The sequence below is a fragment of the Mesorhizobium sp. NZP2234 genome, from assembly GCF_013170765.1.
Classification (GTDB): Bacteria; Pseudomonadota; Alphaproteobacteria; order Rhizobiales; family Rhizobiaceae; genus Mesorhizobium; species Mesorhizobium loti_D.
On record NZ_CP033364.1, the window covers coordinates 2,951,142 to 3,174,599 of the forward strand.

221 protein-coding genes, 1 tRNA gene, 1 pseudogene and 2 riboswitches (2 of these 225 running past the window's edge) are annotated in these 223,458 nt (G+C 64.8%); of the genes and pseudogenes, 120 read left to right on the plus strand and 103 right to left on the minus strand.

Translation table 11 applies throughout. From position 1 onward, the window contains the following. On the minus strand, positions 1–1,257 hold the 5' portion of the coding sequence (locus tag EB230_RS14570; protein WP_246738961.1) for an FAD-dependent monooxygenase. 330 nt of this gene lie to the left of the window's left edge; only the first 1,257 of its 1,587 coding nucleotides appear in the window; its start codon is at positions 1,255–1,257; the stop codon falls past the left edge of the window. A gap of 232 nt (positions 1,258–1,489) precedes the next feature. On the opposite strand from EB230_RS14570, the gene plsY reads away from it, so the two are divergent. Beyond that, positions 1,490–2,158, plus strand: a complete 669-nt coding sequence (gene plsY, locus EB230_RS14575) for a glycerol-3-phosphate 1-O-acyltransferase PlsY (protein ID WP_172375082.1) — start codon at positions 1,490–1,492, stop codon at positions 2,156–2,158. Between the two features lie 303 nt (positions 2,159–2,461). Here plsY and EB230_RS14580 read toward each other — a convergent pair whose 3' ends face one another. Continuing rightward, positions 2,462–6,409, minus strand: a complete 3,948-nt coding sequence (locus tag EB230_RS14580) for an autotransporter domain-containing protein (protein WP_172372885.1) — start codon at positions 6,407–6,409, stop codon at positions 2,462–2,464. 375 nt (positions 6,410–6,784) lie between these two features. On the opposite strand from EB230_RS14580, the gene EB230_RS14585 reads away from it, so the two are divergent. Beyond that, positions 6,785–7,801, plus strand: coding sequence for a helix-turn-helix domain-containing protein (locus EB230_RS14585; RefSeq protein ID WP_172375084.1), 1,017 nt, complete (start codon positions 6,785–6,787; stop codon positions 7,799–7,801). A 45-nt stretch (positions 7,802–7,846) separates the two neighbouring features. Here EB230_RS14585 and EB230_RS14590 read toward each other — a convergent pair whose 3' ends face one another. The 5 genes from EB230_RS14590 to EB230_RS14610 all read right to left on the minus strand — a co-directional run bounded on the left by EB230_RS14590 (position 7,847) and on the right by EB230_RS14610 (position 13,651). Next, positions 7,847–9,025: an ABC transporter ATP-binding protein gene (locus tag EB230_RS14590; protein ID WP_081294863.1), complete on the minus strand. Its 1,179-nt coding sequence runs from the start codon at positions 9,023–9,025 to the stop codon at positions 7,847–7,849. Beyond that, positions 9,018–10,160 (minus strand): ABC transporter substrate-binding protein, encoded by a 1,143-nt coding sequence (locus tag EB230_RS14595; protein WP_081294864.1) that lies wholly within the window; start codon positions 10,158–10,160, stop codon positions 9,018–9,020. The genes EB230_RS14590 and EB230_RS14595 overlap by 8 nt, the downstream gene beginning before the upstream one ends. Then, positions 10,157–10,996: an ABC transporter permease gene (locus EB230_RS14600; protein WP_056571177.1), complete on the minus strand. Its 840-nt coding sequence runs from the start codon at positions 10,994–10,996 to the stop codon at positions 10,157–10,159. Before EB230_RS14600 ends, EB230_RS14595 begins: the two co-directional genes overlap by 4 nt. 13 nt (positions 10,997–11,009) lie before the next feature. Further along, positions 11,010–11,888 carry an ABC transporter permease gene (locus EB230_RS14605; RefSeq protein ID WP_172372887.1) on the minus strand — a complete coding sequence of 293 codons (879 nt, stop codon included), beginning with the start codon at positions 11,886–11,888 and terminating at the stop codon, positions 11,010–11,012. Positions 11,889–12,100: 212 nt separating this feature from the next. After that, on the minus strand, positions 12,101–13,651 hold the full coding sequence (locus EB230_RS14610; RefSeq protein ID WP_172372889.1) for a winged helix-turn-helix domain-containing tetratricopeptide repeat protein: 1,551 nt from the start codon (positions 13,649–13,651) through the stop codon (positions 12,101–12,103). A 185-nt stretch (positions 13,652–13,836) separates the two neighbouring features. Between EB230_RS14610 and EB230_RS14615 the strand changes: the two genes are divergently transcribed. Next, positions 13,837–14,538, plus strand: a complete 702-nt coding sequence (locus EB230_RS14615; RefSeq protein WP_065005293.1) for an alpha/beta hydrolase — start codon at positions 13,837–13,839, stop codon at positions 14,536–14,538. Between the two features lie 233 nt (positions 14,539–14,771). After that, positions 14,772–15,752, plus strand: coding sequence for a GlxA family transcriptional regulator (locus EB230_RS14620; protein ID WP_172372891.1), 981 nt, complete (start codon positions 14,772–14,774; stop codon positions 15,750–15,752). A gap of 104 nt (positions 15,753–15,856) precedes the next feature. Here the strand turns inward: EB230_RS14620 and htpG are convergent, their stop codons facing one another. Together htpG and EB230_RS14630 are read right to left on the minus strand one after the other, a co-directional pair. Further along, positions 15,857–17,743, minus strand: a complete 1,887-nt coding sequence (htpG, locus tag EB230_RS14625) for a molecular chaperone HtpG (protein WP_065005295.1) — start codon at positions 17,741–17,743, stop codon at positions 15,857–15,859. A 299-nt stretch (positions 17,744–18,042) separates the two neighbouring features. Next, positions 18,043–18,906, minus strand: a complete 864-nt coding sequence (locus EB230_RS14630) for a hypothetical protein (protein ID WP_246738962.1) — start codon at positions 18,904–18,906, stop codon at positions 18,043–18,045. A gap of 358 nt (positions 18,907–19,264) precedes the next feature. Between EB230_RS14630 and EB230_RS14635 the strand changes: the two genes are divergently transcribed. Beyond that, positions 19,265–19,546 (plus strand): hypothetical protein, encoded by a 282-nt coding sequence (locus EB230_RS14635; protein ID WP_245303351.1) that lies wholly within the window; start codon positions 19,265–19,267, stop codon positions 19,544–19,546. 406 nt (positions 19,547–19,952) lie between these two features. Here the strand turns inward: EB230_RS14635 and EB230_RS14640 are convergent, their stop codons facing one another. Further along, positions 19,953–20,567, minus strand: a complete 615-nt coding sequence (locus EB230_RS14640) for a hypothetical protein (RefSeq protein ID WP_172370954.1) — start codon at positions 20,565–20,567, stop codon at positions 19,953–19,955. A gap of 229 nt (positions 20,568–20,796) precedes the next feature. Between EB230_RS14640 and EB230_RS14645 the strand changes: the two genes are divergently transcribed. From EB230_RS14645 to EB230_RS14655, 3 genes are all read left to right on the plus strand, one after another. Next, positions 20,797–21,948: a hypothetical protein gene (locus EB230_RS14645; RefSeq protein WP_172372893.1), complete on the plus strand. Its 1,152-nt coding sequence runs from the start codon at positions 20,797–20,799 to the stop codon at positions 21,946–21,948. 40 nt (positions 21,949–21,988) lie between these two features. Next, a complete protein-coding gene (locus EB230_RS14650; RefSeq protein ID WP_172372895.1) occupies positions 21,989–22,732 on the plus strand; it encodes a hypothetical protein in 744 nt (247 codons plus the stop codon). A gap of 141 nt (positions 22,733–22,873) precedes the next feature. Next, positions 22,874–23,857: a methyltransferase gene (locus tag EB230_RS14655; RefSeq protein WP_172372897.1), complete on the plus strand. Its 984-nt coding sequence runs from the start codon at positions 22,874–22,876 to the stop codon at positions 23,855–23,857. A gap of 41 nt (positions 23,858–23,898) precedes the next feature. Here EB230_RS14655 and EB230_RS14660 read toward each other — a convergent pair whose 3' ends face one another. Together EB230_RS14660 and EB230_RS14665 are read right to left on the minus strand one after the other, a co-directional pair. Next, on the minus strand, positions 23,899–25,557 hold the full coding sequence (locus EB230_RS14660; RefSeq protein ID WP_172372899.1) for an acyl-CoA synthetase: 1,659 nt from the start codon (positions 25,555–25,557) through the stop codon (positions 23,899–23,901). Between the two features lie 179 nt (positions 25,558–25,736). After that, positions 25,737–26,630 carry a LysR family transcriptional regulator gene (locus EB230_RS14665; protein WP_065005302.1) on the minus strand — a complete coding sequence of 298 codons (894 nt, stop codon included), beginning with the start codon at positions 26,628–26,630 and terminating at the stop codon, positions 25,737–25,739. 102 nt (positions 26,631–26,732) lie between these two features. Between EB230_RS14665 and EB230_RS14670 the strand changes: the two genes are divergently transcribed. Genes EB230_RS14670 through EB230_RS14680 form a run of 3 tightly spaced genes read left to right on the plus strand, consistent with a single transcriptional unit; the run spans position 26,733 to position 28,614 of the window. After that, positions 26,733–27,470 carry an SDR family oxidoreductase gene (locus EB230_RS14670; protein ID WP_172372900.1) on the plus strand — a complete coding sequence of 246 codons (738 nt, stop codon included), beginning with the start codon at positions 26,733–26,735 and terminating at the stop codon, positions 27,468–27,470. A gap of 7 nt (positions 27,471–27,477) precedes the next feature. Then, the gene (locus tag EB230_RS14675; RefSeq protein ID WP_172372902.1) at positions 27,478–28,371 is read left to right on the plus strand and encodes an SDR family oxidoreductase; all 894 of its coding nucleotides are present in this window, start codon (positions 27,478–27,480) and stop codon (positions 28,369–28,371) included. A 30-nt stretch (positions 28,372–28,401) separates the two neighbouring features. Further along, entirely contained in the window at positions 28,402–28,614 is a 213-nt protein-coding gene (locus EB230_RS14680) for a 4-oxalocrotonate tautomerase family protein (protein ID WP_065005305.1), read from the plus strand. Between the two features lie 472 nt (positions 28,615–29,086). Here the strand turns inward: EB230_RS14680 and gcvA (EB230_RS14685) are convergent, their stop codons facing one another. Further along, on the minus strand, positions 29,087–29,998 hold the full coding sequence (gene gcvA, locus EB230_RS14685; RefSeq protein WP_172372904.1) for a transcriptional regulator GcvA: 912 nt from the start codon (positions 29,996–29,998) through the stop codon (positions 29,087–29,089). A gap of 216 nt (positions 29,999–30,214) precedes the next feature. Between gcvA (EB230_RS14685) and EB230_RS14690 the strand changes: the two genes are divergently transcribed. The 3 genes from EB230_RS14690 (at position 30,215) to EB230_RS14700 (ending at position 32,521) form a co-directional block, all read left to right on the plus strand. Then, positions 30,215–30,412 carry a DUF1127 domain-containing protein gene (locus EB230_RS14690; protein ID WP_081294865.1) on the plus strand — a complete coding sequence of 66 codons (198 nt, stop codon included), beginning with the start codon at positions 30,215–30,217 and terminating at the stop codon, positions 30,410–30,412. After that, complete coding sequence (locus tag EB230_RS14695) at positions 30,409–31,305, plus strand: NmrA family NAD(P)-binding protein (RefSeq protein ID WP_172372906.1); 897 nt, start codon at positions 30,409–30,411, stop codon at positions 31,303–31,305. The genes EB230_RS14690 and EB230_RS14695 overlap by 4 nt, the downstream gene beginning before the upstream one ends. Before the next feature lie 115 nt (positions 31,306–31,420). Further along, positions 31,421–32,521 carry a KamA family radical SAM protein gene (locus tag EB230_RS14700; RefSeq protein ID WP_172372908.1) on the plus strand — a complete coding sequence of 367 codons (1,101 nt, stop codon included), beginning with the start codon at positions 31,421–31,423 and terminating at the stop codon, positions 32,519–32,521. 8 nt (positions 32,522–32,529) lie between these two features. Here the strand turns inward: EB230_RS14700 and EB230_RS14705 are convergent, their stop codons facing one another. From EB230_RS14705 to EB230_RS14715, 3 genes are read right to left on the minus strand one after another with little or no spacing between them, the layout of a single operon-like run. Beyond that, positions 32,530–33,189 (minus strand): 4'-phosphopantetheinyl transferase superfamily protein, encoded by a 660-nt coding sequence (locus EB230_RS14705; RefSeq protein WP_172372910.1) that lies wholly within the window; start codon positions 33,187–33,189, stop codon positions 32,530–32,532. Next, on the minus strand, positions 33,186–33,668 hold the full coding sequence (locus EB230_RS14710; RefSeq protein WP_056571216.1) for a GNAT family N-acetyltransferase: 483 nt from the start codon (positions 33,666–33,668) through the stop codon (positions 33,186–33,188). The genes EB230_RS14705 and EB230_RS14710 overlap by 4 nt, the downstream gene beginning before the upstream one ends. Before the next feature lie 25 nt (positions 33,669–33,693). Beyond that, a complete protein-coding gene (locus EB230_RS14715; RefSeq protein WP_172372912.1) occupies positions 33,694–37,821 on the minus strand; it encodes a Pls/PosA family non-ribosomal peptide synthetase in 4,128 nt (1,375 codons plus the stop codon). Between the two features lie 334 nt (positions 37,822–38,155). On the opposite strand from EB230_RS14715, the gene EB230_RS14720 reads away from it, so the two are divergent. The 11 genes from EB230_RS14720 (at position 38,156) to EB230_RS14770 (ending at position 45,182) form a co-directional block, all read left to right on the plus strand. Next, positions 38,156–39,223, plus strand: a complete 1,068-nt coding sequence (locus EB230_RS14720; RefSeq protein ID WP_172372914.1) for a helix-turn-helix domain-containing protein — start codon at positions 38,156–38,158, stop codon at positions 39,221–39,223. Between the two features lie 153 nt (positions 39,224–39,376). Beyond that, complete coding sequence (locus EB230_RS14725; RefSeq protein ID WP_172372916.1) at positions 39,377–40,339, plus strand: AraC family transcriptional regulator; 963 nt, start codon at positions 39,377–39,379, stop codon at positions 40,337–40,339. 167 nt (positions 40,340–40,506) lie between these two features. Next, a complete protein-coding gene (locus tag EB230_RS14730; RefSeq protein ID WP_172372918.1) occupies positions 40,507–40,806 on the plus strand; it encodes a hypothetical protein in 300 nt (99 codons plus the stop codon). Between the two features lie 232 nt (positions 40,807–41,038). Then, positions 41,039–41,275: a DUF680 domain-containing protein gene (locus EB230_RS14735; RefSeq protein ID WP_172372920.1), complete on the plus strand. Its 237-nt coding sequence runs from the start codon at positions 41,039–41,041 to the stop codon at positions 41,273–41,275. A 44-nt stretch (positions 41,276–41,319) separates the two neighbouring features. Beyond that, positions 41,320–41,568 (plus strand): DUF680 domain-containing protein, encoded by a 249-nt coding sequence (locus tag EB230_RS14740; protein ID WP_172372922.1) that lies wholly within the window; start codon positions 41,320–41,322, stop codon positions 41,566–41,568. A 140-nt stretch (positions 41,569–41,708) separates the two neighbouring features. After that, complete coding sequence (locus EB230_RS14745; RefSeq protein WP_056571230.1) at positions 41,709–42,680, plus strand: MBL fold metallo-hydrolase; 972 nt, start codon at positions 41,709–41,711, stop codon at positions 42,678–42,680. Between the two features lie 30 nt (positions 42,681–42,710). Further along, entirely contained in the window at positions 42,711–43,190 is a 480-nt protein-coding gene (locus EB230_RS14750) for a tetratricopeptide repeat protein (protein ID WP_172372924.1), read from the plus strand. A 254-nt stretch (positions 43,191–43,444) separates the two neighbouring features. Continuing rightward, a complete protein-coding gene (locus EB230_RS14755) occupies positions 43,445–43,966 on the plus strand; it encodes a DoxX family protein (protein ID WP_172372926.1) in 522 nt (173 codons plus the stop codon). 276 nt (positions 43,967–44,242) lie between these two features. Next, positions 44,243–44,488 (plus strand): hypothetical protein, encoded by a 246-nt coding sequence (locus EB230_RS14760; protein ID WP_172372928.1) that lies wholly within the window; start codon positions 44,243–44,245, stop codon positions 44,486–44,488. Positions 44,489–44,677: 189 nt separating this feature from the next. Beyond that, entirely contained in the window at positions 44,678–45,001 is a 324-nt protein-coding gene (locus EB230_RS14765; RefSeq protein ID WP_172372930.1) for a DUF2934 domain-containing protein, read from the plus strand. 31 nt (positions 45,002–45,032) lie between these two features. Beyond that, entirely contained in the window at positions 45,033–45,182 is a 150-nt protein-coding gene (locus tag EB230_RS14770) for a hypothetical protein (protein ID WP_172372932.1), read from the plus strand. Positions 45,183–45,217: 35 nt separating this feature from the next. On the opposite strand, the gene dsr1 is transcribed toward EB230_RS14770, so the two are convergent. Then, positions 45,218–48,967 (minus strand): anti-phage defense-associated sirtuin Dsr1, encoded by a 3,750-nt coding sequence (dsr1, locus tag EB230_RS14775; RefSeq protein ID WP_172372934.1) that lies wholly within the window; start codon positions 48,965–48,967, stop codon positions 45,218–45,220. A 734-nt stretch (positions 48,968–49,701) separates the two neighbouring features. On the opposite strand from dsr1, the gene minC reads away from it, so the two are divergent. The 3 genes from minC to minE all read left to right on the plus strand — a co-directional run bounded on the left by minC (position 49,702) and on the right by minE (position 51,706). Next, positions 49,702–50,544: a septum site-determining protein MinC gene (minC, locus tag EB230_RS14780; RefSeq protein ID WP_172372936.1), complete on the plus strand. Its 843-nt coding sequence runs from the start codon at positions 49,702–49,704 to the stop codon at positions 50,542–50,544. 77 nt (positions 50,545–50,621) lie between these two features. After that, entirely contained in the window at positions 50,622–51,437 is an 816-nt protein-coding gene (minD, locus tag EB230_RS14785; RefSeq protein ID WP_056571258.1) for a septum site-determining protein MinD, read from the plus strand. Next, positions 51,434–51,706 carry a cell division topological specificity factor MinE gene (gene minE / locus EB230_RS14790; RefSeq protein ID WP_056571260.1) on the plus strand — a complete coding sequence of 91 codons (273 nt, stop codon included), beginning with the start codon at positions 51,434–51,436 and terminating at the stop codon, positions 51,704–51,706. Before minD ends, minE begins: the two co-directional genes overlap by 4 nt. Before the next feature lie 70 nt (positions 51,707–51,776). Here minE and EB230_RS14795 read toward each other — a convergent pair whose 3' ends face one another. Beyond that, positions 51,777–53,018: an ATP-binding protein gene (locus EB230_RS14795; protein WP_172372938.1), complete on the minus strand. Its 1,242-nt coding sequence runs from the start codon at positions 53,016–53,018 to the stop codon at positions 51,777–51,779. After that, positions 53,015–53,740, minus strand: a complete 726-nt coding sequence (locus tag EB230_RS14800) for a response regulator transcription factor (RefSeq protein WP_056571264.1) — start codon at positions 53,738–53,740, stop codon at positions 53,015–53,017. The genes EB230_RS14795 and EB230_RS14800 overlap by 4 nt, the downstream gene beginning before the upstream one ends. Before the next feature lie 227 nt (positions 53,741–53,967). Here EB230_RS14800 and EB230_RS14805 point away from each other — a divergent pair, with 227 nt between their 5' ends. From EB230_RS14805 to EB230_RS14825, 5 genes are all read left to right on the plus strand, one after another. After that, positions 53,968–54,675, plus strand: a complete 708-nt coding sequence (locus tag EB230_RS14805) for a hypothetical protein (RefSeq protein WP_172372940.1) — start codon at positions 53,968–53,970, stop codon at positions 54,673–54,675. Positions 54,676–54,799: 124 nt separating this feature from the next. Beyond that, the gene (locus EB230_RS14810; RefSeq protein WP_172372942.1) at positions 54,800–55,006 is read left to right on the plus strand and encodes a hypothetical protein; all 207 of its coding nucleotides are present in this window, start codon (positions 54,800–54,802) and stop codon (positions 55,004–55,006) included. A 263-nt stretch (positions 55,007–55,269) separates the two neighbouring features. Beyond that, entirely contained in the window at positions 55,270–56,544 is a 1,275-nt protein-coding gene (locus EB230_RS14815) for an efflux RND transporter periplasmic adaptor subunit (RefSeq protein ID WP_172375086.1), read from the plus strand. Positions 56,545–56,548: 4 nt separating this feature from the next. Next, complete coding sequence (locus EB230_RS14820) at positions 56,549–59,716, plus strand: efflux RND transporter permease subunit (protein ID WP_172372944.1); 3,168 nt, start codon at positions 56,549–56,551, stop codon at positions 59,714–59,716. Between the two features lie 10 nt (positions 59,717–59,726). Next, positions 59,727–61,220 (plus strand): efflux transporter outer membrane subunit, encoded by a 1,494-nt coding sequence (locus EB230_RS14825; protein WP_172372946.1) that lies wholly within the window; start codon positions 59,727–59,729, stop codon positions 61,218–61,220. Between the two features lie 48 nt (positions 61,221–61,268). On the opposite strand, the gene EB230_RS14830 is transcribed toward EB230_RS14825, so the two are convergent. Next, complete coding sequence (locus EB230_RS14830) at positions 61,269–61,928, minus strand: response regulator transcription factor (protein ID WP_056571274.1); 660 nt, start codon at positions 61,926–61,928, stop codon at positions 61,269–61,271. Between the two features lie 672 nt (positions 61,929–62,600). On the opposite strand from EB230_RS14830, the gene EB230_RS14835 reads away from it, so the two are divergent. The 8 genes from EB230_RS14835 (at position 62,601) to EB230_RS14870 (ending at position 74,227) form a co-directional block, all read left to right on the plus strand. Beyond that, entirely contained in the window at positions 62,601–65,750 is a 3,150-nt protein-coding gene (locus EB230_RS14835) for a hypothetical protein (protein WP_172372948.1), read from the plus strand. 331 nt (positions 65,751–66,081) lie between these two features. Continuing rightward, entirely contained in the window at positions 66,082–67,848 is a 1,767-nt protein-coding gene (locus EB230_RS14840) for a type I secretion system permease/ATPase (protein WP_065005374.1), read from the plus strand. Between the two features lie 11 nt (positions 67,849–67,859). Continuing rightward, entirely contained in the window at positions 67,860–69,155 is a 1,296-nt protein-coding gene (locus EB230_RS14845; RefSeq protein WP_172372950.1) for an HlyD family type I secretion periplasmic adaptor subunit, read from the plus strand. A gap of 122 nt (positions 69,156–69,277) precedes the next feature. Next, the gene (locus EB230_RS14850) at positions 69,278–69,964 is read left to right on the plus strand and encodes an aspartyl/asparaginyl beta-hydroxylase domain-containing protein (RefSeq protein WP_172372952.1); all 687 of its coding nucleotides are present in this window, start codon (positions 69,278–69,280) and stop codon (positions 69,962–69,964) included. 138 nt (positions 69,965–70,102) lie between these two features. Then, on the plus strand, positions 70,103–70,984 hold the full coding sequence (locus EB230_RS14855) for a DMT family transporter (protein ID WP_056571282.1): 882 nt from the start codon (positions 70,103–70,105) through the stop codon (positions 70,982–70,984). Between the two features lie 252 nt (positions 70,985–71,236). Further along, on the plus strand, positions 71,237–71,941 hold the full coding sequence (locus EB230_RS14860; protein WP_056571284.1) for an outer membrane protein: 705 nt from the start codon (positions 71,237–71,239) through the stop codon (positions 71,939–71,941). Positions 71,942–72,086: 145 nt separating this feature from the next. After that, positions 72,087–73,472, plus strand: coding sequence for a nodulation protein NfeD (locus tag EB230_RS14865; protein WP_065005375.1), 1,386 nt, complete (start codon positions 72,087–72,089; stop codon positions 73,470–73,472). Then, complete coding sequence (locus EB230_RS14870; RefSeq protein WP_056571286.1) at positions 73,469–74,227, plus strand: slipin family protein; 759 nt, start codon at positions 73,469–73,471, stop codon at positions 74,225–74,227. Before EB230_RS14865 ends, EB230_RS14870 begins: the two co-directional genes overlap by 4 nt. 172 nt (positions 74,228–74,399) lie before the next feature. Here the strand turns inward: EB230_RS14870 and EB230_RS14875 are convergent, their stop codons facing one another. Further along, positions 74,400–75,329: a LysR family transcriptional regulator gene (locus tag EB230_RS14875; protein ID WP_056571288.1), complete on the minus strand. Its 930-nt coding sequence runs from the start codon at positions 75,327–75,329 to the stop codon at positions 74,400–74,402. Between the two features lie 98 nt (positions 75,330–75,427). Between EB230_RS14875 and EB230_RS14880 the strand changes: the two genes are divergently transcribed. Continuing rightward, positions 75,428–76,438, plus strand: coding sequence for an NAD(P)-dependent alcohol dehydrogenase (locus EB230_RS14880; protein ID WP_056571290.1), 1,011 nt, complete (start codon positions 75,428–75,430; stop codon positions 76,436–76,438). A 160-nt stretch (positions 76,439–76,598) separates the two neighbouring features. On the opposite strand, the gene EB230_RS14885 is transcribed toward EB230_RS14880, so the two are convergent. The 6 genes from EB230_RS14885 to EB230_RS14910 form a co-directional block, all read right to left on the minus strand. Then, on the minus strand, positions 76,599–78,893 hold the full coding sequence (locus EB230_RS14885) for a xanthine dehydrogenase family protein molybdopterin-binding subunit (RefSeq protein ID WP_056571292.1): 2,295 nt from the start codon (positions 78,891–78,893) through the stop codon (positions 76,599–76,601). Further along, positions 78,890–79,873, minus strand: a complete 984-nt coding sequence (locus tag EB230_RS14890; RefSeq protein WP_056571294.1) for a xanthine dehydrogenase family protein subunit M — start codon at positions 79,871–79,873, stop codon at positions 78,890–78,892. The genes EB230_RS14885 and EB230_RS14890 overlap by 4 nt, the downstream gene beginning before the upstream one ends. Continuing rightward, a complete protein-coding gene (locus tag EB230_RS14895; RefSeq protein ID WP_056571296.1) occupies positions 79,870–80,343 on the minus strand; it encodes a (2Fe-2S)-binding protein in 474 nt (157 codons plus the stop codon). The genes EB230_RS14890 and EB230_RS14895 overlap by 4 nt, the downstream gene beginning before the upstream one ends. 105 nt (positions 80,344–80,448) lie before the next feature. Further along, entirely contained in the window at positions 80,449–82,707 is a 2,259-nt protein-coding gene (locus tag EB230_RS14900) for a xanthine dehydrogenase family protein molybdopterin-binding subunit (protein WP_056571299.1), read from the minus strand. Beyond that, on the minus strand, positions 82,697–83,755 hold the full coding sequence (locus EB230_RS14905) for a xanthine dehydrogenase family protein subunit M (RefSeq protein ID WP_056571301.1): 1,059 nt from the start codon (positions 83,753–83,755) through the stop codon (positions 82,697–82,699). Before EB230_RS14905 ends, EB230_RS14900 begins: the two co-directional genes overlap by 11 nt. Continuing rightward, complete coding sequence (locus EB230_RS14910) at positions 83,752–84,249, minus strand: (2Fe-2S)-binding protein (RefSeq protein WP_056571303.1); 498 nt, start codon at positions 84,247–84,249, stop codon at positions 83,752–83,754. The genes EB230_RS14905 and EB230_RS14910 overlap by 4 nt, the downstream gene beginning before the upstream one ends. A 285-nt stretch (positions 84,250–84,534) precedes the next feature. Here EB230_RS14910 and EB230_RS14915 point away from each other — a divergent pair, with 285 nt between their 5' ends. Then, entirely contained in the window at positions 84,535–85,152 is a 618-nt protein-coding gene (locus EB230_RS14915; RefSeq protein WP_056572109.1) for a TetR/AcrR family transcriptional regulator, read from the plus strand. Between the two features lie 104 nt (positions 85,153–85,256). Beyond that, entirely contained in the window at positions 85,257–85,724 is a 468-nt protein-coding gene (locus EB230_RS14920) for a hypothetical protein (protein ID WP_056571305.1), read from the plus strand. Between the two features lie 19 nt (positions 85,725–85,743). Here the strand turns inward: EB230_RS14920 and EB230_RS14925 are convergent, their stop codons facing one another. The 4 genes from EB230_RS14925 to EB230_RS14940 all read right to left on the minus strand — a co-directional run bounded on the left by EB230_RS14925 (position 85,744) and on the right by EB230_RS14940 (position 88,341). After that, entirely contained in the window at positions 85,744–86,016 is a 273-nt protein-coding gene (locus tag EB230_RS14925) for a hypothetical protein (RefSeq protein WP_056571307.1), read from the minus strand. Between the two features lie 122 nt (positions 86,017–86,138). Further along, on the minus strand, positions 86,139–87,143 hold the full coding sequence (locus tag EB230_RS14930) for an NAD(P)-dependent alcohol dehydrogenase (RefSeq protein ID WP_056571308.1): 1,005 nt from the start codon (positions 87,141–87,143) through the stop codon (positions 86,139–86,141). A 78-nt stretch (positions 87,144–87,221) separates the two neighbouring features. Beyond that, positions 87,222–87,479 carry a hypothetical protein gene (locus EB230_RS14935; RefSeq protein ID WP_056571310.1) on the minus strand — a complete coding sequence of 86 codons (258 nt, stop codon included), beginning with the start codon at positions 87,477–87,479 and terminating at the stop codon, positions 87,222–87,224. A 109-nt stretch (positions 87,480–87,588) separates the two neighbouring features. Then, positions 87,589–88,341: a thioredoxin family protein gene (locus tag EB230_RS14940; RefSeq protein ID WP_056571312.1), complete on the minus strand. Its 753-nt coding sequence runs from the start codon at positions 88,339–88,341 to the stop codon at positions 87,589–87,591. Positions 88,342–88,654: 313 nt separating this feature from the next. Here EB230_RS14940 and EB230_RS14945 point away from each other — a divergent pair, with 313 nt between their 5' ends. From EB230_RS14945 to EB230_RS14955, 3 genes are all read left to right on the plus strand, one after another. Beyond that, complete coding sequence (locus EB230_RS14945) at positions 88,655–89,875, plus strand: hypothetical protein (RefSeq protein ID WP_056571314.1); 1,221 nt, start codon at positions 88,655–88,657, stop codon at positions 89,873–89,875. Positions 89,876–89,911: 36 nt separating this feature from the next. Continuing rightward, positions 89,912–90,544: a PQQ-binding-like beta-propeller repeat protein gene (locus EB230_RS14950; RefSeq protein WP_056571316.1), complete on the plus strand. Its 633-nt coding sequence runs from the start codon at positions 89,912–89,914 to the stop codon at positions 90,542–90,544. Between the two features lie 143 nt (positions 90,545–90,687). Next, positions 90,688–91,518 (plus strand): aldo/keto reductase, encoded by an 831-nt coding sequence (locus tag EB230_RS14955; protein ID WP_056571318.1) that lies wholly within the window; start codon positions 90,688–90,690, stop codon positions 91,516–91,518. Here the strand turns inward: EB230_RS14955 and EB230_RS14960 are convergent. Beyond that, positions 91,496–93,610: an alpha/beta fold hydrolase gene (locus EB230_RS14960; RefSeq protein ID WP_245303353.1), complete on the minus strand. Its 2,115-nt coding sequence runs from the start codon at positions 93,608–93,610 to the stop codon at positions 91,496–91,498. The genes EB230_RS14955 and EB230_RS14960 overlap by 23 nt on opposite strands. A 586-nt stretch (positions 93,611–94,196) precedes the next feature. Further along, positions 94,197–94,505 carry a hypothetical protein gene (locus tag EB230_RS14965; protein ID WP_056571320.1) on the minus strand — a complete coding sequence of 103 codons (309 nt, stop codon included), beginning with the start codon at positions 94,503–94,505 and terminating at the stop codon, positions 94,197–94,199. A gap of 175 nt (positions 94,506–94,680) precedes the next feature. On the opposite strand from EB230_RS14965, the gene EB230_RS14970 reads away from it, so the two are divergent. The 3 genes from EB230_RS14970 (at position 94,681) to EB230_RS14980 (ending at position 97,986) form a co-directional block, all read left to right on the plus strand. After that, positions 94,681–95,340 (plus strand): glutathione S-transferase family protein, encoded by a 660-nt coding sequence (locus EB230_RS14970; protein WP_056572111.1) that lies wholly within the window; start codon positions 94,681–94,683, stop codon positions 95,338–95,340. A 317-nt stretch (positions 95,341–95,657) separates the two neighbouring features. Further along, entirely contained in the window at positions 95,658–97,160 is a 1,503-nt protein-coding gene (locus EB230_RS14975; protein ID WP_056571322.1) for an ATP-binding protein, read from the plus strand. A 7-nt stretch (positions 97,161–97,167) separates the two neighbouring features. Continuing rightward, the gene (locus EB230_RS14980; RefSeq protein WP_155772442.1) at positions 97,168–97,986 is read left to right on the plus strand and encodes a hypothetical protein; all 819 of its coding nucleotides are present in this window, start codon (positions 97,168–97,170) and stop codon (positions 97,984–97,986) included. 40 nt (positions 97,987–98,026) lie between these two features. Here EB230_RS14980 and EB230_RS14985 read toward each other — a convergent pair whose 3' ends face one another. After that, the gene (locus EB230_RS14985; RefSeq protein WP_056571326.1) at positions 98,027–98,671 is read right to left on the minus strand and encodes a class I SAM-dependent methyltransferase; all 645 of its coding nucleotides are present in this window, start codon (positions 98,669–98,671) and stop codon (positions 98,027–98,029) included. Positions 98,672–98,889: 218 nt separating this feature from the next. On the opposite strand from EB230_RS14985, the gene EB230_RS14990 reads away from it, so the two are divergent. After that, a complete protein-coding gene (locus EB230_RS14990) occupies positions 98,890–100,434 on the plus strand; it encodes an alpha/beta hydrolase (protein ID WP_056571328.1) in 1,545 nt (514 codons plus the stop codon). A gap of 82 nt (positions 100,435–100,516) precedes the next feature. Here the strand turns inward: EB230_RS14990 and EB230_RS14995 are convergent, their stop codons facing one another. Then, positions 100,517–101,539, minus strand: a complete 1,023-nt coding sequence (locus EB230_RS14995) for an aminopeptidase (RefSeq protein ID WP_056571330.1) — start codon at positions 101,537–101,539, stop codon at positions 100,517–100,519. Positions 101,540–102,447: 908 nt separating this feature from the next. Here EB230_RS14995 and EB230_RS32970 point away from each other — a divergent pair. After that, positions 102,448–102,579, plus strand: a complete 132-nt coding sequence (locus EB230_RS32970; protein WP_274534574.1) for a hypothetical protein — start codon at positions 102,448–102,450, stop codon at positions 102,577–102,579. Beyond that, a complete protein-coding gene (locus tag EB230_RS15000) occupies positions 102,552–103,985 on the plus strand; it encodes a deoxyribodipyrimidine photo-lyase (RefSeq protein WP_056571334.1) in 1,434 nt (477 codons plus the stop codon). Before EB230_RS32970 ends, EB230_RS15000 begins: the two co-directional genes overlap by 28 nt. Positions 103,986–104,043: 58 nt before the next feature. On the opposite strand, the gene EB230_RS15005 is transcribed toward EB230_RS15000, so the two are convergent. The 9 genes from EB230_RS15005 to EB230_RS15045 all read right to left on the minus strand — a co-directional run bounded on the left by EB230_RS15005 (position 104,044) and on the right by EB230_RS15045 (position 113,501). Then, entirely contained in the window at positions 104,044–104,370 is a 327-nt protein-coding gene (locus EB230_RS15005; protein ID WP_056571336.1) for a DUF1294 domain-containing protein, read from the minus strand. A 28-nt stretch (positions 104,371–104,398) separates the two neighbouring features. Beyond that, complete coding sequence (locus tag EB230_RS15010) at positions 104,399–105,385, minus strand: ABC transporter permease (protein WP_056571339.1); 987 nt, start codon at positions 105,383–105,385, stop codon at positions 104,399–104,401. Continuing rightward, positions 105,382–106,356 (minus strand): ABC transporter permease, encoded by a 975-nt coding sequence (locus EB230_RS15015; RefSeq protein ID WP_056571341.1) that lies wholly within the window; start codon positions 106,354–106,356, stop codon positions 105,382–105,384. Before EB230_RS15015 ends, EB230_RS15010 begins: the two co-directional genes overlap by 4 nt. After that, positions 106,353–107,903, minus strand: coding sequence for a sugar ABC transporter ATP-binding protein (locus EB230_RS15020; protein WP_056571343.1), 1,551 nt, complete (start codon positions 107,901–107,903; stop codon positions 106,353–106,355). Before EB230_RS15020 ends, EB230_RS15015 begins: the two co-directional genes overlap by 4 nt. 241 nt (positions 107,904–108,144) lie before the next feature. Further along, positions 108,145–109,179: an ABC transporter substrate-binding protein gene (locus tag EB230_RS15025; RefSeq protein ID WP_056571345.1), complete on the minus strand. Its 1,035-nt coding sequence runs from the start codon at positions 109,177–109,179 to the stop codon at positions 108,145–108,147. 88 nt (positions 109,180–109,267) lie between these two features. Next, a complete protein-coding gene (locus EB230_RS15030) occupies positions 109,268–110,185 on the minus strand; it encodes a sugar phosphate isomerase/epimerase (RefSeq protein WP_246738963.1) in 918 nt (305 codons plus the stop codon). Positions 110,186–110,205: 20 nt separating this feature from the next. After that, a complete protein-coding gene (locus tag EB230_RS15035) occupies positions 110,206–111,750 on the minus strand; it encodes a mannitol dehydrogenase family protein (RefSeq protein WP_056571347.1) in 1,545 nt (514 codons plus the stop codon). Then, positions 111,747–112,529, minus strand: coding sequence for an SDR family oxidoreductase (locus EB230_RS15040; protein ID WP_056571349.1), 783 nt, complete (start codon positions 112,527–112,529; stop codon positions 111,747–111,749). Before EB230_RS15040 ends, EB230_RS15035 begins: the two co-directional genes overlap by 4 nt. 78 nt (positions 112,530–112,607) lie before the next feature. Next, on the minus strand, positions 112,608–113,501 hold the full coding sequence (locus tag EB230_RS15045) for a MurR/RpiR family transcriptional regulator (RefSeq protein ID WP_056571352.1): 894 nt from the start codon (positions 113,499–113,501) through the stop codon (positions 112,608–112,610). A 119-nt stretch (positions 113,502–113,620) separates the two neighbouring features. Here EB230_RS15045 and EB230_RS15050 point away from each other — a divergent pair, with 119 nt between their 5' ends. After that, positions 113,621–114,808, plus strand: a complete 1,188-nt coding sequence (locus tag EB230_RS15050) for a Gfo/Idh/MocA family oxidoreductase (protein ID WP_056572115.1) — start codon at positions 113,621–113,623, stop codon at positions 114,806–114,808. Between the two features lie 31 nt (positions 114,809–114,839). Here EB230_RS15050 and EB230_RS15055 read toward each other — a convergent pair whose 3' ends face one another. Beyond that, positions 114,840–115,304 (minus strand): NUDIX domain-containing protein, encoded by a 465-nt coding sequence (locus EB230_RS15055; RefSeq protein WP_056571354.1) that lies wholly within the window; start codon positions 115,302–115,304, stop codon positions 114,840–114,842. Between the two features lie 189 nt (positions 115,305–115,493). Here EB230_RS15055 and EB230_RS15060 point away from each other — a divergent pair, with 189 nt between their 5' ends. Beyond that, entirely contained in the window at positions 115,494–116,024 is a 531-nt protein-coding gene (locus EB230_RS15060; RefSeq protein WP_056571356.1) for a sterol desaturase family protein, read from the plus strand. Between the two features lie 42 nt (positions 116,025–116,066). Here EB230_RS15060 and rsgA read toward each other — a convergent pair whose 3' ends face one another. Further along, positions 116,067–117,101: a ribosome small subunit-dependent GTPase A gene (gene rsgA / locus EB230_RS15065; RefSeq protein ID WP_244494078.1), complete on the minus strand. Its 1,035-nt coding sequence runs from the start codon at positions 117,099–117,101 to the stop codon at positions 116,067–116,069. A gap of 315 nt (positions 117,102–117,416) precedes the next feature. On the opposite strand from rsgA, the gene EB230_RS15070 reads away from it, so the two are divergent. Together EB230_RS15070 and EB230_RS15075 are read left to right on the plus strand one after the other, a co-directional pair. Continuing rightward, positions 117,417–118,259: a nucleotide-binding protein gene (locus EB230_RS15070; protein ID WP_056571360.1), complete on the plus strand. Its 843-nt coding sequence runs from the start codon at positions 117,417–117,419 to the stop codon at positions 118,257–118,259. A 198-nt stretch (positions 118,260–118,457) separates the two neighbouring features. Continuing rightward, positions 118,458–119,144 (plus strand): DUF6602 domain-containing protein, encoded by a 687-nt coding sequence (locus EB230_RS15075; RefSeq protein ID WP_156394417.1) that lies wholly within the window; start codon positions 118,458–118,460, stop codon positions 119,142–119,144. Positions 119,145–119,208: 64 nt separating this feature from the next. On the opposite strand, the gene dinB is transcribed toward EB230_RS15075, so the two are convergent. Both dinB and EB230_RS15085 read right to left on the minus strand, forming a co-directional pair. Then, positions 119,209–120,456, minus strand: a complete 1,248-nt coding sequence (gene dinB, locus EB230_RS15080; protein ID WP_172372961.1) for a DNA polymerase IV — start codon at positions 120,454–120,456, stop codon at positions 119,209–119,211. 117 nt (positions 120,457–120,573) lie between these two features. Beyond that, positions 120,574–120,990, minus strand: coding sequence for a helix-turn-helix domain-containing protein (locus EB230_RS15085; protein ID WP_172372963.1), 417 nt, complete (start codon positions 120,988–120,990; stop codon positions 120,574–120,576). 106 nt (positions 120,991–121,096) lie between these two features. Between EB230_RS15085 and EB230_RS15090 the strand changes: the two genes are divergently transcribed. The 4 genes from EB230_RS15090 to EB230_RS15105 all read left to right on the plus strand — a co-directional run bounded on the left by EB230_RS15090 (position 121,097) and on the right by EB230_RS15105 (position 124,865). Beyond that, a complete protein-coding gene (locus EB230_RS15090) occupies positions 121,097–121,684 on the plus strand; it encodes a dihydrofolate reductase family protein (protein ID WP_172372965.1) in 588 nt (195 codons plus the stop codon). A gap of 118 nt (positions 121,685–121,802) precedes the next feature. Continuing rightward, a complete protein-coding gene (locus EB230_RS15095; protein ID WP_172372967.1) occupies positions 121,803–122,684 on the plus strand; it encodes an SDR family oxidoreductase in 882 nt (293 codons plus the stop codon). Between the two features lie 104 nt (positions 122,685–122,788). Further along, positions 122,789–123,730 carry an alpha/beta hydrolase gene (locus tag EB230_RS15100; RefSeq protein WP_056571376.1) on the plus strand — a complete coding sequence of 314 codons (942 nt, stop codon included), beginning with the start codon at positions 122,789–122,791 and terminating at the stop codon, positions 123,728–123,730. Between the two features lie 205 nt (positions 123,731–123,935). Then, positions 123,936–124,865 (plus strand): sigma-70 family RNA polymerase sigma factor, encoded by a 930-nt coding sequence (locus EB230_RS15105; RefSeq protein WP_172372969.1) that lies wholly within the window; start codon positions 123,936–123,938, stop codon positions 124,863–124,865. Between the two features lie 21 nt (positions 124,866–124,886). On the opposite strand, the gene EB230_RS15110 is transcribed toward EB230_RS15105, so the two are convergent. Together EB230_RS15110 and EB230_RS15115 are read right to left on the minus strand one after the other, a co-directional pair. Further along, positions 124,887–125,648 carry an alpha/beta hydrolase gene (locus EB230_RS15110; protein WP_172372971.1) on the minus strand — a complete coding sequence of 254 codons (762 nt, stop codon included), beginning with the start codon at positions 125,646–125,648 and terminating at the stop codon, positions 124,887–124,889. A gap of 111 nt (positions 125,649–125,759) precedes the next feature. Next, complete coding sequence (locus EB230_RS15115; RefSeq protein WP_172372973.1) at positions 125,760–126,674, minus strand: alpha/beta hydrolase; 915 nt, start codon at positions 126,672–126,674, stop codon at positions 125,760–125,762. A gap of 116 nt (positions 126,675–126,790) precedes the next feature. Between EB230_RS15115 and EB230_RS15120 the strand changes: the two genes are divergently transcribed. Further along, positions 126,791–127,693: a LysR family transcriptional regulator gene (locus EB230_RS15120; protein ID WP_056571388.1), complete on the plus strand. Its 903-nt coding sequence runs from the start codon at positions 126,791–126,793 to the stop codon at positions 127,691–127,693. A gap of 7 nt (positions 127,694–127,700) precedes the next feature. Here EB230_RS15120 and EB230_RS15125 read toward each other — a convergent pair whose 3' ends face one another. The 5 genes from EB230_RS15125 to EB230_RS15145 all read right to left on the minus strand — a co-directional run bounded on the left by EB230_RS15125 (position 127,701) and on the right by EB230_RS15145 (position 131,401). Further along, complete coding sequence (locus EB230_RS15125; protein ID WP_172372975.1) at positions 127,701–128,444, minus strand: 2OG-Fe(II) oxygenase; 744 nt, start codon at positions 128,442–128,444, stop codon at positions 127,701–127,703. Further along, positions 128,441–128,986 carry a methylated-DNA--[protein]-cysteine S-methyltransferase gene (locus EB230_RS15130; protein WP_056571394.1) on the minus strand — a complete coding sequence of 182 codons (546 nt, stop codon included), beginning with the start codon at positions 128,984–128,986 and terminating at the stop codon, positions 128,441–128,443. The genes EB230_RS15125 and EB230_RS15130 overlap by 4 nt, the downstream gene beginning before the upstream one ends. A 297-nt stretch (positions 128,987–129,283) precedes the next feature. Further along, positions 129,284–129,493 carry a hypothetical protein gene (locus EB230_RS15135; protein ID WP_246738964.1) on the minus strand — a complete coding sequence of 70 codons (210 nt, stop codon included), beginning with the start codon at positions 129,491–129,493 and terminating at the stop codon, positions 129,284–129,286. 21 nt (positions 129,494–129,514) lie between these two features. Next, positions 129,515–130,642: a bifunctional DNA-binding transcriptional regulator/O6-methylguanine-DNA methyltransferase Ada gene (ada, locus tag EB230_RS15140; protein WP_172372979.1), complete on the minus strand. Its 1,128-nt coding sequence runs from the start codon at positions 130,640–130,642 to the stop codon at positions 129,515–129,517. Positions 130,643–130,708: 66 nt separating this feature from the next. Continuing rightward, complete coding sequence (locus EB230_RS15145) at positions 130,709–131,401, minus strand: helix-turn-helix domain-containing protein (RefSeq protein ID WP_172372981.1); 693 nt, start codon at positions 131,399–131,401, stop codon at positions 130,709–130,711. Positions 131,402–131,578: 177 nt separating this feature from the next. On the opposite strand from EB230_RS15145, the gene EB230_RS15150 reads away from it, so the two are divergent. Further along, the gene (locus EB230_RS15150) at positions 131,579–131,905 is read left to right on the plus strand and encodes a DUF1330 domain-containing protein (RefSeq protein ID WP_172372983.1); all 327 of its coding nucleotides are present in this window, start codon (positions 131,579–131,581) and stop codon (positions 131,903–131,905) included. 115 nt (positions 131,906–132,020) lie between these two features. Further along, positions 132,021–132,557, plus strand: coding sequence for a hypothetical protein (locus EB230_RS15155; protein WP_172372985.1), 537 nt, complete (start codon positions 132,021–132,023; stop codon positions 132,555–132,557). A 78-nt stretch (positions 132,558–132,635) separates the two neighbouring features. Here the strand turns inward: EB230_RS15155 and EB230_RS15160 are convergent, their stop codons facing one another. Together EB230_RS15160 and EB230_RS15165 are read right to left on the minus strand one after the other, a co-directional pair. Continuing rightward, the gene (locus EB230_RS15160; protein WP_172372987.1) at positions 132,636–133,706 is read right to left on the minus strand and encodes a phosphatase PAP2 family protein; all 1,071 of its coding nucleotides are present in this window, start codon (positions 133,704–133,706) and stop codon (positions 132,636–132,638) included. A gap of 259 nt (positions 133,707–133,965) precedes the next feature. After that, positions 133,966–134,415, minus strand: coding sequence for an ester cyclase (locus EB230_RS15165; protein WP_172372989.1), 450 nt, complete (start codon positions 134,413–134,415; stop codon positions 133,966–133,968). Between the two features lie 300 nt (positions 134,416–134,715). Here EB230_RS15165 and EB230_RS15170 point away from each other — a divergent pair, with 300 nt between their 5' ends. Both EB230_RS15170 and EB230_RS15175 read left to right on the plus strand, forming a co-directional pair. Beyond that, a complete protein-coding gene (locus EB230_RS15170; protein WP_155772459.1) occupies positions 134,716–134,811 on the plus strand; it encodes a putative RiPP precursor in 96 nt (31 codons plus the stop codon). Between the two features lie 140 nt (positions 134,812–134,951). Continuing rightward, positions 134,952–137,045: an EAL domain-containing protein gene (locus tag EB230_RS15175; protein ID WP_056571415.1), complete on the plus strand. Its 2,094-nt coding sequence runs from the start codon at positions 134,952–134,954 to the stop codon at positions 137,043–137,045. A gap of 16 nt (positions 137,046–137,061) precedes the next feature. On the opposite strand, the gene EB230_RS15180 is transcribed toward EB230_RS15175, so the two are convergent. After that, positions 137,062–137,256 carry a hypothetical protein gene (locus EB230_RS15180; protein WP_056572122.1) on the minus strand — a complete coding sequence of 65 codons (195 nt, stop codon included), beginning with the start codon at positions 137,254–137,256 and terminating at the stop codon, positions 137,062–137,064. 187 nt (positions 137,257–137,443) lie between these two features. Here EB230_RS15180 and EB230_RS15185 point away from each other — a divergent pair, with 187 nt between their 5' ends. Next, positions 137,444–138,163 (plus strand): 3-keto-5-aminohexanoate cleavage protein, encoded by a 720-nt coding sequence (locus EB230_RS15185; protein WP_056571418.1) that lies wholly within the window; start codon positions 137,444–137,446, stop codon positions 138,161–138,163. 2 nt (positions 138,164–138,165) lie between these two features. Here the strand turns inward: EB230_RS15185 and EB230_RS15190 are convergent, their stop codons facing one another. Then, positions 138,166–138,849 (minus strand): YoaK family protein, encoded by a 684-nt coding sequence (locus EB230_RS15190; RefSeq protein WP_056571421.1) that lies wholly within the window; start codon positions 138,847–138,849, stop codon positions 138,166–138,168. Positions 138,850–139,085: 236 nt separating this feature from the next. Here EB230_RS15190 and EB230_RS15195 point away from each other — a divergent pair, with 236 nt between their 5' ends. Then, the gene (locus EB230_RS15195) at positions 139,086–139,661 is read left to right on the plus strand and encodes a cytochrome b (RefSeq protein ID WP_056571424.1); all 576 of its coding nucleotides are present in this window, start codon (positions 139,086–139,088) and stop codon (positions 139,659–139,661) included. A gap of 3 nt (positions 139,662–139,664) precedes the next feature. Here the strand turns inward: EB230_RS15195 and EB230_RS15200 are convergent, their stop codons facing one another. The 3 genes from EB230_RS15200 to EB230_RS15210 form a co-directional block, all read right to left on the minus strand. After that, positions 139,665–140,765 carry a serine hydrolase domain-containing protein gene (locus EB230_RS15200; RefSeq protein WP_172372991.1) on the minus strand — a complete coding sequence of 367 codons (1,101 nt, stop codon included), beginning with the start codon at positions 140,763–140,765 and terminating at the stop codon, positions 139,665–139,667. Positions 140,766–140,848: 83 nt separating this feature from the next. After that, complete coding sequence (locus tag EB230_RS15205; RefSeq protein ID WP_172372993.1) at positions 140,849–142,453, minus strand: ABC transporter substrate-binding protein; 1,605 nt, start codon at positions 142,451–142,453, stop codon at positions 140,849–140,851. A 50-nt stretch (positions 142,454–142,503) separates the two neighbouring features. Next, entirely contained in the window at positions 142,504–143,637 is a 1,134-nt protein-coding gene (locus tag EB230_RS15210; RefSeq protein WP_172372995.1) for an FAD-binding oxidoreductase, read from the minus strand. A gap of 135 nt (positions 143,638–143,772) precedes the next feature. On the opposite strand from EB230_RS15210, the gene EB230_RS15215 reads away from it, so the two are divergent. Beyond that, entirely contained in the window at positions 143,773–144,390 is a 618-nt protein-coding gene (locus tag EB230_RS15215; RefSeq protein ID WP_172372997.1) for an XRE family transcriptional regulator, read from the plus strand. 259 nt (positions 144,391–144,649) lie between these two features. Here the strand turns inward: EB230_RS15215 and gcvA (EB230_RS15220) are convergent, their stop codons facing one another. Beyond that, positions 144,650–145,549 (minus strand): transcriptional regulator GcvA, encoded by a 900-nt coding sequence (gene gcvA, locus EB230_RS15220; RefSeq protein WP_172372999.1) that lies wholly within the window; start codon positions 145,547–145,549, stop codon positions 144,650–144,652. Positions 145,550–145,676: 127 nt separating this feature from the next. On the opposite strand from gcvA (EB230_RS15220), the gene EB230_RS15225 reads away from it, so the two are divergent. Both EB230_RS15225 and add read left to right on the plus strand, forming a co-directional pair. After that, the gene (locus EB230_RS15225; RefSeq protein ID WP_056572128.1) at positions 145,677–146,381 is read left to right on the plus strand and encodes an SDR family oxidoreductase; all 705 of its coding nucleotides are present in this window, start codon (positions 145,677–145,679) and stop codon (positions 146,379–146,381) included. Positions 146,382–146,691: 310 nt separating this feature from the next. Continuing rightward, complete coding sequence (gene add, locus EB230_RS15230) at positions 146,692–147,684, plus strand: adenosine deaminase (RefSeq protein ID WP_172373001.1); 993 nt, start codon at positions 146,692–146,694, stop codon at positions 147,682–147,684. Between the two features lie 7 nt (positions 147,685–147,691). On the opposite strand, the gene EB230_RS15235 is transcribed toward add, so the two are convergent. After that, a complete protein-coding gene (locus EB230_RS15235; RefSeq protein WP_172373003.1) occupies positions 147,692–148,978 on the minus strand; it encodes a cytochrome-c peroxidase in 1,287 nt (428 codons plus the stop codon). Positions 148,979–149,177: 199 nt separating this feature from the next. Between EB230_RS15235 and EB230_RS15240 the strand changes: the two genes are divergently transcribed. Continuing rightward, positions 149,178–150,707: an acid phosphatase gene (locus tag EB230_RS15240; RefSeq protein ID WP_172373005.1), complete on the plus strand. Its 1,530-nt coding sequence runs from the start codon at positions 149,178–149,180 to the stop codon at positions 150,705–150,707. Positions 150,708–150,830: 123 nt separating this feature from the next. On the opposite strand, the gene EB230_RS15245 is transcribed toward EB230_RS15240, so the two are convergent. Further along, complete coding sequence (locus tag EB230_RS15245) at positions 150,831–151,427, minus strand: DUF922 domain-containing protein (protein ID WP_171883299.1); 597 nt, start codon at positions 151,425–151,427, stop codon at positions 150,831–150,833. Between the two features lie 105 nt (positions 151,428–151,532). Here EB230_RS15245 and EB230_RS15250 point away from each other — a divergent pair, with 105 nt between their 5' ends. Next, complete coding sequence (locus EB230_RS15250) at positions 151,533–152,030, plus strand: hypothetical protein (protein ID WP_246738965.1); 498 nt, start codon at positions 151,533–151,535, stop codon at positions 152,028–152,030. A gap of 65 nt (positions 152,031–152,095) precedes the next feature. Here the strand turns inward: EB230_RS15250 and EB230_RS15255 are convergent, their stop codons facing one another. Next, positions 152,096–153,559 (minus strand): PLP-dependent aminotransferase family protein, encoded by a 1,464-nt coding sequence (locus tag EB230_RS15255; protein WP_172373007.1) that lies wholly within the window; start codon positions 153,557–153,559, stop codon positions 152,096–152,098. 38 nt (positions 153,560–153,597) lie between these two features. On the opposite strand from EB230_RS15255, the gene EB230_RS15260 reads away from it, so the two are divergent. The 3 genes from EB230_RS15260 (at position 153,598) to EB230_RS15270 (ending at position 156,211) form a co-directional block, all read left to right on the plus strand. Then, entirely contained in the window at positions 153,598–154,317 is a 720-nt protein-coding gene (locus EB230_RS15260) for a pyridoxamine 5'-phosphate oxidase family protein (protein WP_246738966.1), read from the plus strand. Positions 154,318–154,429: 112 nt separating this feature from the next. Further along, positions 154,430–154,882, plus strand: a complete 453-nt coding sequence (locus EB230_RS15265) for a GNAT family N-acetyltransferase (RefSeq protein ID WP_172373011.1) — start codon at positions 154,430–154,432, stop codon at positions 154,880–154,882. A 159-nt stretch (positions 154,883–155,041) separates the two neighbouring features. Further along, positions 155,042–156,211: a PLP-dependent aminotransferase family protein gene (locus EB230_RS15270; protein ID WP_172375090.1), complete on the plus strand. Its 1,170-nt coding sequence runs from the start codon at positions 155,042–155,044 to the stop codon at positions 156,209–156,211. A gap of 116 nt (positions 156,212–156,327) precedes the next feature. On the opposite strand, the gene EB230_RS15275 is transcribed toward EB230_RS15270, so the two are convergent. From EB230_RS15275 to EB230_RS15285, 3 genes are all read right to left on the minus strand, one after another. Then, positions 156,328–156,930, minus strand: a complete 603-nt coding sequence (locus EB230_RS15275) for a general stress protein (protein ID WP_056571493.1) — start codon at positions 156,928–156,930, stop codon at positions 156,328–156,330. 26 nt (positions 156,931–156,956) lie between these two features. Further along, positions 156,957–157,706, minus strand: coding sequence for a DUF4142 domain-containing protein (locus tag EB230_RS15280; RefSeq protein ID WP_056571496.1), 750 nt, complete (start codon positions 157,704–157,706; stop codon positions 156,957–156,959). 193 nt (positions 157,707–157,899) lie between these two features. After that, positions 157,900–158,154, minus strand: a complete 255-nt coding sequence (locus tag EB230_RS15285; RefSeq protein ID WP_244494082.1) for a hypothetical protein — start codon at positions 158,152–158,154, stop codon at positions 157,900–157,902. 393 nt (positions 158,155–158,547) lie between these two features. Here EB230_RS15285 and EB230_RS15290 point away from each other — a divergent pair, with 393 nt between their 5' ends. The 7 genes from EB230_RS15290 (at position 158,548) to EB230_RS15320 (ending at position 164,579) form a co-directional block, all read left to right on the plus strand. Next, the gene (locus EB230_RS15290) at positions 158,548–159,507 is read left to right on the plus strand and encodes an AraC family transcriptional regulator (RefSeq protein ID WP_172373015.1); all 960 of its coding nucleotides are present in this window, start codon (positions 158,548–158,550) and stop codon (positions 159,505–159,507) included. A 253-nt stretch (positions 159,508–159,760) separates the two neighbouring features. Then, a complete protein-coding gene (locus EB230_RS15295; protein WP_172373017.1) occupies positions 159,761–160,477 on the plus strand; it encodes an outer membrane protein in 717 nt (238 codons plus the stop codon). A gap of 205 nt (positions 160,478–160,682) precedes the next feature. Further along, complete coding sequence (locus EB230_RS15300; protein WP_172373019.1) at positions 160,683–161,507, plus strand: outer membrane beta-barrel protein; 825 nt, start codon at positions 160,683–160,685, stop codon at positions 161,505–161,507. Between the two features lie 170 nt (positions 161,508–161,677). Next, positions 161,678–162,106, plus strand: coding sequence for a VOC family protein (locus EB230_RS15305; RefSeq protein WP_056571508.1), 429 nt, complete (start codon positions 161,678–161,680; stop codon positions 162,104–162,106). Positions 162,107–162,226: 120 nt separating this feature from the next. Continuing rightward, positions 162,227–162,844, plus strand: a complete 618-nt coding sequence (locus EB230_RS15310; RefSeq protein WP_172373021.1) for a C39 family peptidase — start codon at positions 162,227–162,229, stop codon at positions 162,842–162,844. 18 nt (positions 162,845–162,862) lie between these two features. Beyond that, on the plus strand, positions 162,863–163,942 hold the full coding sequence (locus EB230_RS15315) for a D-alanine--D-alanine ligase family protein (RefSeq protein WP_172373023.1): 1,080 nt from the start codon (positions 162,863–162,865) through the stop codon (positions 163,940–163,942). 169 nt (positions 163,943–164,111) lie between these two features. Further along, positions 164,112–164,579, plus strand: a complete 468-nt coding sequence (locus EB230_RS15320; RefSeq protein WP_210261345.1) for a helix-turn-helix transcriptional regulator — start codon at positions 164,112–164,114, stop codon at positions 164,577–164,579. A gap of 8 nt (positions 164,580–164,587) precedes the next feature. Here the strand turns inward: EB230_RS15320 and EB230_RS15325 are convergent, their stop codons facing one another. The 3 genes from EB230_RS15325 to EB230_RS15335 all read right to left on the minus strand — a co-directional run bounded on the left by EB230_RS15325 (position 164,588) and on the right by EB230_RS15335 (position 167,092). Further along, on the minus strand, positions 164,588–165,535 hold the full coding sequence (locus EB230_RS15325; RefSeq protein ID WP_172373027.1) for an SDR family oxidoreductase: 948 nt from the start codon (positions 165,533–165,535) through the stop codon (positions 164,588–164,590). Further along, positions 165,532–166,401, minus strand: coding sequence for an SDR family NAD(P)-dependent oxidoreductase (locus EB230_RS15330; RefSeq protein WP_172373029.1), 870 nt, complete (start codon positions 166,399–166,401; stop codon positions 165,532–165,534). Before EB230_RS15330 ends, EB230_RS15325 begins: the two co-directional genes overlap by 4 nt. Positions 166,402–166,522: 121 nt before the next feature. Further along, positions 166,523–167,092 carry a TetR/AcrR family transcriptional regulator gene (locus tag EB230_RS15335; RefSeq protein ID WP_056571520.1) on the minus strand — a complete coding sequence of 190 codons (570 nt, stop codon included), beginning with the start codon at positions 167,090–167,092 and terminating at the stop codon, positions 166,523–166,525. Positions 167,093–167,289: 197 nt separating this feature from the next. Between EB230_RS15335 and EB230_RS15340 the strand changes: the two genes are divergently transcribed. Then, positions 167,290–169,239 carry an AI-2E family transporter gene (locus EB230_RS15340; protein ID WP_246738967.1) on the plus strand — a complete coding sequence of 650 codons (1,950 nt, stop codon included), beginning with the start codon at positions 167,290–167,292 and terminating at the stop codon, positions 169,237–169,239. Between the two features lie 145 nt (positions 169,240–169,384). On the opposite strand, the gene atzF is transcribed toward EB230_RS15340, so the two are convergent. Genes atzF through EB230_RS15380 form a run of 8 tightly spaced genes read right to left on the minus strand, consistent with a single transcriptional unit; the run spans position 169,385 to position 177,666 of the window. Then, positions 169,385–171,205 (minus strand): allophanate hydrolase, encoded by a 1,821-nt coding sequence (gene atzF / locus EB230_RS15345; protein WP_172373033.1) that lies wholly within the window; start codon positions 171,203–171,205, stop codon positions 169,385–169,387. Further along, positions 171,202–171,552, minus strand: a complete 351-nt coding sequence (locus EB230_RS15350; RefSeq protein WP_056571529.1) for a cupin domain-containing protein — start codon at positions 171,550–171,552, stop codon at positions 171,202–171,204. The genes atzF and EB230_RS15350 overlap by 4 nt, the downstream gene beginning before the upstream one ends. Beyond that, on the minus strand, positions 171,545–172,213 hold the full coding sequence (locus tag EB230_RS15355; protein ID WP_172373035.1) for an isochorismatase family cysteine hydrolase: 669 nt from the start codon (positions 172,211–172,213) through the stop codon (positions 171,545–171,547). The genes EB230_RS15350 and EB230_RS15355 overlap by 8 nt, the downstream gene beginning before the upstream one ends. Then, positions 172,213–173,742, minus strand: a complete 1,530-nt coding sequence (locus EB230_RS15360) for an ABC transporter ATP-binding protein (protein ID WP_172373044.1) — start codon at positions 173,740–173,742, stop codon at positions 172,213–172,215. Before EB230_RS15360 ends, EB230_RS15355 begins: the two co-directional genes overlap by 1 nt. A 10-nt stretch (positions 173,743–173,752) precedes the next feature. Further along, positions 173,753–174,454 (minus strand): isochorismatase family cysteine hydrolase, encoded by a 702-nt coding sequence (locus EB230_RS15365; RefSeq protein ID WP_172373046.1) that lies wholly within the window; start codon positions 174,452–174,454, stop codon positions 173,753–173,755. Positions 174,455–174,468: 14 nt separating this feature from the next. Continuing rightward, positions 174,469–175,395, minus strand: a complete 927-nt coding sequence (locus EB230_RS15370) for an ABC transporter permease (RefSeq protein WP_056571541.1) — start codon at positions 175,393–175,395, stop codon at positions 174,469–174,471. Then, the gene (locus EB230_RS15375) at positions 175,395–176,519 is read right to left on the minus strand and encodes an ABC transporter permease (protein ID WP_172373048.1); all 1,125 of its coding nucleotides are present in this window, start codon (positions 176,517–176,519) and stop codon (positions 175,395–175,397) included. Before EB230_RS15375 ends, EB230_RS15370 begins: the two co-directional genes overlap by 1 nt. Before the next feature lie 19 nt (positions 176,520–176,538). Beyond that, entirely contained in the window at positions 176,539–177,666 is a 1,128-nt protein-coding gene (locus EB230_RS15380; RefSeq protein ID WP_172373050.1) for a BMP family ABC transporter substrate-binding protein, read from the minus strand. Between the two features lie 286 nt (positions 177,667–177,952). On the opposite strand from EB230_RS15380, the gene EB230_RS15385 reads away from it, so the two are divergent. Continuing rightward, complete coding sequence (locus EB230_RS15385) at positions 177,953–178,660, plus strand: GntR family transcriptional regulator (RefSeq protein ID WP_056571552.1); 708 nt, start codon at positions 177,953–177,955, stop codon at positions 178,658–178,660. 204 nt (positions 178,661–178,864) lie between these two features. Here EB230_RS15385 and EB230_RS15390 read toward each other — a convergent pair whose 3' ends face one another. After that, positions 178,865–179,866, minus strand: a complete 1,002-nt coding sequence (locus tag EB230_RS15390) for an aldo/keto reductase (RefSeq protein ID WP_056571554.1) — start codon at positions 179,864–179,866, stop codon at positions 178,865–178,867. Positions 179,867–179,931: 65 nt separating this feature from the next. After that, positions 179,932–180,240, minus strand: a complete 309-nt coding sequence (locus EB230_RS15395; RefSeq protein ID WP_056571557.1) for a hypothetical protein — start codon at positions 180,238–180,240, stop codon at positions 179,932–179,934. A gap of 270 nt (positions 180,241–180,510) precedes the next feature. Here EB230_RS15395 and EB230_RS15400 point away from each other — a divergent pair, with 270 nt between their 5' ends. Continuing rightward, entirely contained in the window at positions 180,511–180,750 is a 240-nt protein-coding gene (locus EB230_RS15400; RefSeq protein ID WP_056571560.1) for a hypothetical protein, read from the plus strand. Between the two features lie 97 nt (positions 180,751–180,847). Then, positions 180,848–181,936, plus strand: a complete 1,089-nt coding sequence (locus EB230_RS15405) for a PAS domain S-box protein (protein ID WP_244494084.1) — start codon at positions 180,848–180,850, stop codon at positions 181,934–181,936. Between the two features lie 156 nt (positions 181,937–182,092). On the opposite strand, the gene EB230_RS15410 is transcribed toward EB230_RS15405, so the two are convergent. The 5 genes from EB230_RS15410 to EB230_RS15430 form a co-directional block, all read right to left on the minus strand. Further along, positions 182,093–182,326 carry a DUF378 domain-containing protein gene (locus EB230_RS15410; RefSeq protein WP_056571567.1) on the minus strand — a complete coding sequence of 78 codons (234 nt, stop codon included), beginning with the start codon at positions 182,324–182,326 and terminating at the stop codon, positions 182,093–182,095. A gap of 146 nt (positions 182,327–182,472) precedes the next feature. Further along, positions 182,473–182,718, minus strand: a complete 246-nt coding sequence (locus EB230_RS15415; protein WP_056571570.1) for a DUF982 domain-containing protein — start codon at positions 182,716–182,718, stop codon at positions 182,473–182,475. Positions 182,719–182,855: 137 nt separating this feature from the next. Continuing rightward, the gene (locus EB230_RS15420; protein ID WP_056571572.1) at positions 182,856–183,062 is read right to left on the minus strand and encodes a hypothetical protein; all 207 of its coding nucleotides are present in this window, start codon (positions 183,060–183,062) and stop codon (positions 182,856–182,858) included. A gap of 154 nt (positions 183,063–183,216) precedes the next feature. Next, positions 183,217–183,290: transfer RNA gene (locus EB230_RS15425), tRNA-Gln, on the minus strand. A 37-nt stretch (positions 183,291–183,327) separates the two neighbouring features. After that, a complete protein-coding gene (locus EB230_RS15430) occupies positions 183,328–183,597 on the minus strand; it encodes a hypothetical protein (RefSeq protein WP_081294881.1) in 270 nt (89 codons plus the stop codon). A 515-nt stretch (positions 183,598–184,112) separates the two neighbouring features. On the opposite strand from EB230_RS15430, the gene EB230_RS15435 reads away from it, so the two are divergent. Next, on the plus strand, positions 184,113–184,406 hold the full coding sequence (locus EB230_RS15435) for a hypothetical protein (RefSeq protein WP_056572137.1): 294 nt from the start codon (positions 184,113–184,115) through the stop codon (positions 184,404–184,406). Positions 184,407–184,716: 310 nt separating this feature from the next. Here EB230_RS15435 and EB230_RS15440 read toward each other — a convergent pair whose 3' ends face one another. The 4 genes from EB230_RS15440 to EB230_RS15455 all read right to left on the minus strand — a co-directional run bounded on the left by EB230_RS15440 (position 184,717) and on the right by EB230_RS15455 (position 186,007). Continuing rightward, the gene (locus EB230_RS15440; protein WP_056571578.1) at positions 184,717–184,962 is read right to left on the minus strand and encodes a DUF982 domain-containing protein; all 246 of its coding nucleotides are present in this window, start codon (positions 184,960–184,962) and stop codon (positions 184,717–184,719) included. 27 nt (positions 184,963–184,989) lie between these two features. Further along, a complete protein-coding gene (locus EB230_RS15445; protein WP_056571581.1) occupies positions 184,990–185,226 on the minus strand; it encodes a DUF982 domain-containing protein in 237 nt (78 codons plus the stop codon). A 116-nt stretch (positions 185,227–185,342) separates the two neighbouring features. Next, positions 185,343–185,786 (minus strand): GFA family protein, encoded by a 444-nt coding sequence (locus tag EB230_RS15450; protein WP_056571585.1) that lies wholly within the window; start codon positions 185,784–185,786, stop codon positions 185,343–185,345. 41 nt (positions 185,787–185,827) lie between these two features. Then, the gene (locus EB230_RS15455) at positions 185,828–186,007 is read right to left on the minus strand and encodes a DUF3606 domain-containing protein (RefSeq protein WP_027052489.1); all 180 of its coding nucleotides are present in this window, start codon (positions 186,005–186,007) and stop codon (positions 185,828–185,830) included. A 647-nt stretch (positions 186,008–186,654) separates the two neighbouring features. On the opposite strand from EB230_RS15455, the gene EB230_RS15460 reads away from it, so the two are divergent. Then, positions 186,655–187,083 carry a DoxX family protein gene (locus EB230_RS15460; protein ID WP_172373052.1) on the plus strand — a complete coding sequence of 143 codons (429 nt, stop codon included), beginning with the start codon at positions 186,655–186,657 and terminating at the stop codon, positions 187,081–187,083. A gap of 43 nt (positions 187,084–187,126) precedes the next feature. Here EB230_RS15460 and EB230_RS15465 read toward each other — a convergent pair whose 3' ends face one another. Both EB230_RS15465 and EB230_RS15470 read right to left on the minus strand, forming a co-directional pair. Continuing rightward, positions 187,127–187,432, minus strand: a complete 306-nt coding sequence (locus tag EB230_RS15465; RefSeq protein WP_056571591.1) for a hypothetical protein — start codon at positions 187,430–187,432, stop codon at positions 187,127–187,129. A gap of 211 nt (positions 187,433–187,643) precedes the next feature. Beyond that, positions 187,644–187,913, minus strand: coding sequence for a hypothetical protein (locus EB230_RS15470; RefSeq protein ID WP_056571594.1), 270 nt, complete (start codon positions 187,911–187,913; stop codon positions 187,644–187,646). A gap of 286 nt (positions 187,914–188,199) precedes the next feature. Beyond that, positions 188,200–188,262: riboswitch (Fluoride riboswitch) on the plus strand. Between the two features lie 70 nt (positions 188,263–188,332). Between EB230_RS15470 and crcB the strand changes: the two genes are divergently transcribed. Continuing rightward, the gene (gene crcB, locus EB230_RS15475) at positions 188,333–188,764 is read left to right on the plus strand and encodes a fluoride efflux transporter CrcB (protein WP_172373054.1); all 432 of its coding nucleotides are present in this window, start codon (positions 188,333–188,335) and stop codon (positions 188,762–188,764) included. A 109-nt stretch (positions 188,765–188,873) separates the two neighbouring features. Here the strand turns inward: crcB and EB230_RS15480 are convergent, their stop codons facing one another. After that, positions 188,874–189,437 carry a hypothetical protein gene (locus EB230_RS15480; protein ID WP_172373056.1) on the minus strand — a complete coding sequence of 188 codons (564 nt, stop codon included), beginning with the start codon at positions 189,435–189,437 and terminating at the stop codon, positions 188,874–188,876. 465 nt (positions 189,438–189,902) lie between these two features. After that, positions 189,903–190,217 (minus strand): annotated as a pseudogene (locus EB230_RS15485) (transposase); the annotation flags it as partial. 221 nt (positions 190,218–190,438) lie between these two features. Between EB230_RS15485 and EB230_RS15490 the strand changes: the two are divergent. The 4 genes from EB230_RS15490 (at position 190,439) to EB230_RS15505 (ending at position 192,324) form a co-directional block, all read left to right on the plus strand. After that, positions 190,439–190,846: a hypothetical protein gene (locus tag EB230_RS15490; RefSeq protein WP_172373058.1), complete on the plus strand. Its 408-nt coding sequence runs from the start codon at positions 190,439–190,441 to the stop codon at positions 190,844–190,846. Beyond that, a complete protein-coding gene (locus EB230_RS15495) occupies positions 190,839–191,234 on the plus strand; it encodes a hypothetical protein (protein ID WP_056571604.1) in 396 nt (131 codons plus the stop codon). The genes EB230_RS15490 and EB230_RS15495 overlap by 8 nt, the downstream gene beginning before the upstream one ends. After that, positions 191,212–191,904, plus strand: a complete 693-nt coding sequence (locus tag EB230_RS15500) for a terminase family protein (protein WP_246738968.1) — start codon at positions 191,212–191,214, stop codon at positions 191,902–191,904. The genes EB230_RS15495 and EB230_RS15500 overlap by 23 nt, the downstream gene beginning before the upstream one ends. A gap of 66 nt (positions 191,905–191,970) precedes the next feature. Then, on the plus strand, positions 191,971–192,324 hold the full coding sequence (locus EB230_RS15505; RefSeq protein ID WP_172373062.1) for a hypothetical protein: 354 nt from the start codon (positions 191,971–191,973) through the stop codon (positions 192,322–192,324). A 32-nt stretch (positions 192,325–192,356) separates the two neighbouring features. Here the strand turns inward: EB230_RS15505 and EB230_RS15510 are convergent, their stop codons facing one another. Next, positions 192,357–192,809 (minus strand): MarR family transcriptional regulator, encoded by a 453-nt coding sequence (locus EB230_RS15510; RefSeq protein WP_172373064.1) that lies wholly within the window; start codon positions 192,807–192,809, stop codon positions 192,357–192,359. Positions 192,810–192,874: 65 nt separating this feature from the next. Between EB230_RS15510 and EB230_RS15515 the strand changes: the two genes are divergently transcribed. Continuing rightward, complete coding sequence (locus EB230_RS15515; RefSeq protein ID WP_172373066.1) at positions 192,875–194,029, plus strand: NAD(P)/FAD-dependent oxidoreductase; 1,155 nt, start codon at positions 192,875–192,877, stop codon at positions 194,027–194,029. A gap of 480 nt (positions 194,030–194,509) precedes the next feature. Next, a complete protein-coding gene (locus tag EB230_RS15520; protein WP_246738969.1) occupies positions 194,510–194,908 on the plus strand; it encodes a GNAT family N-acetyltransferase in 399 nt (132 codons plus the stop codon). Positions 194,909–195,112: 204 nt separating this feature from the next. On the opposite strand, the gene EB230_RS15525 is transcribed toward EB230_RS15520, so the two are convergent. Beyond that, a complete protein-coding gene (locus EB230_RS15525; RefSeq protein WP_056571620.1) occupies positions 195,113–195,820 on the minus strand; it encodes a hypothetical protein in 708 nt (235 codons plus the stop codon). Between the two features lie 176 nt (positions 195,821–195,996). Between EB230_RS15525 and EB230_RS15530 the strand changes: the two genes are divergently transcribed. From EB230_RS15530 to EB230_RS15540, 3 genes are all read left to right on the plus strand, one after another. Then, positions 195,997–197,565: a glycosyltransferase family 39 protein gene (locus EB230_RS15530; RefSeq protein ID WP_056571623.1), complete on the plus strand. Its 1,569-nt coding sequence runs from the start codon at positions 195,997–195,999 to the stop codon at positions 197,563–197,565. Between the two features lie 206 nt (positions 197,566–197,771). Then, a complete protein-coding gene (gene msrA / locus EB230_RS15535) occupies positions 197,772–198,290 on the plus strand; it encodes a peptide-methionine (S)-S-oxide reductase MsrA (RefSeq protein WP_172373070.1) in 519 nt (172 codons plus the stop codon). Between the two features lie 329 nt (positions 198,291–198,619). Further along, positions 198,620–199,597 carry a formyltransferase family protein gene (locus EB230_RS15540; protein WP_172373072.1) on the plus strand — a complete coding sequence of 326 codons (978 nt, stop codon included), beginning with the start codon at positions 198,620–198,622 and terminating at the stop codon, positions 199,595–199,597. Positions 199,598–199,701: 104 nt separating this feature from the next. Here the strand turns inward: EB230_RS15540 and EB230_RS15545 are convergent, their stop codons facing one another. Further along, entirely contained in the window at positions 199,702–200,010 is a 309-nt protein-coding gene (locus tag EB230_RS15545; RefSeq protein WP_056571631.1) for a hypothetical protein, read from the minus strand. A gap of 193 nt (positions 200,011–200,203) precedes the next feature. Beyond that, a riboswitch (TPP riboswitch) is annotated at positions 200,204–200,317 on the plus strand. Between EB230_RS15545 and EB230_RS15550 the strand changes: the two genes are divergently transcribed. The 9 genes from EB230_RS15550 (at position 200,308) to EB230_RS15590 (ending at position 206,792) form a co-directional block, all read left to right on the plus strand. Further along, positions 200,308–200,916: a YkoF family thiamine/hydroxymethylpyrimidine-binding protein gene (locus EB230_RS15550; protein WP_172373074.1), complete on the plus strand. Its 609-nt coding sequence runs from the start codon at positions 200,308–200,310 to the stop codon at positions 200,914–200,916. Its footprint overlaps the riboswitch before it by 10 nt. 34 nt (positions 200,917–200,950) lie before the next feature. Further along, positions 200,951–201,769 (plus strand): ABC transporter permease, encoded by an 819-nt coding sequence (locus tag EB230_RS15555; RefSeq protein WP_172373076.1) that lies wholly within the window; start codon positions 200,951–200,953, stop codon positions 201,767–201,769. Further along, complete coding sequence (locus tag EB230_RS15560) at positions 201,766–202,533, plus strand: ABC transporter ATP-binding protein (protein ID WP_056571640.1); 768 nt, start codon at positions 201,766–201,768, stop codon at positions 202,531–202,533. Before EB230_RS15555 ends, EB230_RS15560 begins: the two co-directional genes overlap by 4 nt. Next, positions 202,526–203,542: an ABC transporter substrate-binding protein gene (locus EB230_RS15565; protein ID WP_172373078.1), complete on the plus strand. Its 1,017-nt coding sequence runs from the start codon at positions 202,526–202,528 to the stop codon at positions 203,540–203,542. The genes EB230_RS15560 and EB230_RS15565 overlap by 8 nt, the downstream gene beginning before the upstream one ends. 230 nt (positions 203,543–203,772) lie before the next feature. Further along, a complete protein-coding gene (locus tag EB230_RS15570) occupies positions 203,773–204,399 on the plus strand; it encodes an isoprenylcysteine carboxylmethyltransferase family protein (protein ID WP_244494092.1) in 627 nt (208 codons plus the stop codon). A 381-nt stretch (positions 204,400–204,780) separates the two neighbouring features. Then, a complete protein-coding gene (locus EB230_RS15575; protein WP_056571646.1) occupies positions 204,781–205,383 on the plus strand; it encodes a hypothetical protein in 603 nt (200 codons plus the stop codon). A gap of 298 nt (positions 205,384–205,681) precedes the next feature. Continuing rightward, the gene (locus EB230_RS15580) at positions 205,682–205,846 is read left to right on the plus strand and encodes a DUF3309 family protein (protein ID WP_064983672.1); all 165 of its coding nucleotides are present in this window, start codon (positions 205,682–205,684) and stop codon (positions 205,844–205,846) included. Positions 205,847–206,118: 272 nt separating this feature from the next. Continuing rightward, entirely contained in the window at positions 206,119–206,310 is a 192-nt protein-coding gene (locus EB230_RS15585) for a hypothetical protein (protein ID WP_155772452.1), read from the plus strand. Next, positions 206,307–206,792, plus strand: a complete 486-nt coding sequence (locus EB230_RS15590; protein WP_172373082.1) for a pyridoxamine 5'-phosphate oxidase family protein — start codon at positions 206,307–206,309, stop codon at positions 206,790–206,792. The genes EB230_RS15585 and EB230_RS15590 overlap by 4 nt, the downstream gene beginning before the upstream one ends. 6 nt (positions 206,793–206,798) lie before the next feature. On the opposite strand, the gene EB230_RS15595 is transcribed toward EB230_RS15590, so the two are convergent. The 3 genes from EB230_RS15595 to EB230_RS15605 form a co-directional block, all read right to left on the minus strand. Then, the gene (locus EB230_RS15595) at positions 206,799–207,869 is read right to left on the minus strand and encodes a histidine kinase dimerization/phosphoacceptor domain -containing protein (protein WP_172373084.1); all 1,071 of its coding nucleotides are present in this window, start codon (positions 207,867–207,869) and stop codon (positions 206,799–206,801) included. Positions 207,870–208,054: 185 nt separating this feature from the next. Continuing rightward, entirely contained in the window at positions 208,055–208,348 is a 294-nt protein-coding gene (locus EB230_RS15600) for a hypothetical protein (protein ID WP_056571660.1), read from the minus strand. 136 nt (positions 208,349–208,484) lie between these two features. After that, positions 208,485–208,742 carry a hypothetical protein gene (locus EB230_RS15605; protein ID WP_172373086.1) on the minus strand — a complete coding sequence of 86 codons (258 nt, stop codon included), beginning with the start codon at positions 208,740–208,742 and terminating at the stop codon, positions 208,485–208,487. A 185-nt stretch (positions 208,743–208,927) separates the two neighbouring features. Between EB230_RS15605 and EB230_RS15610 the strand changes: the two genes are divergently transcribed. From EB230_RS15610 to EB230_RS15650, 9 genes are all read left to right on the plus strand, one after another. Continuing rightward, the gene (locus EB230_RS15610) at positions 208,928–209,653 is read left to right on the plus strand and encodes a GntR family transcriptional regulator (protein WP_056572142.1); all 726 of its coding nucleotides are present in this window, start codon (positions 208,928–208,930) and stop codon (positions 209,651–209,653) included. 3 nt (positions 209,654–209,656) lie between these two features. Continuing rightward, on the plus strand, positions 209,657–210,706 hold the full coding sequence (locus EB230_RS15615) for an ADP-ribosylglycohydrolase family protein (RefSeq protein WP_172373088.1): 1,050 nt from the start codon (positions 209,657–209,659) through the stop codon (positions 210,704–210,706). Further along, complete coding sequence (locus tag EB230_RS15620) at positions 210,703–211,680, plus strand: PfkB family carbohydrate kinase (protein WP_172373090.1); 978 nt, start codon at positions 210,703–210,705, stop codon at positions 211,678–211,680. Before EB230_RS15615 ends, EB230_RS15620 begins: the two co-directional genes overlap by 4 nt. 39 nt (positions 211,681–211,719) lie before the next feature. After that, positions 211,720–212,781 carry an ABC transporter substrate-binding protein gene (locus EB230_RS15625; protein WP_056571672.1) on the plus strand — a complete coding sequence of 354 codons (1,062 nt, stop codon included), beginning with the start codon at positions 211,720–211,722 and terminating at the stop codon, positions 212,779–212,781. A gap of 66 nt (positions 212,782–212,847) precedes the next feature. Further along, a complete protein-coding gene (locus EB230_RS15630; RefSeq protein ID WP_172373092.1) occupies positions 212,848–213,711 on the plus strand; it encodes an ABC transporter permease in 864 nt (287 codons plus the stop codon). After that, positions 213,711–214,499 carry an ABC transporter permease gene (locus EB230_RS15635; RefSeq protein WP_056571677.1) on the plus strand — a complete coding sequence of 263 codons (789 nt, stop codon included), beginning with the start codon at positions 213,711–213,713 and terminating at the stop codon, positions 214,497–214,499. The genes EB230_RS15630 and EB230_RS15635 overlap by 1 nt, the downstream gene beginning before the upstream one ends. Continuing rightward, positions 214,499–215,566, plus strand: coding sequence for an ABC transporter ATP-binding protein (locus tag EB230_RS15640; RefSeq protein WP_172373094.1), 1,068 nt, complete (start codon positions 214,499–214,501; stop codon positions 215,564–215,566). Before EB230_RS15635 ends, EB230_RS15640 begins: the two co-directional genes overlap by 1 nt. Before the next feature lie 73 nt (positions 215,567–215,639). Continuing rightward, positions 215,640–216,890 (plus strand): aconitase X, encoded by a 1,251-nt coding sequence (locus EB230_RS15645; protein WP_172373096.1) that lies wholly within the window; start codon positions 215,640–215,642, stop codon positions 216,888–216,890. Continuing rightward, the gene (locus EB230_RS15650) at positions 216,887–217,339 is read left to right on the plus strand and encodes a DUF126 domain-containing protein (RefSeq protein WP_172373098.1); all 453 of its coding nucleotides are present in this window, start codon (positions 216,887–216,889) and stop codon (positions 217,337–217,339) included. The genes EB230_RS15645 and EB230_RS15650 overlap by 4 nt, the downstream gene beginning before the upstream one ends. A gap of 51 nt (positions 217,340–217,390) precedes the next feature. Here the strand turns inward: EB230_RS15650 and EB230_RS15655 are convergent, their stop codons facing one another. Together EB230_RS15655 and EB230_RS15660 are read right to left on the minus strand one after the other, a co-directional pair. Further along, the gene (locus EB230_RS15655) at positions 217,391–218,476 is read right to left on the minus strand and encodes a siderophore-interacting protein (protein ID WP_172373100.1); all 1,086 of its coding nucleotides are present in this window, start codon (positions 218,474–218,476) and stop codon (positions 217,391–217,393) included. 2 nt (positions 218,477–218,478) lie between these two features. Beyond that, positions 218,479–220,605, minus strand: coding sequence for a TonB-dependent hemoglobin/transferrin/lactoferrin family receptor (locus tag EB230_RS15660; protein ID WP_172373102.1), 2,127 nt, complete (start codon positions 220,603–220,605; stop codon positions 218,479–218,481). Between the two features lie 179 nt (positions 220,606–220,784). On the opposite strand from EB230_RS15660, the gene EB230_RS15665 reads away from it, so the two are divergent. The 3 genes from EB230_RS15665 to EB230_RS15675 form a co-directional block, all read left to right on the plus strand. After that, positions 220,785–221,726, plus strand: coding sequence for an ABC transporter substrate-binding protein (locus EB230_RS15665; RefSeq protein ID WP_172373104.1), 942 nt, complete (start codon positions 220,785–220,787; stop codon positions 221,724–221,726). Between the two features lie 238 nt (positions 221,727–221,964). Continuing rightward, positions 221,965–222,561, plus strand: a complete 597-nt coding sequence (locus EB230_RS15670; protein ID WP_172373106.1) for a thioredoxin family protein — start codon at positions 221,965–221,967, stop codon at positions 222,559–222,561. Between the two features lie 39 nt (positions 222,562–222,600). Then, a protein-coding gene (locus EB230_RS15675) for an FAD-binding protein (protein ID WP_172373108.1) crosses the window boundary here: on the plus strand, positions 222,601–223,458 show its 5' portion. 768 nt of this gene lie beyond the right edge of the window; 858 of the gene's 1,626 nt are visible here — the first part of the coding sequence; it begins with the start codon at positions 222,601–222,603; its stop codon lies off the right edge, out of view.

Below are 223,458 nucleotides of genomic sequence, written 5' to 3' on the forward strand. Positions count from 1 at the left end.
CCTGTGGCTGCCGCCGAGATCGTAGCGCAGGGAAACGCCCCAGACGCGCTCGGCGAAGTAGGTCGCGCCATCTCGTGTTTCGATGAGATCGCGGATGATGGCTTCGAGCGCGCGCGAACTGCGGCTTGGCCGCATCAGCGCGACCTGGGCGCGCGACCAGTCGAGAACCTGCGCCCCCACCGGATGCCGCTCATCGAAATAGCTGTCGAGCAGGCCGGCAGGCGCGTCGCCGCGGATGGTGGCGGCGAGCTTCCAGCCGAGGTTCATCGCATCGCCGAGCCCGAGATTGAGGCCCTGGCCGCCCAGCGGCGAATGGATATGCGCGGCATCGCCGGCAAGCAGCACCTGGCCGTTGCGGTAGGCGGTCGCCTGGTAGGCGCGATCGGTCCAGGTTGTGGCGAGGTGCAGCGCCGTCAAGGTCACGTCCGTGCCGGACACGCGGCGCAGCACCGCCTGCACATGCTCCAGCGTGATCGGCTCCGTGCGGTGGAACGCGGCGCCGTCGAACTCGACCATGGCCATCGTGCCTGGCCGTGCGTGGGTATACATGCCTGTCGGCGTGTAGTGGCGGCCGAGGCTGAGCGTGTCCGGATCGGCCAGCTCGACTTCGACGGAATAGCCGGTGAACTCGGCATCGGTGCCGGTGAACGCAAAGCCACCAAGCTTGCGAACCGTGCTGCGGCCGCCATCGCAACCGACGAGCCAGCGGGCGTGAAAAGTCTTGCCACCGGCGCGGACGGTCACGCCTTCGTCCGACTGGTCGAAGTTTTCGACGCCGAGGCCGCGCCTGATCTCGACGCCCATGGCGCCCGCGCGGACGGCAAGCACGGTTTCGAGATGCTCCATCTCGACCGCCATGCTGGTGCCGGCCGGGCCGGGCAGACGATAGGGCCATTTCGAGGTGTCGACGGCATCTAGGTAGAACTGGATGCCGGCGAAATGGCCGCCCGGGCGGCGCGGCTGCTGCATCCAATGCGCGGCGGCCGCTTTGCCGCCGGCGGGGCCATCCTTGGCGGGCGGCGCCCCAATGTCGTCCAGCAGGCCGCGCCGGTGGAAGGCCTCGATGGTGGGTGCCGAGAGGCCACGCATGCCGAAGGGCAGCCGCTTCAGCGGCGAGCGCGGATCCTCGGCCTTTTCCAGCACCAGCACGGAAAGGCCCGCCAGGCGCAGCTCACAGGCGAGAAACAGGCCGACCGGACCGGCACCGGCAATCAAGACATCATATGGCACGACATCATGGGGAATCGGGTTGGGCATGAACTACTCCTTGGTCGATGTGTTCGACCGGAGCGTTCCTCGGGTTGAGAGCCACACGGACGAACGATTGGACGCTCAACAGCGTCCGATGTTCGTCGTGGGGATCTCGTGCACGAAGCCAAAGACCAGAGCTCTCGTTACCGAGACGAGTTGGGCTTACCAAACCAACCCTGCCTTTTCCGACACGGGCTATATAAGGGTGGAGCGATTGATCCGCAACGGGGTGACCATCATGGTGTTCTGGATAGCGAGCGTGGCTGGACTGGCGATTGCCTATCTCTTCGGCTCGATCCCCACGGGCTATCTGGCGGGGAAACTGCTGGGCGGCATCGACATCCGGGAGCATGGCTCCAGATCCACCGGCGCCACCAACGTGTTGAGAACGCTGGGCAAAGGGCCTGCCCTGGCTGTGCTGCTGGTCGATGTGCTGAAGGGCGTGGCGGCGATTGTGTTTGCCCGCTGGCTCCATGCGTTCCTCACGCCACCGGCGGGATCTGACCCGCAAGGCTTTGTGTCCTGGGCCGTCTGCCTCGCCGGACTTGCCGTGCTGCTGGGGCATGGCCGTTCGATCTGGCTGAATTTCACCGGCGGCAAATCCGCGGCGACAGGGCTTGGCGTGCTTCTGGCGCTGTCCTGGCCGATCGGCCTGGGGGCCGCGGCGGTTTTCTGTGTCGTGCTGGCTATTTCCCGAATTGTTTCCCTGAGCTCAATGCTGGCGGCGTTGACCGCGATCGCTCTGGCCTGCGCCCTGGAGCAGCCCTTGCCCTACCGGCTGCTGGTGATTGCCGGCGGGCTCTATGTGATCGCGCGCCATCGCGCCAACATCCGGCGGCTCATGGCCGGGACGGAGCCGCGCCTGGGGCAAGGTCGCCCAGGATCGAAGACGGAACCGCAGGTCTAGAGCATTTCACCGTTTCACGGAAACGGCGAACTGCTCTGATCTCCGGCGCCAGTCCCACCGCCGCCGACTGGCCGCCCATCATGAAATGCGGTCGAGCGCCAGCCGCCGCGCGGCCGCCGTCTTTGCTTCCTCGATCCGTCCAAGCCCGGCAAGGGGAGGGGGCAGCCATCCATGCAGCATGCTGAAGCCAGGGTTCATCTCCACCGCTCGCCGGCCGGCTTCCATAGCTGTTCGAGCCGGCCAGCGGGATGCGGGAGCCAGGTGGACATCGGGCCGCCTGGAAGCGGCCCGATGTCCTGCTCCTTACCACGCGTACCGCACGGCACCCCGCCCTGCATAGCTGCGCGTGGCCTTGGAGAACTCACCGTCAACCGTCCCCGATAGCGTCCAGCCATTGTTGAATTTGAGCTCCGCGGATGCCGAGGTCAGCAAGGCGTCGGCCGCTCGTGCCGCCCCGCTGGCGACAAAGGTAGCACCCGGCAAAGCCTCGAAGGTCGCCGTGATATTGCGATCCGCGTTGAAGTCATGCGCCCAGGCGACACGGCTGCGCAGCGTAAAAATCTTGTCCTCGACTGCGAAAGACATGTTGGTCCGCATCCCAAGCTCCGCCCGAGTCGCGGTGATGTTCTTCGAGTCGTAGTTCAACGCGAACGTGTCAGCGCCGGATTTCGCGGTTTCGCTGTAGGCTGGCAACGACAAGGTCGCGAATTGCGCGGCGGTGTAAGGTGTCAGCTCGACCCATGGCGTGTCGAAACGGTAGCCGCCTTCCAGGCGCCCGGCGAATGCTTGCGGGTGTAGGCGCGCCTCGAGCCGGTCGGCACCGACCGAACGCTGCGTCGTTGCGTCCTGCCAGCCATAGGCAAGCGATGCATCGACATAGGCAGCGCCGATGTCGTGGCGGATGAAGGCGCCGGCCTGGAACAGGTCGGTTCTTCCCGAGCCGTAATCGCCGACGCTGAAGTTTGTCGCGCCGGCGGCCAAGGCGAAGCCGGCGAGCGTATCGGGCGAAAGGCGGTAGTCGGCACCGCCCGCCAAGCCGTAGAGCCGGGTGGTCAAGTTGCTGCTGCCCTGGCCAGCATCACCGTCGGATGTCTGCGAGGAGCCGAAGGGGGCTGCCCAGACAGTCCAGCGTGATGAAGGTGCATCGCCGATCGACGCGGTGATGTCGCCGCCATGAGCGCGGCCATGAACGGAGCTGTCGCCCAGAACGCCCAGGAACTGGTCCATGGCGCTGAAGGTCGTCTGCTGCAATCCGATCGCGGTCTCGCCGGCGGCCTGGGACAGGCCGGCCGCGCCAAGCGCCGCGAAGGCCACCGGAATGCCGCCGGTGCTGTCGAAATAGCCGGTCAGCGCATTGGCGACCGACTGCTGATTGCCGTTCAGGCCACCCGGCACGACGAAATTCAGCTTGGTATTGAGATAAACAGCGGTGCCTTCGGGATCATAGTTCACGGTCTGCGAGAGCGACAAAGGTATGTTGCTGCTGACCGGCCCGCTGAACGTGCCGTCGACGCCGCCGGCGGCGGTCATGATCGTATATTGTCGCGCGACGTAGCTGCCCGGAGCGTAGGATGTCCGCAATGTCGCGTCGTTGAGGCTGGCCGTGCCGGTGATATCGACGCGCGCCGCGCTGGCCGGCGACACGTCCACGAGATAGGTCGACGCGGATGTCATCGACAGGTCGCCCTGCACCGTCAGCGTGCCGGTTGCACTGCCCGGCGCCAGCGTGCCGCCATCGATGGTGACGTTTCCAACCGTGCCGATGCCGCCAAGCGTGCCGCCGGCGTTGACCGTTGTCATCGAGGATGAAGCGATCGAGCCGTTGACCGTGAGCGTGCCGCCGTCTTCGACCGTGGTGGTGCCGGTGTAGGTGTTGATGCCGTCGAGCGTCTGATGGCCTCCTTCGATGATGAGGCCGGCGGGATCGTAGGAGTCGGCAAGCACGCCGGCATAGGAGGTCGAGCCGTTCGTGATCTTGAGTTTGTCTAGTATGTACACCGTGCTGGCGGCAACGCCGCGCAAGGTCTGTATCGTGCCGGTCGCCGAGCCAAACTCGACTTGACCCTCGCCAGTGAGGTTGAGCTCGCTCGAAGCGGCGATGGCATCGTCCGAGTAAATCCCCAGATAGCCGTACCCTACCGTTGTCGAGCCGGTATAGGTGTTCGTGTTGCCAAGATTCAGATATCCGTCGGCGACCGTGACGCCGCCGGTTCCTTCGATGACGCCCATAAAGCTGCTGGGCAGACCGCCGCCGTTGATCGTCAGTGTCTTGCTGCCGAGCTTGATGGTTCCGGAAGCCGTGTCAGGCAGACCGAGGCGAGAAAGACCGCCGATCGTTGCGCCGGAATTTGTCTGCGAAATGTCCAGCACGGAAGACAGGCCGCCGCCCGTGAAATACACGTCGCCGGCGATGCTTCCATTGCCCGTCAACACGACCGAGCCGCCGTCGATGCGCAGACGCGTCGCATTCTCGGCGGTCAATGTCAGCGTCCCCGCGCCAAATTTTCCCAGCGTGCTGCTGCCGGTAGCCGCTATCGTCGTGGCGAAGGTGACGTTCTGTCCATTGGTGTCGATGCCGATGAACTGGTTCGCGGCGGTTGAAATCCGGCTCGAAATGTCGGCTTGATTGTCGGCGCTGTATTGCAGCTTGCCTCCTCCGAACGTGCCGAAGGTGAGGGTGCCGGTGCTTCCCAGCGCGCCGGCACTGCCAAGATTGATCGTCCCGGCAGCGAACGTTACGCCGCCGCTGAGATCGTTGTTGCCGGTCAGCGTCAGCGTGCCGGTGCCCGACTTGGCGAGGCTGCCGCCGGACGACACCAGATCCGACGCCCAGGTGACGTTCTGGCCGTTGGTGTCGACGCTGACTTTCTGGCCGGCGGCGGTCGAGAGCCGGCTCGAATAGTCGACCTGGTTCAAGGCGCTGTATTGCAGCGTACCGCCGGTGAAGCTGAGTGCGCCTGATGTGCCGAGCGCGCCCGCGCTTCCGGCGTTCAGAATCCCGGCCGCGAAGGTGGTGCCGCCCGTGTAGGTGTTCGCACCTGTCAGCACCAGCGTGCCGGCTCCGGACTTGATGATGCCGCCCGCAGCCGTGGCATCGTGTATGACGTTGCCGAGCGTGACGCTGGCGCCGGCTGCCGTGCCTGGATCGATGGCAAGTGTCCCGGTGATGCCGATGCCGCCGTTGATCGTTCCGGTCGAGCTGGTATTGCCAAGCGTCAGGCTGTTGCTGCCGCCGGTGAACGTAATCGCGTCGGCTCGAACAGCGCCGGATGCGCCGAGATTCGACAGACCGCCGGAGATCGTGCCGAGATTGGTGACCGCAATGCCGCTGCCGACGATGCCGGCGCCACCGGCCGCGCCCGCCCCGCCAATGCCGCCCTGGATGATGGTGCCCTGCGCGATGTCGGCGACATTGCCGTCCGACCCCATGAAGTCGGCGCCATTTCCGCCTCGGCCCGATGCGCCGTTGCTATATCCACCAGTGCCTCCGGCGCCGCCATTGCCGCCGGTAATCGAGCCGGCGATCAGATTGAGTCTCGATCCGGCCGATCCGAAATAGATGCCGCCGCCGCCATCGCCGCCGCTCCCGCTGGAGCCGCCGCCGCCGCCGTAGCTGACGCCATTGCCGCCGGCACCGCCGTCGCCACCCTTCACCGTGCCCAATATGTTCAGGAACGACGTGCCGACGGTCGAGCCGATGCCGTAGCCGCCCGAACCGCCGCCGCCCGCGGCGCCGACCTCCGCGGTGCCGCCCGCGCCGCCATTGCCGCCGGTGGCCGATAGCAACTGGGCGCCGGGCGACGCGAGAAGAACGCCGTGGCCGCCGCCGCCACCACCGCCACCGCCGCCATAATTGGTGTTGCCGCCATTCCCGCCATTCCCGCCAACGGGACTGGCAATATCGCCGTTCGTGCCGCCCGCCCCGCCGCCGCCGCCCGCAAAGCTGGTGCCGTCGCCGCCCGCACCGCCGGCTGCCGCCGCGCCGCCGCCGCCGCCGCCGCCCGGGTAGAATAGCGTGTTGCCTTGGCCTGGCGTGCCAGCAACTCCGAAGGTCTGGCCCGCTCCGCCCTGGTTGCCGGCATTTCCATTGCCGCCGCGGCCGCCAACCGATTGCGCAACCGCGTCGTTCGCGATCAGCACAACACCGGCAAGCGCGGTGCAGACAAGAAGGCCTTGACGCCAGCCGTGATTTGCAACGACCTTGGCGCGGTTCGCGGCGAGAATGGATCGCCCTTGAGGGCTGCCCGCCATTGACCAATGAGAGGACATCTTCGCGGCACGAGAGCCGAAAGCCACCACGTCAGAAAAAATATGCAATTTACCCACCCAAGCACACGCCGCCATCGCGGCGAGATTCCCAATCTCAAGGCGGTTGAAACATGAGTTCGGCGTCGATGTCAGCAGCCGGAAAAGCGCGCTTTCGGCAAAAGCGTCGCCTTGAGACGCTCGATCAATCAATTCGCGGAATATCGAACAGTGGCTCCGCTTCGCATGTCGGAACGGACAGCTACCAGAGGCGTTAATTCGATCGGTGCCCTCGCGATTCCCAGCGGATTGGTGTTTCGAACTTGATCTAGCCACTTTCTTTTGTGGGCCGAACATAAGCGAAGAAGAATATATCTAAGCATGGCTGTACCTCGGCTCTATTACGTAACGACTGGGTTGGATGCGGATATAGCCTTCGCCACGTGGAGCGCGGTGTTGTCCCCCCTGTTCGAGCCACGCCCTTGGGCCCGAAGCAAAATCCTGCCCACCGGATCGGCGAACGGAGCGATCCTGGGCGACATGATCATCGCTAAGGTGGCGTTCGAGCCGCAGATGTTTGTCCGCGACGCCGAACGTATCGCCGCCACTCCAGACCACATCTTGTTGCACCTCTATCTTAGCGGCGGCTTCAACGGTCTGATCTCAGGAGAGCAGGCTTCGATCGGTCCGGGAAAGGTCGCGGTCATCGATCTGGCGCACGAGGTCAGGACGCGGGCGTTCGCCTCCAACACATTGTCGCTCGTCGTTCCCCGAACGATGCTGCCCGACATGGCACCCGGCACCCTGAAGGCTCGCCTCGATCCGCCTCGCAACGAACTGCTCGCCGCCCACATCCGGTCGCTTCAGGAGCGGAGTTCGCAGATCTCGGAAGACGAGATCGCGAGCACTGTTTCCGATACGGCGGATTTTCTCAGGCGCTTGTTCGGCCACGCGGATTTCACATCGCGAAATGCTCAAGATGCCGATGATGATTTTCTGTCACTGGCGCAAACGGCAATTCGCGACAATCTCGCCATTGGCAAACTGTCGCCGGATTTCCTGGCCGAAAAGCTTGGCATATCGCGGGCCACGCTTTACCGCGTTTTCGCCCCTCACGGAGGCATCATGCGTTACGTCCAGGAGCGTCGGCTGATTGCCGTGCGGGCAGCGCTGAGCGATCCTCTCGAAACGCGCAAACTGTCGCGAATTGCAGCCGATCTCGGCTTCAACAGCGAAGCGCATTTCAGTCGCGCGTTTCGCCAGCGGTTCGATATGACCGCTACCGAGTATCGCCAAGAACAGATCGAGGCTTCGAAGCAGACGCAGCTGACAAGCCCGGAAGTCGTCAATCGATGGTGGGTGGACGTGGCTACGACAGCGCGCTCGGCCAGCGCATAGGTGCTACCGCAGCAGCAGGCCGTGCCAACTCCTGGGCGACATGCATCACGAGATGCGCTGACCGTCCTCGTCGAGCAGAACGCAGCCCTCGGGATCGAATCCGAGGTCGATCGTCTCGCCTTCGCGAAGGACCCGGCCAGTGATCGTTGCGTTGGCGCGGATGCTGGTCTTGCCGCCGATGTCGATCTCGTAGATGGCGCTGCCGCCCAGATATGACGCCGAGACGACGCGGCCGGACAGATGGTTGGCGCCCGCCGCAGCGCCGACCGTCAGTTTCTGCGGCCGCACCACAACGGTGACCTTGCTGCCGTCGGCAAGCTGCCTAGGACAGGCCACGTTGACCGTCTGGCCGCTGGCAAGCACCACAGCCGTTGCCTTGCCGGATCCGCTCACGGTGCCGGCCAGCATGTTGGCCTTGCCGAGGAAATCGGCGACGAAGGCGGTGGCGGGCCGCTCGTAGACTTCCTCGGGCGTGCCGATCTGCTCGGCCGATCCCGCGTTCATCACCACGATGCGGTCCGACATGGAGAGCGCTTCTTCCTGGTCGTGGGTGACGAAGATGGCGGTGATGCCGGTTTCCTTCTGGATCTTCTTGATCTCGACGCGCATTTCCTCGCGCATGTTGGCATCCAAGGCCGATAGCGGCTCGTCGAGCAAAAGCACCTGCGGCTCGAAGACGATGGCGCGGGCAAGCGCGATGCGCTGCTGCTGGCCGCCCGACAATTGCGAGGGCAGTTTCTTCTCGCTGCCCGGCAGCCGCACCATTTCGAGCGCCTTGCCGACCCTGCGCACGATTTCCGGCTTCGGCACGTTGCGGTATTTCAGGCCGAAGGCGACGTTGTCGAACACGGTCTTGTGCGGGAACAGCGCGTAGCTCTGGAAGACAAGGCCGATGTTGCGCTTGTAGATCGGCACGTCGTCGACCCGGCGCCCGTCGATCATGATCTGGCCGCCTGAAATATCGACCAGGCCGGCGATGGAGCGCAGGATCGTGGTCTTGCCGCAGCCCGAAGGGCCGAGCAGCGTGACGAAGGAGCCCTTGCGGATCGACAGCGAGAAATCGCGCACGGCGACGAACTTGCCATAGGCGATGTCGATGTTGCGAAACTCGACCGCCGGCTGGCTCGCTTCGGCGCTGTCCGATGCGGCCTTGCCCGCGCCGGACAGCGTCGCCCCGGCCGCTTCCGGCCGGGGCAATTCTGAAAGGTCGTTTCTGTCAGGCACCTTTCGAGATCCTGTTCCACTGCTTGGTCCAGGCGTCCTCGTTGGTCGCCCAGTAGACCGGGTCGGCGAAGGTCAGCGACTTCATCGTGCCGGTCTTGTCGAAGGCCGGCAGCTTCTCGATCTTCTCGGTGAGCTTGACCTTGGTCGGGTCGAGCGATGGCGGATAGCTCTGGCCCTCGGCCACCGCGATGGAGGTCGCCGGGTCGAGCATGAAGTTGATCAGCTCCTCGCACTCGGCCATCGGCGAGCCCTTCAGGATCAGCATGTCCTCCATCCAGGCATAGGAGCCGGCCGGATCGAGATAGCCGATCGGATGGCCCTGGTCCTGCAAGGCCGCGACGCGGCCCGACCAGGCGTCGGTCACCACGATCTCGCCCTTGGAAAGCAGGTCCATCAGCTCGGCGCCGGAACTCCAGAACTTCTTGGCAAGGTCGCGCGTCTCGCGCACCTTGGCCCAGATCGTGTCCATGTCCTTGATGTTGTTGGGGTCCTGCCCGGTGGCGAGCGCGGCGTACCAGACGCGCGTGGTCATGTCGTCATAGCCGCCGACCTTGCCGGCATATTTCTTGTCGAGCAAAAGGGCGGCGCCCTTTTCCTTGGCTTCCTCGGGCGAGATCACCTTGGTGTTGTAGGCGATGCCTGTCGTGCCGTAGTCGTAAGGCACGGCCGAAAGTTTCGGCGTCAGCTTGCGGAACGGCTCGATCATCGGCTGCAGCACATTCGCCATGTTGGGAATATTGGCCTCGTTGATCTCCGAGGTCAGGCCGCCATTGACGTATTTGATGTAGTAGTTGACGCCGGAGGAATGGATGACCTGGTAGTCGCCGGGCTTCGAGGTCTTGATCTTGGTGATGATCTCGTCCTCGTCGCCGAACGTGCCCTGGACGACCTTGATCTTGGTCTTGGTCGTGTAGGGCTGGAAGGCGTATTTGTCGATCGCGTCCTGCACAGTGCCGCCCCAGCCGTCGAAGCGAACCTCCTGGACCGCGGCGAGCGCCTGCCGCATCCAGGGCATGTCGAGACCCGCCGCGGCAGCCGCGGCGGCTGTCAGCGTCAGGAAAGTGCGGCGGCTGAGATCACCGTTTCGATATCGATCATGCAGCCGTTCAAGCCGCTTGCCGTTGGACAGTTTCATCGTGCTTCCTCCTTTGGTTCGCCACGTCTTTTCAATCTGGTCAGGCTTTGCAGGATCAGGCCGCCGAGCAGCGGGATGCCTACGGTCACCAGGATCATCACGGTGCCGAGCGCGTTGATCTCGGGACTGATCGAGATCTTGAGCATCGAAAGGATCTGGGTGGGCATGGTCTCGACGCCGGCCGGGCGCCAGAACAGGCTGGCCGACGTGTTGTCGAACGAGATGGTGAAGGCGAGCAGCGCGCCGCCGACGACGGCGGGGATGAGCAGCGGCAGCGTGATCTCGCGGAACGACGAGAAACGCGAGGCGCCCAGCGAGAGCGCCGCCTCCTCGTAGACGCGCCGGATGCCGACCATGCGCGCCTGCGCGATCAGCACCACATAGGGCACGGCGAGCAGGATATGGCCGAGCACCAGCAGCAGCATGGTCCTTGGCTGGTCGACCGCCTTGATCAGCACCAGAAGGCCGACGCCCAGGATGGTCTCCGGCACCAGCGCCGGCAGGATCACCAGCGTGCTCAGCGCCTGCTTGCCGGGGAATTCGAAGCGCACCAGCGCAAAGGCGGTGACCACGCCTATCGCCGTGGTGACGGCGGCGGTGAGCAGCGCGATCCACAGCGAGGTGCGGAAGGCGGCCAGCACCTGCTCGTTGGTCATCAGCTTGGCGTACCATTGCAGGGAGAAGCCGGTCATCGGGAAGCCGCCGAACATCGAGGCGTTGAACGACAGGATGACGGTCGCCACGATCGGCGCGAACATGAAGATGTAGACGCAGATCGTGACGAAGCCGGTCAGCCGCCAGGCCCATCTGCCTTCTTCCTTGCGCCGCGCCTTCATCCGCCCAACCCCGTCATCCACCAAGTCCTTTGACGATCTGCGACATGCCCATGTAGCGGGTGTAGATGGCGGCGAAGAAGCCGAGCACCAGGAACAGCACGATCGAAAGCGTGGCGCCCATCGGCCAGTTCAGCTCGCCCATGATGGTGTCGTAGATCAAATTGCCGAACAGCGCGTCGCGCCCCGAACCCAGAAGCTGCGGCGTCACGTAGCTGCCGGCGGCCAGCACGAAGCAGAGCAGCAGGCCTGCCGCCAGGCCCGGCAGGGACAGCGGCAGCGTGACCTCGCGGAACGCCTGCGCGCTGGTGCAGCCCATGGAACGGGCGGCCGAGATCAGCGTGCGGTCGATGCCCTCGAGGCTGACATAGACGTTGAGGATCATGTAGGGCAGGAGGAAGTGCAGGAGTCCCAGGATCACCGCGCCCTCATTGTAGAGCATCGGCAGCGGATCGCTGATGATCCCCATCCTCAGCAGCGCGACGTTGATGACGCCTTGTTCGCCCAGGATGTTGATCCAGGAGAAGGTGCGGATGGTGAAGGAAATCCAGAACGGCACGATGAGCAAGAGCAGGAGCAGCCATTTGTGCTTGAAGGTCGTCGCCCAGATGAAATAGGCCGGGAAATAGCCGAGCACGCCGCAGAGCAGCGCCGTCATCGCGCCGACGCGCAGCGTCTTCAGGAGGAAGCCGTGATAGTAGCTGTCGGTGAGGAATTCGTGCCAGTTGGCGGTCGTCAGCGCGCTCGTTTCCACACCGGCGGTGACGAAGGTGAAAAAGGTGTAGGCGCCCATCACGGCGATCGGCAGCACCAGGAAGAAGATCAGCAGCAGGAGCACCGGCGCGACCAGCATCCAGGCCAGCCGCGGATCATACAATGTCCATCGTCGTTTCATGACCACCCGGTGCGCTTTCTTTGAAGCGCCTGTTTTGTTCCCGGTGCCAAGATTGGGTGATTAACGGCCCGATGTCTACACCAGGCGATTGAGCCAGTGGACATCCGTGCGCCGCGGGCCGCGATAGACGACGAAACTCGATAGGCGGACGGCGTGGCAACAGGGGCCGTGGCCGTCCGACCTGGTTGATTTTTACCCGACGGCAATCGCTTCTATGCCGGCAACCCTGCCGTTCGCATGGCGTCGCTGACGTCGTCGATGATGCCAGGCGCAAGTCCGACGGCGGCGGACCAGCGGCCGATGGTGAAGCGGGGATCAAGCGACAACAGCCGTGCGGCCGATGCCTTGGCCTCCTCGATCCGGCCGAGTCGGGCAAGGGGAGCGGCCAGCCATCCGTGCAGGATGCTGAAGCCGGGGTTCATCTCCACCGCCCGCCGGCCGGCCGCGATTGCCTGCTCATGCCGGCCGTTGAGAAAATTGCCGAAGCCGATCATGCCTTGCGGGACGCAGTTCATGGCGTCCAACGGATTCAGCCGCAACGCCTGCTCGCCCCAGTCGATGGCCCGTGTCGCATCGCCGCCATAGGCGACCGGCACGCAGCCAAAGGCATAGACGAAGGCACATGAGGCGCTGAGCGCGAGCGCCTGCGAAAACGCCTGGTCGGCGAGCCTGCGGTCATGCTCGACCAGCCCGATGGTGAAACCGGCCAAAGCCAGCGCCATGGCGTCGCCCGAGCCGTGCTCGATCGCCGCATGGGCATGGCGGGACGCCTTCCGGCTATGCTCCGCCCCCATGCCGCCACGGATAAAAAGGGTCTGGTGCGCCCAGGCGGCAAAGCCGTGGACGAGCGCATAGGTCGGCTCGATGGCCAGCGCCTGGTCGAGCAGGGGCAGGCCCCTGGCGGCGCCCTGCGGCATGAAGGTGTAGACGTCGGGCAGCGCGCGCAGAAAAAGATCGTAGGCGTCGAGACTGTCGGGGCGCCGGCGCTTGACGCGTTCGATCTCGGCCCGGCGCAAATTGGGCTCCATGGCCGCGACGACGCTGATGGTGATCTCGTCCTGCAGCGCGAACACGTCGGTCAGCTCGCGGTCGTAGCGCTCGGCCCACAGGTGGCCGCCATCCTCGGCATCGATCAACTGGCCGGTGATGCGCACGCGGCTGCCGACCTTGCGCACGCTGCCTTCCAGCACATAGCGCACGCCGAGCTCGCGCCCGACCTGCTTCACATCGACCGCGCGGCCCTTGTAGGTGAACGAAGAATTCCGCGCGATAACGAACAGCCAGCGGATGCGCGACAGACCGGTGATGATGTCCTCGACCATGCCGTCGGCAAAATAGTCCTGATCGGCATCGCCGCTCAGGTTGACGAAGGGCAGCACGGCGATGGAGGGGCGGGCCGGAATGCCAAGGCCGGGCTTCGCCTGCTCGACCGGGGCGATCGTCTCGGCGCCGACCTCCTCGCGCACGGTGCCGACGAACCGAAAGCCCCGGCGCAGGATAGTGCGGACCAGGCGCTGCTGCTCGCCATTGTCCTGAAGGGCGCTGCGGGCGGCGTTGACGCGGCTGGCCAGCGTGGCGTCGGAAACTATGCGCCCCTGCCAGACAGCGTCGACCAGGTCGTCCTTGCTCACCACCCGCTCGCGATTGCGGATCAGATATTGCAAGAGGTCGAACACTTGCGGCTCGACGGGGACCAGATCATCGCCACGGCGCAGTTCGCGCCGCTCGCCGTCCAGAGCGAAATCCTCGAAGAGATACGGCAATTGCTGGCTCCGGATGGGCGGAAATCGCGACTCTGGACACTGTAGCCGTGTCGTGACCGCAAAATCAAAGCCATCTCAAGGGAAAATCAAGAGGTCCTGAAGGCCGCCTCAAAGCGAGCGCGGCGGCCGCGTCGCATAGTCCTCCTGCAACCAACGCAAACAACACTTTGAAAAGGAGAACTCAAATGTCGAACAATGCCGCAAATTCCGTCGTCCTCGTTCATGGCGGCTTCGTCGATGGCTCCGGCTGGGAAGGCGTCTACCACCAGCTCAAGAAGGACGGCTACGACGTCACCATCGTCCAGAACCCGACCACCTCGCTCGCCGACGATGTCGCGGTGACGAAGCGCGCCATCGCCGCCGCTCCGGGCAATGTCATCCTGGTCGGCCACTCCTATGGCGGCGTGGTGGTGTCGGAAGCCGGCACCGATCCCAAGGTGGCTGGTGTCGTCTACATCGCGGCCTTCGCGGCGGATGCCGGCGAGTCGGTCTCGACCCTGATCGCCAACCCGCCTCCCGGTGCATCGGTGCCGCCGATCCTGCCGCCCGTCGACGGCTTCCTGATGCTCGACAAGGCCAAGTTCGCCGCTGCCTTCGCCGCCGATGTGCGCCCCTCGCTCGCTGCCTTCATGGCGGACTCGCAGGTGCCGTGGGGTATCCCGGCACTGGAAGGCAAGGTCACCAAGCCGGCCTGGAGGGTGAAGCCGAGCTGGTATCTCGTCGCCACCGACGACCACATGATCCCGCCGCCGGCGCAGCGCCAGATGGCGACCCGGGCCGGAGCCACGACGGTGGAAGTGCCCGGCAGCCACGCGGTCTATGTCTCCGATCCGGCGGCGGTCGCCAAGCTGATCGAACAGGCTGCCGCCGGCGTCGGCAAGAACTGAGCCCGCGACATCCCTGAAGAAAGGCCCGGGCGCCTGGCGCCCGGGCCCTTTTTGTTCCATCCCGTATCCGGCCGACGGTGCGCCTGATATCGACTTTCTCCGGGGGATCGTCGGTCGCATCTCCGACATCCGACGGCCGCTCCTGGGGATCGCGAGGCTGGCGCCTGTGCCAAACAATACGGATCGGTGATAACAGGCTCCAGCACGGGCGAGGGGACGGTTCCGGAAACACAATGGCAAGGCGGTTTGCGTTTCTGCTGGTTCGCGACTTCACGCTGTCGCCGCTGTCGCTGTTCATCGACACGCTGCGTCTCGCGGGCGACGAGGGCGACCGCAGCCGCAGGATCGAGTTCGACTGGGAGATCGTCGGCGAACGCGGCCTGCCGATCCGGGCGAGTTGCGGCGTCGAATTGCTGCCGACCAAGGGGATCGGCAATCCGGAGGATTTCGACAATGTCGTCGTGGTCGGCGGCCTGCTCGACACCAACCGCAGCCTGAGCTCGGACAAGGAAACGTTCCTGCTGCGCGCCGCCGAGAAGGGGGTGCCGCTGACGGCGCTCTGCACGGGAAGCTTCGTGCTGGCGCGCTACGGCCTGCTCGACGGCTACGCCGCGGCCGTCAGCTGGTTCCACATCAAGGACTTTCGCAGCCAATTCCCTGACGTAAACGCCCATGCCGACAGTCTGTTTTCCGTCGACCGTGGGCGTTCGACATGCGCCGGCGGCACGGGTGCGGCCGACCTCGCCGGCCACTTCGTGTCCCAGTTCATCGGCCAGAAGGCGGCGGAAAAGGCCGCCAAGATCCTGGTGCTCGACCGGATCAGAAGCAGCCGCGACGTGCAGCCCGTCGGCGACCTGTTTCCGGAGGCGTCGAGCCGCGCGGTGAAGCGCGCACTTCTGTTGATGGAGAGCAACCTTCAGGAGACGCTCTCGGTGACCGAGATCGCTGACCGCCTGAATTGCTCGCGGCGCCAGCTCGAGCGGCTGTTCGGGACCGAGCTCGGTATCGGTCCAATGGCGGCCTACCTGGCGCTCAGGGTGCATCATGCCAAGTCGCTGCTCGAAGGCAGCGACCTGCAGATCGGCGATATCGCCTATCGCTGCGGCTTCACCAATGCCGGCCATTTCAGCCGGGTGTTCCGCCAGCAGACCGGCATCACGCCGACCCATCTCAGGCACCCCAACCGGATGCCCGCCATTGCAGCGGGGCAATGAGGCCCGGCCGCCAAGCGGCGCTGACACTTTGTTTGGCGCAATTCCCAAGGGCAAGCGCTACGCGCTTGTCCCGGGAAAACCGTTCACACTTTTCCTGGAATTGCTCAGCCCTTCGAGATGCCGCGCGCGATCAGCCTTGCGAGCCGTTCCGAGAACGCCCTGGCGTCGGCCGGCTTGTCGCCGTCGAGCACGCGCGCCTCGTCGTAGAGAAGATGGGCGGCATCGTCCTTGAAGGCCTGCTCGTCCTCGCCGAGGCCAGCGAGCGCCAGCACGCGCTCATGCCTCGGGTTGATTTCGAGGATGGGCTTGGCCGCCTTGTCGAGGCGGCCGGCGGCGTTCATCAGCCGTTCGAACTGACGGTCGGGGCCGTGTTCGGGGGCGACAAGGCAGACCGCGCTTTCGGTCAGGCGATCCGATGCCTTCACGTCCGAGACGGCATCGCCAAGGGCGGACTTGACGAAGGCCAGGAAGCCGTCGACCTCCGGCGTCGCCACTGTCTCCTGCTTCTTGGCTTCGTCGAGCAGCGGGATGTCGGACAGCTCGGCCACGCCCTGCGTGACCGACTTGAACGGCTTGCCGTCGAATTCGGGCGCCATCGTCACCCAGAAACTGTCGACCGGATCGGTGAGCAACAGCACCTCGATGCCGCGCGCCTTGAACCCTTCGAGCTGCGGCGAGGCTTCGAGCCGGGCGCGGTCGTCGCCGGCCATGAAGAAGATCGCCTTCTGGCCTTCCTTCATCGCGGCAACATAGTCGGCAAGGCCGCGCCAGGCTTCGCCAGAGGCGGTCGAGCGGAAGCGGGCGAGCTTCAGCAATTGCTCGCGGCGCTCATAGTCCTCGTAGAGTCCTTCCTTGAGGACGACGCCGAAATTGTCCCAGATTTTCGCATAGGCGTCGGCCTCGTTTTCGGCGAGCTTGGCGAGATCGCCGAGCACGCGGTTGGTCAGGCCCTTGCGGATGGAGGCGAGCAGCGGGCTTTCCTGGATCATCTCGCGCGAGACGTTGAGCGGCAGGTCGGCGGAATCGACAAGCCCGCGCACGAAGCGCAGGTAGCGCGGCAGAAGGTCGGCATCGTCGGTGATGAAGACGCGGCGCACATAGAGCTTCATGCGGCCCTTGCGGTCCTGGTCGAACAGATCGAACGGACGCGAGCCCGGCACGAAGGCGAGCACCGAATATTCCTGCCGGCCCTCGGCGCGGAAATGGATGGTGGCGGCCGGCTCGTCATACTGGCCGGCGACGCCGCGATAGAAGTCCGTATATTCCTCGGGCTTGATCTCGCTTTTCGGCCTGACCCAGAGTGCCGTGCCGTCGGCGATGTCGCGCGCCTCGGCGCCGGGCTTCTCGATGAGCGTGATCGGCACCGGCACATGGCCCGACTGCGACTTGGCCAGCTGCTCGAGCCGGTAGGATCCGGTGTAGGAGACGGCATCGTCCATGAGATGCAGCACGACGCGGGTGCCGCGTTTCGGCGCGGCTTCGAGCGGGGCGGGCGCGATCTCATAGGACCCCTTGCCGTCCGACGACCAGCGCCAGGCTTCCTCGCTTCCCGCCAGGCGGCTGATGACATCGACCCGGTCGGCCACCATGAAGGCGGAGTAGAAGCCGACACCGAACTGGCCGATGAGCTGCGTGTCCTCGGTGCCGGAGCCGACGCGCTCGATGAAGGCGCGGGTGCCGGAGCGGGCGATCGTGCCCAGCGCCTCGGCCATGTCGTCGCGGCTCATGCCGATGCCGTTGTCCTCGACGGTGATCTGCTTGTTGTCCGCGTCAGCCGAGATCGAGATGCGCGGCTTGGGATCGTCGGCCAGAAGCTCCGGGCGGCTGACAGCCTCGAAGCGCAGTTTCTCGCAGGCATCAGCCGCGTTGGAAATCAGCTCGCGCAGGAAGACGTCCTTATCGGAATAGACCGAATGCACCATCATGTGCAGCAGCCGCGAAACATCCGCCTCGAACGCCCTGGTTTCCGTCGTTTTCGTATCCGTCGTCATTCCGGTTTTCCCACGCTTTTCATCCGCCCGCCGCGCCGGGGCGCGTTCAGGACTTCCTTTCAACCATTTTTTGCGGTGCTGGCAACTGCGTCAGCGTGCCAGCGCGCCGACGATATGGTGGTGGGATGCGAGGGCAACAAGGACGAGTCGCCAATTTATGGATCGCCGCGCCAACCAAACCGCTTGGCGCCGCGGCTGACACATAGAGGGAGAAGTGTTACCCATGTATCCGGTTTAAAGTGTTACCCATCTATCGGCTGGACAGGCAGGCAGGTGAGGGGCAGCGCCGACGTTGCCCCTTATTTCCCCGCCATGTGATCCGCCAGCGTCTGCGCCTGGGCGAGCAGCGCGGGGAAGGCCGGGGTGCCAGGCAGGTTCTTGCCCATGCAGGCGCGGAAGTCGTCGTCGCCTTTCGTCCAGGCGGCGTTGGCGGCATCGGATGTGTTTTCGTCGCTGTCGTCGGTGGCCTGCTTGGCCAGTTTCTGGGCGGCGGCGTCGGCGGCGGTCCAGACGGCGTCGCAGGCCGCGATCTTCGGGACCGGCGGCGCCGCGGGCGCCTCGGCGATCAGGACGCTGTTGCCCTTAACGATCGTGACGATGACCTCCTGGTCGTAGTTCGGCCCGATATCCTGTGCCCAGCCGCCGAGCCGCGCGATCGCCATATCGGCGCCATCAGGCGTCTTCAGCGCGAAGTCGAGCGTGCCGGTGAAGGCGGCGTCGCTGCCGATGGCCTGGGTATAGAAGGCGTCGAGTTTCAGCGCCGCGTCGAAGCTGGTGGGCAGTTTGAGGTCGGCGTCCGTCTCGGCCGCACGCGACTTGAGCCAGCGCTCGACCAGCCCGCGTGTCGATGCCACGATGCTGGGGCCGTCCTCGGTGCCATGGCGCAGCCCGTCGAGCATGCCGAAGCCGACATCGGAGGAACTGAGGCTTTCGATATTGATCGTGCCGGCGGCCGGGAAATCCTTGACCGTGAAGGGGCCGAGGAGGGCGGTGAGACGTTTTTCGAGATCGGCGCGGGCCTTTTCATTGGCCGCGTCGAGCGTTTCCACGGCGGTGTTCGTGCTCTCCATCGCCGCGATCTCGGCAATCGCCTTGTCGCGCGCGGCGATATAATCGTCCTCGGGCGAGGCGGCGAAGGCAACACCGCTGGCGAGTGCAAACATGACCGTCCAGACCAACCGCATGACAGAACCTTTCTTTGTGGCGATCAACAGGCCAGGCAGCCATCGGGCAGCTTTGCGGCTATTGCGCGGCAGGAAACGTGGAGGCGAAACATCCTTACCGGGGAGGGACCGCAAGTGCCGTCATTAACCATCAGTTAACTATCAGTTCGCCTTTGAATCAAATTTGGCGGATATTGTTTTGGCCAACGAGGCTGCTCGAGGGACCTAAGAAGACAGCAATTATTGGCCTGGCGCGCAGCCTTCGGTCGCGCGGCAGTCTGAAATCAAAAGAAGAAGCGACGGACCACCGTCGCCTTGCGGGGAGGCGTCAGCATCATTCTTGATGAGGATCGCCACAATGAAGATCGAAGACGCGGTGACCACTGTAACAGCCGAGGCCAACGCGCTTGTGTCGTGCCTCGGCCAACCCGTCATCGCCTACCACGTGACGGAAATCATGCGAGAGGCCGACCTCGAGCACGCCAGGCGGATGCAGCTCGCCCTGATGCGGCGAAGCATCGAGGCGCTCGTCGATGACGGCCTGGAGGATGTGGCGGCGGAGCGTTTTGCGGCGCAATTCGACGGGCGAGTTGGTTCGGCGTGGCGGCTCTTGCACGCTTCGGATGGCGTGGCGCACTGAGTTCGGGCCAGACCGGCCTCGAGCTTGGATCCTCCGTGTTGCCATTGGCGGATCGATCAAGCCGGCTTCCGCCGGCCGTGTAAAGGAAGCCGTATCAGAAAACATGAAAAGCCCGACGCGAGTTGCGGACGCCTGGCACTCCTCGATCAGTGTCGCGACAACTGGACGAACCGACCGAGCCCCCTGGTTCTTAGCACATTCGCTATCTGGTTGATCTTCCCGACCGTCTTGCGGCCGTCGGCTGCTGCCCGCTCCGGCGGACGGGGCAGCCCAAGGCGCTTGCGCTGCGTGCCCGCGAAGGCGATCGCATCGCGCTCACGCCTGAATTGATGGAAAATTTCCTGGTCGTTCTCGCATACGCGGACAAACCAACCACCAAAACCCTCCGACAGCTCCACGGAGGTTTTTAGGCAACCGCTATCATACCGAGGGTGAACAGGCATGGCGCTTCCTGCATCGCAGCTGAAAACGACGTGTCGACAAAATATCCGTCAACAATGAATGTGCTGTGACAGGTGCGACGCCCGGGCGGCACCGAGCCATGAAGCGGGCGGCCACGCGGGAGATCTTCACCCCGGGCGAGATTCAACCTGAGCTGGCTTGTATGTGTCAAAAAGTTGCACGATTGTCGGCTGCTCGATGATGTGGGTATCCGATGAAGCGTAAGGACAAGGCACGGCCTTTCGTGCCAACTGAAATCCACGTCAGCACCGTCGAGGATGACAGGGGTACGCTCGGTATCCTCTCGATCCAGACGACCGAAGGCATGGTAGAGATCGCGCTTGATCGCCAAGCCGCCGACGCGATCGTGAATGCCATCGGCGCAATCGGACGAAGCTGGACCAGAGCTGAGAAGGCCGGGCCGGCGGCCGAGGAGATCGATGTTCGGATTGCCGGCGGCCAGCAGGATGGCGATGGCGTCATCATATCCGGGGTCGCGGTCCAGGATGATCTTTTCCAGGTGGGCATCTCCCTTGCCTTCCGCGCTGGGACAAGAGACCGCACGCCCCCGTGCAGTCAAGGTTCGGATGCTCGATCGATCCGGCCTGCGTAAGTCTGGTCGCGCGCGGCCGGGCATGCTCGGCGCGGCTGATCCGAACAGGGTCGTCTCAGGGAAAGTTTCGTTCGTTCGAATGACAACAAGCAGAGAAATAGAAGATAGCGTCGCGGTGACGCGGCATCCAGCGCCGTGGCTCGAACTAAGTGGAGAATACGATCGCGGTGAGGGTCGCGCCAGGTGAGGTCAAGTGATGAATCATTTGCAAGGTACCAGGGCCAAATGCCGGCTCTTTGACTTCACCCTTATTAAGCGACGCGCTTTTGTTCTAATTCACAGGATAGGTGGCAGCGGGTGTAAGGCCACGCTGTCCTTTGTTTCGTCCATCCTCGTTCTGCTGTCTGCGTCTCCCGCGAACAGCCAGCTGGCGCCCGATGCGTCCGCGACGGCCGCGGTCAATGGCCGTTCGTCGGTCGCGGTTTCGGACCATACGGATATCGCGAAAGAACCGGGCAATGTGCGATCCGGCGCGGTCGGAACCAACATATTCAATCCCGCGCCCGGCGGAGCGAATGCCCTCAACGGCCCACAAACGCCGCCCGGCGCGGTGGAGGAGGCCTTGCGCCGCGAATTGGCCGCTGCACGGGCTGAACTGGCCAAGCAAGCGCAGGCCCTGAAAGAGCAGCAGCAAACGGACGAAGCGCTCACGGCCAACCTGGACACCGCGCTGCGCGCCATCCAAGATTTCAGGGCGGAAGCCAGTCTCTGGGACGGCAAGAAAGGCGCGATGCCTGAAACGCATCCCTCCACCGATGCCTCCCACGCCGCCGCGAACCAGGCGCTGGAAGAGGAGCGCCACAAGGCCGAGCTCCTGGAACAGGAACTCGCCACGGCTCGGCAGACCATCGATGCTCTCAAGACGAGCGCAAACCTGGCCGCGGCGGAGCAGGCCAAGGCCCTGAAGGACCGGCAAGTGGCTGACGCCGCTTCAAACCAAGCCGGAGAAGCGCTCGAACTGGAACGTCGACGGGCGGATTCAGCCATGCGTGACCTCGACAGTGCCCGCGAGGAACGGGACGCCTTGAAGCAGAGCTCGATAGGCTTGAGTGCGGCGCTGGACCAGGAGCGGGAGAGGGCCAACGGCTTGGCCCGCAGCCTCAGTGCCGCGCGTGCGGAAATCGACGCCATCAAGGACAAGCGTCGGACCGCGGCCGAGATGCGCGCGCCCAAGGCAGGTACCTCCGAGAGCGCGCTCGCAAGTCCGCCATCGCGTCCGGTCGCAGCCCGTAACCCGGACCTGCCGAAAAAACGGAAAGTGAAAGGCTCAAAGTCGCCGCAACCTGTCCTGCTGGCAACCATCGCTCTTCCAACCGCATTGCTCCCGGTGCGACCACCCGCGCAGTGAAGGACAGGTGAGCGAGATGCATGGCGCTGGGAGGATGACAATGAAGAAATACTTCGCGGCCGCGTTGACGATGGGTATCGCAATCGGGCCTGCCTCGGGTCTCGAAGCAGGTATAGGCGGCAGGGCCGGCGGTCTCGGCGTCGGCGCCGGCGTGAGCGCCGGTTCGCAAGGCGCATCCGTAGGGGTGGGCGCGAGCATCGATGGCGTTGGCGGAGCCAACGTCGGAGCTTCGGTCGGCGCAGGCAGCGGGTCGGTCAGCGCCAGCGGCGATGTTGGCACCTCGGGTGCAGGCGTGTCGACCAGCGTCGGCGTGGGCGCCGATTCGTCCGCCCAAAACGGATCGGCGGCCGCTCCCGGTGGCCAGGCCGCCGCCACCACCGGCTCTGCCGCGACAGCCACGGCCACCGCCATGACAGCGACAACCCTGGCCAAGGCCACCAGGCAACCGATCGTCCTGCCATCCGTCCTCAGGCCTTCCAAAGCCGGTCAGGGCGACCTCACCATGGGATATCCCTTCGCACCCCTGGAAGCCCTGACGGCGAAACCAGGCACGCCGGCCACGGTCGTACAAGCCTGCCGCGCGGCGATCATGTCCGCCGCCAAGCCGCTTGGCGCTGTCCGTGTCCGTGCGGTAAGCGCGGGTGCTTTGCGTCAATCCGGGAGCGCGCTGACGGCGCCGATCATGGTGCGAATAGACTATGCGAGACGAGGCGGCATCGAAGTCCGGCAAGCGCAAGTCCGCTGTCGCCTCGACAAGGCAGGCAGGGTCCGCGCGGTGATCTAGAACCAACCTGCAAGAGGGTAGGCGGCGCTCCGCCGACGCCGCGCGAGTTGGTCGAGGCGGCAACATTTTCCGCGGAACGGAGGTTCCAATCTCAAGTGAGCTGCTTCAAGCTCGGTCCTGGATCGCGGCAGGGGGCGTGAGATGGCGGATCATGATCGGATCGACGGACTGATCGCGGCGGTGCCCGCCGCCCTGGCGCTTCGCGCCGGGCTGGACCTTGGCATCTTCACCCGGCTCGGTGGCGATGTGGCGACCGCCGACAGCCTGGGGGTCGCGCTCAAGGTCGAGCCCGATCGTCTGTCGCGGCTCCTCTATGCGCTCGCCAGCATCGGTCTGCTCGAAGTCGAGGATGGTCGCTTTCGCAACGGAGCCGAAGCGTCGGCCTTCCTCGACGCGTCCAAGACGACCTATCGCGGCGGCGATCATGCGCTGCTGCGCGAGCTCTGGGGAGCCGACCTTTTGACCGCCGAGTCGCTGCGGCAGAACCGGCCGGCCGCGCTGCACGATTTTTCCGAGGCCGGCCCCGAGGCGGCGGCCGCCTTCAGCCGCATGCTCGCGCCGGGCGGGGTGGTTTTCGGCAGAAACCTGGCCCGGGAAATGGATCTCTCCGCGATCCGTTCGGTGATCGACATCGGCGGGGGCGCCGGGACCATTCTGGTCGGACTTCGCGAGCGGTGGCCACGGATCGCGGCGACGCTGATGGAACTCCCGACGGTCGCGGCGGTCGCGCCATCCATCCTGGCCGAATATGGTGCCGACGACGTGACTGTCGAAGAAGGGGACATAACCGTGGCGCCATCGATCGGCCGGCACGATCTGGCGATCCTGAAGGCCGTCGTCCAGGTCCTTCCGCCGGACCAGGCGCGCAGTGCGATCCTGAACGCGGCGCGTTGCCTCACGCAAGGCGGCGAGATCGCAATCGCGGGATGGGGCGTCGTCGATGACGACCGCCTCGGCCCGCCCGAGGGTGTCTTTCTCAATCTCACCTTCCTGAACCTCTATCGCCATGGCGAATCCTACACGGAAGGTCAGTACCGCGCCTGGATGACCGAGGCTGGATTGCGCGACATCTCCAGGTCGCGCCTGGCGGATGGCTCGACCTTGTTTCGTGCGCGCCTCGGCTGAAGATCGGATCAGATTGGAGTTCGTGGCCTGATCGCGGGTTCTCACAACTTCCGCTTCTCCACCTCTGCCTTCCGCAGCAGGAACCGCTGGATCTTGCCGCTTGGCGTCTTCGGCAGTTCGGCGACAAAGTCGATCTCGCGCGGATAGGCGTGCGCGGAAAGCCGTTTGCGGACATGCTGGGCCAGCTCCTCGGCAAGCTCGGGGCTGCCCTGGTAGGCGGGCGCCAGGATGACGAAGGCCTTGACGATCTCGGTGCGCCGCGGATCGGGCACGCCGACCACGGCCGCCTCGTTGACGGCGGGATGTTCGATGAGCGCGCTTTCGACATCGAAGGGGCCGATGCGGTAGCCCGACGAGGTGATGACATCGTCGGCGCGGCCGATGAAGGAGACCGAGCCGTCCGGTTCGTATTCCACCGTGTCGCCGGTGCGGTAATAGCCGCCCGCCATCGCGGGCGTCTCGACCTGGTGATAGCCGTCGAACCAGCGCAGCGGCGAGTTGGCGATGTCGACGGCGAGGATGCCGGGCTGGTTGGGGCCAAGTTCGTTGCCGGCCTCGTCCAGCACCACCATGCGGTAGCCCGGCATGGCGAAGCCGGACGATCCCGCGCGCACCCTATGCGCAAGGCCGTGGTGGTTGTTGACCATCATGCCGTTCTCGGTCTGGCCGTAATGGTCATGGATGGGGGCGGCGAGATGGGTGTCGAACCAGCGGATCACTTCCGGGTTGAGCGGCTCGCCGGCGCTGCTCACGACACGCAGGCGGCCCTTGACGCCAGCGGCGGCCTCCGGGCCTTCGGCCAGCAGCAGGCGGAAGGCGGTGGGCGAGCCGGCAAGGCTGGTCACACCGAGCCGCTCGATGATTTCGTAGGTACTCCCAGCCGTGAAGGCGCCCTCGTTGAAGGTGGTGGCGATGCCGAGCAGCAGCGGGCCCGTGATGGCGTAATAGAGGCCGTAGGCCCAGCCCGGATCGGCGATGTTCCAGAAGACGTCGTCGGGGCGCAGCCCGATCGCGTCGCGCATATAGGCGCCGAAGGCGAGCAGGGCGCTGAGCGGCACCGGCACGCCCTTGGGCAGGCCCGTCGTGCCTGATGTCGACATCATCATGAACAGGTCGTCGCCCTTGCGCATGACGGGTTCGCAATCGGGGGAGGCGGCGGCAAGCGCGGCGCGGAAATCGATGTCGCCTTGGGCCAAGGCATCATCGGGGCCAAGAATGGTGGCGATCGGCGGGCTGTTCTCGATCTCGTCGAGCTTGCCGCGATTGGCCGGCTTGGTCACCACCAGCCTGGCGCCGCTGTAGCCCAGGCGATGCTCGATCGCCTTCGGCCCGAAAGCGGTGAACAGCGGCTGGTAGACGGCGCCGATGCGCCATGTGCCGAGGATGAGCGCCACCAGTTCGGGAATGCGCGGCAGCATGCCGGCCACGACATCGCCGGGGCCGACGCCCAGCCCCTTGAGCATATTGGCGACACGGCCCGACATATCGGCGAGGTCATCGAAGCTGAACAGCCGGAGTTCGCCACCGGCGGAGATCGCGCGCAGCGCCAGCCGGTCCTGCCCGGTATGGCGGCCGCAGCATTCGACATAGGCATTGATGCCGGTCGCCGGGTCGCCGTCGAGCCTGGCGATCTCATCCTCGATGCGAAAGCGCGAAACGGCATCCTCGTAGCGCGGCAAGCCGGCCTGTGTGCTGGTCATGTCGGTCCTCCCTGGCGGCGCTCCATCTCCCCATGGCGCGCTGTCGCGGCAACAATGGCATCAGATGGCGCCGATGGGCAACGACGGAAGCCTATCTCTGTGTTTTGATGCGATCCCCAAGGGAAAACGCCAGGCGTTTTTCCCGGGAAAACCACCACACACTTTTCCTGGCATTGCTCCTACAAGTTCGCCTCGGCGAAGATGCGGGCCGCCCAGTCGAGGAAGACGCGCAGGCGCGGCGAGAGCTGCCGGTTTTGCGGGTAGAGTGCCGAGAGCGGCGTCGGCGATGGCGGGTAGTCGGCCAGCACCTCGATGAGCGTGCCGTCGGCAAGCTCCTTCTCGAAGCGATAGCGCGGCGCCTGGATGAGGCCGAGGCCAAGCCGCGCCAGGTCGGCGGCGGTGTCGGAATTGTTGGCGGCGACGCGGCCCGGCAATCGAACCTCGCGCGTCTTGCCGCCGACGGTGAACTCGAAGGGCAGCACCTCGCCGGTGCGCGACGAGACGAAGCCCACTGCCTGGTGGCCGTCGAGCGCATCGGGGGAAGCGGGTGTGCCGTGGCGTTCGAGATAGGCGGGACTGGCGCAGGTGATCTCGCGGATCATCCCCAGCCGGCGCATGATCATGCCGCTGTCGGGCGGCTCGCCGACGCGGATGACGCAGTCGACGCCCTCGCGCACGAGATCGACCAGCCGGTCGCTCTGGCCGATCTGCAGGTCGATCCTGGCATAGCGGGCCAAAAACTCCGGCAGGCGCGGCAACAGGAAGGTGCGGGTGAGCAGCGTACTGGCGTCGATGCGCAGCAGGCCGAAGGGCTCGGCGTTGCGGAAGGCGGCTTCGGCATCCTCGATCTCGGCCAGGATGGAGAGGCAACGTTGATAGTAGGCCTCGCCATCCTGCGTGGCGTTCACCTGGCGTGTCGTGCGCTCCAGCAGGCGCGCGCCGAGATGTTCCTCGAGCCGCCGGATCGCTTCCGTCGCGGTCGAGCGCGGCAGGCCGAGATCGGCGGCGGCGGCGGTGAAGCTGCGCCGCTCCAGAACGCGGACGAAGAGCCGCATCGTGTCCAGACGATCCATGGGCTTTGTTCGCAGTTTCCGAATAGTGATGTCAAGAGGCGGCTGATTATCGGAAGTTGGCTTGGCCTATATCCGTGTCACCAGCAACACGGAGAGACTTCCATGACAAATCCCACCAGAACCGCGATCGTGACCGGCGCCTCCAAAGGCATCGGTGCGGCGATCGCGCGGCGGCTCGCCCGCGACGGCGTCGCCGTCGTCGTCAACTATGCACGGGGCCGCGCCGAGGCCGAAGCGCTTGTCGGCGCGATCGAGGCCGATGGCGGCAAGGCGATCGCCGTGCAGGCCGACATCGCCGACCCGATCGGCATCGCAACACTTTTCGACGCCGGCGAGAAGGCCTTCGGCGGCGTCGATGTCCTCGTCAACAATGCCGGCATCATGAGACTGTCGCCGATCGCGGCGACCGATGATGCGTCGTTCGACACGCAGGTCGCGATCAATCTCGGCGGCGTGTTCCGTGGCATGCGCGAAGGCGCGAAGCGGCTTCGCGACGGCGGCCGCATCGTCAATTTCTCCAGCAGCGTCGTTGGCCTCTACCAGCCGGGCTACGGCGTCTACGCCGCCACCAAGGCGGCCGTCGAAGCGATGACGCATATCCTCGCCAAGGAGCTTGGCGCGCGCCGCGTCACCGTCAACGCCGTGGCGCCCGGACCGGTCGAGACCGCGCTGTTCACGGATGGCAAGAGCGCGGCGCAGATCGAGGCCATTGGCAAGATGATCCCGCTCGGCCGGCTCGGCCAACCCGAAGACATTGCCGGCGTGGTCTCGTTCCTCGCCGGGCCGGATAGCGGCTGGGTCAACGGACAAATCATCCGCGCCAATGGCGGCGTGATCTGAGGAGGCCATGATGCAAAAGACAATCCTGATCACCGGCGCCTCCAGCGGCTTCGGCGCGATGACCGCGCGGGCGCTCGCAAGGGCCGGCCACACTGTCTATGCCTCGATGCGCGACCCCTCGGCGCGTGGCGCCGCGGTAGCCGAGATGGAAAACTTCGCCCGGGACGCGGGCGTGGCGCTGAAGACCGTCGCGCTCGACGTCACCTCGGATGCCTCGGCGCAAGCAGCGATCCGGCATATACTGGGCGAGGCCGGCCGGCTCGACGTGCTGATCCACAATGCCGGGCATATGGGGTTCGGGCCGGCCGAGGCGTTCTCGCCCGAACAGCTGACGCAGCTCTATGACGTCAATGTCGTCGGCACGCAGCGCGTCAACCGTGCGACCCTGCCGCATATGCGCTCTCTCGGCCGGGGCCAGATGATCTGGGTCGGCTCGAGCAGCACGCGCGGCGGCACTCCGCCGTTCCTGGCACCCTACTTCGCCGCCAAGGCCGGCATGGACGCGCTGGCGCAGAGCTATGCGCTGGAACTCGCCCGCTTCGGCATCGAAACGACGATCGTGGTGCCGGGCGCCTTCACCAAGGGCACGGAGCATTTTCATCACGCGGCGGCACCCGCCGACACCGAGCGCGCCGACGCTTACTGGGCCGGTCCCTATGCCGATGTCGACCAGAAGGTGCTGAAGGGGCTGGCGTCCCTGGAGCCGGTGGATGCCGACCCGGCCGAGATCGCCCGGGCAATCGTCGACCTCGTGGCGATGCCGCACGGCAGCCGCCCGTTGCGCGTGCATATCGACCCTTCCGATGATGGCGCCGCCATCGTCAACGGCGTTGCCGACCGCGTGCGCGCGCAACTCATGGAACGGATCGGCCTTGCCGACCTGCTCCATCCCAAAGCCTGAAATCCAACCTCGAGAAGCAAGGAAACGATCATGCCATTCGCCAACATCAAGGTACCGCAGGCCGCACTCTCCAGGGCGCAGAAGGAAGACCTCATCCACCGAACCACGGCCATGTTCGTCGACTTCTTCGGCGAAGTCGCCAGACCCACCACGATGGTGCTGGTGGAAGAGGTTGCCGACGGCGGCTATGGCCGGGCCGACGAAGTGTTCGTCGTGCCCGACGCCTATCGCGCCAAGGAGTAGGCGGGAGCGCCATTGCCGCATGCGCCAGTCGTCATATGACGACTGGTCGCCGCGGACGCCAGCGTCCACTCTGTCCGCGGGGCCTGCATGTCGGTTCCCTGAAAACCGATGCCCCCTTTGGGGCGGCATGCACCAGGCGGGGGCCAGGTGGGCAGTCCCGAGCTGTCCACCTGTCTCGCTTGCTCTTTGCGGCGACGCGCCAACCCCACTGCTTCGCAGCGACCCTCCCCACAAGGGGAAGGGTGAGGAGGCGCCCTGCCGGCCTCCAAGATAGCGCTCTTCCGGAAATGCGGAAAAGCTGAGCTCCATACCTCCCCTTGTGGGGAGGTATGGCCGAGGGTCCGGGTTGGGGTCAGCGCGGCGCCGCAAGCCTTGCTTGCACGCCCGGCCGAAGAGGCGATTGTCGCAACGGCCGAGAGCTTGTCGCGGCTGGGGTTGGTGGGGTCGAGAGCGGCATAGGCACAAGCCTTCCTCAGCCGCCCTTGGGCATCCCAACCCAGTCAGCCGCCACCTCGGCAAACAGCCAGTCGCGGAATGCCCTGACCTTTTTCTGCCGCAGCGCGCCGTCGGGATAGACGAGGTAGTAGCTGGCCGCCGATTTCAGCGCGAGGCCGAAGGGTCGCACCAGCCGCCCTGACGCAAGGTCGGCCGAGACCAGCGCGCTGCGGCCGAGCAGCACGCCTTCGCCATGCACGGCGGCCTCGACGGCGAAGGTGGCGGAATCGAAGCGCACACCGCGTTTGGGGTCGATGCCTTCGACGCCGGCCTGTTGCAGCCATGTCGCCCAGTCGATGCGAAAGGCGTCATGGATCAGCTTGTGATGCCGGAGATCTCCGGGCTGGCGCAGCGGATATTCGCCTTGCAGAAGTTCCGGGCTGCAGACGGGGAAGACTTCTTCGTCGGCGAGAAATTCCGCCGTCACGCCGGTATAGCCGCCCTTGCCATAGCGGATGGCGATGTCGATGCCGTCGCTGACGAAATCGGCCAGCACGCCCGAGGTCGCCAGCCGCACGTCGATCTCGGCATTGGCGCGATGGAAGCGGTGCAGCCTCGGCACCAGCCAGCGGCCAGCAAAGCCATCCGATGTGGACACATTCAGGATGCGCGTCGAGCGGTCGGGCGTGGCGGCGATGGTGGCGGCGGCGATCTGGTCGAGCGCCTTGCCGACTTCCAAGGCGTAGGCAGCACCCACGGCGGTCAGGCGCACCGATCGCGTCCCCCGGTCGAAAAGCTGGATGCCCAGCCTATCCTCGATGTTGCGGATGGCACGGCTGATTGCGCCATGGGTGAGGTTGAGTTCCTCCGCCGCCCTGGAGAAACTCAAATGCCGCGCGGCCGCGTCGAAGGCGGGCAAGGTGGTCAGGGGTGGCAGTCGGCGCGGCATGATCTCAACCTGTGAGCGTTGCTCACAAATCCTGCACAAAGAGTCGTTTGTCGTCCAGCCTGAAAATAGCGGATATTCAGCGTGTACCGCGCATCCATATCGGACTTTTCCGGTTCATCGATGCGCTGAAGACCAGACATTGATGTGAGCGATCATCATGCTCGCCCGTTGGGCGGCACGGGCACGCTTGCGTCTAGCGAACACAGGAGACGAAAAATGAGTCCGACCCTTGGATATATCGGCGCCGCGATGAGCGGCCTCGCCATGCGAAGCACGGCAGCGTTCGAGCGCCGGCGCACGCTGCGCCGGCTTTCCCGACTTTCCGACCGCCGCTTGCGGGACATCGGCTTCGAGCGCGACTGGGACGGCTCTGTCCTTGGTAATGGAATTCCGGGCAATGGGAGGGGGATATGACCAGCACTCTGATCATCGGCGCGACGGGACTTCTCGGCAGCGAGATGGCGAAGGCCAGCGCGCGCAATGGCGACAGCCTGCATGTCCTGGTCCGGGCAGCCACTTCAGCCAACGAAGCGCGGATGCGCCCGCTCAAGGAATTGGGCGCCACGGTGCATGTCGGCGATCTCGACGACTATGACAGCCTCGTGCGCGCCGTCGGCAAGGCGGATCGCGTCATCAGCTCGGTGCATGTCGGTTCGGCCAGCGAGATGACGCTGGTGCGCGCCGTGAAAGATGTCGGCGTCTCCCGTTTCGTGCCATCCGCCGGCTTCGGCCTCGACTTTGCCGCCGCCGCACCCGGCACGATCGCACCGCTTGACATCAAGAGGGCCGTGTTCGACGCGGTCAGGGAGGCCGACCTGCCCTATACGGTGATCTACACCAACGGTTTCTTCTCGACCTGGGTGGCGACGCTGGGCGACCTGACGCGCTTCGGATCGACACCGCTGCCGCCGGACGAGGTGACGCTTTATGGCGACGGCCATGTGCCGGCGACCTTCGTCAGCGAGAAGGATATCGCCGCCGTCACCATGCGCGCGCTGGAGGATCCCAATGCTGTCCGCCGCGAAATCCGCATCGCGCGGAACAGGATCACGCAGGGCGCGATGATTGACCTGTGGCGCCGGGTGAGCGGCCGCGCGCCGCGCATCGTGAACATGAGCGCTGACGAACTGGAGGCGATGATCGCGGTGGCGCCAGGGCTTGGATTGCTGCGGGCGTTCTGGATCCGCGGCGAGACCGCGCTTGAGACGGGCACTCCGGAGGCGGGGGCGCTTTATCCGGAACTGAGGTTCGAGACGATTGAGAGTGCTTTTGTGGGGATGGCTGGCAGGGGTGGGGGCACTGGGTGAGCCGGCTGCGCGGCAAGGGTCGGCGGATCTCGGTGCATGACAATGGATGCTGCCACGGTGGTTGACCGCGCGGGCCATCCGGCCGATAGGTCCGCGCGAAAAGCCGAGACCTGCAATGACCGACCTGAAAGAAGCAACCCGCGCCCCCGACGCCGCCTGGCAGGACGATGTCCGCCAGGGCGTGCGCCATGTTCGCGATCTCGACCGCCTGCCGCTGTCGCCCGCCGAGCGTCAAGCCGCGCAGGAGGCCGCCAGCCGGCACAAGGTGCGTGCGCCGAAAGCCTATCTCGACCTGATCGACTGGAACGACCCGGCCGACCCGATCCGCGCGCAGGTCATCCCGTCGCCCGGCGAACTGGTGGAAACGGAGGGCGAGCTTGGCGATCCGATCGCCGACCATGATTTCAGCCCGGTGCCCAGGCTGACGCATCGCCATGCCGACCGGGTGCTGTTGTTCCCAACCTATCAGTGCGCGGTCTATTGCCGCTTCTGCTTCCGCAAGGAATCGCTGACCTCGATCGGCCGCGGCTACACGCGCGAGGCGCTGGAGCCGGCGCTGGCCTATATCGCCGAGCATCCCGAAATCCGCGAGGTGATCCTGACCGGCGGCGATCCGCTGTCGCTGCCGGACAAGGCGATGGCCGAAATCTTCGCGCGCATCGAGGCCATTCCGCATGTTCGGCTCTTGCGCATCCACACACGCGTGCCGGTGGTGCTGCCGACACGCGTCACATCAGGCCTGGTCGAAGCGCTGCAGGGCCGGCTGATGGTCACCGTCGTCACCCATTTCAACCATGCCCGCGAGATAACCGACGCCACCGAGGCGGCCTGCCGGACGATGCGGCAAGCCGGCTTCGTGCTGCTCAACCAGAGTGTTCTCCTGAAAGGCGTCAATGACAGCGTCGAGGTGCTGGAAGAGCTCTGCCGCGAGCTGATGTATCGGCTGGGGGTAAAACCCTATTATCTCCATCATGGCGACCTCGCGCGCGGCATGGCGCACCGGCGTACCACGATCGCGCAGGGCCAGGCGCTGGTGGAAGCGCTCAGGGCGCGGCTGTCGGGTATCTGCAATCCCGTCTACGTGCTCGACCTGCCGGAAGGCGGCGGCAAGGTGCCGCTCGGGCCGTGCTCCATCGAGGCGCGGGACGGGGAGAGCTGGCGGATACGCGGGCTGGATGGGCAGGTGAGGGATTATCGCGAGATTCTGGCCGAATAGACGATGCGTTATTCCCCGATAAACGCCAGTACGACCACGCGCGGGGCGATGCAGTAGACGAGGTTGGCGCTGCGGCCGGTCGTTGTCGTCGCGCGGCCTGTGTTCAGGTCGACGGTGATATCCTCGTAGCCCAGCACCTGGTGGTCCAGCGGATAGACGGCCTTGTAGACCGCTTCCTTGGCGGCAAAGAGGATGCGGCCGGCAAGAAGCCGATTGACTGCGCCGGTCCGGTCCGCGCCGGATGCGACGAGCGCGAAAATGTCATCGGGCAGGGGCAGCGCGGGCTCGACGTCGATACCGAGCGAGACGATATCGCCTACAGACGCGACCGCCGCCAGGGCCATGTCGTCGTCATGAGCGAGCGAACCAATTGTCCCGTGGGGCCAGACCGGAGCACCTGATGGCGCGCGCGGGATGGCGATGTTCTTGATGCCGATGTCGGCCAGCAGGCGGTGCGCGATCCAGCGGGCCGCACCGCTGGCTCGTCGCATGGCCGGCTGGCGGGCGGGGATGGAACGCGCCTCCTCGGGCAAAAGATGGGTCTCGTCGCCTTCGCGTATGAGCCGGCATCCGGTGCGGACCCCATGCGGGGCGATGGCGGCCAGCGCCTGCGCCAGGGAGGTTTCCTCGGGCAGATCCGGAGGCGAAGGATTCGCGGCGGGCGTCATCGATCGCCCGTCGATGCCGGCAGGGCGAGGTCGGCGATCATTTCGCCATCCTCGTCGAGCCCTTCTTCGACGAAACCGGCGGCACGGTAGAGCTGGCGTGCCGCTTCATTCTCCGGCTCGTAGCAGATGGAGACGTGCCTGATGTGACCGAGCCCGCCGATTTCGCGCAGCACCTCGCGCAGCGCGGCCTTGCCGTAGCCCTTGCCCTGGCTGGCGCGGTCGATCATGAACCGATAGATGCGCGCCTCGTCGTCATCGCTTGGCGCCTCGTACATCAGGAACCCGACAACACGATCCCCGGCCATGATCGCGCGCGGCCGCGCGTCATGATCGGATCTGGCTTCGCGCAGCGAGGCCGCGTTGCCCGCGACGAAATCCATCTGCTCGGGGGCCAGCCGCAGTGCTGCCACCAGGGCGCGATTGGCCGGGGTAAGCGGCGCGATCCGGATGTCGGGCGTGCTTCCGGATCGCTCTGTCACGTGACCTCCGATGCTCTCGGGATCGTCAGGATGACGCCGTGGAGCCGTCATCCATGATCGGCTCGACGAAACGATGCAGCTTGGCCGGGTTGCCGCGCCAGATCGAGTTGGGCTCCAGCACTTCGCCTTTCATCACGAAGGAGTCGGCATCGACCATCGATCCCTTGCCCATGACGACGCCGTAGTGGACAAAGGCGGAGGGTCCGAGCGTGCAACCGTCACCGATGCGGATGAAGTCCGACTTGAACGCGCCTTCTTCCAGCGAATGGGCCTGGATGACGCAGCCCTCGTTGAGCGTGACGTCATCGCCGATCTCGACCAGCGAACGCTCGGTCAGGTTGCTGCCGCCGTCATAGACCCGCTTGCCGACCTTGACGCCCAGCATGCGCAGGATCACCGGCCGGAACGGCGTGCCGGCGAACAGGCGCACGATCGGTGTATCGGCAAGCTTCCAATGGCGTTCGTGGCGCCAGAAGTCGACATCGTAGATCGTCGTCATCCGCGGCTTCAGCCGGCCAAAGCCAAGGCTTGCCCGCTCGACAAGAATGTAGAACGGAATGGTGATCGCCGAGGTCAGCATCACGGCGACGAAGAGGGCGACCTCGTTCCATTCGGTGTAGTAGTTCAATGCCCGATCCCAGATCGCCAGCGTGGCGAACAGCATGACCCATTGGGCGGCAATGAACAGAAGGATCGTCACCAGGTTGTGGCGGTTCTTGAACGGGATGCGCTGGCGCCGGTCGGCCTCGTCGACGCCGGCGATGAGCTCCTTGTCGCGGTTCACCATGCGCGGGATCTCAAAGGCGGGCGAACCCAGGAGCCCGACATTCTCGCGCACCGGGCCATCGATGGGGATCATCACCTTGGTGCCGAGCAGGACGTTGTCGCCCGTGCGGCCATCCGGCGGATAGTAGATGTTGTTGCCGAGATAGTTGCGCTCGCCAATGCGTGTCGGCTCCAGCCGGAACGCCGAGGCGGATTTGTGCACATTGATCATGAACAGCCCGTCGGACACCATGGTCTCGGTGCCGATCTCGCACAGAAGCGGGTTTTCGTGCTGCTGGTTGGAGCCGAAATTGGAGCCGGTCTGCACCACCTTGTTGAGGTTCCAGCCGATGGCGCTCATATAGTGGACGATGGCCGAGCTGTCGCCGAACAGCAGCCCCAGCACCCGCGAGTTGCTCGAGAATTCCGAGACGGTCTGCAGCCAGTAGCGGAAGCCATAGAGCGTATAGGTGCGGCCCGGCTTCAGGATCAGGCTGAAAACGCGCGGCACCACGGTGGCGGCGAGAAAGGCCACGGCGATATAGCCGAACAGCGTGACCGTGGTGCCGATCGCGACAAGGCCGATCGTCTCCTGATAGTCGTCGCCGACATATTCCCAATAGCTGTGGAACAGGAGCGGCAGCGGGGTGATGACCGCGAACAGCAGCACCAGCTGGACGGCTTCATAGAGGAAACGCCGGACCTCGTAAGGGTTCGCGTTGCGCACCTTGCAATAGTCCGCCGTGGTCGGCACGGCCGGCGATCCGTGCCAGTGCTCGCCGTCGGGAATGCTTTGCCCGCTCTGCAGCGAGGACGAATGGCCGAGCTGGCCGCCGTCGCCGATCGAGGTGTCGATGTCGAGCGTGGAGCCGACGCCGACGAAGGCGTCGCGACCGATGGTCAGCGGCCCGGTATGGATATAGCCGGACTGGGCGCGGTAACCGAGGATCATCGATTCCTTGCGCAGGATGGTGTTGGCGCCGATCGAAATCAGGTCCGTGCAGACGGGCACGGATTTGGATTCGATGACGGCGTTGTGGCCGAGCTTGGTGCCGAGAAGCCTGAGATAGATGCTGTAGAGCGGGCTACCGCGGAACAGCACGACGGGCGCCGTGCGGATCAGCGTCTTGACGACCCAGAAGCGATAGTAGCGCAGGCCCCAGATGGGAAACGCCTCGGCCTTCCAGCGGCCGACAAGCAGCCATTTCGCGGCAACCGCAAAGCCCGACATGCCGAAGAACACGCCGGCCGAGAGCGCCACGCACCTGATGTAAAGCTGCAGCGGCTCGTCGAGCGCGTCATAGACCCAGTCGAGGCCGTGGTCGAGGACCCACAGCGCGACATAGCTGTAGACAAGGTAGAACGAAAGCTGGCCCGCTCCGCAGGTCCAGTAGACGAGGTTCGAGGCCCGGCGGGTGAGGACAGGCTCGAAGGTGGCCGTCGTCATCTCCTCCGCCATGGCCAGGTGCTTGGCCAGGCGCGCAACCGTCGGATAGAGATAGATGTCGCGCATGGACGTCGTCGCCCATTCCTTGCGGGTGCGAACGCGGGCGCAGAAATGCGCCATCAGCAGCGAGTTCGCGCCGAGATCGTCGAAGAAATTGTCCTCGACCGAGACCGCGTCGAATTTCAACACGGCGGCCAGCGCGTCGGCCAGGAAGCGCTCGTCGTCATTGCCGGGCGCGACCATCTCGCGGTCGGCGGAAAGCCGGACGCTGGTCGGCTTCGGCAACTGGCGAAGATCCACCTTGTTGGAGACGGTCATCGGGATCGCCGGCAGTTCCTCCAGATAGGAGGGCACCATGTAGTCCGGCAGGCGCCGCTTCATCGTCTGGGCGAGATCGGCGCGCGAGATCGCCGACGCCCCGGCCTTGGGCGCGTAGTAGGCGACGAGCTCGACACGGCCGGGCTCGATCTCCCAGGTGGTGACGGCGGCCTGCGCGATGGCGGGCTGGTCCAGCAGCACCGCCTCGATCTCGCCGAGCTCGATGCGATAGCCGCGGATCTTCACCTGGGTGTCGATGCGCCCGTTATACTCGATCTCGCCATCGGCGTTGATCCGGCCAAGGTCGCCCGTGCGGTAGATGCGCTTCGACGGGTTGTTCGGCAGGCCGATGAAGTCGGGGATGAATTTCTGTTCGGTGAGGTCTTGCCGGTTGAGATAGCCGACCGCGAGCCCGATGCCGGCGATGCCGATCTCGCCCAGTTCGCCAGGCTCGGCCAGTTCCGGCAGCGAAGGATCGAGAATGACGATGGAATAGGTGGGCAGCGGCGCGCCGATGGTGACGGGCTTGTCCGGCGTCAGCGCGCCCATGGTCGCGGTGACGGTCGCCTCTGTCGGGCCGTAGGTGTTGAGGATCTGCCGCCCGGGCTTCGACCAGCGCACCACCAGATTGTGCGGGCAGGCCTCGCCGCCGACCAGGAGCGTGCGCAGGCTGGGCACGTCGCTGGCCATGGACGACAGCAGGGTCGGGCTGCAGGCCATGCAGGTGATGTCGTGATGCCGCAGGAAATCGGCGAGTTCCTCGCCGACGAGAGGCATCTGGCCGGGCGCGGGCACCACCGTCGCACCGGCGACGAACGGCACCCAGATCTCCTCGGAGGAAAAGTCGAAGGCGATGGTCATGCCCTGGTAGACGCGGTCGCCCGGCCGGTAGCCATAGGATGCGGCGGCGACCCGGATGAAGTTGACGAAGCTCTGGTGCCGGACGGCCACGCCCTTCGGCCTGCCTGTCGTGCCCGAGGTGTAGAGGATGTAGCAGATGTCTTCGACCGCGACGGAGGCCGGCGCCCTGTGCAGCTTCAGCGGCGCGTCGGACTGTCTGGAGATCTCGGCGGCGGCGCTGTCGATCAGCACGTGGGGAACCGGCAACTGGTCGGCGCGCGACGCATAGGTGGCGATGGTGACGATCAGGCTGACACTGGCGTCGTCGATGATCAGCGCCATGCGCTCTTGCGGAAAGGCGGTGGCCAGCGGCACGAAGGCGGCACCCGCCTTCACCACCGCGAGCACCGCGACATAGGTCTCCGCCGACCGGTCGAGGATAAGCCCGATCCGGTCGCCCGGCCGAACGCCGCGCTTGACGAGCAGGCGGGCGAACTGGTTGGCGCGCTTGTCGAGCTCCTGATACGTCCAGACACGTCCCTCGGAGATCACCGCCGGCAAGGCTGCGAATGTCTCGGCGAGCTCCTCGAAGACCGCGTCCAGCCGCTCATCGGGCCGGCCTGCCCGGGCGAAGTCCGCGCCGGTCAGAACCTGGCCGTGCGTGGCCGCGGACCGCTGGGCACTTCTTATGAGCGCATCGAAGCTCGCGACGCCGGCTTCGGGCGCTCCGTCCGGTCTTGCCGTGTCCCTGTCGAGTGCGGCGATATCGACACCGTGATCCATTTCCAAACTCTCTCGTCCTGGCCGCGCATCGCCCGGCTGTTCATACCGCCGTTCGATCCGGCATTTTCGGCTGTGCCGCCGCTGCGATTTGGCCCTTGTTGGTGGCGGACCCGAAGCTTCCGAAAAGGAATCCCGGCAGTCCCCCGCGGGATGGTTATGGCATCCGATCTTTTCGCCAGTTTTTCCGAAGTGTTGAAACTTGTTTCTGAATTGTGTCTGAGCGAGATATTGCGGGCTGGAGGAGCCGGCCTCGGCTGCCATGCAAGGCCGGTGTTGTCGCGGCCCGCCATCCATGCCTATGCTGGGTGGTTCGCGGCTTTCAGGATCGTGGCGGATGGCAGCGGGAGGCAACGGTCAGGACGTGGTGCCGGGGAGGGCTCCCGTGGGACGCGGGGTGCCGCGTTCGGTGCTGGACACGGCGGGCCTGGCGCCCAGGGACGCGGTCGCGCTGTGGCGGGAGAACATGGGTTTCTTCTATGACGTTCGCCTGCGCAATGGCGGCGACGACCGGTTCCATGTCCATGCCGAAGCGTTTCATTTCGGCGAAATCGCACTCAGTTCGTACCGATGCGTCGCGCAGACCTTCGACCGTTCGCGCGCCCGCATCGGCCGCGACGGTCTCGACCAGATCACCGTGCAGGTCTGCCTGCGGGGCAGCCACGGCCGGCGCGACGGCGGGCCGGATGAAAAGGCCTGCCCGGGCGACCTGATCGTCTCCGACCTGGCGCAGGCCCAGTCGACGGGGACATCCGGCATCGACAGCCTCAACCTGACCATGCCGCGCCGCCTGCTGGCGCCGCTCCTGAAGGCGCCGGACGAGCACAATCTGCGCGTCATCCCGGGCAATGCCCCTTTGACGGCACTGTTGCGGGGCCATCTCCTCGGCCTCTACGCGGCAGCGCCGGCCATGAGCGGCGAGGATGCCGAGGCGGTGACCAGGCCGACGCTGGATCTTGCCGCGGCGGCCATCAATTCGGCCGTGGCGGAGGAAAACGCCGCTTCGGTGCAACTGGCGCTGGCCGGCGAAATCCGCCGCCACATCGACAGGCATGTCGGCAGCCGCGACCTCACGGCCGCGACGATAGCCGCGCTGTTCGGCATTTCGACGCGCAAGCTCTATTACCTGTTCGAGCCGTATGGCGGCCTTTCCCGATACATCCAGGAGGAAAGGCTGCGCCGCTGCCGCGCCGAGCTCGTCGATCCCGCCCGCCAGCACGAAGCCATCGGCGAGATCGCCGACCGCCACGGCTTCGGCCACCGCAAGAGTTTTGTCCGTGCCTTCCGGCGTTGCTTCGACATGACGCCACGCGAGATGCGGGCGCTCGCCGCGCAGGGGCGCGGCCTGCCAGCCGGGCATGGCGCGGACCGCACCCTATGGCGCTGGATCCGCGACCTCCGCTAGGAGCCTCGCCGGCCGGCAATCCGATGCCGGTTTTTGCACCCACGGCCACATTCCTTGCGCCTGCCGCCACATTTGCGCGGCGCGTTCACTCAGGCCTTGAATTCCCGCCGCCGCCCGCACGAAAACCAACCGGAAGAACGGGGGCGGAAGCAGGTGGCCAGCCAGGACAATGTCATCGTCCTGTCCACGGACGAGATCGCGGATCGCGAGCGCGAAGCGGCGGTGCGCGAATTCTACGGCCGCATCTGCATGCGGCTGGACCTTGCTCCGCTCGATCGCGGCGCGCTGCATCTGAACGCCTCCACCCTTTTGCTGCCAGGGGTGAGCGTGGCCGAGGGCAAGGTCTCGCCGATGGCCTGGGAACGCACGGCGGCCTTGCGGCAGGACGCCAATGACGATCTCGTCGTGTCCTGGATCGCGGGTGGCTGGGGCTTCGACACGCCAGGCCAGGGAACCGTGGAGACGCCGGCCGGCGCACCCTGCATCATGCCGATGGACGGACGCTGGCGCGCCAGGGCGCCAGGCGGGGGCTGGACCATCTGCGCCCGCTTCGACAGGTCGACGCTCGAGCCGCTGGTGCGCCATGTCGGCGATCTCAGGCCCGACGCGATCAACCCCGGCACGCCGGAGGCGCGGCTCCTCCTGGCCTATGTCACGGCGGTGGCGCGCGGCGGTATGAGCGCCGGGCTTGCGCCGCTGGCCGCCCAGCACATTGCCGATCTGTTCGCCGCGGCGGTCGGAACCAGCCGCGAGGTGGGTGAGTTGATCGCCGGGCGCGGCGTCCGCGCCGCGCGCATCGAGGCCATCAAGCGCTATATCGAGGAGAATATGCACAAGGCGCGGCTGTCGGCGGAGATGGCGGGAAGGGGCCTTGGGCTCAGCCCGCGCTACATCAGGCGTCTCTTCGCGGAGGAAGGGCACAGCTTTTCCGACTATGTCATGCAAAGGCGGCTGGAGCGGATCCACCGGCAACTCGCCAGCCCGCTTTTCGCCGCAAGGCCGATCGCCGATCTCGCCTTCGAGGCGGGGCTGGTCGAGCCATCGACCTTCTACCGGCAGTTCCGGTCGCGCTATCGCATGACGCCTTCCGAGGTGCGCGCCGGCCTGGCGCAGTGAGGCGCCTGTTCCGACAGTGCCATCCACCTGTGCCGTCCCTGCGATACGCCGAGGCTCCCGCATCCGCATAGTCGCACCGTGGACGCGGTGCCGGAGGCACGCGCGGGAACGGAGGCTGGGCGGCCGGGCCTCCGCGACATCGGGAAAACTGGCCACAGGAGGCAACAATGCGTGCGGCGAAAAGGTGGATTCTCGGCATCTCGGTTTTCTGCGCCCTTCTTCCAACCGAGGTCTTCGCGGCCTACAAATGCATGAACCCGGCGATCTGCAGGGCTGTCTGCGGCAGCGAGACATGCGGCAAGATCAGCGCGAGCAATCGCGACATGAAGGCGCTGGACCTCGGCGCGTCCGGACAACTCGCCGCCTCCAGCGGCGGCTCTTCATCCGGCACCAGTTCCAGGAAGACCTACACCTGCTCCAACGAGGCGATCTGCATCGCGGTCTGCGGCAAGAAGACCTGTCCGTAAGCGGCGCTGATCCGGCGCATTATCGGAGGCGTCGGCGCGCTGCGCCGGCGCCTTTTGTGTGTTTATGCGCTGGTCCTGCCGGACAGCGCCTGGCGTGGCCGCGCGCCCTGAAATCCTCCCTTTCAAAAAAATCTCGCCGTCGCCGGGAATAAAGCACCGCCCCGCCGGGTCTTCACTGCAGCGGGGCCAATACGGCCCGCGACCCGAAGAAACGAAACAAGGATTTCTGGAAATGACCAAGCTCGCTCTCAGCGTGGCCGCGATGTTGCTTGCCTCGAATGCCGCCTTTGCCGGCAGCGATCATTTCGAAGGCGGCAACCAGCCTTCCGTCGACACCGCTGTCACGGCCTCGATCTCCGACACGGCACCCCGGAACGGCGCCGATGCACAGCTCAGGACCGAACAGGACCAGACCTCGGTTCAGGACATCGTCGCCCGGCACGATCGCGACAGCCTCTGGGGCCGATAGGCGCTGGCCTTCAACCCGTGCCTCAACAAACAGGTATCATCGACATGAAAAACCTCGCTCTTACCGCCGCGGCCATTCTGGTGGCCACCACCAGCGCCTTTGCCGGCAGCGACCATTTCAATGCCGACACGGCAAACCAGCCGCTTGCCGCCGTCGACAGCAACGCCACCGCCTCGATCCCCTACAAGGCGCGCCAGAACAAGGTCGACACCACGGTGACGACCGCTCCCAGCCAGGCCGCTTCCCAGACTGATGCGGGCGAATTCGTCGGCCCGCCTGTGCCGGGCAACTGAGTTCAGGGGTCGGGCCCCCCTCCTCGAGGTCCCGACCCGGTCCGCACTCAGGACGGAGGGCCATGTGGCGTGGCCCTCCGTCACCCCGGAGTTTCTCGCCTTCCGACTTTTGCAGCCACCGCAACCCACAGGAGACCACCATGTTCAGCATGACACGCCGCACAGTGCTTCAATCCGCCGCCGCCGCCGCCGCTTTCGGCCTTGCAGGCAAGCTCGAGTTCACACGTCCCGCTTTCGCGGAACTGCTGGTCGAGCCGACCATCGGCTTCTACAAATACACGGTCGGCGATATCGAGGTGACCGCCATCTATGACGGCATCTGGAAGAAGCCGCACGACCCGGCCTTCATCAAGGATGTCTCGGTCGACGAGACCAAGGCGGCGCTTGCCAAGGCGGGGCTGACCACCGACTTCATGCCCATCCCGCTCACCGTCGTCGTGCTCAAGATGGGCGGCAAGCTGATCATGATGGATGCCGGCTCGGGCGTTGGCCAGTGGCAGGCCAATGCCACGCATCTGCCGGCCAACATGGCCGCCGCCGGCATCGACTACAAGGCGATCGACACCATCATGATCTCGCATTTCCACCCCGACCATGTCTGGGGCCTGATGGAGAAGGGCACCAACACGCCGGTGTTCCCCAATGCCGAGCTGATCGTCAACGCCACCGAATACAATTGGTGGACCGATCCGAGCCGGCTGGCCAAGCTGCCCGAGGGCCGCAAGCCGGCGGGCAAGCGCATCGCCGAAAACTTCCCGAAATGGAAGAACTGGAAGCTGGTCCAGGACGGCGCGGAAGTGGCGCCCGGCATCCAGATCATCGCAGCACCCGGCCACACGCCGGGACATTCCGTCTACCTCGCCAATTCCGGCAAGGAGCAGCTGATGATCTCGGCCGACACCATGTATGTGCCGGCCCTTCTGGCGCCGCATCCGGAATGGCAGGGCAGCTACGACCAGGACGGGCCCACCGCCATTACCACGCGCCACAAGATCATCGACCGGGTGATCGCGGACAACATCCGCATTTCCGGTTCGCACTTCCCGTTCCCCGGCACCGGCGTCTTCGTCAAGGACGGCAGCGCCTACGGCTTCACACCCGTTCAAATTTGAACGGGCAACCCAAACCAAGCGAGAAAGACAATGAAACAATCCTATCTGGGCAAGCACGCCCTCTACGGCCTGCTCGGCGCCATTGCCGTGCTGACCGTGGTTCCCGTCGCGACGATCATGCCGGCCTATGCGGTCGACGACATCGAGGGCGCCGACGCGCCCGACCTGACCGCCGTCCAGGCCAAGATCGCCGCCAAGGACTACAAGGGCGCGCTGGCCGAGCTGCGCGACCTCGCGCAGGACAACCAGCAGGCCGACGTCTACAATCTGCTCGGCTTCACGCTGCGCAAGACTGGCGACACCGCCACCGCGCTCACCTATTACAACAAGGCGCTGGAGCTGAAGCCCGACCACAAGGCCGCCCGCGAATATCTGGGCGAGCTCTATGTCGAGACCGGCGACATGGCCAAGGCCAAGGAGCAGCTGGCCTCGCTGCAGAAACTCTGCCCCGCCGGCTGCGACGAGCTTTCCGACCTGCAAAAGGCCATCGACACCAAGGTGACGCAGTAAGACCGCGACCCATTTCCTTTCCCTCCGCGGGGGCGGGGGAAAGGTGGCCGCGATGCGGCCGGAGTGGGGGACCGGGACTGACCGCTCCAGTCCCCCACCACCAGTTCGGGCGCTCGTGGCTGGCGCCCCTTGCCGGAGCCGGCGCCTCTCCCTCGAGCCGGCTCCGGCCTTTTCGAACATCACATCCGGCAGGCGCCGTTCTCGCGCGTCCCGCGGCGGGCTGCTTGCCTTTGCCCAAAATCTGGAGGCTGATCATGACACCCAATGACATCGCCGCGAAGCTCACCGGCCTCGCCACGAAATACCACATCAGGGACGTGACCCTGCTTGCCGGCCGCCTGCTCATGTCCTTCATCTTCCTGCATGAGGGCGTGACGCTGGCCACCCATTTCGACGGCGCCGCCAAGGCGATGGCCGCGCAAGGCGTCGGGCTGCCGCTGTTCGTCGCCACCATCGCGCTGCAACTGGGGGCGGGGCTCTCGGTGGCGACAGGCCTGCTGACGCGGCTGGGCGGCATCGGGCTCGGCCTGTTCTGCCTGTCCACGGCCTTGCTGTTCCACGTCAACTTCGCCAACCAGAACGAGCTGCTGCATTTCGAAAAGGACCTGGCCATATCGGGCGGCATGTTCGTGCTGGCCGCCGTCGGCGCCGGCACGCTCTCGCTGGACTGGCTGCTGGCCCGCTATCTGCAAAAGCGCCGGCGCGACAAGGAAATGGTCAGGGCATTGCTGGCCGTGGAGAACCAGTTCTCCCTGGAGGTGCGGTTGCCGGTTTGAGGCACGCGGGGCCGCATTCCACGCAAAATTCCACTCAGGCGGCGGGTTTTACCACGCCGCCTACCACGCCCGCACAAACACCAGGCCCTTATTGAAGCGGCCAACAGCGCAACAACGAACCGACACGGTCGTGCGCTGACAGCCGGACATCGCAAGAACGCCGTGAGGGTGGCGGTTGCCCGGTTTCGCCTGAGGAGCAGCAAACACGGTCCCATGAAACGCGGGCGGGCGGCGCGTCGGGGCCAGATGTCAACTTCAAGAAGATGGAAAACTGAAATGAAGAAGATTGTATTGACCACTGCCTCACTGTTGTTCGTCTCCGGCATGGCCTTTGCCGGCAGCGACCATTTCGGCTCGGACTTCGTCCCCGCCGCCGGCGGCTACCCGGCCACCCATGCGATGATGTCCGGCGCCAAGGCGGTCGACCCGCGCGTCACCCACAGCATCACCGACAGCGCGGCGTCGGGGCAGCCGCGCCTCGACATGCCGGCCGATTCCGGCCAGGGCATCTGGGGCCACTGACACCAAGGCCGTCCACGACGGCCGGCATCCAGGCGGCGGGCTTGCCCCGCCGCCTGGATCATTTTTGCGCCCGGCGCCTGGCTTCATCCCGGCCGTCCAGCAATTTCCATCCCGGCCAGCGATCACGCAAAATTTTTGGATCGTTCGCGCAGGCGCGGCGTTCCTCCCGAACACCAAGGGAGAACGACGATGACCGACGACCGCACCGACAAGATCCGAGACCGCGCCTACGCCATCTGGCAACGCGAAGGCGGCGCCCATGGCGACCACGAGCGGCACTGGCACCAGGCCGAAATGGAGATCGACAGGGAAGCCGCCCTGCCGCTGACAGCCGACGACGCGCTGCCGCAAACCCGCGAAATCGCCAGCACCGACGTGCTGGAGGTCGAGCAACTCGCCATGCGCACCGGCCTGTCGGGCGACGAGGCGCAGGACCTGATCGACCGCCTGGGCACCGACCGCGCCGCGATCGAACAGGCCGCGCGCGGCCTGAAGGCGAGACGGAAATCCTGAGCGAGGCCAAATCCTAACCGGGGAGAGCGAGATGATCCGCAAACTCAAGGACGGCAAATACCGGCTTTATTCCCGCAAGAAGGACGAGAAGACCGGGAAACGGCGAAACCTGGGCACGTTCGAGACGCGGGAAGCGGCGGAGAAGCATGAGAAGGAGGTGCAGTATTTCAAGCGGCGGTGAGGGGTGCATTTCTGCCGTTAAGCCATAGATTAGTTTCAGGGCCATGACTGGTTTCTCTGCCGCAACAACGTCACTAGGCGCTGAAAACGAACATCCCACTCAAGTTCCGGATTCGCGGTTCGAATTTCCATGAGGCAGTCCTTAAAATCCTCTGACAGCCATTGAACGTTTGCAGGGGTAATCAGATCAATAAGAGTTAGGGCATCGTTGGGGTGTTGGGTGCACAAACCCTCCTGCCGCAGTAGATGAATAGTATAACTAATATCGTCTATGGGCTGGAGCCAATCTCGAAACTGAATCAAAGCTTCAGGAAAGGCATCACCGGAAACCGAACAGAGTTTGGCAAAATTCGCCGAGACTGCAGGAGTTTTCGCGTGCAATGTGTTTGGCCATATGCGTTTCATATAGGGTTTGACGCGATTCCGGAAGAATTCTATCCGTTTTTCCCCCGCACCTTCCAAAGCTCGAAACAATGTCTCTGCTACTTCGGGCAGCGCCGATAGCGGCAGAGCCTCCGTCGCTCCTTTGAAATCGTGGATTGTGAACGTCCCGCCTGACTCAAGAGCTGCATAAGTTAGAAAGGCTGCATACTGCCGTGCGTATGTTTTCCCCAGATCGTCGTAGTGCTGTGCGGTCAAAAGAAAATCGCTCTTTAGTGTATCTAAAAGTGGCCAATGTAATCGTGGCGAACGTAGAAAATTCTGCCAAATACCTAATGCGTAAGCTTTGGGATCTTGCCATCGGAAATAAGGAGCGAGATGTTCCTTAGTCCAATCAGGATCCACACGGTAAAGAGCTATCGCGCTGCCGGCGAGTATGATCCTGCCATAATGCAAACTTGGAGCATTGGGATCGCAAATCAATTCAAAAAGCGGTATCATTTCGCGCCGCAATCCTTGGCCATCTTCGATATTCTGTCTGAACCACCAGCGCAAGATCGCATTCGTGGCAAGTCCGACCGGGTGATTGAATGCGCGACCAATGGGATCATCTTGTTTTTCAAGTATATCAATTTGATATATGCTTACTATTCTTCCGACCAAATCGAAGAATAACTTCTCATTTTGCGTAAGTGCTTTTGCAGATTCTTCTAGCCACCACGCCACGGGCCGCGCTAGCTTTGTTAATTCGGCCCCTGGCATGGAAGCTATTGTACAGGCGACGTACCTCCATGATCGAGCGATTATGTCCTGATTGGACCATGCCTGTAAGGCTTGACGCCAACGATCAACGGGCCAAATCGATTGCTTGGCAAGGCTTAGCAGGGCGGTTGCTGTACGCGAAAAATCCTTCGCGCAACGCTCTGACCAGTTGTCAGACTCATGAAGATCATCAACTGATGGGTAGTCACGTAGCCAAGTTTCCAAGTCCCTGCGAAGCTTGGGGGTGGGGCGGTATGTCCGCCACTCTTCGCCGCTGCTCATCCAATAGGGAAACTCGTCTCGATCGTCCGAGGCCAATTGCCAGTCCGGGTACGTGCTGCGAAGAACCTGAAGGCGGTTGGTTGCTTCGGCAGTCAGACCGGCGTCGGATGATTGTATTTTCTCTAGAGCTAGCCAAACCTTTCTGTCGATAGCCCGCTGCAGAGTTTCCTCGTCGAGGTCGTCGCGCAACATATTGCGAGGAGGCCCTTGTAGGATGGCTGCTTGCAGTAGTTCGTTCTGCGGTGACGTTAGGCGCGGCGGTAAAGAAATGAGAAGTCGCATCGTTTCGCGCTGTGTCTCAGCCGTCCAAAGCCACCATTGGTTGTCTGCCAGCAGCCACGAAAGTGCTTCATCGGCTGAAACTAGATTGGGTTCATGGGTAGCCGCAAAGAACGCGAGACGGCGAAAGACAGGATATCGAATGGTCAGCCATCTACCTAGCTCGGCCCTAGCTGCTTCTGGGCTTACCTTCGCGGTGGCCAGCCATGCATCGCGCGCAAGTTCGATTAATGCCGTCCAGTCATTGAAATCCGTATTTTGCAGATGATTACTAATTGACGGCTGATGGATGTAGGAACTGTCATAGTGGTCGTCAGCTCCGTCCAACTCGTTCATCAAATCGAAGGCATCTCGGAGCAATGTCGTGGCATCGGACAGTAGTTGCGGTAGTGTAGCCGACCACTCCGATTTCTGACGAAGACTGTTTAGAACAGAATGAACGTGATCGGCCGCGAGGACTATTTCCCAGCGCACCAAGTCTGAGATTGAGCGAGATTCCTCGGGACTCGATCTCTGCTCGTCTTCGTTATCGAATTCAAGAAAAGGCCCACTTAGATTGACGTACGGCGTTAGCGCGGCTCGAAGCTGAACCCCCATGGTGGGTGAGAAGCCATGGCGAATGAAGTTCTGTTGCCACGAGTAGAGATCGTGCGATCGTGCCCCGGATTTCAGACGCCCTGCGAGCACCAAACTCCACAGTTTCCGAACCGCTGCAGTGGGAGGATTCTTCTCAAATTCCCGCGTCAGGTAGAACTCAAAGCTTGGATGCAGTTTGCCGCCCCTTGCTGCGACCCATAACAGTAGTTTTGGATCGTTAGCGTGTCTCGCCAGCCAATGGGCGATTTGCTCCATCACATTATCCCAGTTGCCGAGGCTTCCAAAGGCTCGCTGAACGGGGTTCATCCATGGTGCGTGAGTATAAGAAGTCGGCCTGTCCAAGATGCTGAACGAAAGCTTCTTATCTTCATCTTGGTTGGCCTGAATTCCAAAACGTGGAAGATCTTGATGTCCAAAGCGCCTTTCAGTTAAGGATTCGAGCCAATCCAGAGAGGGGACGGGATCGAAGTCAGCAAAACGTTTTGCTGGAAGCCCGGTGCTATCACTTAATGCCCATAACATCCGGCGAACAAAATCGTCTTGCTTTGTGCTCCCGGTCGGCCTGATGGCCCCATATCGAGCAACGATTGCTTCTTTACCTCTAACACCGTCTCTGTAGGTGTCAGCCCAAACGCGCAGAGTTTCATGAAGATAGAAGTGCCGCCGAAACTCTGGATATAGAATTGGCGTTACCTTCTTAGCTCCCCATTCTTGTGCAGCTACAGTCTCCTTACCCTTTGCATAACTGCCGAATGCAAACGCCTCTGCGGGAGCTTCGCCCATCAATCTGTCAGCGGCTAGCGCATCCATCATGTAGCGCATAACGGGGTCGTTGATACTGTATCCGACAAAGCAGACAGTATAGGTGCGAAACAATTCACTTACGAAACGCGCCCCCCAGCGCTCTGTCAAGTAAGCAAGGCCAAAGTCGCCGCTTGCTACGACCAGTCGGTTTAGATCGTCATCGGTCGGGGATTCGGGTAGCAAGCCATGAAGATAGACAAGGCCGCTCCAGCGATTCTTCGGAACAGGAAGCAAAGGGGCCTGAAATTTTGAGATATCAAGATTTTGTTTGGCCGCCACGGCCTCGAAAATGCGGTCAAAATTGGTTGTCACCAATCGGAGTTGCCCCTTTCGGTTTTGACTCAAAACGATCAGCGCATCATGAGATTGTGTTGCTCGCGGTAAAGCCAAATTTGGTGTTAAGACAGCAACCAGTTCCCTTCTTACCGCCGCCCGGCCTCCGGTAATTCGGCCTTCCAAGAGTCCGATAGTCGCGTCGTGTAATCCTGTTTTTTTGGCGACATTTTCTACAGGAGTCGGGGTTGCACCTAGCCCAGAGTAGAGTTTATCAACTAATCCGCCAAACCCAGGCAGCCCAGCTGGGTACGATATTCCCGCTCCGCAAAAGAATACGACGCGCCCTTCTTCGTGCAGTTGAAGCAATCGTTCTGGGATGTCCGGACCATTCTTGATGAATTGCATAAGATCTGAGTCTCGTTTCAAATACCGTTTCGTCGAAATAAGATCGGTCCGACGACTTGCGCAGTATCTGGGTTAGCGCGATCGGCAGTTCATCGGCTATGCAACCGAGCCGTAACGCACTCAAATTACCCGTATAGCGGTCTACGATTCGAGGGCATTAATCTATGTCCTCGGCGCCCCGCAGCGCCCCTTAAGGATGGCAATCTCGGCCTCGTGATCGCCTCCCGACATCGACGCCACCGGCACACCAATCAGAAACACTCCCAATGCATCTCCGCTCGCAGCCTTGTTCTGCTGGTTGGAAATGACGGCTAGGCGCTCCCTGTCAGCCTGTGTGCAGGGTCCGGAATTTGGAATTCCCGAAATCCTCTCCGGCGGCGTGGCGCAGCCTGCTAGGCCGGCCAACACCGATATTGTCAAAACAGCGCGTTTCACTACTCCCCCACTTTTCAATAAATCCACCCGTCGACACCATTACGTGGTGCATGAATTTGCACAAGTATTGGGCAGCGCGTTACACACGACTATTTTTGACAGCAGGCGCCGGCCATTCGTCGCACTTACGGTTTTTATGGCAGTGGCTTGAGGTTGCCGAATGCGCAACCGGCTCACTCGCTGCAAGGTCGGTGGGCTGTCAGGAACCTTAATTCCGACGGTCCATCACCACCCCCTCGTTAACCATTCGTTAACCATTCTCTCGCTAGCGTTTACCTCTCAGTAAGGATTCGCCAGCCGTGACCTTTGCCGCTCCCCTCGAGGCTAAATCCATTCGCTTTCGTGCCCGTTCCTTCGTCGCTTTCACATTGACCCCGGAAGCGCCCATGGCGGAGTGGCTGCAGGGGCTGGATCACTGGATTGGCAATTCGCCGGGCTATTTTGCCGGGCGGCCGGTGCTGCTGGACCTGAACGTCTTGAAGCCGCAGCCGAGCGAGATCGCGGCTCTGGTGGCGGAGCTTGGGACGCGGGGCATCCGCATCTATGCCATCGAGCTCGAAGGGGCCTCGCTCGGGCCCGACCTGCCGCCTTTGCTGGTCGGCGCCAAGGAGGCGACGACGGATGGGCTGCTGCCTGGCCGCAAGGGTGCCGACAAAGCGAGGGCGGAGGTTTCCGACAAGGCCGAGCCGCCTGAAGGCGGCGCCGGCAAGGGCAGGGCGGAGAACGGCAAGGCCGATAGCGGCAAGAGTGGCGAGGGCAAGGCTGGCGCAAGCAAGGCGGGCGAGAGCGAACCGCAGGTTTCGCACTATGATTCGGGCACGCTGATGATCAAGGCGCCGATCCGGTCCGGCCAGGCGATCATGCATCCGCATGGCGATGTCATCGTGCTGGGCTCGGTCGCGTCCGGTTCGGAGATCGTCGCCGCCGGCTCGATCCATGTCTACGGCACGCTGCGCGGGCGCGCTTCGGCGGGCGCGCTGGGCAACACGAGCGCGCGCATCTTCTGCCGCCGCAACGAGGCCGAGCTTCTGTCCGTCGACGGCTGGTACATCACCGCCGAGGAGATGGAAGGGGTTTCGCGCGGCAAGCCGGTGCAGGCCTTCCTCGACGGCGACAAGCTGCGCGTCGAGACACTGAGCTGACTGGTGCGCAAGGCGGCCGAGATGGCAAGCCGGCGGGCCGACGGAAATAACAGAGAAAAACAACGGAGGCATTTTTCATGGGCAAGGTAGTGGTGGTCACTTCGGGCAAGGGGGGCGTCGGCAAGACCACCTCGACGGCGGCGCTCGGTGCCGCCGTGGCCAAGACCGGCAAGAAGGTGGCGCTCGTCGATTTCGACGTCGGCCTCAGGAATCTCGACCTGATCATGGGCGCCGAACGCCGCGTCGTGTTCGACCTCGTCAACGTCATCCAGGGCACCGCGAAGCTGTCGCAGGCGCTGATCCGCGACAAGCGGGTCGAGACGCTGTTCCTGCTGCCGGCCTCGCAGACGCGCGACAAGGACGCGCTGACGGAAGAGGGCGTCGGCGAAGTCATCGACAAGCTGCGCTCGGTGTTCGACTACGTGTTCTGCGACAGCCCGGCCGGCATCGAGCGCGGCGCGCAGCTCGCCATGCGCTTTGCCGACGAGGCGGTCATCGTCACCAATCCGGAAGTGTCGTCGGTGCGCGATTCCGACCGCATCATCGGCCTGCTCGACGCCCGCACCATGCGCGCCGAACAGGGCGAGCAGATCGCCAAGCACGTGCTGGTCACCCGCTACGACGCGGCGCGCGCCGCGCGCGGCGAAATGCTCAGCATCGACGATGTGCTGGAAATCCTCTCGGTGCCGCTGCTCGGCATCATCCCCGAAAGCCAGGATGTGCTGCGCGCCTCCAACCTCGGCGCGCCGGTGACGCTGTCTGAGCCGCTCAACACCGCGGCCAAGGCATATCTCGACGCCGCAAGGCGGCTGGAAGGCGAGGACCTGCCGGTCGTCGTTCCCTTCGAACGCAAAGGCTTCCTCGACCGGCTGTTGGGAAGGAGGGCGGCATGAACGTGTTCGACCTTTTCCGTCGGCGCTCCAGCGCGCCGGTGGCGCGCGAGCGGCTGCAGGTGCTGCTCGCCTATGAGCGCCGCAACCGCAGCCAGCCCGACCTCGTCTCCATCCTGCGCGAGGAGATCATGGCCGTCATCGCCAAGCACGTGCAGATCGACCAGGACTACCTGCAGGTCTCGATGGACCGCGGCGAGACCATGTCGACGCTGGAGATCGATATCCAGATCCCCAACAAGAGCGCTGTGCCGATGGCGATCGCGGGATGACTTTTCACCCTCCCCCTTGTGGGGAGGGTCGATCCGCAAGCGGATCGGGGTGGGGGCCGCGCCGTACCCCTCACACAGCCTTGAACACCACCGTCTGCGCCAGCCCGCCGCCTTCGCGGTTCTCCAGCGTCACCGTCCCGCCATAGCGCTCGATGATCTCCTTGGCGATGGCCAGGCCCAGCCCGGCGCCCGGAATGAATTGCTGGCGGCCGGGGTCGACCCGGAAGAAGGGCTCGAAGGCCTTGTTGATGAGGTCGGGCGGAATGCCCGGGCCGTTGTCGGAAATGGTCAGCACGGCGCGCCTGTCGGCGAGCGCGAGGTTGATGCCGCAGGCCTTGCCATGGGTGGCGGCGTTGACGATCAGGTTGCGCAGCGCGCGGCGCAGGCCGAGCGCGCCGGCGCGCACCGAAACCTTGTCGAGGTGGCCGATCGAGACGGCATGGCCGAGCGACACCATCTCGGCTTCGATATCCTCCACCATCTTGCGCAGGTCCAACGGCTCGACCGCATCCTGGTTCACCTCCTCGCGCACCAGGCGGATGGCGCTGTCGGCGATGCGGTCCAGCTCGTCGAGGTCGTGAAGCCATTTGTCGCGGTCCTCGTCGAGGAATTCGGCGCGCAGCCGCATGCGCGTCATCGGCGTGCGCAGATCATGGCCGGCGGCGGCGACCAGCCGCATGCGGCTTTCCATGGCGGTCCTGAGCCGCGACGACAGCTGGTTCAGCGCATGCGCGGTCGCCTTGACCTCGGCCGAGCCCACTTCCGGCACCGCCGCCAACACGCCATCGCTGCCGATCTTGGAGACGGCGGCCTCCAGCATTTCCAGCGGCCGGATCAGCACCGAGGTGAAGTACACCGAGACAGCGGTGGCGCCGACCACGATCAGCGAGATCCAGCCGGCCAGAACCAGCCATTCGCGGCCCGGCGGCTTGAGATGCGGCACATCCATGATCGCCCAGCGGCTGTCGGGCAATCGCACCGACGCGACCTGGCCGGGTTCCTCTCCTTTTTCGCTGACGATGGCCTGCAGGTCGAGGCCGCGGCGTTGCAGGATGTGGTTGAGCATCGCCGTTTCCGTGCTGGCGATCTTGCCGCCGGCCGGATGGTCCGTGAATTGCACCCGCAGCACGTCCGGTATCGGGCCCGGCAGCAGCCGGACCACCAGTTCCATCTGCTGGGCGATCCAGGGCACGGTCAGCTCCGGCGGCGGCCCGCCGCCGCGCACGCTGAGGATGGCGGCCGTCGCCAGGCCGACGACGCCGACGATCGAGGCGACCAGCAAGACGATGAGGCGGCGGCGCAGCGAGTTCACGCCGGGACCTCCACCGTCTCGACACGGGCGGTGAGCTGGTAGCCGCCATTGCGCACGGTCTTGAACAGCGGCCCGTCGCCGGTGTCGGCGAATTTGCGGCGCAGCCGGCTCATCAGCACGTCGACCGAGCGTTCGAGCGGGTCGCGCTCGCGGCCCTGCGTGAGATCAAGCAGCTGGTCGCGCGACAGCAGCCGTCCGGGCCGGTCGAGGAACACCTGCAAAAGGTCGAACTCGGCGCCGGTGAGATCGATGCTCGCGCCTTGCATGTCCGTCACCTTGCGGGTGTCGGGCTCCAGCCTGTAGCTGGCGAAGCGGTAGACGCGGGCGCGGGGAGCGGGCGCGTCCTCGGGAACCGCGCGCCGCAGCACGGCGCGGATGCGGGCGGTGAGCTCGCGCGGGTTGAAGGGCTTGCCGAGATAGTCGTCGGCGCCGAGCTCCAGCCCGATGATGCGGTCGACATCCTCCTTCAGCGCCGTCAGCAGGATGACCGGGACGTGCGGCTTGCGGTCCCGCAAGCTCCGGCAGACGTCGAGGCCCGACCCGTCCGGCAGCATGACGTCGAGCACGACGAGGTCGAACTGGCCGGAGGCCAGCTTCTGCTCGCATTCGCGCCGGTCGGCCGCCACCGAGACGCGAAAGCCCTGGCCGTCGAGGTAGCGGCCGAGAAGCGTCCTGATCTCGCGGTCGTCGTCCACGACGAGGATATGGGGTTGTGACTGCATGAGGCGTGCCCTTGCCCGTGATTGTAGGGGGCTTGAAGCTGATTATAGGGAGAGCGCGCGCCGGCGGCATGGAAAATTGCAACGCAATGTTTCTGGCCGGGGTCGGGAAACATTCGGAAACAAATTGCCCCTTTGCGGAAACCTTCGGCAACATGCCGACGCGAAGCGGACAAACAGGCTTCCTATCCTCATGGCCGTCCGATGCATGAGAGAAAGGAACACCAATCATGCGAAGCAGACTTCTTGCGCTCGGCCTGTTTTCCGTCGCCGCGATTCATCCCGCGCTGGCGGCGCAGCCCGATGCCGGCCCCGCTCCGGGCGAGCCGCCGCCCGCCATGGCCATGCAGGACGGCCGGATGCCCGGACCGCAGGGTTTTGGCCCGCATGGCCCGATGCGGCATGGTCCGCCAGGCTGGGGTCCGCCAGGCTGGGGCCCGCAAGGCGTTGGCCCGGAAGGCTTTGGTCCCCGCCGCATGGGACCGCCGCCGGAATTCATGCTGGCCGCCAGGCTGGCGGCGCTCGAGACGCGCGTCGGCATCCGCAGCGAGCAGCTCGACGCCTGGCGCGACTACACCAGCGCGCTGCAGGCGGTGCTTTCGCCGCCCCGGCCTGATCGCGGTCCCGGCGGCACTGGCGGTCCCGAGGCAAAGGGGCCTGATGCGGCTCCGGGCGGCAAGCCCGATGCCTTCGCCTTCCAGGAAAGGCTGGCCGACGACATCACGGCGCGCGCGGCTTCGGCCGCCAAGCTCAAGGATGCGATCGCCGTGCTGCGCGCCAAGCTTACTCCCGAACAGCTCGAAATCCTCGCTTCGGCGGAACGCCCTCACGGACCACCCCCCGGCCCCTGGGGCGGCCCGCCGAATGATGCAGCCGCGCCTGGAGGTCCGCCCGACCAGGGCGGGCAGCTTCCGCCACCCCAGCCCGGGAACGGCTGATCACTCCAGCCGGCTGCGCCGGCCGGCCCGGCGCCCAACCCGTTCTCGGGCCGGCCGGTCCCGTGGGATGGCTGACATATCCAGCCATCCCACCCTTCAAATCACGCACAATGGAAGCTCGGCAATGTGGGAAGCCCTGATGATGCTGCGGCTGATCGCGTCGGTCAGGCCGATCGGCTCGCCCGGCCAGCGCGCCGGCCATGCCGCCAAGCCGACGGTGCCGCCGGTCGACGCGCCGCAGGGTGCGATCCGCTTGCATTTTGCCGCCTGGCGCCTGTCGCTGCCGGTTTCGCGGCAGCTCCACGATCATCATGACCGCAAGACCGCATAGGATGCAGGCAAGGCTTGGCATGCAACCGCCAATCGGCATAAATGAGCGCGATGGGCATCGCGGCCCGGAACTCGATCGTCGGGTTCGATCTGGCCGCGGAGAAGGAGCGCGACATGAGCCGCTTCGAGGCACTGCTCGACGCCGCCCTCGCATGGGCGCGGCCCGTTTTCACGATACCGATCGCCGTCGAGCGTATTTCATCGATCCTGCCTGGCCTCGCTTCCGGTGCCAGGCCGCCGCAACTCCAGGGAAAGATCCAGGCCATGCCTTTCACGCCTAGCCAATCCGTCGTGTCGGTCCATCCACGCCGGCTCGCGCCCTGGGCGGCAGCGCTCGCCGCCACGGTTCTTCTGGCGGCCTGTTCGCAGGAGCAGAGCAAGACTCCCGCCGGCATGGGCGGGGTCGCCAAGCCGGAAGTCGGGGTCGTCACGCTGCATCCGCAGTCGGTGGCGATAACAGCCGAACTGCCGGGACGCACTTCAGCCTCGCTCACCGCCGATGTGCGCCCGCAGGTCAACGGCATCATCCAGGCGCGCCTGTTCAAGGAGGGCAGCGAGGTGGTGGTCGGGCAACCGCTCTACCTCATCGATCCGGCGAGCTACCAGGCCGCCTATGACAGCGCGCAGGCGGCCCAGCAGAAGGCCGAAGCGGCGGTGCCGACGGCGCAGGCCAAGTTCGACCGCTATGCCGGCTTGCTGAAGCAGAACGTTGTTTCCAAACAGGATTATGACGATGCCGCCGCAACGCTGGCCCAGGCCAATGCGGATGTGGCGTCCGCCAAGGCCAGCGTCGAAACCGCGCGCATCAATCTCGACTACACCAAGATCACCGCGCCGATCGCCGGCCGCATCGACAAGTCGTCGCTGACGCCGGGCGCCCTGGTCACCGCCAATCAGGACACCTTGCTCACCACCATCCGTTCGCTCGATCCGATCAATGTCGACGTCACGCAGTCGAGCACCAATCTGCTCAACCTGCGCCAGGCCATCAATGAGGGCCGGCTGAAGTTCAGCGGCCCCAATGTCAGCGTCAAGCTGAAGCTCGAGAACGGAACCATCTACAACCAGACCGGCAAGCTGGAATTCGCCGGCGCCAATGTCGACCAGACCACCGGGACCTTTGCGCTGCGGGCCGAGTTCCCCAATCCCGACCGCCTGCTTCTGCCGGGCATGTATGTGCGCGCGCTGGTCGAAGAGGGCGTCGCCCAGAACAGTTTCCTGGTGCCGCAGCGGGGCGTCACCCGCAACACCAAGGGCGAGGCGACCGCCTTGGTCATCAACGCGCAGGGCAAGGTCGAGACGCGTGTGCTCGCCGTGCGCAACAGCGTCGGCAACAACTGGCTGGTGGATTCGGGCGTCGGCGACGGCGACCGTGTCATCGTCGAGGGCCTGCAACTGGTGCGGCCCGGCGGCGACGCGACGGGCGTCGAGGTGACGATCGACGAGATGACCGGCGAGGTCAAGGACCGGGCGCAGACCTCTTCGGCCACATCCTCCACGTCCAAGATGGCCGATAGCAGCCAGTCGACCGGGAACTGAGGCGATGTCAGCATTCTTCATCAACCGGCCGATCTTCGCCTGGGTGATCGCCATCGTGATCATGCTGGGCGGCCTGCTCGCGCTCACCACGCTGCCGATCTCGCAATATCCGCAGATCGCGCCGACCACGGTCAACATCAGCGCCACCTATCCGGGCGCCGACGCGCAAACGGTCGAGAACTCGGTGACCAAGGTCATCGAGCAAGGCATGACCGGCATCGACAATCTCGACTACATGACGGCGACCTCGACCTCGACCGGCCAGGCCACGATCACGCTGACCTTCACCAGCGCGGCCGATCCCGACACCGCCCAGGTGCAGACGCAGAACAAGCTGCAGCTGGTGCAGTCGCAGCTGCCGCAGGTGGTGCAGAGCAACGGCATCACCGTGTCCAAATCCTCGACCGGCTTCCTGATGGTCATCGGCTTCGTCTCCAGCGACGGCAAGATGAACTCGACCGATCTTGCCGACTATGTCGACTCGACCATCAACGACACGCTGAAGCGCGTCGAAGGCGTCGGCTCGACGCAGCTGTTCGGCTCCAGCTATGCCATGCGCATCTGGCTCGATCCCGACAAGCTCGCCAAATATACGCTGATGCCGAGCGACGTGGCTGCGGCGATCCAGGCGCAGAACACGCAGGTCTCGGCCGGCCAGCTCGGCGGCATGCCGCAACGCAAGGGCCAGCAGCTCAACGCCACGGTGACGGCCAAGAGCCGGCTGCAGACCGCCGAACAGTTCCGCAACATCATCCTGAAGAGCCAGACCGACGGTTCGCTGGTTCGCCTCAACGACGTCGCCACGGTGGAGCTCGGCGCCGAGAGCTATACGACGCAAGCCAGATACAATGGCCAGCCGGCGGCCGGCGTCGCCGTCAACCTCGCAACCGGCGCCAACGCCATCAGCACGGCGGAAGCGGTGCGCGCGACGATCAACCGGCTGAGCTCGACTTTCCCGCAAGGCGTCGAGGTCGTCTACCCCTACGACACCTCGCCCTTCGTGCGGCTGTCGATCGAGGAGGTGGTCAAGACGCTGGCCGAGGCGATCGTACTGGTGTTCCTGGTGATGTTCATCTTCCTGCAGAATCTGCGGGCCACCATCATCCCGACCATCGCCGTGCCGGTGGTGCTGCTCGGCACGTTCGGCGTGCTGTCGCTGTTCGGCTATTCGGTCAACACGCTGACCATGTTCGCCATGGTGCTGGCCATCGGCCTGCTGGTCGACGACGCCATCGTCGTGGTCGAGAATGTCGAGCGCGTGATGGCGGAGGAAGATCTGTCGCCGAAAGAGGCGACGCGAAAATCGATGAACGAGATCACCGGCGCGCTGGTCGGCATTGCCACCGTGCTGTCGGCGGTGTTCGTGCCGATGGCCTTCTTCGGCGGCTCGACCGGCATCATCTACCGGCAGTTCTCGGTCACCATCGTCTCGGCCATGGTGCTGTCGGTGCTGGTCGCGCTGGTGCTGACGCCGGCGCTCTGCGCCACGATCCTGAAGCGGCCCAAGGACCATGCAACGCAGACCGGCCCGTTCGGCTGGTTCAACCGTGTCTTCGATCGCGGCACCACAGCCTATCGCGACGGTTCGCATGGAATCATCAACCGGTCCTGGCGCTTTCTCGCCGTGTTCCTTGCCATCGTCGTCGCCATGGGCTGGATGTTTGCCCGGCTGCCGAGCTCGTTCCTGCCGGAAGAGGACCAGGGCATCCTGATCACCAGCGTGTCGCTGCCGGTCGGCGCGACGCAGGACCGGACCGAGCGTGTCCTGGCCGAGGTGACCGACCACTATCTCAAGCAGGAAAAGGACGCTGTCCAGGGCGTCTTTACGGCCTCCGGCTTCGGGTTCGGCGGCGCCGGGCAGAATGTCGGCATCGCTTTCGTGCCGATGAAGGATTTCAGCCTGCGCAAATCGCCGGCCTTGTCGGCGCAAGCGGTTGCCGGGCGCGCCATGGGCGCCTTCCGAGGGATCAGGGACGCGCAGGTCTTCGCGCTTGCCCCGCCTGCCATCCAGGGCTTCGGCAACACCAACGGCTTCGACTTCTACCTGCAGGACGTCAACGGCGCCGGCCATGACGCGCTGATCCAGACGCGCAACCAGCTGCTGGGTCTTGCCGCGCAGAGCAAGCTGCTCGCCAACACCAGGCCCAACGGCCAGGAGGACCAGCCGCAATTCTCGATCGATATCGACCAGGAGAAGGCCAGCGCGCTCGGCGTCAGCCTCGCCGACATCAACAACACGCTGTCGAGCGCCTGGGGCAGCGATTACGTCAACGACTTCATCGACCGCGGGCGGGTGAAGCCGGTCTATATGCAGTCGGACGCGAACTTCCGCATGCAGCCGGAAGACCTGGACAAATGGCAGGTGCGCAATGCCAGCGGCGCCATGGTGCCGTTCTCGGCCTTCGCCTCCAGCCACTGGACGTTCGGTTCGCCGCGGCTGGAACGCTACAATGGCTCGGCGGCGGTCGAGATCCAGGGCGCGGCGGCGGCCGGCGTGAGCTCCGGTGCGGCGATGGACGAGATCGACCGGCTGGTGGCGCAACTGCCGCCCGGATATTCCCACGAATGGACCGGTCTGTCGCATCAGGAACGGCTTTCAGGCAACCAGGCGCTGTCGCTCTATGCGATTTCGGCGCTGGTCGTGTTCCTGTGCCTGGCGGCACTTTATGAGAGCTGGTCGATCCCGTTCGCGGTCATGCTGTCGGTGCCGATCGGCATTTTCGGCGCGCTCGCGGCGGCAACGCTTTTCGGCCAGACCAACGACGTCTATTTCAAGGTCGGCCTGCTGACCACGATCGGCCTGGCCGCCAAGAACGCCATCCTGATCGTCGAGTTCGCCATCGAGCGGCAGGCGGCCGGCATGGGGTTGGTCGAGGCGACGCTGGAAGCGGCGCGACAACGATTGCGGCCGATCCTGATGACGTCGCTGGCCTTCATCCTCGGCGTCACGCCGCTCGCGATCGCCAGCGGTGCCGGCTCTGGCGCGCAGAACTCGGTCGGCATCGGCGTGATGGGCGGCATGATCGCGGCGACGGTGATCGGCGTGTTCCTGGTGCCGCTGCTGTTCGTCACGGTGCGGCGCATCTTCAAGGGCAAGGTGGCCAAACAGGATACCGGCCCGGATCTCGGGCAAGGCACGGACGAGAAGCCGGCGACGGCCAACCAGCAGTAAGGAACTTCCCATGACAGGTTTGGAACGTGGCCCGGTGGCCGCAGGGCGGCTCATTGCGCCCATGATCACGGCTGTTTTGCTTGCCGGATGCGTCGTCGGGCCGGATTACCGGACGCCGATCCTGCCGATGCCGGCGAACTGGAGCGGTGAGAAGCCGACGAAATCCGCCCAGCCGGCGCAGCTGTCGCAATGGTGGCAGCGCTTGCACGATCCGCAGCTCAACACGCTGGTCGCGGAAGCCGTCGCTGGCAACCTCGACGTCGCCACCGCCAAGGCCAAGATCCGCGAGGCGCGTGCCAGCTATCGCCAGAGCGCCGGCACGCTGCTGCCGTCCGTGGATGGCTCCGGCTCGGTGACGCGCGACAAGTCGTCAGAGACCACGGCGGGGACCAATTCGATCTACAGCGAATACCAGGCCGGTTTCGACGCCAGCTGGGAGCTCGACCTGTTCGGCGCCAACCGCAGGGGCGTCGATGCCGCGCGCTACGGCGTGGACGCGGCGCAAGAGGAATTGCGCGCGACATTGCTGACGCTGGTCGGCGATGTCGCGTCCTATTACACCCAGGCGCGCGGCTACCAGGCCCGCATCGCGCTCGCCCGGCGTTCGGCCACCTCGCAGCGGCAGACCGCCGAACTCACCCGCACCATGGCGCTGGCAGGGTCGGCGACAGCGGCAGACGTCGCCAAGGCGATGGGGCAGGCGGCGAGCACCGAGGCCGCGGTGCCGACGCTGGAAGCAAGCTATGCCGAGGCGGTGCATCGCCTGTCGGTGCTCACCGGCCGGCCGCCGGCCGCGCTCAGCGAGCGACTGAAGCGCGGCAAGCCGATCCCGTCGCCGCGCCTGCCGATGCCGACCGGCATTCCCGCCGACATCCTTTTGTCGCGGCCGGACGTGCGCATGGCCGAGCGGCAATACGCGCAATACACCGCCAAGGTCGGCCAGGCCGAGGCGGCGCGCTACCCTTCGGTCAGCCTGACGGGGAACATCAGCACGGCGGCCCTCAATCTCGGCGATCTCGGCAAGAATTCGTCGATCGGCTGGTCGTTCGGGCCTTCGCTCAGCGTGCCGCTGTTCAATGCCGGCCAGCTGCAGGCCGCCGCCGATGTCGCCCGCGCGCAGCGCGACCAGTATTTCATCGCCTATCGCGCCTCGGTGCTGACCGCGCTCGAGGATGTCGAGAATGCGCTGGTGCTGATGGCGCAGGAGCGCATCCGGATCGGCAAGCTTGCCTCGTCGGCGAAATCCTATGGCGAGGCGGCGAGCCTCGAAGGCATGCTCTACAAGGCCGGCGAGACCAGCCTGCTCGATGTGCTCGACGCCCAGCGCTCGCTTTACACGGCCGAGGATTCCCTGCTGCAGAGCCGCGTCCTTCTGGCGACCAACTACATCGCCCTCAACAAGGCGCTCGGCGGCGGCTGGGACGGCGCGGTCGACAGCGCGAAGCCCGAGATCGTCGACGTCAGGACCGGGCCAAGACTGGCGTCGACGATGACGGCACCGTGACCAGTTGCGCCTGTCCTGGAGGCGAGGGCGGCCTATACGCTGGCGGCCTCATTCGCGCCCGATGCCGGCATCCAGTCCGACCTGGCCGGCGGCGAGCTGCACAAGCTGGCCTCGCGAGGCAACTTCCAATTTGCGATATATGTTGTTCATATGGATCTTCAGCGTGCCTTTCGAGATGCCGATGTCGAGCGCGATCCGCTCGTAAGGCTTGTCCCCGGCAACGAGCCGGGCGATCTCCATCTCCCGCCTGGTCAGGCGTGACGACAGGCTCCGCCATCTGATCCGGCGGGACGCCTCGATTTCAAGGGCTTCGCCGACAATTTCGGCAGGCAGCCAGTGGCCGCCGGCGGCGACCTGCCGAATGCATCTCAGCAGCGTCCCGATGGCGGACTCCTTCAGCACGATCCCGGCGACGCCGGCCATGACGATGTCGTAGAGCTGGCCTTGTGACGCGCCGGCCGTCAGCATCACACATCGCGTGCCCGGCGTTTCCTTGCCGAGTTCAACGGCAACGTCGAGTCCGCTGAAGCCCGGCATGTTCAGGTCGATCACCGCGACGTCGGGCAGGTCTTGCCTGATCCTGGTCAGTGCGCTCCTGCCATCCAGCGCGGATCCGACGACCGTATAGCCGGGGTCTCGGGCAATCAGGTCTTCCAGGCCGTGCAGGAGCAGCGGATGGTCGTCGACAATGAACACAGAAGTGACCATCTTTCAGCCGCGCTCCAACCCGGTCAGGCTCGCACACCCTATGCGATGACCCATCCCGACAGCATCGTGTTTTCGGAAAGAATTAGCAATTACTAAATCAATGTCGATACGCTGTCGGCACCAAGGCGCCCGGTGCCGAAATGAAAACAGGTCGGTTCCGGGGCGCCATTGCCCGTCCGTGACTTGATGAGATCACGGGCCTGACTCCAGCGGCCTCGTCGGTGAGAGTGAAAGCCGACAAATTTTCATACAAATCGGCTAATGTTGCAGGTCTTTACTCCAACGTTCGTGGTATTTAACGATATTGAATTTTCGTTCGCGCCTATAACCTCGGTTATATAGACGCATCCATTGCAACCTGCGCAATATGGTTAGGGGAATATTAAGGCTCTGCCGGTCGACATCGACCGCGTGAGTTTGGGCGTGGGGCGTGGGCGTGGCAGGCGGTTCGAAGGCACTTGTGTTCCGTCATGTCGCAGAAACAGCTGGCGAAGCGAGTTCAGACTTCGCCGTCGCCTCGGTACTTTTGTCCAAATTCACCCACCTTCTTTTCGCGAAACGGTCGCTCACCGATACGCCGCGTTCCGCGGGAGCCGGGCGTCCGGAGCTCGCAAACTGGATAGACGGAAGCGGCCTGGCCGCTGACCGGACGACAATGTGGAGGAAACGATAATGGCAACAGATCTGGGCTCCGGTGTCCTTCTCGAGGCAACGACCGAGGGGTCGGGAACCGGCAACTACGATTCCTTCCTGCGGCTGCAGGCGACAGGTATCGAGGAGGGCTTTAACACCGACCAGAACGGCAACGTCCTCGATAACAAGGCGTCCTTCACCCACGACCTGCAATACGGCAACATCCAATCGATCAATGTCGGCGGCGTCGACTATCTCGAGTTCCGGCTCGACCTCAACGAAAGCAACAACGCCGTAAACGCCGACATCACGATGACCGGCCTGGATATCTACATCTCCAACGCCGGAGCGACCCTCACCGACTACAATGCAGGCTTCGCCGGATTCACCTCCGTCTTCCACCTGAGCGCCGACCAGTTGCTGATCGATTCCAACCATGGCTCGGGAACGGACGACTACCGTGTGCTCGTCCCGGTCAGCGACTTTACGGCGGCCGGCGTCTCTCCCGGATCCTATGTGACGCTGTTTTCAAGCTTCTCCGGAGCCAATGGCGGCTTCGAGGAGTGGCGCACCCTTACGACCCCCGGCACCGGCACGGATACGCCTGGAATCGGCATCGACAAGGTGACGGTCGACGGCGCGGCAACGGGCGATGGCTTGAACGTGCTCGCCGGTGATACGATCAGCTGGCAATATACGGTGAGCAACACCGGCAACGTCGCATTGTCGGACGTCACGGTCACCGACAACCAGGGTGTTGTCGTGACGGCGGTTCTCAGTGGCGGCTTCAACGTCGGCGACATCAATCACAACAACCTGCTCGACACCACCGAGACCTGGAGCTTCACCGGCAGCGGCACGGCCGTCAAAGGCGACTATGCCAATGTCGGCCACGTTTCCGCTTCAGCCGGTGCGGCTACCGTTACCAGCGACGACGGTTCCAGCTATTTCGGCGCTGATCCCGAGATCGCCATCGACAAGGTGACGGTCGACGGTACGACATCGGGCGACGGCCTCAACATCCTGGCCGGCGAGGCGATCTCCTGGAAATACACGGTCACCAATGTGGGCAACGTCGCGCTTTCGGGCGTCAACGTGACCGACAATCAGGGCGTCACCGTCACGCCGGATCTCAGTGGCGGCTTTAATGTCGGCGACACCAACCATGACGGTAAGCTCGACCTCACCGAGACCTGGACCTTCACCGGCACCGGCGTTGCCGAAAAAGGCAACTACAGCAATGTCGGCACGGCCACGGGCTCCTTTACTGACGATGCCAGTCACGTCGCCACTCCTAGCGCCACCGACGGCTCCAGCTATTTCGGCGCTGATCCCGAGATCGCCATCGACAAGGTGACGGTTGACGGTACGACATCCGGTGACGGCCTCAACATCCTGGCCGGCGAGGCGATCTCCTGGAAATACACGGTCACCAATGTGGGCAACGTCGCGCTTTCGGACGTCAACGTGACCGACAATCAGGGCGTCACCGTCACGCCGGATCTCAGTGGCGGCTTTAATGTCGGCGACACCAACCATGACGGCAAGCTCGACCTCACCGAGACCTGGACCTTCACCGGCACCGGCGTTGCCGAAAAAGGCAACTACAGCAATGTCGGCACGGCCACGGGCTCCTTTACTGACGATGCCAGTCATGTCGCCACACCTAGCGCCACCGACGGCTCCAGCTATTTCGGCGCTGATCCCGAGATCGCCATCGACAAGGTGACGGTTGACGGTACGACATCGGGCGACGGCCTCAACATCCTGGCCGGCGAGGCGATCTCCTGGAAATACACGGTCACCAATGTGGGCAACGTCGCGCTTTCGGGCGTCAACGTGACCGACAATCAAGGCGTCACCGTCACGCCGGATCTCAGCGGCGGCTTTAATGTCGGCGACACCAACCATGACGGCAAGCTCGACCTCACCGAGACCTGGACCTTCACCGGCACCGGCGTTGCCGAAAAAGGCAACTACAGCAATGTCGGCACGGCCACGGGCTCCTTTACTGACGATGCCAGTCATGTCGCCACACCTAGCGCCACCGACGGCTCCAGCTATTTCGGCGCTGATCCGCATATCACGCTGGACAAGAAGACCAACGGCGTCGACCACGGCCTTAACATCTTCCAAGGCCAGGCTGTGACCTGGACCTACGATGTCAAGAACGACGGCAACGTCGCGCTCGCCAACGTCGTCGTCAAGGACGACAATGGCACGGTCGGCACTGGTGATGATTTCAATGCCACGGCGATAACCAGCGGCGGCTTCAACACCGGCGACATCAACCACAACGGCCTGCTCGACACCAACGAAACCTGGCATTTCAAGGCGACCGGCACAGCGCAACTCGGCAGCTACGTCAACAATGCAACGGCCACCACCAATGCCTATGTCGACACGGCCGGACATTCGCTGACGCCGCTCGCCACCGACAGCAGCGACTATGAGGGCTTCTCGAACAAGGCGCTGACCCAAGGGTTCTGGGGAAGCCATTCCGATGCGTGGGATGGTGTCACCGGCCACGAAAGCAATCCCACCAAGAGCGCTTTCAACAGTGGCGTCATCTGGGGGCTGGACATCAACCCGCGCCACGACGGCAACCTGCTGCTCGGCGACAGCAATGGCAACGGCGTTGCCGACGCCGGCGAACACACCCTGCTGATTTCGAATTCCCTGGCCAAGGCCATAGAATCGAGTTCGACCGGCGGTGACGCGCGCGTCATCATGCTGCAGCAGGTGATCGCCGCTCAGCTCAACATAGACAACCACGTTGCCCAGCCCAACGACTTGATCACCGAGGCGATGATGTGGCTGAAGGGCGAGGGGGTATGGGCCGGACTCAACGTCAATGTCGACGGAGGTGACGGGATTATTGATGGAAACGCCGCTGGCACGGGGTTGGCAGGGTCCGCGCTGAAGACAAGCTCGACGGCCTGGACCAAGTATGTCGACGTCACCGATCCGAGCTCCGGCATCACCGACTGGAACGGCGGCAAGGAGGCCGATGGCGAGGGCCTGAAGAACGCGCTGATGTGGTTCAACCAGGGGCAATTGGTGACATCCGGGGCAGGCGGCCATGTAGCCTGGTTCGATGGGGCCAACATCATCGACGAGCATCCCAACACGCTCGATCAATTCTGGCTCACCTTGCACGAAGTGGGGGGCCTCACGGGCATCGCCTGAGGCCGGCGTCCGGCCTTTCGGCCGGGTGTTTGCCGTAGCTTCGCCCGCGTGAAATGGCATGGAAAGGGGCTTCACCATCTTCACTTCGGCGCAGGCCAGGATCAGGTCCTTGGGTCTGGTTCTGATCGCCTGCGCCCTTTTTCTTGCCCTCGGCGGCGTGCTGACAACGTCGGCGGGGATCTGGTTGGTCTGTCTGGCGCTGGCGATATCCGGCGCGCTTGTGCTGTTTCGGAGACGCAATCCCTTTCGCGCCGAAACCGGTCCGGACGCAGCCCCCGGCGCCGCGGCGACGGCGCGAAGGGCTGCCGGGTCCAGTACCCGGCAGCCCAATATCCTGCAGCAGGGATCGGAACTCTCGGCGGCAATCAAATCCTGCCGCTCCGCCTTTATCGCCATTGCGCTGTTCAGCGGCGTCCTCAATGTGCTGATGCTGTCCAGTTCGATCTACATGCTCGAGGTCTACGATCGCGTGCTGCCGAGCCGCAGCGTGCCGACGCTGATCGGCCTCAGCCTGCTCGTCGCCATCCTCTATGCCGGGCAAGGCGTGCTCGATTTCATCCGCGGCCGCATCCTGGTGCGCATCGGCGGCGCCCTCGACGAGGCGCTCGGCGCCCGCGTCTATTCCAGCGTCCTCAAGCTGCCGCTCAAGGTCGGGCGCAATGGCGACAGCATGCAGCCGGTGCGCGATCTCGACAGCGTGCGGACTTTCCTGTCCGGTTCCGGCCCGACCGCCTTGTTCGACCTGCCGTGGCTGCCGCTCTATCTGGTCATCATCTTCATGTTCCACGTGCTTCTCGGCGTGACGGCCCTGATCGGCGCGATCGTGCTGGTGCTGTTGACCGTCTTTGCCGAGCGGCTGACGCGCAAGCCGGTCACATCAGGCACCCAGACCGGCATCATCCGCAACGGCCTGACCACGACCGGCAACCGCAACGCCGAAGTCATTGCTGCTCTCGGCATGGGCGGCAGGATGGCAAAACGATGGGAAGAGGCCAATCGCGACTATCTCGCCGAGCAGCGCAGCGTCAGTGACATTGCCGGCGGCTTTGGCGCCGTGTCCAAGGTGCTGCGCATGCTCTTGCAATCGGCAATGCTCGGCATCGGTGCCTGGCTGGTGATCGAGCAGCAGGCGACCGCGGGCATCATCATCACCGCCTCGATCCTGAGTGGCCGGGCGCTGGCGCCCGTCGATCTGGTCATCGCCAACTGGAAGGGCTTCGTGACCGCGCGGCAGGGTTGGCTGCGGCTGACCAGGATCCTCGCCGCATTACCGGCCGATGCCGAGCCGATGGCCATGCCGGCGCCGAGCCGCCACGTCTTCATGCAAGGTGTCAGCGTCGTGGCGCCCGGCACGCAGCGTCTTCTGCTGCAGGATGCCAGCTTTGCGCTGGAAGCAGGACACGCGGTCGGCATCATCGGCCAGAGCGGTTCGGGCAAGTCGACGCTGGTCAGGGCGCTTGTCGGCGCCTGGCCGTCCGCCGCCGGCAGGGTCAGGCTCGATGGCGCCGACCTCGACCAGTGGTCGCCGGAGGATCGCGGCCAGTTCATCGGCTACCTGCCACAGGACGTCGAGCTGTTTGCCGGCTCGATCGCACAGAACATCGCGCGTTTCGAACCCGGCGCCGATCCCGCATTGGTGATTGCCGCCGCCAGGGCAGCCGGCGCGCATGATCTCATCGTTGGTTTCCGCGACGGCTACGAGACGCAGATCGGCGAACTCGGCGAGGCCGTCTCGGCCGGCCAGCGCCAACGCATCGCGCTGGCACGCGCTCTCTACCGCGATCCGTTCCTGGTGGTGCTCGACGAACCGAACTCCAACCTCGACGCCGAAGGCGAGCAGGCGCTGTTCCAGGCGATTGTCTCGGTGCGGCAGCGAGGCGGCATCGTCGTGCTCGTGGCGCATCGGCCTAGCGCGCTCGGCACGGTCGATTTCATCCTCGCCATGAGCCAGGGCCGCGTTCAGGCGTTTGGGCTCAAGGAAGACGTTCTCAACAAGCTGTTTCCGCGGCCGCAGCCGGCCGCGGCCACCGTGCCGCACCTCAGGCTCGCCACCGAAGGGCCGGCGACGCCAGGCACGGTGGCGGCGGCGGGCGAGTGATTGGGGGAACGATGCAGAGCTCCTCTCACCAATCCATCCGGCATTACTTGCATTTGGGCCTCATCGCGGTCGCGCTGCTGGTCGGCGGTGTCGGCGGCTGGGCCTCGCTGACACGGATTTCGGGAGCGGTCATCGCCTCCGGGGTTCTCGTCGTCGATTCCCATGTCAAGGACGTGCAGCATTCGACCGGCGGCATCGTCGGCGAGATCGCGGCGCGTGATGGTGACCGCGTCAAGCGCGGCGCTCTGCTCGTGCGCCTCGACCCGACCTTGCCGGCGGCCAACCTTGCCGTCGTCACCAAGGCGCTCGACCAGTTGGCGGCACGCGAGGCGCGCCTCGAAGCGGAGCGCCGGGGCGCGGATGTCATCGCCTTTCCGCAGGACCTTCTCGATCGCCGCGGCGATCCGGCGATCGCCGAGCTCATGGCTGGCGAGCAACAGGTTTTCGAGACGCGACGCGCGGGGCGTTCCGGCCAGAAGAGCCAGCTGCAGGAGCGCATCCTGCAGCTGCAGAAGGAGATTGGCGGGGACACGGCGCAAGCCGATGCCAAGTCGCAGGAAATCACGCTCGTCGAGGAGGAACTGGCCAGCATACGCGCGCTGTGGAAGAAGCGGCTGATCTCGATCGACCGCCTGACCGCCATGGAGCGCGAGTCGGCACGGCTCGATGGCGAGCGCGGCCAGCTGACGGCGGCCCTGGCGCAGGCCCAGGGCAAGATCGCCGAGATCAATCTGCAGATCCTCCAGATCGACCTCGAGCTCGGCACCGACGTCAACAAGGATCTGCGCGAGATCGACGGCAAGGTCGGCGAATTGACGGAGCGCAAGATCGCCGCCGAGGACCAGCTCAGGCGCATCGACATCCGCGCGCCCCAGGATGGCGTCGTGCAACAGTCCATCGTCCACACCATCGGCGGCGTCATCACCCCTGGCCAGACGATCATGCAGATCGTGCCCGACAGCGACAGCTTGACGGTCGAAGCCAAGATCGCGCCGAGCGACATCGATCAGCTCTGGGTTGGCCAGCCGGCGGCGCTGCGCTTTTCAGCCTTCAACCAGCGCACCACGCCGCAAATCAACGGCACGGTAGAGCTGACTTCGCCGGACACCACGACCGACCAGCGTACAGGCATCAGCTACTACACCGTTCGCATCGCGACCACGCATGCGGAGGTGGCGCGCCTCGGCGAGGTCAAGCTGGTTCCCGGCATGCCCGTCGAATCTTTCATCAAGACCGCGGACCGGACCGTGATCTCCTATCTCGTCAAACCGCTGCAAGATCAGATCAGCCGCGCCTTCAGGGAATGAGGGGATTCTGGAGCAGGGCCGGTGCGACCGGACCACGGCTGGCGGGCAGCGCACGGCGTCGTGAACAAGATGTGTAACGAAAATCAAGGGCCATCCGTCTATGGTGCGACGGAGGCCATGAGATGTCGCGCACTTATGATCTTGCATCCGATGTGATCCGGCGTGTCTATGAAAGGCGGATAGAGGCGCCGGCGATCCTCGATACCGCTATCGAATTTCCCAACGCGGCGAAATTCATCGACGCGTGGCGTGAAATCCGCGGCGAAGCGCTGGGCGTGCATCTGGGCAAGGTGCCGCGTTTTCACGACATCATGCCCGAGCAGGCCGAAATCTCGGCCAATGACGGCCTCGACTGGCGCATGTTCGTGCTCAAGGCCTATGACATGGCGGTTCCGGAGAACCTTGCGCGGATGCCGGTTCTCAGCCGGTTGCTTGCCGAATGCCCCGAGGTCAAATCGGCGGCCATCTCGTTCCTCGCGCCGCGCAAGCACATTCCCAGCCATCGCGGACCCTTTCGCGGCATCATGCGGTTCCACCTCGGCCTGGTCATCCCGCGACAGGCCGATGGCCGCCCGGCAACTGTCATGATGATCGACCATCAGGAGAAACGGATCAGCGACGGCGAAGGCATGCTGTGGGACGACACCTATCCGCACGAGGTGATGAACAATGCCGATGAAGCCCGCATAGCCCTTCTGCTGGATGTCTGGCGTCCGGGAATGCCCTGGGACATGGAAGTCCTGTCCAGGCTGATCGTGCGCGGCGTGCAGGCGGGAATGCGGCGCAGGGGCGTGTCGTTCGGCGGCTGAGCCGGCGGCGGGCGACAGCGCCGTGCGACGGCCGTGTCCCATCAAGCGCCGCGCGCTGTCTCACGACAGGCGCGCCGGGTCGGCCTATCCCGATGCCGCCGGAGGGCTTGTGCCCGGCGGCGCGGAGGATAGTACCAAGTGACATCGATACCGGTTGCCAGTCGCGAAGCGGCGCCCTTGCCCGTCGCGGCGCTGATGGGCGCGATGGTGTCGATCCAGATCGGCGCCACTTTCGCCAAGACCCTGTTTCCGGTGATCGGTGCGCAAGGCACGACGACGCTGCGGCTGGTCGTCGGCGCGCTGATGCTGATCGCGGTGCTGCGTCCGTGGCAGATGCGGCCGACGCGTGCCAACTTGCCCTGGCTCGTTGCCTATGGAGTGACGCTCTGCGCGCTCAACCTCCTGTTTTACGCGGCTCTTGCCAGGATCCCGCTCGGCGTCGCCGTGGCGCTCGAATTTTCCGGGCCGTTGCTGGTGGCGACACTGACGTCGCGGCGCGCCAGCGACTTTGCCTGGATCGCGCTGGCGGTGGCAGGCATCATCCTTCTGTCGCCCTTCATCCATTCTCAGCAGCCGCTTGACCCGACCGGGGTTATGCTGGCGCTGGCGGCCGGCGGCTTCTGGGCGCTCTACATCGTGCTCGCCCAGAAGACGGGCGCCGAGCTTGGCACCCGCACCACCGCCTATGGCATGGCGATCGCCGCCGTGCTGGTGCTGCCCTTCGGTATCGCCGAGGCCGGCACGGGGCTGCTGGCGCCGTCGATCCTGGTCGGCGCCCTGCTCGTCGGCCTGTTTTCCAGCGCGCTGCCGTTCTTCCTGGAGATGGTGGCGCTGACCCGGATGCCGGCCCGCATCTACGGCACGCTGACCTGCCTGGAGCCGGGGCTCGGCGCGCTCGCCGGCTTCCTGTTCCTGCATGAAAGCCTGAGCCCGGCGCAACTGGCCGGTATCGCCGCCGTCATCGCGGCGGCCGCCGGCACGGCGCTGACCTCGAAGCCACCGGTGCCGTCGCCGGAGTAGGGGTACCACAGCGCCGTCCTCGCCGGTGCCTTCGGTGTCACGGCGGCCAATGCCGCGTTCGCGCCGATCGACTGCGGCTGAATGGTCACACCGATCGGGAAAGCGGCGTGTCGCTTTCCCGGACAATTCCGGTGCGACCCAGCCCAAGACGCAGCCGGCGGACAATGCAACACCGGGGGCCTCGACCACACCTGGATCGCCACGGAGTATTTTCGTGGCGAGGACCACAACATATGGGGCGGCAGACAAACAATGAAAATCATTCTTCTCGCGACGGCCTTCATTCTGGCGCCTGTCGGCATGGCGTGCGCGGCCGACCTCAATGAGGTCTCGCCTGTTGCCGGCTACGACTGGTCCGGCCTCTATGCCGGCGTCGACGCGGGCTACGCAGCCGGAAAATCCAATCTGTTCATCGCCGGCGGCGGGTTCGGCGGCGGATCCGACCTCAACGTGCCGCTTGATCCGGACGGTTTTGTCGGCGGCATCCATATCGGCGCCAACTACCAGATGGCGAACAGCTTCGTGATCGGCGCCGAGGCCGACATCGCCTACAGCAATGCCGACGGACTGACACCTGTCGACACCGGCGGCGGTGGCGTCACCACATTGCTCAAGAGCGAACTCAAATGGGAGGGATCGGCGCGGCTGCGGGCGGGCTATGCGTTCGACCGGACCTTGCCCTACATCACCGCCGGCGTGGCCGCGGCCAAATATGAAGTGACCGCGATCAGCGCCGGCCCCGGCGGCGAAATACCGTTCCACGACGAGAGCCATGTCGGCTGGACCGTTGGCGCCGGCATCGAGCACGCTTTCACCGACAGGTGGATCGCGCGGGCCGAATACCGCTACTCCGATTTCGGCAGCCAGGATCTGTCGATAGCGGCCGGCCTGCCCACGGAGACGAAGGTCGACCTGCAGACGCACGATGTCCGGGTAGGGCTCAGCTACAAGTTCTGATCCCCCAGAGCGAACAATACCCCGCCCCGACCTTTCCGGCGCGGGTCCGCAATCCGTCGTCGCTTCGGCCTTCGCCGGCCGCCGACTTCGGCTCCTCTTGGACTCGCCAAAATACAACCCATATTGAGTCCATGGAGCTTTGAGCGTGACCTTCGCGCGGGTGGCCCTTCTGGCCGCGGCCTTCGTCGCCGTGGCTGTCTTTTCTCCCTTCTCTTCGGCCGGGAGCGAGAGGGTCGCGCTGAGCGTCGCCATCGACGGCGCCATCGGGCCGGCAAGCAGCAGGCAGCTCGAGGAAGCGCTCGATGCCGCCGCCAAGCGGGACGCCTCGGTTCTTATCCTTCAGCTCGACACGCCGGGCGGGCTGGTCACCTCGATGCGCGAGATGATCGCCGATATACTGGCTTCGCCGGTACCCGTCATCGGCTATGTCGCGCCGGCCGGCGGCCATGCGGCTAGCGCCGGCACCTACATCCTCTATGCCACCCATGTCGCGGCGATGGCGCCGGGAACCAATCTCGGCGCCGCGACGCCGGTCGAGATCGGCGGGCTGCCGTCGCTTCCTGGCGGCGAGAAGGACGACCAGAAGGACAAGAGCGACCAGAAGAGCCAGGGCGGACGGCCGGCAGGCGACGCGATGATGGCCAAGGTGACCAATGACGCGGTCGCCCTGATCCGGTCGCTTGCCGAATTGCGCGGGCGCAATGGCGACTGGGGCGAGAAGGCGGTGCGCGAGGCGGCGAGCCTGTCGGCCAATGCGGCGCTGCAGGAACATGTCATCGACTTCGTCGCCCGCGACACCACCGAACTGTTGCAACTGGCCGACGGGCGCACTGTCGATGTCGCCGGCAAGAAAGTGGTGCTGGCGACCAAGGGGCTGCCGGTCGAGACGCTGGAGCCCGGCTGGTTCATCCGGCTGCTCGGCGTCGTCACCGATCCGAACGTCGCCGTCATCCTGATGCTGGTCGGCGTCTATGGCATCGTCTTCGAGTTCACCAGCCCCGGAGCGGTCGCGCCCGGCGTCATCGGCACGCTTTGCCTCGTGCTCGGCCTCTATGCGCTCGACCTCCTGCCGATCAACTATACCGGCCTTGCCCTGATGCTGCTCGGCCTCGCCTTCCTCGTCATCGAGGCCTTCAATCCCACCGTCGTGCTTGGGCTCGGCGGCGTGGCCGCCTTTCTGTTCGGCGCCGCCATGCTGCTGCGGGTAGAGGGCCCGGGCTTTGCCATGTCCTGGGCCGTCATCGGTCCCGCCGCGGCGCTGACGCTCGGGCTGGCGCTGCTGACCGGCACCTATGTCTGGGCGGCGCGCAAGAACCCGCCGCGCGTCGGCGGCGAAGCCATGCGCGGGCAGCCGGCCGAGATCCTCGACTGGCAGGGCACGGAGGGCCATGTCCTGGCCCTGGGCGAGCGCTGGCGGGCGAAGGCCGACGAACCGATCGCGGCCGGCGACAGTGTCGAGGTCACCGATATCAGCGACCTCGTGCTGACGGTGCGGAAGCGCGACGCGGCAAGGAATGGAGCAACACAATGATGATTGGTTATGTCGCCTATCTGTTCGTCGCACTGGTCGTGATCATGTTCCTGTCCTCGGCCATCCGCATCCTCAGGGAATATCAGCGCGGCGTGGTCTTCACGCTCGGCCGCTTCACCGGGGTCAAGGGCCCCGGCCTCATCATCCTTGTTCCCTTCGTGCAGCAGATGGTGAAGGTCGACCTGCGGGTGGTGGTGCAGGACGTGCCGCCACAGGACGTGATCTCGCGCGACAATGTCTCGGTCAAGGTCAACGCGGTGCTCTATTTCCGCATCGTCGACGCCGAGCGGGCGGTGATCCAGGTCGAGGACTACATGGCCGCCACCAACCAGCTGGCGCAGACCACGCTGCGCTCGGTGCTCGGCAAACATGAGCTGGACGAGATGCTGGCCGAGCGCGACAAGCTCAACAGCGACATCCAGGAGATCCTCGACCAGCGCACCGACGCGTGGGGCATCAAGGTGTCCAATGTCGAGATCAAGCATGTCGACCTCAACGAGAACATGGTCCGCGCCATCGCCAAGCAGGCCGAAGCCGAGCGGCTGCGGCGCGCCAAGGTGATCAACGCCGAGGGCGAACAGCAGGCGGCGGCGAAACTGGTCGAGGCGGGCCGCATGCTGGCGGCCGAGCCGCAGGCCATGCAGTTGCGCTATTTCGAGGCCCTGCACGACATCGCCGGCGAGCGCTCGTCGACGGTTGTGTTCCCGCTGCCGGTGGATCTGCTCAGCCAGTTCATGAAGGGGCAGGGGAAGTGAGGGACGTGCACGTAATCTCCCCCCTCGAGGGGGATGTCGCCGAAGGCGACAGAGGGGGTCGGTGCGTCCTGACGCGACCTCTTATCTTCGGCAGGGGAGGCCGGCGCTCCACGCGAGGCGACCCCCTCTGGCCTGCCGGCCATCTCCCCCTCAAGGAGGGAGATTGGCAGCTTCACCGCCGCCAGGGCGGTTCCGGCGCGAAGCGCTTGCCGATCCAGTCGGCGAAGGCGCGGGTCTTGGCGGCTTGGCCCTTGGCCGAGGGCATGACGACATGGACCGCGCCTTCGTCGGCCAGCGTCCACTCCTCCAGCACAGGCACCAGCCGTCCGTCGGCAAGTTCGCGGCCGACCAGCCAGTCGGTGCTCATCATCAGGCCGACGCCCTGCACGGCGGCCTCGACCAGCACCTCGGCATCGTCACTGACCAATGGTCCGGAAACCTCGACGCGCGCGCGCCGGCCCTCGCGGTCGGTCATCTCCCAGGCCGGAAAGGTCTGGAAGCCACTGAAGCCCAGGCAGGAATGTCCGAGCAGCGCCCGCGGTGTTTCCGGCCGGCCCTTTCGGGCGAGATAGGAGGGGGCCGCGCAGAGCAGCCGGCGCCGCGTCGCCACCTTGCGCGCCACCAGGCGCGAATCCTCCAGCGCGCCGAGCCGCACGGCGACGTCGAAATTCTCGGCGACCAGATCGGCGAAGCGGTTGGAGAATTCGGCCTCGATGCGGACATCGGGAAATTCGGCAAGGAATTGCGGCAGCAGCGGCCCGATCCACATGCGCCCGAACGTGCCGGGCAGCGCCAGCCTGAGCAGGCCGCGCGGACCGCCGCCGGCATGCGCCGACGCGGCGGCCTCGGCCTCGTCGACGGAAGCGAGGATGGCGCGCACGCGCACCAGGAATTCGGCGCCCGCCTCGGTCAGCGAGACGCTGCGCGTCGTGCGGGAGAGCAGCCTTACCCCCAGCCGCTCCTCCAGCGATTGCAGGCGCCGCGACAGGATGGTCGCGTCGCGGCCGACACGCGCCGCCGCTTTGGTGAAGGAGCGCGCCTCGGCAATGGCCGCGAAGGCAGCCATTTCGGCAAGGGCCGCCGGCTCATGGGATTGCTGCATGATTTGCAATACTCAAATGTAGAAGATCAGGATTATCCAGAAATAACGCAGCAACTAGGTTCACTCAACCCCATCAATCGTCCCACCGGAGTGAAACCATGAAAGCCATCGAACTCAGCCAACCCAGGCTGGACGCCTTCCGCGCCGCCACCGTTGCAACCCCTGAGCCGCAACGCGGCGAGGTGCTGATCCGCCAGCGTGCGGCGAGCCTCAACTTCGTCGACGTCGCGGTGGCGAGCGGCAATTATCCCGGACCGGTCTTTCCGCTGATCCCCGTCGCCGACGGTGCCGGCGAGATCGTCGCGGTGGGTGAGGGCGTCACGAGATTCAAAACGGGCGATCGCGTCGTCGCCCACGCCAAGCCACGCTGGATCGGCGGCCCGCCGCGCCCTTACGAGATGACGCAGATGCGCGGCGTCGCGCTGCCGGGGTCGCTGGCCGAATATGTCGCGCTGCCGGCCAATTCGCTCGTGCCGGTCCCGGCGCATCTTTCCTTCGAGGCGGCGTCGACGCTGCCGATCGCCGGCACCACCGCCTGGAACGCCATCCGCGTGGCCAATGTCGGGCCGGGCTCGGTCGTGGTGCTGCTTGGCACCGGCGGCGTCTCGATCTTCACCCTGCAGCTGGCGAAAGCCGCCGGTGCCACCGTCATCGTCACCTCGTCGTCGGACGAGAAGCTGGAGCGGGCTAAGGCACTTGGCGCCGATCATCTCATCAACTACCGAGCGACACCTGATTGGGACGGCAAGGTGCTGGAGCTGACCGACGGCCTCGGCGCCGACCTTGTGGTCGAGACCGGCGGCACCGCTACCTTCGCCCGCGCCATCAACGCTACCGCGCCCGGCGGCACGCTGTTCACCATCGGCTTCGTCACCGGCGCCGAGGCCACGGTCAACCTGCTGCCGATCATCATCAAGGCGCTGAAGGTGATCGGCAACAACACCGGGTCGGTATCGGACCTCCGCGACGCCGCCCGCGCCGTCGGCGCGGCGGGGATCGAGCCGGTCGTCGACAAGGTGTTTTCACCTGGCGAAGCGGCTGAAGCCTATGCCCACATGGCCGCCGGCGGCCTGCATTTCGGCAAGCTGGTGTTCGGCCTGGAGTGGTGAGGAGCTGATCTCCCCCCTTGAGGGGGAGATGTCGCCGAAGGCGACAGAGGGGGTCGGTTCGACCGGGCGCGACCTTCTTTCGACGATCGGAGGTTGGCGCTTCACGCGAGACGACCCCCTCTGGCCTCCCGGCCATCTCCCCCTCGAGGGGGGAGATCCCTCAGATCAGTTTCTCCAGCGTGATCGGCAAATCCCGCACCCTCTTTCCCGTCGCATGGAACACCGCGTTGGCGATCGCCGGCGCGACGCCGACGATGGCGAGTTCCCCGACGCCCTTGCCGCCGAGCACCGAGGAATGCAGGTCGGGGATGCCGACCGAGATCACATCTATGTCAGGGATGTCGGCATTGGTCGGCACCAGATAGTCGGCGAGGTTGTTGTTGACGATGCGGCCATGGCGGCGGTCGACTATGCCTTCCTCGAGCAGGGCTTGGCCGATGCCCATGATGATGCCGCCCTTCCACTGGCTCTCGGCGAGCTTCGGGTTGTAGAGCCGGCCGGAATCCAGCGCCGACACCACGCGTGACACACGCACCGTGCCGAAATCCTCATCGACGCGCACCTCGATGAAATGCGCGCACCAGGAGTGGCGGGAATAGTCGCCCTCGGTGTGCGGCAGCGCCATGGCGATGGTGGTGTAGTTCTTGTAGCGGTCCTCGGCGGTCGAATTGGCAGGCATGGTGTCGCCGGTCGCTTCGATGCGGTCGCGCCCGACGCTCTTGAGCAGGTCGGCGATCGAGACATCGGCGCGGTCGCCGCGCGGCGAGCCGATGCGGCCATTGGCGACCACCAAGGTGTTCGCCTGCAGCGCGTGGAAGGGCGAGCGCGGGTCGCTGATCGCCAAGCCCACCAGCTGGTCGAGCGCCGAGGTTGCCGCCTTGTGGACGGCACCCGTCATCACGCCGGCAAGGCGCGAGCCGCCGGTGACGCCGGCGCGGGGAAAGCGGGAGTCACCGAGCTTCACCACCACGTCGTCGGCGCTCACGCCGACCGTTTCGGCGGCGGTCTGCGCCAGGATGGTGTAGGTGCCCTGGCCCATGTCGATCGAGGAGCTTTCGACCTCGACCGAACCGTCGGCGAGGATGCGCACGACCGCCTCGCCATAGGCGCGCCGCACCGGATAGGTGCCGGCGGCGACGCCCCAGCCGATCAAATGGTTGCCGTCGCGCATCGAGCGCGGCGCCGGCGTGCGCCTGGCCCAGCCGAAGCGTTCGGCACCCGCTGCGAAAGCCTCGCGCAACTGCCTGGTCGACCAGGCTTTTTTCGCTTCCGGGTCCTGTTCGGCATAGTTGCGCAGCCGGATCTCCAGCGGATCGATGCCGACCTCGTAGGAGAGCTCGTCGATGGCGCTTTCAATGCCGAAGGCCGAGGGGTTTTCGCCAGGCGCGCGCATGGCGCCCGGCACCACGGAATTCACCCGCACGACATTCTGCCTCGAGGAGAAATTCGGCGTCGCGTACATGATCGAGGTGACCGATCCCAGCGGCTCGACCCACATGCCGTCGATGGAGGTTTCATTGACGCCGCGATGCACGATCGACTGGATCACGCCGTCATGGTCGGCGCCGATCGTCACCGTCTGCCGGGTCGCGGCGCGGCCGCCATAGCCGGTAAAAGTCTGCGGCCGCGTCATCACCAGCTTCACCGGCCGGCCCAGCATTCTGGCGGCACTCGCGGCAATCGCGCCGTGGCTGAGCGCCAGCGCCTTGGAGCCGAAGCCGCCGCCGATATAGGGCGAGACCAGCCGCACATTCTCGAACGGCACTTCGAACCATTCGGCATAGGTGCGGGCCATGCCGTCCAGCCACTGGCTGGGCTCCCACACGGTCAGGCGATCGCCTTCCCAGCGCGCGATCAGGCCATGCGGCTCCATCGGCGCCTGGTATTCGCGCGGCGTGTTGTAGGCGGCGCAGATCCGCACCGGCGCCGAGGCGAAGGCGGTGGCCGCATCCCCCCATTCCTTGGTCATGGCGTCGATCGGGATGCCATCGCCGGCCTTGCCGTCGCTGAGGTCGACGATTGAAGGCGTCTCGTCATAGCTGACCTTGACCAGCGCCGCGGCGGCGACCGCCTGCTCGAAGGTCTCGGCCACGACAGCGGCGACATGCTGGCCTGAAAAGGTGATGTCGCGCGCCAGCGGGCAATAGGGCTTGTCCGGCGGCGGCGTGCCGAACCAGTCCGACGCGGTTCTCAGGCTGATGATGGTGTCCGGCGTCAGCACCTTGAGCACGCCCGGTGCTGCCTCCGCCCGCGCGGTGTCGATCGCGCGCACCTTGCCGGAGGCAATCGTGCTCTCGACCAGCACGGCATGGGCGAGGCCTTCGAGCTGCTGCTCGACGGCGTATTTGGCCGCGCCGGTGATCTTGGCCGGTCCGTCGACGCGCGACAGCCGGCCGCCGACGGCTTGCGCCAGCGCGCCATCCGAGGCGTCGCCGTGTCTTGCGTGAACAGTCATGCCGTCTCTCCCAATTTGAGGATGGCCCGCGCGACGACGCGCGGCGCGAGCTCGATCTTGTAGTGGTTGGCGCCGTGGTCGACAGCTCCTTCGACGGCAAGCAGGCTGGCCGCGCGGACGGCGTCCGGTTCCAGCACCTTGCCTATCAACGCCGCCTCCACGGCCCGCGCCCGCCACGGCTTCGTCGCGACGCCGCCGAGCGCCACGCGCAGGTCGCGGATGGTGCGCCCATCGGGTTCCAGTTCGAGACCGACTGCGGCACTCGCGGCGGCGAATTCATAGGATTGCCGGTCGCGGATCTTCAAATAGGTCGAGCGGTGCGCGGCGGCGGATGAGGGGACCTCGATGGCGGTGATCATCTCGCCCGGCTTGATCGCGTGCTCCTTGTCGGGCGTAGTTCCCGGTAGCAGGAAGAAGTCGTCGACCGGGATGCGGCGCTCGCCGAGATGGACTGTCGCGTCGAAGGCAACCAAAGCGGTGGCGAGGTCGCCGGGATACATGGCGATGCAGGCCTCGCTGATGCCGAGCACGGCGTGACCACGGGTAACGCCGCCGATCGCCGAACAGCCAGAGCCGGGTTCACGCTTGTTGCAGGCGGAAAAATTCGCGGGATCGCGGAAATAGGGGCAGCGCGTGCGCTGCATCAGATTGCCGCCGATGGTCGCCATGTTGCGGATCTGCGCCGAGGCCGCCTGCCAGAGCGCTTCGGAGATTGCGGGGAAGCGGCTCCTGATGTCGGCGTGAACGGCGACATGGCTCATTCGGGCCAGCGCGCCGATGGTGGCGCGGTGTTCGCCCACTTCGATCCGGTCGAGCCCCTTGAGGTGGGTGATGTCGACCAGCGTGTCGGGCTCGGCGACGCCGCATTTGGCGAGATCGATCAGCGTCGTGCCGCCGGCAAGCAGCATGGCGCCGGGGAGGGCCGCTGCCTGGCGTGCGGCATCAAGCGAGCCGGCGCGGAAATAGGAAAAATCCCTCATGATGTGACCTCCAGGGCTGCCTGGCGGACAGCGGCGACAATGTGCGGATAGGCGCCGCAGCGGCAGAGATTTCCGGCCATGTATTCGCGGATTTCCTCATCCGAGCCGGTATGGCCCTCGCGGATGCAGGCGACCGCCGACATGATCTGGCCGGGCGTGCAATAGCCGCACTGGAAGGCGTCCTGCTCGAGGAAGGCAGCCTGCACGGGATGCAGTTCGCCCTCCCGTGCAAGCCCCTCTATGGTGGTGATGGCGCGGCCCTCGGCCTGCGCCGCCAGGGTGAGACAAGCCAGCACGCGCTCGCCGTCGACATGCACCGTGCAGGCGCCACACTGGCCGTGGTCGCAGCCCTTCTTGGTGCCGGTCAGGCCGAGCCGCTCGCGCAAGGCATCGAGCAGCGTCACGCGGGGTTCGAGTTCCAGGTGATGATGGGTGCCGTTAATGTCGAGATGCATGGGGATTTTCGTCATGGGCGTCGGGCTCCAGTTGCTTGACGCTGGTGGAATTATTTCATGTCGGACAGGTGGAGGCCCACCTGTCCGTCCGGCGCTTTCGCTCCGGGCGTTCGTCATTTCTCACCCGAGCAGGTCCTCGATGCGGATCGGAAAGCGGCGAGGCCGCACGCCGGTTGCATGCCAGACCGCGTTGGCAACCGCGCCGGCCGTGCCGGTGACGCCGATTTCGCCGACGCCCTTGATGCCGAGCGCGTTGACGTAGGGGTCGTCCTCATGGACCAGGATCGCCTCGACCGACGGCACGTCGGCATTCACCGGGACATGGTATTCGGCGAGATTGGCGTTCTGGATCCGGCCCGAGCGCCGGTCGGTGCTGGCTTCTTCATGCAGCGCGAAGGAGACACCCCAGATCATGCCGCCATAATACTGGCTGCGCACCAGCCTGGGGTTGATGACCCGTCCGGCGGCGAAGGCGCCGACCAGCCTGGTGACGCGGATCTGCCCGAAATCCGGATCGACCTTGACCTCGGCGAACACGGCGCCATGCGCATGCTTGGCATAGGTCTCCTGCGATGCCGGATCCGGAGCGCCCTTGCCACGGCCTTCGATCTCGGTGAGGCCGGCGCGCGTGAGGATCTCGGCATAGCTTTCGCCGCGGCTTTCATCGTCGCGCCGGTACAGCCGGCCGCCGCGCGCCACGACGCCCTCATTGCCGGCGCCGAACAATGGCGAGGCCTCGTTGCCGGTGGCGAGATCGGCGAGCCTGGCGATGACGGCGGCGCCCGCATTGTGGATCGCCATGCCGGCCGTCGCCGTGTGGGCGGAGCCGCCGGCAATGCCCGCATTGGGCAAGTCGGAGCTGCCGGCCCTGAAATCGACCTGGCCGATGTCGAGCCCGAGCCCGTCGGCGGCGATCTGGGCGAAGGCGGTCCAGGCGCCTTGTCCCATATCCTGCGCGCCGGTCTCCATCAGGCCACTGCCATCGGCCCTCAACACCGCACGCGCCTCGGCCTGGAACATCAGGGCGGGGAACGTCGCCGTACCCATGCCCCAGCCGGTGAGGAAACCATCGGCGTCGCGCATCTGCCGCGGCCGCGGCGGGCGGCTCGCCCAGCCGAACGTCCCGGCCGCCTGTGCGTAGCATTCGCGCAGGGCCTTGGAGGAGAACGGCTTGCCGGTCATCGGCTCGACCTCGGCATAGTTCCGCAGCCGGAATTCCAGCGGGTCGATGCCGCAGGCGTGAGCCGCCTCGTCGATGGCGCTCTCCAGCGCGATCGAGCCGGTGGCTTCGCCTGGCGCCCGCATGAATAGCGGCGTACCGGTGTCGAGCCGGACCGCCTCGTGCGAGGTGGCGATGGCCGGGCTGGCATAGAGTGTGTGCGAGGCATCCGCCGCCGGTTCGAAGAAGTCGTCGAACGTGCTCGACGCGGTCTTGGCGTGATGGTCGATCGCCGTCAGCCGGCCCTCGCCATCCATGCCCATGCGCAAGGTCTGGCGCGTCGGAGCACGGTGGCCGACCGGCCCGTACATCTGCTCGCGCCGCAGCACCAGCTTGACCGGACGGCCGACGAGGCGCGCCGCCAGGATGCCTAGCACCTGCGGCCCCGAAATCATGCCTTTCGAACCGAAGCCGCCGCCGAGGAAGGGGCTGCGTATGTGGATGTCCTGGGGCGCGATGCCGAACAGGCCGGCGATGCGGCCCTGCGCCATGGCAAGGCCCTGGCTCGGCGTGTCGATCGACAGCCGGTCGCCATCCCAGGCGGCGACGATCGCGTGCGGCTCCATGGCGTTGTGGTACTGGGCCGGCGTCTCGTAGGTGGCCTCGATCCGCGTCCTTGCCGATTTGAGGCCGGCCTCGACATCGCCCTTGTGCTGCACCGCCGGACCGCCGACGCCGACACCGCGCGGCACGAAGCTTTCGGCACCGTCGAGACCGACGCGCGCCGGCAGTGCTTCATAGCGCGGCGACAGCAGCGCCGCCCCTTCGGTCGCCGCTTCCAGCGTCTCGGCGATCACCACGGCGATGCTCTGGTTGGGGTAGCGGACCTCTTCGTTCTGCAACAGGTCGAGCCGGAACATGAAGGGATGGTCCTTGGCATCCGGATCGGCGGCGAGCGCCGGCCGGTTCGTGGGCGTCATCACCTCGACCACACCCTCGTGCGCCTTGGCCGCCTCGATATCCAGTGAGGCCACGCGGCCGCGCGCGATGCTGGAGACGGCGAGCACGGCGTAGAGCATGCCGGGCGGATGGTTGTCGGCCGCGTAGCGCGCGGCTCCGGTGACTTTCAGAAAGCCGTCGCGGCGGGTCAGCGGCTGGCCGATGCTGGAGCCTTGCCGCGCGTGGGCGGGTTGCTGGTTGAGGCTGAGTTCAAGCGTCATGGCGCGCTCCGGGAATGGAGGAAAAGGGAGAAGCCGGAAGGGCCGGTATCCGCTCGGGCGTCCCCGCCAGGGCAGACGTCAGCGCCCTGACCACGATGCGGCGGGCAAGCTCGATCTTGAATGCATTGTCGCCGGAGGGGCTGGCATCGGCCAGGGCCGCGTCCGCCGCGCTGGCGAAGGTCGCCTCGTTGGCATCCGCGCCAAGCAGCACGGCTTCCGCCGAGCGCGCCCGCCACGGTTTGGCCGCGACGCCGCCCAATGCCAGCCTCGCGGCGCGGATCTTGCCGCTGTCGACGACAAGTGCCGCGGCGGCGGAGACGACGGCGAAGGCGAAGGAGGTGCGTTCGCGCACTTTCAGGTATCGGGCGTTGGCGGCGAAGGAGGCCGCCTCGGCCGGCAGCCGCACCGCCACGATCAGGTCGCCGGGCTCCAGCACATTCTCCCGCTGCGGCGTTTCGCCGGGAAGCCGGTGGAATTCCTCCAGCGTCACATGACGCCGGCCCTGCTTGCCCTCGATCTCGACCACGGCGTCGAGCGCCACCAGAGGCACGCAGAAGTCCGACGGATGGGTGGCGATGCAGGCATCGCTCCAGCCAAGCACTGCGTGCAGGCGGTTTTCGCCTCCAATCGCGTCGCAGCCGGTGCCGGGCTCGCGCCTGTTGCAGGCGCTGGCGGTGTCGTAAAAATAGCTGCAGCGCGTGCGCTGCAGGAGATTGCCGCCGACGGTGGCGGCGTTGCGAAGCTGCGCGGAGGCGCCCGACAGCAGCGCCTCGGCCACCGCCGGATAGGCCTTGGCGAATGCCGTGTCGTGGGCGAGATCGGCGTTGCGGACCAGCGCGCCGATGCGCAGGCTGCCATCGTCCAGCCGTTCGACGCGGTTGAGTTCCGGCAGCCGCGAGATGTCGACGACGCGCTCGGGGCTGGTTATGCCGCCCTTCATCAGGTCGAGCAGATTGGTGCCGCCGGCGAGATAGGCTGAACCCGGCCGCGCGGCCGCCGCGATGGCGTCCGGGATCGTGGCGGGCCTGACGTAATCGAAGTCCCTCATGCCGCGGTCCTCCGGTCGGCCTTGGCAAGTTGCTCCTGAGCTTCCAGGACGGCCTCAACGATGCCGCCATAGGCCGCGCAGCGGCATATGTTGCCGCTCAGCCCCTCGCGGATGCGTTCGGGATCGTCCCCGGCCTGTCCTTCGGCGATCAGGCCGAGCGTGCTCATGATCTGGCCCGGTGTGCAGAAACCGCACTGGAAGCCGTCATGGGCGATGAAGGCGGCCTGCACCGGATGCAGCTCCTCGCCACGGGCGACGCCCTCGATGGTCAAGACATTGGCGCCGTCATGGCTGACCGCCAGCGCCAGGCAGGAGTTGATGCGATTGCCGTCGACCAGCACCGTGCAGGCGCCGCACTGGCCGCGGTCGCAGCCCTTCTTGGTGCCGGTGAGGTCAAGCCGCTCGCGGAGGAGGTCGAGCAGGGTTACGCGCGGATCGACTTCCAGTTCGTGTCGGTGTCCGTTGATGGTAAGCGTGATGGGAAGACTGGTCATGGGCGTCTGGCTCCAGTTTGCTTGACGCGGATGGGAGGTGAACTGGTGCCTTGCCGGAGAACGGCAAGGTAAATTCTTGGTCAGGTGTTGGAGGAAGTGACAGCGGATCTCCGGGGAGACAGGCGGGCAGGGGAGATGTCGGCTTGCAGGTTCGAAAGGCGTGACATAAGCGTTCCCCTTCTTATATGATGAAAGCACTCCACTAAAGCGGAGGCGCCTCCGTTTATTACGTGGGGGCTGGCCCGGCCGGGTTCAAGCCCCCATATTTCGACCGTGGAGAAAAAATTGGCCGTCGAGCCGTCCGTCATCGCCGAAACGAAGACCGCCGCGGACACCAAGCCGCTGCGCGCGGACGCGCGACGCAACCGCGACCGGCTGGTCGAGGTGGCCGCATCGGTCTTCGCCGAACGCGGCATCGATGCCTCGCTGGAGGACATTGCGCGCCGCGCCGGTGTCGGCATCGGCACGCTCTACCGGCATTTTCCGACGCGCGAGCATCTGGTCGAGGTGGTCTACCGCCGCGAGGCGGAGGCGCTGTGTGCGGCCGCCGGCGAGCTTGCGGCAAAGCATCCGTCCGATGTCGCGCTGGAAGAATGGATGCGGCGCTTCGTCGACTACATCGCCACCAAGCGCGGCCTGGCAACCAGCCTGCGCATCCTCCTCACCACCAACTCGACGCTGTTTTCCGACACGTCGGGCAGGGTCTCCCAGGCCTTGCGGCAATTGGTCGAGGCAGCGGTGGCCGACGGCACGATCCGGGGCGACGTCGATGCCTCCGACGTGCTGCATGCGCTGTCGGGAATCTACTCCGCCCCCGACACGCCGGAGTGGCGAGACCGCTCGCGTCGGCTGGTCAAGCTGTTGATGGACGGCCTGCGGTTCGGGGCAAACAGCGCGGGTTGAGGATCTGGATATCGGCCGCGTGACAACCATGCCTATCCACGATCTTTGAGGGGATCCGATATATGTGGGCCGTTCCTGCAAGCTGATCGCAGCCGGCGACCACCTTGCTCGAAATGCAATCGGTCCAGGTCAACGCACTGCTCAAGGACGCCAGGATTCCCCCGCAGATCCATGGCGAACTGACAGCTGATCCGCGATTTCCGCGATCAGCGGCGCGCCGCGACCGCATCAAGAACAATCCCTATCCGCGCCAGTACGCCATCGTCAGTTCCATGTTTGTCATGATCTCGCTGTTGCCGTTCGGCGTCGTTCCGGTCTTTGCCGACATGGGCAAACCTGGCGGCATGCTGGGCACGATCGGCATCTGGCTGACGATCCGTTCAGCACGCTGCTGGGCTGGCCTACATGTCTCTCGACCAGTCGGCGAGAGCAGCGCCAACCCGTTCGAGGGCAACGCCAACGACGTTCCGATCTCGCGGATATGCCGCGACATCGAGATCGAGTTGCGCGCCGGGCTTGGCGAGGCTGACCTCCCCAAGCCCTTGCTGCCGGTCAACGACATCGCGACCTGAAGTGCCGGACCTGGCGCGGTTACGCTTTGGCTTCGACGAGGATCACCAGGGACTCCGGCACCACGCCATCGTGCGACATGGCGTCGGCGGCCGCCTTGCTCTGCATCAGCGCGGCCATCTTGTCCATATCCGGCACGTCCATCATCACGGCCACCCGTTTCGGGTTCTGCGGATCGACGAAGGTGCGGATGTTGGTGATCCCCAGCGAGCCGAAAAGCTCCTTGCGCTTGGGTGAAGCGAGCCAGTGCTTGCTGTCTTTCGAGATGTTGTGATGGCCGATTACGGTTGGCATGGCATCCTCCCCAGGGTGACGCCGGCGGCCGAAATCGCCCGCCTGATGCTGCGATCCACCTGTACAAGGCACTGAGCGCCGTTTCCTGGAGGCTGTCAATTAGCCATTGCTGATGGAATGGCTCAAAGCTCCAGGCAAACCTTGCCGAAGTGCTTTCGCGCTCCGTAATGCGTGAAGGCGGCGGCAATGTCGCGCAGCGGGAAGCGGCGGTCGATGACGGGCTTCAACCCGTTGACCTCTATCGCGCGGATCATGTCCTCCTGGTCCGCCCGGCTGCCGATCGAAATACCGCTGATGCGGATCTGGTTCGAAAACACGGCCGGGATCGAGACATCAGCTGCAAAACCGGTCAGGACGCCGATCAGGGCGATGTGGCCGCCTGTCCGGCAGGCGACCAGGGATTGCGCCAGCGTGGCGGGGCCGCCGACCTCGATCACGTGATCGACGCCGCGCCCGTCGGTCAACTCCCGGGCCTCGCGGCCCCAATCCGGGACGGCCTTGTAGTTGATGGTCGCGTCGGCACCGAGGCTTGCGAGCCGCTCCAGCTTTTCCTCGTCGGACGAGGTGGCGATGACCCGGGCGCCGGCGGCCTTGGCGAATTGCAGCGCGAACAGCGAAACACTGCCCGTGCCCAGCACCAGCACCGTGTCGCCGGGCTTCACCTTGCCGCGCACCACCAGGCCTCGCCAGGCGGTGACGCCGGTGCAGGTGAGCGCCGCCGCCTCCAAATGGCTATGACCCGCCGGGGCTTTCGTGAAGGCATGCGCCGGCATGCACACATATTCGCTGGCGAAGCCGTCGAAATTCTCTCCCGGAATGTCGCGTCTGGTGGCGGGCGTCATGTCTCCGTCCAGCCACCAGGGATAGAAAACGCTGACCACGCTGTCGCCCGGGCGGAGCGCATCGACATCGCCGCCGACGGCGATCACTTCACCCGCGCCGTCGGACAGCGGCACGCGGCCGTCGCCGAGCGGTGTCTTGCCCTGCACCGCGAAATCGTCGCGCATGTTCAACGAGCAGGCGCGGATCCTGACCAGCACGTCACCTGGCCCCGGCCGGGGAGGATCTTCCTCGACCAGTTCGAGCCTGTCCAGGCCACCCGGCGCCCTCAGCCTGACCAGCTTCATTGTCTTCTCCTTGTGTGGATGTCTTGATATGGCGACAGCGAGCCCGGTCTAAGTGAGCCAAGTCTAACCGAGCCAGGCCTATCGGACCTGCCGGCCGGAGATCAGCCTGAGCCAGGGTGCGAGATGGAAGGCGCTCATCAGCAGGTACATGGCCGCCATGCCGGTCAGCGGCGAGCCGCCCATGCACAGCATGGCCGTGTCGCCACCTTGAAGACATGAGAGCAGGGCCATCAGGGCGAAGGTCGGTGCCGCCGCGAGACACAGCCAGTCGGCGACGCCAAGGGAGGCGGTATTTTCGGGGGTCGCGCCGCCGGTGCCGGAATGGATGTCGGTCATGGTCCTTTTCCCTGATGATCATGCCAGTGACGAGGCCAGGGCTTGGGTTCTTCGCCCCACGGTGTGGGGAAGAGGAACCCAAGCTCGATGGGGCGTCGATCCACCGGTCCTATTGTTCGCCCTTGTCGCGGAAGGCGGCTTCGCCGGCGGCGGCCACTTCGGCCCACTTCTTGTCGGCACCGGCTTCATAATTGTCGTGCCAGTTCCACCAGCTGTAGAGCGGGGTCTGGGGATAGCCTTCGGGCGAGTCCTCCCAGATCTCCTGGCGGCCGAGCGGGGTGGCGTCGAGATAGCTCCAGACCGTGCCCATCGCCTCGTCGCCGCGGCTGTTGATGAAATAGGTGCGGAAGACGCGGTCGCCGTCATGGATGAAGACGTTGTGGCCATGCCATTCGTCGACCCCGAAGTCTTTGTCGAAGCTGTCGGTGATGGTGTACCAGGGTATTTCCCAGCCCATCCGCTTCTTCAGCCGCGCAATATCGGCCTGCGGGGCGCGCGAGGCGTAGGCGAGCGTGGTGTTGCGGGCGTTGAGATGGGCGAGGTGGCCAACCTGGTCGGCGCCGAGCGAGCAACCGCGGCAGGCGTGATCGGGCCAGCCATAGACACCGGGCTCGAAGAAGGCGCGGTAGACAATCAGCTGGCGGCGGCCTTCGAACAGGTCGAGCAGGCTTGCCTTGCCGTTGGGGCCCTCGAACACATAGGCCTTGTCCACTTCCATCCATGGCATGCGCCGGCGTTCGGCGGCGAGCGCGTCCTTGGCGCGCAGCGTCGCCTTCTCCTTCACCAGCATCTTCTCGTGCGCGGCGTCCCATTCCTGCCTCGAAACGATCGGCGGGGTCTTCATGGTCAAGTGCTTGGTCATTGGTCTTCTCCTTTGCCAGTCATGGGGCCGTTGCGGCCTGTGATCGCCCGGGGATCCTGAGCCAGGGTGGGGCGGTGAGGGACAGGTGTTGCGAAAGCGGTTGGGTCCGCATCGTCCGGTCCGGCGCAGCAGGGGTGACGCCGGGCATGCCCGGTGGCGTCGTTCGGTGCGTCGAGAGCAAGGTCGGTTGAGACAGTCATCGCGTTCTCCTTGGTGTGCCGCCCGTTGCCGATGCGGCTTGCTGCTTGGCCGTGGTGACTTAAGTTAGGGCGGTGTTTTTCGAGGTGGGAGTTACAAGTGTGACGGGATTTGAATGGACTCGCTGATCACGGCGGCGGCACTGGCGCTGGCGGCGGGCGATCCGCTCGCGGCGCTCGACCGCGTCGCGCTGCGCGAGGATGCGCCGGCACTGGCGCTGCGCGGCATTGCCATGGCGCAGCTCGGCGACTTCGACCGCGCCAAGCTTCTGTTGCGGCGAGCCGCGCGCGCCTTCAGCCCGAAAGAGGCCGTCGCGCGCGCCAGATGCGTCGTCGCCGAGGCCGAGATCGCGCTGGTCTCGCGCGATCTGGGCTGGCCGGCCAAGGCGCTCGACGCGGCGCGGACCGCGCTGGAGAAGCATGGCGACCGGCTTAACGCGGCGCATGCCGGCCAACTCAAGGTTCGGCGCCTGTTGCTGATCGGCCGCCTCGACGAGGCCGAACATGTGTTGGCGGGGCTCGACCCGACGCCGCTGCCGCCGGCCGCGAGGGCCGCCCATGAGCTCGCTGTCGCCGGCATCGCCATGCGGCGCCTCAGGATCCGGCCGGCGCGCGCGGCGCTGGAATGGGCACGCAACGCCGCCCGCCAGGCCGGCATTCCGGGCCTCATGGCGGAGGTCGCCAGCGCATCGCTGGCGCTCGAAACACCGGCGGCGCGGCTGATCACGCAAGGTGCGGAGCGGCCGCTGCTGCTCGAAGAGGTCGAGGCGCTGCAGGCATCGCCGGCGCTGGTCGTCGACGCTATTCGCTATGTCGTGCGCGCTGGCGACAGCACCGTCTCGCTGGCGAACCGGCCGGTGCTGTTCGCGCTGGCGCGCGCGCTCGCCGAAGCGTGGCCCGGGGATGTATCGCGCGAGGATCTCGTGGCGCGGGCCTTCGGCGGCAAGCACGCCGATGAATCGCACCGCGCGCGCCTGCGCGTCGAAATCGGCCGGCTGCGCGCCGAGCTTGCCGCGCTGGCGGATATCAGCGCCACCAAGCGCGGCTTCACGCTGGCGCCGCGCCATTCGCGCGCGGTTATGGTGCTGGCGCGGCCGATCGAGGAACGGCACGCGGCGGTGCTGGCCTTGCTCGCCGATGGCGAGGCCTGGTCGAGCTCGGCGCTGGCGCTGGCGCTCGGCACCGGCCAGCGCAGCGTGCAGCGGGCGCTCGAGCCGCTTGCCGAGGCAGGCAAGGTACAGTCCTTCGGCCATGGCCGGGCGCGCCGCTGGATGACGCCGCCGGTGGCCGGTTTCACGACCACCTTGTTACTCCCGGCGCCGCTGCCAAATGGTTAGGAATGGGTCATTCCACCATCACGCGAGGAGAGAGACATGAAACATGCAGCGGCCGAGATCCTGCGCGAATACGGACCCTTTCCCGGTGTGGAGCGGGTGCATGGGGTGAGCTTTGACGGTGAGAACGTCTGGTTTGCCTCGGGCGAAAAACTCAATGCCTTCGATCCGCAAAGCGGGCAGACGCTGCGGTCGATCGATGTCGCCGCACATGCCGGCACCGCCTTTGACGGCCGGCATTTCTTCCAGCTCGCCAATGATCGCATCCAGAAGATCGATCCCGATACAGGCAAGGTGCTCGCCACGATCCCGGCGCCCGGCGGCGGCCGCGATTCCGGGCTGACCTGGGCCGAAGGCACGCTCTGGGTGGGGCAGTACCGCGAGCGCAAAATCCACCAGATCGATCCCGAGACCGGGAAAATCCTGCGCACCATCGAATCCAACCGCTTCGTCACCGGCGTGACCTGGGTGGACGGCGAGCTGTGGCACGCCACCTGGGAAGGCGATCAGAGCGATCTGCGCCGCGTTGATCCAAGAACCGGCAAGGTCCTGGAGACGCTCGACATGCCCGATGGCATCGGTGTCTCGGGGATGGAATCGGATGGCGGCGAGCGCCTCTACTGCGGCAGCACGTCCGACGGGGTGGTGCGAGCGGTGCGCCGGCCGAAGTGAGGCGCTTTCTCTGACGGAGGCATCAGGGCCGCGAAGTCGAGCCGCGCGAATTTGTCCATCGGTGACTGGCCGTCGCCCCGGCGCGCGCCTAGATAGGCTGCGTTGGGCGACCGCCCGGACATCTCTTCGCAAAGGAATCGACCATGCCCGAACAGATCACGCTGAACGACGGCGCCACCATTCCGCAGCTTGGCCTTGGCGTCTGGCAGGTCGATCACGGCATCACCGCGCAAGTGGTGGGCTGGGCGATCAAGGCCGGGTATCGGCTGATCGACACCGCCGAGGGCTACCAGAACGAGGAAGGCGTCGGCGAGGCGATCCGCGCCGCCGGCGTGCCGAGAAGCGAGCTGTTCATCACCTCGAAACTGCGCAACGGCGCGCATAAGCGCGATGCGGCCCTTCGCGCCTTCGACGACACGATGAAGAAACTCGGCATCGAGCAGCTCGACTTGTTCCTGATCCACTGGCCGGTACCCAGCCAGGACAAATATGTCGAGGCCTGGAAGGCCTTGATCGAGCTGCAGCAGGCCGGCCGCATCAAATCGATCGGCGTCTCGAATTTCAACCGGGATCACCTGGAGCGCATCATCGGCGAGACCGGCGTGGTCCCGGTGGCCAACCAGATCGAACTGCACCCGCGCTTCCAGCAGCGTGCGCTCAGGGATTTCCATGCCCTGCATGACATCCATACCGAAAGCTGGAGCCCGCTCGGCAGCGGCCGGCTGCTCAGCGACCCGACCATAGCGGGCATTGCCGGCAAGCACGGCAAATCCGCCGCCCAGACGATCATCCGCTGGCACCTCCAGCAAGGGCTGATCGTCATCCCGAAGTCGATCCACCAGGACCGCATCACGGCCAATTTCGATGTCTTCGATTTCGAACTGGACGCAGAGGACCTGAAGACGATCGCCGGCATGGATTCGGCCGACGGCCGCGACGGACCGAACCCGGCTACGGCGTCGTTCTTGTTCTGACGATCGCGTGCTCTCCCTCACAGAGGAGGGCACGTCCTGCCCCAGGGTCTGAAGGCGATTCGCTGACCCTGAAAAACGAAAGTATGCCCGGCAGGCCGCTTGCTTCGATGTCGCCCCGCTCCTGGAATATCAGGCTGGAGCCGACCACGAGATCGCGCACGGTTCGCGATGCGATGATATCACCCGGTTCGGCATGATCGAGCAGCCGCGATGCCAGCTCGATCGCGATCCCCGTAAGATCGTCGCCGCGCTCCTCGCATTCGCCGGTATGGACCGCGCAGCGGATATCGACGCCGGATTGTCGCAGGCGATGACGGATCGCGATGGCGCACTGGATCGACTGGGTCGGCCTCTGGAACACGGCGAGAAATCTATTTTCCGAGTGCCTGATCTGCCTGCCTTCGGCAGTGAGCAATTGGGCACGGATCTCTTCAGTATGGCGTTCGACAAGATCCGCGCCGTCACAGTAGGGTGGGTTACCCATCTCCAGCAACAGCACCGACACCAGGATCCGTTCGTCTGGCGCCGCCGGCAGGGTGCCGGTAACGAAGGACTGGATCTCGTCGACGAGACGATCGGAATTCTCGCCCCAGATCACGTGATCGCGGCCGGCGAGTTCGATGTATCTGGCGCCTTCGATGTGCGTCGCCAGGTAGCGTCCTTCTTCAGGGTTTACCCAGCGGTCGCCGGTGGTCTGCACGATCAGTGCTGGAACATGAATGGCAGGCAGAATGTCACGTACGTCGATTTCTGTCCCCCAGCGCCAGAGCGCGATGGCGTCGGCGGGCGAGGCTGAATTCCTGAGATACGCGGCGAACCATTCTTTCTCGAAGCTGTCATTCATCAGGCTCGGTGCCGCATTGCTCATGTCCGCAGGCTCGCCCCATTGTCTTTCGACAGCGGCCAAGTCTTCTTCCACCTGCTCGCTCGTCCTTGCCCATGGGTAGTCCCTCGACCACGTGCCCCTGGCATAGGTTCCGTTGAGCACAAGTGCCGCGGTGCGCTCCGGATAGGTCGCCGCGAACAGCATGCACATGGGTCCGCCTTCGGAACTGCCGAACAAAACTGTTCGCTTCGAGCCGACCGCATCCAGCACCGCCCGCATGTCTTCCATACGTTCCTCAAGGGTCGGCAAACCAACGCTGCGGTCTGACAATCCTGTGCCGCGCTTGTCCATGCGGATCAGGCGCGAAAAGGTGCCGAGGCGATGAAGCACACGCGAAAGCCGCGGCGACGACCAGGCAAGATCGAGGTTGGACACCCACCCTGGAACATAGATCAGGTCGATCGGTCCATCGCCGGTTACCTGATAGGCGATGTTGATCCCGGCCGATTTGGCATAGTGGGTCGAGGCCTGCTGCTGCTCGCCGCCGAATGCCGGCCGCTCGTCGGCATGCGTCGCTGGTGACGCCCCGGCCGGCGAGGCCGGGCCTGCCGTCCTGGACTGAACTTGCGGCGCCATCCGGCGCCTTCGCAGCTCTTCGTACAGGGAACGGGTTTCCGGCTCGGGCTGCAGGTTGAGCTCGCGCTGCAGCACACGACGGCAATCTTCATATTGTTTCAGCGCAAGATTGGTCCGGCCCTGAGCGGCAAGGGCTCGCATCAGGGCTCGGTGGATGTCTTCCCGCAGGGGCTCCATGGTCAGCAAACGCGTTGCAGCACGTACACATGATGCCGGATCGAGCGCCGAGTAGTGCGCAACGAGCCTGTCCAGCGCCGCGACCGCCATCGCCCTCAGGCCCTCGCGCTCGACCCGCAGCCAGTCTTCGAAGGGCTCTTCCTTCAGCCCAAATCCTTCGAGCAGGTCGCCTCGATAGACGAGAAGCGCCTGTTCGAGATCCGCAGCCGTTGAACTGGCGGCCAGTGCCTCGAACCGGGCGACATCGAAATCAAGTTCATCGAGATGGAGGACGACGTTGTCACCGTCGGTCAGGAGGCGGCCGCCGGACGCCTGCAGGGCTTTCCTCGTGGCCGACACCGCCTGTCTGAGGCTCATCCGGGCCTGTGCCTCGCTGTTGGCGCTCCAAAGCAGTGTCGCGAGCTTCTCGCGCGACTGCGAATGGCCCGCTTGCAGCGCGAGATAAGCCATCATCGCCCGCGCCTTGCGGCTGAAGGCCGGGACCACGGCCCCGACACCGGCAAAGTCGAAACCGCCCAGAAGATAAAGATGAGGCCCCGTCATCGGATCCCGCCCCAGCCACGTGTCGAACGCGATTGTCCGGTGTAGCGGCCTCTATTTCAACCGCCATCTGCCAAGAGCGCCGTTTTTCACGATTCCATCACGCGGCTTTCATCTGCTTCGTCACGCAGGCAGCCGACAGTTTGCCGACGGGAGCAACCTCGGGAGGATGCCATGCTGCCCTCAAGGTCAACTGATTGGCCGTTTCGGCTCGATGATGGCTCACGGCCGGACTTCTATCCGGCGCCCGCGCCAGCAGGGTTGCGCCACGGCATCGCGCTTGAACGCTACCTCGAACGGCAAAAAGCCAGCCGGGCATTGGCGATATCCAGGACTGATTGGGGGAAGGCCCTCGAGCCATTGGTGCTATCGACAGCGCGGATCGTCGTGCGCCTGTTTGGCCGGCGTTTGAAAGAAGGCCAGCACCGCCGCTGCACTCCTGACGTGGATGGCGAAGCTCCCCGCTTTCTCCCTGGGGTATCGCGACGATGAAGCGGCGTCAAATCCCCGAACCGTCCAACTGTTGCGCATCGTCGCCTTGCCAGGGGGCAGGCATCGAGCCGCCCCGGCTGAGATTGGCCGAGGGCAGGGGCATCCAGCATTTCAGCTCCGGCTCGGCATATTCGACGACGCGGCCGGGCGAGGAATCCGACGCCCGCCAGCCTTCCCCGGCGAACTGGTCGCCGCGCGACCAATAGGCGAGGTCGACTTCCGCCGGGCCCTGTTCGGAGGGGCGCACCGTGACCAGGATCCGGCTGCCGTCCTTGGGCGCTGTCGACATGTGGCGCCACCGTTCGGGCTCGTCCATCGCATTTCCTCCTGCCTTTGGTGCTATGGGAAGTGTCGCCTCGCCATCGGGGCCGGTCAACCCAAACTTTGTCGGATTGCACCGTCCGCTTTCGTCCTTGGTCTGGCGACGTTGGCCAGGACAAGGAGAGGCATTCATGAGTGACAAGGTCGAGCCGGTGCCGGCCGCGGGCGAAATGAAACTGTATTTCAGCCGCAACCCCAATCCGCGCCTGGCGGTCGCGGTGGCGCGTCACCTCAAGGCGGGGGTGGCCTTCGAATTCGCGTCGCCCTTCGCGCCGGGGCAAGCGGAACGATTTCGGCCGCTCAATCCCAATCTTTCCCTTCCCATACTGGCCTGGCCGGGCGGCAGCCTGTGGGAGACCGACGCCATAGCCTGCCGGCTGTCGCGCGACATGCGTTCGGATTTCTGGCGCTCCGGCGATGACGAACCGGAGATGATCCGCTGGCTGAGCTGGGGCAAGGAGAATTTCGCCAGGGCCTGCGACATGGTGCATTTCGAGCGTGGCACCAAGCAGCGCTATCATCTGGGCCCGATCGACCATCAGCTGGTCGAGGAGGGGTTGGGTCTGTTCCACAAGATGGCCGCGATCCTTCAGGCCGCACTCGCGGGCCGGCAATGGCTGGTCGGGGATCGGGTCTCCTATGCCGACTTCCGCATGGCAACGTTCCTGCCCTTCAACGATGTCGGGAGGCTGCCGCTCGGTGATTATCCCGGGCTTGCCGGGTGGTACCGCCGGCTTGAAGGCATCGAGGCCTGGCGCGATCCGTTCAACGCGCTCGACGCGCCCGAATTGCCGCCGGTGCCGGGGCAAGGTGCGGAAGTGACGATGTAAGGTGAAACCGACGGCCGGCGCATACGGAGAGGGAACTTGAAGACGCCGGCCGCCATTTGGGGCGTTGGGTGCATCTCGTTGGGGCTCGATGCAGGGTCAGGCTAGACGGATGACCGGCATCTTCAATCGGAACGCCCGCCCATGGTGAATGAGCGGTTACTATCCACAGGCCGGCGGGGCGATGGCACGCTCTTCGCCCGGCCTTCACCGTCTCTCGCAACTGTGTGCAACGCCGGGCAGTCGGCCATCAGTGCTCGACGGGCAGCGCCTGGGTTGGTAAGCCCCATGCCGCGCAGGAGACCTTATTGAGTCGAGACATGACCGTTGCGATCGAGATGGGACACACCACGGCGGGCGCCCCAGCGAACCTCGATCTCGAGGAACTGCTGGCGACCCGCCTTCTGGTGCAGGGCAATTCCGGCTCCGGCAAGTCGCATCTCCTGCGCCGGCTCCTGGAACAGAGCGCGCCCTGGGTGCAGCAGACGATCATCGATCCCGAAGGCGACTTCGTCTCGCTCGGCGAGCGCTACGGCCATCTGGTGATCGATGCCGAGGAGCATACCGAGCGCGGCCTGCAGGCGGCCGGCGAGCGGGCACGCATCCACCGCGTCTCCACCGTGCTCAACCTCGAAGGGCTCGACGCGGAGAACCAGATGCGGCGCGCCGCCGCCTTCCTCGGCGGGTTGTTCGAGGTCGCCCGCGACCATTGGTACCCGATGCTGGTGGTGGTGGACGAGGCGCAGCTGTTCGCGCCGGCTGTGGCCGGCGAGGTTTCCGACGAGGCGCGCAAGCTTTCGCTTGGCGCCATGACCAATCTGATGTGCCGTGGCCGCAAGCGCGGGCTGGCCGGCATCATCGCCACGCAGCGCCTGGCCAAGCTCGCCAAGAACGTCGCGGCGGAAGCGTCGAATTTCCTCATGGGCCGGACTTTCCTCGACATCGACATGGCGCGCGCCGCCGATCTGCTCGGCATGGAGCGGCGCCAGGCGGAAGCCTTTCGCGATCTGGAGCGCGGGCAGTTCATGGCGCTGGGGCCGGCGCTGTCGCGCCGGCCGCTCGGCCTGCGTATCGGGCCGACCGACACCAGCCCGCGCAACGGCACGCCGCGGCTGATGCCGCTGCCGGAAGCGGCACTGGAGGACGCCCGCGCCATTATCCTGGCGGCACCGCCGCCCGAGGCGGTACGCGCGCAGCGCCGTGTGGCGTCGCCGGACCTGCTCGACCAGCTGATGGCGGCGAAGTCGGCGGCGCTGGAAATCCGCCCCGAACCGGCGGAGCCGCAAATCAGCGCCGAGGACCTGGCCGATCGGCGCGAACGGGTCGACCGCGTGCTGAGCGCCATTCTTGCGCAACCCGACGCGGGTTTCCGCGTCATCGGCGTGCTCTACCAGGAATTCGTGGTGCGCTGCCGCATCGAGGGCCTCGCCTCGGTGGTGCCGGATCTGCCGGAGTTCCGCCGCATGCTGACGCGCGCGCGCGCCGGCCTCGGCTCCGAGACGACGCAGGATGACGCGTGGCGGGACGTTTCGGTCCGCGCGTCGCTGCTGCCCGACGACATGCAAGGCGTGTTCATGATGATCGCGCGTGCGGCGAAGGAGGGCTGGCCGTGCCCGAGCGACGCCGCGATCGCGCGCGCCTATGGTTCGCACTCGCTGCGCCGCGCCCGGCGCCTCCTGACCTATATCGAGGAGCAGGGCCTCATCGTCTGCCAGCTCGACGGCACGGGAAAGCGCACGGTGACGCTGGTCGAACTCGCCTGGGCCACGGCGCCCGGCGATCCCAATGCCGAGGAGGCGGAGCAGGGGAGCCTGGCACTGTGAGACGGCCATGACGCGTTCAGCCCCCGACGGATCACAGAGGCAGCCCGGCGGCAATGCCGCCCGGGTGCGCATCATGGGAACGCCGAGATCCGGCACAAATCTCGCCAAGCACCTGGTCGAAACGCATCTCGGCATGCCTGTCGTCTTCGACCAGGGCTTTTGGAAACATGGCATATTTCCGGCGCTGATGAGCGGACGCGAGCTCGGATATGGCGGCTTGCCCATCATCGTGATGAGCAAGGACCCGGTTACCCAGCTTCTGTCATGGTTCCGTTTCACCAGGAACGATAGTATTTTCAGGCCGGCCAGACATCTCGGTCCGTTCCTGAACAGGCCTTTGGAAATCAGGCAGGATTTCACGCAACCGAAGCAGATGAAGTACAGGTTCCGCAACCCTGCCGACTACTGGAACCAGTTCTATTTTGCCATGGAAGCCCTGCGCCGCACCGGGGCGCCGGTGCATTTCGTCTGTTATGAGCAGCTCGTTTCCACGCCGGCCCTTTGCCTGAGTTCGATGTCGCGTTTTCTCGATCTTGCCTCGCCTTTCGACGCCGGCGCCCCGGTGATGGTCCCCCGCTATGCGATTGGCGCAAGCAATGACATCGACCGGCCCGCCGATCCGGCCGCCAATCAGGGCCCGTTCGATCCCGCGCGCGCGGACCTGGCATCGGCGCTTGCCAGGATCGGATGGCGCAATGCGCGCCGCATCCTGCGCGACATCGACGATGACGTGCTCGAGGCGACGGGCCGGGCCGGATTCCGCAAAACCTGCCGGAAGGCGATTGGTCCCGCGGCGATACTGAGGTCGCTGGTGGGTTTTTGGTGAGAGGTGGGCGGACGCCGGCAAGCTTGACGTCACCCGCCCATCAAGCCGCCGCGGGGGGCGCCGCAATGCCGGCGTGATGGCTGCCCAATTGCCAGAAGGGCAGGGCGAAACGCCCGTGCTGCTGTTCGGTGAGGCTGAAGCCGGCGGCGCGGATCAGGCTGAGCGGATCGCGGTCGAGGTGACAGCCGCCGGCGAGGCGCCCCCACAGCTCGTTGAGGCGCCGTTGCCAGCTGCGGCACCACTTTCCCTCGGCCTGGCCGTGCTCGATGAAGATCAGCTGGCCCGTCGGCTTCAGGATACGCCGGATTTCGCCGAGCGCCGCCTCGGGGTCCGGGATGGTGCAGAAGGCATAGGTGACGACGACCGTGTCGGCGAGGCCATCGGCCAGTGGCAGGCTTTCGCCACTCGCCCGCAGGCACTCGACCCGGAATGGCAAGGCACGGCTCCTGGGACCGGCAAGGCCGAGCATCGTGCCGTCGGGATCGACGCCGATCAGCCATTCCACCTTGGCGGGGTCGTAATAGGGAAGGTTGAGGCCGGACCCGAAGCCAACCTCGACGACAATCCCCTTTGCGCGCGGGATCACACGCCGGCGCATCCGCGCGAAGGCGCCGGCCGAACAGCCGGCGTGGACGAGGTAGGGGGCAACGCAGCGCGCGTACCAGGAGAGGCAGGTCTGGCACATGGCTCAGCCTCCGTGCCCGGTGTTGGCGGCGACGGCAGGGGTGCCGCCGCCAGCAAGCGGTTCCGACATGCGATGGCTTGACGTATTGACCGGTGACATTTCTCGCTCCAAGGGAGTCTCCTGATCGGGCCCCATTGGCCCGACGTCGCGGGGATGGATAGATGGCCGGCGTCCCCTCAACGTCCTCTCGGCATCGTTGCGCGGCCGCGTGCGGATCGATGGAGCTGATACAACTCAGATTGCTGGGGTTTCCGGAGTTCCGGCTGGACGGCCGGCGGGTGGAGCTCGCCCTGCGCAAGGCGGCCGCGCTCGTCATCTACCTCGCCGAGGCCGGTGGGCCGGTGGCGCGCGACGTCGCCGCCACGCTGCTGTGGCCCGAGGCCGACGTGGAAGCCGCCCGCGCCCGCCTGCGGCGCACGCTCTACAAGATCCGCGTCGCCTTCGGTGAGGAGATCATCGTCGCCAACGCGGCATCGCTGAGCCTGCGCCCGGCGCTCTCGGTCGAGGCCGATTCCCGGGCCTTCGACCATGCTTGCGACGCCGGACTGCTCGACGCGGCCGCCGGCCTCTACACCAGCGACTACCTCGCCGGCTTCTCGCTGCCGGACTGTCCCGAATTCGAGGAATGGGTGTTCTTCCGGCGCGAGGCCTTGCGCAGCCGGCTGGTGCAGGCGCTGGAGCGGCTGGTGGAAGCCAGGATCGCCGGCGGTGATGCGCGCGGCGCTGTCCCGCACGCCACGCGGCTTGCCGCGCTCGACCCGCTGAGCGAAAGCGCGCACCGCCACCTCATCCGCGCCCATCTGGCGGCCGGCGACAGGGCGGCGGCCGAGCGCCAGGGCGAAACCTGCACGCGGCTGCTGCGCGACGAACTCGGTGTGGCGCCGGACCCGGCCACGCTCGCCCTGCTGCGCGCGCCGATGCCCGACCCCGAACTGGAGATGCCCAGGACCCGCTATGTCGAGGTGGACGGCATCCATGTCGCCTACCAGACCGTCGGCGGCGGCCCGGCCGACATCGTGCTGGTGCCGGGCTTCATCTCGCATGTCGAGCGGATCTGGGAAGACAGGAGCTGCCGCGCCTGGCTCAGCGCGGTGTCGCGCCTCGGCCGTCTGATCCTGTTCGACCGGCGCGGCATGGGCCTGTCCGACCGGGTCGGCGCCCGCCCGACCGTCGAGGCGACGGCGCGCGACATTCTGGCGGTGATGAACGCGGCCGGCAGCCGCAAAGCCTTGCTGGTCGGCGCCTCGGAAGGCGGGCCGGGCTGCATCCGTTTTGCCGTCGACCACCCCGACCGCCTGACCGGCCTGGTTCTGTGGGGTTCGCTCGCCAAGGGCAGCCACGCGCCGGACTACCCCTTCGCGCTGACATCGGCGCAATACGATCTGTGGCAGCGGCGCCTGCTTGCCGGCTGGGGCGGCCCGGCGGAAATCGAGACCTTCGCGCCCAGCGTCGCCCAGGACCGCCAGGCGCGTGCCTGGTGGGCCGGCCTGCTCAGGGCCGCCTCCAGTCCCGGCGCGGTGGCGGGCCTGCTGCGGGCGCTGCGCGATGCCGATGTGCGGCCGCTGCTGTCAAAAGTCTCGGCCAGGACGCTGGTCCTGCACCGCGCCGGCGACCACGCCGTGCGCATCGAGGCCGGGCGGTACCTGGCCGCGCGGATCGCGGGAGCCCGGTTTGTCGAGGTGGAGGGTGAGGATCACTGGTTCTGGGTGGGGGAGCAGCGGGCGCTGCTGGAGACGATCGCGGCGATGGCGGGCGGACGGTGAGGGCCCCGCTTGCGCGCGTGTCGGCCATATCAGGCATTGGTCGAGGCCGAGCTTGCTAGGCCGGCCGCCGTACTCGCCGACGTCAATTACACGTCGTCGCGGTCCTCAGCGCCTCCGCACGGGAAGGCTGAGGCAAGGCCGCGATGCGCCGAACGGAAGCGTAGAACCTTGGATAGTCGCCGGAGCACAAATCATACAGGCGAAGGAACGCCGGGACCTGCTCGCCATAGACGGACGTCGCGGCGAGCTTTGCGTTGTTGATGGGGCTGTTGAACCAGGCGTCGTATCCGCGGTATCCGGCCCAGCGCCCGTCGCGCATCTGCCGGTAGCGCACCCGCAGCTTGTCGATCGTGGCTGTCTTGGCGGCAGCCATCTGTTGGGGCGCGCGGGGACTTCCATAGACCTGCCGCAACTCGTCGCGCGTTTGCGCGATCAGTCCGAGAAAATCCGCGCTGCGCTTGCGGCCGGCTTCGTAGCGGCGCAATCCGGCGCGATTGCCGGTGACCCGCAGCCATTTCCTCACGCCGCTGGTTTCGACGGCGACCGCGAACGCCTCGTTGAACGCGGAGTCGTTGTTCACATAGATTTTCTGATGCGCCAGCTCATGGAAGATGAGGCTCGCAATATAGGTGTCGTCCTGACGCAGCATGGTGCTGAGCAGCGGGTCGCTGAACCAGCCCAGCGTGGAATAGGCGGTGACGCCCGAAACGTAAACGTCCAGCCCCTTCCGCCGCAGGTCGCCGGCACTTTCAGCCGCTGATTTCTGGGAAAAGTAACCCCGGTACGGAACGCAGCCGAAGACCGGAAAGCACCATGTCATGGGCGTGAGCGAGAATTGCGGCGCGGCAAAAACGGCAAAGGTCACATTGTCCCGGCCGATGTCGACATAGCTTCGATAGCTGCTGTTGTCGGGCAGCGCCAGCTCGTCCGTGGCAAAGCGGCGTATGGCGCTCGCCGACGTCAACTTGGCGCGCAATACCTCCGGCGTCGAGGGATCGTGGATGAGCCTGCCGACATTTTCGCGCGCCGCCATGATCCGCACATGGCCTTCCAGCGACTGCGCGTAGTAGGAAACGCTGGTGCACCCGGCCACGCCGGACGCCATCACCACAGCGGCAAGCAATCGAAAAAAACGCTTCACAGCTTGCCCACCGCCTGCTTGTCGTCCATGGCGCGAATGCTCATTTGCCCTCGTGTCAGGCGCACCGATTTTCGTCAAGAGCTGGCGGGGGCAACAGGTCGGACTTTCGAACTGGCAGGACTGGCAGGCGGCCAGGCGAAACTTTTGCGCCGGGCGTCGTCGCCGACCGCCAGGCGCGCTTGGCGCTCCGCCTCCCTAGGGCCGCCGCAGTCGCCTGCCTGCCGCAAGCGCTGCGCGACGCCGATGTCCGCCCGCTGCTGTCAAAAGTCTCGGCCAAGACGCTGGTGCTGCACCGCAGAGGTGACCGGCGGTGCGGGTGGAAGCCGGGGCGGTATCTGGCGGGCAGGATAGCCGAGGCGCGGTTTGTCGAGGTGGAGGCGGAGGACCACTGGTTCTGGGCGGGTGAGCAGGGGGTGTTGGTGGAGGGATGGTGCGGGGTGGGTGATTGGCCGACAGGCGACGTAAAGAGTGCGCTGTCTGTCACCGTAATTTGGTCACGTAATTCTTTGCTTCAACCGGCGCTTTTCGGCGGCGTTACGATGGCAACGTACCATCGCAAGATTTCACTGAGCTTGGTAGCTGCCCGCTCTGTTCACTGGCACCATTGACGGCATGTCGTGGTTCGGAAGACATTCCGGCAGGGAAATGAGGCTTGGGAGCGGCGATCGTCCACTACGCAGCGCTAACGACATATCTATTCGATGATCCCTATCTTTATCGCAGTGGCCACCTTCGCCGGTACGGGCAAAAGCTGGCGCAGCAGCTTAGATGGACGCGCCGCCCACCACGGCCTTCTCCCCCGTCTCGACACAGCGCCCGCCGAAACCTCCCACACCGCAATCGTGCTGGTCACTGACCGGCCGGCGCTCTAGATGATGAAGGACATCGACGACGCCGGCATGTTTTCAAGCCGGTGGCTGTCGCAGGGCTGCCTCGCATCGCTGGTTGCCATTTCTTTTGTCTGGAAGGAGCAGGTTTGGAGCGAAATCAAGCAGGCCCGATAATCGTCCTGTTCAGGGACGATCTGCGTGTTGCGGACAATGGGGCGCTGGCGGCGGCGGGCGCTGCGGGCAGGCCGGTCGTGCCGCTTTTCATTTTGGATGAGAGCGGGAAGGACGCGCGGCCGCTTGGGGGAGCCAGCCGTTGGTGGCTGCACCATTCGCTTGCGGCGCTGGAGCGGTCGCTGGAGCAGCTTGGCGGCAAGCTTTTCCTGCGGCGGGGGGCGACTGAGAAGATCGTGGCCGAGGCCGTCAAGGAGACGGGGGCGGGCGCCGTGTACTGGAATCGCCGGTATTCTCCAGCCGGCATCGATGCCGACAAGGCGCTGAAGTCCGGCCTGCGCGAGCAAGGGCTGGAAGCGAAAAGCCATGACGGGTTCCTGCTGCACGAGCCGTCACGCCTCGCCACGCAATCCGGCGATTTCTACAAGGTGTTCACGCCCTTCTACAGAAGGCTGGCCGAGGACGATGTGCGCGATCCGATCGATGCGCCGGCCTCGCTCACGGGATGGAAGGGCAAGCTTGCCTCCGACAGGCTCGACGCGTTCGGGTTTCTGCCAAGGCATCCGGATTGGTCGTCGGGCCTCGCACAACGCTGGCAGCCCGGCGAACAGGGCGCGGGGGAAAGGCTGGCGCGGTTTGTCGAGGATGGCCTCGACAACTACGCCGAGAACCGCGACCTGCCCGGCATTGATGGCACGTCGGGCCTGTCGCCGCATCTGGCGCATGGCGAGATAACGCCTTTCCAGATCATGGCGGCGCTGCGGCGCAGGCGCGGCAAGGACGCCGACACCTTCCGCAAGGAAGTCGGCTGGCGCGAGTTCTCCTACCATCTGCTGTTCAACCGGCCGCGCCTGCACAAGGAGAATTTTCGCCCGGCCTTCGAAGCCTTCGAATGGCAAAGCGCGCCCGCTGCGCTGAAGGCCTGGCAGCGCGGACTGACCGGCTATCCGATCGTCGATGCCGGCATGCGCGAGCTGTGGCAGACCGGCTGGATGCACAACCGCGTGCGCATGATCGCGGCATCCTTCCTGGTCAAGGACCTGCTGATCGACTGGCGCACCGGCGAGGACTGGTTCTGGGACACGCTGGTGGACGCGGACGCCGCCAGCAATCCGGCAAGCTGGCAATGGGTGGCCGGATCGGGCGCCGACGCCGCGCCCTATTTCCGCATCTTCAATCCCGTGCTGCAGGGCGAAAAGTTCGATCCGCAAGGCAGCTACATCAGGCGCTATGTTCCCGAACTGGCCAGGCTGCCCGACCGCTACATCCATCGCCCCTTCGAAGCGCCGGCAGCCGTCCTCAGGGATTGCGGGCTTTGCCTCGGAAAGGACTATCCGTCACCGATCGTGGACCACGCCATGGCCAGGGACCGAGCCCTGGAAATGTATCGCGGCACGCGAGAAGGCTGAAGCGCATCAAGTCGAAACGGGACATGCCGCGCCCCGACAATCCGCGGATAAGCGGCCGTCACGACGTAAGGAATTGCCAGAGCGCTTCGGGCGATCCCGTCGTGAGCAATCCGACTATAAGCGCGATCAGGGCGAGGAGTTGGAGCAGGGCGATGACAACGAGCGTGGAGCGGAACGGCTCCTTGCGCGTCTTGTGCCGGATCGTTTGCTGCGCGATCATGGTTCCGATGCCGCCGCCGATCATGGCAAGGGTCAGAAGCGTCGCCTCGGGAATGCGTTGTAAACCGTTCCTGGCCCTGGACTTGTTGAACGCCATGGCGGCGTGTGCCAGCAGGTTTACCGCCAGGACGTAGCCGACGACACCGATTGTGAACTGGCCCGGCATGCGCTCCCTCTGCGGGCTTTATCAACTCTCACCGCTCCTCCACAATCCGCAAATAAGCCGCCGTGACAAACAGCACGATCAGCCCGAACAAGATCCGCCGCGCCCCCTCCGGCATCTGCAGGATCGTCAGCAGCGTCGTCAGCACGGTGAGGATCAGGGCGCCGATGATGGTGCCGGTGTAGCCGCCGCGGCCGCCGAAGATGGAGGTGCCGCCGATGACGGCGGCGGCGACCGAGGGCAGGACCAGGGGTTCGGCCAGCGAGAGCGATGGGGCCTTGATCAGGCCGATATAGAGCAGGCCGGTGATGCCGGCGAGCACGCTTGACGTGATGTAGAGCGCGGTGATGACCTGCCAGTATCGCACGCCCGACAGGCGCGTTGCGCGCTCATTGTCGCCGACGGCGTAGAGCAGGCGGCCGAAGCCGGTGCGGGCCAGCGTGAAGACGATGAGGGCAGCCAGCGGTATGAACAGCAGCAAGGCGTTGGGGAAGCCGTAGGTGACGCCGGTGCCGAGCCAGGCCAGGAAGTCGGGGATCTTGGCGCCCGACGCGATCACCGTGCGCTGGTAGACCTGCAGGCAGCCGGTACCGATCAGGCTGGTGCCCAGCGTCATGATCAGCGGATGGACGCGGAAGACGCCGACGCCGATGCCGTTGACGAGGCCGATCAGCAGGGCCGGCATCATCGCCAGCAGGAAGGCGATGGAAGGGTCCTGGTTGACGATCTGCGTCGCCATGATGAAGGCGCTCATCGTCGCCACCGTGCCGACCGACAGGTCGATGCCGCCGGTCAGCATGGTCATGGTCTGGCAACCGGCCAGGATCGCCAGCGGAATGGCGAATTTGATGGTGTTGGCGATCCAGCGCTCGTTGACGATGCCGGGGCGCAGGATCTGCAGGATCACCACCAGGATGACGAGCAGGATGATCAGCGGCACCAGCGGCCGGTCGGCCATGAAGCGCTTCAGGCGGCGGCCGAAGGGGATGGTTTGGGGAACAGTCGCGGCGTTGCTCATTGTTGCCGGCTCCGCATGGTGATGAACGCGCCGAACATCACGACGGCGACCATGATGGCGCCTTCGATGATGGCGGTGACGTTGGGGTCGATGGCTAGCAGCGTGAGATCCGTGCGCACCAGGCGCAGCACGAAGACGGCGATGATCGGGCCGAGCAGGCCGCCCTTGCCGCCGCCGAGCGCCACGCCGCCCAGCACCACCGCCGCGACGCTGGCCAGGAGATAGGGGCCGGGGATGGGCGCGCCGATGCCGGTACTCATGGTCAGCGCCAGCCCGCCGAAGGCGGCGAAGAGGCCCGACAGCGCATAGGCGATGATGCGGGTGCGCTTGACCGGCACGCCTGAGCGGAACGCGGCCAGCTCGCTCGAGCCGATGGCGTAGATGGAGAGGCCGAGGCGCGAGCGCCGCAGCGGTATCCAGATGATGGCGAGGCAGACGATGAGCACCAGCAGCGCCTTGGGCAGCCAGGCGTCGATGGCGTCGGGCAGGCCTGGGATCGGCACGGTGCCGGAGATCAGCGCCTTCAGCCATTCGGCGGCGGCGCCGCCCGGCGCATCGAGCACCAGGAGGGCCGCGCCCTGCAGCACGAACAGCATGGCGAGCGTGACGACGATGTCGGGCACGCGGGTGACGACGATCAACAGGCCGTTGAGCGCGCCGAGCACGAAACCCATGGCGAGCACGAAGGGCACGACGAACAGCGCGTATTCTTCCGACGCGCCCGCCATCATCGAGGCGGCGGTGACGCTGGTCAGCGCCATCATGGCGGCGACCGACAGGTCGATGCCGCCGGCGATGACCACCACCGTCTGCGCGGCGACGGCGAAGGCGTAGGGCAGCACGGCCCGCGCCAGCGAGCCGAAATCGCCGCTGCCATAGCCGGGCTGGATCAGCTTGGTGGCGATGAACAGGACGACGAGGAGGGCGAACAGGCCGATGACCCAGCCCTGGCGGCGCAGGAAATGGCTCATGGCTTCGCCTCCGGCGCATCGGAGGCATTGGCGGTGGGGGCCGCCAGGATGCCGACATCGGCCTTGGCGCCGCGCGGCAGGCCGTAGGCGGCGCGCATCAGCGCCGGTTCGTCGGCCTCCTCGACCGGGAAGATGTCGACCAGGCGGCCGCCGAAGATGACGATGACGCGGTCGCAGACGCGCTGCACCTCTTCGAGTTCCGAGGTGTAGAACAGCACCGACTTGCCGTGGCCGGCAAGTTCGCGCAGCAGCTTGTAGATCTCCTGCTTGGTGCCGACATCGATGCCGCGCGTCGGGTCGAAGCACAGGATGGTGCGGGCGTCGGCCGCGATCCAGCGGGCGATGGTCACCTTCTGCTGGTTGCCGCCCGACAGGCGCTGCACCTCGCCTTGCGCGCGGGTGTCGATCTGCAGCCGCTCGATGGCGCTGAGCACCTTGGCGCGCTCGCGGCGCATGGGAATGGGGCCCCAGTTGCGCAGCGCGGCGCTGAAGGGCAGGGCGATGTTCTCACGCACCGAACGCTGCATGGCGAGCGCCTCGGAACGGTCGCCCGGCACATAGGCGATCCCCGAGCGGATGGCGTCGATCGGATGCGAGAATTTCACCTGATGGCCGTCGACCTCGATCGTGCCGCCGGAGGGCCGGATCGAACCGGCAAGGGCGGAAAACAATTCGTCCTGGCCCTGGCCTTCCAGCGCCACCACGCCGGCGACCTCGCCATCCCCAAGATCGAAGGAGACGTCGTTGAGCTTGGTGCCGACGCGCAGGTTCTTCACGGCGATGCGCGGTTGGGCAGGGGCGGGCGCGGCCTTCTCGGCGGCGCTGCGGGCGGCGACATGGGTCTTGACGATGCGGGTGCCGAGCATCAGCTCGACGATCTTCTCCTCGATGCCCGGCACGATGTCGACGACGCCGACGGTCTCGCCGTCGCGCAGCACCGTGGCGCGGTCGCAGAGCGCCGATATCTCGACGAAGCGGTGCGAGATGAAGATCACGGCGCGGCCGGCGTCGCCCTGGCGGCGCACCACTTCGAGCACCTTTTCGGCGAGGTTGGCCGGGAGCGCGGCCGTCATCTCGTCGAGCAGCAGCACATCGGGCTCGACGGCCAGCGCGCGGGCAAGGTCAAGCACGCGCAGCACGGCCAGCGGAATGTCGCGCGCGGTGTCGCGCAGGTCGAGGTCGGCTATGCCGAGCTCGCGCACCCAGGCGCGGAACGGCTCCACCGGCGTGCCGGTGAGCCGCAGATTGGATAGAACGTCGAGATCGGGGATCAGCGACGGCTCCTGGTAGACCGGCAGCAGTCCGGCGCGGCGGGCGGCGGCGGGCGAGCGTATGTCACGCGCCTCGCCCCGGATCAGGATGCGCCCGGCATTGGCCTGGATAGCACCGGTCAGGATCTTCACCAGCGTCGACTTGCCGGCGCCATTGGCGCCCATCAGCGCATGCACCTCGCCCGGCAGCACGGAGAGCGATGCGTTGCGCAATGCGGCGACCGCGCCGTAATTCTTGGCGACGCCTGACGCGTCGAGGAGGGGGCTGGTGGTCAAATGGTTCGGGTCTCGATTTATGGGATCTGCTCAATGCACCAGTACGCCAGGCTTGTGCGCGGCGTACTGCTGAAAAGCTCCACCTTCTCCCCTTGTGGGAGAAGCTGTCGCCGAAGGCGACGGATGAGGGGTGTTCCAGCGGAGTGAGGCGTCGGCGTTCCCTGGAACACCCCTCATCCGTCTCGGCGCTAGCGCGCCGATCCACCTTCTCCCACAAGGGGAGAAGGCAGAGGCGCAGCCCTTACTCGCCCGGACCCTTGCACGCCACGATCTGGTCCTTCGTGTACGTCGTCCAGTCCGGGATGGAGATCGAGACCGGCCATTCGGGGCTGAGCGAGGGGTCGGCGGCGGCCTTCAGCTTGGCCTTGCCTTCTTCGGTGGCGTTTTCCCACAGCTGCGGGTCGACCAGCACGGTCTGCTGTGCCGGCTTCTTGCCGTCGAGGATTTGCAAGGCCAGCGTCACACCCGCGCCGCCGATCGAACCGGGGTTGGTGACGGCAGCGCCGACGAGGCCCTTGACCGAGCTCAACTGGCCGACGAAGCCGGCATTGTCGGCGCCGACCACCGGTACCAAAGGCGCCTGCGATTCAACCAGCGCGTCGACGATGACGTTGTCGATGCCCGACGTCCAGACGCCGTTGAACGGCGTGCCGGTGGCGAGGAAAGACAGCATCTGCTGCTTGGCCTGGTCCTGCTGCCAGCCGGTGAAGACTTCCTGCGCGACCTTCACATCGGGGAATTCGGCCAGCGCCTTCTTGAAGCCCTTGTCGCGATCAGAGTCGGCGGAAGCGCCGGCGGCGCCGCGCATGTAGAACACCTCGCCCTTGCCGCCCATCTGCTGGAACAGCCACTTGGCGCCGAGATAGGCATACTGCTCCTGGTTGTTGGAGATGATGTAGGCCGACGGTTCGGTGACCGCCTGGTCGACGGCGACGACGACGATGCCGGCCTTGGTGGCTTCCTCCAGGCCCGCCTTGATGCCGGCCGGATCGGCGGGGTTGACGACGATGGCGTCGACCTTGGCGCTGATCAGGTTGCGGATATCTTCCAACTGGCCGGCGGCGTCGGTGTTGCGGTGGGCGATGTTGAGCTTGGCGACTTCGCCCGAAGCCAGCGCCTGCGCCTTCATGGCGCAGACCATCTCCTCGCGCCAGCCATTGCCCTGCACGGTGTTGGAAATGCCGATCGTGTATTTGCCGGCGGCCGACGAGACGCCCACCGAGGCCAGCAAGGCCGCGCCCGCCAGTAGCGGGACCATGGTCAGGATTTTCTTCATTTCAATACTCCTCCACATTGTTTTCAGTTTCAGTTTCAACCTGTTGGAACACGCCGCTGACAAAGTGAGTCATGCGGCGCGCTCTCATTCATTTGACGAAGGGGCGCAGCACGTCGCGGGCGAGCAGGAAACCGCGCTTCACCTGGTCGTCGCTGCCTTCAAATCGCCTGTCCTCGTGTTCGATGATGACGGATCCATCATAACCGGCGCGGTAAAGGCCGGAGAAGAAGCCGCTCCAGTCGACATCGCCCAGCCCCGGCATGCGCGGCACCTGCCAGCCTATGCCAGCCGAAAGGATTCCGCGCTCGTACAAACCATCATGATCAATCATCAGGTCCTTGGCGTGGACATGCAGCATGTAGGGGCCGAACTCCCTGATGAAGCGGGCCTGGTCGATCATCTGCCAGACCAGGTGCGAGGGGTCGAAATTCATGCCGACATCGCCGCCCCAGGTCTCCAGGATGCGGCGCCAGACCTGCGGCGAATAGGCGATGTTGTGCCCGCCCGGCCATTCGTCATGGCTGAAGATCATCGGGCAGTTCTCGAAAGCGAGCTTGACGCCGTGCCCGCGCGCATAGGCGACGATTTCGGGCCAGATCTTCAGCGCGTCCTGCCAGTTGACGTCGACCGTCTTGGACGCATCGCCGCCGCAGAAGGTGTTGACGACCGGCACGCCCATATTGGCGGCCAGCACGATCACCTTCTTCAGATGGCCGATGACCGCCTCGCGGTGCGCGGCATCCGGATGCAGCGGGTTGGGATAGTAGCCGAGGCCCGAGACAGTGAGGTTCTTCTGCGCCAGCGAGGCAACGATTTCCTTGGCCTGCGCGGGGGAGGTGCCATCCGCGTCGATGTGGCTGGTGCCGGCATAGCGGCGGGTCGCGCCAGATGTTTTCGGCCAGCAGGCGATCTCCAGCGCCTCGAAGCCGACGGAATTCGCCCAGCCGGCAACCTCGCCAAGCGGCGTCTGCGCGAACGGTGCCGTAAGCACACCAAGTTTCATCATGCCTCCCCTAAAGCCAGTGCCTATAATGCCGATTGTTTGGATCGCTTCAACCTCGCGATCTCATCTTGTTCAAGACTGTGCCTGACACCCGCCATCGGATCGTCCGACAGCAACGCGCCAAGCGCCGAGGTCACGGCCTCGCGGAAGGTAGCGTTCGCGGCGAGGCCAGGGTCGAAAATCGTGTCGATCGCGAGAATGGCGCAGGCCAGCGCCGGTGCATCGCGCCCGGTCATGTCCGCGATCTCGGCGACCTTGCCGGCATAGGGGTCCGACACCGGCCAGCGCTTGCCGAAGCGGGCCGAGGCCTGGACGAGGTAAGCCATCCAGCCGGCGACCGGCACCGACAGAAGGTCGATGCCCTGGCCCTGCCGCAAGCGGTCGCGGATCGGGTTGAGCAGACGCTGCACGATCTTCTGCGAGCCGTCGGTGGCGATCTGGTGGTTGCGGTGGCGGATCGCCGTGTTCCTCAGCCGGCCAAGGCTTTGCTCGACATAAGCCAGCGGCTCCATGCCGGGTACCGGCATCAGCGTCGGCAGCGTTTCCTCGACGAGCATGCGGTGCACGAAGACCGACAGCAGCGGGTCGGCGACGGCATCGAATGTGTGTTCAAGTCCGGCCAGCACGCCGAGGGTCGCAAGCGTCGTCTGGGCGCCGTTCAGCACCCGCATCTTGAGATGTTCGAACGGCGTCACGTCTTCGACGAAGGTCGCGCCGGCCAGATCCCAGCGCGGCATGCGGCCGGCGAATTTCTTCTCGATCACCCATTGCCGGAACGGCTCGCCGACGGCAACGGCGGCATCGCGGTAACCGAACCATTGTTCGACGCTGTCGAGATCGTCCTGGGTCACCGCCGGTGCGATGCGGTCGACCATGGCCGAAGGGAAGGCGGCGTTGGCCGCTATCCAGTCGGCCAGGCCATTGCCGCGCCGTTCGGCAAAGGTCCGCACGACATTTTCGAGGATGACGCCATTGGTCGGGATGTTGTCGCAGGAGAGCAGCGTCAGCTTCCGGCCATGCGTGGCGCGGCGCAGTTCCAGCGCCCGCGTCAATATGCCGGGCACGCTGCGCGGTGCTTGCGGGTTGGCGAGATCATGGACGATATCGGGATGGCCGAGATCGAGCGCGCCGCTGGACGGGATGTGGCAATAGCCCTTTTCCGTCACCGTCATCGTCACCAGTTCGATGTCGGGGGAGGCCAGCACGTCGAGCGCCGGCGCGGCGCTGTCCTGGCTGTCGACCACTTCGACGATGCTGCCGATGACGCGTGCCTCGACATGGCTGTTCTCGCGGATCAGCCGCGTATAGAGCCCGCCCTGACGGCCAAGCGTGTCGGCAAGGCGGGGCGGGCGGATGTTGATGCCGACGATGCCCCAGCGGTCGAACTGGAGCGAGAGCAGGTCGTCCGTGTATTCGGCCTGGTGGCAGCGGTGGAAGGCGCCAACGCCGAGATGCGCGATGCCGGGCGTCAACGCCGCCCGGTCATAGGACGGTGTCTGGACCGCGGACGGAAGCCGGTCAAGCAAGGCCGGCCCGAGCGTTTCCGGCGAGTTGGGAGCAGCGTTCACCGGTTCGCCCCGATCACCGACTGCTCCTGATCGATGACGGCGCCGGTCATCGGCCCGGCCGCGTCGGAAAGCAGGAAGACCGCGAGGCTGGCGATATCGCCCGGCTCGAGCAGCCTGCCGAAAGGCTGCGCGGCGTTGGCGGCGTCGAGCCAGCCCGGTCCATGGCCGAGCGTTTCGGACTGCATGGTGCGTTCGGCCGGCGTGTCGGTCCAGCCGACATTGATGCCGTTGACGCGGATGCGGTCGAAACGATGCGCGTTGGCGGCATTCTTGGTCAGCGTCGCCAGCGCGCCCTTGGTGGCGGAATAGACGGCAAGCTCGGGCGAGCCGCAATGGGCATTGATCGACAGGATGTTGACGATGGCGCCGCGCTCGCCGCGCTTCTTCATGTCGGCGATGGCCGCCTGCATCAGGAAGAAGGGCGCGCGCGCGTTGACGGCGAACAGCGAGGCCCAATCGTCGAGGCTGGCATCGAGGAAGGAGGCGCGGTCGGTCAGCCCCGCCGCGTTGACGAGACCGTCGATGCGGCCGAAGCGCTCGACGCAGGCCCGCGCCAAAAGGGCAGGGGTCGCCGGGTCTCCGAGGTCGGCGGCGACGAAGACTGCCGGCGTGCCCAGCCGCGAAAGCTCGGCCGCCACCGCATCGCCACGCGACTTCTCGCGGCCGGTGACCAGCAGCCCGGCCGCGCCGGAGCGCGCCAGCGTCTCGGCGATGGCGCGGCCGATGCCTTGCGTCGACCCGGTGACCAATATCACCTTGCCGTCGAGCCTGATCTCCATTCCTCCTCCCGGAACAAAGTTTCTATTTTTTGAAATATGGAACGACAATTCCCGATAGTCAATTGTGCCAGCACCACCTCATGTGCCGCGCTTTGCCGCGACGCCTTGGACCAGCGCCATGCCGACGGCCAGCGACGCCGCCAGCGAGCGGAAGCCGGCGAAGTCGGATTCCACCACCTCCAGCCAGCTGTCCGACAGCCGGATCAGCGGGCTGAACGTGCTGTCGGTGATGGTGACGATGCGGGCCTTGCGCTCATGCGCCACCGCGACGAGGTCGGGCGTGATCGAATTGTAAGGGCTGAAGGACACCGCCAGCACCGCATCCCGGCCGCCGATGCAGCCGACCTGGTCGAGCGCGGTGGAGCCGACATTGTCGACCAGCACGTTGCGCACGCCCTGCTGGGAGAGCGTCAGCGACAGATAGGTGGTGACAGGGAAGGCGCGCTTGGAGCCGATGACATAGATCAGGTCGGCGGCCGCCAGCACCTCCACCATCTTCTCGAAACTCCCGACGTCGAAGCCCGCCTCGACGCGGCCAAGCGAGGCCTGCGAGGCGCCGACCATGCCATGCAGGAAATGCAGGAGAGCATTGGGTTCGGCCTCGGTCCGAGGCTCGCCGCGCCCATCCGGCCACGACCCCTTGATGTGCTCCTTGAACAGGCCCTGGAAATCGGAAAAACCGGAATAGCCGAAGATCTGCGCGAAGCGCACCAGGGTCGACGGCTGCACGCCGGCCTGTGCGGCCACCTGGGCGATGGTGCCGAGCGCGACATCGCTCGGATGCTGCCAAAGGAAAATCGCCACCTGGCGCAGGCGCTTGGGGAAATGCACGGTACCGGACGACAGCACCGCGCGCAGCTCCTCATAGGTCTGCGGCTGGATATAGCCCAATGCCGCCAGCGAGCGCCCGCGCTTGCGCGTCGCCGCCTCGTCGCTGAGAGACCGTCCCGATGATTTGCCCGCCCCACTCATGATGTTCAGGCTAGCGCGGCACGATCGTATTACAATATGGAAATTGGAAATTATGTTCGAAAGTGGTAGCCGAGCTTGAGGCTTGGCGCGTCGCCAATGATCTGCCCGGAGGAAATAACATGGTCTACGCAACATCGGATGGGTCGGCGGGCAAGCGCCTGAGGGTCGGCATGGTCGGCGGCGGCCGCAATGCCTTCATCGGCGCGGTGCACCGGCTGGCGATGCGCCTCGACGACCAGATCGCGCTGGTGGCCGGCGCGCTGTCGTCCGACCCGGAGAACGCCGCCGCTTCGGCCGCCGAGATCGGCATCGCGCCGGAACGCAGCTATGCCGACTACCATGCCATGGCCAAGGCCGAAGCCGCGCGGCCGGACGGTATCGAGGCGGTGGTCATCGTCACGCCCAACCATCTGCATGCGCCGATCGCCACCGCCTTCCTCGAGGCCGGCATCGACGTCATCTGCGACAAGCCGCTGTCGACGACGCTCGGCGATGCCGAGGCGCTGGTGGCGCTGGCGAAGGCGAAAAAACGCCGCTTCGTCGTCACGCTGAACAACACCGGCTACGCCATGGTGCGCCAGGCGCGCGAAATGGTGATGGCGGGCGAGCTCGGCCGGATCGTGTCGGTGCATGGCGCCTATATCCAAGACTGGCTGACCAAGCCGATCGACGCCGAGGGCCAGAAGCAGGCGGAGTGGCGCACCGATCCGGCAAGGGCAGGGCAGTCCGCCGTCCTGGCCGATATCGGCGTGCATGCCTTCAACCTGGCGAGCTTCATCTCCGGGCGCGAGGCCGAGGCGGTCTCGGCCGACCTGTTCACCGCCGTGCCCGGGCGCCGGCTCGACGACAACGCGCATGTGCTGGTGCGCTGGACGGACGGGGCGCGCGGCACGATCCTGGCCAGCCAGACCTCGCCTGGCCACTACAATGATCTCTCCGTGCGCATCCATGGCGACAAGGCCGGGCTCGAATGGTCGGGTGGGCGGCCGGAGGAATTGCGCTTTTCGCCCTATGGCGAGGAAACCCGCACGCTGGTGCGCGGCGGCCACGGATCGACGGCGGAGGCGCGGCGCGTGTCGCGCATGCCGGCGGCGCACCCGGAAGGCTATATCGAGGCCTTCGCCAATTTCTATCGCGACGCCGCTGATATCATCCGCGCCCATCGCTCTGGCGGTACGGTCGATCCGGCACGCGCGGCACAGGTGCCCGACGTGGTCGATGGCGCACGGGGAGTGAAGTTTGTCGCGGCGGCGGTGGAGTCGAATGCCGCAGGCGGGGCCTGGACGGCGGCACGGTTTGGAGGATGACAGCGGATCTCTCGACAAGCGGGGAGATCACTCAGCCCAGTTGCTTCGCCAAGTCAGCCAGCATCGGGCGCTGCCCGGCAAGGATTTTCACCTCGGCCTCGGGCAGGCTGAACCAGCCGGCTCTGTCGACCTCGGGAAATTCCTTCATCGACCCGGATCGCGGCGGCCATTCCATGGTGAAGGTATTGCTGCTGATGGCGGCCACATCGATCCCGGTTGTGGTCTCGACGGACCAGGCGATGACGATCTTGCCGCCCGGCTGCCTGTAGTCGCCGAGGCGCGTGAAAGGTCCGCCGACCTTGATGCCTAGCTCTTCCGCGGTCTCGCGTTGCGCCGCGGCGAGTTCGTCCTCGTCTTCGCCGACCAGCCCCTTCGGGATCGACCAGGCGCCGTCGTCCTTCTTCGCCCAGAACGGGCCGCCGGGATGAACCAGAAGCACGCTGACATCGCCATCGCCTCGGCGATAAATCAGCAGGCCTGCACTGCGTTTTGCCATTTTTGTGTGTCCGTTTGCGGCGCCGGTGCGAAGTCGGCGCTCACCTGATTCTGCGTGGATCATGGGCGCCGGTCTTGCGCCGGGAGATTGCGACGTTATGTCAGGTGCATCCGCATTGCACCCCATTGCGGGGGCTTGCAATCTGACAGCATGGTTTGGGTTGCGTCGAAGTCAGGTGGGACGTCCGAAATGCAACTGGGTCTGATCGGCTACTACAGCGATTTCGTGGTTTATCCGCTGGTGATCGCCGTACTGGGGATCGCCGGGCTGATCGAGGCAGGCGAAGAGAGCGCCCCGGACTGGATCGGCACGGTGCTTATCTGCCTGGGCCTGTGGACGCTGATCGAATACGTCCTGCACCGCTTCGTCCTTCATCACGTTCCCTACATCAGGGATCTGCACGATCGTCATCATGTCGAGGAGCGCAGTTCTGTGGGCACGCCGACCTGGCTCAGTCTCGGTGTGCATGCGTTGATCGTACTGCCCGTTTGGATGCTCTCGGATTTCGCGATCGCCAGCGCGGTCGGTTGCGGGCTGATGCTGGGCTATCTCTGGTACATCAGCGTTCATCACATGATCCATCACTGGCATCCCTCGCATCCGAGCTACCTCTACACGCTCAAGCGCCGCCATGCCGTGCACCACCATATCGACGACACCGCCAATTTCGGTGTGACGTCGATTTTCTGGGACAGGGTTTTCGGCACGGCCCGGCTTTGAGGGCAGTAGGGCAGTAGGGCAGTAGGGCAGTAGGGCGGCCGTTCAGCGCCGCTTGCCGCGGCCGGCGGAGGACTTGGCGCCGCGTGGTCCTGTCCGCACCGGCGTGTTGTGCTGGTTTTCACCGGACAGTTTGCGCCAGCGGGCCAGGCGCTCGGGATCGAGCGTGCCGGCCTTGATGGCAGCCTGCACCGCGCAGCCCGGTTCGTGCACATGGGTGCAGTCGCGGAACTTGCAAAGTGGGGCAAGCTCGGTGATCTCGGCAAACAGCGTGTCGATGCCGTAGCCGACGTCGCTGACCTGCAGCGTGCGCATGCCCGGCGTGTCGATCACCCAGCCGCCGCCGGCAATGGCATGCAGCGACCGTGCCGTGGTGGTGTGGCGTCCCTTGTCGTCGTGTTCGCGAACGGCTCCGGTCTGCTGCGGCGATTGCCGCGCTGATCCGGCCAACGTGTTGACCAGCGTCGATTTGCCGACGCCGGAGGAACCGATCAGCGCCACCGTGTGCCCCGCGCCGCACCAGGCGGCGAGGGCGGTCGCGGCACCCGCTATGCGCGGGTTCAGCGTCACCGCGGTCAATCCGCGCTGCAGCGCGGCGGCTTGGCGCTGATACGCCTCGGCGTCTTCAGCCGTGTCGGCCTTGGTCAGCAGGATGACGGGTGTCGTTCCGGCCTCGTTGGCCAGCGCCAGATAGCGCTCGAGCCGCGCGATGTTGAAGTCGGCATTGCAGGAGGTGACGATGAACAGCGTGTCGACATTGGCCGCGGCCAGCTGCGGCACCCGGCCGCCCTGGGTGCGGCGCTCCAGAACCGTCTTGCGGGTCAGGCGACGCTTCACAAGCTGATCATGCGGCTCGACGAGCACCCAGTCGCCGACGGCATAGTCTCCGGTGGTGGCCTGCGGCGCCAGCGTCAGGTCGGTTTGCCCTGCCTGGGACAGGCCGCTCAGCCGGTCACGGTGGACCATGGCGATGCGGGTCGGGATCAGGCTTGCCTCGCCCAGTTCAAGCTGATCGGCGAAGAAATCCGACCAGCCAAGGTGGACAAGCGATGGTGACGAGGCTGGGGAGGAGGCCGTCAAGGCTTCGACCAAGGGTACGGCGTCGCGGACATCGGACAGTATCCCGGCGAGATGGGAGAGGCGAGGACCTCTCAGGATGCGCGATCCGCCCGAGAGGCTGTATGGGCGGCATGGCGCGGTTTGGCAAGCATTTCACGGCGACGGCCGGGCTTGGGTGGTCGTGTCATCACCTTTTCTGGTGCCCCGCGATAACTTAATCCAGTGTACTACGCTTTTGGCAGGGCGAGGTCTGTTGCCTCAGCGTGACATCTTTGCTTTCTCTGCTTCGAGTTCATCTGTTTTTCGAAGGATTCGGTAGTGGTACGAAAACCTAGCATGGACGCTCCAAAGTCTGCTCACCTAACCCCCGACGACATGCGACGTGGAAAGCGCCGCCTGGAGAAGCGCCTGGCCGAGGTTACGGAATTCGATCCCAAGACCCTTGATCAAAATGACCCTTGGGCCACAGTGCGACCATTGTCGACGTCGGTAGAAACCGCTCTTGACGAGACCTTTGGAAAAGGAAGTATCGAGTATAATCGGTATTTCCCGGCTTCTAAGTTCGATTGGCCGCTTATATTGGGAGGTGATGTTGCTTACCATGACAAGGTAAAGCATGTTGCGGAAGATCGAAATCGTTCTATTCAATTGCTGCAGGCGGCAATCCGTCTACTTGATGAAAGAATAGAGGAGGCGGCGGATCTATCTGGTGGGGAGCGGCTTCAGAAGGCTGTATTCGATGGGAATCGGTCAAACAAGATCTTTATCGTCCATGGCCATGATAACGGAACGAAGGAATCTGTCGCCCGTTTTGTGACGAGACTTGGTTATGAGCCTATCATTCTCCACGAGCAGGCCAATAAAGGGCGGACCATAATTGAGAAATTTCGAGACGAAGCGGACAGTATTGGGTTCGCTATTGTCCTTATGTCACCGGACGATGAGCTGGTATCGGGAATGAAACGCGCCCGCCAAAATGTAATCCTCGAATTGGGCTTCTTTCTTGGCCGATTGGGGCCCTCCAATGTGGCTGCCCTAGTAAGAGGTGATGTCGAAACCCCGAGTGATTTCGATGGTGTGATCTACACGAAGGTTGACGATTCCGGAATTTGGAAGGTTTTACTTGCGAAGGAACTGAAGGCGGCTGGATATTTGATCGATCTTAACAAGGCGCTGTAGCCAATCTGAATGAATTAAGTGAGCATAAACTGTAAATCGGAACGTACGATATCTCATTATCCGGCTGCAAGATGATTTACCTGTCAGGCGGTCTATTTCCATTGTGAAATTTCGACACTCAATCCTGTCAACTGTCTGGAGGCTGGTGTGCCCGTTGATAATGTCTTGCGTCGCCTCGGTGGTATTAGAAAGCAGTTGATGGCCAGCTACGAAGCAAGTGCACCTATGTCTGCTGCTACGAAAGGGCGTGAGCGCGAAACCTTTGTAGATGGATTTCTTAAGGATGTATTTCCACCAATTTACAGATTTGGTTCTGGCGATGTCGTGGACTTGGAAGGCAATCAATCAGGTCAAATAGATGTCGTTGTAGAGTTTCCCCTCGGGCCATCACTGCCCGCTGTTGGCAGTCCGCATCATCGACTCTATCTTGCTGAAACTGTTGCCGCGACCCTCGAAATAAAATCCGATATACAGGCGCAATGGAAAGAAGTTATTCACACTGCGAACTCGCTTTCAAAAATAAAAAGGAGCTCTCCCTCTGGCTTAATAATAGGATCTCGACCATCGCCTCGCATTCCTTTTATAGCTATTGGTTTCAAGGGATGGTCGCGTGCAGATATTGTCAGGCAGAAATTAGTTGATAATAGTGCTATTGACGCGATTTTGATTGTCGAACATGGAATTTTTGCTACCTCATCAGAGTTTGGTAGCTTAGCGGAAGTTGGCGAACAATCCGTTTGGCTTGCGATCTCTCTTCTATATGAATTTACTGGTCGTTTAATCTACTCAACATTCAATGGCGCGAATTATGCCGCAACTCCCAAGGTCGCCGATGCGCTTTCTCCGCCTCATCGCTCAGGAGATCAAATACTGCTAACTATGTAGTTTTGAGATTGCTGACATCTAGCGTCGGCCACCTACCGTAGCTGACGTTGGAGCTTTCTTCTGCTCACAGTTCCTTCTCCGCCAGTTCCCTGAATTCGTCGGGCACGGAGCGCGCCGCTTCCAACGCCACGGTGCCGTAGCCGACGGCCTGTTTGCCGAAGCGCTCGCGGATCTTGTCGATGGCGCGGTCGGCGCCGAAGCGGGCAAGGCCTTTTTTGCTGCCCGGCCGGCGCTTCTCGTCGGCGAGGCCGAGCGGCAGGTCGAGCTGCAGTTCGGCGCTCTCCTCCAGATGCGAAACCGAGATCGCCAGCAGCGAGATCGTCTTTTCCCGGGGATGATCGGCGAGCACGCCGCGCACCAGGTCCTGTGCGATCTCGGCCAGCATGGTGGTCGCGGAGATCGGCTGCTTTAGCGTGATCGAGCGCGTGACGGCGCTGAGATCGGCAAAGCGCACGCGCACCGTCACCGTGCGGCCGGGCCGCGCCTTGGCGCGCAGGCGGCTGGCGACGCGGTCGGCCAGGTGGAGCAAGGTGGGCACGATCACCCGCGCCACGGCGGGTTTCTGGCCAAGCGCCGATTGCGCGCCTGCCGAGTGTGCCCGGCGCCTGGTCTCCAGTTTTCTCGGATCGCGATTCCACGACAGGGCGGCAAGCTTTTCGCCGGCGGCGGGGCCGAGCAGCCGCGTCAGCGCGCCGCTATGCGTCCTGGCCAGCTGGCCGATGGTCTCCACGCCGATCTCGGCCAGCCGCGCTTTGGTCGCCGGGCCGACGCCCCACATCAGGGAAACCGGCAAATCATGCAGGAAGGCGAGCTCGGTGCCGGGATCGACCACCACCAGCCCGTCGGGCTTGGCGACCTGCGAGGCGATCTTGGCCAGATGCTTGGTGCGGGCCACGCCGATCGAGATCGGCAGGCCAAGTTCCGTGCGCACGCGGTGGCGGATCGCCGTGGCGATCTCTGCCGGTTGCCCGAACAGATGCGTGCAGCCGGCGACATCGGCGAAGGCCTCGTCGATGGAAATGCGCTCGACCACCGGCGTGAAATCGTCGAGCACCTTGATCGCCGCGTCGCCCAGCCGCTGGTAGTGGCTGAAATTGCCGCCGACGAAGATCAGCTGCGGGCAAAGCTCGCGCGCCTTGCGCCCCGGCATGCCGCCACGCACACCAAAGGCGCGCGCTTCATAGGAGGCGGCGAGCACCACACCGCCGCCGACCGCGATCGGCTTGCCGCGCAGCGATGGATCGAGCAGCTGCTCGACCGAGGCATAGAACGCGTCGAGATCGGCATGCAGGATGGTGGCTGTCGTTTCCATCCCGACCGCTCATCCGCAGTTGCTGATAGATGCGAACGAATAGAGAACAAAAGGTGATTTCTGTCAAGGGAAACCGTTTGCTGAAACCCGTTCCGATGAGGGAAGGAGGGGCGGCGCCTAGACAATATGCTCGGCCCGCAGCGCCGCCTTCCTCCGTTCCAGCGCTGGTGCGCCGCCGGCCGCCAGTTCGTCGGCAATCCGGGCTAGGTGGCCGTCGGCCTTGCGGTGCTTGCTGCCCCACGCGCCGAACGTGGCCAGCACCGGCAAAAGGTCGATGCCGGCCTCGGTCAGCCGGTAGATCGCCTTCAACCCATGGCTCGGGTCGTCGCTGCGGGTGAGGATGCCTTCGTCCTGCAGCGTCTGCAGCCGCTCCGCCAGCGTGCGCGAGGAGATGCCCTCATCGGACTGCAGGAACTCGCGAAAATGCTTTTTCCCGGCGAAGACCAAGTCGCGGATGATGAGCAGCGTCCAGCGGTCGCCGAGCAGTTCCAGCGACAGGCTGATCGGACAGCCGGATCTTTCACGCGTCGACATCTCTATGCTTCCATTTTTAAATCACTTTACTATTGACATCATTTTTGGCCCGCGTCAATGGTTCCAAAAGTAAAGCAATTTTCTTTGATCCCGCGGGGAGACGACGATGAAGAAGCTCATCCTTCAGATGCAGATGTCGGTCGACGGTTTCGTCGGCGCCTATGAGGATCATGGCTGGCAGCTCTGGGAATGGGGCGACGACAGCGCCTGGGACGAGGAGCTGAAGCGCGACTTCAACACCGTTTTCGCCGGCATCGACACAATCCTGCTCAGCCGCAAGATGGCCGAGGAGGGGTATCTGACCCATTGGGGCAATGCGGCGAAGAGGTTTCCGGCCGATCCGTTCCACGCCTTCGCCCAGCGCATCGTGGAGGCCCGGAAGGTGGTGCCGAGCGGCAGGCTGAAATCCTCGCGCTGGGAACGCACGGTGGTGGTCAGCGGCGACCTGCCGCGCGAAGTGACCGCGCTGAAGGCGGGCGAGGGCGGCGACATCGCCGTCTTCGGTGGCGCCGGCTTTGCGTCGGCGCTGATCGCGGCCGGGCTGGTCGACGAGTTCCAGCTGTTCATCAACCCGGCGGTGCTGGGCGCGGGACGCCGCATTTTCGAGCAGGGCGGTTTCCAGAACCTGCTCCTGCTCGGCTCGAAGGCCTATGCCTGCGGCATGGTGGTCAACCGCTACGCCCCGGCGCGGTGATCGGGTACGGCGAGGTTCCTAAAAAAACCGTTTGGCCAGAATCCTTTGCCCTCGCCTGTTCGTCTTCAAGGTGCGGTCGCCGGCGTGGCGGCCGCCTCAATCCCAGACGGAGAAGACGATGATCCTGGTGACAGGCGCCACGGGCCTGAACGGCAAAGCGATCGTGCGCGAGTTCGCGCGGCAAAAACACGAGGTGAGGGCGCTGGTTCGCGACCCGAAGCGGGCGTCCATGGCGGGGCTCGGCGGACTTGCCGGCGTCGAACTGGTCGAGGGCGACATGCGCCGGGCGGAAACGCTGGGCGCGGCACTCGACGGCGTCGACCGCGTGCTGATGATTTCGACCGCCGCCGAAGACATGAGGGAGACGCAGTGCCGTTTCATCGATGCCTGCCGGCAGGCCGGTGTCGCGCATGTGGTGAAGTTCTCCGGTGCCGAATCCAACATCGGCTACGACGCCACGAAGTTCCGCTTCACGCGCATGCATGAGGAGGTCGAGCGCTATCTGGAAGCGGCCGGCATGGCCTGGACGCATCTGCGCCCCAGCCAGTTCATGCAGGTGTACCTGCGCGACGCGCCGACCATTGCCGCCGAGGGGGCTTTCCACCTCGCGCTCGGCGACACCGAACTGTCGCCCGTCGATGTCAAGGATATCGCCAAGGTAGCCTTCCGGCTGCTGCGCGATGGCGGCTATGAAGGCGAGAGCCTCGACATGACCGGACCGGAAGCGCTGACCATGACCGGCATCGCGGCGCGCATATCGCAGGCGATCGGCAAGCCGGTCCGCTATGTCGATATCAGCCCCGCGGAGCGGCGGCGCAATTTGCTGGCCGCCGGCATTCCGGCCGGTTTCGCCGATGCGCTGGACGAGCAACTGGCCGAGCGGCTGCGGCGGCCGAAATCGCGGGTGCATCTGGCGACGCACGACATGTTCGGCGTGCGGCCGACGCCGTTCGTCGAATTCGCCCAACGCCACGCGGCCATGTTCAGAGGCGAGGCTTAGCCGAACTTCGGGAAAAAGCATCGGCGGCGTATCCTTTTTGCCCGCCCGTCCGTCTCTGCTTCTCGAAGGTCGCAGTCGGCGATCGGCAACCTCGGGAGACCATCATGGCGAGCACTGAGAGCGAGGCAAACAGGAACCACTACGCGGCGATCGCAGCCAATGCGGGCAAGCTGACCAGCCCGCAGGCGATCATCGACTACAACGACACGCATTGGACGGCGCTGACCGGCGAGCCGGGCGGTGTCGACTATAGCGAGGTGGATGCCGGCGGCGTGCCGGCGCTGTGGATCGTGCCGAAGGGCGCCGACGCGCGGCGCGTGCTGTTCTACGCCCATGGCGGCGGCTTCATCGGCGGTTCGATCTACACGCACCGCAAGCTGGTCGGCCATCTGGCCAAGGCCGTCGGCTGCCGGGCACTGGCCTACGATTATCCACTGGCGCATCAGGCCAAGCACCCGGCGCAGCTCGAGGCGGCGATGGCCGCCTGGAACTGGCTCATCGACCAGGGCGTCGACGCAAAATCGATCGCGCTTGCCGGCGATTCCTGCGGAGCGGTGCTGACCTATGGCCTCCTGCAGCGGCTGCGTTCGCAAGGCCGGCCGTTGCCAGCCGCCACGCTGATCATCTCCGGCTGGTTCGACATGGCACTGACCGGCGCCAGCTACGAGACCAACCGGAAGAAGGATCCAGCCTTCGCCAGGGAGGCCGTCGACTGGCTGGTGACCAACTTCATCGGCGACCGCGACCGGCTCGATCCGGAGGTCAGCGCGCTCTACGCCGACTTGAGCGGCTTTCCGCCTGTGTTCCTGCAGGCCGGTGCCGACGAGGCGCTGGTCGACGAAAGCCGCATGTTCGCCGAGCGCGCACGGCAGGCGGGCATCGAGACGCGCCTCGATGTCTTCGACGGCATGCTGCACTCCTTCCAGATGATGGCCGGCCGGGCGCCGGAGGCCGATGACGCGATCGGCCGCTTCGCCGCCTGGGTGCGGCCGAGGCTGGGCCTGCCGGATGCCGTCGCCATGGCGACCGGCGAAAGGGCGGCGTGACCATGCGCCGGCTGGGCTTGGCGCTTGTGGAAGTGCCGCGCTTGCGCGATGTTGCGGTGACGTTAGAGCAGTTCGCCGTTTCACGGAAACGGCGAACTGCTCTAACTCTTTGTCTTGACGCAATTCCCAAGGGCAAGCGCTACGCGCTTGTCCCGGGAAAACCGCTACACACTTTTCCTGGAATTGCTCTAAGCGACGTGCCGCGATGAACCAGCAGATCCGCGCATCCCGTGAAACGAGGCAAGGCATCGAGCCGCGCCTCGATCCCGAAGGCCTGTTCGACCTGCGCTACAGGGCATTCCTGGAGACGGTCTCGCATTTGCGCGTCCGTCTGCACCGCTACTGCGCGCGCATGACCGGCTCGGCTCTCGACGGCGAGGACATCATGCAGGAGGCGCTGTTCGAGGCCTACCGCAAGATCGCGCTGCTCGACGATGCACAGGCATTGCGGCCATGGCTGTTTCGTATCGCCCATAACAGGTGCATCGACTTCATCCGCAACCGCCGCACGCGGCTCAAGGCCGAAGCCTCCTATGCCAGCGATGAGATCGTGCTGCCGGTCGAGCCCGCCGGTGCGGGCGCCGGCCGCGCCATCGAGCGGCTGGTGGTGCACCTGCCGCCGAAGGAGCGCGCCTGCGTGCTGCTCAAGGATGTCCTCGACCATTCGCTGGAGGAGATCGCCGACCTGGTCGGCTCGACATCGGGCGGCGTCAAGTCGGCGCTCAATCGCGGCCGCGCCAAGCTCGCCGCTCTTCCGGCGCAACCGGTCGCGGCACCCGCGCACGACCCGGAACTGGAGCGGCTGCTCGGCCGCTATGTCGAACTCTTCAATGCCAGGGACTGGGACGGGGTGCGGGCTCTGACCAGCGCCGATGCCCGGCTGCGGGTTTCGGACTGCTACAATGGCCTGCTCTCGCGCTCGCCCTATTTCATCGAATACGAGCGCGGCGAGCCCTGGCGCATGCGGCAAGATGCGATCCAAGGGGAGGCCGTTCTGGTCGTCGACAGGCCGCGGGGCCAGGCATGGCGGCCGGCCTATCTGGTGCGTATCCATGCCGACGGCGGCGTCATCGATCGCATCGCAGACTATTATGCCTGCCCCTGGATCCTGGAGATGGTCTTCGCGGACGGATGACGGACCGATCCGGCCCGCGCCCTATTTCATCGAGTCGGCGGCCGCCAGAATGACATCGGCCACCTCGCGCGGCTTGGAGAGCATCGGAACGTGGCTGGTCGCAAGCTCGGTCACCTCGGCGCCGATCGCCTTGGCCATCGCAGCTTCAGCCGCCGGCGGTATCATGCCGTCGTGGCTGGCGACGATGTAGAAGCTCGGCCTGGTCTCGTAGGCGGCGGCCGTCAGCTTCTCGTCGAAAATACCGGCAAAGGTCGGACCTTGCGTGGCTGCGATCAGGCTGATTTCACTCGGCGGCAGGTCCTGCGCGAAATATTTGGCGACGCCTTCGGCGCTTAGCCTGACATAGCCGCCGCTATCGGCTTCCAGGGCGCTTGCCCAGGGCAGCGGCGGCTGCCCCTTGCCAAGATCGTTCACCGACACGCCCTTTGGCGGCGCGAAGGCGGCGACGTAGACCAGCGCCTTGACCTTGTCGTTCACGCCCGCCTGACTGATGACGACACCGCCCCAGGAATGGCCGACCAGGATGACCGGCCCCGGCTGGGCATCGATGACCCGCCTGGTTGCGTCGACATCGGCGGCCAATGAGCTCAACGGGTTCTGCACCGCCACCACATTGAGCCCCCTGGCCTCCAGCAAGGGGATGACCTTGCTCCAGCTCGAGCCGTCGGCAAAGGCGCCATGCACCAGCACGACCGTTTTCTTCGGCGCGCCGGCCGCCGAGGCCGGCGCGGCCATCGCCATCAGGACGGCGGCTCCCGACAAGAGAAGATGCGACAACGACATCGAATGGCTCCATTTTTGTCGTGACGACGGGCCGCCTTTGCTGGCGGCAACCCATCCGCTTGGTTTCATGAGATCGGTTTCAGCAGGCCCCAGACGATCGCCGGCCGGTTGTCACCTGGCGAGGAAATCGGTGATGAGCTTGACCGTGGCATCCGGGTTTTCTTCCATGATCCAATGGCCGGATGCGGGCACGATGGCGCCCGTCACGTCCGACGCGACGAACCGCAGGATGTCGGCCTGTGACGTGCCCGCCGATTTCTCCGCGCCGACTGCCAGCACCGGCATGGGCAGCTTGCCGCCGGCGGCAAGCATCGCCTGGTTGTCGACGGCGTCCTGGTCGAATGCCTTGAACTGCTCGAAAGCATCATGCATGGCATGCGGCCGCGCATAGAGTTTTGCGTAGTGGACGCGCGTCGCCTCGTCGATCTTCTTCGGGTCGGCCGACAGTTCGTTGTAGAAGCGGTCGAGATAGATGCGCTCGCGGCCCGCCACCAGCCGCTCCATGTCGGGGCCGCGGAAGTTGAAGTGCCAGAGCAGCGGGCTTTGCTTGATCTTGTCCCAGTCACCTATGCCCGGCAGCGGTGCGTCGATGACAACCCATTTCGTGATGCGCTTCGGATATTGCGCGGCCAGCGCATAGCCGACCATGTTGCCGATGTCGTGCGTCACCAGGTCGGCCTTGTCGATCTTCAGCGCATCCATCACGCCGGCGATGTCGACCGCCTGGTTCTTCTTGGCGTAGCCGCTGTCCGGATGCGCCGAAAGGCCCATGCCGCGCAGGTCCGGCACGATCACCGTGTGATCCTTCATCAGCTTTGTCGCCGCCGGTGCCCACATGTCGCCGGTATCGCCGAAGCCGTGCAGCAGGATGACCGCGGGCCCTTGTCCGCCGACGCGCACATGCAGGCTGGTGCCGTTGGTCTCGATCGACTGGGTCTTGAAGCCCGCCGGAAACGGGATCACGCGCGCCGAGGCCGGAGCGGCGAGTGACAGCAGACCAAGCACGATAACCAAAGGACGAAACATGATGCATTACCCCGAGCTTTTGTGGCCGCCGTATCGCGGTCCTTCGAACTATGGCACCATGTCCTTGATTTCGTTAGGCGCCGGTCGCCTGATTGTGAATTCGGGAACGCCGAACAATGCTAAAGCTTGAAGCCGCCGCCGCGTTTGTCGCCGTCGCGGAATCCGGTTCGATCAGCGAGGCGGCCAGGCGCATGAGCCTGTCCAAGTCCGTCATCAGCGAGCGGCTGTCGGAGCTCGAGCGCAGCCTCGGCGCAAAGCTGCTGGACCGCACCACCCGCAAACTCTCGATCACCGAAGCGGGGCGGGGTTTCTACGAACGCGCCAGGCGCATCATGCAGGAGGTGGCCGATGCCAGAGCCGAAGTCGCCGAACATCGCGGCGAACTGGCCGGGCCGCTCAGGATATCGGCGCCGACCAGTTTCGGCATCCTCCATCTCGGCCCCGCGCTGTATGGTTTCCTGGCCAGGCACCCGGGGATCGAACTGACGCTTGATCTCGACGATCGTTTCGTCAGCATGGTGGCAGATGGTTACGATGCGATCGTGCGTCACGGGCCCGTCGTCGATGACGGACCGGTCATCGTCAGGAAGCTGGCTTCCAGCGCGCGATTCCTGGTGGCCTCGCCGGACTACATCGAGCGGTTCGGACGACCCGCGACCACCGACGACCTGAAACGCCACAAGGGCATCATCTATTCCATCCGGGGCGCCGCCGACTGGCGGTTCAAGATTTCGCGGCGGCTGGTGACGATCCGCCCGCAAACCGCGCTGCGCGTCAACAACGGGATATTGATGCGCGACGCCGCTCTTGCCGGCCTCGGCCTGGCATTGCTCCCCGCGTACTTCATCCAGACCGAGATCGCCGACAAGCGATTGACGGTCGTCGATGTCGGCGCCGAGCCGCAAGGCGCCACCATCTATATCGCCTATCCCGAGGATAGGCGCGGATCCGCCAAACTGCGCGCGCTCACCACATGGCTGCGCGACGCCTTTGGCGATCCGCCCTATTGGGAGGCTTGAGCGGCGCTCACCTGGCATCGTGAAAAATGATGCCGACCGTGTGGCGCATGCCCGAGCGCAGCCGGCTGACGCCGTGGCGCAGGTTGACGCGGTAGTTGCCCTTGGTTCCCTGCACCGGCCGGTTGTGGACGGCGAAGGCCACCGCATCGCCCTGGCGCAACGGCACCACCTCGACCCGGCTCTGCATGCGCGGCCGCTGTTCGGTCAGCGCGAACTCGCCGCCGGTGAAATCCTCGCCCGGTTCGGAGAGCAGGATCGCCATCTGCAGAGGGAAGGCGAGGTCGCCATAGAGGTCCTGGTGCAGGCAATTGAAGTCGCCGGGCACATATTGCAGGAGAAGCGGCGTCGGCCGCTCCTGGCCGGCGGCATGGCACTGGTCCAGAAACCCGGCATGGGTGCGGGGATAGCGCAGGGCGATGCCCATGCGCTCGTTCCATCTGTTGGCGACCTCTGCCAGCCTTGGATAGAGCGCGCTTCGCAGGCCGCCGACGAGGTCGGGCAAGGGATAGCGGAAGTAGCGGTATTCACCCTTGCCGAAACCGTGCCTGGCCATGTGGACATGGCTGCGGAAATGCTGCTCCTGGGGGTAGAGGCCGGCGATCCGCCGGCACTCCTCGGGCGAGAGCAGCTTTTGCATCACCGCGCAGCCGAAGCCGTCGAGTTCGGCGGCAAGGGCCGGCCAGTCGTAGCCGGCGATGCGGGTCTCCGCGGCTTCGACCACGGATGCGGCGACCTTGGCATGGGCGTTCATATCGCGGCCTCCTTGTCCAGCAGCGCGCGCTTGCGCTCGATGCCCCAGCGGTAGCCCGACAGCGTGCCGTCGGCTCTGACAACACGATGGCAGGGAATGCCGAGCGCGATCGCGTTGGCGGCACAGGCGAGCGCCACGGCGCGGGCGCCGTTCGGCTGGCCAAGGCGCCGGGCAAGCGCGGTGTAGGTCATCGTGGCGCCGCACGGTATGGTGCGCAGCACTTCCCACACCCGTTGCTGGAACGGCGTGCCGTGGCGCATGTCGAGCGGCAGGTCGAGGCCGGCGGCGGGCGTTTCGACGAAGCGCGCTATTGCAGCAAGATCGTCACGCAGCCCCGGTTCGTCTTTGACCAGAACCTTGCCGGGGAAGCGGTTGGCGAGATCCTGCTCCATTGCCTTGGCGTCGTCACCGATCAGGATGGCGCAGACGCCGATGGGGCTGCGAGCGGCCAGGACTTTGCCGATCGCGGATTGGCCGATGGCGTAGGCGATGGTGTCGATGTGCGCCGTCGGTTCGGTCATGTGGGTTTGCATGATATTCATTGCCTTCACTCCTTTGTCTGTGCCTGAACCCTAGCCATGTGCCGGCGCGCGCCCACTCCGGTGCTTGCTTTCAAATTCAAATCTTCGAGGGGCTAGCGATACCAGGGTAATCACCCTACGGCGCCCCCCTCTGTCCTGCCGGACATCTCCCCCACGGGTGGGGAGATTGGCAGCTTTGGCGCCTCCGCTCGTCCCGCGACGTTGAAATTGGCGAAGGCCGTGATGACAGCCAATCTCCCCCCTTGTGGGGGAGATGTCCGGCAGGACAGAGGGGGCGCCGTAGGGTGCTGAGTGTGCTTATCCCACACGCGTGACGGACACCTCGCCGAGCACGAACACTTCGCCGCTCAACAGCCGCAGCTCGATCTCGTCTGTCGCGGTGCGGCTCCACTCCGCCCTGCCGCTGTCGACCAGCTCAACGATGGCGGCCAACACCCGCGACTTGGCGTCTTCCGGGCGGCTGACCGCGATCTGGCGGTTTGCGCCGGCGGTGGAGGACCTTGCCATCGCGCGCATCGCCGATCCTCGTCAGGCCCGTGAAGGCCGGTCGGCCCTGTCGGCCGCGGTCGCCGTCCCATCGGCCTCGCGGTCAAGAAGCGCGCGCCGGCGCTCGGCGCCCCAGGCATAGCCTGAGAGGGCGCCGTCCTTGCGGATCACGCGGTGGCAGGGAATCGCGACCGCATGGGCGTTTGCGGCGCAGGCCCCGGCGACGGCGCGGGTTGCCCTGGGCGAGCCGATGCGTTCGGCGATCTCGGCGTAGGACACCGTGCTGCCGACCGGGATATCCCGCAAGGCCCGCCAGACACGCTGCTGGAACGCGGTGCCGCGCACGTCGAGCGGCAGGTCGAGGCCGAACCGTGGGGCCTCGACGAAGCCGACGACGCGGGCGACCAGCGCCTCGTAGGCGCGGTCGCCGCCGATCAGCCGCGCCCTGGGGAAACGGTCCTGCAGGTCGCGCACCAGCGCGTCCGGATCGCCGCCGAGCAGGATCGAGGCGACGCCCTTGCGGCTCGACGCGACCAGTATGGTGCCGAGCGAGGTCTCGCCGACGGCGAAGCGGATATCCTCGTTGGCGCCGCCGGCGCGGTAGCGCGTCGGCGTCATGCCGAGCATGCCGGTCGATTTCTCGTAAAAGCGGCCGCTTGAATTGAAACCGGCATCGTAGATCGCGGCCGTCACGCTGGCGCCGTCCTCCAGCCCCTGGCGGACCCGGGCGGCGCGGTGCGCGGCGGCATAGTCCTTCGGCGTCAGCCCGGTGATCGCCTTGAAGACGCGGTGGAAATAGCCGGGGCTGCGGCCGGCGGCATCGGCGAGTTCGGCGAGCGAGGGCTCTTGCTCGCCCTGTTCGATCCTGCGGCAGGCATCGGCGACCATCGCGGCATTGCCGGCCTCGAGCGATTGACCATCCGGCTTGCAGCGCCGGCAGGCGCGAAAGCCGGTCGCCTTCGCCTGAGCCAGCGTGTCGTGCAATTGCACATTGGCGGGGTTGGCCTGCCGCGACGGGCAGGAGGGCCGGCAATAGACGCCGGTCGTCGCCACCGAATACCAGAATTCTCCGTCCGCCGTTTTGTCTCGCGCAACGATGCGCGCCCAGCGTGGGTCGTCGGCCACCGCCAGCGGCGTCGATTTCAGATCTCTTTGCAGCGTGATGAACATGCGGCATTGAAGCCCGCCTGGGACCGGCCCCGCCACCCGTTTCCTGACAAGCGGCTCTCGGTTCTCCTAAGCCGCGCGTTTGGGCTCCACAGCGAACGGGCTGAGTCCGAGCCAGGTCTGCATCTTCCTGCCGATGGCCTGGTCGCCGGTCAGCGAAACCTTGGCGCCGGCCTTCTCGACGGTCAGCAACCCCATCCAGATCGCCGTCATCGTGTGCAGGTCTGTCGAGACGTAGAGATCGACATCGAAGCCGGGATCATACCAGCACAGGTCGACCTCGCCGTGCTTTTCGACGATCAGCCACCATGAGCGTTTGGATGCCGGCAGATCCTGATACAGGAATTGTATCACCGTGCGCCCTTCAGGGAGCGGCGATGGGTTCAGATTGCGCCGCATGTCCCACATCAGCAGCGACGGATCGAGGTTCTTGAGCGACAGCCGTGACTCGACCCATTTCTGCCCCCAGAAGCCCATCGCCTCGACGACAGGGCGCAAATCGCGGCCGGCCTCGGTCAGCCGGTAATCGAAGATCCCTTTCTCGCCCTGGATCTCCTTGCGCTCGACGATCCCCGCCAGCTCGAGCTCCTTCAGCCGTTGCGACAGAAGGGTCGGCGACATTTTTGGGACGCCGCGGCGCAGGTCGTTGAAGCGGGTCGAACCGGCCACCAATTCACGCATCAGCACCATCGTCCAGCGGGTGCACAGCACCTCGGCGGCCATCGATAGCGGGCAGAACTGCTTGTATCCGTGCTGGGCCATGATTGGTGTCCCTCCCTCGAAGCAAGGCCGAACATTAGCCCTTCATGATTGAGGCGGCGAGTACAGAAACTGTACCGGCCCGGTACAGATCGCGGACTGGTAGGCGAGAGCCCCGCCATGCGAGCCCTTTGGCCGGTGACACGGGATATCCCTGTGCACCGCAACCAGGAGACGACCATGACTGCTTATCTTATCGCGGACATCAAGATGAAGGACCCGAAATGGGTGCCGGCCTATGCCGGCTCGGTGCACGACCTCGTCCACAAGCATGGCGGCAAGTATCTGTCGCGCAGCGGCAATGTGAAGACGCTCGAAGGCAAGCCGCTCGACACCACGCTGATCGCCCTGATGGCGTTCCCGTCGGAGGCGGCGGCGCGCGCCTTCACCAACGATCCGGCCTACGCGCCTTTCGTTTCGGCCCGTCAAGGCGGCAGCGACAGCCGTTTCCAGCTGATCGACGACACCGACCTGGCCGGAACGATCCCGTATCTGCCGAAGGGATGACCGGCATTCGCCGCATCGTTTTCGGGGTCTCCAAGCAACAACAGCCACGGCGCTTGCCTGTCGCGCCGCCGTATTTCCGGCGGCCGGCCAGCCGTGCTTTTTCAAGAAGAATGGAATGGATATGATACCAGATTTCCCCAACAGGCTTGTCATGGCGGGGGCCATGCTGGCCGTCTGCACCACCTTCGCACAGGCGCATCAGGAGGCGGCTGAAGCCGTGTCCGGCCCCAATCCGCTGGCCGACAAGGTGCGGGCCGCCAACAACCGGTTTCTCGACGTGAAAGCGGCGACGGCCGAGGGCTATGCGCCAATTCCCTGCGCCAGCGGCATCACCGGCGGCGCCATGGGCATCCACTACGTCAACGGCCAGTACCTGAAGGACGACAAGATCGACATCGCCCGTCCCGAGGCCGTCATGTACGAGCCGATGGCCGACGGCACGTTGAAGCTGGTGGCGGTCGAATACATCACCTCCAAGGGACCGGCGTCGCTGGACGGACAGCTGTTCAACTTCAACAGCGCGCCCAACCGCTATGGCCTTGGTGAATTCTACGAGCTGCATGTCTGGGCCTGGAAGGGCAACCCGACCGGCACTTTCGCCGACATGAACCCGAAAGTGTCTTGCGAACACGCGATGGCGCCGAGCCAGTAGCGAGCCAGGGCCAGGCGGCTCCAGGGCCGCCTGGCCGAACGCCAGCTGAAGTGGTTTGCCGGCCTCAGCCGAACCCGGTCATTGCGACACCGGTTCTGGCAGCGGCAGATCCATCCCGACGGTATCCTGGCTTGCTTGCGGCAGGAGGAAACGCCCTGTCAGATACCAGATCGCGGACACGACAAGGATCGAAAGGTAGCCGTCCACGGCATAGTGCCAGCCGGTGTAGACCGAGCCGAACAGGATGAGTGCTGCAAAAGACCATCCGGCGAAGGCCGAGCGGCGGCCGAAACCGGTGAGGAAGAAAGCATTGAGCGTGGCGATGGCGACATGCATGCTGGGCATCGCGGTGATGCCGGTGCCCAACCGGGACCTGCCGCTGTCGTGTGCATCGAGCAGATAATTGGCGGCGAACCTCACCGGCAAGGCATGCGGGTCCGCCAGCAGCGCGTCGAGCACCCCGGCAAATCGGTCGCCGCCATAGAACCGGTCGTAGAATATCGGCCCGGTGGATGACAGCATGGTCGCAAGAACGGCGCCGCAAAAAATCATGGTGAGCGCGAACGCCCAAAGATAGCGGATGCGCCGGACGGGGTTGTTCCAGAAGGCGACGAAGAGCATGACGCCGAACCATTGCATGAACCACCAGGACATGTAGGCCTTGAAAACCAGCATGGAGGCGGGCTCTGAAACGATGCGGTGCGTCCATACCCAGGGATCGATGCCGTGCAGCCAAAGATCGAGTTCGGCCAGCTTGGGATCGGCATAGTAAGGCACGATCTCCGGTATGGTGATCCTGAACGTCGTGAAGGCGGTGATGCCGAGAAAGAACAGCAGGACGACCCGCGCGGCCGCCGGGCCACGTTCCCTGAGCACCCGCACCATGAACCTTGTCGGCGTTGGCCTGCCATACATCAGCGCCGCCAGCCCGAGGCCAACCACCAGGAGCACCGGCAGCACGCTGAGGAATGTCCCGAAATACTGTATGGACAGCCGCAGATAACGCTCCGGCCGCAGGCAAATCGCCGCCGCGATACAGGTAAGGCACAGGGCGGCCAGCAGCCAGTCGCTCCTGGTGACCGCGATGTCCAGGTCGAAAACGGCAAGGGACCGGCGATCGCGGCCCCGTTGCCCGGTGTGCGCACTCATCGAAGGACGTCCCGCCAGCAGCCCAAAGCACTATTGACGGGTATTTTTGCATATTGTGTATTACTATTCAGTTACACTTGGAAAAGGATAAAAATCGAAATATTAGACGTCTATAATTCTTCCTTGTTCATCAAGGAATCGTTGACGAAGATGTCACCGTGAAATGCACAACTATTGACGATGTCGTGTGGCGCTGCCGAACACCCTGACGGGTTGTCGGACCAAGGGGCCACCGCCCAGGCGGCGATGGCCCCGCCGATCAGGCGGCCTTGATCAGGCCGAGCTGGGTCAGCGCCGCGACGCCGTCGTCGAGGCCGATCTCCTCGACGATCCTGCCGTCGATCACCTTCAGCACCGTGGTGCCGGTGAAGCGCATGGCGCGTCCGGTGGCGGCGGGCAGCGAACCGGCCAGGAAATCGCCGAAAGCCGGGCCGGTATGCGTGCCGCCGCCCTCCCACTGGCCGACGACATAGTCGCCCTCGGCGATGAGATCGGCGGTGGCCCAGAAGTTGAGATCCGGGAAGGCGGCGCGGAAATCGGTCATGAAGGCCTTGATGTCGTCGCGGCCCCGGCGTGGCTCATGCAAGGAATATTTGAGCAGCATGTCGGGCGCGGCGATGTCGTCGACGACCGACAGATCGCAGGTTCCACCCCAGAAATCGGTGAACCATCTGACGACGACGGCCTTGTTGTCTTCCTGTTTGGTCATGGGAGGGTCCTCTTGTTGTCGTGCATGCCGTTTCCCCAAGGCGTGGGCGCATTCGGCCCGATGGCTGATGGGCGGCTGCTTCTCTCGAGACCGCCGGGATGGGCGGCCTCGTGCGATCACTAGGACCATTGGCCGGCGACAGAACTCCGCTTCTTGTCGGCCAATCAAAAGACCGCGAAGCGTCGGTACCGGGACCTGGACAGGGCCGTGCAGGCCAAACTCTGTTCCGCTGGGCCCAAGCCTGGCCACCTGGCCCGGATAGACTTGAGCGGTGAATGGGCACTGAAGAAGGAACTGGCCATGAAGAAGACCTACGAAAAGCCGAGGCTCGAAAAGCGCGAAAAACTGTCCAGCGTGACGGCGGCCACTGGCGTGTCAACGGTCGAGGAAAATTGACGGGCCGCCTGCTGCGGCATGCAGCGTGGGCGTCTTGACGGGCCGCTGACCTTCCCGACATGGCCATCCGCCGCTCCGGTAACTGTTTCTTCTCTGGTTTTGCGGCAGATTGTCCGTGGGTGGGGCAAGCGAAACAGACTATGGCGCGTCAGAGCAGGAAAGGTCGCAACGGAGCGTTCTGGGCCAAGGCCCTGGAACGCGCCCAACTTGGCGTCTGGGACTGGGATCTTCGCAGCGGCGATTGCTTTTATTCGGCGACCTGGGCGCGAATGCTGGGTTACGGGGAAGATGAACTCGCCAACGCCAGTGACCTGTGGCTGCAACTCACCCATCCCGAGGATCGCGAACGCGCGCTGGCCAGTGGCGATCGCCACATCGCCGGGCTGACCGATACCATCGAGACCGAACTCAGGCTGAAGCACAAGCGGGGGCACTGGGTGTGGGTGCTCGATCGCGGCGGCATCGTCGAACGCGGCGCGGACGGGCGGCCGCTGCGGCTGATGGGCGTGCAGACCGACATCTCGAAGCAGAAAGCGGCCGAAGCCGCGCTCGAACAGGTCAATGTGCGCTTTCGCCTCGCGCTCGCCGCCAGCGGCACCGGCATCTGGCACTACGACATCGCTACCAACAAGAGCTATTGGGACGCCCGCACCCGGGACATATTCGGCCTCGTCGCCGACACAGACGAGGTGGCGGGCGACCTCTGGCACACCTACCTGCACCCCGACGACAAGGAAGCCACCGAACGGGCGCACCTGCCGTCACCCGGCTCGGACGGCGTTACCGCCTCGCAGTACCGGATCATCAGGCGCGACGGCGAGATCCGCCATATCGAATCGCTGGTGCGTTTCGTCGCCGCCGCGGGCGCTGCCGGCCAGGTCCTCGGCACGGTGCGCGACATCACCGAGGACAAGCTGCGCGAGCAGGAGCTTGCCTTCGCCGCCCGCCACGATGCGCTGACCGGCCTGTGGAACCGCGCCGCCTTCGACAGGCTGCTTGCCGACCATATCGCCACGGGCATGCCGCTGGCGGTGTTCTATATCGATCTCGACTACTTCAAGGCGCTCAACGACTTCGCCGGCCACGCCGCCGGCGATCTCGCGCTGAAGAGCGTGGCGGCGGGCATCGGCCGCTGCCTGCCGCCATCGGCGCACGCGGCGCGGCTGGGCGGCGACGAGTTCGCCCTGCTGGTGCCCCATTGCGACGCCGCACAGGCCGAGCGGCTGGCCGGCGCCATCCTGGCGGCCGTGCGCGGCGCCGATCTCGGCCTCGCCGCGACCTCGCGCCGGCTCGCGGCGAGCATCGGCATCGCGATCGTCGATGACCGAACCACCACGGTTGCCGACGCGCTGGCCTGCGCCGACGATGCCTGCTACGCGGCCAAGGCCGCCGGGCGCGACCGTTTCGCGGTGTTTTCAGCCGAGGCCGCTTCGGGCGGCCTCAACGCGGCACGGCTCGCCGCCGACACAGTCGACGCCATGGAGGACGGCCGGCTGAAACTGTTCGGCCAGGAGATCCACCGGCTGGGCCGGCCCTGGCAGGAAAGCCGCCATGTCGAGGTGCTGGCGCGGCTTGCCGGGCGCGCCGGCAAGCTGATCCCGCCCAGCGAATTCATACCGGCGGCCGAGCGCTTCGGCATTGCCGCCAGGCTCGATCGCTGGATCATCCGCACCGCGCTCTCGCGGCACGGCGCGGCCATGAAGTCCGGCGCGATCACGCTCGGCTTCAACCTGTCGGCGCAGACGCTGAGCGACCCGGGCCTGTGGGACTTCGTCGACGGCATCATCGAGCAAACCGGGGCGCCGCATTCGGGCATCGGATTCGAGATCACCGAAACCGCCGCCGTCACCAATTTCGACGCCGCCGAGGCGTTCGTGCGCAAGGCGCGCGAGCGGCGCTGCAAGGTCAGTCTCGACGATTTCGGCGCCGGCATGAGTTCGTTCGAATATCTCAGGCGTTTTCCGGTCGATGCCATCAAGATCGATGGTTCCTTCATCGAGCACATCGCCGAGAGCCGCTTCGACCGCGAGATCGTCTCGGCCATATCAGGCATTGCCCGCAGTGTCGGCTGCGCCGTCGTGGCCGAGAAGATCGAGCAGGCCGAGACGCTCGGCATCCTGCAGGCAATGGGCGTCGATTTCGGCCAGGGCTTCCTGCTGCACCGGCCCGAACCGCTGGAGCAGATCGTGGCACGTGCGGCCGGGCCGGCAAGCGGAGCCCGCAAGGCATCCTGATGCCTGTCGCTCAAAATCAGCTGGATTGCCGCATCGTCGCCTGGGGAAAGGCCAGCACTCCGGTCTCGGACCGCCTGTGCTGTGCTTCCGCCACCGTCTCGATGAGGAGGTCGAGGGCCTCGCATGTCGAGCGACTCGTCTCGTCATTGCCGCGCAGATAGTGATAGGCGCGTTCGAGATGGATGCGGGCGGCTGAAAAATCGCTGGTCAATGGTCCCTCCATGATCCCGCCCTAATTTATCTTGGCTCGCCCGCCGGAACGCTGGGTAAATATCCACAGGCGTTTTTTATTCAAATGCCGCCGGACCTTGCCGCGCTGTCAGGAGAGGCACCGCGCAACTCTTTGCCCGGCCTGGCCGCACGGCTAGACTGCGACTTCCTTGCCCGAGGTGACATTCATGATCGTCCAGGCCTGCATCAACGGCGCGCGTCCGCGCGATTTCCACCCGAAGCTGCCGCTCGACGCGCAGGCCATGGCAAGCGATGCCGCGGCCTGTGTCGCCGCCGGCGCCGGCGAACTGCACATCCATCCGCGCGGCGCCGACGGGCGCGAAAGCCTGGCGGCCGTCGACGCGACGGTGCTGGCGGTGCGCCGGGCTTGCCCGGGCACGCTTGTCGGTGTGTCGACCGGCGCCTGGATCGAGAACGATGTCGGGCGGACCCGCGCGGCGATCGCCGGCTGGCGCGAACTGCCCGACTACGCCTCTGTCAACCTGTCGGAAGCCGATGCGCCCGCCGTGATGGAGCTGTTGCGCCAGCGCGGCGTCGGCATCGAGGCCGGGCTTGCCACGACAGAGGATGCCGAGCGCTTCGTGGCGCTTGCCGACCGCAACCGGGTGCTGCGCATCCTGGTCGAGATCGACATCCAGGACCTGGCGGCAGCGCTCGACGAGGCTCGAGGCATCGGCGCCGTGCTCGAACGCGCCGAAATGCGGCGGCCGATCCTGCTGCATGGCGCCGACGCCACGGTCTGGCCGTTCGTGGAATTGGCGCGCCAAAAACGCTGGTCGACGCGGGTCGGGCTGGAAGACGGCAAGACGCTGGCCGATGGAACGGTGGCGAAGGACAATGCCGAAATCGTTGCGGCGGCGGTGGCGATTTTCTCGTCGCGGGGCTGATCCTATTGCCTCGTCTCCTCCGGCGCCGCGATCCGCAGCACCAGCGCGGCCAGTGCGATCACCGGCGGAACGACGAAGCACCAGACATTGACGAAGGCGAAGCCGAGTGCCGCTGCCGCGCAGCCGGCGGCGAACACGGCGACCGCCGCCGCCATGCGCCGCAGGCGGGCAACAAGCGCCGGGCGGGCCTGCGGCGCCAGCCCGCCGACGAGGTCGGCGAGGTCGATCATGATCTGGGTGGTGGTGCCGGTCATCAGCGTCGAGGGCGGGGCTGCCGCCAGATGGACCCGATGCACCGCGTTCTGGATCGCCATGGCGGCGACCAGCACCATGCCGGTGACGATCGCGGCCGCGCTGTCGCCGCTGGCGAAAGGGCCAAAGCGGATCGCCAGGGCGGCCCCGATGACAAGCAGCGCCAGTTTGGTTCCCAACAGCGGCCCGAGCGCCGGCCGGCCATGCCGGCGCAGATGTTCGCCGGCCAGCCGGGTCAGGATGACGACGATGCAGAACACCGGCAGCGCCAGGAGCTTTGCCAGCACGCCCGAAATACCGAGCACCAGCGAGGCGCCCAGGGTGACGAAGTTTCCCGTCACATGCGCGGTGAACAAGCCCTGCAGCGCCAGGAAGCCCGCCGTGTCGACATAACCGCCATTGAGACACAACAGCAGCGGCAGAGTGGGCTTCATGGCGGCATCTCGCTTCCGGGGATCAGGCAGCGTCTCATATCCCCGCGCGGCAATCCAGCTGCGAGCGCACCAACCGTATCGATCGCGGCACCTCTTGCCGGCGGCGGGCGAGACATCCCGTCATACAGACCGGCGCATGACAAATTTATTAGAGGGCGCTTGAGGAACAATCGAAACGAGGGCAAGTTCGGAGAGGGGTGCGGGAGGAACGTGTCCAACTGTTTGGGAACTCTCGCATGTCGCTGTCCGGTACTACAACCCGCTACGGAGGCCTTGCCCAGGCATTGCACTGGCTGACGGCAGTGCTCGTGCTCATTGCCTTCCTGGTTTCGGCAGGTGGTCCTGCCGAGCGCGTCTATTCAGCGGCCAGGGCCTCGACGCTGCTGGTTCATGAATCGCTGGGCTTCGCCGTTTTCTGGCTGTTGGTCATCCGCCTTGTCTGGCGACTGTTCGACCGCATTCCCGATGCCCCGGCCATGCCAGCCTGGATGGAGGTCGCTTCGAAGGCAACGCATTGGGCGCTCTACGCACTGCTTTTCGCGATCCCGGTGACCGCCATGCTCGGCGCCTGGTTCGGAGGTCACCCCGTGACGGTCTACGGCCTGGGAGCAATCGGCCCGTTTTCAGGCACTTGGGGTGCTCCGCTGGCGGAAATCCATGGCACGCTTGGCGATATCATCATGTGGCTTGCCGGCCTGCATGCGGCCGCGGCCATCTTCCATCACGTCTTTCTTCGCGATCGCGTGCTCAGCCAGATGCTGCCTGGCTTGCCCGATCCGTCCTCCGGTTTCGGGCGCCAGGCGCGGCCCTGACGCTTACTCGAGAATGATCCGGATCGCCTGATCGACCACCGGATGCAGGCCGCTGGCCTGGAAGGAGAGGCGGTTGCCGGAGCCGACATTGCTGGTCATGGCGATGGTGAGATCCGTTTCCGGATCGTGCAGCATGACGGCGACATAGCCCGGAATGCTGCCCTGGTGGCCGTAGAAGGCGCGGTCGGCATAGGCGCTCTGGAACATGCCGGCGCCGGTTTCGCGCATGCGTGTGCCGGGAAAGCTCGCCGGCACGCGGTGTTCGAACATCTCCGCGAAGAAGGGCGGCGACAGCAGCCCGCCGGAAAACAGGCCGCGCATGAAGCCCACCATGTCGGTCGGGGTCGACACCATGTCGCCGCAGCCATAGGCGGCCCCGAAGGGGAAGGAATCGGAGGAATCCTGCAAGGCGTCGGAATAGGGCAGCACGCCGTCCATGCGCCACATCTCGGCGCCCGAGGCGATGTCGGCCGGCGCGTCCGGCGCCGGCGGCGGCCGGTGGTAATAGCCGCGGACCATCGATTTTTCCGGAAAGGCCTCGGTCGCCGGCGACCAGGTGGTTTTCAGGCCGAGCGGCTGCAGGATCGCGCTTCTGACATAGGCGCCCAGCGACTGGCCGGTGACGGCCTCGATCACCATGCCGGCCAGCACATAGCCGGTGTTGTTGTAGACAGCCGGACCGCCCGGGGCCTTCTGCTTGTCGGAGGCGAAGGCGATGTCGACCAGCTGCCGAGGCGTCCACCGTCGGCTCGGGTCCATCGGAATGTAATATTCGAATTCCGGCAGCCCGCTGCGATGGTTGATCAGCTGGCGCACCGAGATGTCTTTCGCGCCCGGCAGGTCCGGGAACCAGGCGGAGATCGGCGCGCCGAGGTCGAGCTTGCCGGTCTCGGCGAGCTTGACCAGTGCCGCCGCGACGAAGGTCTTGGTGCAGCTGCCGATCTTGAACAGTTGGTCCGGCGTGACGCCGGCGCCGCTTTGCCGGTCGGAAAGCCCCGATCCGAGGGCGGTCGGCGTCGCGCCGTTTCGCGCATAGGCCAGCGAGGCGCCTACCGCGCCATCGGCGAGGTAGCTGTCGAGGAGGGCGGTCAAGTTTTCACGCATCGATTCTGCTTTCGCCGCTAAATTGCTGGTTTCATGGATGTCGTGGTCCATCCAGCCGAGGATGGACCAGGAGGGGCCGGGCCTTACTCCGCTATGTCGACCGCGGCGAAATTCTGCCGGCCGAAGGGGTCGAGCACGTAGTTGAGCACGCTCTTGCGGATCGGGATCGCCACCATGGAATGGGCGATCGGCGCCACCGGCACCTCCACCTTCAGGATGGCCTGCGCCTTGCCGTAGATCGCGGCGCGTTCCTTCGGGTCGGCGGCGACGCGGCCTTCGTCAAGCAGTTTCTCGAAATCCTTGTCGCACCAGCGCGAGCGGTTCGAACCGCCCTTCACGCCGTCACAGGACAGGAGGTAGCTCAGCATGTTGTCGGGATCGCCATTGTCGCTGCTGCCGCCGAGCAGGAAGGTGTCCTGCTCGCCCGCGGCGGTGCGCTTGAGATATTCGCCCCATTCGAAGCTGACGATCTCCGACTGGACACCGACCTTGGCCCAGTCGGCCTGGATCATCTCGGCCATGCGCTTGGCGTTGGGATTGTAGGGGCGCGACACCGGCATCGCCCACAGGCTGATCTTCAGCCCGCTTTCGTGGCCGGCTTCCTTCAGCAGCTTCTTGGCGCCATCGGGATCATAGTCGATGCCGGCATCGGTGACGGCACCGAGCTGCGCCGGCGGCACGACGCTGCCGGCCACCGTGCCCGCGCCGGCATAGACGGCCTCGACGATCGCCTTGCGGTCGATGGCCTTGGCCAGCGCGGTGCGCACGCGCGCATCACCCAGCGGCTGGTGTTCGACATTGAAGCCGAGAATGCCGATGTTCTGGCCCTTGAGATCGAGCACCGTGATGTCGGGATCGGAGCGCAGCTCGGCCACCGCGCTTGGCGGCGGCGGCGCGGCGACCTGGCATTCATTGGCCTTGATGCGCTCGACGCGGGTGGTCGGCTCGGGCGTGATGGCGAAGACCAGCGTGTCGATCTTCGGCGCGCCGCGCCAGTAATCCTTGTTGGCGGTGTAGCGGACCTGGCTGTCGGGCACATAGGCCTCGAGCATGAACGGGCCGGTGCCTACCGGCTGGCTGTCGATCAGCTCCGGCGTGCCGGCCGCCACCATCTTCTCGGTCTGCTCCAGCGACAGGATCGAGAGATAGTCGAGCGCCAGCCCGGCCAGGAAGGTGACGTTGGCTGCTGTCAGCGTGAAGCGCACAGTGTAGTCGTCGACCTTGTCGATCTTCTCGATGAGCGTGCCCATGCCCAGCGCGTTGAAGTACTCGTAAGTGCCGCCGCCGAGCTTGTGGTAGGGATTGTTGGCATCGCGCTGGCGGTTGAAGGTGTAGAGCACGTCGTCGGCGTTGAAATCACGCGTCGGGGTGAAATGCTCGTTCGACTGGAACTTCACGCCGTGGCGCAGGTGGAACGTGTAGGTCTTGCCGTCCGGCGAGACATCCCAGCTCTCGGCAAGCGCCGGCCCGACCTCCGTCGTGCCCGGCTTGAACTCGACCAGCCGGTTGAAGATCGTCTTGGCGGCGGCGTCCATGGTGGAATCGGCGATGCCGATCGCCGGGTTGAAGGTCTCCGGATTGGCTTCCGAACAATAGACCAGTGTCTTGGCGTAGGCCTGCCCGCCGAGAAGGACGGACGAGGCCAGAAGGGTCGAGGCAAGCACTGCGCGCAGAACGGTGGATTTCATCGCAAACGCTCCTGATGACAGTTTCGGGGGTTGGGGGAAGGGCATGAACTTCATGGCGTTGCCGCCGGGACAAGGAAGCGGTCGGGCGCGAGCGCCGCGGCGCTGACGCCGAGCGCGGTGACATCCGCCGGCAAGGGCTGGCCGCGCATCAGCGCCGAGCTTAGCCTGGCCAGCGTCAGCGACACCTGGAAGCCGTAGCCGCCCTGGCCGCCGAGCCAGAAGAAGCCGGGCAGGCGCGGGTCGAAGCCGGCGACCGGGGTTCGGTCGGGCGCGAAGGTGCGCAGGCCCGCCCACGGCGTCGAGGGCCGGCCGATGCGCATCGACGTCGCCTGCTCGATGCGGTCGACAGCGATGGCGATGTCGATGTCTTCGGGCCAGGCGTCGCAAGGCTCGGAGTCCGTTTCGTCGGCGAGCGAGCCGATCAGCCTGCCGGCATCGGGCTTGAAGTAGAATTGTTCGTGCAAGTCGACCACCAGCGGCCAGCCGGCAATGTCGGTGCCCGCGGGCGGGTCGAACAGGAAGGCGGTGCGCCGTTTGGGCTGGAAGCCAAGGCCGGAGAGCCCGGCAAGGCCGGCGACGACATCGACCCAGGCGCCGGCGGCATTGACGACGATGTCGGCCCGATGCTCGCCGGCACTGGTGGCGATGCGGAAGCCGTCTCCGGCATGGGCGATCTCGCGGACTTCCTCGCCGGTGCGGATGATGCCGCCGCTGGCCTTCAGCGCCGAGGCGCTTGACCCCAGCATCTTGCCCGTGTCGACATCAACCGCGTCCGGCTCATAGACGCCGCCGCAGGTGGCCTCCGTGGCAATGACCGGAACCAGGGCGTGGAGTTTGGCCGCGGAGAGGCGGCGCACACTCGGCACAAGCGCCTGCAATTCGCCGGCCAGCCGGTCTATCGCCGCGTCGTCGCCGCGCCAGCCGACATGCAGGGCGCCACGCCGGTGGGCGACGAACCCGCCCTCGACGATGGCCTCCCGGCTGGCCAGCGTCAGCCCGCGCACCACCCGGTTGCCATAGGTCTCGGTGAACAGGGCTGCGGAGCGGCCGCTGGCATGGTAGCCCAGATGCGGCTCACGCTCGATGACGGTGACTTCCGCCCAGTCCCGCACGGCCGCGGCCAGCGACAGGCCGGCAATGCCACCACCGATGACGACGATTTTTTTGGAAGACTTCGACTGCATCCGCCAGTCGTAAAAATGTTTTCGTATCCAGTCAATATTTAGCGTATAAGAAAATTGTTGATGTTGTTGATGGCGGCGGGGCGTTCGACTACCTAGAGCAAGCGAGCGACGGATGGCCGCGCCATGGAGCTGACGATGTCGGAGCAACCGAACCTCGGTGATTGTCTGCGTGCGCTGAGAAAAGCGCATGGCTGGACCTTGCAGGAGGTCAGCAGGCTCACCGGCGTCGCGGTGTCGACGCTATCCAAGGTCGAGAACGACCAGATGTCGCTGAGCTACGACAAGCTCCTGCAGATCTGCGAGGGGCTCGGCATCCATGTCACGGAACTGCTCAGCGGCGACCGCAAGCAGCCGGCGTCGCGCACCCGCCGCTCGGTGACGTCGCCGGCCAACACGCTGCGCCAGCTGACCCGCAACTACGACTATCGCTATCTGGCCACCGACCTGGTGCGCAAGCGCATGGTGCCGATCCGCGCCTATGCACGGGCCCGCACGCCGCAGGAGTTCGGCCCGCTGACCCGGCATGCCGGCGAGGAGTTCCTGATCGTGCTCAAGGGCGAGATCGAACTGCACACCGACCAGTACGCGCCGGTGCGGCTCAAGGAGGGCGACAGCGTTTATATCGATTCCACCATGGGCCACGCCTACCTCTCGGTGGGCGAGGGCGACGCCGAGATGCTGTGCGTCTGTTCCGGCGACGAGCCCGACATGGAAGGTACGCTGCTGAGCGTGCTGGAGACCGTGGAGGGGTAGGGACGGGAAGGCTCGAGTTCCAATTACCGGATGCCAGCGCTGCCGCTCACCTGCCTGCCGGCCTCCCCCCGTATAGTGCTTGGGAGAGGGACGCTGTCGTGAATGATTTCGCCAATCGCCAACGTTGCGGTGAAGGCGCCGACGTTACGATCCGCTCTTTCTCCCCGTCACTATACGGGGAGAAATGCCCGGCAGGGCAATGAGGGGCGGCGCTGGCTTAGGCGGTTGACGCACGACCGGTTCGTATTCGTCACGACGTTCATGAGAACGCCCGATCCCCCGCATCGAGCAGCCATTGCCGCACGGCCTGCGTCGGCTCGGGATGGCGCTGTTTTCTCGGCATGACGACATAGAAATCCTGCGTGCCCCGCATCTCGCCGCGGACTGGCTGGATCAGCCGGCCGGCGGCGAGGTCGGCGGCGACGAGGAAGCGGCTGGCCAGCGCTATGCCCTGGCCGGCGAGGGCCGCGTCGATGGCGAGCCCGGTCTGGTTGAAGCGCATGCGTTTCAACTCGGTCGTCATCTTCAGGCCGACCGCTTTTTCCATGAATTCCGGCCACAGATTGTGCGCGTCGTGCAGCAGGAGGTGATGCTGGATTTCGGTCGCCGCGATTTCGGTTGTGCCGGCCGGCAGCAGGGCCGGACCGCAGACGGCGATGATCTGCTGGGGAAACAACAGGTCGACGATCAGGCCGGGGCCGAAGGGGGCGCGGCCTTGCCGCACCGCGATGTCGACGCCGTCGGCCTGGAAGCTCGACAGGCTTTCGCTGGCCAGCACGCGCAGGTCGACCAGCGGATTGTCGGCCATGAAGTCCTGCAGCCTGGGGATCAGCCATTTGGTGGCGAAGCTCGGCGTCACGCTGATCGTCAGTCGCGCCGGTTCGGGGCGCAGAAGCAAGGTTGCCTCCGAGATCAGGTCGAAGGCGCGGCGGATGTTGGGCACATAGGCGCGGCCCTCATCGGTCAGCGCCAGGCCGCGTGGCAGCCGTTCGAACAGTTTCGTGCCGAGCTCGGCCTCCAGCCCGCGAATGTGCTGGGCGACCGCACCTTGGGTGACGTTCAACTCCTCGGCGGCGATGCGGAAGTTGAGATGGCGCGCCGAGGCCTCGAACGCGCGCAGCGCATTCAGCGGCGGCAGGCTCAGGAAGGCTTCGGGCATGCAGGAGTTTTTCTACTGGTTGATTTCAGGCATTCTGGTTCGAACCGAGCGGAAAAACCAGCTATATCAGCGCCCGGATCCCGAAAACACCGTTTGCGGCTCCCGCCAACCCGAAGAGGAAAATCCAATGAGTGTAGAAAAAGTGGCTGTGGTCGTGGCCGGCGGCAGCGGCATGGGGGCGGCGGCGGCCAAGCGGCTGGCGGCGGATGGGTTCAAGGTCGCCATCCTGTCCTCGTCGGGCAAGGGCGAGGCGCTGGCCAAGGAATTGGGCGGGCTTGGCGTCACCGGCTCCAACCAGTCGAATGAGGATCTGCAGCGCCTCGCCGACCTGACGCTGGAGCGTTTTGGCCGCATCGACGTGCTGGTCAACAGCGGCGGCCACGGCCCGCGTGCGCCGATCCTGGAGATCACGGACGAGCAATGGCACACCGGCATGGATGTCTATCTGCTCAACGTGATCAGGCCGGTGCGCATCGTGGCGCCGCAGATGGTCAAGCAGAAGGGCGGCGCCATCATCAACATCTCGACCGCCTGGGTGGCCGAGCCGAATGCGATGTTCCCGACGTCGGCCGTGTTCCGGGCCGGCCTTGCCGCCTACACCAAGATCTTCGCCAACACCTACGCCGCCGACAATGTGCGCATGAACAATGTGCTGCCCGGCTGGATCGACAGCCTGCCGGCCACCGAGGAGCGCCGCGACAACGTGCCGATGCAACGCTACGGCACATCGGAGGAAATCGCCGCGACCATCGCGTTCCTGGCTTCGGACGGTGCGGGCTACATCACCGGCCAGAACATTCGGGTGGATGGGGGTGTCATCAGGGCGCTGTGAGCTTGGGTTCGATCGGCTACGCCATGCACACATCTTCCGTGACTGGCGTGACTGATCGGCCCGAGGCTTGATTGGCACGCGGTTCCCCCAATCCGTCGCTGCTTCGCAGCGCCACCTTTCCCCCCTTCGGAGGGAAAGGAAGGGAGCTTTGCCGGACGAGTTGTGCATGCCGTAGCCACCCCCGTCGGGGCAAGCCAGGTTCTGGCAGGCGCCGCAATCTCGCGGCCCTTGCGCAGTTCTTTCAATCATTTCTTGAAACCGACAGCGACGTTTCATGGTTTGATGGGGACGGCCAAGAGGGGGGGCGTCATTGACCGACTTCATCGGACTGCCGAAAGCCGAAGTGCACATCCATATCGAGGGCTGCTTCGAGGCCGACGATGTGATCCGGAACTGCGAGGAAGCCGGCATTCCGCTGCGGGCGCCGCGCGACAGGCTCTTCGAAGCCCACGACCTCAAGAGCTTCCTCGAGATGCTCGACTGGCTATGCGGGACATTCCGCACGCGCGAGCAGCTCGCCACCACGGCCTACAAATTCGCGCAACGGATGGGCCGAAGCGGCGTGCGCTACGCCGACGTCATCGTCAACCCGACCCACTGGCCTCACTGGCACAAGGATATTCCGGGGATGATCGACGCGTTCGACGCGGGCTTCGCGGCCGCCGAACAGGATGGGCACCCCCCGGCCGGGCTTTGCGTCAGCCTGCTGCGCACCCAGTCGGCGGCGGAAGCGATCGAGCTGGTGGAGTTGCTGAGCGACATCAGGCACAGGCGCGTGGTTGCCTTCTCGATCGACGGAAACGAAGCGGCGGCCGGGCGCACCGGCCCGCGCTTCGCCGAGGCGTTTCGCCGTGCCGGCGCGGCGGGTTTGCGGCGCACGGTTCACGCCGGCGAGCCGAGCGGGCCCGAAGGCGTTCGCGACGCAATCGAACTGCTGGGAGCCGACCGCATCGACCACGGCGTGCGGGCGATCGAGGATCCGGACCTTGTCGACTTGCTGGCGCAAAGACGGATTCCGCTCGGCATCTGCCCGGTCTCCAATCTGGCGCTTGGCGTCTATCCCTCGCTGGCGCAACATCCGCTTGACGCCCTGCGCAAGGCCGGGGTCCCGGTCTCGATCAACACCGACGACCCGGCGCTGCTCGACACCACGCTTGAAGCATCCTACGCCGCTTGCGCCGAGACCTTCGCCTGGGACGACGAAACCATCCGCCAGCTCGCCGCGACATCGGTGCAGGCGAGCTACGCCGACCCCGCGATGAAGGCAGGGATCTTGGCCGATCTGGCGGCCTGGCGGAGCTAGCAAGGGTTCAGTTCGCGGGCACTGTCCCGGCCTGCTGATCGGCGTCCGTCAGCGTTTGCAGGAACGCGACGATGTCGTCGATCTCGGCATCGTTGAGCGCCGGTCCGTCGCCGGGCTTTTTGCCGTTGAAGGGCGGTTCCTGATTCAAGTTCGGCCAGTAAGCCTTTGGCAGATCATCATATTGCCGGACCGTGCCATCGGCATTCCTGGGATACCAACGGCCGGGATCGGTGTCGCGGCTGGCGTAGAAGGCGACCGCGTCGCGCAGCGTGTGGAAGGCGCCGTTGTGGAAGAAGCTCTTGCGCAGCGCGACGTTGCGCAGGGTCGGCGTCTTGAACAGGCCGCAATACTCGGTCCGGCCCTTGAAGTCGGTGCGCAGCGGGCCGCACAGGCCGAGATCGACATAGTCGGGATCGGCATTGGCGGGAATTGCCGCGTTGCGCGGCACGGCGATGGCGATCAGGCCGAAATCGGTGAATTGCGGCGGCTCGCCGTCATTGGCGGGTTCGCTGAGATGGCAGCTGGCGCAATTGCCCTTGGCCTCGTCCTCGAACAGCGCGCGGCCGCGCAGCTCCTGCGCCGTGAGCTCAGCCTTGCCGGCGAGGAAGGCGTCGTAGCGGCTGGAATAGGGATAGAAATCGGGCGCACTCTGCTCGAACGTGCCGAGCGCCTCGGCGGCGGCGTCGAAAGCATCGTCCGGGTGGTCGAACACGTCGTCGCCAAAGGCCGCCTTGAACTCGCCGGCATAGGCTGATTTGCGCAGGGCTGATGTGACGGCGGCCCCGTCCTTGTTGGCCATCTCGAAAGGCGAGAGCAGGGGGATTTTCGCCTGGTCCTTGCCATGGTCGGCCCGGCCGTCCCAGGTCAGGCCGCCGGTCGGGCCATTGTCGACGCTCTCGTCGCCCTCGTCCTCGGAATCGTAGAAATGCTCGGTGAAGGCGGGCGCCGCCTGCAAATAGCGCAGCGACGGCACGGCGCGCACGCCTGGTTGGTCGAGGTTTGGACCGCCCATCTCGACCGGCTTGGCCGAGGCCGGGCCGAAGGCGTGACGCTGGTCGTGGCAGGACGAGCAGGCCTGCCTGCCCGAGGCGGACAGGGCCGGATCGAAGAACATTTTTCGGCCAAGCGCCATGAGTGCCTGCGCCCGCGCGAAGGCATCGGCACGCGACAGCGGGCCGGGGTGGACGCTGCCGGATCCGGCATGGACAAGGGTTTGCGGCCAGGCGAGGGCAAGGCCGAACAACGAGGCGGCAGCGGCCGCGATCATCAGGCGTTTGCCTCGTCCCGTCGTCATCGCTTCCCGGTCCATTTCGCTCCGCAGTTAGGGTCGCACTGCAACGGATTGATGACTGCTCCCGTTCTTCACGAAACCGTGTTCGCGGGCGAGGCAAGTGTCACAAAGGTGACAAGGCATCGACGTAGCTCTTTGCATGCGCGGCCTCCGGCCATGCACGACGCCTCTAGCCATTCCCCTTAGCCACGAGGACTCCTTGATGCGGCCCTTCAGTTCGCTTTTCCTGGCCTCCACCGCCCTGGCATCGGTCGCTGGCGCTGCCAACGCCGCCCCTCCCGGCTACGACAAGATCGACACCGTCGTCGTCATCTATGCCGAAAACCGCAGCTTCGATAATCTTTATGGCGGCTTCCCCGGCGCCAATGGGCTGGCCAATGTCTCGGCCGACCAGGCGCGCCAGCTCGACCGCGACGGCAAGCCGCTTTCAGAACTGCCGCCGGCCTGGGGCGGGCTGACCGCCAAGGGCGTGACGCCTGTTGTGACCGAGGCGCAGTCGGCGCATCTCGGCAACGCCAGCTTCGCCATAGACGACGCCAGCGGCTTCAACGAGAAGACCTCCGTCGTCACGCGCGACCTCTGGCACCGGTTCTACCAGGAGCAGATGCAGATCGATGACGGCCGGAACGACAAGTTCGCCGCCTGGGCCGATTCCGGCGGTCTTGTCATGGGCCATTATGACGGCTCCAGCCTGCCGATGTGGGCGGTGGCGAAGAAATACGTGCTGGCCGACAATTTCTTCCAGGGCGCCTTTGGTGGTTCCTTCCTCAACCATTTCCAGCTCGCCTGCGCCTGCGTCCCGGTCTATCCAAACGCCGATACCAGCCCGGTGAAGGGCCAGATCGCCGTCGTCGAGGCCGATGGCAAGACACTCAAGGTCGCCGACAACTCGCCGCCCTCCGCCCTTGGCGGCGTGCCGAAATTCGTCAATGACGGCGCCATCACGCCCGACTTCCATGTCGTCAACACCATGCAGCCACCCTACCAGCCCAGCGCCAACAAGCCGGCCGAGGGCGGCGACAAGGCGCTGGCCGACCCGGCGCAGCCGACGACGCTGCCGCCGCAGCACGATATCACCATCGGCGACCTCCTTTCGCTGCGGGGGATCGACTGGGCCTGGTATGCCGGCGCCTGGCAGGCCACGCTCGACGGCAAGAACGCGACGCCGGTGCCGAACTTCCAGTTCCATCACCAGCCGTTCAACTATTTCGCCGCCTATGCGCCGGGCACCGCCGCGCGTACCGCGCATCTCAGGGATGGCGGTCTCGACGGCTCCGAATTCATCAAGGCGATCGACGACGGCAAGCTGCCTTCTGTCAGCTTCTACAAGCCGCAGGGCAATCTCAACGAGCACAGCGGTTATGCCGATGTGACATCGGGCGACCAGCATCTGGCCGACCTCGTCGCGCATCTGGAGAAGAGCCCGCAATGGAGCCACATGCTGGTGGTCGTCACCTATGACGAGAATGGCGGCTTCTGGGACCATGTCGCGCCGCCCAAAGCCGACCGCTGGGGCCCGGGCAACCGCGTCCCGGCCTTCATCATCTCGCCCTATGCGAAGACGGGCACGGTCGACCACACGCAATACGACACGACGTCGATCCTGCGCTTCATCACCGCGCGCTACGACCTGCCGGTGCTGCCGGGCATCGTCGCCCGCGACAAGGCGCTGCGCAACAACGACCAGCCGCCGATGGGGGATTTGAGCGCCGCGCTTGATCTGGGCCGGTAGGGCGGCGGGCCGAGCGGCCCTCGATCGACGGGGAAGAGGAAAGGCGCGAGTTTGCCACGGTGGCGACCGCGCCATGGCGTCGGGGCTGGGGGGCCGGACCTGATGGAGCCGCGATGATGGCGCTCAGCCGCCATTCACCAAGGCTAGCACAAGCTTCTGCAGATTGCCGCCCTGGCCGAACTCGACGCGGTCGAAATCCCGGCTGCCCTGTATCCTCGCCTTCGAGATCGCATCGAGCCGCTTGACCACTTCGGCCCTGGTCTTGCTGCATTTGGGGTCATCGGCGACGGTCAGGCCGTCTGTCGCGGCTTCGATGTCATGCACCATTTTTATCATGCTGGCGCCATGCACCTTCTCATGGGCGCTGACGCCGGCGATGAACACTTCCCAGTTCTTCTGGACGGCCGGCGGCAGCGGGGCGGATGGGCTTGGCAAGGTGTAGGTGATGATCAGTTTCGGCTTCCCCGCCGTCAGCACGCAATCCTTGCCCCTGGGCGTGTAGTCCCGGACCCCCCAGGTCAGCTTGAAATTGGTGTAGGCGATGGCGCGGGTAATGCCGACATTGGGTCCGTTCTCGCCGATCGACCGGTAGAGCTCCAGCCCGGACTGGCCCGAAATGGCGTAGGTCTCGACCTTCTCGACCGGCTTCCACTCGGCATGGGCGGTGGGCGGCAAGGCCACCAGGGCGGCCAGCAGAAGACACAGGCGAACTCTCGACACAACACTCTCCAAAACGACCCGAACGGCCGTGCCGCGACAGGCGATGCCACGGGATCGCTTTTCCTATATGCTGGCCGCGGGTGCTGCAATTGTCAGGGGGAATTCATGAAAGCAGGACATCTCGTCGTCGCCGGTGCCTTGGCCGCGCTGCAGGCCGCGCAGCCGGCCTTTGCCGCGTCGTGCAGCGGCTGGAGCGCGAAGATGGAGGAAGACGAAGGCGGCAAGGTGCTGACCGCCTCGGTCTGCGGCGGGCCGAAGGGCGACGCGCAACTGATGCTGACCTGTTTCGAAACGCCGGTGCTGAGCTACGATCTGGGCGCCGGCGGCCAGCAGACGGAGCCCGGAATCAGCGGCGCGTTCGACTTCAAGGCCGACGGCAAGACGGTGACCAAGACGCTGCAGCTCGAGGAAATGTACGGTTATTTCGTGGTCAATCTGGCCAAGGCCGATCCGCTGCTCGACCTGCTGCGCTCGAAGGGGGATGTGTCGGTCAGTGCCGCCAAATATGGCCCGATCAGCTTTCCGCTGAAGGGCTCGAGCGGGGCCATAGGCAAGGTGCTGGCGCAGTGCGGCAAGGCCAAGCCCGCGGCGGATGGGGATTGATGAGGCGGTACCCGCGCCTTTGTCATCCTAGGGTCTCCGCGACGGAGCTTCGCTCCTGCTTCGCCCTAGGATGACGAAGCGAGAGAATGCCGCATCACCCCGCCCAACCTTGCCGTCGCCGCCTTCAACTCCTCATCCGAGAACCCGGAAAAGCCCAGCACCAGCCCGTGCTTCGGCGCGCCGTCGATGAACATCGCGGACAGCGCCCGCGCGCCGACGCCCACCGCTTTTGCGGCTTCGACGATGGCGGTGTCCGGCCCAGCGCCCTGCAACATCGCCATCAGATGCAGTCCCTGTTCGGGCACCGTCACATCGAGCGCATCGCCGCAATTGGCGTGCAGGCCCGCCACCAGCACATCGCGCGCGGCTTGCACCCGGCGGCGCACGCGTCTGAGATGGGCGGCGAAGTGGCCTTCGTTCAACAGGTCGGTCAGCGCGCCTTCGGCCAGTGTCGAGGGGTAGCGGTCGGAGCGGGCCCTGACCGCCATCACGGCATCGAGCAGCGGTTCCGGCACCACGACATAGCCGATGCGCAGGCCCGGGAAGAGCACTTTGGAGAAGGTGCCGAGATAGGCGACGCGGTTGGCGCCGTCCATGCCTTGCAGCGAGGTCAGCGGCGGGCCGGCATAGCGGAACTCGCTGTCGTAATCGTCCTCGATGATCCAGGCATCGTTGCGCCGCGCCCAGTCGAGCAGGGCGAGGCGGCGGCGCATCGTCATCGTCACGCCGAGCGGATATTGGTGCGAGGGCGTGACGTAGGCCGCGCGCGCCCTTGGGCACAGGCTTTCGCCGATTTCGGGATCGAGCCCTTCGCTGTCCACCGGCACGGCGACAATCCTGGCCCCACTGCCGGCCAGCACGGCGTGCGCCATGGGATAGCAGGGGTTTTCCAGCCAGACGGCGTCGCCGGGGCGAAGCGCGGCGCGCGCCAGCAGGTCGAGCCCCTGCTGCGTGCCCGAGGTCAGCACGATCTGGCCGGCGTCGCAGCGCACGCCGCGCGCGGTTCGCAGATAGGTTGATATCGCGGTGCGCAGCGCGACGCCGCCGCGCGGATCGCCATAGCGGAAATGTTCGGGGCCGGGGCGGGCGAGGTGGCGCGACAACAGGATGCGGAACAGGTTGAGCGTGCGAGGGTCGGACACCGCGACGCCAAGGCCGCAAGGCAACGACGTGGCGGCATCGATTTCGGGCGGACGCGCCTTGGCCAGTGTTGTCGGCAGATAGGGTACATCGCGCGCGACGAAAGTGCCGGCGCCGACCTTGGCGACGGCAAAACCTTCCGAGATCAGCATTTCGAAACAGGCGACCGCCGCCGAGCGCGACAGGCCGAAACGCCGGGCGAGGTCGCGGGTGGTCGGCAGCTTGGCGCCGGCGGCCAGCGCGCCGGTCTCGATCAGCCGCCTGAGCGCGGCGTAAAGCTCGCGGCTGCGCGGGCCGTCGCCGGGCAGAACCGGGATCAGCGCTGACCAATCCGGTGGATTGGTCTGAGTTTTATTGCTTTGATTGGTTCTTTTATCGACCAATGTCATGGCGCATGGTTGGCAAACAATAGTTGAGGATGCAAGCCGTGAACGATGTTGCCGCCAGCTTTCCGACCACCAGCCGCAACCGGGTCAAGCGCCTGCATGAGCGCGGCAGCTACGACCATGCGGCCGTTTTCGCGGTGCTGGATGCCGGGCTGCTGTGCCACGTCGCCTACACTTTCGACGGCCAGCCTTATTGCACGCCGACCATCCACTGGCGCGAGGGTGATTGGATTTACTGGCACGGCTCGTCGGCCAGCCGCATGCTGCGCCAGTTGCGCGGCGGCACGCCGGCCTGTCTCACCGTGTCGCATCTCGACGGGCTGGTGCTGGCGCGCACCGGCTTCAACCATTCCGCCAACTACCGCTCGGCCATGTGCTTCGGCACCGCACGCATCGTCGATGACCCGGAAGAGAAGATGAAGGCACTGGCCGGCGTCGTCGACCGCTTCTATCCGGGCCGCAGCGAAACCTTGCGGCCGATCTCGGCGCAGGAGGCCAAGGCGACGACGGTGATCGGCATGCGCATCGAGGAAGCGTCCGCCAAGGTGCGCGCCAAGGGTGTCGGCGATGACGAGGAGGATTACGGCCATCCCGTCTGGGCGGGCGTCATCCCGGTGCGCATGGTGATCGGCGCGGCCGAGCCATGTCCAAGGCTGCTGCCCGGCATCGAGCGGCCGGAGAACCTGGCTGGTTATGCCGAGGGCGAGAGGCTGGACGCGGCGTTGACGCAGGCGCAGAGGGTGTATGGGGGCGAGGCATAACCTGCGAGGCTGGCGCTGCCGGCCTTTGCCAGTCTATCCACTATCGGTCTCGCACCCAAAGGCTCGCTCTCGATCTATTGCCCCCACCACCGCCTCGCGCTATCCCGGCGCCATGGTCACCTTCCGCAAGGCGCAAGCCTCCGATCTTCCCGCCATCATCGCCATGCTGGCCGACGATCCGCTGGGAGCCGCCCGCGAGGATGCCTCCTTGCCGCTGGCGCCGGGCTATGTCGATGCCTTCAACGCCATCGACGCCGATCCCAACCAGTTGCTGGCGGTGGCCGTGGATGGGGCCGAGGTGATCGGCACGTTGCAGATCACCTTTCTTGCCGGGCTTTCACGCAAGGGCGCCTGGCGCGGGCAGATCGAGGCGGTGCGGATCACCGGCCATCGCCGCTCGGGCGGCATCGGCCGGCGGATGTTCGAATGGGCGATCGACCGGTGCCGGGCACGCGGCTGCGGTCTCGTGCAACTGACCACCGACAAGGGGCGGGCGGACGCACACCGTTTCTACGAAAGCCTCGGCTTCACAGGCAGCCATATTGGCTACAAGAAGAGCCTTTAGGGCAATTCCGCGGTGACTGGCGTATACCGCCAGGCTTTCAGGCACTATTCAAATTGCCTGGCAAAGCGGATATAGGTCAGCCAAGTTGACCTATATACAAAACGTCCGGGGAGGCGTGACTTGACCCTTTTGAACCTCTTGGCTTCGCGCTCGTCGCGCATGAAGGCCTCCGAAATCCGCGAACTGCTGAAGCTGCTCGACCAGCCTGATATCATCTCCTTCGCCGGCGGCATTCCCGATCCGGCGCTGTTTCCGGCCGACGCCATCCGCGACGCCTATGCCGAGGTGCTTAGCGGTGCCGAAGCCGGCGCGGCGCTGCAGTACCAGGTATCGGAAGGCTATCTGCCGTTGCGGCGCTGGATCGCCGGGCAGATGGGGAAGCTCGGCGTCGCCTGCGACGAGGCCAACATCTTCATCACCTCCGGCTCGCAGCAGGCGCTGGACTATCTGGGCAAGCTGTTCCTGTCGCCAGGCGACACCGCGCTGGTGACATGGCCGACCTATCTTGGCGCGCTGCAGGCCTTCAACGCCTATGAGCCGCGCTATGACCGGCTGCGGCCCGAAGGCGGCAACATGACGCCGGATGCCTATCGCGCGGCGGCGGCGGCAAATGGCGGCAAGGTCAAGTTCGCCTATCTGGTTCCCGATTTCGCCAACCCGACCGGCAACACGCTGGACCGGCAGCAGCGCGAGGCGGTGCTCGACCTTGCCGGCGAACTCGACATCGCCGTCATCGAGGACGCCGCCTATCGCGCGCTGCGCTATGACGGCGAGGGCGTCCCGCCGATCCTGGCGCTCGATTGCGCGCGCTCCGGCGGCATCGACAAGGCGCGCACGCTCTATTGCGGTTCGTTCTCGAAAATCCTGTCGCCCGGCATGCGCGTTGGCTGGGTCTGCGCGCCGCGCCATGTGGTCGAAAAGCTGGTGCTGATGAAGCAGGCCTCCGACCTGCACAGCCCCTCGATCAACCAGCTCGTCATGCACCGCGTCGCCGAATCCGTGTTCGACGGCCAGGTCGAAAAACTCATCGGCGCCTATCGCGAGCGTCGCGATGGTCTGCTCGGCGCGCTGGAAGCCAACATGCCCAAGGGCGTGACCTGGAGCCGCCCGGAGGGCGGCATGTTCGTCTGGGCGACCCTGCCGGAAGGGATCGATGCAACCGAACTGCTTGCGCGGTCGGTGAAGGAGGCGCGCGTCGCCTTTGTGCCCGGCAATGCCTTTTATGCCGACGGCACCGGACGCAACACGCTGCGGCTGTCCTTCACCCTGGCCGACCGCCGCGCGGTGACCGAGGGCATTCCAAGGCTGGCGGCGCTGCTGAAAGGATAGGCTTAGGGAGCTTCGCCGCCGAAATGACGATGCGGCAGCGAAGCTTCCGGAGCGGTTCACCGTTTCGTGGAGACGGCTAACCGCCCCAACTCTTTATGTCCTGGAATTGCTCGAGGTCAGATGCGGTTCACGTCACGAGCTCGGTCGCGTCCGATTTCGTTCGAACGGTGATTCTCCGCATCGGCGTCAAAGCCGGTCCAACCTTCAGCCTCGTATTCACCGCGCCGTTCTTCCAGGTTCACGGAATTGGCCTGCCCGAGAATCCTTTCAGCCTCGGGCACGAACTGGTCATCGACCTTGGCCGTGACCAATGTGCCGCCACGGCGCACGCCCTCGGCGTAGACATGTGCATCGGTTTCAGACACGCCGGAATCGGTCAGCGCGCCGACGATGCCACCCGCGGCCCCGCCAACCACGGCACCTCCCACCGCGCCGACCGCGGTGGCCGCCAACCATCCAGCCGCCACCACCGGGCCGACGCCCGGAATGGCCATGAGGCCAAGTCCAGCCAGCAGCCCGCCGGCTCCGCCGATCGCGGCTCCCAGTCCAGCACCGCCCGCGGCATCATCCGCGACCTTGGAGCCGTCATTTTCGTGCCGGTTGTCCGCGTTGTTGGCGACGATGCTGATGTCGGAATGCGGAATGCCCGTGGCTTCCAGTTCGCCAACGGCATCGGAAGCGTCGTCATAATTGTCGAATAGTCCGGTTACGGTTTTCATGTGCTTGATCTCCTCGATTTTCGGATTCAGTTGGTGCCGGCAACGACGTTGCCCTTGTAGTCCAGCGCAACGGTGGTGTTCTTGCCGCCCTTGCTCGCTTGTCCGCGCCAGATGCCCTGGTCGTCCTTGGTCAGCTTCGAGACATCCGAGAAACCGGCGGCCTGGATCCGGTCCTTTGCCTGGTCTTCGGTGAAGCTGTTCGCGCCGGATAGCGGAGGGGCCTGCTCAGGCTTGTCGCCGACCGTGACCTTGGGCGTCTGCGAACTTGATGACTGGGTGCCCGAGGTCGCCGCGATCTTTTCGATCATCTCCTGGTGCATCTTGAGTGTCGGCAAAGTCTGCCCGGCGAACGTCTTCAGCTCGGCGTTGTCGCCGTCCTTGGCGTAGCTCTCGAACAGCTTCACGGCATCGGTGTGCGCGTCGCGCTGCATCTGGACGTAGGGGCCGTCGACCGGATCCTTGCCGTTCTTCAGGGTGTCGACATCACTCTTGTGCTTGGCGTCCAGTTCCTTGGGAACCGTCAGCTTCTGCTCGCCGGCGATCGTCTCAAGCTTGGCATTGGCCGCGCCGTGATCGTCGATCATCTTACGCGCAAAATCCTTGACGCTCTGATCCTGCGATCTGGTCTCGGCGATCTTGCTCGAATCCACTTCGAACATCGCACCGTTCGCTGCCTTGTCGACAAAGTCTTGGGCGCTGTCGGCAGCAAAGGCTGGCAGCGCGAAAGCCATAGTTGTGGCTGTGGCCAGTGTGGCCATAAGAAGGCGAGTTTTCATCGGGAAGGTCCTTGTTTATGCACTTATGTGCTGAGGACTTAATCTGCGCCAGAGCGCTTTGTTCCCAGGGATAAGCGATAAAGCGATGTCGCCAATGACAAGAAAGTCGGTTCCCTGACTTTGCGACCAGCGAAGAAACTTGAAGCGGCTGCGCGGAGACACGTATCGGCGCTCGGCTTGTGGACGTGCCCCGCTACGCCGGGACGCCGATCAGGAGCTTGATCTTCGAAAGCCTGGCGCGCGCCAGCTTGCGGATCGATTTCTCGAACCCTTCCTTGCCGCTTTCAATAACGAAGACCAATGTCTTGAAGTCCAGCATGAACTCGTCCACCGCCGCTGCGATCTCCTGCGACCTGCCCGTGAAGCGGCGCAGCAAAGCGGCCGCTTCTTCGATACTGTCGCCGCCGGCACTGTCGAGGAGTGCTTCGAGCCTCTGAAAACTGTCCAATTCCATTCCTCCCTGACCGCGCCACAAAACCTGGTCAGCGGTGGAAGGTTCCGCCTCGGAACGGTCCCGCGAAAAGAAATCGCTTTCGTTCCGATCCGATGGTTTGACAACCGGTGCGACACACACATTTCGGGAAGATCGGCGAAAGGCGCAAGTACGGGCTCAACCACCGCGAGTGTACGAAGGTGATGCGGCGGAGATGATTCCCGCGCTCCTGTATATTTCAGCTTGTTTTGAAATTTCGAACGCCAGTTTTGGCAATATCGGCTGAATTCTTGACCGGGACGGCAATGAAATTGTCGTGCAAGGCACAAATATCGCCAACTCTGGACAAGACGCGAGCAAGTTTCATACGCTGCATTTCCTAGAAGGCGGGGGAAGGGCCGGTTATTTTTGAAAAAGAACGTCTTCTCGTCGGTCGACCTGCCCTCACATCTCGACGATCAAGCACGGTTCGCGCTCTGGCAGGATATCCATGTCGCGGAGATCTGGTCGGTCGAATATGCCATCTCGGCCAATCGGCCGTTCGCCGCGGCCATCGAGGCGACGGCGGTCGGGCCGCTGGTGCTGGGGCAGATGGCCGGAACGATCCAGCATGCCAGCCGCAAGGCCCGCAACATCGCCGATGACGGCCGCGACGGTTATCTCCTCCTGATCAACAATGGCGATACCAGGCTGAGCGGCGCCCAGGCCGGCCGCGACTACAGCGTCGGCAAAAACGAGGCCGCGCTGGTCTCGGCCTCGGAAGCGCTGGAAATGAGCGGCGGCGACAGCAATGTGTGGGCCAACATCGTCGTCCCGCGCGAGATACTGGAGAATGCCTTCGCCCGTGTGGAGGATCGGCTGGCACTGACCGTCGCGGCCGACAATGAGGCGCTCGGCATGCTCAGGCGGTACTGCAGCTTCCTGGCGGCGGGCCCGGCCCTGGTCTCGCCCAACCTTGTCACCCATGCCACCGAAACCATCGTCGACCTGGTCGGCCTGGTGACCGGCGCCAAGGGCGATCCCGCCGAACTCGCCGGCATGCGCGGCCTGCGCGCGGCGAGGCTGCAGGCCATACTGGACAAGATCCGCGACAATTTCGCCGATCCCGCCATCTCGGCCCAGCAGGTCGCCCAGCAGTTGCGGCTTTCCGTGCGCTATGTCCACGACCTCCTGCAGGAGACCGGGGCGAGCTTCGCCGAGCGCATTCTCGAATTGCGCCTGCAGAGGGCCCACCGCATGCTTGGCGACCGGCGCAACGACCGCATGCGCATCAGTGAGATCGCGCTGCTGAGCGGTTTTTCCGACGTCTCCTATTTCAACCGCTGCTTCCGCCGCCGCTTCGGCTCGACGCCGAGCTGCGCCAGGTAAGGCAAACGGCTTTCCCCGGGAATAGTCGGGGCGGTTCGCCGTCGCCGTGAGACGCTCTACCGCAATCGGACGATCCGGTCTGATCCGGCCGGTGCGGAACGGCCACACCGGGCAGGAAAGCATCACGGCACGCCCGAAGACAAGTCCGGTGCGGTCCAGCCCAAGACGCGGGACGGCGAACAATGCAAGACCGCGATGTAGCGCCGCGAAGCACTTCCGCCGTGGCGAACATCTCGGGGACCGCGGACAAGCAATGAAAACGATACTTCTCGCCACAGCCTTCTTTCTTGCTCAGGCCGGCATCGCTTCAGCCGCCGACGCCGGACTGCCGGCCTCGGCCACCTACAACTGGTCCGGCGGCTATATCGGCGCGCAGGCCGGATACGGATGGGGCGACGCAAGGGTCGGCCAGACTTTCGCACCTGACAGTTTTGGCGGCTACGGCTGGGGCTACGGCGGCCTTTCGGGCGGCCTCAGTGGCCTATATGCCGGCTATATGAAGCAGTTCGACGGCGGCCTGGTCCTCGGCGTCGAGGGCGATTACAACTTCGCAAATCTCAAGGACACGACCGTCTATCAGGCGCTGGGCGTCGACGATCCGGGCTTCGGCGGTGTGCTGGAACTGAACCCGATCGGGTCCGCTCGCCTGAGGGCCGGCTACGCGATGGATCGGTGGCTCCCCTTCGTCACCGCCGGCGTGGCGATGGCGCACTACAAGCACAGCACCGTCTTCCTTCCGAGCGGAGATGCCTATGCCGATGTCGAGGACACCATCGCGGGCTATGCGCTGGGCGCCGGCGCCGAATATGCGGTCAGCGACAATTGGGTGGTCCGGGGTGAATATCGCTTTGCCGACTTCGGCCGCCACACCTCCATACGGCACTCGACCTTCGATGGGGCCGCCGCGAACCCCGATGCGATCGAACTGAAGACGCACGATATCCGGCTCGGCATCGCCTACAGATTCTGAACGGTGTCGGCTGATGCCGAATGGTCACACCGGCGCGCCAAGTGCTGCGGCGCACTCCAGGACAATTCGCATGCGGTCCGGCCCAAGACGCGGCACGGCGAACGATGCAACACGGGAAGGCCCGTCAGCGCCGGCCGCGGTATCGGCCAATTGACGGTCATTCGCCGGACGCGGGGTCCGGAACGCATATTTTTCGGGGTTCTCAATGCATCGCTTTTTACTTGTCGTCGCTTCACTGGCCGCCACGACCTCCGCTTTCGCCGCGGACGCCCCGCCGCCGCTGGCCGAGGAGACAGTGGCGACGCCGCGGATTTCGGGTTACGGCGAACTCTATCTCGGCGGGCTCCGCTTTGTCGGCGACGATTACACGACCCGGGCCGGCGGCGGGGCAGCGCGCGTCAACATCGCATTCGCGCAGCGCTGGAACCTGCAGGGCGACCTGACATACGACCGCATATGGGGCCACTACGACCCCCTGGATGACACGCGCGGCGCGGTCCATGGCTTCTATCGCGATCCCGATCGTTTTGCCGCCGGCATATTCGCCGCCTACACATCGTTCGGCTTCGCCGAAGGCGTGACCGTCTACAACTATGCGGTCGGTCCGGAGGCCCAGCTCTACCTCGGCAACCTGACCCTTTACGGCCAGGCCAGTGTCGGCCAGCTCACCGTGAACGATTTTCACGGCGACCAATGGGGCGTGCGCGGCGTGGCGCGCTATTTCGTCCAGAAGAACCTTCGCCTCGATGCGGAGCTCGACTTCAACCAAACCGACTATAACGGCACCAGCGAGGACGTGGTCGGTGCCGCCGTCCAGGCAATGTATCGCTTCGACGAAACGCCATGGGCGGTGTTCGGACGTTACGAATTCGAACGGAGGAAGTTCGAAACGTCTACCGACGACATTAGGGCCAACAAGTTCGTCATCGGCCTGCGCGCCAGCTTCGGCAGCGACACGCTGTTCGACGAAGACCGCAACGGCGCCACCATGGATACCTACCGGTCCTCCTCGGTGATCAACACGAAGTGACGCGGCGGGCCGAGCGCGGCGGATGGTGTCCGGGAATTCACCAGCCGCCGCGCAGGGCCGGCTCGAGGGAGATCCAGCGAAACCAGGCAAGGCATGTCAGCTGACACCGTCGCCCGTATTGACGGCGCCCGGTCCGAATCTACATTCGGGGCTTTGCGAGGAGGATCTGCATGGAAACCCATGAATTGCATCGCGGCCGGCTCATCGACCATATCCAGCTGGTGGTAAGGGATCTCGCCGCCAGCCGGCGTTTCTACGAGGCGATCCTGCACGTGCTCGATGTGCCGATCGGCGGGACGGCAGCCGATTATTTCTGGTGCGACGAGCTGTTCATCTCCAGTGCCGACAGCCGCGCCGCGCTCGGACAGCTCACCGGCCGTCACCATCTGGCCTTCCAGGCAAGGGACCACGCGATGGTCGACGCCTTTTACAAGGCCGGATTGGCGGCCGGCGGCAAGGACAATGGCGCGCCAGGCGAGCGGCCCTATCATCCCGGTTACTACGCCGCTTTCCTGCTCGATCCGGACGGCAACAACATCGAGGCTGTTCATCACGGTCCGCACGCGCGCAGTACCCCTTCGGTGAGGATCACCTTCTGAGAGACTGTCTGGACATTCCACCCTGGCGGCAAGAACGAATTCGAAACAGTCCAAGCGTCGGCTTTTCTTTGATCCCGTATCCTCGTATACGAGATGGAATGAGCCGGCCCGAGGATTCGCATGAGCCCGTTGCCTGAAACCGTGCCGTTTTTCAGCCAGTGGGAAACGCCCGACATGACGCTGGCCGTGATCGCCGATGGCGCCCAGGCCGCGTTGCGGCGGGATCCGCTGTGGCGAGGATCAGGCGCGGATACGCTCGACGAATACGCGGTCTGGGCCGACAACATCTGCGGCATGGCGTGCCTCAAGATGATCCTGGCGACGCGGGGCGAGATCGTGCCGACGATCGAGCTGGCCAGGCGATGCACTGGATATGGCGGCTATGTCGTCAATGAAGGCTCGATCAAGGGCCTGATCTACGCGCCTTTCGTGACCTTCGTGAAGGCGGAATTCGGCCTGGAGGCGCAGGTGATGACCAATGTCGCAACCGCGGACATCCCGGCGATCCTCAGGCAGTCGCGCTTCTTCATCGCTTCGGTCAGCAGCTCGATCCGCTGGCCCGAGCGCGAGCCGCCCTCGAAGGGCGGCCATCTGGTGCTGGTGACGGCCGCATCCGATGATGGTTTTCGCTTTCACAACCCATCCGGCCATACCAGCGCCACACAAGAGAACGCAATGTTGGCGCCATACGATTTCGACCGTTTCTTTGCCAATCGCGGCATTGCCGTCGCCATTTGATTTTTTCGAGGGGTTTCAATGACCGGGAAGACAAGGGTTGCCATCCTCTATGGCGGGCGCTCGGCCGAGCATGAGGTGTCGCGCCTGTCGGCGGCCAATGTGCTGAAGGCAATCGACCGGACGCGCTACGAGGTGGTCCCGATCGCCATAACCAGGGACGGCAGATGGCTGCTGCAACCGTTGTCCGAGGCTGATGTCGACGGGGCAGGGGCCGCGGTATCCGAGGACGGTATCGAGGTCGCCCTGCTGCCAGGCGGCAAGGGACGGCTGGTGGCCGTGCCGCACGGTGGAGCGCGGCATGACCTGCCGCCGGTCGACGTCGTCTTCCCCGTGCTGCACGGGCCGTTCGGCGAGGACGGCTCGGTGCAGGGCTATGCCGAGGTCGCCGATGTCGCCTATGTCGGCTGCGGCATCCTGGCCTCCGCCGTTGCCATGGACAAGGACGTCGCCAAGCGGCTGATGCGCGAGGCCGGGCTTGGGGTTGCCCGCTCCGTGACCGTGCATCGCAACGACAGAGGTTCGTTCCAGGAAATTGCCGGCGCGCTTGGGCTGCCCTTCTTCGCCAAGCCGGCGCGCCAGGGCTCCTCCTTCGGCGTGAGCAAGGTGAATGACAGGGATGGCTTCGAGCAGGCTGTCGAAACGGCCTTCCGCTATGACGGCAAGGTGCTGATCGAGGAGTTCGTCGAAGGCCGCGAAATCGAATGTTCGGTGCTGGAGCAGGCCGACGGCTCGCTCACGGTGTCGCTCCCCGGCGAGATCATTCCGGCCGGCAAGCATGGCTTCTACACCTATGAGGCCAAGTATCTCGACGCCGACGGCGCGGTGGTCCAGGTGCCCGCCAATGTGCCGGCCGCTGTTGCCGACAGAGCCAAGGAGATGGCCGCGCAGGCTTTCCGGGCGCTCGGCTGCGAGGCCATGGCGCGCGTCGACTTCTTCCTGCGCGCCGACGGTTCGCTGCTGGTCAACGAGGTCAACACGCTGCCGGGTTTCACCGACATTTCGATGTACGCCAAGGCGCTGGCGGCGATAGGCATCGGCTACAGCAGGGTTATCGACGTGCTGATCGAGCACGCGCTGGCAAGGTATGCGGCACGGTGATCGGCTGATACCGTTCGGGAGCAGTCTCCGCCCGCGCTTGCTTCCGTGTGGAGGCCGGCGGCAATCTACGGCCGCTCCCGTACGGGGTCATGATTTATGATCCCGTACGGTAACAAGTAGCTTTGATTTCATTCCGGCAAAGCATATGCTCCCGTTCGGGAGCGGAATCATGACCACACAGACACCCCCGCCTGAAAGCGCTGTCGAAATTGCGCGCCGCGCCGCACGATCCGCTCCCGCCGAGCAGGGGGATTTATTCGGGTCGCTGGCGCCGGCCGTCCCGACTGACGGCGTTTCGAACAAGCATGACGGGAGCCTTGGTGACCTCCGCGATGAACCCAGGCCCGTCCGTGCGGCGCTGCCACGGCGGCTACCTCCGGTCCGCGACGATGCCGGGGACGCCTTGGCGCAAGCGGCCTTGCAGGGGAGCACCATAACGTCGCCGGCGGATCTCGGCCGGCTGGTGCGCGCGGCCCGCAAGCGGCGAGATTTCTCCCAGCAGCAGTTCGCCGATCTCGCCGGGGTCGGCCGGCGCTTCCTGTCGGAGTTGGAGAACGGCAAGCCCACGCTCGAACTGGGGAAAGTCCTGAAGGTCGCCGGCGCCGCCGGCATTACGCTGTTTGCCAGGGACGGCTGACGGGCGCATCAGGCCCCGCCCGGCCAGCCAGCGCCGGTCAATTCCCGCGACACGTCCCAAAGCCGGGAGGCGACGGCAGTGTCGCGCGCGTGGCGGCCTATCCTTGCCTCGCCGACCGCGCCCTTCAGTTCGAACAGACCTTGCGGACCGTAATAGCCGCCCGGCTTCGCGTCGGGCGCGGTCGCGGCGAACAGTGTCGGCAGCGTGCCTTGCGCGGCCGACTGCGAAAGAACCGGCGCGAGCAGCCTGCCCAGCCAATCGAGCCGCGACGGCCGGCCGTCGTGGCCCAGGGTTGGGCCGCTGGTCTGCAGGTCGGTGAGAGCGTAGCCGGGATGTGCCGCATTGCTCAGCAAGCCCCAGCCATTGGCGTCGCTGCGGCGCTGCAGTTCGAAGGCGAACAGGATCATGGCGAGCTTGGACTGCGCGTAGGCGGCCCAGGGCCTGTAGCGCTTTTGCCATTGCAGGTCGTCGAAATGGATCGCCGCCTGGATGCGGTGGGCGCCGCTGCTGAGATTGACGACGCGCGTCCTGCTTCCCTTGCGCAGCATCGGCAGCAGGCGTCCGGTCAGGGCGAAGTGGCCGAGATAGTTGGTGCCGAACTGCAGTTCGAAGCCGTCGGCGGTTTCGTGGCGGGTCGGCGGGGTCATGACGCCGGCATTGTTGACCAGCAGGTCGATCCCCTCCCATTCGCCGGCGAGCTGGCCGGCGAAGGCTTCGACAGAGGCGAGGTCCGCGAGATCGAGATGGGCATAGCGCACGACGGCGCCGGGAACCTCGGCCTGGACGCGGCTCAGCGCATCCTTGCCCTTGGCTGCATTGCGTCCCGTCATCAGCACGTCCGCGCCGGCTTGCGCCAGCGCCAGCGCCGTCTCGTAACCAAGGCCGCCGGTGGCGCCTGTGATCACCACCTTGCGCCCCTGCTGGGGCGGGATGTCGTGCGTGGTCCAGGCGCTCATGAGTGGCTCTCCCGCGACAGGAACGAAAGGTCGACACCCTCGATATCGACGGAGGTGCTGACCGGTGCCCATTCCTTCGCCGCCTGCTGGCGCGCGGCTTCGGCCTGGGCAAAGACATGCAAGGCGTCGCTGCCGAGGATCAGGTGAGCGGGCAAGGAATCGCGCCCGGCGAGATCGACGATGACATCGGCGACCTTTCGCGGGTCGCCAATGGCGTTGCCGACATAGGCCTTGAGCATGCCCAGCACAGCGCCGACGGTTGGCTCATAATCGGGCAGCAAGGCGGGCGCGGCGGCCAAGGCGGTGGCTCCCCAATCGGTGCGCATGCCGCCCGGCTCGACCGAAATGACCTTGACGCCGAAGGGGGCGAGTTCCAGCGCCAGCACTTCAGTCAGGCCGCCCACCGCCCATTTTGCCGCCTGGTAGGCGCTGAGGCCCGGCGTGGCCGTCCGCCCGCCGACCGAGGAGATGTTGATGATATGGCCCGAGCGCTGGGCACGCATGACCGGGATGGCCGCGCGGGCAAGATTGACGACTCCGTGGAGGTTGGTCTCGATCTGCGCCCGGAAATCAGCCTCCCTGGTCTGCTCGAACGGGCTGATATGGCCGAAGCCGGCATTGTTGACGAGAACGTCGAGACGTCCGAACGTCTCCAGCGCAAAATCCACGGAGGCCTGCGCGGCGGCGGGGTCGGTGACATCAAGCGCAAAGCCGCGAAGATGCCCGGTGTAGCGGCTTTCGAGCTCCGCGAGGCGGGTGACATCGCGCGCCGTCGCCACGACGCTGTTGCCGGCGGCAAGCGCCGCCTCGGTGATATCCAGCCCCAGCCCGCGGGCGCTGCCGGTGATCAACCAGACTTTCGACATTGTTTTTCCTTTCGGTGCGTTGGCATATAAACGAGTGATTAGGCACTCATTCATTGGTGTTGATTTGGTCGCGAATTTGCGGTGGTCATGATCCGCGTGGTGCTTGAGACCGTGGTCGGAGCTACTTCGACATACCGCTCCAGAAAAACGCGAAGCCGGTCTCCTTGTAGTGTTCGCGTTGCCGAGGATCGCGGGCGATGAATTCGAGCGTCGTCTCCGCGAGGGCCTCGAAAATGCCTCCGGCAAAGGCCATCGAGCAGCCCTTCGGCCCGCCATCGACGAGGCTTTCCTCGATCATCCTGTTAATATCGCCGAAGGCCGCGTTGCCCTGACGCCTGCTCTGCTCGGTGATCCGCTCCGAGACGCTGAGCTGGCGCATGGCCTTGCGCTTCATGGGGTGTTTCGCGCCCCAATCGATGAAGTTGTTCCAGACGTGGCGGCTGCGCTCGCGCACGCTGGCCTGCGACGGATACGAAGTCAGCAAGGCGTTGCCGAGATCGGTCTTGATCTCGAGGTAGAGCTGGTTGAGCAACTCATCCTTGCTGGCGAAGTAGTTGAAGAGCGTGCCTTCGGAGAGGCCGGCCTCCCGGGCGATCTTGGCCGTGGCCGCGCCGGTTCCAAGCGTCGCCACCAGTTCGGTAGCCGAAGCCAGGATTGCCTGACGTTTTTCTTCGCTGAGGGGGCGTGCCATGTCCAAGCCATTTGAGTGAGTGGTCACTCATTTATTGACATGTGCACAAAATGTCAAGCGCATGGAGCCATTCGGACCGGCGCCCGTTGGGGGAGCAGCGCACAGCCGCCGGCCAAGGTTGCACGCCGGTTCAATATATCGGACCATGGCCATTGGCAGGGGAGAGGTACAAGGTGGCGAACAATCGTCGGAATGGAATGGCGTCGCAGGGGCTGGACGACATTCTTTCGGCCGCCGCGCCCCACCCGCGAACGTCACTGCCAAATGTGGCGACCACCGTCACCGCGGTGGCTGCGCTGTATTTCGGGCGCGAGGTGTTCCTGCCGATCGCCATTGCACTGCTGCTGACCTTCGCGCTCGCGCCCTTGGTTTCGGCGCTCAAGCGGGTGGGCATTCCCAGGATCGCGGCTGTCATCGCCAGCGTGCTGGCCGCCTTCGCGGCACTTGCCCTGTTCAGCTTCATCGTCGCCACGCAGGTCAGCGAACTGGCGCAGAACATCCCGGTCTATCAGACCAACATCCTGGCCAAGATCCGCTCGCTCAAGGAAACCGGGGTCGGGGGAGGGATCATTTCGAGATTGAGCGGCGTGGTCGAGCGTGTCGGCCAGGAGATCGACAGGCAGGACGCAACGCTGCCGGCCGCCACGCCCGACAAGCCGCCGCGCGTGCCGGTGCCCGTCGAAATCGTCGCGCACGAAAGGCCGCTCGAGGTCCTGCAGAACATCGTCGGTCCGCTGATCAGCCCGCTCGGATCGGCCGGGCTGATCATTGTCGTCGTCATCTTCATGCTGCTCGAGCGGGAGGATTTGCGCGACCGCTTCATCAGGCTTGTCGGCTATGGCGACCTTCACCGCACCACCGAGGCGCTCCAGGATGCCGGCAAGCGCGTGGGGCTCTATCTGCTCATGCAATTGGTGGTCAACACCGTCTACGCCATTCCCATCGCGATCGGGCTGTGGATCCTCGGCATTCCCAATGCCTTGCTTTGGGGGTTGCTGGCGCTGGCGCTGCGTTTCGTTCCCTATATCGGCCCCGCCATCGGCATGCTTTTGCCGCTGTTCCTGGCGCTGGCCGTGGCGCCCGGCTGGGGACTCGTCCTGTGGACGGCCGCCTTGTTCGTGGTGATGGAACTGGTCACCGGCAATGTCGTCGAGCCCTGGCTCTACGGTTCGCGAACCGGGCTGTCGCCGCTGGCGATCATCGTTGCGGCGATCTTCTGGACGTGGCTGTGGGGGCCGCTGGGGCTGGTGCTGTCGACGCCGCTCACCGTCTGCCTGGTGGTTCTGGGCAGGCACGTGCCGCAGTTCGAATTCCTCGACGTGCTGTTCGGCAACGAGCCCGTGCTGGAACCTCATGCGCGGCTCTACCAGCGGCTTCTGGCCGGCGATCCGGACGAAGCCACCGATCATGCCGAGGAGATGCTGGAAGAAAAATACCTGGTCGAGTTCTACGACAAGGTCGCCATTCCGGCCCTTCTGCTGGGCGAACGGGACCGTGTGCGCGGCGTCATGGGTGACCTGCAAAGACGGCAAGTGGCGGCCAGCGCCCTGGTGCTGGTGGCCAATCTGGAGGACGAAGCGAAAGAGGAAGCGGGTGAGGAGGATGAGCAGACCGAGGAGGGGGGCGAGCCCGGCGACGCGACCGATGAGGACGCGGCCGACCTGCCAGACGGCACCGGCCTGTCGGTGCTTTGCGCCGGCGGGCGAGGCGAACTCGACGATGCCGCGGCCGCGATGCTAGCGCAGGTCCTGGAAGTCCAGGGGGCGACCGCGCCGAAGGCGGGCTTTGCCGACATGGAACCCGCCAGCATCCGCCGGCTCGAACTCGAAGCCATCGACACGGTCGTGGTCGGCTTCCTCAACCGCGATTCCGTCAAGCACGCCCGCTTCCTGGTTCGCCGGCTGAAGCGGGCGAAGGCGGCACTTCGGGTGGGCATCGTGTTCTGGTCGGAGACCGGCAACGGCGACAAGGAAGCGGCCGCCAGGCTGGCCGAGGACATCAGCGCGGATTTCGTCGCGCACGGCATGGCCGGCGCGGTGACGGGCGCGCTGTCGAAAGAGCCGCCGATCGCGTTGAAGCTCGTCGCCAAACGGCGCGCGCGACGGCGGGCGGCTCCGAGGAAGGTTCCGGCCGCGGCGGCGGCCTAGGGATGAAACCCGACTGCCGCGAGCGACCGGGTGGGCGGGCTCTCCCGGTAAAGGTGCTGATGGCGGCCTCGCGCCGCATATCGGCCATTAAGGTCACCTTCGCCGTTCCTGAAAGCAGACACCGTCGGAGACCCAGCTGAGGTTGCTAGGTCGCCAGAAGATTGGCCCTTTCTTGGTCGCATCTGACAAAACTACGCCAGCCACCATAGGCGGAGATATCGGAAGCGTCAGTCAGGCCGGCGGTTTCTACCAGAAACCCCTTGGCCGCGCTGCCGTCCTCGAGTTCGATCGTTCCTACGCCCAGCGGTGGGGGGATGGCGGCGACGAACCGTCCGAAGGCATCCGGGTCAAGCCGCCAGACCTCGACGTCTATTCGCATGCCATCCCTGGATACCCGGACGAGGCCAGGCTTGGGCACGGACTGGCCGGCAAGAGCATAGAGCCGGTAGGCAGGTGTGGTTTTCGTTACTCTCGAGAATTGGGCGCCTAGATCCCTTAGCTGACCGTTGAGCGGCATCCCCGAAAGATGCGCGCCGACCACCACCAGATCGATCGTCTGATCCTGCGCAATGTTGCCAGGCAACGCACTTCCCGGCTGCGGCCAGCCGGTCGCGCCAAGCGGCAGTCCGCTTGCGGCATGGATGTCGCGCGCAAGTGCCGCCGTCAGCCAATCTTTGCCTGCCGTGCCGAGCAAGGTCACGCTCATCGGCAGCCCGTCATGGCGCTTGCCGGTCGGCACGGCGATGCCGCACATGTCCAGCAGATTGACGAAATTGGTGTAGGTGCCGAGCCGGCTGTTGGTGGTGATCGGATCGGCGAGCACGGCATCCAGCGCGTAATGCGTCGGCGCGGTCGGCACGCAGAACAGGTCGACCGAGGCGATGACCGAAGCGAGCTTCGCCTTACAGGCCTGCAGCGCATAGAGACCCTTGAAGGCATCGGCCGCCGACAGGCCGCGCGCACCGCCGATGATTTTCCGCGTCACCGGATGCATGGCGGCCTCGTTGGCATCCATGAAGTCGCGGACCGCGGCGTAGCGTTCGGCCACCCAGGCGCCTTCGTAGAGAAGATTGGCTGTGGCGTAGAAATCGCCGAACGGGATTTCGACCAGCCGGCAGCCAAGCGTTTCCAGAAGGCCAAGGGCCGTCTCGAAGCCGGCCTGCATCGAGGCGTCACCGAAGAACTTCAGGTCGCCTTTCGCAGGCACACCGACGCTCAGCACCGGCGGGCGCGCGGCAAACGCCGGCACCTTGATGGCGCGCGAATAGGCATCGGCGGCATCCTTGGCCGCCGCGACACCAAACACCGCATAGGCGTCGTCGACGGTGAGCGCGAACACCGAGATGCAATCTAGCGTACGGCAGGCCGGCACAACGCCGGCGGCCGAAAGTGCGCCGACAGTCGGCTTCAGCCCGACGATGTTGTTGAGGCCGGCAGGGATGCGGCCGGAGCCGGCGGTGTCGGTCCCGAGCGCGAAGGAGACGATGCCGCGCGCTGTCGCCACCGCCGATCCTGACGAGGAGCCGCCGGGCACCAGGCTGGCATCGACGGCGTTCCTCGGGATCGGATAGGGCGTGCGCACGCCGACCAGTCCGGTAGCGAACTGGTCGAGATTGGTCTTGCCCACCACCAGCGCGCCGGCTGCCTTCAGCCGCGCCACCACGGTGGCGTCGTGCTCCGGCACGTACGCATATTCGGCGCAGGCTGCCGTGGTCGGCATTCCCGCGACATCGATGTTGTCCTTGACCGCGAACGGCACGCCCCACAACGGCCTGCCCGCCGGATCGAACGGTCCGAGCTTTTGCGCCTGCGCCAGCATCTCTGCCTTGGCGGCGAGATGAATGAAGATGCCGGGATCGTCGGCTGCCGCGATGCGGGCGTGAACGGTATCGATCATGTTGGCAACACTGACACCGGCCGCATAGGCCGCATGCAGACTGCCGATGTCGAAGCGGATCTCGCTCATGTGGCCTCCCCCAGAATGATCACCGGCAGATCCCACTGAATCAACACCACGCAGCCGTCCTTCGTCCACACCGAATGCTCGGTCCCGACCGGGTTCAGGATGACGCTGCCCGCGGGATAACAGCCATTCTCGTCGCTCTGCGTGCCCTGGAGCACGACGATGGTTTCCAGCCCGACGTGGCGATGGCGCGGCACGCCGGCGCCGGCCCGGTAGTCGAGGATCGCGACCGACGGCTCGACCGGTCCGCCCTTGAGCAGCCAGTGCACAGTGATGCCCTCGCGAAAAGGCTCGAACGCCAGGTCGCGCCAGCCGCCATCGACGAGGCCGGCAAAACTCAGATTAGCCATTGGCAAGTCCCTGCAGCACCTGGTCGGTCGTCGCCGTCCAGCCGACAATGGCGCCCTGTGCGCGGATCATGGCGATGGCGGCTGCCTTGAACTCGGGAAAATAGCTTTCCGTCGCGTCCTCGGCGAGCAGGCACTCATAGCCGCGATCATTGGCCTCGCGCATCGTCGTCTGCACGCAGACCTCGGTGGTGACGCCGGCGAAAACCAGTTGCTGGGCGCCGAGATGCTTCAGTTCCTCACTGAGCCTGGTCGCATAGAACGCCCCCTTGCCGGGCTTCTCGATGATGATCTCGCCGGGCAGCGGCGCCAATTCGTCGAGGATGGCCGTTCCCGGCTCGCCGACGATCAGCACCCGGCCCATCGGGCCGACATCGCCGATGCGGATCGACGGATTGCCGCGGTCGCGCTTGGCCGGCGGCAGGTCGGAGAGGTCGGCGCGGTGGCACTCCATGGTGTGGATCACCGGCAGTCCGGCGGCGCGGAACCCTTCGATCAGCCGCTTCACCGTCGGTACGATCGCCGTGACCCGGCTGACATCGTTGCCCAGGCTGGCGCCGAAGCCGCCCGGCTCGGCGAAGTCGCGCTGCATGTCGATGACAACCAGCGCCATCGTGACGGGCTTGAACGCAAAGGCGAATGGCTGCGCGTCGATTTCAGCCATCAGTGATGCCCCGCCATATGCTCGCCGATGGTCTGCACGCTCGCTCCGGCGATCGGCGTCTCATAGACCAGAGCACCGTCCGACATGACAAAAATGCGGTCCGACAGTTCCAGCAACTCGTCGAGGTCCTCCGACATCAGCAGCACGGCGGCACCCGCATTGCGCGCCTTCATGATGCGGGCGCGGATTTCGGCCACCGCCGAGAAGTCGAGGCCGAAGCATGGGTTGGAGACGATCAGCAGGTCGACCTCGCCGGTTAGTTCGCGCGCCAGCACCGCACGCTGCACATTGCCGCCCGACAGCGAGGCGATGGGCGAGGACAGCGATGCGGTCTTGACCTTGAACTGTTCGACCAGTCGGCCGCTGAACGCGCGGATGGCGCCGGCGCTAATCCAATTGACCGGCTTGCCATTGCCGTCGATGTCGAAGGTCCGGAACGAGATGTTTTCGGCCACCGTCATTTTCGGTGCGCAGGCATTCTTCAGCGGCTCCTCGGGAATGAGCCGCACATTGAGCACCCGCGCCTCGGCGCGCGTCGCCGCATAAGCTTCGCCGCGCACCAGCACTTCGCCGGCGTCGCGCGGCCGCTGGCCGGCCAGCACTTCCAGGAATTCCTTCTGGCCGTTGCCGGAAATCCCGGCAATGCCTACGATCTCGCCCGAATGTACGCCGAGATCGGCGATGTTGATCGACTTCAACCCGGTGCGGTCCGGCGCCTTCAGCGACTTGATCTTCAGCACCGTCTCGGCATCGGCCTTGGGCGCCGTGCGACTGTCGAGCGCCGCGATCGGCTGGTCGCCGATCATCATCGCCGCCATCGCCTTGTGGTCGAGGTCGGCAACGCGGCCGGTTCCGGTGAGCTTGCCCTTGCGCAGCACGCTGACATCGTCGGCAAACGCCGTGACCTCATGGAATTTGTGCGAGATCATCAGCACGGTGAGGTCGCCGGCCTTGGTCATGTCGCGCACCAGCCCCAGCACCTCCTGTGCCTCACCGGGCGTCAGCACCGAGGTCGGCTCGTCCAGAACCAGGAAGGAGCGGCCGAGATAGAGCTGCTTGATGATTTCGAGCTTCTGCTTCTCGCCGGCGGCAAGCTCCGCCACCTTGACATTGAGCGGCAGCTTGAACGGCATGCGCTCCATGAACACGGCGAGCTCGGCGCCCTCCTTGCGCCAGTCGATAACGCCCGGCACCTTCTCGCGCGCGATGACAAGGTTCTCCGCTCCCGTCAGCGACGGCACCAGCGTGAAATGCTGGTAGACCATGCCGAGCCCAAGCGCCGAGGCGTCCCTGGGGCTGGCGATCTTAACTTCGCGCCCGTCGACCACGATGTCGCCGGAGGTCGGGTGATAAAAACCCATCATGCATTTGACCAGGGTCGACTTGCCGGCGCCATTCTCGCCGAGCAGCGCGTGGAAGGAGCCTGCCGGCACCTTCACCGAAACGCCGTCCAGCGCCGTGAAGCCGCCGAAACGCATGGTCATGCCGATGGTTTCGACGCCGACGGCTTTTCTGATGCTGTCACTCATCGCCGCCTCCTCACGGCAGCTGCGCGACGAGCGCCTTCGAATTCGACACCGTGCCGAAAACGCCGCCCTGCATCTTGATCATCTTGATCGCCGCCAGATGGTTTCCGTAATCGGTCGCCCCGCAGCAATCCTCCAGCATCATGCACTCATAGCCACGGTCGTTGGCCTCGCGCATGGTTGTGTGCACGCAGACATCCGTGGTGATGCCGGTGAGCACGATGTTCCGGATGCCGCGCTGGTTGAGGATCAGCTCCAGGTCGGTGGCGCAGAACGAGCCCTTGCCGGGCTTGTCGATGATCGGCTCGCCCTCGATCGGGTAGAGGTCGGGAATGATGTCCCAGCCGGGCTCGCCGCGCACCAGGATGCGCCCGCACGGACCGGGGTCGCCGATGCCGGCGTTGATGCGGCGCGAGCGCCAGCGCTTGTTGGCCGGCAGGTCGGCGAGATCGGGGCGATGCCCCTCGCGCGTGTGGATGATGGTGTAGCCCTTGGCCCGCATCGCCGACAGCACCGACTTGATCGGCTCGATCGGCGCGCGCACCAGCGACAAATCGTAGCCCATATGGTCGACATAGCCGCCCGGCCCGCAGAAATCGGTCTGCATGTCGATGATGATCAGTGCCGTGTTGTCGGGCCGCAGATCGCCATTGTAGGGCCACGGATAGGGCTCGGCATCGATCGTATGCTGGGTAATTTCGACTCTGGCGTTCACGGGCAAAACTCCAGTCATTTGGTGATAGACAGCTCGCCCGGCGCACCGGCAAGCGAGCGCGTCGGCGACGAGGTGGCGATCATGATGATGAGGGTGAGGATGTAGGGCGCGGCGTAGAACAGATAGTAGCCTTGCGTGACGCCGACCGATTGCAGCGCCGGCCCGAGCGCGCCCGCTCCGCCGAACAGCAGCGCGGCGGCAAAGCATCCCAGCGGGTTCCAGCGCGCGAAGATGACCAGCGCCACCGCCATCAGCCCCTGGCCCGACGAGATACGCTCGGTCCAGCTGCCGGGATAATAGAGCGACAGATAGGCGCCGCCGATGCCGGCCAGCGCGCCGCCGACGCCGGTGGCCAGCAGCCGTATAGTGTCGGGGTTGAGGCCCATGGCACGTGCCGCGTCCGAACTGTCGCCGACGACGCGCACGATGAGGCCGGCGCGGGTGTTGCGGAACGCCCACCACAGGATGACCGAAAGCACGGCCCCGATGAGAAACAGCACGTTGACGTCGAGCGCGGCCTGAACCTGCGGAATGTCCGACCAGCCGCCGAAGGGAATGGCCGGCAAATTGGGCGCCTTGGGCTTGATGAATGGCTTGCCGAAGAAGAAGGCGAGGCCCGAGCCGAACAGCATCAGCGCGATGCCGATGGCGATGTCGTTGACCTTCGGGAATTTGCAGATCCAGCCGTGGAACAGGCCGAAGCACAGTCCGGCGAAGGCCGCGGCAAGCAGGCCGAGCCAGGGCGAATTGGTCTTCACCGCCACCGCATAGGCGGTCATGGCGCCGAAGACGAGCGTGCCTTCAAGGCCCAGATTGATACGACCGGAGCGCTCGGTGATCGCCTCGCCCAACGAGACGAAGATGAACGGAGTGGAGACGCGGATGGCCCCGCCCAGTATGGCCAGCGGCACGCCCCACAGGCCGATCTCGGTAGCGCCCATCAGGAGGCTCCTTTCCAGAGATCGGGATTGAAGGCCTTAAAGCGGCCGTAGAAGGTTTCGCTGAACAGGATGACGATGAAGATCATGCCTTGCAGCACCAGCACCGTGGCGTCCGGCAGATCCATGCGGCGCTGGATCAGCCCGCCCGAGGCATCGATGCCGCCAAGCAGGATGGCGACGGGGATGATGGCCAGCGGGTTGTGGCGGGCAAGGAAGGCGACGAGGATGCCCGTGTAACCATAGCCGGCCGCCAGCGAGGCGTTGGCGCTGCCTTGCACGGCGGCGACTTCCAGCATGCCGGCAAGCCCGGCGAACCCGCCGGCGAGCGCCGTGAAGCCAACGATCAGAGGCCCGACCGCAAGCCCTTGCACTTGGGCCGCCCGCACATTGCCGCCGGCGATGCGCGCGGCAAATCCCCAGCGGGTCTTTTCGATGAGCACCCAGGAGAGAATGCAGGCGACGACGCCGACGACCAGCCCCCAATGCACGTCCATGCCCGGAATGTTGCCGATGCGGTACATGTCCGCCAGCGGCTGCGTCGAGGGCTTGTTGAGCGAGGCCGGGTCGCGCAGCGGTCCTTCCACCAACTGGTTCATCAGCGCGATGGCGACGTAGGCCATCAGCAGGCTGGAGATGGTTTCGTTGACGGCCCGGTAGTGGCGTAGCGCGCCGACGGCACCGATCCAGATGCCGCCGGCGGCCATGCCCGCCACGCCCATGGCAAGAATGACGATGAAGGACGGCGCGCCGCTGAACGCCACGCCGATGGCAGCGGCACCGACGCCGCCCAGCACGATCGCGCCCTCGCCGCCGATGACGACGAGGCCAAGCCGCGCCGGCAGCGCCACGCACAGCGCCGCCAGCAGCAAGGGCGCCGCCCGCGACAACGAGTTCTGCACCGAGAACCATGAGCCGAATCCACCCCGCCACATGGTCTCGTAGAGCAGGGTCGGCGACTTGCCGACAGCCAGGATGAACAGGCTGAACAGCGCCATGCCGACGATCAGCGCCACCAGCGGAATGACGAAGGCTTCCGCCCGCCTCGCGATCCATTCCAGCGCCGGAGGATATCCCCTGGCTCCGAACAATGCCGGCATGCCGGCTCCTGTCACCGTATTAGCCATCGACCCGTTCCCCTCAAGATTAGGCGGTCGAGCCGACGACCCCGTCGACCAGATAGTCCATGCTTTCGAGTTCGATCGCGGTCTCCGGGAAGGCTTGGCCCGCAGTGGCCACGACTGCCCCCTTGTTGCTCTTCAGCGGACCCTTGATGACGGCGAAGCCGCCCTTCATCATTTCGGCCAGCGTGGCGTCGAACTGCTTGCGCGCCGGCTCGCCGACGGCGGGGCCGAGAGGGCTCATCTTGACGAAGCCGTCGGCGAGGCCGCCACGCGTGAAGTTGGGCAGCTGCGTGCCGGCCGTCAGCTCGTCGACGAACATCTTGTAGACCTTGGCCCAGTTCCACTCGGCGCCGGTGAGATATTTTTCCGGCGCCAGCGGGCTCTGGTTGGCGTGATAGCCGCAGACGAAGGCGCCGCGCCCGGCTGCCGTCTCGACCACCACTTTCGGGCTGTCGACATGGCAGGTGATGACGTCGGCGCCCTGGTCGACCAGGGCGTTGGTGGCTTCTGCTTCCTTGACCGCCAGCGACCATTCGCCGGTGAAGATGACCTGGCAAGTGATGGTCGGATCGACCGAGCGCGCGCCGAGCAGGAAGGAGTTTATGTTCAGCAAAACCTGCGGAATCGGTTTGGCGGCGACGAAGCCGAGCTTCTTGGTCTTCGATGTGTGGCCGGCGACGACGCCGTTGAGATACTGGCCCATGCCGATATAGCCGAAATAGGAGCCGGCATTCATCGGATGCTTGGCCTTGTCCCACATGCCGCCGCAATGGCGGAACTGCACGTCGGGAAACTTTTTGCACATGGCCAGCATGTGTGGATCGAAATAGCCGAACGAGGTCGGGAAGATCAGCGAGGCGCCATCGAGATTGATCATCGATTCCATCGTCTTCTGGACGTCGACCGTTTCCGGCACGTTCTCTTCCTCGACGATGGTGACGCCCTCGATGCCCTTCAGCGCCGCCGCACCTTCGGCATGCGCCTGGTTGTAGCCATAGTCATCCTTCGGTCCGACATAGATGAAGCCGACGGTAGCGGTGGCGGCAAAGGCCCGGGAGATGGGAAAGGCCGCGGAGGCAAGCCCGAGCGCCGCCCCGGCGGCGGAGGTCTTGAGCAACTGGCGACGGCTAAGCATGAATTTGTCGGTCATCTCTTATGCTCCCCTATAGGACCCTTTTCCGGGTCGGTTAACGCCTTCTCAACAAAGTGCATGCAATCACTGTGCCAGTTGGGATTGATAAATTTATCTAATAAAATCAATGACACTTTTAACGCACTATGCACAAGCGAGAGGCAATTGCATGCACTTTTTGCCTTGAAAACAGCCAATTTGACAGGAAGATTAAAACATAGGCATAGAGAATGCGACTGAGTCGGGATCGTGCCGTCCAGCCAGTTGATTTCATGGCAGCCAACGCATGGGAGGCGAGACAGATATGTCGGGAAAGCGCAGCTTGATCCGGTCGGGCACGACCGTAGATCAGATGGTGCGGGCGATCGGCGACCGCATCGTCACCGGCGTGCTGCGTCCAGGCGAAAAGCTCGACGAGGTTTCGCTTGCCATCCGCTTCGAGGTCTCACGCACGCCGGTTCGCGAGGCGCTCGGCCAACTCAGCGCCATGGGTCTGGTCGAGCGGCGACCCAACCGGGGCGCCATCGTCGCAGTCGTTACGCAGGAGCATCTCGCCTCAATGTTCGAAAGCATGGCCGAGTTGGAAGGGATATGCGCGCGCTTCTGCGCAGAACGCATGACCGGCGGCGAGCGCCGCGCGCTGGAGGTCGAGCATCAGGCCTCGGCCCGCCTGGTGCGGCTGGGCGCCCAGGAAGACTACGAATATTTCAACACCGAATTCCACAGTCGGCTTTATCGCGGCGCTCACAGCACCCACATCTACGAACTGACCGTGATGACGCGTAGCCGGCTGGCGCCGTTCCGGCGGGCGCAATTCAGGCTTTCTGGTCGACTCGCCAAGTCTTGGCAGGAGCATGACGCCATCGTCACCGCGATCTTGCGCGGCGACGGCGCAACCGCTGGAGCAGCAGCAAAGGACCATGTCTCGATCGTCAGCGAGGCGAGCGCTGTCTTTGCCCTCGGCGAACAGCCGAAGGACGCAAGCCCGGCGATGCCGTTCACCGCCAGCTGACAAAGCAAAGCTTGCCGGACGGCAGGACTGGCGCAAAGCGGCCGAGGGGCCAAAGGCCGGTTAGTCGGAGATCTTAGTCGCAGCAAGCGGAACGTCCGCTAAGGCTTTTCGGACGCCAGAAGCTGCCCGTCCACTATCGGCCCCAAAGGCGACATCACAACATCGGCCTCGGCAATATCCGCTTCCTGCCGATCTCCACCATCTCTACCGGTCCACCATCGCCATGCCACGCTCGCCATAGCGTGGGCCGGCGATCTTCCCTGGCGCGAGCGCCTCGTCGAGCGCGGCCATTTCGGCGGCGTCGAGCTTCAGCGAGGCGGCGGCGATGTTCTCCTCCAGGTATTTTGTCCGCTTGGTGCCGGGGATCGGCACGATATCGACCGCGAAATCGCTTCCCTTGTACAGCAGCCAGGCGAGTGCGACCTGACCCGGCTTGACGCCTCGGGCCGTTGCCACGTCGCGCACCGTGCCGGCCGCCTCGACGTTGGCGTCGTAATTCCTGCCCTGGTAGCGCGGGTCGTCGCGGCGGTAGTCGCCTTCGGGATAGTCCTCGGCGCGCATGACGTCGCCGGTGAGAAAGCCACGGCCGAGCGGCGAGAACGGCACCAGGCCGATGCCGAGTTCACCGAGCAGCGGGATGATCTCTGGCTCCAGATTGCGCTCCCACAGCGAATATTCGCTTTGCACCGCCGAGACGGGATGCACGGCATGGGCGCGGCGAATGTTGGCGCTGCCTGCCTCCGACAGGCCGAAGAAGCGAACCTTGCCCTCGTCAACCAGCTTGCCGACCGCGCCGGCGACATCCTCCATCGGCACCGCCGGGTCGACGCGGTGCTGGTAGAGGAGGTCGATATGGTCGGTTCCGAGCCGGCCGAGCGAGGCGTCCACAACGTCTCTGATATGGCCGGGCCGGCTATCGACCCCAACCTGCTTGCCGTTTTCGATGCGGAAACCGAATTTGGTGGCGATGGTGACATGGCCGCGCTTGCCCTTCAGCGCCCGGCCGAGCAGGGCCTCGTTGCCGTACGGGCCATAGACCTCGGCGGTATCCAGGAAGGTGCAGCCGAGTTCGATGGCCCTATGCAGCGTGGCGATGGATTCGGCTTCGTCCGCCGGACCGTAGGACTGGCTCATGCCCATGCAGCCGAGGCCGATAGCCGAGACTTGCAGCCCCTGGCTGCCGAGTTTTCGCGTGGCAAGGGTCATGGCAGGGCGTCTCCGGTTAAAGGCTTCCCGGATCATATAGGGCGCCTGTCGGCACTGTCCCTGGATTACTGCATCGATGCGGATTGACCGAGATCGACTGGGGTGATCGCGCTCTCCTCGTCATCCTCGACGAGATGGTTTCCAAGCACAATCAAGCCACTGTTCAAGGCGTCGAATTCGATCGCCGCGCCAAGCAGTTGGGCGGCCTGCAGCACCAGGTGTTCAATGTCCTCAAGGGCGACGTTCTCGACCAGATTCCTCATCCGGACCTGTTCCGCCGTCGCCGAGATGTTGACGATCCCAGCCGTCTTGAATGCCTTCTGGACCGCTGAATGGACGTCGTCGCGCAAGCGCGTGGAGTAATCGTACCGCATTGAAACCTCCCAAGGGGAACGGTTTTCTGTCAAGATCGAAACATGAGCCCAGCGTGACGGGATGACAAGTAAATTTCCATAAAATACATAAATAAATCAATTAGTTATGATAGTTACAGGAATGTGTGTCCGGCGTTTGATACGCATCATGAGCCTGATACGCGGAGCGCTCACTGGCCGATCTTGACGTGTGACACGCACTACCCCAATTATAGAATAATGAGTTAGATACTAACTCGCTGTATTTTTAGTCTTGAGCGAGAGGCGCACATGGCTGAACTGGAACGGCCCGAACGGCTGCAAATCATGCTCACCGCCGACGAATTGGCGGCCTTGGAAAACTGGCGATTCGAGAAGCGCATGCCAAGCCGCTCGGCCGCGGTCAGGGAGTTGTTGCGACGTGGCCTTGCCTCGGATGGCTTCCTGACGGCCGAGCAGGGCGTCAAATCGCAAGACTTCGGCGTGCTGCCCGAGAGCGACGGCAAGATAAACGATCGGCCTTCGGAGTGAAATCCGTTTCGGTCGTGACGCGCGGCCCGTACGGATTGTCCTGGGGCGAGATTGCCTTGATCCGTTTGCGCGCTACCTCATGCAAATGAGCGATATCGTGGCGGCGACAGCTGACATCGGAGCAACCAACCAAAAACAGAGCGCGACCGCGGATGCGCGCCTTGCGGCGATCATCGATTCCTCTTTCGACGCCATCATCAGCAAGGATCTGAACAGCATCGTCACCAGCTGGAACCTGGCGGCCGAACGCATGTTCGGCTACAGCGCCGAGGAAGCGATTGGCCGGTCGATCGTCATGCTCATTCCCGATCACCTCAAGAGCGAGGAAATAGAGATTATCAGCCGGGTTCGCGCCGGCGAGCGGGTGGCCAGCTACGAGACGACGCGAAAGCGCAAGGACGGGGCGCTTATTTCTGTCTCGCTGACGGTTTCGCCGATCAAGAACGCCAATGGCGAGATCGTCGGCGCCTCGAAGATCGCCCGCGACATTTCCGCAGCCAAGGAGAGCGAGCGCAAGATCAGGCTGCTGATGCGAGAGGTCAACCATCGCGTCAAGAACCAGTTCGCGGTCATCCTGTCGATGGTCCGGGAGACGAGCAAGCGCTCGAATGACCCGCACGAGTTCGAGGAACTGATCCGTGCCCGCATCATGGCGCTTTCGCGTTCGCATGATCTGCTTGTCACCTCGGAATGGGCCGGCGCCAGCCTGTTCGACCTGATCCAGGAACATTTGAAGCCTTTCGGCCGCGAGGAGCAGATCCTGCTCTCCGGTCCGGTCCTGACGCTGCAGTCGAACGCGGTGCAGAATCTCGGCATGGCTTTCCACGAGCTCGGCACGAATTCGTCCAAATATGGCGCGCTTGGCAGCGAAGACGGCCGGATCGAAGTCACCTGGACGATCGGCTCCGGCACCCACGATGCCGGCGGCTCGGGCGAGCGTGAGTTCCAACTGCTTTGGAACGAGACATCCGCGCCCCGTCCCGACGACAGACGCGAAGAGACCACGCGCAAGGGATTCGGCACCGTCGTCCTGCAGCGGGTGGCGCCGCAGTCGCTTGGGGGCTCCGCCGTCCTCGAGCGGTCCGCGGGGCATCTCAGATGGCAGCTGGCCGCGCCGCTGGCAGCGATCATCGTGCCGCAACCCGGCACCGAGCCCGATGACGAAGCGCGCGGCTTCGGCATCTGACGCCCGTCAGAGACCTTGGTGTCGCGCTTATCCGACGGCGGGCACCTGCCGATGGCAATCGCGGAGCATGCGCGATGCGCGTAATAACGAGCGCTGCTCACGCGGCGCTGCGCTCAGGTGGGGCGGCAGGTTTTTTCCGCCGCCCCGGCCTGCCGGTCACCGATGATGCGGGAGATGCCTCTCGGCATCGACTTCTCCAACGGTGAAGCTCTGGAAGCCCGGCATGAGCTGCCATATGGCTGCAAGGCCTATGATCAGATAGGCAAGGCGGGCCAGCATGGCGCCCCCAAGGATCGTGCCGATTATATCATGGCCGGTCACAGCCATGGCCAGCCAGTTGAGGCCGCCAAGGATGATGAGGGCGAGCGTGACGAGATTCATGATGCGCATAAACGCCTCCTGATGTTGCCTGACAAAAAGACGCCTGCAAAAAAACGCCTGTCGTTTCAGTCGGTTCCATCGATCACGAGATTGTGAATAGGGACCGCGGCCCGTGAATTCGGGCGGCGACCGGTTCCCATTCGACCAGCCAGTTCCTACTCGACCAGTATGTGCGCTTCGCGCGCGGCCTCGACAAAGGCCTCCCTGGCGGTATCGGGGGACATGTCGCCGCTGGTCGCCCGGCGGCAGGCGCGCAGCGCGGACTGATGTTTCAGGCTACCGGCATCGCGCCAATGGGTCGTGAGCAATTCGATGGCTTGCTGCGTGTTGGACAGGTTGCGGGTTGCACCGGTGACACCGACAGAAACCACCACGGGTTTGGAAAACCAAGCGGTCTGCATTGGAACCTCGACGGCGTTGCGGATATTGAACGTTCGCGTCGGCGCAAAGTTTCATCCCTGCCAGTCACTGTCGCGTGAGGCTCGGTGGTGGCCGTCGGCGGCGACGGCAACCATCCCCCGACCGGCGGCGGGCAGGGCTAGAGGATGTTGGTCGTCACCTCGACGATGATCGCTGCGCCATCCAGTGTCCCGTCGGGGACATGCACGACGCGCGAAACCCGCAGGTCCTGCGGGCTTCCGTCGACCGACAGCGAAACGCTTTCTCCGATCCTGGGCACCGCCTGGAAAATTGCGTCGGTGGCGTCCGGCCGGTTGTCGATGGAAATGCGGCAGTTGACGGTCATGAAATGCCTCCTGTGTCTGGCCATGCCAGGTCGTCAACGCGGGGTCCATGAAATGGTTTCAGGAGCACCGGTTCCAAAACCGGGAGTTCGTAGACGCAATTCCATGGGATAACCGTTTCACGGTTTCCCGGAATTGCTCCAGCCGGTCGAAGACTGGTTCCCGCTCATGGGCTCGAACCACGATTCACGCCTTCAAAGGGCGCTGTCCTACCATTAGACGAAGCGGGAGAAGCTGGAACGGTTATGGCGCCAGTACGGCGAAGCGTCAATTCGGGAAGTTGTTGACCGGCTCTTCGCAGCGATAAACCGGGCAGTGTCCGTCGCGCGCCGGAATATAGGCCGACATCGGCACTTCCGGCCAGTCGCATTCATTGCCGAACTGCCTGACATAGCGGTCATAGGTGTTCGGGCCGGTGGTCAGCACCACCGCGCGGCGGCTCTGGATCATGGCCTGGACTTCGGCGCAGTTCATGGAACGGCTGTCGGGCCGCGCCTCGGCCAGACCGGTTGCCGCAAGCACGGTGCCCAAGGTCATCAACAAGATTCGAAAGCGAACCGATATCATTGTTACCTCTTCTAACGCGGTTTCGGTCGAAAGCCGCTTCACTTTTGCCGGAGGATCCCCGAGCGGGCTCTCATTGTCCACAGAACTCATCCTTCGTCCCGCCGGTTCCGCGACAGGCCAAGCATGAGGCCTGAACGCGGCGCGGCCATCGGCGCAACCAAATCGCGTGTCGCGCATTGCTGGGAATGGACAGGAAAGCTTACGAAACACCGCGGTGGTGGCCCGGAGACGAGGGCCGCGAGGCGATGTGCTGTTCCTTCTGCGGCGGCCGCGACCACCGCTATGAGGAGTGCCCGCAAAGGCCGGACCCGCCGGCTGCCCCGTCCGAGGACGATGCCGGGGAAACCCGCTGATCCGGTTTGCAGGTGGGCCGACGTCCGCCTTGATCCTATCACCGCCTTGGATGCCACCTTTTGCGCCGACAGGCGTTGTCCCTGCGAAAGGAAGGTCGCCACGGGGCGGCCGCGCAGGAGAAGGAGGCCGAGATGAAACCTCTCGCCATCGCGTCCCTGATGCTGGTGTTGGCAGCGCTGCCGGCGGCGGCACAGACGGATCAGCTGCAGAACCCGGCCCAGCAAGCCGACAAATGCCGTGTCCAGCCGGCGCAAGGCAAGCAGCCGTCCGGCGACGGCAATCTGACTGAAAAGCTCAATGATTGCGGCGGGGTGCTGAAGCCGCCGGCCACCGGCGACCAGGGAATGGCGGCGCCAGCGCCCGACCAAGGCAACACGCCGGTGATCAAGCCCGGCCAAGTGCCGGCGCAGCCGCCGTCCAAGTAGAAGCCAGGCTGGCGGCTTTGCCGCCGGGGTAATGGAACCTCACAGATCGGGAAACGTTTCCTTAACGAATCGGATTTGAAAGGACGGGAAACTTGAGGGATATTGCTAACACAGCCACGTTTATTGCCACCATCGCAATCGTGATCGTCCTTATGCTGATGGCGCCGAAGAGTTTCGGGTTCGAAACGTCTCATCCTATCGTGGATGGCGACCTGCCGGCCCAATAAAAGACCCGCTCCGCAAAAAAGCAGGCGAGGGCATCGCCTGCTTTTTTGTCAGGCGAAACCGCTTCACAGTTTCCTGGAATGTTCTAGCGAACCAGAACGCCGGCGTGATCGCACAGCGCGGTGAAGGCTTCCTGCGCCTGTGCCGCGCCGTCCTTGTTTTCCAGCGCCGCCTCCACCTTCTCGCGCGCGGCCTGGTAGAAGGGACCGCGGCTGGCATGCGGCCAGTCGATCAGGATCTCGCTGGCGTCCTGAAGGCTCACCACCTCACGGATCGTGTCCGAGCCGTGCGGTTTGATGCGCATTGGTGTCGACAGCATCACATCGGCCATTGTTTTTCCCGCCCCATTTGTTTTCAGTTATCGGAGGATGTCTGCTTCGCGCGCGGCATCGATCATGGCCCGCATCGCCTTTTCCGGCGGCGTCCAGCCATCCAGCGCATCGCGGCAGCTGCGCAACGCCGCCCGGTATCGCCGGCCCTGGCCGGACGGCCAGTCGCCGAGGCATTCCAGGCCCTCCCAGGCGCTGCGCACCACGCGCTCGCGCTCGGGGGCAAATTTCAGGCGGATCGGTCGGGGAAACATCTTGTCGTTCAACTGAAGTCTCCGTGACGGGTAGGTTTGGCCCGCGGTCCGAGGAAACCGCGGCATGCCTAAGGGGCGCCGGATAACGTCGCTGGCAGGGGAGGGTTCCAGGCCCGAAGGATCAATTTTCAGTCGCCAGCGACGGCGTCCGACAAAGGTCGCGGCGCGGGCGGATCGGCGTCTTCGGCCCGCGGCCGGTCATGCTCGAATTGCTCCGCGCCCGGCAAGGCGTGCAGCCAGGTCTCGCGGCGGCTGATCCACAATTCATATTCGGGCGCAAGGTCGGTCGGCACGACGTCGAGGCTTCCAAGCATGATTTCGGCCTCGGTGTCGCCGACCCAGGCCACGCGGCCGCCACAGGTCGGGCAAAAGCTGCGCGTCCCGTAAGTGGCGACTTCGCCCGATGTCTCGAAGGCATCGCGCGGCCAGATGGCAAAGGCCGAATAGACCGAGCCGCCCGCCTTGCGGCAGTCCTTGCAATGACAGAGGCCGACCCGCGTCGGCTGACCGGTGACGACGAAATGCACGCCGCCGCACAGGCAGCTGCCGGTCCTGCGTATGGTGTCGGACATGGTCGCGGCCCTCCGTTCTCGCGGCTCGCGGCAGCCGCCCTCTATCCGCGCGCCGCCATATGGTTGTCGAGCTTCTTGCGCGAAGGTCCGTAGCGCTTGATGATGGTCTGGGCTTCGCTCTGCGGGATGCCGTATTTGCGGGCAAACGCGGCAACCTCGTAGGTTTCCTCGCTCGAAACCAGCTTGCGGTCCTGTTTGATCTTCGATTTGTCGTCAGGCATGGCGGGCCTCGCTTTCTGTCAGCCGCATGGTCGCGCGCACATTGTACCACGCGATGCCGCGATCAGACATAACAGCGATCGGCGCTGCTGGTTCCATGACGGCGGATCGCCCCGGCAGGAACGGCTTGCAAGCCGTTGTTCAGGCCGGCGAATGAACCGGGCCGGCGTCGCGGTGACCGGTGTCGCCGCATTCTGCGCAGGGCGCGCTGGCGCCGGGGCAGCCACGATGGTGGGTGCCCGCGGGACAGCAAAGGCCGTTGGAGCTTGTCCAGCGCGGGCATTGGAAAACCTGCCCGCTGCCGCCGCAGCCATTGCACTCCACCACCGATGACCCGACCAGAAAGGGTCCCGTCCCCAGCCTGACACGCGCGCCCAATTCTCAACCCACCCAAACACTGCATCAGACAAGTCTGTGCATTAGCCCAAGCTAAGGCTACCACGATCATGGTTACGAACAAGTTTCGCGATTTTTGTGGCGAGCGACTCGGCCGGGGCGGAAGGGCGTTTGAAGCGGGGTGACCGCCTGCCACCGTGGCGGCGGGCGGTCCCTTATGGGTTTTCAGGTAAATTCGCGAGGGGGATGTCGGAACCGCCTAAGGTCGCACGTCCTTGGGAGCGAAACGGTTTTCAAACCCCTGGAGAAAGTCATGCCGTCGCAAATCGCTCAATCGCCGTGGCAGACCACGGCCCTTCTCATTGCCCGCCTGATCTTTGCCGCCGTCTTCCTCATGGCGGTGACCTTCAAGTCCATGGGCATGGGCGCCACCGCGGGTTTCATCGCCGCCGCCGGCTTTCCCTTCCCTCTCTTCCTCGCCTGGTGCGCGGCCATCCTGGAGGTTGCGCTGGTACTGTGTTTCCTGAGCGGCGCCTTCTTCACGCAGGCGGCCCTTGTCGCCGCTGCCTATGTGCTGTTCCTGGCCTTCGCCTTCCACGGCCCCAGCCACTGGGCCGGCAACCAGGCCGAGTTCGGCTTCTTCGTCGACCATTTTTCCTTCATCGCCGGACTGCTGTTCGCGGCGGTGCACGGACCGGGACAGACGCTGGCGCTGAACCCGGGCTGGCCGGGCAGGGCATAGGGGATGATCAGAGGAGTCAGCCGTTTCCGTGAAACGGCTGATCTCACATCTGGTCGTTATATGGCTCCTTCATCTGGCCGACCATGCGGGCCAGTTTGGAAAATGAGGGCATGTCCGCCTCCGGCTGGCACTGGTTGGCGAGCTCCAGGAGCCGGATCGGGAAGTTGACAGCGTCACGGCTCGACGCCGACATGCCGCCGGACCGCTCCTCGCTGGTCTCGCCAGCCTCGGCCTTGCGCAGGGCGATATCGATCTCCTCCGATGTCAGCACGCCTTTGCGCACCAGCACATGGTTGATCGAGGCGACGGCCATCAGCAGGCCCTCGAGTTGCAGGTTGGCGACATTCATGACGATTGCTCCCTCTATTCACCGTAGCTGAAACGCGCCAGCCGCGTTTCAGATCCGGAGCCAAAGCGTGCCGCCTCGGATCCTGTCGGCGAACAGCGCGACCAGCAGCACCAGCGGGATCGCCGCCGCAATCCCGACCAGCCGATGAAGGCGCCGGGTACGGTCATCTTCGATCCGGACGACGGGCAGGCCGTCTGTCGTGGGAAACTGTCTATTCCTGCGTCAGGCGTTCGCCATATTCGCGCCACAGCGCCTTGACCTCCAGGCTGCCGAGGCGCGGGATCGACGGATCGCCGCACGTGATGGCAACGGCGCCGATGTCGTAGTTGGGGTATGCACCCGCGACGAAGCGGATCGCCTCGCCAAGCGAGTTCACGCGGATCACCGGATCGGCCTGTCCCTGGCCGGTACTTCGCACCCCGGAAACCGAGGCTGGAGCATGTCGCATCCTGAAAACGGATGCCATGGCTGGTCTGTCCATCGTCCTCTCCCACAAAGGCCGTGACGGGAATCATTCCATGAGCTTCAACCGATGATCCCACAGCTGCGGGCTGAAGAAAAGCCGGCTAGCCAATGCCGGATATCGGCCGTTGGCCATCCGATTGTCCGGTGAGGGCAGTTGTGCCATGATATCGTCCATGGTGCTGATTTGCGCCGACGACCCGCCGCCGAGGCGGGTTTTGTGTTTTCAGCCTCCCGCCGCGGCCGGCTTGTCGAAGCGGCCGCGCTCTGGCATCTTGCCAGTAATGGGAGATGTCTGGCATCTTACCAGTGATGGGAATGGGGTTCTCCCGAAACCGCCAGTGATGGCTGATGACTCCTGCCGCGAAAACCGCGGTGGGAATCTGTCGATTCCGCCGCCATGGCGGGCCGATGTGCTCGTCTCAGAGAGGATCGAGCATGTCTTTTTCGAACTGTCTTCTGGTCATGGCCGGTGGTGCGCTCGGCACGCTGGCGCGCTACCTCGTTTCCACCTGGGCGCTGCCGGTGAGCAGTGAACTGCCTTGGGGAACCATCATCATCAACATCAGCGGCTCGCTGCTGATCGGCTTCTTCGGCACGCTGACGCTGGCCGGCGGGCGCTATCCCGCCTCAGAAAGCCTGCGCCTGTTCGTGATGATCGGCCTGTGCGGCGGCTACACGACCTTTTCGTCGTTCAGCCTGCAGACGCTCGACCTGCTGCGCGCCGGCGGCTTCGGCCGGGCGGCCCTCAACATCGGCCTCTCGGTGCTGCTGTGCGTGGGTGCCGTGGCGCTCGGCCACATCATCGCCGCCCGGATCAATGGCGGCGCCACGCAGGTCGCGCAGAGCATGATCGAGGAGGAGGCTTGAGGCGGAGTTTTGAAGGCCTAGGAATTTTTCCCATTATACTTGACGTGCCAAGGAATAAAATCCTATGCTTCACACAGACAGGCCGACACTTACCGCAGACGATGTCCAGTCACTTAGCACGGCGCTTGTCCTTGATCGCCTTGCGCTTGTCGAAGCGCGCGCGGGTGCGAGACGGAAGCGTCGGGAGAAGATTTTTGGTCATGATAAAACGGAAAAGTTCTATTCCCGCATTGTAGATGAAACCAGCATCGGCCCGAATAGCTTCGAGTGACACCGGCATAACATCGACATTGACGCGAGCGCGCGCTTGAGCTCGAACTTGAAATACCTCTTTCGTGTCTTCGTCGATGCACCACATATGATGCACTATCTGGTTTCGTTTGTTAGCTGCTTCACTCACCTTTGCCAAAAGGCGGTCAAATTCCTCAACATCTGACAGGTCATCGAATTTGATGTCGGTCAGTGACTTCAACACACTTTCTCTCAAAGGAAGAGTCATGTGGGTTGTCACTGCCCAACCAATCTCCATATCGACTCCTAGCAGTCCGGCTATAGCCATCTGAATATGGTCCTCGGTTTGCGCATAACAGGTGCATGCCATACCGATTGCCTCTAGGTACTCTTTCGGTAAGTTCCTCGGATCAAAATCAAGGTTACGGAATTTGTTGTCCATGCTAGAAACTCCCAAAGACAAAGACTAGGAAAAGGGCGACGAGGTGTTGCGTCGCCTCTTAAAAACCCCACCGGACCATAAAACGGGGAACAAGCCGGTTAACCGGCCATTAAGCAAAGCTGATGCAAAACTGAAACCGGACGGCCATCCCGCGAAGAACAACCGTCCGGAAGGTCAGTAGCCTAGTAGGCTACGTCACTTCTTGATCGTGCGAACGATGTGCGTGGTGGGTTTGCTTATGGCGGTTTTCACCGACGTAAAGCGGCCCGTCACGGCACTCTGGCCGATCTTGTAGGTCTTGCTCATGCGTATCACCTCCTTTCTCGGGCAGTGGCCCGCCATAGAGGTGTGCCCGCGAGGTGTGGTGACGACCGAATCACAAGACCGGTAAAATAATGATGAAACGCCTACTCAGAGTCGAGTCGGTGTTTCTTTCGCAAGCGAAGAAGCTTTCGCGCATTTTGCTTAGGCGTGACCGACTTCACCAATCCGCCGATAGGTAAGGCGCTTGTCGCAGGCCATGCGAAGCAGATCAGTAGCGCGTTCCGCATCCGAGACTTTCAGAGCGCTGCGACGATTGTAACGGAAATCGAACTCGGCCAAGTAGCGGTGCAAATGAGCCTCGCCGCAATGCTGGTAAACGCCGACCATGCCGCGCTTGAAGACTGAGAACACGTTCTCAATCGTGTTCGTGTGGACTATGCGGTCGGCTTCGTAACGAACGTATTCGCCGCCAGTGTGATTGGTGGTCTTGTGCGACGCGTATTCCTAGCCGGTGCGCGTCTGATACGTCAAGTATACAATTAGGAATTTTTTCCTTGACCGGGTGAGGGCAGCCGAGCTATCATTTCGTCCATGGTGCTGATTTGCGGCAACGACCCGCCGCCGAGGCGGGTTTTGTGTTTTTGGCGATCTCACCGAGCGAAACGGCTTTGTGCCGACGTTGAAATGCCGGCAGGACAGAGGGGGGCGCCACAGAACGCGACCTCTGCGAGAATCCGATGACCCAACGCTATGCCACCATCATCACCGACGATGACGGCCGCGACATCGTCAGCGCCATTGGCGAGTTCGAGGGCGCCGCGCCACGGCCGCGTCTGGGCCGGGTCGAACTGGTGGCACCTGGCGTGCTGATCGGCATGGTGCGGGATGCTGCCGGCGGCTTTGGTTTTCCGCGGCCCGGCATTGGCGGGCATGCCATCGGTCACGTATTGGCGCGGCTGAAGGCGCAGGCCAGCATGGCAAAACGCGCCGGTGCGGCAAAAACTGCCGCGACCGCCAAGCCGAAGCGCGCCAAGCGGGCCAAGAAGAAAACCAGCCGCTCGAGAAAGCCGGTCGGATCGATGCCGAAGGCGGGCAAGGCGGCCAGCGATGCCGCCGCAAAGGCGATGGGCCAGGTCGATGGCTGACGAAGCCGGCGCCGGGCCGGCGCGCCGCAAGACAAGACCGGCAAGGCGCAAGCCGGCCGGCGAGGCGGCCGCGCCGACGCCTCGGCCGAAGCGGCCGAAAAAGACGCTGGGCGACGACTTTCTTGCCGCCGTGCGGGCCGATTTCCGCGCGCACGGCGCCGGCGTCATCGCCGAGGTGCGGGCCGACAAGCCCGACCAGTATCTGAAGATCGTGCTTTCAGTCCTGCCCAAGGATTTCGATGTCGCCGCCGTCAACCATCTGGACGCCCTCAGCGATGAACAGATCCGCAGCCGCATCCGGGCCCTCGAAGCCGTCGTCAGGCCGTTCCTCGAAGAGCCCGCCGATCGCCGCGAAGACGGAATATTTGGCGCTGCTGGCGGAACTTGACCGCCGCAGACGCAGCAACCAGCTGGCGGCGTACAGACCGTATCCGCGCCAGGCGGAGTTTCACGCGGCAGGAGCGGTCAATCGCGAGCGCCTGTTCATGGCCGGCAACCAGCTCGGCAAGACCAGGGCCGGCGGCGCGGAATGGGCGATGCACCTGACGGGCCGCTACCCCCAGTGGTGGCAAGGCAAGGTCTTCGACACGCCCGTGCGGCTTTGGGCCGCCGGCGTGACCGGCGAGGGCACGCGCGACAACCCGCAGCGCGTGCTGGTCGGCCCGCCGCAGCAGCAGGCGGCCTGGGGCACCGGCATGATCCCGGCGGATGCCATTCGTCAGACCATCATGGGCCGTGGCGCGCCGGGCGCACTCGACAGCGTCGTGGTGCGCCATGGCGGCGGCGGCGATGTGCAGGCCGGCGAGAGCGTGCTGTCGTTCAAGAGTTTCGAGAAGGGCCGCGAGAAATGGCAGGGCGAGACCCTGCATGGCGTCTGGTTCGACGAGGAACCGCCGCTCGACATCTATTCCGAAGGCCTGACCCGCACCAACGCGACCGGCGGGATAACGATCGTGACGTTCACGCCGCTGCTTGGGATGAGCGATGTGGTGCTGCTGTTCCTGTCGGCGGGGGAGGTGGAGAGGATGGGGAAGGGGTCAACCGCCGCGAAACCATGATCCGCAATACCGCTTTTGCGGCAACCGGTGGCCGGGTAGCGTCCGGTGCGACGTTTGGGGTCCCACATGCGCCAGATTGCGGAACTGCTTCTCCTTTGCGCCCTGCTTTCAGCCTGTAGCGGCAGCGGCGATTGGCGCGCCGATGCAATCAGTGCCGCCGAAGGCAAGATGCACAAGCTGGTGAGCGATCCTTCCGCCACATTCTCACATGTCCAGATTACCGGCGACAGTTCGTCCGGCCAGACCTGCGGTGTCATCACCGCCAAGGTCGGCACCTTCACCAAGGAGGCGCGCTTCATCGTCTATATCGACAACACCGCCGGTCCGTTTGTCGAGCCGGGCATGGGCCAGTCCATGTCGCGGGCCGACTTCGACTGGGCCTGGAAGAATGATTGCTTGAACGAGGGGTATAAGAGCTAGGTGGGCCTCGGAACCTGGGGGCCTGAACTTGCTCACTCCACCTCCCGCGCCACCATCCGGTCCAGGTTTTCGTTCAGCCGCCTGAGCATGCCCAGCAGCGTCGCCACCTCGTCCTCGCTGAAACCGGCCAGTGCCTCGTCCCTGCCTTCGTCCAGCGCCTCGCGCGCGGCGGGCAGTTTTTTCAGCGCCGCTTCGGTCAACGAGATCAGGCTGCTGCGGCCATCATTGGGGTCGGGCGTGCGGCGGATCAGGCCGTCGCGCTCCATGCGTGCCAGCATCTGCGCCATCGACGGCTGCTCGATCTTGGCGAAGCGCGCCAGTTCCTTCTGCGACATCGCCGCGCCGCCGCGCAGGAGATAGATCACCGGCATCTGGCCGATCGAGAAGCCGAAGGCTTTCACCCGCCGCTCGCCGAGACGGGCGAGGCTGCGCGCTGCCATATTGATGAGCGGGGCGGGGTTCGAGAACAGGGTCCAGTCGGTCATGACTTGCATTGGTGCCTATGTTTATTGTATAGGTTCCTATATAAATCAATGCGAGACCCCTGTCCATGACCGTAATCCCTTTGCGCATCGCCATCATCGGCGCGGGCCCCGCGGGCCTGACGCTGGCGCGCATCCTGCATCTCAACGGCATCGCCGCCACCGTCTTCGAGCGCGAGGCGCATGCGCTGGTCCGGCCGCAGGGCGGCACGCTCGATCTGCATGTCGACTCCGGCCAGCTCGCCTTGCGGCGCGCCGGCCTCGAAAAGGAATTCCTGCGCATCGCCCGCTACGAGGACCAGGGCAGCCGGCTCTACGACAAGGACGGCCGGCTGGTGCTGGCCGATGACGACGACAGCGGCGACCGGCCGGAAGTCGACCGCTCGGCGCTGCGCGACATCCTGCTCGCTTCGCTGCCGGCGGGCGCGGTGCAATGGGGCAGGGAGCTGCGCGAAGTCCATGCGCGCCCCGACGGCGCCTATGACCTGGCCTTCGGCGCCGACCTGCTCGGCCCGTTCGACCTCGTCGTCGGCGCCGACGGCGCCTGGTCGCGGGTGCGGCCGCTGGTCTCGCGCTACAGGCCGCAATATTCCGGGCTCACCTTCATCGAGTTCGGCATCGACGATGTCGACGCCAGCCATCCGGCGCTGTCGAAACTGGTCGGGCGCGGCAAGATCGGCGCCGAGGGCGACGGCCGCGGCATGATCGTGCAGCGCAACGCCAATGCGCATCTGCGCGGCTATGCCATCTTCCGCGTGCCCGCCGACTGGGCGGAGAGGACGTTCGATTTCGCTTCGCCGGCGGCGGCGCGAGCCCGCCTCATGGCCGAATTCGAGGGCTGGGCGCCGGAGCTCGTCGCGCTGATCGCGGCCAGCAACGACCATATCGTGGCCCGCGCCATCCACGCGCTGCCGATCGGCCACCATTGGCCGAACCGGGTCGGCGTGACGCTGCTGGGGGACGCCGCCCATGTCATGTCGCCCTTCGGCGGCGAGGGCGTCAACGCCGCCATGCTCGACGCCGCCGAACTCGCCCGCCACCTGGTCGAGGCCGGTGACTGGAGGCAAGCGGTGAAGCTTTACGAACAGGAGATGTTCGAGCGCGTCGCGGAACCGGCCACGCAGGCCGCGGAGGCGGCTGCGACCGAGCTGTCGCATATCGGGCTGGAGCTGACGCTGGAGCATGTGCGGCAGCATGCGCAGATGCGGGCGGCGGCTGGGTAAAAAGATCGAAGAGCGCGCTCCGCCTTCTCCCACAAGGGGAGAAGAACTGTCGCATCCGACCCCAAAAAACCACGCCTGAACAGCGCCATGCAGTGGTCATCTCACAAGCTGAATCAGGCCCGCCATGTCCCGACACGTCACCTTCATGACCATCGACGATGCCGCGCATTATTCGCCCGAAGAGCGCAAGGCGATCGTTGCCGCCTTTCGGATATTTTGTTCGAGGTGATCGTGCGCAAGTTCAGTCCGGCCCCGGAGGAATAGCCGCAGGCTTTGCGTGCCGAAATCTCCACCTGACAGCTCGCGCAAGGGCGGGATTTTTGCATTTGTGGCTTCTGACCGGCCGCTGCTATATCCAGAGCAGGGCCGCCGAACTCGCGGTGGCGTTGATCCCTTCCGGACCTGCGAATGCTTATTGAACGATACGACGGAAACCGTGAGGCTTTACGGCCTCTGTTTGCCCTGGCAGACGATTCCCCCATGCAGATTTCCAGTTACATCGATCGGGGCGAGGTGCTTGTCGCGCGCGATGGCGGTCGGATCGTCGGCCATGCGCAGGTCATCGAGACAGGTGAGGGCGGTGTGTTCGAACTCAAGAGCCTCGCGGTCCGCCCGGCAAGGCAGAGCGAGGGGTTGGGGCGTGCCCTGGTCGCGGCGGCAATCACCCGTTGCCGCGAGCGCAACGGCAGGCGCCTGATCGTCTCGACCGCAACGGCCGATATCGGCAATTTGCGTTTCTACCAGCGACAGGGATTTCGCATGTACCGTATCGTGCAGGACGCCTTCGGGCCATCGACCGGTTACCCCGAAGGCTCGGCTGTGAACGGCATTCCGCTGCGCGACCAGGTGGTCTTCGAACGCGACCTCGGCGCGGATTGAGGGTGGTGGATCCTCCACCTCGCGCTCCGGCTTCACGACAGTCGCGGACAATCCAACTGCCCGCTCCGGTTCGCCGGAGCGGGCTTTTTTGCGTTTTGGGCTAAAGCGCGCCGCGGCGAAGTGGATTCATGCGGCGCGCTTCAGGGCTTTGTTTTTTACGCATGTCGTCTTCCCGAAGCCGAGGTCACTTTTGGACGACATGGATCAGGCCAGGATGTTGACGGCGCGGGCCGCGACCAGTGCGATCGTCAGCAGGGAGATCATCGCCTCGGCCATCATCAAAAGCTTGGCGCGCTGGGAGAGCGGCAAGGTGTCGGTCGGCGAAAACGCCGTCGCATTGGTGAAGGCGAGGAAGACATAGTCGACGAAGCCCGGCAGCCAGTCGCGGATCTCGCGGTCGTTCAAGGTCATTTGCGGGAACAGGAAATCGGAATGGGCGCGGTTGACGAGGCCGCAGGTCGGCGGCCCGCCGCGATCGGTGCTCCAGAACCACAAGGCAAAAATGATGACATTGGTGACCCAGATGTTGAGCGCGTCGATCAGCAGCGTCTGGCCGCTGGAGCCGGCATGGCCCGCCAGCAGCGCGCGCACCAGGAACACCAGCGAGCCGCAGTTCATGATGCTGACGACCCCGGTCATCACCAGGGCCGTCCTGCGGATCATGACGCGGAACCGGCCGACCAGATACCAGTGCTCCTCCTCGACCGCCTTCTGGGTGGCGACCTGTGTCCAGGCCGTGGCGACCGACAGCGGCACGAGCAGCGCCGCCTCGAGGGCCGGCGCCAGCCAGCGGGGACCGAACGAGAGATCGTTGATGACCAGAAGCTGCAGGCAGATGATGACGAGGACAGCCGCGCGCGCCAGCCAGAAATCGAACGCGCGGTGGTGGATGACGGCATGCTGGTGACGCATTGAGTATCCGGGAGGTTCAGACAGGATCAGATATGCGGATTGTTCTGTCGGGGAGGGCAATGGAGCGCTGAAATTCCCGCTCAATCTTGGTCCTGCAATGGCCTGCAAGTATACTTTTTCGTAAGCTTCGACGTTGGGGCTGTTCGGCGAACCGGTCGGTGTGATTTAAGCGCCGCATGACGGGAATTGACGACTCCATAGATGGTTGGCTGCCGGGCGGGTTGCCTGTCGCGGGCATCGACCGTTCGTCGGTCTGGTCCGGCCTGCTTCGTCATCCCTGGTATTTGCTGGCGCTCTTGTGCCTGGTGCAGATCGTGTGCTGGACGATGGTGCCGGCGCTGATCGACCCCGCGCCGCCTGGCGATGTCGTGGAAGGGTTCATGTGGGGCCGCGAATGGGTGCTGTTGACCTACAAGCATCCGCAGCTTCCCGGCTGGCTGCTTGAAACGAGCCATCTTCTGACCGGATCGTTCCGCTGGCCGCAATATCTGCTCGCCCAGTTGACGATCTCGTCGACCTTCGTCCTGGTCTATCTGCTGGCCCGCGACATGCTCGGGCAAAGCCGCGCGCTGGCCGCGGTGCTCTTGATGCCGTCGGTCTATTTCTTCGGCTGGCCGACCCCGCAATTCAATCATGACTATGCGCAGATGCCGTTCTGGGCGGCCATATGCTGGCTGCTTTGGCGTGCCGGCCGCGGTGGTGGACCTGGCTGGTGGCTGGCGCTCGGACTGGTGTCGGGCGTCGGGCTCTATGCCAAGTTCTCCACCGGCCTGCTGCTTTCCTTCGGCGCTCTCTGGCTGTTGTCCGACGCGCGCGCGCGCGGCCGGCTTGCAACGCCTTGGCCATGGCTCGGCCTTGCGGTTTTTCTCGCCGTCGCCGCGCCGTTGGCCATCGAACTCTACCGCATCGATTTCCTGCCGCTGACCTATTTCGCCGACCGCGACGCCTGGGTGACGGAACACCGTGCTCGCCTGTATTACATCGGTGTCCAGATGGCCGGGCTCTCCGGCTTTCTCCTGGTCCTGTCGATATCGGGGCTGCTGCGGCGTTCGCCTGCCCCAGAAGCGCCCGTCGAACGCGGCATTCTGGTCTATCTCGTATGGATGGGGCTCGGCCCGGCGGTCCTGATCATGTTGGCCTCGTTGTTCACCGGCACCGGTGAATCCTGGGGCGCGCCGATGTACAATCTTGTCGGCGTCGTGGCGCTCGCCTTCCTCGGCCACCGGCTTGGTGCCTTCGAGATGCGAAGGCTGGCGATCTGCGCATTCACCTGCATCGTCACCATGTCGGCCGCCTATGCGGCGATCCGCTGGACGGATTGCAATGTGCGGGGGCGCATGGACGCCGTCTGCTGGCCGGCGCAACCGATCTCGGACGAGGCCGAGGCGGTCTGGCACGCAGCGGTGCCCGGCCGGCTCGACATTGTCGGCGGCGATACCAATCTGGCCATGCTGGCGGGCCTCAACGCCTATGACAAGCCTTCGATCTTCACCGACCTCAATACGCGGTTCGCGCCCTGGATCACAACACAGCGGCTGCGCGACCACGGCATGCTGATGATTTGGTCGGGGCGTGATGTGCCGCCGCAACTGCGGGCATGGCTGGACGACATCCCGGTCAAGACCGTTCTTTTCAACTGGTCGCGCGGGGCGCCGCCAGTGACGATCAATTTTGCCGCCATTCCGCCCGGCACGCGGTATTTGCCGCTTGCCGCCGACAGCCGGACCCGGCATCCGCGCAACTGAAGCCTGTCGAGCGGTCGATCCCGTTCCGCATCGTGATAGTTTCGTTCGTGCATGGGTCGCACGCACCCTGTAGGCGCCGCGTTCACTTCCAGTCGACTGGACGAAGCCGCCGACAATGCCCATTTGTGGGAAATCCAATTTGTTGTGCAATTCAGGCTGGAAACAGCTAGCGTTTCCCCTGAATTGCTTTCTTGAGGAGACGTGACATGGCGACTTCGACCGAACGCGCGGTGCTTGCCGGCGGCTGTTTCTGGGGCATGCAGGATCTGATACGGCGCTACCCCGGCGTCATCTCCACTCGTGTCGGCTATAGCGGCGGCGACGTACCCAATGCCACTTATCGCAACCACGGCACCCATGCCGAAGCCATCGAGATCAATTTCGATCCGGCCGTGATCAGCTATCGCACATTGTTGGAGCGCTTTTTCCAGATCCATGATCCGACGACGCGCAACCGCCAAGGCAACGATGTCGGGATGAGCTACCGCTCCGCGATCTACTATACGAGCGACGAACAAAAGCGCGTCGCCGAAGACACCATTGAAGACGTCGATGCCTCCGGCATGTGGCCGGGCAAGGTCGTTACTGAAGTCGCACCGGCAGGTGCTTTCTGGGAGGCCGAGCCCGAGCATCAGGATTATCTGGAGAAATATCCCAACGGCTATACCTGCCATTTCGTCAGGCCAGGCTGGAAGCTGCCGGTTCGTGAGAAAGCCGTCTCATAAGTTTACGGATAGGCTTTCGCACGGCATGGGACTATAATCGCCTCACCGATTGCCGCTCGGCCAGCCATCGCATGACGGTTGACGGGCGGTGGCATTGCCGCAATTGCGCGGATGATCCGACGGGGGAAGCATGAAGAAGATTTATCAGAAGCCAGTCCTGACGAAAGGGGGCCGCCTTTCGGACGTCACCGCCTTGATACCGTCTTCGCAAATCAAGACCTGATCGACGGCCTTCATTGGCAAGCGGTCGGCCCGCCCGAAAAGGCCTGGCTCGATCGTCGTTTGAATGAGGTGATCGGCTTGACGGGCGCTTTGAGAGGGTGCTGCTTTTGAGCCCGCAGACCGGGCAAGACCGGCTTTCGGCCGTGTTCATACTCGACGTCAACCACTTTACCGGGCCGCTGCTGGCAGGGTGGCTTGAAGCAGGCCATAGCATCGGGGCTATCGTTGTGCCTGGGTTGCGTCGGCGCCCAAAGCACTTCAGCACCAGCAATTTACGCCGAAGACTGAAACGCAGATTGCTGCTCAGGCGCTATATCGGCGATACGCCGGCAAGGCTGATCGAATTTGGTCGGCCTTATGATTGGGACACGCTCGGCAAGCAATTGTCGCAGGTCAAGGCCACTGTATTGATCTGCTATGCTTTCCCCACATTGGTCCCACCGCAATTGCTGAGCATCTTTCCCAAGGGCGGGCTCAATCTTCACCCGGCGCTGCTGCCCAACTATCGGGGCCCGCATCCTCTCCACCGCCTGGCGGTGGATGGCCAGCATGCCGTTCATGGCGGTGTGACGCTGCACAAGATGTCCGCCGCCTTCGATGACGGAGACATCCTTGGGCAGGTATCGTTTTCGGAGACAGACTGGGCGTCGCGGCGGGCCCTGATCGACGGCCTGGCAAGCGCGATGCGCACGCTGGTGAGCGAGGTGGCGCCCGCCTACTGCAAAGGCAATCTTTTGGGGACACGGCAGCCGGCCGGCGATTTCATCTGGGCGCGGCTTGAATCGGCCCACACGATGATCTCGCCGGCGATGTCGATCGAGCATGTCGCCCGGTTATGGCATGTGCTGGGCCATATTCCAGGGATTTATCTGGATGTCGCCGGCCGCAAAGTCAGACTGGCGTTCCAAATCGGACGACTTGGCCCGCCGACCGGACAAGCGCCGGTCGCACGATGGGGCACCGCCGAGTTCGATCTCGCCGATGGCAGGGTCCGCTATCTAACCCATGGCCGCCTGCTCAAACGGCTCTTGAAATTGCGCGCCGCTTTTGCGCGCCCTCAAGTCAGAAGCCGTGTCCTGAAATAGCGTTTCAGCGAGAAAAGCGGCTTGCCGGAGCCCGGTCATTGAGACCGGTTAGACAGGGAGATCGCGGCGCTCGCGCTCCGCGATCTCCCTGGTTGCGATCGAAATTACTTGCCGCAGTTGTTGTCGTTCACCGTCGGTGCGGTTGCGTTGCCGTTGGCATCGCTTTGCGCACCTTGGGGATTGGTCGGGCAGTTCTTGTCCGCATTGGAATTCATGTCGCCCGGGGCGGTGGTGGTGCTGTTGGTCGCCGCCGGATCGACCGTGTTGGGTGACGCCGGCGTGCTGGGGTCCACGGTGATCGACTGGCCGCTGCCGCTCGACCCGTCCGTGCCATTTGCGCTATTGCTTTGCGCCATCGCGGATGTGGCAAGGGCAACGGTGAACGCCGAAGCTGCGAGGATTTTCATGAACATGGTTCTGTCTCCATTTCTGTGAACTCGTCGCGTTGCGACTGGTGGGTCAACCTCGCGGCGTGGCGAAGGTTCCCGATAAATTCGCGCGGGGAGGACCTCCGGCGCCCATCCTGTGATCAGATCTGGTGCAATGCTTTTGGCCCGTTGCGCCGAAAAAACGGCTTCCCCTTCGGTTCGAATGGTGCTTTAAGGCGTCCATCCACAGGGGTGCTCCGTACGGTCGGGGCTGAGACGGGGGCGGCAAGCCCACAGACCCTAGAAGCTGATCTGGGTAATACCAGCGGAGCGAGGCGGGCGATGTTTTCAGGCGCACAGATTTCCCTATATCCCATGGCCGACGATTTCGTCGGCGTCATCCTCGGTGCGCTCGGCGCGCTCGATCCCTACCGGGACAGGCTCAGGATCGAGACCGACGACATGTCGACCTTGCTGGTCGGGCCGCCCGAAGTGTTGTTCCCGGCGCTGCGCGATCTGTTCGTGGCGGCGGCGCGGAGCGGCAAGCATTGCGTGCTGTCGGCGGCCATTTCGCGCGGCTGCCCGGGCGAGCCGGATGATCCGATCTGCCGCTCAGACGCGTTTGGCGGACCTGTCGGGCCGCTTGGCCCACGCAAGGAAGCCGCCATCACCGCGGTGCGCAATGCTGCTGCCACCGGCCAGCCGGCGGCGGCGCAATTCTCACTCTATGTGATGGGCACAGGCGACCACATGGACGAGATCTATGGCTGCATCGATTTCCTGAAGCAGTCCGGCGTCTACGATCGCTCCAAGAACTTCTGCACCAAACTGCGCGGCGACACTGGCGCGATCTTTTCGGCGCTGAACGAGGCCTTCTGCCGCTTCGGGCCGGGGGCCGGCCACGTAACCCTCGACGTCACGGTTTCGGCCAACAGCCCGTCGGCTGTCTAGGCCGGCCGCGCTTCCGCGCGACCCGTCAAAGGTTATGCCCGTGGTCTCATCATCAGTGCCGCGCCCGATCGCGGCTTCCCTTGCCAAGGCTATACCCGCCGTCATCTCGGTCGGGTTGCTGCTCGTTGCGTGGGAGCTCTACGCCACCTATTCCGGCATCAAGCCGACGATCCTGCCCGCGCCGTCACGCGTCTTCGAACAGGCGATGCTCAATCGCGAGGCGCTGGTCGACAACGCTATCCCCACCATCCGCGCCACGCTGATCGGCTTTGCCTGCTCGCTCAGTGCCGCCTTTCTGCTGTCCATGCTGGTCGATTTCTTCCAGCCGCTGCGGCGCGCGCTGTTTCCTGTCTTCATCATCAGCCAGACCTTGCCGCTGGTGGCGATCGCGCCGCTGGTGGTGCTGTGGTTCGGCTTCGGGCTGACCCCGAAGATCATGCTGGTCGCGCTGGTCACCTTCTTTCCCATGCTGGTGGCTCTGGTGCAGGGCTACGAGGCGACCGAGGCAGAGATCGGCCAGATGCTGCGCGCCATGGGGGCAGGGCGCTGGCGCGTCTTCGTGCTGGCGCGGCTGCCTTCGGCGCTGCCCTATTTCTTCGCGGGCCTGCGGATCTCCATCACCTATGCGGTGGTCGGCGCCATCTTCGCCGAATATGCGGGTGCGGCGAAAGGGCTGGGCATCTACATGCTCAACGCCAAGAACAATTTCCGCCCCGACCTGGTGCTGGCCGCCGTCGGTGTCAGCGCCGCGCTGACGCTTGTCCTGTTCGGGCTGACGGCGCTCCTGCAGCGCCTTGCCATGCCGTGGGAACGGGCCGGCCGGCAGCCGGCGGGGAAGGGGGCGCGGAGATGAGCCGGCTCGAATTGCGGCATGTGCGCAAGGCATTCGACGAGCTCGACGTGCTCGCCGATATTTCGCTCAGCGTTGGCGCCGGCGAATTCGTCTCCATCCTTGGGCCTTCGGGTGCCGGCAAGTCAACGCTGTTCCAACTCCTGACAGGTGCCGAGCATGGCGGGGGCGAGATGTTGTTCGATGGCGCGCCGCTCGACGACCATGGCAGACATTTTGCTTTCATGCCGCAGCGCGACGCGCTGATGCCGTGGCGGCGTATCATCGACAACACGACGCTCGGCCTGGAAGTGCAAGGCACCAGGCGCAAGGTGGCGCGGGCTCGCGTCGCGCCGCTGTTTGCCGAGTTCGGGCTTGCCGGCTTCGAGCGGCATTTTCCGGCACAGCTTTCGGGCGGCATGCGCCAGCGCGCGGCGCTTTTGCGCACGGTGGTGCAGGAGCGCGACATGCTTCTGCTCGACGAGCCGTTCGGCGCGCTCGACGCGCTGACCCGCGCGGCCATGCAGCGCTGGCTCGAGCAGATGTGGCGTCACCATCGCTGGACGGCGTTGCTGATCACGCACGATGTGCGCGAGGCCGTGTTCCTGTCCGACCGCATCTATGTGCTGTCGGCGCGCCCGGCCCGTGTGCTGCGTGAAATCAGGGTGCCGCTGCCGCGCCCGCGCGATCCGACCGGCGCCGCCGCGCGACAGGCCGGCGCACTCGAGGCCGAGATCCTCGACATCTTGCTCAACCCTCAACCATCCAAAGGACATGACCATGACTGACTTGACGCGCCGGCAGGCTTTGCTGCTCACCCTTGCCAGCGGTCTTCCGCTGGTTGGGGGATCGAGCCGCTCGCTTGCGGCAACGCAAAAAGTATCTGTCGCGCTGGACTGGACCGTCAACACCAACCACATCGGGCTGTTCGTCGCCCGCGACAAGGGATTTTACCGCGAGGCCGGCCTCGCGGTCGACATCCTGCCCTACAGCGACACCGGCGCCGGCACGCTGGTCGCCAACCGCGTTGCCGATTTCGGCATCAACGGCACCATCAGCCTTTTCACCCAGAGGACCGCCGGTGCCGACTTGAAGGCGGTCTATGCGGTGGTGCAGGCCGAAACCGGCCGCGTGGTCTTCAATGCGGCGCGCAGCGAGATCAAAAGCCCGAGGGACCTAGACGGCCTGACCTATGGCGGTTTCGGCAGCGCCTGGGAAAATGCGCTGATCTCGACCATCATCCGCCACGACGGTGGCAAGGGCAAGTTCGAGACCGTGACGCTCGGCACCTCCGCCTATGAGGCGCTGGCCAATGGCTCGGTCGACTTCACGCTGGAGGTCGCGACCTGGGAGGGCGTCGAGGCCGAACTCAAGGGCGTCAAGCAGCGCAGCTTCGTCTATGCCGATTATGGCGTGCCCGACGAGCACACGACGCTGATCTCGTCGAGCGAAGCATATCTCCAAGCAAACCCGGCACTGGCATCGGCCTTCGTCCAGGCAACGCGGCGCGGCTATCAGTTCGCCGTCGATCATCCGGAAGAAGCCGCCGCGCTGCTGATCGCCGCCAACAAGGATGCCCTGACCAATCCGTCGTTGATCGAGGCGTCGCTGAAAGTGCTGATCAACGGACACTATCTGCGCGCGGAAAACGGTGCCATCGGCACGATGGACCCGGTGAAGATGGGCGCGATCGGCGGCTATCTCTTCACCGCGGGCATTTTGCGAGACGCCGATGGCAAGGTTCTGACGCAACGTCCGGATTTCGCCAGGTATTTCGCAAATTCATATCTGGGTTGAGGCTGGATGCGCGTCAGCCGGTGCGCTCGGTGCGCTATTGGTTGGCGTCGGGGCGCGTCTTTCTCCAGCCTTCTGGTCGATCCCGACAATCCCGATCCGATCTTGCCGGTTAACCGCCCGGCAATGGTTGCATGCAATGGTCCCTTCGAGGGATCATCGGGGTGCTTGGCTTGCTCACGTCAAAAAGTGAAACGCTTTCAAGCGCAGGCCGGGACGGGATCTTGTCCGACGTGCGCAAGCGCGAGATCCTTGCCGATCTGCGCGAAGGCTTCTTTCGTGCCTGCGCCCTGGCCTGCGCGGGGCTGTTCGTCTATCGCGGCCTCTACCAGGTCGTGGAGGATCCGACCCGGCTCAACGCCGCCTTGGTGGCGATTTCCGAGATACTCACCTTCACCTGGCTGCTCGTGTCGCGGCGTCCGGTGACGCGCGACTGGAATCCGCTTACGGTCATCGTCTCCGTGAGCGCCAGTTTCGGGGTTGCATTGATCAGCCTTGAACCAGGCACGGCGCTCATTCCAGTCTATATCGCCGCGCCGCTGCAGTTCGCGGCGCTGTTATTCGTCATCTGGGGCAAGATATCGCTGGGCCGTTCCTTTGCCATCCTGCCCGGCAACCGTGGCGTGATGACGGGCGGCGCCTACCGTATCGTGCGGCACCCGATCTATGCCGGCTACCTTGCCGGCCACGTGCTCTACCTGCTGTCGGCCTTCTCCTTCCACAACCTCGCGGTCTATGCGGTCATCACCTATTTGCAGCTGTATCGCATCCTGCGCGAGGAGGCCCTGCTGGCGGCCGAGCCGGAATATCGCGCCTACATGGAACGGGTGCACTACAGGCTGTTCTACCGGATATTCTGAGAGCAGGACTGTCGCTGAAGAGAGCCGATCCTGCCAGGACTGGGGATGGCTGGCAGCGCTTGCCCGGAGCGGTTCCTTGTTTCTGTCCTGATCGCTGAGTGATGTCCGATCTTCCGGTTTGACACGGAGCGACGCTTCCATGAAGAATCGTTTTTATTCCAAGGTCAGCTGCTATATCGATAATTCGCGCTCTTTGACGTAAAATGTTTTTTACACGTGTATTATATTTTTATTCCTCTTATAATTTCTGCATTCTTGCAATAAACACCATCATCATTGCAAGTATGTGATGGTTTGAAACCTGCTCTCCTTTGTCACGTAGTTAAATCTGCAATCGGCTGTACGCCGACTGCCTTAGCGCAACGACAACAGGAGAGTGTTATGGCTTTTACCATCAAGACAGTCGCCAGTGTGTTGGCCGGTAGTGCAATCGTCCTCGTTCTTTCCTTGCCAGCGAATGCGGCAGGGCTAGGTGTCGGGGCCTCGGTGGGTGGTAGCGGCGGCGTCAATGCCGGTGTCGGTGCCTCCGTCGGTGGCGGCGGTGGCGTCAACGCCGGCGTCGGCGCTTCGGTTGGCGGGAGCGGCGGCGTCAATGCTGGTGCCGGTGCCAATGTCGGCGGCTCGAACGGCGTCAGCGCCGGATTGGGGGCCTCGGTCGGTGGAAGCAACGGCATCAATGCGGGGACCAGTGCGAATGTCGGCGGGACGGGTGGCGTTACCGCCGGGCTCGGCGCCAATGTTGGCGGCGCGAGCGGCGTCGGGGTCGGCATCGGCATCGGTGGAACCAATCCGACAACTCCGTCCAACCCGAGCAATCCGTCCAACCCGAGCAACCCGTCGAACCCGAGCCTCCCGGGTGTCGTAGCGCAGATGTCCGGCGGCCAGGTAGCGCGCATGAAGAAGCGCTGCGTCGACGTGCTCAGCAGCGCAGGCACCTATGACCGCGATCTGCGTCAACTCTGCCTGCTGATCGCCCGTCGTTGAGGCAAAGAGCGCCAGGGTCGGACGTGCGAAACCAGCCGTGAGGCTTTGACAGCACTCTCCTGGCCTTCGGCCGGTCGGAAGCCCGTCACTCAGGCGGGCTTCCTGCATGTCGAGCGCTTTCAATCTCCACCGGCACTTTATTGCCCGAGATTTCATTCGCCGGCGGAAATCATCTCCGTGCGGATGCCGTGCCCACTATAGCGCGGAACGGTAAGGCTGCTCGAACGTTCACGTCTTCGAAACGTCGCATGTGGCGATGTTAAAACCGGCGTGGCAGCGCCTACAGGAGCGGGAAACCATGAGCTTAGGCACCATACTCATCATCATCCTTGTCATCGCGCTGCTTGGCGGTTTCAGCGGGCTCGGCGGCGGGCCGTTCTATGGGACTGGCTACTATGGTGGCGGCGGGCTCGGGCTCGTGCTGCTGATCATTATCATCCTTGTCGTGCTAGGGCGGATATAGAGGCCCGCAAGCTTCGGATAATCGCGATCTTGTGACCAAGCCCAGGTCGGAGCGCACCGGATTGTGATGGAAGCAAGCCGGCTTGTGATCCCAAATTTTTCGCGACTATCGTATTGTGAATTCGGTCCACACCCCCCGTGGAAACAAGAGGAGAGGGTCCCACCCCTTCATCCTCCTCCAAGGCCCGCCCCGGCATCCCGGAGCGGGCTTTTGCATTGAAGCCGAAGGAACCGGCTTGCGTCGAGACTGTTGAGCTTGCGGAAGGCAGCCCGATGCCCGCAGCACTCAGAACCGCACTCTGCGAAATTCGCGATGATCTTCATGTCCCGGCGGATGGCGGCGCTGGCAAGCATGTCGAGACCATCCAGGAGATCGATGGGTTGATCGGCATAGCGGAAGCAGAGGCGATCAAGGTCGTACGCCGCATCGAGCGCGCGGCCCGAACAGGAAGAAGGATTGGATGAACATCAAGGAGATGACGCGGCAGGACTGCGTCGCCCTTTTGAAGACGCAACGCATCGGTCGCCTGGCATGCGTGCGTGACCAGAAACCTTATGTGGTGCCGGTCCATTTCGCCTTTGGCGAGAATTCCATTTTCAGTTTCTCGCTTCCCGGCAGGAAAGTCGACTGGATGCGGGCCAATCCCCATGTCTGCCTTCAGGTCGACGATGTCGGCGGTGTCGATGGCTGGAGGAGTGTCGTGGTGGAAGGCCTGTTCGAGGAGTTGTCCAAAGCGCCTGATCCAGATGGCTGCATGACCGGCGTTGAAAGGATGATCGCTCCGGTCGATAGCGATCGCCGGCTTGCCTGGTCGCTTCTTGCCAAGCATGGGAATTGGTGGGAGCCTGGAGCGCTGAAGCCCGGCGATACTGTGGCGCTCTCGGGCAGCCATCTATTCTATCGGATCAGGATCGAGGCGATGTCGGGAAGGCAGGCCTCGTGGTAGCGGTTCCTACGCCGCGCGCGGCACTCGTGAAGTGAACGTTGCCCGGGTGACCGAGACGCTTGTGCCGTTGGTGTCGCTGACGGTTTCCACCTTGGCCTCCAGCTGTTTCACCAGTGCCTCGACGATCGCTGTTCCAAGTCCAGTACTCGGCAAGTCGTTGGCGACCTTGCCGACGCCGTTGTCCGAAACGGTCAGTTTCCAATCGTTGCCCGCGGTCTCGAAGGTCACCTGGATAAGGGCGCCGGACTTTTCCTTGGGGAAGGCATATTTGATGGCGTTGAGCACCAGTTCAGTGACGATCAACCCAAGGCTGACCGCCTTTTGTGAATCCATTCTGCCGCCTTCGGCCATGACAGCGACCGTGATGGGCTGGGCTTCGCCGATCATCGACGAGGCGAGGCTGCTGCACAATTTCGGAAGGTAGGAGCCAACATCGATCTCGTCGACGCCAACCGAGGTATGAAGATGGCGTTGCACCTCGGCCACGGACAACACGCGCTGGTGGGCATCCTTGAGATGCTGACGCGTCTCTTCCGACGTGACCGAGCGTGCCTTCAGCAACAGGATGCTGGCGATGATCTGCAGGCTGTTGGCAACCCGGTGCTCCATCTCGCGCAGCAGCACGTCCTTCTGGTGAAGAAGATCCTCGGTGCGGCGCAGCAATTCTTCCTTTTCCCGTTCGATGACACGGCGGGCGGTAATGTCATTGAAGGCGAGAAGGATGGTTACGGCCGGGCTGTGGTCGTAAAGCACCTTGCGGGCGTTGAGCAGCATGGTGCGGCGGCCGATCCGCGGGAAATCATGCTCCACCTCAAAGCCGTCCATGGCGACTTTCTCGGGAATGATCGTCTCCAGCAGCAAGCGAAGTGCCGGAATGTCCCACTGACCATCGCCTAGCGCATAGAGCAGCGAGCCCTGGGTCTGCGCGGGGTCGACCTCGAATGTCTTGTAGAAGGAGCGGCTGGCGGCCAGCACGCGAAACTGCTCGTCCAGCACCAGGAATGGTTCGGTGATGGTGTTGACGATCGCCTGCGCCAGCGTCTGCGCGTCTTCGATGTTCGCAATGGGTTGAAACATGGGGCAAGCCAGACGAGGGGCGTTTTGCCTCTCCAGGCAAGGGCCTTACACCTTTGCCCGGCCATTGTCGCGAAGTAAATCACCAGCCACGATGACGTGATGTCCCACGTATCGCTGAAAAGGCGGACACTCGGCCCGCCTTCTTCCGGCTGTTCGATTTCGGCATGCGCCCAAATCGTGACTGGTCAGTTTGCGCCGCCGAGCTGCTTGGTCATCTTGCAGAAATTGTCATGCGACTTGGCAATGGCCTTGTCGCTGCATTCCTTCATCATGCCTGCGCGGTCTTCTTCCTTCATGGCCATCCAGGCGGCCTTGAATTCCTTTTCGGATTTCATCGTCTTCATGCCTGAGTCCGTGTAGAAGGGTGCCATCTTCTCCGGATTGTCGAGCGCGGAGGTGTTGCCCCCCGAAGCGGCCAACGCCGAGCCAGTCATCATAGCAAGCGCCATCGCGCCCATCGTGAGCATCTTGAAGTTCATCTGGGAATTCCTCTCTGTCGAGGTCATTGGAATAAACGACCTGAAGACAAACGGGATTGAGAGAAAACAGTTCCTTGAGGTGAACGAATATTAAAATCAGATTTTATTCCTTCTGGGCTGCCTGGGCGCTACCGGATTATTCCATGTCCGGGACGTCGCCGCTGACAAACAGCGTGGTCGGCGGGCCGTAGTCCCCAAGGGTCGGGTCGGCATCCCGGCTCCAGGCGATCACGCCGGCGTGTTTAACCGCCAAAGCCCTGGCCGTGCGTATGGCGCGGTCTTCGCTTTGCTGGTCGGCGGGGCCGAAGGCTGGAAACAGGTCCCCGTCCTCGCCGCGATCGAACGCAATCACGCCGATCAGCTTGGGATTCTTATGCTCTGTTGAATGGGACATGGTGCTCCTTCGACGCGCGAACCTATCACAGTGTCGGGCCCAGTGGTCGGTTGTCCGGCTCTCCACCACATTTTCCGGGGCCGGGAACTCGCTGCCTTCTCCATCTGCCCTCGGCACCGCATTGACACGCGTTTTGTGACCATATATTGAACAGGATTATACAGGTTCACTGAACAGGTATGAATATGAAGCGGCGCGCGGTTCAACTGTCTCCCGGCACGGGCAAGCCCGAGCAGATCGCGACCGTTCTGGAACATGAAATCCGTTCCGGCCTGCTCGGCTTCGGCGACCGCCTGCAAAGCGAAAACGAACTCGTCCAGCGCTTCTCCGTCAGTCGCAACACGGTCCGCAAGGGCCTCGAGGAACTGTCCAGCCGCGGGCTGATCACCACCAAGGTCGGCATCGGCTCCTTCGTCACCTTCGACGGCAAGCCGGTCGACGACGCCATCGGCTGGTCGCGGGCGCTGGCCAATGCTGGCGCCAATGCCGAGACCAGGACGCTGCGGCTGGAAGTCATCGAAGACGTGGATCTGGCAGCCTTGCTTGGCATCGAAAGCCCGTTCTTCATCGCTGTCGACCGGGTGCGTACCAACGCCAGCGATGGCCATGCGATTTCCATCGAGCGCAGCCGCCTGCCGCTGTCGCCGGAGCTTGAGGACGTGCCGCTGCGCGGCCTGCGTGAGGGATCGCTGCACCAGACGTTGCGCGGCGCCGGCCTGATCCCCGACCATGGCGAGGAATGGGTGGGTATCGAGATGCTCAACGCCGAGGACGCCGCCATTCTGGGCTGCCCCCAAGGTACACCCTTCCTGCGCGGCCGCCGGCTGACGCGTGCGGCCGACGACCGGCCGATCGAATATGTCACCAGCCTGCTCAATCCCGCGCATTTCGCGCTGCATATGAGGTTCTGAGCGATGCCGGACGACACCACACTTGATCGCGCCATGGGCGCGCTTGTCGGCGGAGCGCTGGGAGACGCGCTCGGTATGCCGACGCAGCTTTTGTCGCCGGCGCGCATTGGCGAGCTCTACGGCCATGTCGAGGATTTCATCGCGCCCTTCGCCGATCATCCGGTATCGAAGGGGCTCGCGGCCGGCACCATCACCGACGATACGGAACAGGCGCTGCTGCTTGGCCGCATCCTGGTTGTTTCAGGCGAGCGCTTCGACCATGCGCGCTGGGTCAACGCGCTGCTCGACTGGGAGCGCGAGGTCAAGGCGCGCGGCAGCTACGATCTCCTGGGACCATCGACCAAGCGCGCCATCGACGCCATCAACAATGGCGTGCCAGCCGAGGAGGCGGGACGTAGCGGCGACACCAATGGGGCGGCGATGCGCATCGCGCCGGTCGGCATCATGATGCCGCTGGAACCGCTCGATGCATTCGTCGCCAAGGTGGCCGAGACGTGCCGGGCGACGCACAACACCTCGATAGCCATAGCGTCGGCTGCCGCCGTCGCGGCCGCCGTCAGCCACGGCGTTTCCGGCGGCGACTGGCGCGCCGCATCCGACAGCGGCGTCGCGGCGGCGAGGCGAGGGGCGACGCTTGGCCATTGGGTGACCGGCGGCGACATCGCGGCGCGTATCGTCTGGGCGCAGGATCTGGTGCGCGGCAAGGTGATGAGGGATGCGATCCGGCTGATCACCGATCTGGTCGGCACCGGCGTTGCCAGCCAGGAATCCGTTCCCGCGGCCTTCGCTGTGCTGGAAGTCGCCGATGGTGACCCATGGCAAGCGGCGGTCATCAGCGCCAATCTCGGCGGCGACACCGACACGATCGGCGCCATCGCGGCCGGCATGGCCGGCGCCTGCACCGGCTTTTCACGGCTGCCAAGGGAACGCGTCGCCGGCCTCAGGGGGATCGACATGACGGATGTTCGCGCGCTTGCCGCCGATCTTGTCGCTGCGCGGACGTCCAAAGGCCTTGCACCAAAAGCCGGTTCCGGCAAGGACGCCGCGGCATGAGTGGGCGTCTCGTCCATATCGGCAGCGCGGTGGTCGACTATGTCTACCGCATCGACGCCTTGCCGGCGCCAGGCACTGAGGAGACGGCATCCAGCTACGCGCAGGTCGCAGGCGGCGGCTTCAACATGATGGTCGCGGCCACCCGCACCGGGATGACAGTGGTGTTTGGCGGCCAACTCGGCAGCGGGCCGAATGGCGATTTCCTGCGCGCCGCCTTCGCCGCCGAGGGCATCGAAACACTGACGCCGCCATCGCCCGTGATGGACAGCGGCAATTGCGTCGCCATGATCTCGAGCGATGCCGAACGCACTTTCGTGTCATGGCCCGGTGCGGAGAGCATTCTCAACCTCGACATGATGGCGCCGGTATCAGTAGCGCCGGGGGACTGGGTGTTCACCTCGGGCTATACGCTGAGCTACCCGGGCAGCCGCAAAGCACTCGCCGACTGGATCGAGGCGCTGCCGGAAAACATTCCCTTTGTCTTCGACCCGACGCCCGTCATTTCAGACATTCCACGCCCGATCCTGGCGCGTGTGCTGGCCCGCTCGGCATGGCTGAGCTGCAACATGGCGGAAGCCGCCGAGATCGCCGGCCAGGGCGATGTCGAGACCCTCGCGGCGCGGCTTCTCGCCGATCATTGTCCAAGGGCGGCCGGTGTCGTGATCCGCTCCGGCGCCAAGGGCTGCCATGTCAGGCTGGCCGGCGGTTCGGCGCAAACCGTTGCCGGTTTCAAGGTCGATGCCGTCGACACCAATGGCGCCGGCGATACCCATATCGGCGCTTTCGTCAGCGCGCTGGCGCGGGGTGCACATCCTTTCGAGGCGGCGCGCTACGCCAATGCGGCGGCGGCCATTTCGGTGACCCGTCATGGCGGCTCATCGGCGCCGAACGATGCCGAAATCCAGACTTTCCTGAGCCAGGCCGCCGCGACCGGCGCGCCGGGCCAGAACCACAAGGCCCATCAGACAGCCTGACAAGCCCCGCCAAGCGGGCAAACAAAGAGAGGAACCAACATGCGCATGCCAAGACTGACTGCTCTCTTGACGGCGACCGCCGTCTTCACCACCGCGCTCACGCTGGCCGCCAGTGCCGCCGAAGTGCATGTGCTCAACTGGAAAGGCTACGGCGCCGACGAGCCATGGGCCGTCGCGGCCTTCGAGAAGGCGACCGGCAACAAGGTCGTCAACGACTTCTTCAATTCCGAACAGGAAATGCTGACCAAGATCCGGACCAATCCCGGCCTCTACGACGTCGTCATGATCAACGCCGCCTTCAACGACCAGGCGATGGCGGAAAAGCTGATCCAGCCGATCGATGTGTCGAAGCTGCCGAACTATGCCGACATCAGTAAGGACAAGGCCGGTTCGCCGATGCTCGACCATGACGGCAAGGTCTATGGCGTGCCGTGGGTGTGGGGCCTGACCGCGCTCGCCATCAACGAAAAGTCCTTCGACAAGCCGCCGACGTCGATCGCCGAAATGTGGGATCCCGCGCACAAGGGCCGCGTCGTCATTCGCGACGACGCCGTCGAGGCGGTGCAGTTCGGCGCCATCGCCACCGGCCAGAACATCAACGACATCAAGGATATGGATGCGGTCAAGACGAAGCTCACCTCGCTGATGCCGCAGATCAAGACCTTCTGGAGCTCGGAGAACGACTGGAACCAGATGGTCGCCTCCAACCAGATCGACATCGGCACCTACTGGAGCGGCTCGGCCGACCGCGCCAAGACGCACTTCAAGCTGCCGGTTTCCCTGGTCATTCCGCAGGAGGGCGCCGTCGCCTGGCTGGATGCCTTCTCCATTCCCGTCGGCTCCAAGAACGTCGAGGGTGCGCAGGCCTTCATCAACTGGATGATCGACCCGAAATTCTATGTCGAATGGGTCACCAAGGTCGGCGCCCCGGTCTCCGCCAACACCAAGGCGGTGGACGCTCTGCCCGAGGATGCCTTCAACCGCAAGGTGATGGGCGATCCAGAGGTCGCCAAGCGCATCCAGTTCCAGGCGCCGATCACCGACGCGCAGCGCGAGGCTTACCTGGCGCTCTGGCAGCAGCTCAAGGTCGACGTGAAGTAGGTCTACGTCCGGACCAGCCGTCGGTTCGCGCCGGCTGGTCCCTCAATCCTGGGGAGGAGGCTTATCATGGCAGCGCAGGGTGCGCCGCGCAGCGGGCTGAGATCGGCCCTGCCGCTGCTGGCGCCGGCCTATATCTGGCTGACGGTGGCGATCTTCCTGCCGCTCTCTGCCATGGTCTTCTTCTCCTTCATGACCGACCTGCCGCTGACGGAGAAGCCTTGGGCTTTCACGCTTGGCAACTATGCCGCCTTCTTCTCGCAGAGCCTCTATCTAACGCTGCTGCTCGCTTCGCTCAGGCTCGGCCTGGAAGTGACGCTATGGTGCATCCTCATCGGCTATCCCGCCGCCTATGTGCTGGCCAAGGTGCTGAAAGGCCGCAGCCGCGAGGCGATCTTCCTGCTGGTCATCCTGCCGTTCTGGTCGAACGGGCTGGTGCGGATATTCTCCTGGGCGATGGTGCTGCGCGAGGGTGGCATCCTCGATACGGCGCTCAATGCCGTCCTGCCGTTCAAGATCAACATCGATCTGATGTATTCCTATCCCGCCGTCATCATCGGCCTTGTGCACTCCTACGTGCCCTACATGGTGCTGACCTGTTATCTCACCTTGCAGGCGATCGACGATTCGCTGATCGAGGCCGGTCGTTCGCTCGGCGCCTCGCGGCTGCAGGTGCTCAAGCGCGTGATCATCCCGCTGTCGATGCCCGGTCTGGTGGCGGGGGCCGCGCTCATCTTCGTTCCCGTCGTCGGCTCGTTCATGGAGCCGCGCATCCTTGGCGGGCGCACCGGCACCTTCTACGGCACGGTGATCGAGGATCAGTTCGTCGCCGTGTTCAACTGGCCGCTGGGTGCCGCGCTGTCCTTCATCCTGCTGGCGGTCGTGCTGGTCATCCTGGCGATCGCCTCGCCTGTGTTGCGGAGGGCCGCTTGATGATGACGACCCGCATCCTCGAATGGTTCGGCCGGATCTATATCTTCCTGCTGCTCGCCTTCCTCTATCTGCCGATCATCATCATGGCGCTGATGTCGTTCAACGTCTCGCCCTTTTACCAACTGCCGTTCGAGTGGACGACGGAATGGTATGCCTCGCTGTGGCAGAACGACCAGCTGATCGCGGCCACCTGGAACAGCCTGGAGATCGCAATCATCACCACGCTCATCAGCGTGGTGCTCGGCTCGGCGGCGTCGCTGGCGCTTTTTCGCTATGATTTCCGCGGCAAGAAGGTGCTGCAGGCGCTGCTGTTTCCACCGATCGCCATTCCGTGGCTGATCACGGGCACGGCGATGCTGATCTTCTTCTTCGGCGTCGGCATCGGGCGGGGCCTGTTCGCCATCCTGCTCGGCCATGTCGCGCTGGCGCTGCCCTATGTCATCGTCGTCGTCTCGGCCCGGCTGCAGACTTTCGCGCCGGAACTGGAAGAGGCGGCACGCTCGCTCGGCGCCAACCAGTGGCAGGTGACCAATCGCGTCACGCTGCCCTGGATCATGCCGGGCGTCATCGCCGGTGGGCTGTTTGCATTTGCCGTGTCGTTCGACCAGTTCGTCGTTTCCTACTTCCTCTCGACACCCGGCCAGACGACGCTGCCGGTCGAAATCTACGCCGCGATCCGCAAGGGTTTCACGCCTGAGATCAACGCGGTCTCGACCATCATCATTGTCGTGTCCATGGCGCTCATGCTGCTCACGGCGCGCTTCTTCAAATTCGGCGGAGAGAAATAATGGCTGGCGTCCAGGTCGCGAACGTCTCCCGCAGCTTCGGCGCGCACAAGGCGCTGGACGATGTCTCCATCGATTTCGCCGATGGCGGCTTCTACGCGCTGCTCGGACCATCGGGCAGCGGCAAGACCACGCTGCTCAGGCAAATCGCCGGTTTCGATTTTCCCGACAGCGGCCGTATTTCCATCGGCGGCGAGAGCGTCGAGCGCGTGCCGGTCGAAAAGCGCCGCATCGGCATGGTGTTCCAGAACTACGCGCTGTTTCCCAATATGAGCGTCGCCGACAATGTCGCCTTCGGCCTGTCGGTGCGCGGTGAGGCCAAGGCGGTGATTGCCACAGAGGTGCAGCGCGCGCTTGACCTGGTGCAGCTTGGCAAGCTTGGCACGCGCCGCCCGCACCAGCTTTCCGGCGGCCAGCGCCAGCGTGTGGCGCTTGCCCGCGCGATCGTCACCAAGCCGCGTGTGCTGTTGCTCGACGAGCCGCTCGGCGCGCTCGACAAGGCGCTGCGCGTTGACATGCAGATCGAGTTGAAGCGCATCCAGCGCGAGATCGGCATCACCACCATCTTCGTCACCCACGACCAGGAAGAAGCGCTGACGATGAGCGACCGCATCGGCATATTGCGCGACGGCCGCCTGGTACAGGAGGGGCCGCCGGAGGAAATCTACGACCGGCCGAAAAGCGAGTTCGCCGCCACCTTCCTCGGCGACGCAAACATCTTTCGCGGCGACTCGACCGGCAACGGCATCCGGCTGCCGGACGGCACGGCGATCGCCGCTGGCGTGGGCGCAACGCTTGCCGCCGGCGCCAAGGCGAGCTGCGCCGTGCGGCCCGAGCGAATTCGCATTGCCACGGATGGCGGGGCGTCCGATGCGGCCAATGCGAACATGCTGAAGGGTCAGGTCTCCAAGCGCATCTTCGCCGGCAACAACAGCACCTACTTTGTCAAGCGCGCCGGCCAGACGTTGAAGGTCATCGTGCAGAACACCGGCGCTGAGAGGCTGGCGGAGGGTCAGGATGTGGTGCTGCGCTGGTCGCCGGAAAGCACGGTGCTGATCGCGGCGAGCTGATCCTCGTTCTCGCTCTTGCCAGACAGCGGGCAATAAGGAACAGCATAGCCCGGCATAAGTCCGGAGCATTCCGATGACGCTTGAACTGACCGCGCAGGACCGATCCATGCTCGACGGCGAGCAAGGCCCATCCGCGGCCGCCGCCATGAAAATCCTCGTCGCCTTTTCCAACGCGATCGGCGCGCGTGGCCTGCTCGACATTTCGGGTGCCCATATCGATGGCTGCCTCTATCACGGCAAGGCCGGGCTCGATTTCGTCGAACGGCTGGTCGAGGGCGGCGGGCGCGTGCAGGTGCCGACGACGCTCAATGTCGGCTCGTTCGATCTCATCCATCCGGGCATGGTGAAGATGCCGGCGGCCGAGGAGGTGCCGGCGCGGCGGCTGATGAAGGCGCATCTGGAACTCGGCTGCCAGGCGACCTTCACCTGTGCGCCCTATCAGACGCGCTTCCGGCCCGAATTCGGCCAGCAGATCGCCTGGGGCGAATCCAACGCCATCGTTTTCGCCAATTCGGTGATCGGCGCGCGCACCAACCGCTATGGCGATTTCATCGATCTGTGCTGCGCCATGACCGCGCGCGCGCCAGCCTGGGGCCTGCATCTGAGCGAGAACCGGCGTGGCCGCATCCTGTTCAAGTTGAACATCGCCAAGGCCGAACCAGGCGACAGCCTGTTCGTCGGCGTCGGGCTGATCATCGGGCAAGCCAGTGGCGACCGCATTCCGGTCATATCGGGCCTGCCGAAGCCACGCGACGAGGATCAGTTGAAGGCGCTGGGCGCGGCCGCCGCGACGACGGGCGCCGTAGCGCTGTTCCATGCGGTCGGCATCACGCCGGAAGCGGGGACGCTCGACGAAGCGTTGCACGGCCAAGTCCCCGAAGAGACGATCATCGTCACCCGCGCCGATATCGATGATGCGCTGGCCAGGCTGTCTATGGTGCCGGAAGGAGCGCCGCTGGCGGCGGTGTCGCTCGGCACGCCGCATTTCTCGCATGAGGAATGGATGCGCCTGTTGCCGGTGCTGCGCGAGGCAGCACCTGGCAAGGGCATCCCGATCTACGTCAACACCGGCCGCGCGACGCTGACACGATTGCAGGAGGAGGGCATGCTCACAGGCATGGAAGCGTTCGGCCTGATCCCGGTCGCCGACACCTGCACCTATGTGACCGCGATTCTCGAGCGGCTCGACGGTGTGGTGATGACCAACTCCGGCAAATGGGCGCATTACGCGCCGGGCAATATCGGCGTAACCGTCGCCTTCGCCGACATGAGGGATTGCATCCGCTCCGCCGCGGTCGGGCATGTCGTGAGGAGTGGTTCATGACGCGATCGGCTGCAAGTGGAGTTGTCGAATGGCCGGGCGCTTTCCAACTCGCCGGCGAGGCCGAAGGCCTGGCTTTGGTGTTTTCGCAGGCGCTCAGTTTCTGGGGCGGCATCGACGCCGAGACCGGCGAGATCATCGATCACTCGCATCCTGGCCTTGGCCAGAACGTGGCCGGCAAGATCCTGGTCATGCCGAGCGGGCGGGGGTCGTCGTCGTCCTCCTCGGTGCTAGCCGAAGCGATCCGTCGTGGCACGGCGCCGGCCGGCATTGTTCTGGAGCGGCCGGACCCGATCCTGGCGGTTGGCGCGATCGTGGCGGAGTTTCTCTACGATATCCATATGCCGCTGGTGGTGTGTGAAATAGCTGAGATTGTTCCTGGTGACCGGATTGCTATCGCTATCGGGCCGGATGGCGGGGCGATCGTCAGCAGGGTCCGAGAAAATCGTTGAAAGTCAGCGCCAACGCTTGTCAGCTTACTGCCATCAGACAGACCTCAAATCTCACCCAGCCATCAGCCCCGCGGCCCCGCGCCGCCAATAGGCCGCTGCCAGCGTCCGGTCCCGGCCCAACCCCAGCGTGTCGCGCCAATATTCGCGCACGATCCTGGCGGCACCGGCTTCCGCCGCGAACCAGCCGAAGGTCGAGCCGTCCTGTGGCCATGCCACCGAGCGGACGGCCTCGGCGAGCAGCTTGTCCTCGCCCGCCGGCACGCCGTCCCTTGTCAGCCAGTGCAGTTCGATGCCCGTGGCGTTGTCGATCTCCTGCTTCTCGCGCTCGTCGGCGACTTCGACAAAGGCGACGCCCCTGGTTTGCGCCGGCAGCGTTTCCAGCAGCCGCGCCAGCGCGGGAAGACCGGTTTCGTCCGATCCCATGACGTACCACTCAGCCTGCCGCACCGGACGGCCGACCGGTCCCATGATGCCGACCTTCATCCCGGCCGCAGCCTGCGTGGCCCAGGCGGAGCCGACGCTGTCACCGGGGTGGACGAGGAAATCGACATCCATGATGCCCCTGGCGACGTCTAGCGCGCGGATGGTGTAGACGCGCGCCACCGGGCGCCGGTCGTCAGCGGGCCAGGCCGGCAGGCCATTGTCGCCGAGCATCGGCCACAGCGGATCGGGCACTTCCCCGGTTGCGAACAGCATGCGGATATGCATGCCGCCGAACTTGGCGAAACGACCGAGGTCCTGGCCGGCAAGACGGATGCGGCGCATATGCGGGGTGAGGTCACGAACCTCTCTTACCGTCATCTCGCGGAACTGGGCGAGGCTGGTTTCGCCAGAGAGATCGCCGGTCCAGACGATCTCCGGGTTTTCCTCCCTGGCGTAGACCTGGACCGCCGTGGCGAGCAGGTCCTTGATGCGGGCGAGCCCGTCGCGGTCGGGCGCGTTGGCCCGCATCACCAACTGCTCCATGTCGATGGAGGCACCGCCAAAGGCAAAGCGGAAATCGATGCGCCGGCCATCATGCGAGGCATCGGCCTCGAAGCTCCGCAGCCTGTCGCTGATGCTGTCCATGTAGTCCGGCAGGCGCTTCAGGTTGAGCCGCGCCTCGCAGGCAAGTTCATGCATCGATGCTTCGCTCATTGTCATCCTCCGATCCTGCCGGTGAGGGCCAGCTTGAAGGTGCGGCCCTTGCCCTGTTCCGTTGCAGCCGTGGTCGACCATGCGCTTTGCGGGTCGGTGTAGGCGGTGTTGAAGACGTTATCGACGCCGAAATCGAGCTTGAGATTGTCGTTGATGGTCCAGTTGGCGAAGACATTGACGAGGTCGAAACCGTCATCGACCACCGGCACGGCGTTGGGATTGGTGCGGCTGGTGCGGGTGATCTTGCCGACGCTGAGATATTGCGCGCCAATGGTGAGCTGATCCTCCAGCATGCGCAAGCCGATCGTGGCCGAGAAGCGGTCGAGCGGCGTGTTGTTCAAGGCCTGGCCGGAATAGACGCCGCTGACGACCTTGGCGTCGATCAGCGCGCCTGCGAGGTTCACGAAACCCCAGTTATGGTCGTAGACCATCTCGGCCTCGACACCCCTGAGGCGCGCGTCGCCGATGTTGATTGCCGTGCGCGGCAGGACGGTGAGGTCGACGTCGATGTAGTCCTCGACATCGGTGTGGAAGACGTTGACCTTGGCGCGCAGCCGGTCGCCCGCCGTCAGCACATCGTCGTACTTCACGTTGATACCGGCCTCCCAGTTCTTCGCCGTTTCGGGCTGCAGCAGGAGATTGGGCCGGTAGGAGTCGGCCCCGCCATGCGCGCCGCCGCCACGGAAGACATCCTGCAGGCCCGGTGCCCGGTAGCCTTCGGAGTAGGTGCCGTAGAGCTGGAAGCCTTCGAACGGCGTGACACCGACGGTCAGGCGCGGCGACCAGCGGTCGCCGGAGATCGACGCCTGTTCCGGCGGCACCGAGCGGGTCTCGCCATCGAGCTGGTAGCCGTCATAGCGCAGGGCCGTGATCACCTGCAGCCAGTTCTCGTAGTCGCCCTGCCATTGCAGGAAGCCGCCATAGCCCTGCTGTTCACCGGCGCCGAAATGCGCGGCTTCAGACGAGGCCTCGAGATAATAATAGTCGAGCCCATAGGTCAGCGTGTGGGCGATGCCCCAGGCGTCGAAGCGCGAGGAGTTCTTCACGTTGAAGCCTGATGTCGCGACATCATAGAAGCGGAAATTGCCGATCGCCGAGGTGGGCCAGGCCTGCGTCTGCTCGGCGCGGGTGCGGTTGTGATAGGCGTTGGCGCTGAGGTCGATCAGGTCGTTGTCGTCAGGCTTCCAGGTGTAGGCGGCGGTGTAGGTCTGGTTGGTCGTGTTGGTGTCGTAGCGGCTCAGTGTCGGCGAGGTCGAGCCGCTCGAACCGGTGATCTGGTCGTTATAGCGCTGCAGGATGGCGCCGAGCTTCAGCTCATGGCCGTCGGCCGGACGCAGCGTCGTCTTCAGATAACCGCTTGTCACGCGCTCGCCGGTCCATGGCACGGTGTCGCCATTGCCGTCGGTGTAGCTGTCGCGGTCGCGATAGATGAGGTTGCCGATGATGTCGGCATCATCGCTGAATCGGTAAGCGCCGGTGGTGCTGGTGGTGAAGCCGTCGCCATTGTCTTCATAGCCGAGCTTCTCGCTCAGGGCCCAACTCTCCTGCGGCTTGAGAAAATCGCCGGCGTCCTTGGTCTCGAAGGAGACGACGCCACCGATGCCGCCCGAACCATAGGCGTTCGACACCGGGCCGCGAATGACGGTGGCTTCCTTGATCAGGTCGGGTTCGACATAGAACGAGCCGGAGCCATGGCCGACGCGCCAGTAATCCTGGCGGGCGCCGTCGAGCGTGACGACAACGCGGCCATACTGTTCCAGGCCGCGAATGTTGATGGCGGTCGCAGGGTCGTCGCCATTCATCGAGGCGGCGACGCCGGGCGTGGTGCGGAAAATGTCGGCGGCGGTGTCGGGTTGAATGCGGTCAAGCTCATCCTGGTCGACGGCGCTGATGGCGGCCATCGATTCGATGACGGCGGTCTTGATCATCGTCGCCGAGATGGTGATCACGTCGAGCATGGTCGCGGGCTGGCTCTGCCTGGCACTGGCCGGCGCCAGGCGGTCGCTCTTGGCGGCCGCCTTTTTCTCCTGTTCCTGTTCCTGCGCATTGGCGAAAGGCACGGCGCAGAGGCCGAGTACGAAGGCGAGCGCGGTGCTGGCCATCAAGGTCGTGTTTGTTGTCGTTGTCATGCAAGCCCCAAGCAAATGCAAACTGCTGGCGGTGGCTGAACGGCCCTGGCTGGCATGATTGGAATCCCTCGACCAAACGGTCCGGGCAGAGGTCACATATTAAAACATGATGACATTAGTCAACTTTAAATTTATAGGCCAAGCCAATCATCGAGAAGGCAAATGGACAGGAGTGAACGATGCAGGGCAGCGTAGGCGAGGGCAGGCGGAGTCCATGGTTCCAGCCGGGCAGGATCCTGGCGGTGCTGTTTCTGGTGCTGTCGGTGCTGGCACCGTCCTGCGGCTTCAAGGCGCTGGCCGCCGAGAGCGTTGTCGATGCGCTGGGACGAACTGTCGCGCCGGGGCCGGCAACGAGAATCCTGACGCTTGGCTCCGATGTCACCGAGATCGTCCATGTGCTTGGCGCCGGCGAGCGCATCATCGCGGTCGACCGGGGCAGCAAGTATCCGCCCGAGGTGACCGAGAAGCCCAATGTCGGCTATCGCCGCCAGCTTTCGGTGGAAGGGCTGGCGGGCCTGCGTCCCGATCTGATCCTGGCGGCCGAGGACAGCGGGCCGCCGGAAGCGGTGGAGGTGCTGATGTCGCTCGCGATCCCGATCGTCTTCGTCCCGCAGGACAACACGCCAGAAGGCATTGATCGCAAGATCACGCTGATTGCCGCCTCGCTCGGGCTCGAGGACAAGGGCAAGGCGGTTTCCGCCGAGGTGCTCGCCGCCTTCAAGGCCGCCGCCGAGCTATCCGAGAAAATCCCGCTGGAGCGGCGCAAGAAGGTGGTGTTCTTCCACGGGCTGGTGAAGTTGAGCGCCGCCGGCACCGGCACCGCGGCCGACGCCATCATCCGCTATGCCGGCGGCCTCAATCCGATGGATGTCGTGCAAGGCTACAAGGCGGCCTCGGAGGAGAAACTGGTGGAGATGGCGCCCGATGTGATCCTGATGATGAGCGACGGCAAGGGCGGGCCGACGCCGGAGCACGTCTTCTCAAACCGCGCGCTGGCGGCCACGCCAGCGGCGGCCAACAAGGCGCTGATCGTGCTCGACGGCGCCTACATGATCGGCTTTGGCCCGCGCACATCGGATGCGATCCGCGACCTGGCGAAGGCGCTTTATCCGGAAGGGTGATGCCGGCACCAACCCTTGATCCGCAGATGGCGCCTCATTCGCCGGATTTCTCCGGATTGCCTGCTTCCCGCACAAACTTGCCGGTCCGGGCCGGAACATTGGCACGATATTCTAGTCCTCGCGGTTGACCGTAAACGCGTTCTCCAGCCTATAATTCTACTAAATTCATAGACTAACTGCGGGCGTCCAGCACGCCCGTAGCATGGCCCGTGAGACAGGTGGAAAAGGGAGCGCATCGATGCCGAAGACAGAGTCCAATCCGATCGAGCTTGGCACCAAGGCGGCGGATTTCCTGTTGCCCGACGCGCAAGGCGTGTTGCACCGGCTGGCCGATTTCGACGCCAGGCCGGCCCTGCTCGTCGCCTTCATCTCCAACCGCTGCCCGTTCGTCGTGCTGATCCGCGAGCAACTCGCCGCCTTCGCCAGGGATTATGCGGCCAAGGGGCTGCAGGTGGTGGCGATCAACGCCAACGACCATGAGGCACACCGCGAGGAGACGCTCGCCCGCATCGGTGAGGAAGCCGAGAAATTCGGTTATTCCTTCCCCTATCTCAAGGACGCCTCGCAGCAGACGGCCAAGGCCTATGGCGCGGCCTGCACGCCTGATTTCTTCCTGTTCGGCGCCGATCGCCGGCTGGCCTATCACGGCCAGTTCGACGATGCGCGGCCGGGCAATGGCAAGCCGGTGACGGGTGCGGATCTGCGCGCCGCGGTCGATACGGTGCTGGAGGGCGGCAGGCCCGCGGCCGATCAGGTGCCGTCGATCGGCTGCAACATCAAATGGAGCGCCGGCAATGAGCCGGTGTGGTTCGCGGGCGCGGCCCGCGCCGCCTGAAGCGGCCGCGGCCTGCCTTGAATCGATCGCCGAGTAGCCATGCCCCAACCACAACGATCCGTGTCCGACAGCTTGCATCTGCAGGCCGATGTGCTGGTGCTCGGCGGCGGGCCGTCCGCGGCCTGGGCGGCGGTCGCGGCGGCTGAGAGCGGCGCCAAGGTTGTGTTGGCCGACAAGGGCTATCTCGGCACCAGCGGCGCCACCGCGCCGTCCAACACAGGCACATGGTGCGTGCCGCCGGGCGACAACAGGCATGCCGTGGTCGAGCGGCGCTGGCAGCGCACCGGCGAGCTCGCCGACCAGCGCTGGATGCTGCGCTGCGTCGACACTGCCTACCGCAACCTGCTCAGGCTTTCCGAATGGGGTTATCCCTTCCCCAGCGAGGAGGACGGCCGGCTCTACATCGCCAATCTGCGCGGTCCCGATTACATGCGCTTCATGCGCCGCCGCGTGCTTCTGGCCGGTGTCACCGTGCTCGACCATCACCCGGCACTCGAACTGCTTTCGGACGGCGATGCCATCGTCGGTGCCGCCGGCGTTGCCCGGCAGGCGGGTCATGACTGGCGCGTTGATGCCAATGCAGTGGTACTGGCGACCGGCGGCTGCGCTTTCCGCGAGCGCATCCTCGGCGGCACCGGCCTGACCGGTGACGGCTATCTGATGGCGGCGGAGGCCGGAGCCAGCCTGTCGGGCATGGAGTTCACCGGCAAATACACGCTGGCACCGTACGGCTCCTCGCTCAACAAGGGGTTGCCGTTCCGCTGGGCCTCGTTCCATCGCGAGGATGGTTCGCCGATCCTCGGGCCGACAGGCGAGCCGTTGCGCAACGGCATTGGCTCCCGCGAGGAAGAAGTGGCGCGCGCGCTGATCGATGGTCCGGTCTATGCGCGGCTCGAC

Excerpts from the sequence above, each read along its gene's own strand:
- plsY (WP_172375082.1), top strand. The coding sequence starts at position 1,490 with ATGGTGTTCTGGATAGCGAGCGTGGCTGGACTGGCGATTGCCTATCTC.
- EB230_RS14580 (WP_172372885.1), bottom strand. The coding sequence starts at position 6,409 with ATGGCGGGCAGCCCTCAAGGGCGATCCATTCTCGCCGCGAACCGCGCC.
- EB230_RS14585 (WP_172375084.1), top strand. The coding sequence starts at position 6,785 with ATGGCTGTACCTCGGCTCTATTACGTAACGACTGGGTTGGATGCGGAT.
- EB230_RS14595 (WP_081294864.1), bottom strand. The coding sequence starts at position 10,160 with ATGAAACTGTCCAACGGCAAGCGGCTTGAACGGCTGCATGATCGATAT.
- EB230_RS14600 (WP_056571177.1), bottom strand. The coding sequence starts at position 10,996 with ATGAAGGCGCGGCGCAAGGAAGAAGGCAGATGGGCCTGGCGGCTGACC.
- EB230_RS14605 (WP_172372887.1), bottom strand. The coding sequence starts at position 11,888 with ATGAAACGACGATGGACATTGTATGATCCGCGGCTGGCCTGGATGCTG.
- EB230_RS14615 (WP_065005293.1), top strand. The coding sequence starts at position 13,837 with ATGTCGAACAATGCCGCAAATTCCGTCGTCCTCGTTCATGGCGGCTTC.
- EB230_RS14620 (WP_172372891.1), top strand. The coding sequence starts at position 14,772 with ATGGCAAGGCGGTTTGCGTTTCTGCTGGTTCGCGACTTCACGCTGTCG.
- htpG (WP_065005295.1), bottom strand. The coding sequence starts at position 17,743 with ATGACGACGGATACGAAAACGACGGAAACCAGGGCGTTCGAGGCGGAT.
- EB230_RS14630 (WP_246738962.1), bottom strand. The coding sequence starts at position 18,906 with ATGTTTGCACTCGCCAGCGGTGTTGCCTTCGCCGCCTCGCCCGAGGAC.
- EB230_RS14635 (WP_245303351.1), top strand. The coding sequence starts at position 19,265 with ATGAAGATCGAAGACGCGGTGACCACTGTAACAGCCGAGGCCAACGCG.
- EB230_RS14645 (WP_172372893.1), top strand. The coding sequence starts at position 20,797 with ATGAATCATTTGCAAGGTACCAGGGCCAAATGCCGGCTCTTTGACTTC.
- EB230_RS14650 (WP_172372895.1), top strand. The coding sequence starts at position 21,989 with ATGAAGAAATACTTCGCGGCCGCGTTGACGATGGGTATCGCAATCGGG.
- EB230_RS14655 (WP_172372897.1), top strand. The coding sequence starts at position 22,874 with ATGGCGGATCATGATCGGATCGACGGACTGATCGCGGCGGTGCCCGCC.
- EB230_RS14660 (WP_172372899.1), bottom strand. The coding sequence starts at position 25,557 with ATGACCAGCACACAGGCCGGCTTGCCGCGCTACGAGGATGCCGTTTCG.
- EB230_RS14665 (WP_065005302.1), bottom strand. The coding sequence starts at position 26,630 with ATGGATCGTCTGGACACGATGCGGCTCTTCGTCCGCGTTCTGGAGCGG.
- EB230_RS14670 (WP_172372900.1), top strand. The coding sequence starts at position 26,733 with ATGACAAATCCCACCAGAACCGCGATCGTGACCGGCGCCTCCAAAGGC.
- EB230_RS14675 (WP_172372902.1), top strand. The coding sequence starts at position 27,478 with ATGATGCAAAAGACAATCCTGATCACCGGCGCCTCCAGCGGCTTCGGC.
- EB230_RS14680 (WP_065005305.1), top strand. The coding sequence starts at position 28,402 with ATGCCATTCGCCAACATCAAGGTACCGCAGGCCGCACTCTCCAGGGCG.
- gcvA (WP_172372904.1), bottom strand. The coding sequence starts at position 29,998 with ATGCCGCGCCGACTGCCACCCCTGACCACCTTGCCCGCCTTCGACGCG.
- EB230_RS14690 (WP_081294865.1), top strand. The coding sequence starts at position 30,215 with ATGAGTCCGACCCTTGGATATATCGGCGCCGCGATGAGCGGCCTCGCC.
- EB230_RS14695 (WP_172372906.1), top strand. The coding sequence starts at position 30,409 with ATGACCAGCACTCTGATCATCGGCGCGACGGGACTTCTCGGCAGCGAG.
- EB230_RS14700 (WP_172372908.1), top strand. The coding sequence starts at position 31,421 with ATGACCGACCTGAAAGAAGCAACCCGCGCCCCCGACGCCGCCTGGCAG.
- EB230_RS14705 (WP_172372910.1), bottom strand. The coding sequence starts at position 33,189 with ATGACGCCCGCCGCGAATCCTTCGCCTCCGGATCTGCCCGAGGAAACC.
- EB230_RS14715 (WP_172372912.1), bottom strand. The coding sequence starts at position 37,821 with ATGGATCACGGTGTCGATATCGCCGCACTCGACAGGGACACGGCAAGA.
- EB230_RS14720 (WP_172372914.1), top strand. The coding sequence starts at position 38,156 with ATGGCAGCGGGAGGCAACGGTCAGGACGTGGTGCCGGGGAGGGCTCCC.
- EB230_RS14730 (WP_172372918.1), top strand. The coding sequence starts at position 40,507 with ATGCGTGCGGCGAAAAGGTGGATTCTCGGCATCTCGGTTTTCTGCGCC.
- EB230_RS14735 (WP_172372920.1), top strand. The coding sequence starts at position 41,039 with ATGACCAAGCTCGCTCTCAGCGTGGCCGCGATGTTGCTTGCCTCGAAT.
- EB230_RS14740 (WP_172372922.1), top strand. The coding sequence starts at position 41,320 with ATGAAAAACCTCGCTCTTACCGCCGCGGCCATTCTGGTGGCCACCACC.
- EB230_RS14745 (WP_056571230.1), top strand. The coding sequence starts at position 41,709 with ATGTTCAGCATGACACGCCGCACAGTGCTTCAATCCGCCGCCGCCGCC.
- EB230_RS14750 (WP_172372924.1), top strand. The coding sequence starts at position 42,711 with ATGAAACAATCCTATCTGGGCAAGCACGCCCTCTACGGCCTGCTCGGC.
- EB230_RS14755 (WP_172372926.1), top strand. The coding sequence starts at position 43,445 with ATGACACCCAATGACATCGCCGCGAAGCTCACCGGCCTCGCCACGAAA.
- EB230_RS14760 (WP_172372928.1), top strand. The coding sequence starts at position 44,243 with ATGAAGAAGATTGTATTGACCACTGCCTCACTGTTGTTCGTCTCCGGC.
- EB230_RS14765 (WP_172372930.1), top strand. The coding sequence starts at position 44,678 with ATGACCGACGACCGCACCGACAAGATCCGAGACCGCGCCTACGCCATC.
- EB230_RS14770 (WP_172372932.1), top strand. The coding sequence starts at position 45,033 with ATGATCCGCAAACTCAAGGACGGCAAATACCGGCTTTATTCCCGCAAG.
- dsr1 (WP_172372934.1), bottom strand. The coding sequence starts at position 48,967 with ATGCAATTCATCAAGAATGGTCCGGACATCCCAGAACGATTGCTTCAA.
- minD (WP_056571258.1), top strand. The coding sequence starts at position 50,622 with ATGGGCAAGGTAGTGGTGGTCACTTCGGGCAAGGGGGGCGTCGGCAAG.
- minE (WP_056571260.1), top strand. The coding sequence starts at position 51,434 with ATGAACGTGTTCGACCTTTTCCGTCGGCGCTCCAGCGCGCCGGTGGCG.
- EB230_RS14800 (WP_056571264.1), bottom strand. The coding sequence starts at position 53,740 with ATGCAGTCACAACCCCATATCCTCGTCGTGGACGACGACCGCGAGATC.
- EB230_RS14805 (WP_172372940.1), top strand. The coding sequence starts at position 53,968 with ATGCGAAGCAGACTTCTTGCGCTCGGCCTGTTTTCCGTCGCCGCGATT.
- EB230_RS14810 (WP_172372942.1), top strand. The coding sequence starts at position 54,800 with ATGTGGGAAGCCCTGATGATGCTGCGGCTGATCGCGTCGGTCAGGCCG.
- EB230_RS14815 (WP_172375086.1), top strand. The coding sequence starts at position 55,270 with ATGCCTTTCACGCCTAGCCAATCCGTCGTGTCGGTCCATCCACGCCGG.
- EB230_RS14820 (WP_172372944.1), top strand. The coding sequence starts at position 56,549 with ATGTCAGCATTCTTCATCAACCGGCCGATCTTCGCCTGGGTGATCGCC.
- EB230_RS14825 (WP_172372946.1), top strand. The coding sequence starts at position 59,727 with ATGACAGGTTTGGAACGTGGCCCGGTGGCCGCAGGGCGGCTCATTGCG.
- EB230_RS14830 (WP_056571274.1), bottom strand. The coding sequence starts at position 61,928 with ATGGTCACTTCTGTGTTCATTGTCGACGACCATCCGCTGCTCCTGCAC.
- EB230_RS14835 (WP_172372948.1), top strand. The coding sequence starts at position 62,601 with ATGGCAACAGATCTGGGCTCCGGTGTCCTTCTCGAGGCAACGACCGAG.
- EB230_RS14845 (WP_172372950.1), top strand. The coding sequence starts at position 67,860 with ATGCAGAGCTCCTCTCACCAATCCATCCGGCATTACTTGCATTTGGGC.
- EB230_RS14850 (WP_172372952.1), top strand. The coding sequence starts at position 69,278 with ATGTCGCGCACTTATGATCTTGCATCCGATGTGATCCGGCGTGTCTAT.
- EB230_RS14860 (WP_056571284.1), top strand. The coding sequence starts at position 71,237 with ATGAAAATCATTCTTCTCGCGACGGCCTTCATTCTGGCGCCTGTCGGC.
- EB230_RS14870 (WP_056571286.1), top strand. The coding sequence starts at position 73,469 with ATGATGATTGGTTATGTCGCCTATCTGTTCGTCGCACTGGTCGTGATC.
- EB230_RS14875 (WP_056571288.1), bottom strand. The coding sequence starts at position 75,329 with ATGCAGCAATCCCATGAGCCGGCGGCCCTTGCCGAAATGGCTGCCTTC.
- EB230_RS14880 (WP_056571290.1), top strand. The coding sequence starts at position 75,428 with ATGAAAGCCATCGAACTCAGCCAACCCAGGCTGGACGCCTTCCGCGCC.
- EB230_RS14885 (WP_056571292.1), bottom strand. The coding sequence starts at position 78,893 with ATGACTGTTCACGCAAGACACGGCGACGCCTCGGATGGCGCGCTGGCG.
- EB230_RS14890 (WP_056571294.1), bottom strand. The coding sequence starts at position 79,873 with ATGAGGGATTTTTCCTATTTCCGCGCCGGCTCGCTTGATGCCGCACGC.
- EB230_RS14895 (WP_056571296.1), bottom strand. The coding sequence starts at position 80,343 with ATGACGAAAATCCCCATGCATCTCGACATTAACGGCACCCATCATCAC.
- EB230_RS14900 (WP_056571299.1), bottom strand. The coding sequence starts at position 82,707 with ATGACGCTTGAACTCAGCCTCAACCAGCAACCCGCCCACGCGCGGCAA.
- EB230_RS14905 (WP_056571301.1), bottom strand. The coding sequence starts at position 83,755 with ATGAGGGACTTCGATTACGTCAGGCCCGCCACGATCCCGGACGCCATC.
- EB230_RS14910 (WP_056571303.1), bottom strand. The coding sequence starts at position 84,249 with ATGACCAGTCTTCCCATCACGCTTACCATCAACGGACACCGACACGAA.
- EB230_RS14925 (WP_056571307.1), bottom strand. The coding sequence starts at position 86,016 with ATGCCAACCGTAATCGGCCATCACAACATCTCGAAAGACAGCAAGCAC.
- EB230_RS14930 (WP_056571308.1), bottom strand. The coding sequence starts at position 87,143 with ATGAAGCTGGTCAGGCTGAGGGCGCCGGGTGGCCTGGACAGGCTCGAA.
- EB230_RS14935 (WP_056571310.1), bottom strand. The coding sequence starts at position 87,479 with ATGACCGACATCCATTCCGGCACCGGCGGCGCGACCCCCGAAAATACC.
- EB230_RS14940 (WP_056571312.1), bottom strand. The coding sequence starts at position 88,341 with ATGACCAAGCACTTGACCATGAAGACCCCGCCGATCGTTTCGAGGCAG.
- EB230_RS14945 (WP_056571314.1), top strand. The coding sequence starts at position 88,655 with ATGGACTCGCTGATCACGGCGGCGGCACTGGCGCTGGCGGCGGGCGAT.
- EB230_RS14950 (WP_056571316.1), top strand. The coding sequence starts at position 89,912 with ATGAAACATGCAGCGGCCGAGATCCTGCGCGAATACGGACCCTTTCCC.
- EB230_RS14955 (WP_056571318.1), top strand. The coding sequence starts at position 90,688 with ATGCCCGAACAGATCACGCTGAACGACGGCGCCACCATTCCGCAGCTT.
- EB230_RS14960 (WP_245303353.1), bottom strand. The coding sequence starts at position 93,610 with ATGATGGCTTATCTCGCGCTGCAAGCGGGCCATTCGCAGTCGCGCGAG.
- EB230_RS14965 (WP_056571320.1), bottom strand. The coding sequence starts at position 94,505 with ATGGACGAGCCCGAACGGTGGCGCCACATGTCGACAGCGCCCAAGGAC.
- EB230_RS14970 (WP_056572111.1), top strand. The coding sequence starts at position 94,681 with ATGAAACTGTATTTCAGCCGCAACCCCAATCCGCGCCTGGCGGTCGCG.
- EB230_RS14975 (WP_056571322.1), top strand. The coding sequence starts at position 95,658 with ATGACCGTTGCGATCGAGATGGGACACACCACGGCGGGCGCCCCAGCG.
- EB230_RS14980 (WP_155772442.1), top strand. The coding sequence starts at position 97,168 with ATGACGCGTTCAGCCCCCGACGGATCACAGAGGCAGCCCGGCGGCAAT.
- EB230_RS14985 (WP_056571326.1), bottom strand. The coding sequence starts at position 98,671 with ATGTGCCAGACCTGCCTCTCCTGGTACGCGCGCTGCGTTGCCCCCTAC.
- EB230_RS14990 (WP_056571328.1), top strand. The coding sequence starts at position 98,890 with ATGGAGCTGATACAACTCAGATTGCTGGGGTTTCCGGAGTTCCGGCTG.
- EB230_RS14995 (WP_056571330.1), bottom strand. The coding sequence starts at position 101,539 with ATGGCGTCCGGCGTGGCCGGGTGCACCAGCGTTTCCTACTACGCGCAG.
- EB230_RS32970 (WP_274534574.1), top strand. The coding sequence starts at position 102,448 with ATGATGAAGGACATCGACGACGCCGGCATGTTTTCAAGCCGGTGGCTG.
- EB230_RS15005 (WP_056571336.1), bottom strand. The coding sequence starts at position 104,370 with ATGCCGGGCCAGTTCACAATCGGTGTCGTCGGCTACGTCCTGGCGGTA.
- EB230_RS15010 (WP_056571339.1), bottom strand. The coding sequence starts at position 105,385 with ATGAGCAACGCCGCGACTGTTCCCCAAACCATCCCCTTCGGCCGCCGC.
- EB230_RS15015 (WP_056571341.1), bottom strand. The coding sequence starts at position 106,356 with ATGAGCCATTTCCTGCGCCGCCAGGGCTGGGTCATCGGCCTGTTCGCC.
- EB230_RS15025 (WP_056571345.1), bottom strand. The coding sequence starts at position 109,179 with ATGAAGAAAATCCTGACCATGGTCCCGCTACTGGCGGGCGCGGCCTTG.
- EB230_RS15030 (WP_246738963.1), bottom strand. The coding sequence starts at position 110,185 with ATGATGAAACTTGGTGTGCTTACGGCACCGTTCGCGCAGACGCCGCTT.
- EB230_RS15040 (WP_056571349.1), bottom strand. The coding sequence starts at position 112,529 with ATGGAGATCAGGCTCGACGGCAAGGTGATATTGGTCACCGGGTCGACG.
- EB230_RS15045 (WP_056571352.1), bottom strand. The coding sequence starts at position 113,501 with ATGAGTGGGGCGGGCAAATCATCGGGACGGTCTCTCAGCGACGAGGCG.
- EB230_RS15050 (WP_056572115.1), top strand. The coding sequence starts at position 113,621 with ATGGTCTACGCAACATCGGATGGGTCGGCGGGCAAGCGCCTGAGGGTC.
- EB230_RS15055 (WP_056571354.1), bottom strand. The coding sequence starts at position 115,304 with ATGGCAAAACGCAGTGCAGGCCTGCTGATTTATCGCCGAGGCGATGGC.
- EB230_RS15060 (WP_056571356.1), top strand. The coding sequence starts at position 115,494 with ATGCAACTGGGTCTGATCGGCTACTACAGCGATTTCGTGGTTTATCCG.
- EB230_RS15070 (WP_056571360.1), top strand. The coding sequence starts at position 117,417 with ATGGACGCTCCAAAGTCTGCTCACCTAACCCCCGACGACATGCGACGT.
- EB230_RS15075 (WP_156394417.1), top strand. The coding sequence starts at position 118,458 with ATGGCCAGCTACGAAGCAAGTGCACCTATGTCTGCTGCTACGAAAGGG.
- dinB (WP_172372961.1), bottom strand. The coding sequence starts at position 120,456 with ATGGAAACGACAGCCACCATCCTGCATGCCGATCTCGACGCGTTCTAT.
- EB230_RS15085 (WP_172372963.1), bottom strand. The coding sequence starts at position 120,990 with ATGTCGACGCGTGAAAGATCCGGCTGTCCGATCAGCCTGTCGCTGGAA.
- EB230_RS15090 (WP_172372965.1), top strand. The coding sequence starts at position 121,097 with ATGAAGAAGCTCATCCTTCAGATGCAGATGTCGGTCGACGGTTTCGTC.
- EB230_RS15095 (WP_172372967.1), top strand. The coding sequence starts at position 121,803 with ATGATCCTGGTGACAGGCGCCACGGGCCTGAACGGCAAAGCGATCGTG.
- EB230_RS15100 (WP_056571376.1), top strand. The coding sequence starts at position 122,789 with ATGGCGAGCACTGAGAGCGAGGCAAACAGGAACCACTACGCGGCGATC.
- EB230_RS15105 (WP_172372969.1), top strand. The coding sequence starts at position 123,936 with ATGAACCAGCAGATCCGCGCATCCCGTGAAACGAGGCAAGGCATCGAG.
- EB230_RS15110 (WP_172372971.1), bottom strand. The coding sequence starts at position 125,648 with ATGTCGTTGTCGCATCTTCTCTTGTCGGGAGCCGCCGTCCTGATGGCG.
- EB230_RS15115 (WP_172372973.1), bottom strand. The coding sequence starts at position 126,674 with ATGTTTCGTCCTTTGGTTATCGTGCTTGGTCTGCTGTCACTCGCCGCT.
- EB230_RS15120 (WP_056571388.1), top strand. The coding sequence starts at position 126,791 with ATGCTAAAGCTTGAAGCCGCCGCCGCGTTTGTCGCCGTCGCGGAATCC.
- EB230_RS15125 (WP_172372975.1), bottom strand. The coding sequence starts at position 128,444 with ATGAACGCCCATGCCAAGGTCGCCGCATCCGTGGTCGAAGCCGCGGAG.
- EB230_RS15130 (WP_056571394.1), bottom strand. The coding sequence starts at position 128,986 with ATGAATATCATGCAAACCCACATGACCGAACCGACGGCGCACATCGAC.
- EB230_RS15135 (WP_246738964.1), bottom strand. The coding sequence starts at position 129,493 with ATGGCAAGGTCCTCCACCGCCGGCGCAAACCGCCAGATCGCGGTCAGC.
- ada (WP_172372979.1), bottom strand. The coding sequence starts at position 130,642 with ATGTTCATCACGCTGCAAAGAGATCTGAAATCGACGCCGCTGGCGGTG.
- EB230_RS15145 (WP_172372981.1), bottom strand. The coding sequence starts at position 131,401 with ATGGCCCAGCACGGATACAAGCAGTTCTGCCCGCTATCGATGGCCGCC.
- EB230_RS15150 (WP_172372983.1), top strand. The coding sequence starts at position 131,579 with ATGACTGCTTATCTTATCGCGGACATCAAGATGAAGGACCCGAAATGG.
- EB230_RS15155 (WP_172372985.1), top strand. The coding sequence starts at position 132,021 with ATGGATATGATACCAGATTTCCCCAACAGGCTTGTCATGGCGGGGGCC.
- EB230_RS15160 (WP_172372987.1), bottom strand. The coding sequence starts at position 133,706 with ATGAGTGCGCACACCGGGCAACGGGGCCGCGATCGCCGGTCCCTTGCC.
- EB230_RS15165 (WP_172372989.1), bottom strand. The coding sequence starts at position 134,415 with ATGACCAAACAGGAAGACAACAAGGCCGTCGTCGTCAGATGGTTCACC.
- EB230_RS15170 (WP_155772459.1), top strand. The coding sequence starts at position 134,716 with ATGAAGAAGACCTACGAAAAGCCGAGGCTCGAAAAGCGCGAAAAACTG.
- EB230_RS15175 (WP_056571415.1), top strand. The coding sequence starts at position 134,952 with ATGGCGCGTCAGAGCAGGAAAGGTCGCAACGGAGCGTTCTGGGCCAAG.
- EB230_RS15185 (WP_056571418.1), top strand. The coding sequence starts at position 137,444 with ATGATCGTCCAGGCCTGCATCAACGGCGCGCGTCCGCGCGATTTCCAC.
- EB230_RS15190 (WP_056571421.1), bottom strand. The coding sequence starts at position 138,849 with ATGAAGCCCACTCTGCCGCTGCTGTTGTGTCTCAATGGCGGTTATGTC.
- EB230_RS15195 (WP_056571424.1), top strand. The coding sequence starts at position 139,086 with ATGTCGCTGTCCGGTACTACAACCCGCTACGGAGGCCTTGCCCAGGCA.
- EB230_RS15200 (WP_172372991.1), bottom strand. The coding sequence starts at position 140,765 with ATGCGTGAAAACTTGACCGCCCTCCTCGACAGCTACCTCGCCGATGGC.
- EB230_RS15205 (WP_172372993.1), bottom strand. The coding sequence starts at position 142,453 with ATGAAATCCACCGTTCTGCGCGCAGTGCTTGCCTCGACCCTTCTGGCC.
- EB230_RS15210 (WP_172372995.1), bottom strand. The coding sequence starts at position 143,637 with ATGCAGTCGAAGTCTTCCAAAAAAATCGTCGTCATCGGTGGTGGCATT.
- EB230_RS15215 (WP_172372997.1), top strand. The coding sequence starts at position 143,773 with ATGTCGGAGCAACCGAACCTCGGTGATTGTCTGCGTGCGCTGAGAAAA.
- gcvA (WP_172372999.1), bottom strand. The coding sequence starts at position 145,549 with ATGCCCGAAGCCTTCCTGAGCCTGCCGCCGCTGAATGCGCTGCGCGCG.
- EB230_RS15225 (WP_056572128.1), top strand. The coding sequence starts at position 145,677 with ATGAGTGTAGAAAAAGTGGCTGTGGTCGTGGCCGGCGGCAGCGGCATG.
- EB230_RS15235 (WP_172373003.1), bottom strand. The coding sequence starts at position 148,978 with ATGACGACGGGACGAGGCAAACGCCTGATGATCGCGGCCGCTGCCGCC.
- EB230_RS15240 (WP_172373005.1), top strand. The coding sequence starts at position 149,178 with ATGCGGCCCTTCAGTTCGCTTTTCCTGGCCTCCACCGCCCTGGCATCG.
- EB230_RS15250 (WP_246738965.1), top strand. The coding sequence starts at position 151,533 with ATGAAAGCAGGACATCTCGTCGTCGCCGGTGCCTTGGCCGCGCTGCAG.
- EB230_RS15255 (WP_172373007.1), bottom strand. The coding sequence starts at position 153,559 with ATGACATTGGTCGATAAAAGAACCAATCAAAGCAATAAAACTCAGACC.
- EB230_RS15265 (WP_172373011.1), top strand. The coding sequence starts at position 154,430 with ATGGTCACCTTCCGCAAGGCGCAAGCCTCCGATCTTCCCGCCATCATC.
- EB230_RS15270 (WP_172375090.1), top strand. The coding sequence starts at position 155,042 with ATGAAGGCCTCCGAAATCCGCGAACTGCTGAAGCTGCTCGACCAGCCT.
- EB230_RS15275 (WP_056571493.1), bottom strand. The coding sequence starts at position 156,930 with ATGAAAACCGTAACCGGACTATTCGACAATTATGACGACGCTTCCGAT.
- EB230_RS15280 (WP_056571496.1), bottom strand. The coding sequence starts at position 157,706 with ATGAAAACTCGCCTTCTTATGGCCACACTGGCCACAGCCACAACTATG.
- EB230_RS15295 (WP_172373017.1), top strand. The coding sequence starts at position 159,761 with ATGAAAACGATACTTCTCGCCACAGCCTTCTTTCTTGCTCAGGCCGGC.
- EB230_RS15300 (WP_172373019.1), top strand. The coding sequence starts at position 160,683 with ATGCATCGCTTTTTACTTGTCGTCGCTTCACTGGCCGCCACGACCTCC.
- EB230_RS15305 (WP_056571508.1), top strand. The coding sequence starts at position 161,678 with ATGGAAACCCATGAATTGCATCGCGGCCGGCTCATCGACCATATCCAG.
- EB230_RS15310 (WP_172373021.1), top strand. The coding sequence starts at position 162,227 with ATGAGCCCGTTGCCTGAAACCGTGCCGTTTTTCAGCCAGTGGGAAACG.
- EB230_RS15315 (WP_172373023.1), top strand. The coding sequence starts at position 162,863 with ATGACCGGGAAGACAAGGGTTGCCATCCTCTATGGCGGGCGCTCGGCC.
- EB230_RS15320 (WP_210261345.1), top strand. The coding sequence starts at position 164,112 with ATGACCACACAGACACCCCCGCCTGAAAGCGCTGTCGAAATTGCGCGC.
- EB230_RS15325 (WP_172373027.1), bottom strand. The coding sequence starts at position 165,535 with ATGAGCGCCTGGACCACGCACGACATCCCGCCCCAGCAGGGGCGCAAG.
- EB230_RS15330 (WP_172373029.1), bottom strand. The coding sequence starts at position 166,401 with ATGTCGAAAGTCTGGTTGATCACCGGCAGCGCCCGCGGGCTGGGGCTG.
- EB230_RS15335 (WP_056571520.1), bottom strand. The coding sequence starts at position 167,092 with ATGGCACGCCCCCTCAGCGAAGAAAAACGTCAGGCAATCCTGGCTTCG.
- EB230_RS15340 (WP_246738967.1), top strand. The coding sequence starts at position 167,290 with ATGGCGTCGCAGGGGCTGGACGACATTCTTTCGGCCGCCGCGCCCCAC.
- atzF (WP_172373033.1), bottom strand. The coding sequence starts at position 171,205 with ATGAGCGAGATCCGCTTCGACATCGGCAGTCTGCATGCGGCCTATGCG.
- EB230_RS15350 (WP_056571529.1), bottom strand. The coding sequence starts at position 171,552 with ATGGCTAATCTGAGTTTTGCCGGCCTCGTCGATGGCGGCTGGCGCGAC.
- EB230_RS15355 (WP_172373035.1), bottom strand. The coding sequence starts at position 172,213 with ATGGCTGAAATCGACGCGCAGCCATTCGCCTTTGCGTTCAAGCCCGTC.
- EB230_RS15360 (WP_172373044.1), bottom strand. The coding sequence starts at position 173,742 with ATGAGTGACAGCATCAGAAAAGCCGTCGGCGTCGAAACCATCGGCATG.
- EB230_RS15370 (WP_056571541.1), bottom strand. The coding sequence starts at position 175,395 with ATGGGCGCTACCGAGATCGGCCTGTGGGGCGTGCCGCTGGCCATACTG.
- EB230_RS15375 (WP_172373048.1), bottom strand. The coding sequence starts at position 176,519 with ATGGCTAATACGGTGACAGGAGCCGGCATGCCGGCATTGTTCGGAGCC.
- EB230_RS15380 (WP_172373050.1), bottom strand. The coding sequence starts at position 177,666 with ATGACCGACAAATTCATGCTTAGCCGTCGCCAGTTGCTCAAGACCTCC.
- EB230_RS15385 (WP_056571552.1), top strand. The coding sequence starts at position 177,953 with ATGTCGGGAAAGCGCAGCTTGATCCGGTCGGGCACGACCGTAGATCAG.
- EB230_RS15390 (WP_056571554.1), bottom strand. The coding sequence starts at position 179,866 with ATGACCCTTGCCACGCGAAAACTCGGCAGCCAGGGGCTGCAAGTCTCG.
- EB230_RS15395 (WP_056571557.1), bottom strand. The coding sequence starts at position 180,240 with ATGCGGTACGATTACTCCACGCGCTTGCGCGACGACGTCCATTCAGCG.
- EB230_RS15400 (WP_056571560.1), top strand. The coding sequence starts at position 180,511 with ATGGCTGAACTGGAACGGCCCGAACGGCTGCAAATCATGCTCACCGCC.
- EB230_RS15410 (WP_056571567.1), bottom strand. The coding sequence starts at position 182,326 with ATGCGCATCATGAATCTCGTCACGCTCGCCCTCATCATCCTTGGCGGC.
- EB230_RS15415 (WP_056571570.1), bottom strand. The coding sequence starts at position 182,718 with ATGCAGACCGCTTGGTTTTCCAAACCCGTGGTGGTTTCTGTCGGTGTC.
- EB230_RS15420 (WP_056571572.1), bottom strand. The coding sequence starts at position 183,062 with ATGACCGTCAACTGCCGCATTTCCATCGACAACCGGCCGGACGCCACC.
- EB230_RS15430 (WP_081294881.1), bottom strand. The coding sequence starts at position 183,597 with ATGACCTTGGGCACCGTGCTTGCGGCAACCGGTCTGGCCGAGGCGCGG.
- EB230_RS15435 (WP_056572137.1), top strand. The coding sequence starts at position 184,113 with ATGAAACCTCTCGCCATCGCGTCCCTGATGCTGGTGTTGGCAGCGCTG.
- EB230_RS15440 (WP_056571578.1), bottom strand. The coding sequence starts at position 184,962 with ATGGCCGATGTGATGCTGTCGACACCAATGCGCATCAAACCGCACGGC.
- EB230_RS15450 (WP_056571585.1), bottom strand. The coding sequence starts at position 185,786 with ATGTCCGACACCATACGCAGGACCGGCAGCTGCCTGTGCGGCGGCGTG.
- EB230_RS15455 (WP_027052489.1), bottom strand. The coding sequence starts at position 186,007 with ATGCCTGACGACAAATCGAAGATCAAACAGGACCGCAAGCTGGTTTCG.
- EB230_RS15460 (WP_172373052.1), top strand. The coding sequence starts at position 186,655 with ATGCCGTCGCAAATCGCTCAATCGCCGTGGCAGACCACGGCCCTTCTC.
- EB230_RS15465 (WP_056571591.1), bottom strand. The coding sequence starts at position 187,432 with ATGAATGTCGCCAACCTGCAACTCGAGGGCCTGCTGATGGCCGTCGCC.
- EB230_RS15470 (WP_056571594.1), bottom strand. The coding sequence starts at position 187,913 with ATGGACAGACCAGCCATGGCATCCGTTTTCAGGATGCGACATGCTCCA.
- crcB (WP_172373054.1), top strand. The coding sequence starts at position 188,333 with ATGTCTTTTTCGAACTGTCTTCTGGTCATGGCCGGTGGTGCGCTCGGC.
- EB230_RS15480 (WP_172373056.1), bottom strand. The coding sequence starts at position 189,437 with ATGGACAACAAATTCCGTAACCTTGATTTTGATCCGAGGAACTTACCG.
- EB230_RS15490 (WP_172373058.1), top strand. The coding sequence starts at position 190,439 with ATGACCCAACGCTATGCCACCATCATCACCGACGATGACGGCCGCGAC.
- EB230_RS15495 (WP_056571604.1), top strand. The coding sequence starts at position 190,839 with ATGGCTGACGAAGCCGGCGCCGGGCCGGCGCGCCGCAAGACAAGACCG.
- EB230_RS15505 (WP_172373062.1), top strand. The coding sequence starts at position 191,971 with ATGCGCCAGATTGCGGAACTGCTTCTCCTTTGCGCCCTGCTTTCAGCC.
- EB230_RS15510 (WP_172373064.1), bottom strand. The coding sequence starts at position 192,809 with ATGACCGACTGGACCCTGTTCTCGAACCCCGCCCCGCTCATCAATATG.
- EB230_RS15515 (WP_172373066.1), top strand. The coding sequence starts at position 192,875 with ATGACCGTAATCCCTTTGCGCATCGCCATCATCGGCGCGGGCCCCGCG.
- EB230_RS15520 (WP_246738969.1), top strand. The coding sequence starts at position 194,510 with ATGCAGATTTCCAGTTACATCGATCGGGGCGAGGTGCTTGTCGCGCGC.
- EB230_RS15525 (WP_056571620.1), bottom strand. The coding sequence starts at position 195,820 with ATGCGTCACCAGCATGCCGTCATCCACCACCGCGCGTTCGATTTCTGG.
- EB230_RS15530 (WP_056571623.1), top strand. The coding sequence starts at position 195,997 with ATGACGGGAATTGACGACTCCATAGATGGTTGGCTGCCGGGCGGGTTG.
- msrA (WP_172373070.1), top strand. The coding sequence starts at position 197,772 with ATGGCGACTTCGACCGAACGCGCGGTGCTTGCCGGCGGCTGTTTCTGG.
- EB230_RS15545 (WP_056571631.1), bottom strand. The coding sequence starts at position 200,010 with ATGTTCATGAAAATCCTCGCAGCTTCGGCGTTCACCGTTGCCCTTGCC.
- EB230_RS15550 (WP_172373074.1), top strand. The coding sequence starts at position 200,308 with ATGTTTTCAGGCGCACAGATTTCCCTATATCCCATGGCCGACGATTTC.
- EB230_RS15555 (WP_172373076.1), top strand. The coding sequence starts at position 200,951 with ATGCCCGTGGTCTCATCATCAGTGCCGCGCCCGATCGCGGCTTCCCTT.
- EB230_RS15560 (WP_056571640.1), top strand. The coding sequence starts at position 201,766 with ATGAGCCGGCTCGAATTGCGGCATGTGCGCAAGGCATTCGACGAGCTC.
- EB230_RS15565 (WP_172373078.1), top strand. The coding sequence starts at position 202,526 with ATGACTGACTTGACGCGCCGGCAGGCTTTGCTGCTCACCCTTGCCAGC.
- EB230_RS15575 (WP_056571646.1), top strand. The coding sequence starts at position 204,781 with ATGGCTTTTACCATCAAGACAGTCGCCAGTGTGTTGGCCGGTAGTGCA.
- EB230_RS15580 (WP_064983672.1), top strand. The coding sequence starts at position 205,682 with ATGAGCTTAGGCACCATACTCATCATCATCCTTGTCATCGCGCTGCTT.
- EB230_RS15585 (WP_155772452.1), top strand. The coding sequence starts at position 206,119 with ATGCCCGCAGCACTCAGAACCGCACTCTGCGAAATTCGCGATGATCTT.
- EB230_RS15590 (WP_172373082.1), top strand. The coding sequence starts at position 206,307 with ATGAACATCAAGGAGATGACGCGGCAGGACTGCGTCGCCCTTTTGAAG.
- EB230_RS15595 (WP_172373084.1), bottom strand. The coding sequence starts at position 207,869 with ATGTTTCAACCCATTGCGAACATCGAAGACGCGCAGACGCTGGCGCAG.
- EB230_RS15600 (WP_056571660.1), bottom strand. The coding sequence starts at position 208,348 with ATGAACTTCAAGATGCTCACGATGGGCGCGATGGCGCTTGCTATGATG.
- EB230_RS15605 (WP_172373086.1), bottom strand. The coding sequence starts at position 208,742 with ATGTCCCATTCAACAGAGCATAAGAATCCCAAGCTGATCGGCGTGATT.
- EB230_RS15610 (WP_056572142.1), top strand. The coding sequence starts at position 208,928 with ATGAAGCGGCGCGCGGTTCAACTGTCTCCCGGCACGGGCAAGCCCGAG.
- EB230_RS15615 (WP_172373088.1), top strand. The coding sequence starts at position 209,657 with ATGCCGGACGACACCACACTTGATCGCGCCATGGGCGCGCTTGTCGGC.
- EB230_RS15620 (WP_172373090.1), top strand. The coding sequence starts at position 210,703 with ATGAGTGGGCGTCTCGTCCATATCGGCAGCGCGGTGGTCGACTATGTC.
- EB230_RS15625 (WP_056571672.1), top strand. The coding sequence starts at position 211,720 with ATGCGCATGCCAAGACTGACTGCTCTCTTGACGGCGACCGCCGTCTTC.
- EB230_RS15630 (WP_172373092.1), top strand. The coding sequence starts at position 212,848 with ATGGCAGCGCAGGGTGCGCCGCGCAGCGGGCTGAGATCGGCCCTGCCG.
- EB230_RS15635 (WP_056571677.1), top strand. The coding sequence starts at position 213,711 with ATGATGACGACCCGCATCCTCGAATGGTTCGGCCGGATCTATATCTTC.
- EB230_RS15640 (WP_172373094.1), top strand. The coding sequence starts at position 214,499 with ATGGCTGGCGTCCAGGTCGCGAACGTCTCCCGCAGCTTCGGCGCGCAC.
- EB230_RS15645 (WP_172373096.1), top strand. The coding sequence starts at position 215,640 with ATGACGCTTGAACTGACCGCGCAGGACCGATCCATGCTCGACGGCGAG.
- EB230_RS15650 (WP_172373098.1), top strand. The coding sequence starts at position 216,887 with ATGACGCGATCGGCTGCAAGTGGAGTTGTCGAATGGCCGGGCGCTTTC.
- EB230_RS15655 (WP_172373100.1), bottom strand. The coding sequence starts at position 218,476 with ATGAGCGAAGCATCGATGCATGAACTTGCCTGCGAGGCGCGGCTCAAC.
- EB230_RS15660 (WP_172373102.1), bottom strand. The coding sequence starts at position 220,605 with ATGACAACGACAACAAACACGACCTTGATGGCCAGCACCGCGCTCGCC.
- EB230_RS15665 (WP_172373104.1), top strand. The coding sequence starts at position 220,785 with ATGCAGGGCAGCGTAGGCGAGGGCAGGCGGAGTCCATGGTTCCAGCCG.
- EB230_RS15670 (WP_172373106.1), top strand. The coding sequence starts at position 221,965 with ATGCCGAAGACAGAGTCCAATCCGATCGAGCTTGGCACCAAGGCGGCG.